Raw genomic sequence first — 230,686 nt, 5'->3', positions numbered from 1 at the left:
ACAATTTGGTTTTATTCAAAGTGCATTGCCTGTTGGAATGATTTTAGGAGCAATTTGTGTTAAAAAAGTAATTGAAAAAGTTGCTTACCATAAATTACTAGTTTTTATCAGTGTGTTATTAGCTGTAAGTATGGTTTTAATTGCAATGCCATTATTATTACTTAATTTTAAGCTAGGTATTAGAAATTATTTATTATACTATTCAATAATAATAACTGTTTTTGGTATTGCACTTTCTTTAATTGACATACCCATTATTTATATATTGCAAAAGATTATTCCTAATGAATTTAGAGGCCGAGTTTTAAGTATAAGCATAAGTGCAGGAAAAATAATTTCACCTATAGGGTTAATGATATCTGGATTTTTACTAAATAAATTACCAGCATACATTCTACCCTTAGTAGGTGGGGTTTTACTGATTATTATTAATGTTTTAATTTTAAAGTATAGTAACGTTGAAAACTTAGATGTTAGGCAAAAACAAACTCCCCTAGAAAACATTAGCTAATTTTTAACAAGCAAAAGCAGCAGTTGGAAAATGTTTTTTATTTTCTTACTGCTACTTTGTTGTTATATAGTGCACAACTTTATTTACTGTATTTAATACACATTATATAAGTATCCACAACGGAATCACACAGAGGTGATTCCCTACAGGCGAACAATATTTACTATATGCTTAGGTAACAATAAAAACAGAGGTATCATTTTTAAACCTGCTTTACCCTATTAATAATTGAAGTATTATTTTATAGGGGCATAAAGGCGCATATCTATTGGTTGTTTATCTTCTATTTTTTCCTCCAAACAAGCCTCTATCTGGGAATCATTAAATTCATAATTGCTTTTTACTTCATTAAAAAGCTTTCTCCAACCATTGGGAATTCTTTCAAAGGGGTCTACAAAAGGATCGGTTATTACTAAACTTAGGTATTTTGCTTTTGGTATAATTTTTTTGGTAACTACAGGTCCGTTAAAGTTATTAAAGTCTTCTTTAGCTAAAGATAATAAAGCCTCATATCCCCTTAATCCTTGTTTACTTTCTTCTTCTGACACAGGAATATCAAAGCCATACTCTGTTAAGGTCTTTATATTGTGTTTTTGTTTGTAGTTTACAAAAAAATCCCAAACATCTATTTCGGGGTTTTTACTAATTACTACATACCTTAAACAATATATTTCGTTCATTTCAATTACTTGTGGTTTAGATAAATAAGGTAGCATTTTTATTCCTCCTAATTGTTTTAGATTAAGTTTGTTAGGTAGTTGGTAATAAATTGCTTTTGCTTTAGAGGGAGATAAGCGAAAATAATTTGTAAATGCTCTTCTAAATGACCTACACGAATTAAACCCATATTTAAAAGCAACATCTACAACTAAACTATTTTGAGCTAGCTGGTAACGGGCATACTCTAATCTCCGTTTTCTGCAATACTGCATTAACGTCATGCCAGTATAAGTATAAAAAAGTCTATGTAAGTATATTTGAGATATCCCTATGGCTTTTGAGATTTTTTCAACACTTAAATGAAATTCTATGTTTCTTTCAATATAGTCTATTGCTGATTGTACGTACAATTGTTTCATATTTACCTCCTTGTGGTTAGTATATCACCCTAAAAGGCTGTATGTAGGACACTAAATATACTAAATTTTATATATTAGTTAATAACTACAAACAATTTTGATTTTTATTTTTAACCAAGCCGAAATACTGCTATAATTTACAAAAGCCCGTAAAAGCTATTTGGTATTTATGACAAATTAAAACAGAAATTATCAAGATAGTATTACTTAATACCTTTAATATATAAGTAGATAGGAGGTGATTGCAAATGATTGTACTAAATATTCAACAAGCTATCAACTACATTGAAGAGCATATTTATGAGGAGCTTAAACCCAGTGATATAGCTAAGCAGGTATATATGTCGAGTTATTATTTTCAAAAACTTTTTTCATTACTATGCAGCTGTACACTAGGTGAATATATACGAAATAGACGTTTAACGCTAGCTAAAGACGAAATTTTGTATAGCGATAAAAAAATCATAGACATTGCTGTTAGATATGGTTATAACACAGCCGAGGGATTTACTCGTGCCTTTTATAGGTTTTACGGTGTTACCCCTTTGGCAGCTCGTAAAAGAAAATGTAAGTTAGAGTCATTTGCAAAAATTTCTGTTCAATCACTTTTAGAAGGAGAGTTAGGTAAAATGAAAGACTTGAGTAAAAGAGGGTATTCTGTACAGGATAATGGAGCTATTTATTATACCAAAGATATGGATAAAACAAGCAAATGGTTTGAAGATGTTTTAGGTTGGTACGCTGGTATTGATGCCAGAAACGAAGAAGGGATTGCAACCTATGGCTGTGTATTGCCGTTTCCTGGAGAACTAGTTCATATGCAAGTAGCAGATTTTAATGGATTTCATATGTCTTATGGAGAGCCCGCTAAAAGAGCTGTGTTATTTACCAATGTAATTGGTATAGATAAACTTTATTCTTATGTAAAAGAAAACGGTTGGCAGGGAATAACTAAAGTTAAAGAGCAACCTTGGGGTGGTAAAACCTGTGAAGTAACTACAATTGACGGCTCAATTATTACCTTTTGTGAACAAATGTAAATGAAGTAATTAAATAAACCAAATCTTAAACAGTGCAAGCATTAGCTTGCACTGCTTTTATTACTTAACTATATTTTAATAAAGCTATCTGCTAATTCTTGTAGTGAATCATGTGACACAAACACTAATGGAGCATTATATGATTTAATAAAATCTTTTAACCACTGTTGCCCCTCTTTATCGAGGTTATTATTAGGTTCATCCATAATAAGTAGTTTGGCATTTTTAAGAATTGCTCTTGCTATAGCTACTCTTTGTTTTTCTCCCCCAGAAAGCTCATTTTGATTTGCTGTAATAGTTCTATTAGCTAAATGGTTAATTGCCAGTTCATTCATGATTTTTTCAATCTCTTTATCACTAGCTTGAAGATTACCTAAACGTATATTATCCTTTATGGTGCCTTCGAATAAGTAGATATTTTGGGGTACATAGGCAATAAGTTTACGTAAACTTGTTACTGAGATTTTACTTAGCTCTATATTATTTATTTTAATACTTCCCGAGTAGTTTTTTAAAAGACCACACAGAATTTTTGTTAAGGTGGATTTTCCACAACCATTAACTCCACAAATGGCTGTTTTATTTTTACCAGCTACATTAAAACTTACATTTTGTAATACAGTTGCTTTATCGTATGAGAACGACAAGTTAACAGCCGTTATTTTTGAAATATCAACGATTTTTATGCCTGAGGTGTTTTCAATATCGGTATAAAACCAGGTCATTCTCTCTACTATATTCTTTAAAATAGGTGTAATACGAATAATGTAGCTTATATCGTTAAGAATAGTGCCAAAAACGGCATAAAAACCAACCATTATAGCTATAGCACCACCAGTAATACTCCCCTTTGCCAGCAGTATAGTTCCTACTAAAACAACTAAAACTAGGCATAATTTATCAAGTAAAACCATACCCTCATCTACCAATCGTGTATATTTTACACTTTGACAGCCAACTTTGGAATAATAACTAGTAAATAAATTATTTAACCTTTTTATAAAAGGGTTCTTTAATCTAAACAGTTTTATGATGTATGGTTTTTGTATAATGCTCATTTCGAAATCACGAAATGTTGTTTTATACTTCCTTGTTTGTTTATCATAATTAGCTAAGCGCTTTCTAAAAATAACAGGAACTATTAATTTAATTGCAGCGAGAATAAATACAACAAGAGTATATAAAACGCTTATACCTACAGCAGAAAACAGCAAATAACAAGTTGTTAGTGGTATAGCTATATACTTTGCTGTTAACAGAACCCAGTAAACGCGAAGGTCGACGGCGTCGTTATCTAATCTATGTTGTATTTCACCCATTCCTATGTCCGTTGCATTTCGATATTTTTTATTAAAGAACTTGTTCATAATAGCGATATCATGAACTAAACTATTTTTAAACATTAGCAAATTACCAAACAAACCAATAAAAGGAACAATAATAATAGATAATAGTAAACAGATAATCATAATGTAAAGATTCTTGAGTCCATAATTATAGTTAAGCTGAAAAACTGAATCTGCAAACTTACCTAAAGTGTTTGCTATATATACTAATAAAGCATTACTCAGTAACGCTTCTAGGGCAATTAACATTGCTGGTACAGCCATAAATCTTTTACAGTCTTTGTATATCTGCTTTTGAGCATTAATCATAGCTAATATCTCCTTCGTTGATTCTTAGCACATGATTGGCTATATTTTCAAATGAATCGTCGTGTGTTACTATGATTGCTCCTCCCACACGTTTTTTGAGCTTCATCTTGAGAACCTGTTTACTATCTGCGTCTAGTGAATTTGTAGGTTCATCTAGTATAAGTAGAGATGTATCTGAAGAAAGTGCCAGCGATAACATTACTTTTTTACGTTCTCCTCCAGAGAGATTCTGTAGAGATGTAGTATGTATAGCTTTTTGGGTTAATGAAAAGTCTTGCATGTGACTTATGGCAATCATTGCTTTTTTATCAATAACCATTTCTACTAGTTCGTTTGCTGTAATTGGCAATGAAATATCTTCTTGTGGCAAATAAAACAGCTTATTTAGATATTCTCTCTCTGCTATTTTATTAGGGGCTATGCCTCCTACTTCAATACTGCCTTTTTTATTTTGAACAAGTCCTAAAATTAAGCGAATTAAGGTTGATTTACCAGCACCATTTTCACCTTTAATTAGGGATATTTTATTGCCATCAATACATGTTGATAGCTTATCGAATATTACTTTATTTTCAATAGCGTAATTTACATTTGATAACGTTATTTTTAAATTACTTATACTCTCTTTATGAATATCTGAATTATTAAACCACATAGAAAGCCTATTTTCAGCAATTTTTGCTATTGCAAACTTTGGAATACTTTTAAACAGAGACTTAACTGCAGCAAATAACCTCGCTGATAAAGCTATTGCCTGAACACCAATATCTACAGAGCAATACTTAAGTAAAACAAATATACCTAAAATTGCATATGTACCATACTTGAGGATGTTCTCTACGATTTTATTTAAAGATACTTCAGCAGTTAGTGTTGCTTCGGCACGATTGCCTATTTTAAGGTATTGTTTGTGAAGTTTTTTCATGCCATTCAAGTAGTAATCTTTTAATCCATATAACTTAATAATATTAAAGTTTTTGTAGCCTTCAATAATATAATTTATAATTTTGGCCTCAATAACACGTGTTTGTTTATAATTAACAGTCATATACTTTTTAACAATAATTGGAGGAACGATTTGAAATAGAGAAATTGTAAGTAAAGTAACCATTATAATAGGACATAACAAACAAATATAAATTGAGTAGCCAATAATAGTGATAATGTTTATCCATACTTGAGGATTTAAATCAATTATTTTACTTGTTACTTTTTCAAAGTCATCCTGAAATTTTTCAATTACCTCTCCATCTTGGGATATAAACAAAATATTTAGAGGGTTAGCTAAAAATTGATGGTAAACACTCATTTTATATTGATGTAAAAAAAGCATCTTTTTTTGGTCATATAAAATTCCTAAGAAATACTTAAATAATGTATAAGTTATAAGTACAACAATGGTAATAGTACTATACCTAATAACTATATTTACATTTTTCGCTGTTGCATATGTAAAAATTAACCCCATAAGTTTTGCTACAATAAGTATTATAGGTACTTGGATAAGATGCATAGCAAAATTATACCAAGCTAATTTTTTTAGATTTTTACTTATATTTATCATATTATTATTAATCCTTATTAAAATTGTAATTCTTTTTATGAAAGTAGTTTTATATTTTTTATTTTTTACAAACAGGCATTGATTATATTATATAAAATACATTATTTTTCTAAAATTAACAAGTTATTATTAATAAATAGCAATACCTTAGAATTTTAAAAGTTAAAAAAACAGACGGAACTTTTTTTTATTTTTCCGACTGTTTTTTTGTTTTGTTTAATTTTTGGTGTTAGACAATATTTAACTAAGTAAGCTATACCCCTCTTTATTTAACAAAGCCTCATGCTCTATTAAACCACTTACTATAGTATTTACATGATCCGCCAACTCTACCCCTAACTGCTCTGCTGAAGCCTTTAGTTCTACTCTATTAACTGCTTTAGCAAAGGCTTTATCTTTCATTTTTTTCTTAACAGATTTAACTTTTAAACCCTCTAACTTAGTTGGTCGCATTAAAGCAATTGCTATAATGAAGCTAGCCATTTCATCTACTGCATGTAAACATTTGCGCTCTAGTGAATCTCTTGGCACTTCACAGTTAGCATGAGATAAAACTGAGTTAATAAAATCATTATCAAAGCCAGCTTCTCTTAATATTTCTGGTGATTTATTAGGATGCTGCTCTGGGTATTTTTCAAAATCTATATCATGTAATAAACCTAGTAAACCCCAATAGTTTTCATCTTGTTCATACTTTTTTGCATAGACTCTCATTGCTGCTTCTACCGCATAAGAATGTCTTAATACTCGGTCTGTTTTCACGTATTGTTTTAATAATGTAACTGCTTCTGCTCTTGTCATTATAAATCCCCCTTTTTTTAACCACCAAAATCCCTTTTACTAATGATAATAAATTTACAAGCATTTTGCTACTCGAAATATATATTTCTTTGTATTTTAACAAATTTTTGATGCAAACTATGTTTACACAATAGTTATAAAATTATATAATTATATAAAATTATAATTATTGAGGTATAATATGAATAATAAAATAACTATTAACCAACTACTAAACCGTATAGAAAAACTTGAGCAAACTGTATTTGGTGAAAAAATATTAAGCACAACAGCAACCACTGTAACCAACAATAATTTGCAGCTAACTGAGTTAATGTCTGTTCTTTTAGCTGAAGCAAATAAACTAAAGCAATTTTTTAGCCAAAACGATACCATAATAATGCAAACAATTATAAATGAGCAACCTAGTAAATCAAGTATTCAGGTGACTAGCTTCTCTACTCTCTATGAAGAAGAAAATGATAATGATTTAGCAGCCATATGTAATGTATTATCCTCTAAACAGCGTTTAGTTATTATTAGAATTTTAGCAAAACAAGATTTAAGCAGTGGAGAGTTAATGAAAGCAACAAACATGGCTGGCGGGCATATGCACCATCACCTTAAGGATTTACAAAATAAAGGCTTTGTAGTTAAACAAGATAATGGTAAATATGCTGCAACGGATTTTGGCTTAAACGCTTATTTAACGGTTGCCTCTTTAAATAGAAAACAAAGATACAATATTAATGGAGCCACTAAATTATGAGTTTTATTTTTCCAACAAATACTACTATAGAGTTAGTTAAGGCTGTAGATAATGCTAGTGGTCATTTTCTAAATAAAAATACCAGTTTATATATAAAAATTAAAGAACAGTTAAATTATAAATATCATAAATCTGTTATTAAGCTAGCTCAATGTTCCCGAAACTTAGTAGAAAATGTATATGGACCAAATGTACTATTTTTATCTAACACAGATGGTGGCTTTGCAAAAAGGGGCTTAACTATTCTTAATAAAAATCAACAGCAGTATTATGAGCAGTTAAACTATGTAGACTTAATGATTAATGAGCAAAATTTAGCAAATGGTAAGCTAAACATATTTAGTCATGAATTGGCCCATGTAAAAATGAGTAATATTTTACCAGAATTAAAAGAAGGTAAGTCAACAATGCAACATTTAAGTGTTGCCATTACTGATGAAAACACAGCCTTTATAGAGGGTTTTGCAATTCAATTTGAACGTTTTGCTTATGACAATGTAAAACTTTATAGAGACTTGTTCAATAAAGATAATAATAATGAACAAATAATTAAGCTATGGCAGAGTGAGCTAGATTCTGGTAATAGAATAAATGGAGTTGTTGATAATAGATTTATTTATCAAAAAGTAAATTTAAACAATATAAAGCAGCAAAGCAAATTGGTAAATAAATTAATTTTAGAGCATACTAGCCCTATGTTTAATAAGCTTAAGCTTAAAAATGCTCAACAGCTGTTAGCCTGCGAGGGTGTGATAGCTACTTTGTTTTATAGAATAAATAGTAATGATAAACTGCAAAATAATTATCTTGAAGCAAGCTTTTATAATCACTTTACAGTTAGGGATATCCCTAATAACCTAGCTATTAAAGATATCTTTACCCCATTTGAAAACGTAATTCTTAAAAACTTATGGGTGTTGTACCAAATGAGAGATAACTATAAAAATAAGAGTTTAATGATTAACTTTATTGAAACTTGGATTAGCTGCTTTCCTCAAGATAAACAAGAGCTGATTAACATTTTTACTTCAACAACTTTAGGAAAAACTGTGGATAATAGCCTTAGTGATATTTATGAGCAACTTGCTTATGCTGGTATGATTGGAGATATTGCTAAAACACGTATTTATATTAAGCAGTTTAAAGATTGTTTGCAAAACATATGTGAAAAAGTAACGTTAAATGAACTAAAGATTGATAATAATGTAGGTAAAGAGTTATGGCTAATGAGTAATATTCAAGTACCCGTATGTTTTTGGCAGAGTGAAACTAAACCATTAAACGTTAATGTTAATACTGCCTCTGCTTATATGTTAATGGCAGCATATAATATTAGCTATGATAAGGCCTTGAATATTATAAATAGGAGAAATAAACAGGGGTATTTCACATGTATTAATGAAATAAATCTTGATAACATTGCTTTAGAGTACTCAGTTTTTTAAAGATGTTATTACAGGTTACCTAAATATCCACAATGGAATCACAAAGAGGTGATTTCCTACTGGTGTGCCCTTGACCTTTACGCTACGTATAAGTGTATAGTTTTTTTAGGAGGTGATTTTATGGAGTATACAGTTAAAAAGCTAAGCTACTTAGCTGGCATTAGTTCAAGAACTATTCGCTATTATGATGAAATAGACTTACTAAAGCCCAAAAGAATAAGCTCTTCTGGATATCGTATTTATGGCGAACATGAGGTAAATAAACTACAACAGATTTTATTTTATCGCGAGCTAGGTGTTAGCTTAGATAATATTAAAAGTATTCTACATTCACCTACTTTTAATGAGGTTAGTGCATTAAAGCAACATTTGCATAAGCTATTGGCAAAACAACAGCAAATCAATAGCTTAATTAAAAATGTTCAAAAAACTATAACAATGAAAGAAGGGAGCCTTAAAATGACTGATAAAGAGAAATTTGAAGGATTTAAATCAAAACTGTTAGCCGAAAATGAAGAAAAATATGGCACAGAAATTAGAGAAAAGTATGGCGAAGATGCTGTTGATAAATCCTATAAGGCGTTTAAAAACATGAATAAAGCAGAATACCATAAAATGGATAACTTAAGTAAGGAAATTAATATTAAACTGCTAGAGGCTTATAAAACCGGCGATGTAAATAGTGCTTTGGCACAAACTGTTGCTAAACTTCACAAACAATGGATAACTATGTGTTGGGGTTACTATAACGAAGAAGCTCACACTGGATTAGTTAAAATGTATGTTGAAGATGAGAGATTTACAGCATATTACGATAAAGAGCAACCTGGCTTAGCCAAATTTTTACGTGATAGTGTTTTAGTTTACGTAAATAAAGCATAACTCCAAAAAGGCTGTTCACTAAAAAAGTGAACAGCCTTTAGTATTATCTTAATAATATATTAATTATTTCTTTATAATTATGTTAATTTTTACATGTTAATATTGAAAAGCTTATTGATATTTACATGTAAAGGAGAGTCTTTTTATGAAATTAAAAACACGTAGAATTATACTAGCTGTTTGTTTAGCTGTTATTTTGTTAGTTTCGTTTAAAATACTTACTATCTACATTGGTTTAAACGCTGAAAAAGCAAGCAGTAATAACATTAGTTGCAGTATGTTTCAACGACCCTTTTATAATGGTAATTATAGTAAGAGATTTATAGCTAAAAATAACGTAGAATTACGTCTTTGGGCTAAGAATCTTACAGGCACTGGAGTGTTAACTATTACTGACGAGAAAGAACAAGTAGTTTTTACAAAGGATTTTAAACAAATTGAAAATGATTTTTCTTTAGACCTAAAACCTAACATCTATAACATTAATGTTGCTGTTAAAAACTATACAGGTGGTGTTTATGTAGGGCTAAAAAATACTTACCCTATATATAAACTGCCTAATGCAAATTATGAGATTGTAAATAGCAATATTAACAAGGGATTTAATTACCAATACATTTTATTTACCCCTACAAAAGTTAACCATAAAAACATTTTAGTTATGCCCAATAACACTGGCTTAGTTTGTGAGAATATTGAAATACATAAAAATAGCGCTATAAGCTTAGCTATTAAACAAGCACAATTGGCAACTAAATTAGGGGTACCTCTGCTAGTGCCAATATTTCCACGTACTGAGGTTATGGATACCCATTCACTAGATAGAATAACTATTTTAGTTCCTGATAATGAGCGATTAGATTTACAGCTGATAGCTATGGTTAAAGACTGCCAAAAGCGATTAAAAGACGGCGATATAAATGTAGCTAATAAGATTTTAATGTTTGGCTTTTCTGCATCTGGAGATTTTACTGACAGATTTAGCTTTTTACACCCAGAGTTAGTTAAAGCAACTGTAATAGGTGGTTGTAATAATATGGTTCCACTTAAAACGTTTAAGGGTGAAAATTTACCTTATCCTATTGGTGTTTATGACTACCAAGATATCACAGGTAAAGATTTTAATATTAACACTTTTAAAGCAATAAACAGGTTTATTTATAAAGGAAGCAAAGATGAGGGTGGCTGGCAAGTTATCACCAACAATGGTAAAACAAATACCTATACATGGTTAGAGTATTATAATAAGTTCATAACTGAAAATACCAAAAAGCTATCCCAAAGCAAACCTACCCCTGTATATGTAAAGGGAAACTTAAGTGATCAAGATAATGATGTTATTTTGCATAGAGTTTATAATAAAGTGTTACTTGAGAGATTTAAGATAATAAAAGACTTATATGCAAACAAAGGTCTAAGTAATTCTGAATTTAGGATTTATGAAAATGTTAAACATGAAATCACTACGGAAATTGCTAATGATATTTATGAGTTTTTAAAAGACGCCTTAAATGAATAATTAACTGATAAAACCTAATAAATAAAGGCATTGGCTACTTTTTGGCAATGCTTTTATTATTTTTAAATTTATTTTTTAAAGAATTATTGACATTCTCTTGGTAAATAACTATTATTACAGGCGAGTCGAATATTTACTCCGAGTCTTTTTTCCTGGGAAATATATTTTATGGAACTAAGACCGATAGGGTTTAGTTGGAAACGATTAAGCCTCCCAGTGCGGAAAGGGGTATGAATATATAGCTCATTAGTTTAGTGATGCCTGTTAACAGGCTTAGTTGTTTATTAGCTAAATTAAGGGCTATTGTTTAATTACGTAATATATAATTCATCATGCTCCGACTCTGCCTCCGAGTGTTCGATAACTATTTTTGGAGGTATTTAAAATGAATAAAGGAATATTTAAAATTCCCCTACCAAAGAATGAGCCTGTTTTGCACTATGAAAAAGGCAGTGCTGAACGAATCACACTAGTGAACAAGCTTAAAGATCTAAAGAGCCGTGAAATTGAAATTCCTTTAATTATTGGGGGGAAAGAAATTAGAACCGGCAACTTAGAAACCTGCATTATTCCTCATAATCATCAACATATTTTAGCCCATTACCATGTAGCTGGTAAAAAAGAATTGCAAATGGCTATTGAGGCCGCCGAAGTAGCAAAAAAAGAATGGTCTAAGCTTAAGTGGGAACACCGAGCTGCTATTTTTTTAAAGGCTGCAGAACTATTAGCTGGCCCTTGGCGTGCTACTTTAAATGCTGCCACCATGCTTGGGCAAAGTAAAACTGCTCACCAAGCAGAGATTGACTCTGCCTGTGAATTTGCTGATTTTTTACGCTTTAATGTTCAGTTCACAGAACAAATTTATCAAGACCAACCTTATTCAACCAGCACAGAATGGAACAGAATTGAATACAGACCTCTAGATGGTTTTGTTGTTGCTATTTCACCCTTTAACTTTACGGCTATAGGTGGCAACTTACCAACAGCCCCTGCACTTTTAGGCAATACCGTTTTGTGGAAGCCTGCAGGAACAGCTGTTTATTCTAATTACTTTATTATGAAACTATTACAAGAGGCTGGCTTACCTGCTGGGGTTATTAATTTTGTACCTTGTGATGGACCAGCTATAAGTGAAGTAGCAATAGCTCATAAAGACTTTGCAGGTATTCATTTTACTGGCTCAACTCGAGTATTTGAAATTATTTGGCAAAACATTGGCAAAAATATAGACTCATATAGAAGTTACCCTCGTATTGTAGGTGAAACTGGTGGTAAAGATTTTGTATTTGCTCACAAATCATGTGATGCTCAGGCCCTTAAAACTGCTTTAATACGTGGTTCTTTTGAGTACCAAGGTCAAAAGTGTTCAGCTGCCTCACGTGCCTATATTCCAGCAAGCATTTATAACATTATTAAAGATGATTTAATAGCAGACGTTAGTAAAATTTCAGTTGGCGATGTTGAAGATTTTACTAATTATATGAGTGCAGTTATTGATAAAGTGGCCTTTAATAAAATTGCCAGCTATATTGATTACGCTAAAAACTCAAATGAAGCTGAAATTATTACTGGGGGAACCTACGATGACTCTGTAGGCTATTTTATTGACCCTACTATTATAGTAACTAGCAACCCTAAGTTTAAGACAATGCAAGAAGAAATTTTTGGACCTGTACTTACTATTTATGTATATAATGACGAAGAATTTGAAGATACATTACAGCTATGTGATGAAACATCACCTTATGCTTTAACAGGGGCAATTTTTGCTCAGGATAGATATGTAATAGAACATATGGAAGAAGTACTAAGCCACAGTGCTGGTAACTTTTACATTAATGACAAACCAACAGGTGCCGTAGTTGGTCAACAGCCTTTTGGTGGTTCACGTAAGTCAGGAACAAATGACAAGGCAGGAAGTAAATTAAACCTACAGAGATGGGTAACTTTAAGAAATATTAAAGAAAACTTTAATCCGCCTCATTCATATAAGTATAAATTTATGCAAGATTAATTACTACTATAAGTTTTAGTAGATAACTTAATAAACACACAGAAAAAGACCCATATAGGGTCTTTTTCATTTAAAAACCTATAATTTAATGTTTGTAGCCTAGTACCTTAAACACAAAAAAGACCTTAAAGTTTAAAAAACAACATTGACAGTTTTATAAATGCATTGTATAGTGAAGCGGAATTGAATATTCGGCTATTGGTGAAATTGTTAATACGCAATTTCTTAAAAGGGAAGTTTGGTTAAAAGCCAACACGGTCCCGCCACTGTAAAGGTTAGAAATTTATTATTACCACTGTACTTATGTATGGGAAGGAATAAATTTTGTTATGCCTAAGTCAGGAGACCTGCCAGTAGTAACAATGCTGTAATTTACTCACGAGGATGAGGAGGTGTTATTAAACTATGGTAGGATTATGTATTCTACTGTTTTTGATGTTTGCTTTTCGTAAAGGAAAGGTAAAAGCCAACGAGCACCAGCATTTTTTGAATGCTGGTTTTTTTATTTTTTAAGGTGATAATTTGAGGAGGAGAATCATTTGGATATAAAAAGTATTATCACAAACCCTTTTGTTCTTTTGTTTTTAAGTATAGTTTTAGGGCAGTATCTTGGTAAACTTGAGTATAAAAACTTTAAACTAGGTAGCTCTGGGGGGCTATTTGTTGGCATTTTTTTAAGCTACACGGTAACTAAATGGGTAGCTATTAATGGCAATGTTAGTTTTGGAGCCCCTTTTGTTACCAAAGATTTGTTTAGCTTAAGTTTAATTGGCTTTATTGCCTCAGTGGGTCTTATTGCTTCTAAAAACATTAAACAAACTATTAAAAAAAATGGCTTAAAATTTGTATTTTTGGCTTTTGTTATTACATTTACAGGGGCATGTTTAACCCTAATATTTGCTAAATCCTTTACTCACTTTAGTAACGCAAGCATTATTGGTACTTATGTTGGTTCTTTAACAAGCTCGCCAGGATTAGCTACCGCTTTAGAAATGGCTAAAAATTCAGTAGCTAATAGTGAAGCTTTAGTAGGCTTAGGCTATTCAATATCTTATGTACCTGGAGTAGCAATAGTTATTATTTTTGCTCAGTTTATGGGTAAAAAATATACTAAACAAGGTAAAAATGATAACACTAACGACAATATAACAGAATCAAAAAATACTAGTTTTGATATTATAGCTTTTAGCTTTGTATGTTTAACAGGGGTATTACTTGGCAAAGTAAAGATTTATTTGGGTTCTTTTATTGGTAATTTTGCTTTAGGATCAACCGGTGGAGTACTAATTATGTCTTTAATATTAGGTGAGGTAAAAAAAATTGGCTCTATGAACTTTAGTATGAGTAAAAAATCATTATCAGTAGTTAGAGATATTTCTCTTAATATGTTTTTAGCTATTGTTGGATTAAACTATGGCTATAATGCGGTGTCTCTCATACAGAGCTCTGGCTTGCAATTACTATTATTTGGACTTACTACAGGTAGTCTCAGTGTTTTTATGGGCTATGTGGTAGGCAAATTTGTGCTAAAGCTTAATGTAATACACTTAATAGGTGGTATTTGTGGTGGTATGACAAGTACACCAGGTTTAGCGGCCTCTATTGAGGCGGTTAATAGTGAAGAGGTTACGGTAGGATATGGTGCTACTTATCCATTTGCTCTCTTTTTTATGATTTTATTCACTAATATCTTATTTAAAATATAATATTAGGAGTTTAATTTATGAATATACATGAGTATCAGGCAAAGAGAATTTTAAGTAGTTTTAATATAAATGTGCCAAAGGGCAAGGTTGTTTTTAATAAAGAAGATGCGGAAAGACTAGTTTGGGGTTTAGAGAGCGATGTTGTTGCCGTTAAAGCCCAAATTCATGCTGGCGGACGAGGAAAAGCTGGTGGAGTAAAACTGGCAAATAGTATTGACGAGGTTAAAAAATATACCAATGAATTACTAGGTAAAGTTTTAGTTACTCATCAAACTGGTCCCGAGGGTAAACAGGTTAACTGTGTTTTACTAGAAGAAGGTTGTGAGATTGAATCGGAGTATTATTTGGGATTAGTTTTAGATCGTGATACTTCAACAGTTGCTTTAATAGCCTCTGAAGAAGGTGGTACTGAGATTGAGCAGGTTGCCCAAAATAGTCCCGAAAAAATTATTAAGGTTTTTATTAACCCTTTAGTAGGATTAACAGATTTTCAGGCAAGACAAATTGCATATGGAATCAACATGCCTACTCAATTAATTAATAAAGCTGTTAAGGTAATGAAAAATCTTTATAGTTGTTTTATAGAAAAAGACTGCTCTATTGCAGAAATTAACCCATTAGTTATAACTAAGGAAAATGATATTTTAGCCCTTGATGCTAAGCTAAACTTTGATAGCAATGCCCTATACCGTCAAAAAGATATTTTTGCTCTTAGGGACGAGAGTGAAGAAGATAAAAAAGAGCTTGAGGCCTCTAGGTATGGTTTGTCTTATATATCTTTAAATGGTTCTATTGGATGCATGGTTAATGGAGCCGGTTTAGCTATGGCTACTATGGATATTATTAAGCACTACGGCGGTAATCCTGCTAATTTTTTGGATGTTGGTGGTGGTGCTACAGAGGATAAAATAAGTAAGGCTTTAAAAATTATTCTTAGTGATACTAATGTTAAAGGTGTTTTTGTTAATATTTTTGGTGGAATAATGAAGTGTGATGTAATTGCTCGTGGGGTTGTTAATGCCTTAAAAAATACTAAGTTAGATTTGCCTTTAGTAGTTAGATTAGAGGGAACAAATGTAGAAGAAGGTAAACAAATTTTAGTCTCATCTACTCTCGATGTAAACTTAGTTTCAACTCTTAGTGAGGGTGCCCAAACAATAGTCAGCTTAACGGAGGGTAAATAAATGAGTATTTGGATTAATAATAATACCAGAGTAATAGTGCAAGGAATTACAGGCAATACTGCAGCTTATCATACCAAAGCCATGTTGGATTATGGAACTAAAATAGTGGCAGGTGTTACCCCTAATAAGGGTGGAACTACAATTGAAGGGGTTCCTGTTTTTAATACTGTTCAGGAAGCTGTTCAGTTTACAAAGGCCACTACTTCAGTTATATATGTGCCTGCCCCTTATGCTGCTGATGCTATTTTAGAGGCTGTAGACGCTAAGTTAGATTTAGTAATTTGCATTACTGAGCATATTCCTGTTCAAGATATGTTAAGAGTTAAAAACTACATGGTTGGTAAAAAAACTCGTTTAATAGGCCCTAACTGTCCGGGATTAATTACCCCCAATGAATGTAAAATTGGTATTATGCCTGGTTACATTCATCAACAGGGTTGTGTAGGAGTTGTATCACGCTCAGGAACACTAACATATGAGGCTGTACACCAACTTACCCAGCTTGGCATAGGTCAGTCTACTGCCGTTGGAATTGGCGGTGATCCTGTAAATGGTACAGATTTTATTGATGTTTTAGAAGCCTTTAATAATGATCCCTTAACAAAGGTAGTAGTTATGATTGGAGAAATTGGCGGAACTGCTGAAGAACAGGCTTGTGAGTGGATTAAAAAGTATATGAAAAAACCAGTTGTAGGCTTTATTAGTGGTCAAACCGCACCACCTGGTAAAAGAATGGGACATGCTGGAGCAATTATTTCTGGAGGCAAAGGTACAGCTGATGAAAAACTAAACGCCATGCGAAATAGTGGTGTTTTTATAGCTGATACGCCTCAAAAAATAGGCGAAACCGTAGCTAAATTATTAAAATAAGTTATTTTAGGCACAGTAAATTTACTGTGCCTTATTTTATACATTTATATTAAAAATATCTCAGGCTGTTTTCTTTCGGTTAATTTTTTTGCCATATTTTTAATTTTTTCATTAAATACTTCATTTTGTAATACTCTGGCTTGCTGTTTGCATAATCTTACACATCTAAAACAAAGTATACATTTTTGCACATCTGTTTTGTTAAAGTCTTTACTATCTATTGCTAACATTGGACATTCAGTGCTACACACTCCACAATTTGTACACTCAGCTGTTGATTGAGGTACTAGTTTATTATTTCGCTGCATTGGCTCGGGTATATTGCCCTTAACTATTAAAGTATTGTGGGTATACTCTTTACTGTCAATAGTTTTAATAATAGATTTTGCAAATTGTATTTGGTGTTTTTGGTCTTTTTCATCTGGTCTATTAGTAGCGATTTCAGCCAATAACGAATGTTCTGCTATATATGCTGCAGCAGCAATTGTGATAAAGCCATTTAACTTAAGGTAATAGTTTAACTCAGCTAATGAATCATCGTACGCTCTATTACCATAAACAACAATGGGTACTGCAAGAGTTTGGCACCCTTTTACTCTTTTCAAAATCTCTGTAACTGGTTCTGGTAGTCTACCACTATAAACAGGAGCACCAATAATAACTAAATCATCTTTGGTAAAGTTATAGTCTAACTCTCTATTATGATAAGGCGTTAAATTTATTTCTTCAACTTCTATATCTTTAAATCCTAAAGCTATGTTCTGCAAAGTCTTTTTGGTTGTATCGGTTGGGCTAAAATAAACTATGTAAAGCTTTTTAATGTTCATTATTCTCTCCCTTATTTATTTATATATTATAATAAATGTATTTCTAACGTTTAACAAGCATAAAAATTAAATACCATATTGCTTATTGATAATGTTTATCAATAAGCAATACAGGGTAAATAAAAATAAGAGTTCAATACATTATCCTAAATAATATGCTGATAATAGAATTAATAATTAGATTATTGCTGTAATTTAGATAGTGTATTGGTTTAGCAAATATATTTATTTTAATATGTTAGGAGGTTTTTTTATGAACAATGTTTTATTTGCATTTGGCTTAACACTCTTTGCTGGTTTATCTACAGGTATAGGTAGTGCTTTAGCATTTTTTACAAAAAAAACTAATAAAGAGTTTTTATCCGGAGCGTTAGGTTTCTCTGCTGGTGTTATGATTTATGTATCTTTTGTAGAGATATTTGTTAAATCTAAAGATGCCTTACAACTTGCTTTAGGTGATTTTAAGGGATATATGTTTACCACCATAGCTTTTTTTGGGGGAATGGCTGTAATAGCATTAATTGATAGACTAGTACCCTCTTTTACAAACCCACATGAACCTAAAGACATTAATGATGAAAATGCTATAAAACAAAATGAAAAGTTACAGCTTAAACGTATGGGTATGTTTTCGGCTTTAGCAATTGCTATTCATAACTTTCCAGAGGGCTTAGCTACTTTTACTAGTGCTCTAAAAGATCCAACACTAGGCATAAGTATTGCCATTGCAATAGCCATTCACAATATACCAGAGGGTATAGCGGTTTCAGTTCCTTTATATTATGCTACAGGTAATCGAAAAAAAGCCTTTTTATTATCTTTTTTATCTGGATTATCTGAGCCGGTTGGTGCTTTAGTTGGTTATACAATACTGTATAGATACTTTAACGATGTTGTTTTTGGAGTTTTATTTGCAGCAGTAGCAGGTATAATGGTATTTATTGCTTTAGATGAGCTATTACCAACAGCTGAAAAATACGGCAAACATCATATTGCAATTTATGGCTTAGTTTTAGGTATGGTAGTTATGGCATTAAGCTTAGTATTGTTTAGTTAATAATAACTTGCTTGTATTATAATTAGATATTTAAGAGGAGACTAATATGGAAATTAGGTTTGCTACACCTAAAGATATAGATTTTATTAAATCTTACGATAAACATATGCTATTAACAAAACTGCCTGCTAAAGTAAAGGGCAAGGAGTATTTAATTGCCATGTTAAATGATAAGGCCGTTGGCTTATTGCGCTATAACTATTTTTGGGACAATACTCCTTTTATTAATATGCTTTATGTTAAAAAGGAACACCGCTCTAAGGGTATTGGAAAAGAATTAATGGGTTTCTTTGAGCAGGAGATGAAAAAAGAGAGCCATGATATAATTATGACCTCTACTTTATCAAATGAAAATGCTCAGCATTTTTACCGAAAACTAGGTTACCAAGACAAGGGTTGTTTAATGCTTGAGAATGAGGCATTGGAGATTATTTTTGTTAAAAATATTTAACTGTGTTGAGTTTTAGCTTAGAGGTATAAAATATTATTAAAAAAGTCACGTAGGTGGCTTTTTTTGTTTTGTAAAAAGTTATTAAATTTTTAAAGCCTGACCCCATTTTGTTTAGTTTAAGGTTTTTATGTTTATGCTATTAATATAAGCTTTACGTGAGGTGAATTATGAATAAAAAATTGTTAGTAGTATTCTTAATATTAATAGCAGTTTCTTTTGTTAGTTTTAAGTTATCTGGTAGAGACTATGCTACTTTAACTAATAGTGGTAAACCTACTGTTACTGTATCTATTGCCCCTCAGCGTACTTTTGTTAAGGCTGTCGCAGGGGATTTAGTAGAGGTTGTAACAGTTATTCCTACTGGCTTTAGTCCTGCCAATTATGAGCCTAGCCCCAAAGATGCTATGTCATTAAGTAAAACAGCTATTTATTTTACTATTGGAGTACAGTCTGAGAGAGATTATATTTTACCAACCCTTAAGTCTTTTAATAAGTCATTAAAGGTTGTTGAACTACACAAAAAGGTGGAAGAAATTTATTTACCCCTATATTTAGGTGATAAAAAAGATGAATCCAGTCGAGATCCTCATATTTGGTTGTCTCCTTTAAGGGTTAAAGTGATGGTACAAGTAATTTGTAATGAGTTATGTGAACTAGACCCTAAAAATGAAGAAACCTACAAAAAAAACACTCAGGATTATTTAGAGGCTTTGCAGCTTTTACATAAATCTATACTTAACAGCTTAAGCAATACCACTAAACGTTCTTTTATTGTGTACCACCCTGCTTATGGTTATTTTGCAAATGACTATAATTTGTTGATGACAGCTGTTGAGAGTGATGGAAAAGAAGCAACTGCTAAAAGAATTAAAGAGGTTGTTGATTTTGCCAAACAGGAGGATATTAGGTTTATTTTTTACCAAGATGAGTTTGATGATAATCAGGCAAATATTATTGCCACAGAAATTAATGGCACAGTTATTAAAACTTCTCCTCTCGCCTCTAATTATGTTGAGAATATGCAATTAATAGCTGAAAATATTGCTAATGCCTTAAAATAGCTAATATGAGTATTTTATTTGTAGATAATATTAGCTATAGGCAACAAGGCAACCACCTAATTAAAGACATTTGTTTTAATGTTAATAAGGGTGATTTTATAGGCATTGTTGGACCTAATGGTGGAGGGAAAACTACTTTAGTTAAAGTTTTAATGGGTTTAGCAAGACCAACTTGTGGAAGCTTTAGTTACCAAAGTGATTTAAGGGTTTCTTATGTACCCCAAAAGGAAAGCTTTATACGAGGCTTTCCAATTAGTGTTTTAGATACTATTTTAACAGGCTCTTTGCCTAAAAATATTAAACCTCATTTTAGGTATAATAACGAAGTTAAAGATAGGTGTTTTGGCTTAATGAAAAAGTTAAATATTATTGATTTAAAACACAAAAATATTTCGTTGTTATCGGGTGGAGAGTTACAAAAGGTTTTAATTGCAAGGGCCTTAATTAGTGAGCCAAATTTAATTATGTTAGATGAGCCAACAGCTAATATTGATTGTTATACAGAGAATGAAATATTTAAGATTTTACGTGATTTGAATAGTAAAATGACAATTTTAGCTATTAGTCATAATCTTGCTAAGCTAGTTGAATATGCTACTAGTTTTGTAGTTATAAATTGTGAGCTATTGTATTTTGGTAAAGATAAAAGTGTATTAAAGCAGTATTTAACAAATAATTTTAGGATTTAATAGGTGCAATTATGAGTATACTTCGGCAGTTATTAGGGTATCATTTTATTTTAAACGCCGCGCTTGCTGCTTTTTTTGCTAGCATAGCCTGTGGTTTTATTGGTACTATTATTGTTGAAAAAAAACTAGTAAGTATTAGTGGAGGTATTGCCCATGCCTCATTTGGAGGAATTGGCTTAGGTTATTTATTAAGTTTTGAGCCAATTTATGGGGCGTTAATCTTTGCGATTTTAGCTGCTTTAGGTATTAGTTATGTAAAAAACAAAGTTTCAGCCTATGCGGATACAGTTATAGGAATCTTTTGGTCTGTTGGTATGTCTTTAGGTATTATTTTTATTGCCCTTACCCCAGGTTATGCCCCCAATATGTCATCTTATTTATTTGGTAATATTCTTACTGTTTCTACCGTTTATTTGCGGGTCATGGCTTTAATAACAGTAGTTATTATGCTTGTAATAATTTTGTTTTTTAATTATTGGCAATGCTTTTTGTTTGATGAACAGTATTGTAAAACTTTAGGAATTAATGTTAAGTTGCTAGAGAATATTTTGATGATACTAATAGCATTATGTGTTGTAAGCCTTGTTAAGGTAGTAGGGGTGGTTCTGTCTTTAGCTCTATTCACTATTCCCCCTGCAATTACTCGAATGTTTACTTACAATCTAAAAAATATTATTATAGGCTCCTGTATTATGGGTTTATTCTTTACGTTATTAGGTCTTGGCTGGTCATATGTTTTTGATATTCCTTCGGGGGCAACTATTGTTATAATCTCGGCTTTCTTTTATTTAGTTAGCTTGGTTTTTACTAAAACAGGCTTAACGAACACAAATAGCTCTAGTTAGTTTGTAATCATTATATGTATTGTTTGGTAAATTTAATTAACTTATAATTGATTCAAAAGGACTGTCGTATTAAGTATTGAGCTTAATTATTAAAACTTGAACTAGAATTATGAGCTATCTATATTAACTTTGAGGTTAAGAAATTAATTGATGTGACATCCCTTTTTTTTAAACGGGAGGTTTATAATGACTATAAATGTAAGACCCTATAACAGAGAGCAAGACTATGACAAAATAAATATATTTTTGCAAAATAGTTACGGTGAATTAGGTAAACCTTATGAAAACTGGTTACAGCCTCGTTGGGAATACATGCACTATCACCCCTATACTAATGCTAATGACTTTCATAAAATAGGTGTTTGGGAGCACAACAAACAGATAGTTGCTGTAGCAAATTATGAGCATAAACCAGGCCGCTGTTATTTTCAGGTTGACCCTAAGCATAGCTATTTAAAAGATGAAATGATAACATATGCTGAGAATTTTTTAACAGGCTCCGAGAATAACCGAAAATTTTTAAAGTTCTACCCTGCTAGTTTTGATTACAAATATCTAGAGTTGTTGACTAAAAGAGGATATAAGCCAGTGGAGATTGACAAAAAGTGGTGTGAAGTCACCCAGTATGATTTATTAAAACCAGTACCACAGGTTAAGCTACCAAATGGCTTTAAGTTACAGAGCTTGGCAACTGAAAATGATATTTATAAAGTTGATAGAGCACTATGGCGAGGCTTTAACCATGAAGGAGAACCTAATCCTGCAGATATTAGTGGTAGAAAGTATCTGCAAAGCGCTCCAAATTTTAAGATGGCCTTAAATATTGTGGTAGTTGCTCCTAACGGCAATTATGTTTCTTATAGTGGCATTTGGTATGATTCTGTAAACGAAATTTCTTATGTAGAACCAGTAGCTACCGATCCGGACTACCGCAAAATGGGTTTAGGAAAAGCGGCAGTTTTAGAGTGTTTAAGGAGAACAAAAGCTATGGGGGCCAAATACGCTATAGTGGAATCGGGCCAAGAGTTTTATCATGCTATAGGGTTTAAAAATTTGTTTTACAAATGCCCGTGGGTTAAGTATTTTTCATAATAAAGTAAAAATGGCTGTCGCTCTTAAGGAGAAAACAGCCATTTATGGTTTTATGGGGAAGAGTTTTCATCTACTAGTGCACTACTATCTTCCTCAAATTTAATTGCCTCAGAAGGGCTTATTTTATTTTTAAACAGCTTTATAGATTCATCATTCAGCTTAAAGAATGACACTACAATACAATTTTTATCATCATACAAAGCAGCTCTATTAAAATTATTATATAGTATATCATGTGAGTTTTCATTAGCTAAAAGATACTCATTAATTTTTTCCATTAGTTGCTGTAAATAATTATAGCTATATTTAACTTTCTTAATTATAAGATTTTGGTTTTGAGTTACTTTTTTTAATTCAGACCTATATTTACTACTATCATCTGTCACTAATGTTACTAACTCTTTATCCTCATTAATATACATACCCCCATATAAATCTGTTTTATTCTTTATATTAAACCAATTTAAAAGTTTATTATAATTAGTCATTGATTGTATTTGCTTTTGCATATAATAATTGTCAGTTTTTAGGATTTTAATTTGCATTGTATTATAACCAACTAAAAAACAAGTTAATAACAAACACAAAACTACTATTGCTTTTTTCATAGAATTTACTATTCTACAATATCAACATTCAATTCATCACGTATATAACTTGCAACAACATAAAAGCTATATTTTCCAGAAGAACCCTTATGTATTCCAGCAGTGACATATCTATTATTAGAAGACTCTACCCCAACAAAACCTCCACTATCCCCTGCATCTGAACTATAATCGGTTTGAACAAGGTTAGTAAATACGGTATCTCCAACTCTGGCGGTAACACTAGAGGCTATTACAACACCTATAGTTTTATTTGTGGCGTGTCCAAACTTACTCACAGTTAATCCTACAGCTGGTAAAAAATTAGCACCATCTAACTGGCTATAGTCTCGCTCTTGATAGATAATATTCGTTAGTCGGCAATTTTTATCTGTTACTTCAAAAAATGATGCATCAACTTTGCCACCGTATTTTATTATTCTTACCCTTCCCAAAACATTACCTTGCTCATCAATAATTGTGTCGTTGCCCCGCATACCGTGACCACAGGTTACATAACCATATACAGCACCCTCTGGAGAGTTCCACTTAGCTTTAAACCCAGATGATATCCAGTTTTTTGCCCCAATTTTTTGCCCCACATAAGCAGTGCTTTCATCTAGAATGGGCTTACTATCTTCTTTAAATATAAGACATTCAGAAGAGCATACTTTATTTTTAAATAATTTAATGTAGTCTTCATTAATTCTAAAAAGAGATACTACAATGCAGTTTTTATCATCATGTAAAGTAATTCTATTGATATTGTTAATTATTTTATCATCACTTTTTTGATTCATGTAAAGATAACTATTAATTTTGTTCATTGTTTGCTGTAAATGACTATAACTAAATTTAACCTTTTTAATTATTAAATTATCATTATTAGTTAACTTAATTAGTTCATTAACTACTGTTTTATTATTTTCTGTTACTAAAGTCACCAACTGCTTTTTGTCATTTAGGTATGCCCCACCAAAATAATTACTTATGTTATTCTTTGTTGCCAACAAAGATGTATCTTTATTATTAACTGCCTCTATAATTTTATTGTATTCAGTTAATGATTGAAACTGTTTGTTTAACAGTTGATCATTTAAAGTTACATTTCTATCTGCTATGGCATTCACATTGCTTACAGTACAAATAAATAAAGCTAATAAAACTACTAATACTTTTTTCATTCTTAATAATCCTTTCTTATTTTAAATTAACATTTTAAATATCTTAGTTAATTAGTTTAATTTTCCACATACACACTCATATTCCTCTTTTAAATGTTTAATGGCAAATAAGTTTAATACAAGAAAGGTAAAATTTTGTATAACCCCAGTTAAGTGTTTAGTGCTAAATTAACAATTGTAATAGTATTGGCATCGTAGTTTATTAGTCCTTCTTTTTTCATTTTTTGAAGCTCTCTTGATAAAGAGCTTCTTTGTACCGCAAATTTTTCAGCCAGCTCTTTTTTGGTAAGTGGTAGCTTAATTATTCTAGATTGCTGATTATGGTACTCTTGTTGCAAAAACTCAACTATATATCTTCGTAAAGACTTTCTGTTTAGTGATTTAACTTTGGTAGCTAAAAAAATAGCTTGTTCAGATACCAACAGTAGGAATTGTTGCAAAAATAAACTATTATTATGACACAAATCTAGTATAGTATTTTTATTTATTTGCAAAATACTTGTTTGTGTTTTTGCAATAAAGGTCATTGGGTATTTATTGTTATTAGCAAACAGCAAATTAGCGCCAATTGTTTCACCTTTATTGATATGTTTTATTAAAACTACATTGCCGTTTTTGTTAATATCTTGAACCACTAACCTACCCTTTAAAATTAAATCTAGGCTAAGACATTCTTTTTGTTCCATATAAACTATTCTGTTTTTCTTAAAGATTGCTATTCTACTACTAACATTAAGTAGTTTTTGCTGCTCCTGTTCATTAAGTACTGCAAATAAGGGGTTATTGTTTAATAGTTTAAAGTATTTTTCTAAGTTCATATTTTTACTCCAATTAGTTACCTTGGTAACTGATGTAATCTTTATTTAAGTATATTATAAAGGTATCAATCTAAGAAGGTGGTTTATATGGATATTTTCACAATAATTTTGTGGATATTAGCTATTGTAGCTTTAGTTATGTCTTTATTGAAAAATAAAGCCAAAACTTTTAAGTCTTTAACTATGGCTAAAGGCATGATGAAAAATATGTTTAGCAGTATTTTTGCTATACTTTTGTTTATTGGCTTGTTGCTTAGTTTTGTTCCTCCATCAGCTATTCAAGTTATATTTAATAAAACAAACGTAGTGTTTTCAACAATAATTGCTGCCTTTGTTGGTGGCATAACTTTAATACCTGCCTTTGTAGCTTTTCCATTAGTGAACTCTTTTACAAGCGTAGGAGTAAGTATTGTACCAGCAACTGCTTTTTTAACAACTCTTACAATGGTTGGTTTTGTTACTTTTCCACTAGAAAAAAAGGAATTTGGTATTAAGTTTGCTTTAATGAGAAATATATATAGCTTTGTATTTGCAATTATCATAGCATTAATCATGGGGGTAATTTTAAGATGATAGTAAGTGTTGTTAAAAAAAATAAGTTATTTACATTTGTATTGTTACTATATATTGTTGCTGCTTTTTTAACTCCCAATAAGGCCATAGACTCGCTTTATAATAGTGTTTATTATATAAAAGAAATGGCTTTAATAATGCCTATAATTTTAATTATTACTACCTTAATTGAAACTTGGATACCCAAAAAAGTAATTACTAAAAATTTAGGTAAACAATCAGGTCTAAAAGGTATTCTGTTCTCATTTGTTTTGGGTAGTATTTCAGCTGGACCAATTTATGCCGCCTTTCCTATCTGTAAAATGCTTTTTTCTAAAGGAGCTAGTGTTTATAATATTGTTATTATTTTAAGTTCATGGGCTGTAATTAAAATTCCTATGTTAATAAATGAGTTTAAGTTTTTAGGCCTAAATTTTATGATTACCAGATGGATTTTAACAGTAATAGCTATTTTAATGATTGCTTACCTAATTAGTAAAACTGTTAAGCCCGTAGATATTAAGACTAGTAGTAAAGCTAAAAAACCAATTATAGCTACTCAATACTGTATTAAGTGTGGCGTTTGTGTTAAAAACTATCCAAATATTTTTAAAATTAACAATAATAAAGTTTGCATTAATAAGGATTTAGATATTAGCAAATATAAAGCAGAACTTAAAGATGCAGCTGATAAATGTCCAGTAAAAGCAATATCGGATAAACTGTAATTAGTACTACAAACAGATAGTTTGCACTACCCCTATAGGAGTGTTACTGAGTGGCGCCTTAAGACGCTGATTTCACTTTGTCTTGACACTATTGCCACCCTAAAGGGACATTGTATTGTTAGCATTTTAACGGCAATTTAAACATAATAATATATATGTAACAGAATAAGCCAGTTATATGCAGTACCTTTCAATAATCTATTTGCCTTTTTTACTCTTTTTTAAAACATGAATGGACTATTGATGAAGGTGCTGAGGCACGGAATTTACGGTAAGCAATAATACCTTCTTTTTTCTTCGTGTACTTTGTGGTTAAACAAAAAACGTATCAATTATGAAAAGATATACTTGAGCGATAGCAGCTGATAACATAGCCAACTGTTAAACTATTTATGGAAAAACTTGTTAAATTATAAATGAAAAGTAATACAAAAGAATAAAACTTACTCCTAAGTGTATAAGGAAAAAACATACAATTAAAATACCAGCCACATAGTGGGTGGCGACTCAACGGGATTAAGTAAATAATTAGGTAATCTGAAAAATCAAATCTTTACCTTTTAATTTACTAAAAATTATGTTAAGTGAAACGCTGTGGTATAATATATGTTAATTGGAGGTGGCTATAATGGGAAGTAAAAATTCCTCAAGAAGATTTAGCTTTAGTGATTTTATTAACCAAAGCCTTTTGAAAGTCTTTAATACTATTAAGAGGTTTCCATTAACTGCTATATTCTTATTTGCCTTGGCATCAATTTTAATTTATTTAAATGAGATATCTTATTTATCTACAATAGAAGAGCCTTTGCAAAGACTTGCTGGAACATTGGTATTTGCAGTAGCCTGCTCTTTATTTTTCAGTGCAATAAGAGAAAAGTATGGTGAAAATCTAACTGTTTTTGCAACTATTATTAACTATTTAGTGCAAATTGCTTTTGTGTTTTTGTTTTATCAGTTCGTTTATATTAATACAGAAATGGTGGCAGTATTAACCCTGTGGCTTACAGTTGCAGCATTATTAATTGCATTTGTTTTTATTCCCTATATTTCAAAAAAAGGTATCGAGATTTACATTACAAAGTTAATTAACAAAGCCGCAGTGAGTGTATTTTTTATGTTGTGTATTACCTTAGGTGTCATTGCTGTTTTTGCTGGCATAAAAGCATTGTTAATAAATGATTTAAATACAGACTTATATTACTATACCTTTATTATCGCTGCCGTAATATTTGCTCCCCTAAACTTTTTAGCTAATCTGCCTTACAAGGCCCAAAAGTACAAGTTGAAGGATTTTAATTGGTTATTAAAGGTAGCTTTTACGTATATAGCTCTACCTTTACTATCTATTTATACTGTAATTCTTTATTTATACTTTGGAAAAGTCTTAATTACAACTACGTGGCCTAGCGGAATTGTATCTTATTTAGTTGTAACATATGCCGCAATTGGCATTGCCTCTATTTTTATTTTATCGCCTTACAAAGATAAAAATAGATGGGTTGGGGGTTTTTCAGTTATCTATAGCAAAGCAGTTTTTCCTTTATTGGCAATGATGTTTTATGCCATTATTGTTAGAATTAATCAATATGGATTCACTGAAAATAGGTACTTTGTTTTAATTATAGGCATTTGGGCTACCTTAGTGATGCTGTATGTTAATTTTAATAAAGGTAAACGTAATATTGTTTTTTTAATAAGTTTAGCTTTAACTTTGTTAGTATGTGCTTACGGCCCCTTAAGTGCCTTTAATATTTCTATTAATAGCCAAAATAAGCGTTTTAATAGTATCTTAAATGAGTACAATATGATTCAAAATCAAACTATTGTGGCAAGTAGTAACGTTTCGGATAACCATAAACGAGAAATAAGTAATATTTTGTACTACTTTAATGATAATCATGATTTTTCACAGCTAAAGATACTGCCTAAGGACTTTAAGTTTAAAGACATGGAAACTCTATTTGGATTTAAAGAATATTACAATATTCCTCATACTAAATCTAATAATTTTTATTATAACCGTGGTGATGAAATTCTTGATATAAGCGGCTATCAACTTTTATTCGACTTTTATCTTGATAATTATAGTAATAAAGATATCGATGGTTTTATAGTCAATAACGAAGAATATAACATAAGCTTTAATGACAATATGCTGGTAATAAGTAAAAACAATGAAGAGTTAATCTCAGTGAATCTTAAGGACTATGCAACTACCCTATATAAAAAATATAAGTTAAAATACAAAGGTAACTTTACAGCTAATCAACTTAGCTTTAAAACCGAAAATGATGCCATCGAGATTAAATTTTATTTTAATCAGTTTAATGGTTACGTAGATGAAGCCAATGATATTGTTAATTTTAGTAATGCCCAAGGAAAAATGTTAATAAAACTTAAGTAATTAATTGATATATATAAAAAGAACACAAAGCTATATTATTTGTGTTCTTTTTTTTGATTTTTTGATTATTTAAAGACTAAATAAAAAATACTCAAGCTGATTAGGAGCTATTATTTTAGCTGCTTTATCTTGATTTAAGCCCTCTACATTTGTGAGATTTAATTCAGTATTGTGTTTAAGTTTTTGAATTCTTTCTACCATATCCACTGCAAAATAGGTAATTGTAGGATTAATAAAATTATTTGTTTGATGTAAACCTATAATTGTTAATCCATCTGTTAAAATAGCCCAGGGGTAATGCCCTACGGTATCAACAACTACCTTAAAGCCCAGTTTTTTTAGGCTTAAAATAATTGGTTTAATATCCTGTACTGCAAAAGATATCTCCCCATACAAACCACATAGATTATTGGGGTAATGTTCGTGTTCTTGAGGTTGTAATTCATTTAGCATAATTAATTTATGATTTAATTTTAGTTTTGGTTTATGCTCTATTATATACATCTTAATTTTGTTAGCAATATTAAGATGAACTGTATCGCTATTAAAAATTATAGTGGCATTATAGTTAATATTTTGATTTCTTAAAAACTGTTTTTTTGCTTCAAGACAGTCTGTAAAGTATACTATGCTGTACTGATTTTGATTAAGAGACTGATCCTTACTTAACAGAATGTTTAAAGAATTATCACTCATAAGGTCAAAACTAGCTGTTTCTATAATAACGTTATATGATAAATCTAAGTAATGCTTTTTTAATTCTTGACTAAAGTTACCTACAAAATGAGCACAATGTAGACCTAAGAAAAATGGTGAATTATGCAATAACATCAAACCTCCTCATCTAATACTATTCCAATTATATCAAACAATGTAACCATTATTTTAAATTATTTGTTAAATATTACGTTAATTTATTATGTTATTTTTGCTTAATTTTATTGCATTTATACATTGGGCTTGGTACTATATACCTATGTTATAAACGAACTATAACAGCGCACATTTTTAATATGTTCGTGTGTATAATCCTGGTAATATGGTCCAGAAGTCTCTACCGAATCGCCCTAAAAAGATTCGACTACACCGATTACACTTTGCTAGTGTATCAATAGAGCTTCTTTCCTTTTTTTGGGTAAGAGGTTTTTTTATTTACTAGCTACTGTTATTCTGTGCATGAAAGAAACGGAGGATAAGTAAATGAAAAATTTTAGGTTTGCAAGTGTGTTAGTTCTAACTTTGTTAGTTCTTTTATCTGCATGTTCACAGCAGAGCACAGGACAAGATCCGGCAACAAAAGTTGGTTTTATTTATATTGGTAATATTGGAACTGAAGGATTTACTTTTTCACATGATCAAGCGCGTTTATATTTAGAGCAAGAGCTTGGCATAGAAACAATGTACCAAGAGTCTGTAGCAGAAAATGCAGATGTTGAAGCTGTTATAGCTAATATGGTTGATCAAGGATGTAATGTTATATTTGGTACTTCGTTTGGTTTTGGTAAGTACATGTTAAATGTTGTGGATCAATATCCTAACGTAAAGTTTTTACACTGCTCAGGTGCAACAGATGCTGCAAACATGAATACTTATTTTGGTAGAATGTATGAGCCTCGTTTTTTATCTGGTTTAGTTGCTGGTTTAAAAACAAAAACAAACGAAATTGGTTATGTAGCTGCTTATGAAATTCCAGAAGTGATTCGTGGAGTTAACGCCTTTACATTAGGTGTTCAAACTGCTAATCCAGACGCTAAAGTTAATGTAGTATGGACTCATACATGGTATGATCCTGCTAAAGAAAAAGATGCGGCTCTTTCTTTAATAGATAGTGGTTGTGATGTAATAGCTCAGCACCAAGATACAGCTGCTCCACAACAAGCTGCCGAAGAGCGTGGTGTTGCCGCTGTTGGTTACCACTCAATAACTGAAGAAAACGCCCCAAATGCTTATATGACTGCTCCTATTTGGGATTGGAAAGCTTATTATAAGAGCGAAGTTGAAAAAGTTATGGCAGGAACTTGGGAACCAGTTAATGTTTGGTTAGGCATGAAAGATGGTTTAGTGTTATTAGCTCCATTAACTGACAACGCTCCTGAAGGGGCTAAAGAGTTAATTGAAGATTATCAAGCTAAAATTATAGCTGGTGAGTTTAAGGTTTTTGATGGTGTAATCACCAAACAAGATGGAACTACAGTTGGTGAAGCTGGTAAAACTTTAAGTGACAATGAATTATTAAATATGAATTATTTTATTAACGGTATTAACGGTGAAATTATAACTGATTAAGAGGTTATCATGAATAAAGTTATTGAGCTAAAAGGTATTGTTAAAAAGTTTGGACCTGTTTATGCCAATGACCATGTTGATTTTGATTTATTTAAAGGTGAAGTGCACGCTATTCTTGGCGAAAATGGTGCTGGAAAATCATCATTAATGAATGTAATAGCTGGAGTGTACCAACCAGATGAAGGTGAAATAGTTATGAACGGAGAGAGGGTTACGATACCCTCTCCTCGTCATTCTATTGACATGGGAATTGGAATGATTCACCAACACTTTAAGCTAGTAGAGAGTCATACGGTTTTAGAAAATATGGTTGCTGGACTTAAAAGTTCTTTTTTCATTAACCGTAAAAAACTTGGTCAACATATTCAAGAAATTTCTCAGAAATATGGATTAGAAATAAGTCCTTTTACAGAAGTAAGTTTGCTTTCTGTTGCTGAAAAACAGCGGGTAGAAATATTAAAGGTTTTATACAGAGGAGCAAAGGTATTAATTTTAGATGAGCCAACTGCTGTTTTAACTCCTCAAGAATCCAATAAATTGTTTAAGATAATTAATAGTTTAAAAGCAGATGGGCACTCCATTATTTTTATTTCTCATAAACTAGATGAAGTTATAGAGATATGTGACCGCATTACTGTTTTACGCAAAGGCAAGTATATCTGTACCCTTAATAATGAAAACTTGAGTCCACGTGAGTTAACTAATCAAATGGTTGGTAAGGCTGTTGAACTTCAAATTGATAGACCTAAAGTTAAAGGTAAAAATACTATCCTTGAGGTTAAAGATTTAACGGTTTATCGCAAAAATAAGTCTAAAGCCCTTAAGAATTTATTTTTTAAGCTTAAACAAGGTGAAATTTTAGGTGTAGCTGGAGTTGCTGGTAGTGGTCAAAAGGAACTATGCGAAGCAATTGCAGGATTACAGCCCCATCTTGAGGGAGAAATTAAGTTTAAATCTGAAGATATTTGTGGTAAGTCTCCACGAGAAATTATTAATTTAGGGATAAGTATGAGCTTTGTTCCAGAAGATAGATTAGGGATGGGTTTAGTTGCAGGTATGGATATTGTAGATAATGTTTTATTGAAATCCTATTTAAACCAGCCTGGTTTATTTGTTAACAGAAATGAAGCCAAAACAGAGGCTTTGAGACTAATAAAAAAGCTAAATATCGATACGCCATCAGCAACTACTAAAGTAAGCAAGTTATCGGGTGGTAATATTCAAAAAGTTCTTTTAGGTAGAGAGATTGAACTACAACCCGAGCTAATAATTACAGCTTACCCTGCACGCGGGCTAGATATTGGATCAGCCCACAAAATATATGATTTGTTAAACGAGCAAAAAATACGAGGTAACGGTATTATCTTTATCGGTGAAGATTTAGATGTTTTACTACAGCTTGCTGATAAAATCATGGTTTTATGTGATGGAGAGGTTACAGGCATTGTTAATCCCCAAGAGGTTACCCGTGAAGACTTGGGTTATATGATGGCTGGAAAACGCTTAGAGAGAGGTAATGTATCATGATTCGTATTTCTAAACGTACGGAGTTACCATCGTATATACAGTGGTTAATTAGAGCTGGTAGTATTCTTGTTTCGCTATTAATCATTTCATTGTTTTTAGCCATTATAGGGCATAACCCCCTTAAAGTATTTAATGCAATGCTTGCTGGTTGTTTTGGTACTTTTTTTAGGTTCAGAAAAACTGTTGAATTAATGATTCCGTTAAGTATCACCTCTCTAGGCATTTTAATTGCTTTTAAGATGAAGTTTTGGAATATTGGAGCTGAAGGACAAATTTTAATGGGTGCTTTTGCTGCTACATTTTTTGCCCTTAATTTTAGTTATTTACCGCGACCTATTTTACTTTTAATAATGGCTTCTGCTGGTATTATAGTAGGTGGTTTGTGGGCATTAATACCAGCCTTTTTTAAGGTTAAGTTTGAAACCAACGAAACCCTGTTTACATTAATGCTTAACTATATAGCTATAAAATTCATTATTTATTTACAATATGGCCCATGGAAAGATCCAAAACAAGCTGGTTTTCCTAAAATACCAGATTTTAGTTTAAATGCTAGCCTACCAAAAGTGGCGGGTATTCATTTTGGTTGGATTATTTTTATAGTAATATTTGTGGTAGCCTACTTCTTTATTAACAAGAGCAAGTTTGGTTACGAGGTTGATGTTATTGGAGAAAGTAAAAACACTGCCAAATATGCAGGTATGAATGTTAATAAGGTAGTTTTAAGCTCCTTATTTCTAAGCGGTGCATTAGGGGGCCTAGTTGGCATGATCCAAACCTCAGGTGTTCATGGTACTTTATCATCCTCAATTTCAGGAGGCATTGGTTACTCGGCTATTATAGTTACTTGGCTTGCCCATGTAAGGGTGCATTTAATTCCAGTTATAGGTTTATTGTTTGCTGTATTAACCCAGGGTGCTTTTTTTATTCAAACTGCTTTTCAAATACCCCATAGCGTAGCAGAAATTATGCAGGGTACGATTTTATTTTGTGCCTTAGGCAGTGAGTTTTTTATAAACTACCAAATACACTTACGAAAAAATAAAGGCAATAAAAGGAGTTAATTATGGCAATTTTAATTTTTTTAAAGGCCGCAGTTCATGCTGGTACTCCTCTGCTTTTTGCTACCTTAGGTGAAGTTTTAACTGAAAAATCTGGCAACCTAAATTTAGGGGTTGAGGGTTTAATGTTGTTAGGTGCTGTTGGGGGATTTGCGGCCGGCATGTTAACACAGAGCGCTTTACTTGCGATTCTAGCTGCTATTATTGCTGGGGCCTTGGGTGGTTTAATTTACGCCTTTTTAACAGTGACACTTAGAGCCAATCAGGTAGTAACTGGTTTAACGCTAACTATCTTTGGAACTGGAGTTGCGGGCTATGCCGGCAAGCTTTTTATGGGTCAAAATTTACCAACAACTATTAAGTCTATTTTTGCAGAGAAAGCTATACCATTGTTAAGCAAAATTCCTGTTTTAGGTACAATCTTTTTTCAACACAATATATTTATTTACGCTGGCTATCTGGTAGCTATCTGTATGGGAATTTATTTGTTTAAATCCCGCTTAGGTTTAAATGTTAGAACTGTAGGAGAAAGCCCCCAAGCTGCTGACTCTTCTGGTATAGATGTAAACTTATATAAGTACGTTCATATACTAATTGGTAGTGCCATATCAGCATTAGGTGGGGCCTATTTATCGCTAGTATATGTTCCTGTGTGGCAGGAAAATATAACTGCAGGTAGAGGCTGGATCGCTGTTGCCTTGGTTATATTTAGTATGTGGAATCCTTACAAAGCAATAGCTGGTGCTTTTTTGTTTGGTGGCTTAGATATTATTGGCTTTAGATTACAGCAAATAGGTTTCCCTGTTTCTCAATATGTAATAGATATGGTGCCTTATGCTATAACGATTATTGTATTAATCTTCAGCTCTATGTACAAGAAAAAAGATCACTCTCCTAAGTCATTAGGGGTTGGTTATTTTAGAGAAGAAAGATAAGATACTAAGCTTATAGTAAAATAATTTAAGCTATTAATGAAGTAGTAATGAAACAAGAGAGTATTTATTTTAATAATACTCTCTTTTCTTGTACCCATAATCAATAATTATAATTTCTATCTCTTTTTAGTATTTATTATATGTTAAAATGTAAGGGATATTTTTGAAAGGTTTTGAAAGGTTAAGAATAAATGAATTACATATGGAAAGAATCTTGGCAGGTGCGAACCCCCGAGGTAGACTTTAAGGCAAGGATTAAGCCTGCTGAAATATTTAAGTTAATGCAAGAAGCTGCCGAACACAGTGCAGATAGTTTAGGCGTTGGTCTACGGTATATCACAGAAAATAAGGTTTTTTGGGTACTGTCAAGAGTTAATATTAGGTTCTTTGAGCTACCTAAACAAAACGATATAATCACCATAGAAACGTGGCCCAAGGGTTGTAACAGGCTTTTTGCTTTAAGAGATTTTAAAATATATAACAATGATAATCTTTGTGCTATAGCGACAACCTCCTGGCTATTGTTAGATGCTAAAACCAGAAAAATGACGCGTTTAGCTAATTTCCCAGGAAATAACAATGTTTTTGCAATAGAAGAAAATGCACCTAAATTACGTACTAAGCTTAGTTTTAATGATTGTTACGCTAAAAAAATTCAAGTGTGTGATTTAGATGTTAATAATCATGTAAACAATGCCCGTTACATTGAGTGGGTAATGAATACTTTTAATTATGATACTTACAAGTCTATAAAAATAAATGAAATTGCTATTAACTTTATATCTGAGATGAAATATGGTGATAGTACTATTCTTCGTAAAACTAATGTTAATAATAATGAGGTGTATGTAGCTGCTATAAATGAACATACTGATAAACAAAGCACTTTAACAAGAATACGCTTTACTCATATTTAACTTTGTTTAATTTAGTAGGAGATTATTATGAAACTAGCTATTTTTGATTTTGATGGCACCCTATTTACAAAACAAACTATTCCTTTTTTTATAGAGCAATGGCATAAGCTTAATTACTCTAAAAGCAAGCTATTCATTATTAAAAATCGGATTATTTTTTTGTTTATAAAATATAAGTTACGGCTTTTACCAAAAGAAAAGTTTAGAACCTCTGTAATTGAAATATTCCCTTATATTTTTATGGGTATGACTAAAAAAGATATTGTAAAATTCTTTAATGAGATTTACCAAGAAGCCAAGCTTTATTTTAATAGAAATGTTGTAAGTGAAATAAATAAAGCTAAACAACAGGGTTATTACACTGTTCTTTTATCTGGATGTTATAGCCTTTTTTTAGAAGTAGTTGCTAGTGATTTAGGCATAAATAAAGCTATTGGAACAGACTTATATTTTTATAAAAATAAGCTAAATTACGATAAAAAGCCTACTCATATCAGCGGTTTTTTAAAACAAGATATAGTAAAAACTGTTTTTAAAGAAGAAGAAATAGATTGGCAAAATAGCTTAGCTTATGCAGACAGTATTGCTGACTTAGGTTTATTAAATTTAGTTGGTAAATCAGTTGTGGTAAAACCTGATAAAAGGCTGTTAAAGCATGCCCTAAAAGAAAATTGGCAAATAATTAAGTAGCTATATTATAAGGTTTAAATTATTTAATGAATTTTGTTCATTTTAGTGTTATTATGATAGTTATATATTTATTTTTTTTTATAACTTAGAGTATATTAATATAAAGCTTTATAAAATAAACAATAAAATATGGGTGATAAAAATGACAATTAAAATTTTAACAGATAGTACATGTTATATTCCTAAAAATTTATTGACTGAGTATAATATTGATGTTGTGTCATTAGGAATTGTTTTTAAAAATGAAAGTTTTCAAGAAACAGAAATAACAAATAGCTTTTTTTATAGTAAATTAAGTAATAGCAAAACGTTACCTACATCATCACAGCCTCCTATTAATGATATAAAGAGTATTTTTGAAAGAAATGCTAAGGCTGGCATCAGCACCGTAGCGATATTTATTTCCTCTAAAATGAGCGGTACTTATAGCACCGCAAACATGGCTAAAGCAATGGTGTTAGAGAAAATTCCAAATGCAAAAATAGAAATTATCGATTCTTTATCAAACAGCCTTCAACTTGGCTTTGCAGTATTGGCTGCGGCAAAAGAAGCAAAAGCCAATGGCTCGTTAAAAGATGTAGTAAATGCTGCCAAACAAAATATTATAAGAAGTAAGTTTATTTTTATACCAGATAATTTAGAGTATTTACGTAAAGGTGGTCGTATTGGAGCAGCAAGCTCCCTAATAGGAAGTATAATGAGAATTAAACCGATTTTAACCGTTCGTGAGGGAACGGTTAAGGTTTTAGATAAAGTAAGAACTAAAAAGAGGGCTGTGAAATCTTTAGTTTCGATATTTTTACAAGACATTAAGCAGTTTGGCTTGGGCGATATTAAGGTTCATCATATTGAGTGTGAAGAAGAGGCTAAAGATCTTGCTAAAGTTATTGAAGATATGATAAAGCTACCTGTTTCTATTGCCTCTATTGGACCAGTAATCGGTACCCATGTGGGGCCCGGAGCAATTGGTTTAGTTTATTATACAAAGAAACCTCTTATTAATGAACTAAAAAATTAATCCTACATCATATACAGGATAATAACCCTTTTTAATAACATAAAAATCTAAACCTTAATTAATCTTTAATCCTTATTTCTTAACTCACAATAGTCTCTTGCAGTTTTAGTAATAGCTAGACCGCCTTGTGCTGTTTCTTTAAGCGATGATGGTAAGGCCTTACCAACCATATTCATGGCCTCAACTACTTCGTCGAATTTTATAAAACTTTCAATTCCAGCTAGTGACATATGAGCGGCCGCAAAGGCATTAGAAACCCCCATAGCATTTCGTTTAGAGCATGGCACCTCTACTAAACCAGCAACTGGATCACAGACTAGCCCTAGGGTGTTTTTTAAGGCTATAGCTGCGGCGGTTAAACACATTTTAGGGCTTCCCCCTAACAGCTCTACCATGGCAGAGGCCGCCATTGCTGAGGCACTGCCTACCTCTGCTTGACATCCACCCTCTGCTCCACTAATGGAGGCATTTGTAGCAATTATTACCCCCACTGCTGATGAGTTAAATAAGGCCTTTATTATCTCTTGATTTGTGTAGTTATATTGCTCTTGTAAGGCAACCATTAGGCTAGGAACTACGCCACATGCCCCTGCAGTAGGGCAGGCAGCGATTTTACCCATACGGGCATTTTCTTCTGTAATGGCTAAAGCATAGGCGATAGATTTTATTAAAACATCTGATCCAACTGCTTTACCTGATTGCCAATATTTATACATTTTATGACTATTCTCACCTATTAATCCACCAGTAGATGGCTCGGTTGAGTTAATACCTTTTGTTACGGAATCTTTCATTACTAGGTATATTTCACCCATAAAGTTTATTTGCTCTGTGGTTTTAATATTACTTAATTCATGCTCTCTTTTTATGGTTACGTCACTGATAGTTAATGCCTCATTCTCACATATCTGTAGTAGTTTTTCTCCAGTTGTAAATTGATATCTACTCATTATTCCACCCCTAAAATAGCCTAGCTATTGATACTGCATAATCAATATCCTTTAACTCTCTAATGTGATTAATACATTGTTGAGGTATATTCTCATCTGCCTCTATCACCATGTATGCTAGGTCATTACGATACTCTCGGTATAAATTCATGTTAGCTATATTTATTTTGAATTTTGTAAGTATTTCAGAAACCTTAAGAACTACACCTGGTTGATCCCAATGTCGAGTAATTAGGGTACTGTACTTTCCAGTAAATTTTAAGTCGGTATTATCTATTTTTGTTATTAGTATATTACCTCCACCAACTGAAGCCCCTTTTATTTGCATTTGAGCTCCATTGATGCCCGTTAGTTTAAAAACTACTGTATTAGGGTGATCTGCTTCATTGTGCATTTTTATAAAGCTATAGTTTAATTTTTGCTGCATAGCTATTTCATATGCTTGTCTTATTCTCTCATCACTGGGTGCAAAACCAAGTATTCCACCAAGTAAGGCTTTATCGGTTCCATGACCATTTAAGGTTTCTTTAAAAGAACCATATAGCTGAAACACTACCTGTGAAACCTCTTCTCCAAGTATTTTTAATGCTGCATAACTAAGCCGACATGCACCAGCTGTATGCGAACTAGAAGGCCCAATCATGATAGGCCCAGTTATATCAAATGCACTAAGAATTTTTTTCATAATATCACCATATATTTATTATATTAGATTACATTTTATTTTATATTAAGTATTTTTGCAATGAAAAATTTATACTTATTTATTTTGGTACATATTTAATTACAGTATAAAAAGATATTATTCTTTATGTAAATAGTGCTGCAAAGTTATATTTTTAGCTGTTATCTCTTGGCTTGCCTCTTTTCCAACAAATCTTAAATGATATACGGTTTTCTTATCAACTGCTTTATTAACCTCACTTAAAATAAAGCCATACTTGGCAACATTATTATTAATGTATTTGTTTGTTAATATATGCTGATTATGATTTTTACTAACTACATCTACAGCAAGTCCTGTTTGATATTCACTTTCACCCGGTTTGGCTATTGCTGTTAAAGCAGCCTTGAGATTGTGGCTATTTGCATAGTTAATAAACATCTGCTCTTGGATTACATATGATTGATAAGCAGAGTGTAGCATTAGCTGGATATTGTTATCTTGAGCCTTATTAAAAAGCTGATAAAGGTTAAGAGCAACATCTTTTCGAAGTAGTTTTTGGTTATTACTTATATCACCATTAAACTGCACATGAGGCACTATTAAATCCCTAGGAATATAGTTAAAAGGTAATCTATTATTTTTATTTACTAAAACTAAAGCATCATCAGGATTCTTTATAATCTTTTGATAACCAAGAATGATTTTGCTAATTAGGGACTTGGTGCTTTCATTATATTTACCAGTAGGCCTTATCTTATTATTTGATTGAAGCTTATATATTACAGACTCTGTTCCTTTGCCAAAAATTCCGTTTATCTCAATATAGTGACCACATAAATACAAGGCTAGTTGTAATCTTTTCACATGTACGCCTTTACTATCTTTATTTAATTCTTTCTCTGGTAACATGTTCACAAATAACTCTGATTCTTGTCTTGGTATAATTAATTGCTGTTTCGGCTCTATGTTTTCTACATTATTAACGTACTTTAAATGGTTTATTGTAACATTAAAGCTTTTAGCAATATCCTCTGCACTATCATTTTCCTTTACAAAATATCTTGCTCTAGCATTGCCATAAATTTTTAGTGTTTGACCAATAAATATTTTATTAATATTATTTAAAGTTTTAAGTGAGGCAACTGTTGTGTTGTATAGATTTGCTATTTTAACTAATGTATCATTAGGTTTAACCGTATAATAGCTAATATTATTTAAGTTGATATCTGCTCTATTATTCTTCATTTTATCACTAGTTATTTTAGGTGATGTAATATTGGCTAATGTCAATGACCCTAACATTATTTTTATTTTTTTTAAATTAATATTGGGTATATTGCTTTTAATATATGAATAAGCACTATCCTCTATACTTGTGTCGTAACTCTGTTTTTGGTTATGAAAAAATTCAGCACTAAATTCTGTTAAGTACTGGTTTAAATATAACACTACCGTACTGCCATCTTTTTCCCTTAGCACTCTATGCCCTGTAAACCATTTCATAATTTATCACCTAAAAATATTATTACCTTTATGTTATAAGCTAATACTTGTTAAATAATATAATTAACACTACTATTTTTAGATAACAATTATTTAGGATTATATACTAAATAGCCTTTGGATATTTATTTATTCCCAAAGGCTAGGTAAATGTATTTTTATTTATTAAAAAAAATGTACTTTTTTGAGAAACGACTGCGTAAAGCTGAAATTATCGCTATTATAGATATCAGTATTATCAATAAAGAGATTGCAGATCTTACTAATAAAAAACTAGTAAAGTGTTTGAATATTTCTAAATAAACTATAACTGCACCTTTAATTAACTCTACTAAAGCGGCATAAAAAATAAGTTTATGTTGACTTAAGGAAACCATTAAGTTATATAGACCATTTATCACTAGTAAAACACCAGAAAAAAGTAAGAGATTATTAAATAATTGCATATTGGTGTCTACACTCACTTTTGATATAAAGATTGCCAAACTATCTTTACTAATTACCAGATAAAGCCCTAATCCTAAATTTATTAATCCTAATAAAAAAAGCATATACTTACCTACTACTGTACTTCTACGACTCGGGTACATTAACACATCCCCCTCTATTTCTTTTATTTATTTTAATAAGAACATTCTCGTAGAGCTATGTCAAGAAGTAAATGTTTAATTTAATAAAAAAACTTTATTAATTTTAAATAACGTTTACTAATAGTTTAGTAAGGCTAACTTATAGGGTTTTAGTAGGCTTTTAGAATATCTCAACTTGCTACAAAATATTAGTAATTTCAAGATAACTTAACACTGTTACTCAAATAGGATAGGAACTCTATAGTGAAATGCAGCAAACATAGCTATTACTATTCCTATCACTATTAATCCTGCAGTAACACCAGCATCTTTATACAACTTATCTATTAATAATGGTGTTAATTCTTTATACGCCAAAACTCCAAAAAATATTATTATAAGTATTTTATACAATTTGTCACACCCTTGCATTTAGCTTTTACCTTATTACATTTTCTATACTATTAATTAATTGAATGTATCTTACGGTGCATTTATTATTTTTTGCTGGTAATAATAACACTAATTCATTTATGAAGGAGTTGTTTATTTATGCCCAAAAAATTTATGCAAAAAATACATATGATTCAAGAACAACTTCAGGCTCAAAAAAAACAGTTACCTAAAAAAGAAAAGGTTTACGATTTTAGTATTGAAGAAAATTTAAGTGTTAACTTAAAATTGTTAGAGGCAATATTTGTTAAAAACTCAGATATTATTTTTAGAGAGTTTAAAGTTGGACCAGAAGAAGTTGATGCTTTTTCAATAAACATTGACGGCTTAAGTGATAAATCAATGATAAATAATGATATTTTGCACCCTTTAATGTGGGAATCTCGTAAAGTAAATTGGCAAGGTGACTATTCAATAGAGAATATTACTAAGAGCCTTGTTAATTTTGTTGAAGCTAAAACTGTAGCTAATATAGATGATGTTGTAAATGCTGTTTTATCTGGTGAAACTGCTGTTTTTATTGCTGGTTCAACTGAATGTTTACTTTGCAGTACCCGCAAATGGGAGCAACGTGGAGTGGGCCAACCCGAGAGTGAATCCGTAGTACGTGGGCCACGTGAAGGTTTTACAGAAACACTGCGTATAAATACCTCTTTAGTTAGAAGAAAGATTAAAGATCCTGAGCTTATGATTGAAATGCTCATGTTAGGAGAACGCACCCGTACCGATATTGCTCTGGTCTATATAAAAGACATTGCCAACGATGACATTGTTAAGGAGGTTAAAGAAAGAGTATCAAGTATTAAAATTGATAGTATTTTGGAGTCAGGATATATTGAATCTTTTATAGAGGATACTCCATTCACTCTTTTTCCAACAGTTGGTTATACCGAGTCACCTGATAAGTTTGCTGGTAAAATTTTAGAAGGCAGAGTTGGAGTTTTAGTAGATGGAACACCCTTTGCTTTAACTATACCTTTACTCTTTGTTGAGAATATTCAAGTAACAGAAGACTATTATCAAAATCCATTTTTGGCTACTGCCTTACGATTTTTACGTATTGTAGCCATGTTTTTAGCTATTTTTTTACCTGCTTTGTATATAGCTGTTATAAACTTTCACCCTAATATATTGCCTATAGCTTTATTAGATACTGTGGCAGCTGCCCAAGAAGGTGTACCATTTCCTACAGCGGTAGAAACCTTATTATTATTAATCTTTTATGAGGGTTTAAGAGAGGCCGGTGTTAGAATTCCAAGACCTATAGGACAGGCTGTTAGTATTGTTGGGGCTTTAGTTTTAGGAGATGCTGCTGTTAGTGCCGGATTAGCAAGTTATCCTGTTGTAATTGTGGTTGCTTTATGTGGTATTATGGGATTTTTATTACCACCCCAACTAGAGCCTGTATTGCTGCTTAGAATACCAATTTTAGTAATAAGCTCTATAGTTGGTTTATTTGGATTGAGTTTTTGCTTTGTAATTATGTTAATTCATATGTATTCACTGCGATCATTTGGAGTTTCATATCTGCAGCCAGTTGTGCTGTATGTAAATAATAAAGTACATGATTCAGCAATTAGAAATCCTTGGTGGACTATGATAAAACGCCCCTTTATGCTAAGTCCTAAAAATAGTCAAAGAATAAAAAAAGGTCAAGAACCAGAAAACCCTGAAAATAAAAACGGAGAAAGCAAAGATGAAAAAAAGAGCTAAAATATTAAGTATACTTTTGTTAATACTATGTACAAGTGGTTGCTGGGATAGTCAGCGATTAAGCTCAAGAGCTTTGGTGGCTGGCATAGGTATTGATAGAAATGACCAAGGTGAAATTGAGTTAACTGCTCAAATAATAAAGCCAGGTGGTCTAAACCCTAATTCTGCCTCTGGTGGAAGTAGTGAGGAAAGTGTTTTTGTTGCTTCAACAACAGGAAGAACTATTTTTGATGCTGTAAGACAGTTTTCAAAAACCGTTAGTAGAAAACTATACTTTGAGCAGAATAGAATAGTAGTATTTGATCAAGAGATTGCTGAAGAGGGTTTAACTGAGTTTATAGACTTTTTTATGAGAGATCATGAAACTCGTAAAAGAGCCTTTATATTAGTATGTAAAAAGAGTGCTAAAAGCTTTTTATCTGCTAAAAGTGATATTGAAAAAATTCCTGCAAGTGAAGTATTGGCATTAATGCATAATCAGTCTAGCACCTCTGAAGTAGCTATTAATGATTTGCATGGTTTATCTATTCAAATTGAGAGCCCCTACACTTCTCCTTATGCCCCACTAGTTTGTACTCAAACAAAAGAGGATGGCGAAGAAAAAGTTGCTTTTTTTGGTACAGCGGCATTTAAGGAAGATAAACTAGTTGGTTTTTTAGATGCTAAAGAATCGCGAGGTTTATTGTTTTTGCAAAACAAAATTAAAAGCGGGATTATTGTTATCATTTCTCCTGAAGATAATGTAAGTAATATTGCTTTAGAAATTATTAATGTTAAATCTAGTTATAAACCTAGCTTAGTAAATGGGCAGTTTGTTATTGATTTAAATATTTTTGCGGTTGTTTCTATTGGAGATATTCAAATGCCAATTAGTTTAATAGGGAGTAAAAGAATTTCTCAAATACAGCAGCGATGTAAACAAGAAATAATTTCTCAAGTAGATGCTTGTTTATATAAGCTACAAGAGGATTTAAAAACAGATATTATAGGTATTGGTGAAAGCATTTATAATAAGTATCCTAAACAGTGGAAAGAGTTTAGTAGTAATTGGCCTAATAATTTTAACAAAATAAAAATTAATACCAATGTAAAGGTTCAGATTGAGCACACTGGTATAATTACTGATCCACTACAAAAACAAAAGTAAAGGAGGTGCAATTATAAAATGAAGATTTCCCAGAATCAAGCTACCATATTGGTTATAGCACAGGGAGTAGCTATGTTTATTGTTTTGGCGGGCTTTATAGCTACTGAATCAGGCAGAGATGGCTGGCTATCTATTTTGTTAGCTTTTATAATTGGTGCCTTAGTAACACCTATAATTATTTACATAGCAAAACAGTTTCCGAGTAAAACAATAATAGCCTACCTACCTGATGTTTGGGGAAAGGTAGTTGGAAAAATTTTTGGATTTTTAATTATTTTAAACTTGCTAATTTTAGCTGCTATTTTTTTTAGGGGTACTACTGGAAATATCAAAGCTATGTATATAACTACTCCACAAATTATTTTATCTGGATTGTCAGCCATTATGGTAGGTTATGCCATTAAACAGGGTTTAGAAGTCTTAACTAGAACCAGCTCTTTTTTATTAATACTACTATTGATTTCGGTCGTTTTTACACTATTGGCTCTACTTCCCGATATCAAACTATCACATATTTTTCCATTTCTTGAGAATGGATTTACACCTGTTATAAAGGGAATGCCAATTATATTAGGAGTTATGGTTAATTTGCTTGTTTTTATTGGCTTTATCTACCCAGGCATTAAAAAACCCGAAAAACCAAACCTTAAATTTGGTGGTGCAATTTTATTTGCAGGGGTTTTTCAAAGCATCATTGCTATTTTTTATTTAGGGTTTTACGGTTTACGCATAGTACAGAATAATGTAATTCATCCCTATTACAACATGTTAAGATATGTTGAGCTTGGAGAAATTATATCTGGGTTTGAGTCTTTATTTGTTATTGTATGGCTTGCTAGCACATTCTTTTTATTAACAGGTTATTTATACCCTGTAATAGGCGGAATAGCAGATATATTTAGTTTAAAGTCATACAAACCAATAGTTGCTCCACTTTTAGCAATTGCGGTTGGTCTTTCGGTGTTAATTCCTAGCCCTTTATTAAACATTCGACTTTATTTTATTGTTAACTTATATGGCTCAACTTCTATTGGTGTAATTATTTTATTGACATTCATTATGGTATTAATAAAGAAAAAAAGGGGTACATTAAAAACTGTAAAATCTACTACTAAAGAGCAAATTAAATAGGTTTAAAATAAACCTTCTTCTTTCTCAATTGCCTTAGCTTCATTTAGTGTTTCAACTGGTTGCACTCTTCTTACTAGCTCTACAGCAACCCCTTCTGCTACTACTACTATAACTAATCCACCAAAATTAAACTGCTCAAAGTTATGACTTAATGATAGGTTTATTACTGCATCGGCTCTTACTTTATGGGCTTTATGTCTAATTATACTTAAAGCTTCTGCAAATGATTCTTCTACAAAGTTTTCTATGGCTTTGTTTCTACCTCCAAAAATACTGTTTAAAGTTGCAGATGTATCTGTAATAAAATTAAGGCCTCTAACAATAGTGGCCGTAAGGTAACCAAGGTATTCTTCAATTACAAACTCTTCAAATACCTGAGTATTTGTTATGATTATTTCCTCTGCTGTTTGTGGTTCTCCATCATTTCTTGCTTCACTACTGTAAAAATTTTGCATAACCTCAACACCACTTTTTTATTTCTTATAAAAAGTTTAAGTTATCTATCAATATATTGTATGTTTATGTATGTTAGTTTATTAATCTAGTTTTAACCTACTGACCGTTAAGTTATAGTAATATTATATTTGAATGACTATAGATTTTGATTTTTAATACTAAATATTTTATGGAGGAAAAAGCATGATTATTACAACTACCCCTACAATTCAAGGACAAGAAATTAAAGAGTATTTAGGCATGGTAAACGGAGAGGTTATTTTGGGTATTAATTTTGTTAAGGATTTTGCAGCAAGTTTAACCAATATTTTTGGTGGCAGAAGTATTTCATACGAAGAGGAACTTATTCAGGGAAGAAAAAAAGCCCTAGATGAAATGCGGCATAGGGCTCAGCAAATGGGTGCAAATGCTGTAGTTGGAATAGACATAGATTATGAGGTTTTAGGTCAGGGTGGAAATATGATGATGATTGTGGTTACAGGAACAGCAGTAATAATATAAGTTATTAGGGGCTGTAGCAAAAACTTTGAGCTACAGCCCCTAATTAATGTATATAAAGGTATGTTTAGTAATTAACTCACCAATATTTAAAACTAATAGCCAATAGCTAATATTAACAAAAGAAATAATGGACTTATGCTAAAATCATGGTATTATTTTAGAGGCTAACATATTTTATGGAGATGATTAAATGAAATATTTATACATATTTACGATATTAGCTGTTGTAATATCTTTTTTTGCTGATCAAAATAAAACCTTTAAAGCATTTAAAGTAGCTTATAAAAAGTTAAAAAAAATACTGCCTCAATTTATTTCAATGCTTATTTTTGTTTCAGTGGTTTTGTTTTTTTTGCCAGAAAGCAAAATATCCTATTATTTAAGTGGTAGTAGTATCTTACTGACTACTATAGTAGCTGCTTTACTTGGCTCTATTACTATGATGCCAGGTTTTATAGCATTTCCATTATGTGGTATTTTGCTTAGTAATGGAGCATCATATACAACTGTGGCTGCTTTTTCTTCTACCTTAATGATGGTAGGATTAGTTACTTACCCTATTGAAAAACAATATTTTGGACATAAAGTAACCGTTATAAGAAATATTATTAATTTTGTAATTGCTATAATTGTAGCCTTATTTGTGGGTATTATTTTAGGAGAGCTAATATGAAAAAATTTCTAAACAGAAAGTTATTTATTTTAATCTACGCTTTATTGATATTTTTATCTTTTATTACTAACTATAAACCAGGCATAACTGTAGGTGTAAATTTTTATACCTTTGCTATAAGTATGTTAAAAATATTACCCTGTGCTTTTATCTTAATAGGGCTATTTGAGGTATGGGTTAAACGTGAGGCTATTGAAAAACATTTTGGTGAATCGAGTGGTTTTAAGGGTTATTTATGGGCTATTTTATTGTCTTCAACCACTGTTGGGGGAGCCTATGTAGCTTTTCCCATTGCTCATTCTTTATTAAATAAAGGAGCTAAATTAAGTGTTGTTTTAACCTATGTAGGGGCTGCTGCTATTGCACGTATTCCTATGACTATTTTTGAATCTACTTATTTAGGTTTAAAATTCTCTATAATTCGTCTTGCTGTATCATTACCGTTAGTGGTATTAAGCTCCATGTTTATTGATAGATATTTCCATAAAGATTTTACTACCAAAGAATTGTAATTTAAATAAGCTTAAAACTAGTATATAATGATATTGATTTTAATATACCTACAAAATTATACTACTTAATTGTTTAGGCAATGAGGAGGTGCTTTTTTGTCATTTAGTCATAATTCTCTAAAAAATATATTAAGTAAACCAACAAATTTTAACTATGTTAATAATGGCCTTCATAATAATGTTAGAGAAGAAGACCTCTTTTTTACTGCTTTTAAACATACTCCAATTGGGATTGTTATAATTGATGAAAAATCACAAATATTTAAAGTAAATAATAGCTTTTTTAATTACTTAAAAATACCAAGTCACAATGTAACTGGTGAAAAATTTGGTAAGGCTTTTTCTTGTAAAGTTTTAGCTAATACTAATTTAGAGTGTGGTGAATGTGAAGCATGCTCTGTTTGTCATACCCAAAAATGCATAAATGATATTTTATTATATGAAGAACCAATAAATAATATTGACTTATGCCACCAGTTTATTATTGATGATCAGCATATGACTCGCTGGTTTTTAACGAGTGCTAAACCTATATTTTTTAATAATAAAAAATATGTTTTAATGTCTTTTGTGGATATAACTAAACGCAAAAGAATAGAAGATCAATTAACTATTTTAGGTATTACTGATGAACTAACAGGTTTATATAACCGACGTTATTTAGTAGATCACTGTAAAAAAATGATTCATGATAGTATTAACTCTAGTAGAATAATGTCTTTGGTAATAATTGACATCGATAATTTTAAATATATTAATGATACTTATGGTCACTCAGTTGGTGACGATGTGTTAGTTACCTTCGCTGATACTCTAAGAGATAATTTAAGAAATTGTGACTTAGTAGGTAGATATGGAGGAGAGGAGTTTATTATTGCTTTACCAGATACCCCTATTTACACAGCCAACAAGGTACTTACAAGAATCCAAAATGTGTTTAAACAACTGTCTTATTTAAGATTTAATAAGCCAATTAGCTTTAGTGCTGGTTTAATTCAAATTCCTTCAAATTATCAAGATTATTTGTCTTTTGAGGATTTATTAGAAAGAGCAGATAGTTTACTATACTGGGCAAAAAATAAGCAGAAGGGAACTATTAAAGCAGAAATTTTAATGTAGTATTTTCTCAACTTGACTATTAAAAATGACTATGCTATTATATATCATACTTCGATATATCGATGTGCGATATGAGGTGAATATAATGAGCATCGAGTATTTGAAAAAAAAATTAGCTCCCATGACAGAAGCTACTTATTATACGCTTTTATCTTTATTAGAACCTAAACATGGTTATGGTATTATGCAATTTGTTTCAGAAATAAGTAATGGCAGACTAAAATTAGGCCCTGGTACTTTGTATGGCATATTAGGTAAAATGCATCAAAACAAGGTAATAAAGATTGTTAAAATAGAAGGAAAAAGAAAGATATATTGTTTAACAGATATTGGTTTAATTCTTTTACAAGATGAAGTAACAAGACTAGAAGAATTATATAAGAATGGTTTTAAACAAATTAGCAAACATGTAAGGTGACTTTATAATGAATAATAAACAATACATTGTTAAATATAAATTTTTTCTTATTCACATGTATAAGGAAGAAGAGGCTTGGCTGGAGTATATGTCTAGCATGGGCTACCATTTAGTTAGTGTTTTTTTTGGTTTTCGTTTTACTTTTGTTAAGGGGGAACCTGCCAAATATAAGTATTCTTTAGACTATCGAAAAAGCTATGAACTTAGTAGTGATTATCTACAGCTCTTTGAAGATGCAGGCTGGCAATATATTGGTAGCTATTTAAGATGGCATTACTTTAGGACCTCAAAGTGTGAAAATACTGTAGATATATTTAGTGATAGCAGTGATATTATTGAACGAAATAGAAATTTAATATCTTTAACAACAATATTACTAGGAGTTATTTTGACAATTTTATTGCTGAACACTATAGCAATTTTTGCAGGAAATTCTAACCGTACATTTTCAACACTTGTTGCTTTTGTTGTTTCATTTACTTTATACACAGTTCGAAAAAATCTTATAAAAATGAATAGAGATTTAGAGTAATATAAGGAGATAATATGAGAGTAAATTTTTATGAATTTGATGAAGTACAAGATGAGCTTTTAAAATTCGCAGTTTTAGGTACTAGATATCACAATAAATGGGTTTTTGTTAAACACCAAGCACGGGATACTTGGGAGGTTCCGGGAGGACACAGAGAGGCTAACGAAGATATTAATGATACTGCCAAAAGAGAACTTTATGAAGAAACAGGAGCTATAGATTTTAAAATAACACCTATCTGTAACTACTCTGTTAGTACAGAGAATACTGAGTCTTTTGGTAGGTTATTTTTATGCGAGGTCTTTGAGTTTGAAAAAGAGTTAAATTTTGAAATTAATGTAAGAGAATACTTTAATGAGTTACCCATAAACTTAACCTACCCTGGTATACAACCTTATTTGCATGATAAATTTATCCAGTTTTTAAATAAATAAAAATCACTACCAATTACTTATAAACTTATTACCTACTTCTCTAGCTATACGATAATCATTCTCTATTTTCTTTTTTCTAGTAGTTAGAGAGCTTACTCGACATTTATTAGGTGGTTCAATTGATATTATTTTCACCCCAGATGGTGGGTTTTTAATGAATGATATTGACTCATTGTAATTATAATAATAATTGCTTAATTTTTGGGCCAATTTTTTATGTTTTCTTAGTATTAATCCTGCTATAAAAGTCTCTATTCTATCATAAAAACGAGCAGTTTTACTTTTAGCTCTTATTACTACAATTGTTTTAGCTCCTAAGCTATAGGCTTTTTTTACTGGCAATGGATCTGCTACACCACCATCTGTCATTTCTTCATCATTATACTTAGGAAAACATCTATATATACATGGCACAGCACAGCCAGCTTTTAATATTTGATAAAGGTTATGACATTGAGGATTTATATACACAGGCTCACCAGTGGCTACTTTAGTTAATACAATATAAAACTGTACTGAATCACTTAAAGTAAACTGCTGATTAAATATTTCTTTTTGGGTTATATCCCAAAGCCAATCCAGATCCATTAAGTGTCCGCCCTTTATGAACCTATTCCAATTAATAAAGTTTTTTCTTAACATGTAATCTGAATATATTGAGTAAGTTTTTTGATACATATTAGCTAAATATGCAGTTAAGTTATTTGCTCCAGAGGATACTCCAATACATATTTGAAAAGGATTAAACCTTTTATCCACAAAACTATCCAATATTCCAGCAGCAAATATTCCTCTCATAGCGCCACCTTCAACTACTAATGCAGTTCTATTACTCATTTTAAAACCTCGCTCATTATAGATACACCTAGTATTCCCTAAAAAGACGAGGTTAATAGCAAGATTATTTATTCCATTGTTTTAAAGCCTGTTTTCCCATTTCTAAACCAAGCTCATAGTCTTTATTAAGTATTAATAAGTCTCTAGTTAATCTCTCTGTTTGAAAAGATATTGGGGGATTAATTTCTATTACCTCAGCATCAACTGGTGGATTTCTAAGGTACTTTATTGCCCTTCTATACTTATATGCCTTTTGAGAAATTGCTTTTCGTAATTGAGGATTATTTCTTAAATAGATAGTAGACATTGCTCTATCCATTTTATCTGAAACTTTGTAATCGTATTTTCTAGTTCTTACTACTAAAATTTTTCGTGCTCCTCTATTATAAGCATCTTGAACAGGTAATGGGTCGCCAACCCCACCATCCATTAGATATACACCGTTTATTTTAGGCATATTACGGTGTACTATGGGTACAGATGTTGCAGCTTTTAAAGCCTGAATAATGTTATTTTCATTTGGCTCTATATAAACTACCTCTCCATTTATGGCATTTGCAGTAACCACTATTAATTTGGAGTTTTTTAAGAATATCTCCTTTAGTTTTAGGTTGTTAGCTTTCATTTGCTCATCCCAAAGCCAATCTATATCTAACAGATTTCCCCCCCTTAAAAACCTTCTCCAGCTTTTAAATCCTTGATTAATCATATAGTGGGTAAATATTTTGTAGCTATAATTATAGAGACCTGCTAAATATAGCGCTACATTAGGAGCCCCTGCAGATACTCCATAACATAAATCAAAGGGATAAAAATCATTTTTAATAAAGGTATCTAACACTCCAGCAGTAAAAATACCCCTCATTGCTCCGCCTTCTATTATTAAACTTGTTTTATTATTCACTTTTTTTATATTTGCTCCTTTAATATCAATTAAATAAGTTACTATAGATATTTTAGTATACATGAAGATAAAATTAAATGTAAATTTTTAATTCTTCATGTTATCTTAAAAATTTGTTAAGAATTAAAATATTATATAAAAGAGTACCCTCTAATGAAGGTACTCTTATAAACCCACTTGTTGGAAAACCAACATAGCTGGCTGGCCACATTATATTAATGTACTTAATCAGTATAACATTGTAAAACAATTTTTGTCAATAAATATAATATATTATATTTACTAAGTTTTTATAGACAAATATAATATAAGCATACAAATATTTAATTTTCTTTTATATCATTAATTTATAGTTGCCGAAATAGTTAATTGTCTTAATAATCTTATATTAATATTAGTTTATTATCATATTACTTTATATATGTTATTATTTAGATAACACAAATTATATTTAGGAGAAGCTAATGGAGACATTTGCAATACCCGCAGTTGGCGGAATTATTGAACGTATAATCAAAAATGAAAAATATATTCTTATTCAGGATAGAGTAAAACAAGAGCCTCATTGTATTCAAGGAATGGTTGAAATTGCTGCAGGCAAAGTGAGGGCTTTTGAAAATGTTTATAATTGTTTAAGAAGAGAAGTTTTTGAAGAAACTGGCCTAAACGTTATTAGTATTAAAGATGAAGATAAAGCTGAAATATATGAAATCGATAACTATAAGGTAGTTAATTATCAACCTTTTTCTTGCTCACAGAATACTAAAGGTGATTACCCAATAATGGTAGAAGTTTTTATTTGTAGGGCTACAGGGCAATTACTTAATAGCACAAATGAGGCCTGTAATTTTAGATGGGTAAGTTTAGAGCAGTTAAAAAGAATGTTAATCTTTAATACAGATATGTTTTATGCAATGCATGTAAGTACCTTAAGAAAATATTGTAATAGCTTAAGTATATAAAAAATAACAAAGCATCTTTTACCAACAGATACAAAGATGCTTTGATGCTACCCTTACGTTAACTCGGTAATTTTTATTTTTGCTTTTAAGTGCTCTAAATCTCTAAGATTTATAATACCAGTGGCTGTTTGCATGGCGGCTGCCGAACCACAAGCTGCTCCCAATTTTAATACCTGTTTTATTCCTAAGTTTTGTTTATAAGCCACAGCAATTCCTGCCATAGTAGCATCACCACAACCAACCGTACTTTTGATTTTAATTAAAGGTACCTTAACTTGATATAGCTTGTTTTTCCAGAATGCTAACATTCCTTTTTCTCCCAGGCTAACTATGGCTATCTCTATACCTTCTTTTTTAATTCTGCTCAATGCATTTATATATTGTTGGATACTATTTAGTTTTATTCCTGACCATTCTGCTAACTCAGTCTCATTTATTTTTACTAAGGTAGGTTTAGCTTTAATGCCTTTATATAATGCCTCAGCTTTAGCATCTAAAAAAAATGGTACATTATGTTTTTGAGCAATTTTTATTAAATCGGCATAGGCTTCATTATTTATTCCTTTAGGTAGGCTGCCTGAGGCTGTAATTACACTGGCTTTTTTAATATTCTGTTTATATAGGTTTATAAATTGTTGATACTCTTCATCGGTTAAAGTTGGACCGTTTTCTCTAACCTCTGTGATAAAATCTTCATCAATAATTGCTATACAGCGTCTTGTAGGCTGTGTAATATTAATAATAGCGTAGTCTATGCCAAGTCTAGCTAACTCACTGCAAATAAATTGACCATCCGAGCCACCTACAGGCTCAATTACTAAAGTATCTTCTCCTAAAATTTTAGTTATTCTGGCAACATTATTGCCTTTACCTCCTGCAACTCTAATAACATTTTGGGTTCGATTAATTTTACCTAACTTAAGCTTCTTGATAGTTAGAGCCACATCAACAGAGGGGTTTAAACAAATACTCACAATCATAATAAACAGCTCTTTCCTTGGCTACCAAATAGCTTTATTTTATTATTTGCTATTTCAGTAACAGCCTGTTGTCCCAGCCTTAAATATCTGCGCAAATCTATCTCCTTAGGGTTATGTTCCAGATACTCTTTTATGGCATTTGTAAAGGCAATTTTCAAATCTGTAGCTATATTTATTTTGCTGATTCCACTTTTTATAACCTCTTTTAATTGAGCTGCACTTAATCCTGAAGCCCCATGTAATACTAATGGTATATTAGTGTTATTTTTTATGTGTTTAAGTCTCGTTATATCTAGTATTGGAGCTGTCTTATAGGGGCCATGCTGACTGCCTATTGCTACAGCCAAAAAATCTATGCCAGTTGCTTTAATAAATTGCTGAGCCACTTCAGGATCGGTATACCAATTGCTTTTCACAACTGTTTTTGTTCCTGCATTAAAACCACCTACACAGCCTAATTCTGCTTCGATAGCTGTTTTTTTATTTATGGCATAGTCTACTATTTTTTTAGTTTCAACTATATTTGTCTGTAAATTTTCAGTAGACATATCTATCATAACACTGTCAAATCCTATATCTATACATTCTTTAATAAAGCCAATATTATGGCCATGATCTAAATGCATTATAATTTTGTTTTCACTACGCCACTCTTTATGTTTAACTAATGCATGTACCAAGTTAAAACCAATATGTTTGATTGTTGATGGGGATAAGGCTAAAATAACTGGAGATTGTAGCTGCTGTGCAGACTCTAGTATTGCATTAATGGTCTCAATGTTATAGACATTGAAGGCGGGCACAGCATAGCTGTTTTTAGAGGCATGCTCTAGGGCTTTTATAGCGATTAACTCTGCCAATTATTTCACTTCCTTATTAGTTAGTTTATTAATAAAAGACTGTGTTACAGGTTGTACTAATTGTTTGGCCAATAAAATTGCTCCACACGTTGGATTTAATAAAGGCTCTTGTAAAACACATCTGCTATCTACTGCTTTAAGCTCTTTTATAAGTGGACTAAAGATTATATTTTTGGATTTAAATATACCACCTGACCACGAAACTGGTATAGTCTTTAACCCTTTAAACTCTAAGCAATTAATTACAGATTTAACCTGGAGAGCTAACTCTTTAGCTGCAAGTTGATAAATATTTAAAGCATTATTATCTTTGTTTTGAGCAGCAAGAGTAACAATGGTTGCCAACTCAGCAATTTTATCTCTTCTACCATTCCAAGAAGTTATTTGCTCCACAATCTCAAAATCATACTTTAAGTTTAACCTCTCTTTTACAAGTGTATATATTAAGCTCTTAGTCATTCTTCCATCACATTGTTTAGTGAAAATTTCTAGTAGCTTTCTGCCAATCCAGTAAGCGGATCCTTCATCACCACAAAGATAACCCCAGCCACCACTTCTGGCCTCTTGTTTCTGATACTGTCCATACGCTAAAGAGCCAGTACCAGCTAATATATTAACCCCCCACTCTAATCCTAATGAGCCAGCAAACGCTGCCAAAACATCGTTTCCACAGCCATAAATTACAGGATAAAATAATCCTTTTATTATACTATTCATCTGTTCTTTAGCTTCTAAACTTTCACCATAACCTGGTAGAGCTACAAAAACTGACGTTAAGTTATTTTTTGTTATATTTGCTTGTTTTAGTGCTTCTTTAATACCGTTTTTAAGGGTAGTTATTAATCCCAAAAAGCCTACTTGCTGATAGTGACAGGTTGATGTTTGATAGTGGGCTTTTATCTCCCCATTTTCAGTTGCCACTATAAAACTAGTGCAGGTTCCACCACCGTCAATTCCTAAATAGTAATTCATGGTTAATCACTTACTATTGATTTATAAAAATCAGCTAGCTCTATAGTTTTTCCAGTAACACGGGAGTGTTCTGCTGCAAAAGCCATGATATGGCTTTGAACAGATTTATTAACTGAGGTAAGGGCTTTACTTGGCTTTTCCATTAAGAGAGCTATAAAATCTCTTGTTAGCCCTTCATCTCCACCTCCATGACCCCCGGCTATTTGGTTAGGAACTATTATTTGCTTTTTAGGCTTACCAAAAATAGACACTTCTATTTCATTTTTTAACATATGGGCTCTAATTTCACCATGAGTACCCATTAATTTTATTGTACGATTAACCTCAGTGGTAAAAGCTGATAGATTAAAAGTTGCGGTAATATTGTTCTCGAACTTCATTATTGATACTTGATGATCGACTACATTGTTGTCACTTTTATAAACACATTTTCCATAGTCTTCAGTATGAAGTGCTTTAATAATTTCTTTTTCTGTTTGCTCATTACAAATAACAGTAGTTGGCCATTTTCCTATATTTGGATAGTAGATTTTTTTTGCTGAGTACGGGCACATCTGTTCTATTTTGCAGCTTACACAGCGGTCGCCTGCTCCTTTGGGAGCTTCGCTGTGTTTAAAATGACTTAGAGAGCCAAAGGAGCTAATAGACAAACAGTCTTTCCCTATTAACCATAATAATATATCCATATCATGACAGCTCTTTGCTAATATTAAAGGGCTAGATGTAAAAGAGTTCTTCCAAATACCTCTTACAAAACTATGGGCAAAATGATAATAACCTATATTTTCATTATGCTGAACTGTAATTAATTCTCCAATTGTTTTATTATCTATTAGCTTCTTAAGCTCGCTAAAGAAAGGGGTATATCTTAAAACATGTCCTATTATAAATATGGTATTTTTCTCTTTTGCTAGCTCACTAAGCCTTACACATTCAAAAACGTTATTGGACATCGGCTTCTCTAGTAAAATATGATATCCTTTTTCAATAGCTTGCATAGCAGGTTTAAAATGCTTATCGTCTGGAGTGGCAATAATTACTGCATCACATAGCTTGGGCTGTTTTAATAGCTCACTGAAACAATGGAAGCTATTCTCAGGCTTAATTTTAAATTTATCAACCATTTGTTTACGTTTATGATCATCTGGCTCTGCTACAGCTACAATCTTAACCTGTGGGTAATAATTATAAATTAACTCACTATATACATCTTTACCTCTTTGTCCAGCGCCTATAATGGCTATTGTAGGGTTTTTCATAAGCACTCCTTACTTTTTATATTGATGAATAGTAACACCTTTTACAACTCTGTTTACTGTTCCTGAGGGCATAGGATTATCTGTATCAATCTCCAATAAAATCGACTTATAAAGCACTAAAATTTGGGCAAACAGTAAGTAGTTAAACATTAAATATATGTCTTCTTTTACATGATTATCGCCAGTTACATAGTTTATAACTGAATTAGGAACAACCACAGGCGAACTACTCAAGGCAATAATACAAGCCGCTTCATTATCTCTATTAATTTCGGTAATTAAATCTAGTTGATACTGCTGAGTATATTTGTTATTAGATAAAAAGGTCACTATAATTGTTTTATTATTTATAAAGGTCTTGGGACCATGCCTAAATCCTAATAATGAGTCATACAGGGGCACAACTTTTCCGGCAGTTAACTCCAACATTTTAAGACTTGCTTCTCTTGCCATCGCGGTTAAATCACCATCACCTAAAAATACTATTCTGTTAAAATCTATTTTAAGTAAATCTTTAATAAGATTTTCACTATTGCTAATTAGTTGCTGACCATTTTTAGAAACTGAATTTAAAATATTAGAAACTTCATTATGTACATCTGCTAAAAGCAAGGTACTTATAACCATGGTTGTGAAACTTGAGGTCATGGCAAAGGCCTGATCATCGGCCTCTTTTGGCATTAAAATTAGCTCTATATTCTCTTTATTGGCTGCATAGTTAGCTAAAGCACCGTTTTCATTACAGGTTATAAATATTTGTTTTAAGTCTGTAATCATCTGCTCGGCAATTTTAACAGCTGCAACACTCTCAGGGCTATTACCTGACCTAGCCATAGACACCAATAGAGTAGGTTCATCTCGTAAGTGTAAATAAGGAACAGCCACAATATCTGTTGTAGCAATAGGCTCTATGGTTTTTTTAACAGTCCTACTCCAAAAAGGCGCAGTGCATTGCCCAACAAACGAAGAACTGCCTGCACCAGTTAAAATTATTCTTCTACCTGCTGCCATTTTAGATATCATACTTTGATAGTTATTTTTAGCTACCTCTGCCCATAGCTGTGGTTGCTGCATAGTTTCTTTATATGTGTATTTTGCTCCATTTGGTATTGTAATTGTCATACTTATCTCCTCCTATTTTTGTACGCTCTAAGTATATCATTTATTGGGCATTTTTTTGATATTTTATCTGCCATATTAAGCAGGATTCATGGACATAAGGGCGAAGAATACTGTATACACGTTTATAGAAAGAGGAGATACTATGAGTATTGAATTAGTTCACGCAATACGTGGAAATATGGTTGAAACCATTTATCGTGGAGATATTGCTGTTGTAAACACCGAAGGAGATCTTTTATATAAAGCTGGTGATCCCGTAAATAAAATAAGCTATATTCGGTCTTCTGCTAAGCCTATTCAGGCACTTCCTGTTGTCGCCTCTGGCGCTGTTGAAAACTTTGGTTTAACTGAAGAGGAAGTTGCCATTTTTTGCGCTTCACATAGCGGTGAAGAAGAGCACACTTCAACAGTAAGATCTATTTTAAAAAAGATTGGTTTAGATGAAAGTTATTTACAATGTGGATCCCATCCACCTCTTTATAGAGCTGCTGCTGATGAGTTAGTAAGACAAGGCATAACCCCTAGCGAGGTACACTGCAATTGCTCTGGTAAACACTCTGGTATGCTTACCTTAGCAAGACAAAAAAATTATGAGCTAAATAACTACACTAGTATAGAAAACCAAGTGCAAAAAGATATGTTACAAGCCATGGCTACCTGTGCACGTTTAAACCCAGAGGATATTGTTTTGGGTGTAGACGGCTGTGGAGTTCCAGTACACGGATTATCTGTTTACCATATGGCTTTAGCATGGGCAAATTTAACAACTCCAAAATACTTACCCGATGATTTAGCTGTGGCAGCTAAAAAAATAGCAAAAGCTATGATTGCTTACCCTACAAAAATAGCAGGCACAGGTCGTTATTGTAACGCTCTTATAGAGGTTGGTAATGGTTTATGGATCAACAAAAGTGGAGCACAAGGTATTTACTGCTGTGGTCTATTAGATAAAAATATAGCAATTGCCCTTAAGATAGAGAGTGGCGTAGGAATAGCTGGTTACAGTGCCATGACTGAAACACTAAAACAGTTAGGATATTTAAATGAAGATCAGCTTGCTTCACTAAGAACGTTTCATAACCCATTAACAAAAAACCACCGCAAAGAAGCTGTGGGAGAACTAAAATCAGTATTTAAGTTAGAGAAATGCTAAGTAAAATAACAAAATAAATTATTAATAAAGGCTAATCACTAAATAATAATGGTTAGTCTTTTTTTATTGATAAGTTTACAGTAGGTTATCAAAATAGCTATGATAACCTACGTAACCATATCTAACAAACTTATTCACATATTTATTTTTAATAATGCATATTATTTAATTAGGTATATGTTAGTTTTATGTGAGGTGAGCTTATGTTTCTATCTTTTAATGTCTCTAGATTTAAAATACCAGCTTTAATTGTATGCACATTGATAATTGTAGTTGTCTGCACCCTTACCTTGTTTCCTACTGTTGGCCATAAACTATTGGCTGTAGTTGCTAGCAATAGAATTGTTCCAATTTATGCAGTACATACTGAAGAAAAAGTTGTTGCTATTTCATTTGATGCAGCCTGGGGTTCTGATAATACGGCAACACTGCTCGATATTCTTGATGAATATGATATTAAAACAACATTCTTTTTATGCGGTCGCTGGATTGAAGAATACCCCGAAAAAACTAAGCTAATTGCTGATCGTGGTCATGAAATAGGTAACCACAGCTTAACTCATCCCCATATGAACACCTTAAGCAGTGCCGAACGAAGCAAAGAAATTATGGAAACCCATAAACTTATTAAAGAAACTACTGAACAAGATGCTTGGCTATTTAGATGCCCCTTTGGAGAGTATAATAATGCCGTAATTGAATCTTGTCATAGTAATAATTATGAGGCAATTCAATGGGATGTTGACTCTTTGGATTGGCGTGAATATGCAGACGCCAATTATATTTACAATAGGGTTACTAAACGTGTAAAAGAAGGTTCTATTGTATTATTTCATAATAATGGCGCTCATACTACTGAAGCATTACCCCGTATTCTAGATTACTTTCAAGAAAAAGGCTTTAAAGTGGTAAAAATTTCTGATATTCTTTATAAAGAGAATTATGTTGTAGATCCAGCATCTGGTTTACAAAAGCAAAAAAAATCTTAACCGTGTTTTAACATAGGGAACAATTTGGTTATTTGGGAAGTCTTAAGATAAAGTTTTATAGAGGATTATAATTATGAAAAAATTAATTTCACTTACTACAGCAGTATTGATTTCAGTTTGCTTGCTTAGTGGCTGTAATGGGTCGAAATCAAGTAATGCTAATGCGACAGACATAACTACTATATCAGGTAAAATTACAGCCATTAATGATAATGAAATAACTGTTAAAGTCTTAACTGGCATTCATGTAGAAAGTGCTATTATTATTATTGAGGAAGCCACTGAGTATAACACAGAAGTAGATCACAAGTTTGCCAAAGACAATATCATTATTTTTGAAGTTGCCAAAAAACTCACAGATAAAAATCCTATTAATTTAGTTGCTAAAAAAATCATCTCTAATAAACCCATATAATTATTAAAGACTGCTCACTTTTTTGTGGGCAGCCTTTTTTATTGATTATAATAATTTCTAAAAAATTAGTCATCTAATGTCTCATAGGTTTCTCTTACTATTTCGGCACCTAAAGCACTCAATTTTTCAATAACGTGCTCATATCCTCGATCTAAATGAAAAATATTCTCAATAATCGTTTCGCCCTCTGCACATAATCCAGCTATTATAAGAGCAGCTGCACATCTTAAATCAGTTGCATAAACCAAAGCACCACTCAATGACTGGGGTCCCTCTATCATTGCCATTGAGCCATCCACTTTAATATCTACACCCATTTTTCGAAGCTCAGAAACACAACGAAATCTATTATCAAAAATATTCTCTATTATTGTGCTTACACCTTTTGCTTGTAAAAGTGCTATCATCATTTGCGATTGAATATCGGTGGGTAAACCAGGATAAGGGAATGTCTTTAAGTCTACTGCCTTAAGATTACCATTGGCAGATATTTTAATAAAATCTTCGCCCTCTTCTATTTTAGCACCCATTTCTCTTAATTTGGCAATTACAGCCTCAAGGTGAACTGGTATGACATTTTCAACTTTTATATTACTATTTGTTGCAACAGCCATAGATAACCATGTTGCTGCTTCGATTCTATCAGGAATTATGGGATGAGTCACACCTGTTCTATTGTCATTACCTGTTATTCTAATAGTAGCTGTACCTGCACCACGTACTTTTACTCCTATTCCATTTAAGAAGTTAGCTACATCTACTACCTCGGGCTCTCTTGCGGCATTCTCAATTACGGTTCTACCTTCTGCGCCAGCTGCAGCTAACATAATGTTAATTGTTGAACCAACACTAACTACATCTAGGTAAATTGTTGTGCCAATTAACCGCTCAGCCTCAACAGTTATGGTGCCGTGTTCAACTTTGCATTTTGCTCCTAAAGCTTCAAAACCCTTAATGTGTTGATCTATAGGTCTTAAGCCAATGCTACAACCACCTGGTAAAACAGCCTTAGCCTTTTTAAATCTAGCTAACAAAGCACCCAAAACATAATAAGAGGCTCTAAAACTATTCATACTCTCAGAAACTGCCTGCCATTCTGTCATAGTGCTTGAATCTACTTTAAATTTGCTTTGATCAATTTGCTCTACTTCAGCTCCCATTTCTTTCAAAATATGCTGAAATGTCATTACATCAGTTATTTGAGGCACATTCTCTAATATGCATGTATCTCCTGCTAATATAGTGGCAGGAATAATAGCTAAAGCTGCATTTTTTGCTCCGCTAACACTAATAGACCCTTTAATCGTCTTTTTGCCTTTTACTTTTATCCTACTTGCCAATTCGTTTTCCTCCGATCCAACAATTCGCCGGATGCCCTTAATAAGCATTTCTATAATTAATTATCTAGCTTTATTTCTCTAAAACTAATTCTAACATATTTCTACAACTTGAAGTAATTTTTTTTTAAGGTAATCTTAATATTTCTATTATAATAAATAACTACTCTAGTTTACCAGTATATGCATCTAAAAAATACACTTCTTTAGTGCCATCTTCACTTATTGTATCAATCTTCCATACAGGCTTTAATGGCCACATAAACGGTATATTCTCACTTTGATCTAAATCTGATTGTTTTAATCCAAAGTATATCAATTTAATATTATCTATTGAAATATTTCCCTCATAAGGTTTTTGCCCAGCCAAAAATAATAGTGCTTCGGCTGCAGATATTTTTTTAGTTTTTTCACTTAGGCTTATCTTTTCATTTATTTTATCAATAAAATTCTTATTATTCGCCTTTTTCTCAAGTTCCGAACGTTTTACCTCTACAATACTGCCGTTGCTACTAATCTTAACCCTAGTATAACTACTAATATCATATACCTCTAAGTCAATAAGTTGGGTAAAAGTAAATGAGTAAAACACTTCATCATTCTCTTCAATTTCCTGCATACCACTAAGGATCCAATTATTAAATTCTATACCTAAAGCATTCTCTAAATCTTTTTTAAGTATACCTGACATAAAGCTAATTTTATGATTGTCCTTAATAATATTTAAATACGACTTACTCATTAACCTATCTTGCCTATTTAAGTTATTATAATAATAATCATTTCTGCCAATTATTAAATACTCATTTTCAAGTACATACCTGCCCTCTGCATTAGGGAAAACCGTTTTAGTAGGCCATAGATTTTTAATTAAGGCATCTTTATCAACCAACTTATAGCCTACCTCAGGATTAACATTTGGGGAGACCCCTTTATCGAGTTTCTCCAATGAAACATCAATATTATATTTTTCTCTTAACAGAGTTAGCGTACTCTCATTAACAGCATTATACTCAGTTATTGTAATTGAGCTATTTCTCTGCATAATCAATTGGGATACTAAATAAAGATTTAACACTAAAAAGGTAACTATTAAGATTGTTTTTGCTTTAGACCAATTCACAATTACCCTCCTTAGCTTTACTCAACAATAAATCCATTCTCTTGAGGTACATTACTTGTTAAAGCATTAATTAAAAAACGCACAGCAACCCCATCACCGTTAGTTAAAGTAACTGCCCAATGCGGGGCTACTAAATAGCTATCTGTAAATTTATAGTCCACAAAATAAGATAACATGACATCAGATATCTTATAACCATTTTTTAAATAATCCTGAAATTTTGATACAACCTCGGCTGCATAAGGATTAAATTCTGTAGACACCTTCCACTTATCACTAGAGAGCTTTTCTATGGCATCTGAAGGCTCAATAGCAATTTTAGGCACCTTATTATGTCTACCTAATTCCCATACCTGACGTGTCATTTCTGTAACAATACCGCCCTCAGTTTCTACTGTGTAGGATGGAATACTATACAATACAGGTATATTATATTTTAAACCTGTTGAATAGGTATTATAAACAAAATTGATCTTATCTGTTTTTTTCCATGTTCTAACTAGTTTAACATCGCTCTCAAAGTTAGGCCAATTGGTATAGTTGTGTTCATTTGCAAACTTACTACTCTTTAAAAATTCATCAGCATAACTTATGGAATTTTTATTTTTATTTAAAGTAACAAAACTATACTCAATATGGGGTGCTTTATTATAGTCAATAGCTAACGTTGTTGAACTAAACAGATAGCGATATCTATTTTGGCTTAACACAATCTCTCGAGCTAAATTAGTATTCGTAAAGAATATAGAAAGCCACTTTTTACGGTCCTGAGTTTCAGCAGACATCATAATCTCTGGAAAATCCGCTCCATAATTAGTTATGAAGTTTGATGGCAGATATACACCAGTTAAAATAGAGGCATTTCCATAACCCCCATCGTATACACGCCAGCCATTATCACCATTACCTCTAAATGTCTTTATACCGTTTTCAGGCCATGCAACATCTTCTAACACTACCTTGTATAATGTTCTGTAGTTTAATGACCGTAAATATATTTCCGGTTTATCACCCGTTGTAACCATTATTCTATCTATTTTCATGGAGACATTTTCGCCATTCCAAGATGGGAACATCATGTTAACAGGATAACTTCCTGCTAATAAAAACTCATAACTACTACTCTTAACTGTATTGGTCCATTCATCTAGATTAATTTTAGTAATATTTGCATTAGTGCCTGTTTTTAAAGACTCATAAACTCTGCTCCAAGCTTTTGAGGCAAAACCACTGCTACCAAGGTAATACATTCTACTAACAAATTTCCCATGATCTACCATTCTATCTGGTTCTAATAGTGCACTCAGTAATTTTTCCTCTTCAATATTCTTAACAATGGGCTGATCCTCAGGGTCTACAACTTGATGAACTGTTGCACTCTTTAATACCCAAGAGGGTAATGCCTCATAGTTTTTCACATCAGTCCAAAGGGTTAGTGATAATACTAAACTCGTAAGTACTAATATAATTAATATTAGTGTTTTTATTCTTTCAAGTATCATAATACACCATCAACTGCCTTAACAAAAGGAAGTGTAAATCTTACCTCAGTACCCTCACCCATGATACTAAAGATATCTATATGACCGCCATGGGTTTCAATAATTTCTTTAGCAATAGACAAGCCAAGTCCCGTTCCACCTAACCTACGAGATCGTGCTTTATCTACCCGATAAAATCTCTCAAAAATGCGCGGTAAATCCTCTGCAGGTATACCAATACCATTGTCATGAATACTAACTACAGCAAAACTGTCTTCTCTTGTTAAAGTAACATTAATCTCACTGTCATTAGGAGAGTATTTTATGGCATTACTTAACACATTGTAAGCTACCTGCTCAATGGTATCACTATCAGCAAAAACCTCTGGCATGTCTGGCTTAGCTTCATAAGTTATTATTGTTGATTTCTCTTTGGCAGTTGCTTGCATCCTTTCGACTACCTGTTCTAATAAGCTATTGATTGAGAACCTTCTTTTATTAAACTTTACATGCTCTGAGTCGAGTTGAGATAGCTGCAATAAGTCACGAACTAATTTATTCATTCGGGTTGTTTCTGACACTATATCCGGCAACATTTTACGCTGGATGCTTTCGATTTGCCAAGCATACAGTTCTTTTAGTTGCTCATATGTTAAATCATACTCATCAAATGCATCTCCAGGTAAAAGCTGCTTAACTCTATCTCTATTGATATTTAACATTCTCCAACCAGCTTTTATAATATTTATTAGCTGTATGGGTGTTAATTTTTTTTCTGTTATATATTCTTGTAAAGTTTGTATTCTTACCTGAATATTTGTGAGTGGTGTTTTTAACTCATGAGATACATTGGCTATAAATTCTCTACGCATACGCTCTAATTTTTGTTGTTCAGTAACGTCTTCGAGCACCATAATAACTCCATTATGTTGTTTTTCACGTTTAAATGGAGCCTGTTGCATACGAATAGTACGACCTCCATCATAAGGAAGAGTAATCTCTTTTACAATGAGTCGATCCATCTTTGCTGTTTGTTCAATTTTATTTATTTCTAGTTTTTCAATTATTTCTGGTACCAATAAATGGGCTTCTTTATTTGGTAAAACTAATAACTCTTTCGCAAGAGGATTAATATGAATAAGTTCACCATTGATATCAAAAGCAATAACTCCGTTACTCATGTAAGTAAAGATTGCATCCATTTTACTTTTTTCATTAGATATTTCACCCAATGTTTGACTCAATTGCCTTGCCATAGAGTTAAACATATCACCTAAATGACCTATCTCATCGTTTGAATGAACCTCAATTTCTTGAGAGAAATTACCCCGTGCCATTTCTGCCGCACTTAAAGTAAGTTGTTTGATAGGTTTTGTAATAGTACCAGCTAAGGCTAAGCTAAGTATCATAGAGATTACTAAAGTTATCATTGTACCCATTAACATAGTACTTCTAATTTGATTAACGTTTTTGTAAACCTGATTTTCCATTGCAGCAATAGTATATAAATAGCCCAGTGTAATTTCATCACTAACTATTTTCTCACAACTTATTAAATATCTTTTGTTTTGATCCGTTACATTTTTTTTAATTTTAGTATAATAATTATCATCTGAAAGCTCTGCATTAATTAAAACATCATCAGACCAATATAAAAAATCATCACTGGGTCCATATATTAATTTTTTTTCATTATTGAACAATAGTATATTATATTTATCAACTGCAGCATTACTTGAATCATCATTGGGTCTTTGATACTTTAACTCATCTTCAATTATTCTACTTACATACTCAGTATCACTGATGTTATCTCTTAGTCTGTTTGCTAATACATGTGAGTTATCTTGAATTCGTTTTTCAAAACTACCTTCTAGCATTTTCTGGATGTTTGATATTAAGTAAAAACTTACTGCTTGCATAACTACAACTATTACTAATACATATATAAATACTAGGCGCCATTGAATACTTGCAGATCTACGCTTAAGTAGCTTTGTTGACATATAATTACCCTATTTTCTTTTAAAATAATACCCTACACCGCGTTTTGTTATAATATACTGTGGTGCACTTGGGATTTCTTCAATTTTTTCTCGTAAACGGCGAACTGTTACATCAACTGTTCGGTCATCTCCAAAAAACTCTTTATAGCCCCATACTTCATGTAAAAGATCTGCTCGAGAATACACCTTATCGGCATTTTTAGCTAAGAAACTTAGTAGCTCAAATTCTCTTATTGTTAATGCAAGTAGATTATCACTTTTATAAACTTCATATTTTTCTATATCAATCTTTAATTTTCCAAAGTTAAGCTGATTTACATTATTTAATTCTTGAACATTTAACACATTTGCTCTACGTAACTGAGCATTTACTCGGGCTAAAAGTTCCTGAGGATTAAAAGGCTTTGTAATATAATCATCTGCTCCAAGGTTTAGTCCTTGAACCTTATCACTCTCTGTTTCTTTGGCAGTTAGCATTATTATTGGAGTATTATGATTTTTCCTTACTTGACGGCACACCTCAAAGCCATTTAAACCTGGCAACATTATATCAAGTAATATTAAGTCTGGTTTTACTTGCTCAACCTTTTGAACTGCAAGTATACCATCGGGTGCTACATATACCTCATAACCTTGTTTTTCTAAGTTAAACTGAATCATTTCAGCAATTAATTGCTCGTCTTCAACAACAAGTATCTTAGCCGTCATTTATAGCTCCCCCTCAATTTATTTATAATTATATTATTTTTCTATATTATACAGTCTTTTTCCTGTATATTAATTGTTAATTTATGCGTTTAAACGCATTATAATCTAAAACTATACTCCTCTTTGCCAATGTGCCTTAGTTAAACCCATTTCGCTATATTCGATTAAGTTTTTATATGCTTGTACACAGTCTTCTTCACTAATATTATCAATTTTTTGTAATAATTGCTGATACTCTTGTACAACATTTATCACATATTGCTCTCCTCTACCACTTGCTTCTATTCGTAAAACACTGGCATTTAATTTAAACAACTCTGGTATTTTATTATATAGAGCTAAATCTTGACAATTATATAAGTAGGAGCGATGGCTGTTATCAAACACAAGTGGAAACTGATAATTTTTTCGGTCTTTTAGGCTGTATTTAGAAATTAAACAGTCATTATTACAGGTTCCTAATCCACTTAAAATACATGATTTGTGTATCATTAATAGTATTCTCCCATGGATTACTATCTCTATAGGTAAATCTGAAAGACTGACTAGTTCTGATATTTGTTTATAGTTAAGTTCTGGTGAAAATGTAATTCTACTAATATTTTGCTTTTTTAGTTCTTTAATAGTTAAGGCATTAAAAACTGGAATTCCAGATCCCGATATTAATTTTAGTTGTTTGTTTTTTAGATAGTTTAATTGACCTAAGTTATCTACTAAAACACTATTTATACCAAACTCTGTAAAGTAGTTTATTCTGTTTATTAAGTCATTAAAGTCTTTATCTTCTGTAATACGTGGTAGCCTTAACACAAGTTTATGTTTATTAAACTGGGATAGTTCTTGTAGTTCATTTTCACTTAAATTATGAAAAGTTTCACTACCTAAGTATACAAGGTCTGCCCCTACATTTAGCGCTGCTTTAGCCTCAGATAGAGTTTGAGCTGAAACAGCAAGCTTTGGGTGTTTTAGTATTTGTTGTTTTGTTGGATGTTTTTGATACTGTAATTGTTCCAATACCTCAGTATTACACTCTTTTAAGTTAGGGTTTTGGTGCTGTTTCTTGTGTTTTTTAGCCATTAACTTAGTTATTAACTGTCTACGACATTTATTAAGTTCAGCTGCTCTTACAGCAGGATTACCACTTATCTTAACATTACATTCAGCCAAATACCACATTGTGCCACCTAGTTTTCCCAATTGACTACATACATAATTCTCGGTAGCTATTTTGTTTAAAGCTGGCTCTAATGAGTTTTCACCTAATACTGTTACTTGATATCCATTACTATCAATTGCAGTTATTTCTAAAGGCTGATTAGCTGTTAAATTGGCAGTTATATTTAAGGCAAATTTAGCAAACGGTCTCCGCATTGCCTCAGTTACCTTACGCTGTTGCTCTATACTTACAACCCTAGTTACTTTATCACCAATTTTAACATTATCATTAGTTTTAATAGCAATCATTGCTCCTAAATTGTAGTCTTTGGGTAGCTTTAGGGTTTGAGTTTTTTTTCCATCATGCCAAGCTATTATATCCCCTTTAAATAGATTAGTTAAACACTTAATTTTTAGTTTACCTTTATAACAATCCTTAACAACAGCTACCTCAACTCCGCGGTTATCTGGTCGATCTATGTTCATTAGTTCCTGACCCTTTTCACCCAAAATAAGCCCCTTAGTAAAGCAGCGATTAAAGGCTTGTTTTAACTGATAGTTATCGCTTTTGCTAAAGTGGTAACTTTCAGCTTTATTTAAGGCTTCTCGGTATCTTGAAACAACTGTATAAACATAATCAGGTCGTTTTAATCTTCCTTCAATTTTTAAGGCACTTGCTCCGTATTTTTTAAGAATTGGTAAATGCTCTATTAAACATAAATCTTTAGGGCTCATTAAGTAGTTACCATTTGTTTTTACAGCAATGCCATCCTTCATTAAAGTATATGGTAAGCGACATGGACCAGCACAGGCCCCTCTGTTACCACTTCTGCCACCTATTATGCTACTCATTAAACATTGTCCAGAGTAGGCATAACACAAAGCACCATGAACAAACACCTCTAAGCCAATTTGAGGATATTGCTCATGCATTTTTTTAATGCTAGCAAGCTCTACTTCTCTAGCCAATACCACTCTTTTAAAGTTATTTTCAATTAGCAGGGGCAAGGCCTCTGCTGAGTGTATTGTCATTTGTGTACTGGCATGTAATTCAACTTGTGGTGCTACTTTTGATGCCAATTTAGCAACCCCTAGATCTTGAACTATAAAGGCATCTACACCACAGTTGGCTACCTCACACAAGTAGTTGCCCATCTCTAAAAGCTCTTGCTCATGGGTTAGGGTATTTACGGTTAAATAAACTCGTACATTATAATCATGTGCTAAGTCACAAGCTATTTTAAGCTCTTCTAATGTAAAGTTAGCTGCATTAGCTCGGGCATTAAATTTTTTACCCCCTAAATAAACAGCATTTGCACCAGCATATATTGCGGCTTTTAATGACTCAATACTGCCAGCAGGTGCTAATAATTCCATTGCTTATCCTCACTTCTATTTGTCACATTGTGTAAGCAAAAGGCAAATAGTGACTAACGCTACACTTAAATGTCGAACAAAGTTATTTAATGTCTTTTTATTATTGTAATTATAACAAAAATTATGTTGAATTGTGTTGTTTATTTTGTATAATATACTTCGTATGCTATAAGTGTTAGGAGAGTAATAGCCATGATTAAACAACCAAAGCTTGATACCTTCACTTTTATAAGCTTTATAGCAATTTCTATAGTTACAGTGATTTTATTTAATTTGTACCTATATTTTCGTGTTATTTAGCTTGTAAATAACCAACTGATAAGCCCATCTTCAAAGTATAATGTGCTAATTAATAATACTATTATAATTGATAAAGTTCAAAATTTTAAATATAGTTTATTTTTTAAACATAAATTAATATAATATTGTTAAGACTTTCTCTTAAACTCTTTATTAGGCATTATAAAAGGATTGCCAAAGGCAACCCTTTTGTTTGGGTTCACTATGTTTCGCGGTTTAGGTAATTGATAAAATAAGTGTACTCGAAAATTTGTAGGGTCGGGGTTCTCCCGACCATTTATTAAAGTATTAAGTTCACATTTATAAAAGCAAAACCATAAATAAAACAATCTTTTCTTCGTGTTCTTAGGTTCCTTATGGTTAATCAACAACTGCAATAAAATTTTCTATTAACTAGCTTAATTCTCTGGGGTAGTTTGTGAGACTGTAACAACCTTCTTCGGTTATAACTACATCATCTTCTATTCTTACTCCACCAACTCCAGGAATATAAATACCGGGTTCAATAGTAAAGACCATGCCTTCTTTTAATACCACATTATTACCTTCAACAATATAAGGTTCTTCGTGAACCTCTAGACCTAAGCCATGCCCTGTTCTATGCGTAAAATATAAACCATATCCTGAGTCTTCTATTACCTTTCGAGTAATGCGGTCTATTTCTTGACAAGTTATACCTGGTTTTGCTGCATCTCTACCGGCTTGGTTGGCCCGTTTTACTATAGCATATATCTTTTTAAGTTCTTCACTTACTTCTCCTACTGGTAGTGTTCGTGTTATATCAGAACTATAACCATTAAAAATAGCTCCAGTATCTATTATTACCATTTCGCCCTTGTTAATAATTCGATCTTCAGAAGTTGCATGTGGGTCTGAGGCTTTTGGTCCAGAGGCTACAGACAAAAAGCTGAGACTACATGGGGCATTGTTTTGCACAACATCCAATGCAGCTTTTTTAATATCACTTTCTTTAACGCCCGGCCTTAATACCTCTCTCACTCTCTTTAACATTGCGTCACTAATATCAGCAGCTTTTTGTAAATACTGTTGTTCTTGTGAGTCTTTACACATCCGTAACTCTGCCATTAAAGCTCTTGCATCTAATAGCCTACAGTTTGGTAGAGCTTGTTTTATTACATCATACTCTAATAAGCGAGCAGTTCGATACTCAAAAGCAATAGTAGAGTTTGGGTTAATATTATTTTTTTCAACCCAACGTTTAACTGTTGGATAAGGGCCTTCCTCATCAATATAGGTTATAAAGTTATCTATACCTGTTACCTTTTTTATTTTTGCTGATTCAAAGGCTGGACAATAAGCAAATATTTCTCCTTTTGCTGGAACAACAACCATAGTTGGACGCTCACTCATATGCATGTTTAAACCTGTAAAATATCCTAAATTAGCACCTGGAACTATAAATATATAGTCTATTGCTCTTGATACAGCTAGTTCTTGTAATCTTTTAACTCGCTCTTGATAATTAAACATTTTTTACCTCCTCAAATTAACTACATACTCATATTAATTAATTGATTTTCTTTATTTATCTTAGTGTAGTATCTATTTGAGATTACAAGCTAATTATCCTGCTTGTAACCAAAAAATAGCGGTATAGTGTTTAATTAACCTAGAGTTTAATGAAAAGTTATTCCGCAGAGCCTTCGGCATGCTAGTTTTTAAGTAAGGGAGGGTTGCCAATGCCAGTTTTTAATACAGGACACATCATTCGGGTTGTGGCTGCCACCACTATAAGCACAAACTAACTTCAAGTTATAAAGCTACTTAAAAAGTTTTCATCAAGAAATGTCCCTTGTGGGAGGGTTGCTGGAGGTATTGGGTTAGAGGAGTAGTCCTTAATTACCTCTACCTCAAAAAGCATGGCATATCTCACGGTGGGGTCTGGCCTCAACAGGACTAGCTTGCCAAGTCTACATAGTTAACTCTTGCGCTGGAAGTACTATCTACCTTACCAGCAAGAGGCCTGACACCTGTTGTAATTAAAACGTATAGTTATAACTTACGGTTTGTTTAAAGTGTTAGGATAGGTTTAAGAATATCTTTAAAAATAAAAAGCCCACCACAGTTTAGATGGGCTTATTTATCTATTGAGTTGTCACATGGTTATGACCATCTCCACTTTCTAACTCAAATGTTTTAATAATCATGTATGAACCCGTACTTGATACAGTACCTAATTCGTCTGCTTTAATGCCATTAATTAATAATTTATCATTAATACTATCATCACTAGGGTTTATATCAACTTCACCATATGAAACAATAATTCTGCCTACATTATCTGCACCAGCATATACTAATACTCTTATATGATTTGGTATTCCACCCTCAATGTAATTTTCCATAATATATGTTTGAATTGGTTTATTTTCATCTAAATTATCTATAGTAACATTATGTATGGAATCATTAGTTGGCGTTGTAGGAGCATCACCTGAATCCGTCTGTTCTGGAGTGTTATCATTGTAGAAGAATTTATTACCAGATTGCACTTCAGTCTCAGATACATTAGGATTAATTACAAACATTCCACCTATACATGATGTTAATTCTTTTTCTGTTACATATCTTTGCATAGAGTTAGCAATTAGTTGCATGTTACTCTTTAAAGCTTCTATTCTTGCATTCTTAATTGTTTGCATAACTCTAGGGACTGCTATAGCAGCTATTATTGACAAAATAGCTAAAACAGCTAATAACTCAAACAAAGTAAACCCTTTATTATTTGAAGAATTTTTTTTCATAAAGCCCTCTCCTCTTTGATATTTATATTGAAAAAAGAATAACATTGTACATCAAAAAAGTAAAGTACATACCATCTTTTTTAGGCAAACTATATTTATTAGAATATTCTGTATTTTAAACTAAATATAGTTTATAATTATTGTGCAACCATAACAAATGACATAAAAAAACAGCTATAGAAATAGCTGCTTAAGTTTTTTGCTACATATTTATTTCTATCGCGTTTTAATTTTCAACGTCTTTAGGTTTATTAAATAGCACAGTATTCATTGGCTTCTTTTTGCTTCTAAATACCATTTTTCTCCTTGATTGTGGTCGTAAGTATACTATTCTATTACGACACACTTTTACAACAGCCGATAACAGCTTTCCTAGTGTAAAGCTAGCAACCACCCCAATTGGCACACTTAAAACAAAGGCATTTAAGTAATTGGCTAAACCTAATGATAAGGGTTGAATTAAAGCATTACTCATCCAATAACCTACACTAAGTGGAAATGCCAAAAGCCCTGCTGCAAATCCCGCATATGTGGAAACATATATTAGCCAACCTGTTAGTACCCACAAGAGACCTACCCAAACACTTATTCCACTAAATCGCAATCTCTTTAACATATTATCAGTCCTCCCCTTAGGGTAAGAATTAGCTACTAATATATATGTTTTTTTTTCTGGCATTATGTTAAATTAATTGTATATAACACTATTTAATTAATTAGTTAATAAACTTTCAAACTCATTTAGAACCATATTTTTAGTTTCATAACAGATTTGTGGTAACTGTCCACCCCAAGCTTTTTCAGCTGCCTCAAAGCCTTTAATAAAGCCCACTTGTAGTTCCTTGGCTAGCTGAGGGTTATCATTTGTTAAACTGTTAGCAAATGTTATGATTCTAGTGGCTGTTTTTGTAACACCCCAATAGCCTTCTTCTGCAATGTTTAGTTTAGCTTGCTCTATATTGTTTTTGCTTATTTTATTTTTGTGGAGTAATTGCTGTAGTGCTTGTCTATAGCCCATAGCTTGATCTAAAACAATTTCCTGAGCCATTTTCATAAACCCATGACGCATCTTCAGTCGCTGCTCTTGCTGCATTTTTTCTATGTTGCTTTTACTTATTTTTTTTTGCTTTGGATTTATATACGTGTAATCTACTAGTTTTTGCTCACTTTTATTATACTCTATTGTTGAAGTTTTTGTTTGTTTTTGAGCATGTTTCTTGGGTTTAGCTAAATTTGAATTTTTTACAGCTGTATAAATTGCTGTATAGTTTGTAACCCTCATTTTAAATCCCCTTTTTGCATCTTTTGTATTTATATCGGTTTAGTTTTAGAGATCTAAACGTGTAATTTAATAAGAGCTGTTTCTTTAGCTCTAAAATTAACTAAGGAAAACAGCTCTTTTTATTTAACTATCAAGTTCTTTTATAACCAGCAATAAACCCTCATGTATGTTTATGTACGCTTCATCTTCAGTTAGTTCATTACTTACTCCTAGGGTATTACCCTGAGTCAAGGTATAGTTGTTTAGTGGATATTTTAATCCTGCTGTTGTAACACCTGTTACTTTATCAGTCACTGGTATTAAAGACACATACGCCCCTGGCTTACCTGTAATTTTTAAATCTTTATTTATAATCTCTAAAGAACGACCGTTATCATCACATAAACGCACTCTAATATTTTTATTAACATATTTTGTTAGTAAAAACACATTGCCAAAAACATGGTCCGTTCTTCTACCATGGATAGCAGCTAAAACAGTTATATCAACATATCCTTTTTCTACACAGTAATCCAAAGCGGCTTCTAAATCAGTAAAATCTTTTTCGGAGTCATAGATAACTATTTCACAACCAGTAGACTCTAACTTACTAATAACTCCCCTGGCACATGAATCCATGTCACCAATAACTAAATCAGGAATTTTTCCTACTTTTAGTAAGTGTTCTGCACCTAAGTCAGCACCTACCACCAGATCACATTCATTTGCAAATTTTAATAATGTTGGAGTAGCTGGGGCTTGACCACCACCTACCACCAAAGCTTTTTTAACTAACATTCCATTTTCTCCGTATTAATACCGTCATCACTACAACTGAAATTATTATTTCTGGTACCATATAAGTAGCATTATATTGTAAAGAAGCTATAATTGCAGCTGTGGTATCTAAGCCTTCCATCCAAAACAAAACACCAGACACTACATGTACTAAGTAACGCAATGTTCCTGCAAAAATAACAGCTATAGCAATACTAACAGTTCCCTGTTTTTGCCTCCAAAAACCCACTAAACCAAGTACGCCAAATGCCAGCAAATAATCTACAAAAAACTGAACCCAGTGTAAATAATAAGGTTTTATTATAAAACCAATAAAGCCAAATACACAACCAGCAGCAACGCCTACCTTTACACCCCTTCGCCAAGCTAAAAACATGATAGGAACCATACTTCCCAAAGTTACTGATCCACCGTTTGGTAATTGATAAATCTTAAGAAAATCAAATAAAACAGCAAGGGCTACCATAGCTCCACTTTCAACCAATATCTGTACTGATTTGTTTCTCACTTTCACACCTGCATTTCATGTTTTTTTCGATATGCGTTTATAGCAATATCTTGCACAACTTTTAATGGCACATTATTATTAAGTGCTATAGCTTTGCAAATTTCATACTCAGGTTTTATATTTACCACATTTCCTTGCCAAATGGCAACCTTTATTTTTATTTTTCCTAATTTAGTATCTATTATTTCAATTTTTCGCTCACAAATAATTCTTTGTTCTTGGTTTATTCTTACTCCTAATGTTCCAGAATGTTTAAATAGTATATTTATTAATGGGTTTACTGTATTTTCTTTTGCCATAATGGTTAAGGCTACAGCTGGTCGGTTTTTTTTCATTTGAATAGAACTAAAGCTAACATCAACAGCCCCATTTTTTAAGAGCTGCTCCATTAAAAACCCTAGGTTTTCTCCATTACTGTCATCTATATTAGTTTTAATGATGGTGATGATGTCGGTATTTTTGGAGATTATTTTTTTTTCGCTCCCCTAGTATCAGGCGAGTAAAATTTGGTATTTCTAAATCTCTTGATCCTGCCCCGTAACCAATTTTTTTAATATTCATTTGGGGCTGAAAATCAAAGTTATTAGCCAATGCAGTAATAATTGCTGCCCCAGTAGGGGTTACTAACTCATTCATAATGCCTCTACTGTACGTAGGAATATCTCTTTGGGCTAGTATTTTTAGTGTTGCTGGTGCTGGTACAGGTATTACTCCATGAGCAGCCTTTACAAAGCCAGTGCCTAAATGAATAGGTGATACTATAATTTGAGGCCAGTTTAATAATTCTAAGGCTATGCAATTACCTACAATATCTACGATAGCATCTATGGCACCTACCTCGTGAAAATGCACTTCTTCTATAGTACTGCCATGCACATATGCTTCCGCCTCAGCTAAAACCCTAAATACTCTTATACTCTGCTCTTTAACTTTATCTGATAAATCTGATTCATTTATAATATTTGTTATCTCTGTTAAACCTCTGTGATGATGGTCTTCTGAGGTTTCTACATCCACTTTTGTACCAGTTACGCCGTTTTTTACCACAGTTTTACTAACTAGAGTATAGTTAGCTAATTTTAGTTTTGCTAGCTGTTCTTTTATAGAATTTAGTGATACACCTAAGTCAACAAATGCTCCAAGTAACATATCTCCAGCAATGCCACTATAAGCATGTACATATATTATACTCATTTTTATCTCCCTATGTGATTTATTAGTGAAGCAGCATACCCTGCTCCAAAACCATTATCAATATTTACAACAGTTATACCAGAGGCACAGCTCGTTAACATTGCTAATAAGGCTGATAAACCCTGAAAATTTGCTCCATAACCCACACTTGTAGGTACTGCAATTAACGGTTTGTAAACTAAACCCCCAACTACTGAAGCTAAAGCTCCTTCCATACCAGCAACTAACACAATAACAGTCGCTTCATCTAGCTTTTGTTTATTTTGAAGTAATCGATGAATACCTGCTACTCCTACATCATATAAACACTCAACCTCGTTGCCCATTATTTTAGCAGTTTCTACTGCCTCCTCAGCTACTGGTAAATCTGCTGTTCCTGCAGATATTACTAGTATTTTACCAATGCCAGTATTTATTAAATTTTTTTGGTAAGAAACAGTTTTTGCTAACTCATTAAAGCGTACAGTAGGTACTTTTTCTTTGATAGCTAAGTATTTTTCTTGAGTTGCCCTAGTAGCTAATACTCTATTGCTTTTATTAGCTAGTTTTGAAAATATTTCAGCAGTATGTTCTATAGTTTTGCCAGGACAATAAATAACCTCGGGAAAGCCTGACCTTAAGGCCCTGTGGTGGTCAATCTTGGCATAACCAAGGTCTTCAAATGGCAATTGCTCCAATTCTTTAACAGCCTGCTCTATGCCTATTTCATTAGAGCGCACTTTCGCTAATAATATTTTCAATTCTCTTTTTTCCATTTAATCGCTCCAATCTCTATAATATTACTTTAACGTTAGCAGGAATCCTCTTTCTATTATCAAAATATATCATAACAAAGATAGGAGGTACATAAAAGATGTTAACAAAATATCTAAATTTATTAAAGAATGAATATAGTGAACAACGAGCTTTTGATCACGTTACTAATATCAGTTTACATCACAGAATTCAAGCCAGCCCAGGACACCGAGCTGCTGCTAAGTATTGTGAAGGCATTTTTCGCCAAAGCGGCTTAAAAACCGAAATACTTTCTTATGCTGGTGATGGCAAAACAGAGTACTTTAAGTACCTTATGCCCCAAGAGTGGGTCGCAAGTAAGGGAATTTTAGAAATAGTTCAACCCACTCCAGAGGTTATTGCCAACTTTGAGAATGTTCCTATTTCTCTTATTCAGCGAAGTATAGCTACCGACCCTTTAGGAACTGAAGCTGAATTAATTATTTTAGATAAGGGTGATGAAGAGAGCAATTATTTAGACCTTGATTTTACAAATAAGTTTGTACTAACCTCAGGTAACTATGATTATATTAGAGAGTGGGCTATTAAACGAGGGGCTTTAGCTATTATCACAGACAGAATCGTTGAATTACCGCCCATAAGGCATCGCTATGATATGGGTGATGCCTTAACCTATACCTCATTTTGGTGGTATGGAGATGAGCAAAAGTGTTTTGGTTTTGTGTTATCTCCTAAAACAGGAGATAAACTACGTAGGTTAGCTCAAGACGGTGTTGTTAAATTAAAGGCAACTATTGATGCTAAGTTTTATAATGGTGAAATAGAGGTGGTAAATGCCCTAATCCCCGGGAAAAGTAAACAAGAGGTAGTATTGGTAGCGCATTTATGCCACCCTAAACCCTCCGCAAATGACAATGCCTCTGGGTGTGGGGTGTTGCTCGAAACTGCCAGAACCTTAAAGTTCTTAATTGATAGCAAAAAACTTTGTCAACCCAAGCGTAGTATTAGATTTTTGTTATTACCTGAGATGTCTGGAAGTTATGCTTTTTTAGCTAATAATGAATCTACAATACCTAATATGGTAGCAGCATTAAACTTGGATATGGTTGGACAAAAGCAAAGTTTATGCCATAGTCCTTTAATTGCTGAAATGCCTCCCCATGCAATAGGTCATTTTGCAGGTGATTTATTAAAAGAGGCTTTAAACACAGTTGCAGCAGAGGTAAGTAATTTAGCTGGAACTGCTAAGTATGCTTTATTTATGCATACAGTTACCCCATTCTCAGGGGGCAGTGACCACTATATTTTTAGCGATCCTACAATTGGGGTAGGCACTCCTATGTTAATTCAGTGGCCCGATAAGTACTACCATACTAGCCAAGATACTATAGATAAAGTTGACCCCAAGATGCTTAAAAGGGTAGGAACAATAGCAGCTCTGTATAGCTATTATTGCGCCACAGCTAAGAAAAGTGATGTTTTATGGTTGGCAGAGGCTATGTATCAAAACTATGTAAGTGCTATTGCCACTTATCTTAAACAACAATTTAGCAAAGCCTCTCTTTTAGCTGAAAATAGTGACTGGCAAAAGGTAATGGATCTAAAAGACTATAGCATTAAACATCTTAAATATTTACAGGATATTAAAATTGAGCAGTTTAAATCACTCGCAAAGTTTAATGAAAACCTTTACGATATTATACATGAATATTCAAATAAAACTACTGCTTTAACATCCTTTAAAATTAAAGAGTCCACTAATTTGTTTGAGGGACTATTCACTAAAAATGAAATAGCTATTAACAGTTTTTATACAACTGCTTGTGAAAATAATTTTACCAAAGAGGCAAAAACTATTATAGCGAAAAGGCTTAGTCGCGGGCCAATAAGCCTAAGAGGTAAATTAACTAATCTCTCAGCTGCTACATTAAGTGAATACAGGCACCTAAAAAAACTTTATGCTAAAGACTTTAGTAAGCTTACCTATTTAATGTACTGGATGGACGGCAAGCGTAATCTTGCTGAAATTATCACAAAGATAAAACATGAAACAAATCAATTTAATGCTGAGCCTGCTATTTTTATGGTTAAAATGTTAGTAGAGCTTGGTTTAGTTGAAGTTTAGCTTCTAATTTATAAAAAAGGTCTGCAGTTCAAATTTCAATTTCATTTTGAACTGCAGACCCTTCTATTTATTTCTCTTCTTCTTTTAAATCCTCTTTAACATAACCAATCTCTTTCAAAAACTTTTGCCATGCTAAATTTCTATTAAACTCCGCAGTAGTTAAGGCCTGCTCTAATTTAGCTACTTGCTCTCCAGCCTCTAACAAGGTTATTAAAGGACTCTCCCCTTTTCCACTATAACCAACATCAAAGCTAACTTGGGCTATATTCAGCTGGTTATTAACTAAAGCTAAGTTTTCTTGTATTTGCTGATATGCATAATCGGCATTCTGCCAATCCATATATGATTTTGTGATTGTTACCTCTGCATTAAGTGTAATTTGATTATACTCAAGCAGTTTACTATCCTTATACAAAGCAGATTCTTTAAACTCATTGCTGCTATCTTTATGTTTTTCATCAACATACTCTAAGTTTAGCTCTGCTAAACTTAATCCCTGAGCTGCTGTTACCATATCTGTTCTGTTAGTTTTAGCCATTTCTAAACCCTCTTCAAGGCTGATTTCAGTTAAAATCCACTCTGGCTCAGTAACAATAAACTCTTGATTAAGCGGCATACCTAATGCCACACAAAAATCTAATTTAGCTTTTTTTAGGCCAATTTCTGCATTATGAAGGTTTGCTTTCATGTTATTAAGTTGAATCTGGGCTAGCTCCAACTCTCTTTTAGATAATAGACCTTCCTTACTAGACTTTAAGGCATTTTTGTATTGCTCGCTTACTCTTTGCTCTGCTTTTTGCTGTACCTGTAATAATTTTTGCTTTTTAACTACCTCGTAATAAGCATTTTCAGCCTGTAATTTAATGCCCCTTTTAGCATCTTCATCGGCCTTTTTTAAGAGTATTGAGCCATTATCTATGGAGGTATTGATTATTTTTAAAGCCTGTTTCATGGTAAGTTTTCTTACAGATTTTAGTCCCATAAGGGACGCCGCTGTTTCATTAGCTGTTCTTATTGTTTGGGTCTTGCCAGATTTTATCTCAAAAAACTTCTCAGCTGAATCTTGGCTAGCCAATTCCATTGCTCCAATTAAATTATGAGTTGGATAATTTTTTACAGCTATTTCACTACCAAATTGTTGTATTAAATTATTAATAAAGCTTATACTAACCTGCCTATTGGTTAATATATCCCACTGATCTCCTATTTTACCAGTTGGAAATGTTAAGCTTTTTATAAAGCTTATTTCATGTTGTATTGCTAAAATACTCTCACTTAACATTTCTCCTGCATCCCTTAAATTTCTCTCTGCTTTGCGTAAATCATTATTTAATCTATCGGAGATAGTTACTTGTAAATTTTGCAACTCTATTTGTTTATTAGCTAATTGCCATTGAAGATTATTTTGTAATGCTGTATCTATGGCTTTATCTAAAGTAAATTCTATAAGAACTGACTCTTTATTCTCTATCTCTTTTTCACTTTCTGTTTCCGCTATATCAGTAGCTAAAGCCATTAAATTTATGCTAACCAACATTGTAATAATAAGTAATAATGATATACTTTTTTTTAACATTTATTTCACCCCTTATAGCTAATATTGTAAAGCTATTGTTAACTCTTAACAATTATTTTTTTTAAACAAAAACCTTGTTTTGTATAATAACTATACAGTTTTTTTATTTTGCTTGTTTTAATCTAAAAGAGGTTTGGTGTTTAAAACAATTTGACAAACACAAAACTGCTTAAACACAACTGAGTACTATTTGCAGAATTCATTACAGAATAAATGTATGTGGTGTTTTATAGTTTATAAACATAGTTGTTTTAGTAAAAAAAAGCTGTCTCTTTAGCTTTTTTAGCTAAAACGACAACCTTTTATTATTATTTTATTATCTACTAAAGCCAGTGACTTTTCTCAATATAATTAAAGCGTCTGTGAAGTCTACAATGCCATTGCTGGTAACATCAGCTATATTAAACTGCTGTTCATTAAAACTACTGAGCTGATTAACATCAAGCAATGCTACAACATCATTAATATCTACAATACTATCTAAATTACAATCACCCTGTTTTGTATTGGCAATTGGGTTTTCTATGGGGTTTGGATTTTGAGGCTGTGCAATTTCATTATTATTTACATCTGGATTAAGGGGCTCTGTCCTAGTTTGATCATTTTCTTCATGAATAGTTGCCTTTATTGATACTTGGCAAGTTACATTATCACCGAAGCTGATAGTTAGTACGGCATCTGTCTCTCCATAGATGTCTAACTCTAGCTCATAGCTATCGGTGTTAAATCCAGCTTGCCCTTGAATTTTTCCATTAGAATTAATCTGCATTAAGTAAGTATAGGCTTTGGAAATATATCCTACATCAATGTTATCATTCCAAAATGATAGTGGTATTTTTATAGTTTTAACTTCATTAGGATTAATCAATGTCTCTACTTTACTATGCAATGGCTTTACTTTATTAAAGGGTAAACTTTCTCGAGTTACTGTAACTTTATAAGCCTGCATCTCTCTTACAGTACTATCTACTTTTAAATATACTTGTTCATTTTTTTGCAAATAAACCACTAAAAAAAAGACGTTTTTTTCTCTAAACGTATTGCCAGTCCTCATAAATTTAATGTCACTATTATATAAATGCCCTCTTAGCTCAAGTTGCCCCGAGCCAAAAACAGTGTAATAGCCTGTTATGGGAGCCTCAAAAGTAAAGCAGTCTATATCATACTCTGTTGATAACTCACCGTTTACTTTTGCATTTAATTTAAGTTGCTTGGCATTAATAAACAGGTTTGTAATATCATCGTAATCTGCATAAGCAAAATTAACCTGTATAATTAGCATTATCATTAAAGCTAATCTGCCTATGTGTTTCACAATGGACCTCCCCCTATCTTATGTTTAGTTTCTATCACATTTAAACATATAGCCCACCCCACGTTTGGTGTGTATATATAGCGGGTTAGCCACATCATTATCCCTTAACTCTCTGCGTAGGTTACGAATATGAGCCATTACTGTACTATCATTTTGAGAAACTGGGTTGTTCCAAACCTTTTGATAAAGCTCTTTTTTACTTATATAGTTTCCTTCATTAAGCACCATATAAATAAGTAACTTCATAGCCATATCACTAAGCTTTAGTTCTCTTTCTTTAATATATGCCATTTTATTGGCAATATTAAGTTTAAAATCTCCACAGAAATATTGACCCTTCTCCTGTTTTTGGATAACCTGCCTTTTATGTAAGTTAAATTGCTCAGCAACTATATCCATTAACTGATCAATATTTCTTATATCTAAGTTATTGGCATTATCCATTACTATGTTTAGATAAACTCCGTGCTGTTTATCTTCTTCGGTTAAGAAAACAATTTTAGTATCTTTAACTTCTCTTATACATCCAGCAAGTTCAATACAATCACAATCTGTTGTAGCCATATCTATTACTATTAAATCATGTAATTTATCTTTATACAACGCTTTTCCTACATAACTTTTCTCAGCAACATCCACTAAACATCCTTCTGCTTCTAGATGCATTTTTAACAGTTCTTTAATTGATTGATCTGAGCTGATTATAAGCACTTTTTTTTGATTCAACATCTACCCTCCTTCTTCTATTTACAATGTTTTACGCTCTAATTATGGAACAATTGATTTAAAGTTTAGCTTCTTTTAATTTTAATTGCAAGTTTCTGAATATATAAGATAGACTAATGAAATATGTAAATGTTCCTAACATTCATTTATTAGTTTTAAAATCTACTTTTTTACAGTTCATTTAAAGCCCTAGGTTAAAATAAAAGTCTCTCTATAGAACTACTTATGTTTACAAACGTAGTTATACACAATATCCACAGGCAACTGTGTATAACATTTTAGGAGAAATATCATTTTACTTGCTAATAATTATTTTAAAAATATTGTATTATTAATAAATTTTAAATGGCAAATATTTATCTATTAATTATTAGGTAGTCGAATAGTATGGTATATTTCGATTTATTTCCACAATTTTTATTTCCCAGTATTCAAGTTATCCACAGAATGTGGATAACATGTGAACAAAACAACCGTACGCACTGATTGATTGTAGCATTTTTTACAACTATATATTGCTAATTGTCAATATTTATCTAAATTCCTTGTTGAACACTTAACTCTGTATACATTTTATCTTACTAAGGCGGCTATTTCCCTTGCAATAATTTTACTAATTTAAATATTTTATAGTTTAAAACTAAATAAATCATTAACTTTTTCACAATTGCTACTTAATGTTGTGGAAAATTACTTGCTGGTTTTTGAATGTACAAATATACTTAAAGCCAATATCTTTTAGTATATTAATTACACTATAATAGTTTTTACCGATTTGAGTATAGTTGTGTGCATCTGAACCAAATGTTACAATTTCCCCTCCACAATCATAATAAAGCTTAAGTAAATCTTTACTAGGATTATTATCATTTAAACCATAATAATGAAAGCCTGCTGAATTTACCTCAATACCTTTGCCATTAGCTATTAAAGTTTTGTAAATTTGTTTAATTATAGAATGGTATGGTTTCAAGCTTGAATTTTTCATCTCTATATTATATCTTTTAGGAACATCTAAATGTCCTAAGATATTAAATTGTTGAAAATTATTAATACTATTCAACATTTCTTCAAAATACCGCTGCCATAATTCTGTTGCTCCATATTTCACTACTAAATCCTTTTTAGTTAGGCTTACGTTTTCTACACTATGAACAGAAGCCAAGATAAAATCAAAATTATATGATGTAACTATTTTTTGATATCTCTCTAGTAAATGAGGTTGCAAACCAATTTCTACCCCACTTCTTATGGTTACTTTGCTGCTATATATCTCCTTAAGTCTCTTAAACTCTTTAAAATAAAGACTTGGATCAAATTCAAATGGCCTTTCTTTATAAAAAAAGTCTAAATCAATATGATCTGTGCAACAAATCTCTTTAAGCTGCTTTGTTATTGCTATTTTAATAATCTCTTCCATCTTCATTTTACTATCTATTGAAAAGTGACTGTGTATATGATAATCAAACATGCTCTTATTCCCCTTGTTATAATAATAGATAGTATATCAAGTATTTATATGTATGTCATTTAATAGATTAATGCATAAATTGCTATAATATTTAATTTATAATAAAATAGGTTATCAAATAATTATAAGGGGCTTAAAATGATTATTTATAAAAATAATTATATTCCACTTAAGTCTGAAATTTATGACCTGTATTCTGCAAATGGCTGGTTAGCTTATGCAAATAATATGACACTAACAATGCAAGGCATTGAAAACTCATTGTCTGTAATAACAGCCTATGATGATAATAAATTAGTAGGATTAATTAGAGTTATTGGTGATGGGGCAACTATTATATATATTCAGGACCTATTAGTAGATCCCCAATATCAAAAGAATGGAATTGGCAAAGCCTTATGAATATGGTTTTAAAAAAATATGAACATGTAAGGCAAAAGGTGCTTTTGACAGATGCAGGTAAAGATACTGAGTATGTACGCAAATTTTATAGTTCATTGGGCTTTGAAACCTGCAATAAGGGTATAACTGTAGCAATGGCAAGGTTTGATTCTTAACAATAAATGTTTGTTCAAAAACTAATATAAACGGAGTCGAAAGTTGACTGGCAAACAGCTTATCAGAAATAATGCTGCTTGTGACTCAGTACAGTTTTCGACTCCACTAGTATTATGACCATTAATTTAAGTTATATACATTTTTTAAACAAGTTTAAGTGCCTGTTCTATATCTGCTAGTAAGTCATTAGTATTTTCAAGTCCTATAGATACCCTTACCAATCCGGTTTCCACATTTTTATTTTTTCCATCGTAAGCAAGGTTTAACGCAAGGCTCTCAAATCCACCCCAGCTTACTCCAATATTAAAAAATTGAAGATTATCTACAAACCTTCTTGTTCCTTGTAGGTCAGAGTCAATTACAAAGCTAAATAATCCGCTATAGCCACTTAATTGTTGTTTAGCTAACTCATAGTTAGGGTGTGATTTTAAGCCCGGGTGATTGACTTTTTTAATCTTTGGATGTTTTTCTAAATACAATGCAATTTTTAAAGCACTCTCGCTATGATGCTTCATTCTTACAGGTAAGGTTCTAAGTCCTCGTAGTATTAACCAAGCCTCTATAGGGGCAATTTTAGCTCCTAGCAGGGCATGTTCAACTTCAAATATTGATTGAATTATTTCCTCACTAGCAACAGCAACTCCAGCAACAACATCACTATGACCCGACAAATATTTACTAGCTGAATGTACCACAACATCAATACCCATTGTTAAAGGATTTTGGTAAAGTGGTGTTGCCCAAGTATTATCTATAACAGTTCCTATTCCACGCTTTTTAGCAACAGCTGCAATTTTTTTTAAATCTAAAACTTCAAACACTAAACTTGTAGGACTTTCTAAATATATAAGGGTTGTATTATCTTTAATTGCATCTATTACATTATCTGTAGTTGCCTCAACATAGGTTGTTTTAATATTAAATTTATTAGCTAAGTACTTAGAGAAAAAATTAATAGTTGGTCCATATACTGTTTTTAGCGCAACTATATGGTCACCTGTTTTAACAAAGTTTAATATACTTGCAGAAATTGCTCCCATACCAGAGGAAAATAATTTAGCTCTCTCACCACACTCTAGCTTGGCAATTTTCTTTTCTGCTACTTCTACAGTTGGGTTTAATCCTCTAGTGTATAAATAACTACCTTTGGTGTTAAAGGCATTAGATATTGCCTCCATATTTTCAAATGTGAATAATGAGGTTTGAAATATTGGTGGGATTACAGAACCATGATACATTGATTTGTCTTCACCATAATGAGCTAACATTGTTTCCATAAACATATCATTATTTTTTTTCATAATATAACTCTCCTGTTAGTAGTGATTAAAAGTTCTACAAATTAAATTAATACCCTGCACTTAATTAGAAGTTTAAAAATATTGTAATAAAAAATAAATGGAGAAATTTAATGAAACAAGTACCGCCTGTCCTAATGTTTCATATTATGATTATGAGGAGGGTGATAATATGTGGTGTTGTCATACGCATAGATTTAATAATGTTACCAGTTTTGTTGCTGGACATCGCCATGCTGTATCTGCCACAACAGGTACAGTTAGACCAGTATGTTATGGTCATGAGCATCCAATAGCTACTGGTACATCTTATGTATTCGGACATGTTCACTCTATATGTGGTTGTACTTGCAGAGAGATTGTTAAGGGAAGAAAGCACATTCATGAAATTAGATGTGTTACCTCTTTTAAAGATGGACATTGTCATTACTTTAGAACACTAACAACAGCAGCTCCTAATCGTCCTGATTGCTGCTAGCTTTAGTATAGGTATCTATAACTAAAATTTATAACAAAGCAATTTTAGAAAAACACCTTAAAGGTGTTTTATTTTTTTGAATAATAATTATACATGTTGGCTAATCTTTTTATAAAGGAGGGTATTTATGAAACATATAAAACCATTTTTTAAGTTAGTTATAATTGGAGCATTAACTTTTTTACTAATAAGCTTGATAGTACCCTATTGCCTACAAAAAATATATGATTCTCGTCAAGAGGCCTTAAACACAATAGCCTTTAACGTAGAACAAGAACTTGAAGAGGCCTTAAATAGGCTAAATATTGTAGAAGACACTGACTTTTGGCTACTAAAAAATAGCGATAAACTATACCTAGAACCATGGGGAGTGACTGAGCACAAAAAAAATCAGTACCGCTTTTTAAGTAATATAACTAATAAAGATTGTACAGAGCTAAAAACATATAATATAAAATATTTAAGAGAAAACTTTGTTGTAATTTATGAAGGCAACGGTAATTTTAGAGTTAAAATTTTTAAAGAATAGCTACTTAAGATATCCTTAGTTTAAAAACAGATGACTTCTGTAAAATACAGAAATCATCTGTTAAATGTTATCCAGTTTTTATTATTAATATAGGAGTAACATACGCTCTAATATTAAATTATTTTTTATATATTTTATTAATAAATTTTATTTTTGAAGCTAAAATTTAACTTTAAACAAAGTTTGCTCATTAATATCTGTAGTCAAAGCCTCTAACGCTACACCTACTCTATGATATCTTACTTTCCATTGTTCTTCTTTTGTTGTATTAGGATCACCCAGCGGATAAGGTATAGAAAGGGTTGATACCATTTTATTTACACCTACTGTTTTTGAAACAGGTATTATATTTGCCATCTGAACCGCTGGTATTCCAGCTCTTTCAATTTCTTTTACAATCGTTGCACCGCAACGTGTACAGGTGCCTCAAGTAGATACTAAAATAACTCCATCTACTTCTGCTTCTTTTAAGTACTCTAGCATTTCTTTACCCATTCTAGCTGCCTCTGCTTGTGTTGTACCTGTTCCTACTGTAGCATAGTAATACTCGTGCAATTTACCAATTATTCCTTCTTTTTCATAATGCTTCATAACATCAACAGGCATAATAATATTTGGGTCTGCATTGGCTGCTGTAGGATCAAAACCTGCGTGAATTGTTTTAAATACCCCCGATTCTAACCGATCCATGTGCTCAATATTATATCTTCCCCATCTAGTTGCTGAGGCCGATTGAATTCTATCTGGGTTAGATACTGGTACAATACCACCTGATGTAACTAACGCTATAGTTGCTTTACTTAAGTCTTTAATTGGTGTAGCTACTGGAACTCTGTCTAGTTTAGGCATTGGCAATTCAGTTTTAAATGGCTGCTGATAGATTTTCTTTATAAACATATCAACAACCCTATCAGCTGCCATTACAGGTGGATCTAATACTACTTGATGCCTTATACCTCTGCTGTAATATCCCTCTTCTTCAGCAGGCAAAAGCTCTTCACCATTAAGTATTTTAAGCCCAAAACTAGTCATTGCTTTGGCATTTTTTCTCATACCTGCAGCGCTAGCTCCACCTTTAAAAATATAGATATCTTTGCGGAACATCTCTACACCAGGGTTTTCTTCATTCATAGAGGTAATTACTGGTATGTTAAAGTTTTCTTTTACAGCTTTACAAATATGACCACATGCAGTGCCATATCTACCAGCTCTAAATGCAGGACCTGCAAAGAAAATATCAAATTCTTTATCTTGTAAAAATCCTAAAATTATCTCAACTGCTTGTTCGGTTTTTGAACCCATAAAGTTATCACCACAGATAACTGTATGGGTAATCTCTACCTCATCACCAAGTTGCTTGTTTAATGCTAAGGCAGGCCCAACCAAGCCTTCTCTTATCTCTGGGGCATAATCAGCCTTATCTTCACCACCAATACCTGCAAAAAATTGATTTATATACAAAATTGCTTTTTTCATCTTTGCACCTCCTTAATATTCCTTTATTATTTTTGGAGACCATCCTACAATCTGATCACCACAGAACATTGAGTTTTCTTCCATAATTATTGAACCATCTTCTCTAACCGATGGGCCTAGTTTTTCATCATCAGCCCAGCCTCCACCAAATCCATCTCTTCCTAAAGACTCTAGCTCACCAATTACAGTTTTCATTGGTGGTAATTCTATTAACTCTGATACATTACCAGTGGTAACTATAGCATCTGCCTTTTCATCAAGTGTTACTTTTGGCTGTGATACTCCATCTCTACCAGGACTCTCTGTTGCTATTCCAGCAGTTTTTATACCTACATCTTCTAAAGTAACAATAGTACCTATTAAGTCTGCATCACAATTACCATAACCAGCTTGAACAATAATAGCACCCTCTGCTCCTATTGATTGAGCTATTTGTTTAACATATAATGCAGATCTTTCTTTTTCTTCTAAGACAATCTGTAGATTTGATACAATTACACCTAAAAAGTTTAGAGTTTTACCGTGCTCTTTATACACCCTTTTAATAACTGGAAAGTTTTGAATATCATATGTTGCCCACTTTGAAGAGCTCGGTGTAAAGCTACCGGAAATCATGGCACTATCTAAAATTTCATTAGGATGCATTAATGTTGGTAACATCTTTTTAGTATCCCATCCATATACCCGCTCATTAAACCCTGCTTGGTCTAGCTGGGATTGAGGAAGTAAAACTACAACTACTGAGGGTAGTTCATTTTCTTCTTTTGTGCGTTTTGTCATTGGCTTTAGTTCAAAGCTTTCTACCTCTTCAGCTGCTAAATCTTTTGTACAACTTCCTAGATATTCAGAAAGCCTCATCGCTGCTTTATTAATTGCAATATTTTGCTTTTGCTGTTCATATCTTTCATGCTCTTCATCAGTATCAGCTACTAAACAAATATTAATTAGCTGAGAATAATAGGTATGTTTAGCTCCTTCACCACACATATCAATTAAGCCGTCTTGAAACCCTCCCCAGTGTTTTCCAACAGATAGTACACTGATATTTTTTAGTGCATTAACTCTTCCGTTTCCTACTGGAGACACTTCACCAGTTATACCTGGATATAAAGTATTTCCATCAACTCTATACCTTGGCTCAAAAGCATCTTTAACAGGAATAATTCTCACCTCATCGCCTGGTTTAGCTATTACTAAATCGGCTTCGGTGATATGCTCATCTTCTCTAACAATTTTTAAAGCTTCTTCTTTATTTATTGTTAAAGTGCCCTCCTTATAAGAGGTATGATTACCAAAACGAACATCTTTAACATAAAAATTTCCAAATTCTAGTTTCATTTTGTTTCCACCCTTTCTTTATTAAGCTTATTTAACACTTAATTTAATTTATCAATAATCTTATAAATTATAATATCACAAACGCGTTCTTATTGTAAACATGTTCTATTTAATAACTTGTTTAATTGATAATATTTTATAGGTATGATAAGATACATTTAATGTTAATGGCTGTATTTTGTTACCTAAGTTGTTTATAGTAGATAAAATTTAGTCTTATAAATAAATTTAATGAAAGTCATTAATCAAAGCAAATTAGCTCTAATTATTAAGTTGGTGATAAAATATGAACAATAAAAAAGACATGCGAAGAAATATAAGAAAGTCGTATTTTATAAATGCAGCAGCAAAAATTATTAAAGATGAAGGAATTGACGCAATTACAGTTAGAAAAGTTGCCGATATCGCAGGATATAATAGTTCAACACTATACAATTATTTTGAAAATTTAGAACACTTAACCTTTTTGGCTGCTATGAAATTCATTAAGGACTATACATATAATTTACCTAAGTATATTGATAGTGCCAAAAACTCATTAGAAAGATATATAAAAATTTGGGAATGTTTCTGTCATCATTCATTTTTAAAGCCAAAAATTTATTATGCTCTCTTTTACTCAAAACATCATTTTGCGGTAGAAGACCCTATCAAAGAATTCTATAATATTTACCCAGAGGAACTTGGAGAACCCCCTATTAAGCTAAAAAATATGCTTTATAAACACGATATTTTTGAAAGAGGCATAACTATCCTAACCCCTTGTGTAGAAGAGGGATTTATAAATCAAAACGAACTAACTGAATTAAATGATGTTCATATTTTAATTTATCAGGGAATGGTTTCTAGAATTATAAATAAACAAATAGATTATTCTTTAGAAGAAGCTGAACAAGTTACTATGAAATATCTAAAAAATACCTTAAAAAAATACTTAAAAAGAGTTCAATAACAAATTGTATTGAACTCTTTTTTTGCTTAATAATAGCTACTATTTTTTACACTCTATGATACTGATGCTTTAGTACTTAAAGAGCTATCTTTAAGTCTTTTTTTAGACGATCCATTTTGGCTATCCTGCTTAAGCACTTTATACAGTGAAACACAACCTAATACCAAAATAATTGTGAAAGGCAAGGCAACAGCAATAACAGCATTCTGCAAGGTTTTAATTCCACCCCCACCTGCAAGCAACAAGGCGACTGCTAATAGCGATTGAATTATTCCCCAAACTATCTTCTTTTTAGTTGATGGGTTTAGGTTTCCATGAGATGAAAACATACCAAGTACAAATGTTGCAGAATCAGCTGAAGTAACAAAAAACGTAACTAATAGTATTACGGTAATAAAGGAAATAATACCACCTAACGGATAATGACTCATAACAACAAAGAAGGCTGTTTCAGTTACTTGAACTGCTTTAGTTGCAATATCACTACCTAAGTTCATTCCAACTGTACCATAAGTGGCCATCCATAATGCACTTCCTAAAACAGGACCAACCATAACACCCAAAACAAACTCTTTGATTGTTCTTCCTCTTGATATTCTGGCAATAAAAGAGCCCACAAATGGTGCCCAAGACAGAGTCCAAGCCCAATAGAATATGGTCCAGCCACCTATCCAAGAATTATCTCCAAAGGGTTCCATATGCAAACTAGTCCTTATAATATCACTTATATACATACCCATGCCATTTGTAAAGGCACTAATGATTTTTACAGTAGGTCCTACAAGAATAGTTAGAGTTAAAATAATAAATGCTAAAGCTACATTAGTATTAGATAACCATTTGATTCCTTTGTTTAAGCCAGTTATAGCTGATATCATAAATGCAATGGTAACCAAAACAATTATGACAACTTGAACTAAAGTTGTTTTTGGTAATCCATATAGATAATTAAGACCACCATTTATTTGAAGTGTTCCCATTCCTAATGAACAAGCAACTCCTGTAACGGTTGCAAAAATAGCAAAGATATCAATTGCTTTACCAATTGGTCCTCTTACTCTTTTTTCACCAATCAAAGGAACAAAAATTGAACTTATTAAGCCAGGAGCTCCTTTTCTAAACTGGAAATAGGCAAGTGCAAGTGCCATCACTCCATGGGTAGCCCAAATATGGAATCCCCAATGTGTAATAGACATCTTTATTGAAAAATCTGCTGCGGCTGATGACCCTGCTACAGCACCTGAGAATCCAGCTGGATTAATGAAATGATTTAGCGGCTCTGCTACACCCCAGAATATAAGGCCTATACCCATACCGGCACTAAACAACATCGAAAACCATGAAATATTACTATACTCTGGCTTTGAATCGTCTGGCCCAAGCTTTATTTTTCCATATTTGCTAAACGCCAGCCCAAGTGCAAACACAATAAACATTGATACTGCTATAAGATAAAACCAACCAAAATTATCTAGCATATAACCCAATAAATGATTAGCTGTTTTTTCAAAGTTCTTTGGCACTATAATTCCCCAAAGCACTACTGCAAAAACTACAGCTACTGAAATAAAGAATACACTATTACCTTTTTTTGGTTTTAACCCTGCTTTCTCCTTACTCATAATTCTCCTCCCACACATATGTTTTTCCTAAAATAAGCATAGCATAAACACATTCAACTATCAAACATGTTCTTTATATTAACTTGTTTTATTTTGTGTTTTTTTTCTAATATCTTAAAAAATACTATGATAAAAATATTTTTTTACGTTAAAAAGGAAGCCTTAACATAAGCTTCCTTTTATTATTAAGATATGTGACAACTAAAACGTTGTTATCTGTGTGTTACTTTCATCTCATTTTCATCTCTGAAACATATCACGCATAGTATAAAATCCTGCTTGTTGTTGCACCAACCACTCGGCTGCTTTAATTGCACCATTTACAAATATTTTACGTGATAAAGCTTGGTGTTTTATTTCTATTATTTCATCATCACGCGCAAATAATACACTATGTTCTCCTGCTATTGTACCTGCCCTAATAGAATGAACACCAATGTCTCCTTTTGTTCTCTTGAACTCCCCTAACCCCCTACCATAAATAGGTTGGGTTAAGCTTACATTATTGGTTTCTAAGATATGCAAAAGCTCTCTAGCTGTTCCACTAGGACTATCCTTTTTTCTGTTATGATGTTTTTCTAGCAGCTCAATATCCCAATCTCCTAAGAGGCTTACCATTTTTTCAAGTATTATTTTAACTATATTAACGCCCATTGAGGTGTTACCAGCTACTAAAACAGGGCATTTATGGGATGCCTTTTTAATAAGGTCTAAATCACTTTCACTATAACCAGTTGTACACAGCAATAACGGCTTTTTAGTTTTTAAGCCCCATTGAATTATATCTGGCAGATTATTTGGGTGCGAAAAATCGATTACAATGTCTGCTTCACCTTCGAATTGAGATAAGCATTTTATTCCCTCATTATTTAATGGTGTTATTTCAGCTACCAGTTGTATATCATTACATTTTTTTACTTGGTCAACCAGCATATTACCCATAACGCCATCGGATCCATATACTATAGCTTTCATTTACTTCTCCTTAACTATATAGTTTTTACATATAGTAATTTATTCTTGTTTTATCTATAGAAGATTGTATTTATTTAATTCTTGTTTAAGAATCTCCAGTGTATCTTTTTGCATATCAACTAGTGGTAATCGTAGTTCGCCACTGCAAAGATTGAGTAACTGCATGGCCTTTTTTACTGGTATAGGGTTGTTCTCTAAAAAGAGAGATTTTACAACACCATTCATTTTTAATTGCATTTCTAAGGCTTTTTTAGTATTGCCTTTTAAGTATTCATGTACTAATACAGATGTTTCCTTTGGTAGAATATTTCCAACAACTGTTATAACACCTTGCCCCCCTAAAGATAATACAGGAACAATATGATCATCATTACCCGAGTATATTATAAAATCACTAGGACAAATCCTTGCTATTTCAGCAATCTGAGAGATATTTCCACTAGCTTCTTTTATTGCAACTATATTAGGAATATTAGCTAATTGCTTAACAGTTTGAGCAGTAATATTACAGCCAGTACGTGATGGCACATTGTAAACTATTATTGGTGTATTTACAGAATCAGCTATTACCTTAAAGTGCTCTATAATGCCTTGCTGAGAGGTTCTATTATAATAAGGATTAATTACTAGCAAACCATCCACACCAACAGACTCAGCATATTGACTAAGCTCTACGGCATGTTTAGTATTATTACTACCAGTTCCTGCAACAACAGGAATCCTTCCTGCCACCTTTTCTACGGTAAATTTAATCAAACTCTGTTGTTCTTCTGTTGTCATTGCAGATGCTTCACCAGTTGTTCCACAAACAACAATACAATCTGTACCTTCTTTAATATGCCACTCAAGTAGTTCTTGATACTGATTATAGTTAATCGTTTTATCTGCAATAAATGGGGTTACAATCGCTACACCAGATCCTTTAAAAAGCATTCTATCAACTCCAAATAAGGTTTTATTCTAAAGTATCAACGTTTACATCACATTCGTGTAATCTATTGATTTCTTCACGCTTGGTTATTAGTATATCCTTACTGTTCTTAACTGCTACCATAGCAGGTCGTGGTAAACCATTATAATTACTTGCCATTGAATAATTATAGGCACCCGTCGCAGCAACTGCTATGATGTCACCATTTTTGGTTTCTGGAAAAACAATGTCATCTATTAAAATATCACCTGACTCACAGCATTTGCCGGCTACCGCTACCCTATTTATAGGGTCTTGTAACATTTTGTCAACAATCACTGCCTCATACTGAGCATTATATAATGCTGGACGAGGGTTATCCGACATACCTCCATCAACCATTAAATATTTACGTCCACTATAGGTTGTTTTATGAGCTTCTATTTTGTAAAGAGTAGTACCTGCAGCACCTACTATAGATCTACCCGGCTCAATAATCACCTTTTTTATATTTAAATTATTCTTTTTTATTTGTTCTTCAGTCTTTTTTATAACTGCTGGTAACAAAGCAGATAAATCAGGTGGGGTATCTCTTTTAGCATAGTAAATTGCAAAACCACCACCATAGTTAATTTCTGTTAACTCTATTCCAGTTTTATTTAATATCTCTAAACAGAAATTAAGCATTACTTCTACCGTTCTCATAAAAGCTGCTTCTTCATTAATTTGTGATCCAATATGACAATGTATACCTACTAATTCAATATGTGGATCATTTTTTAATTGTTTAATTTTTTCATAAGAATTTTGGCGATAGAGTGATATGCCAAATTTAGATGAATCTAGGGCCGTTCTTAAATATTTATGGGTGTGTGTTTTAACACCAGGATTAACCCTTATAAGTATTTTAGTTTTATAGTCATTTTTGGTGCAGATTTCTTTAATTCTGTCTAATTCATCAAAGTTATCAACAACAATTCTACCTACACCATGTTTTAAGGCAAACTCAAGCTCAGCCTCTGATTTAGCATTTCCATGTAAATAAACTCTGTTTAGAGGATAATTGCATTTATGCAACAACACCATATCCCCTTTAGATATTACATCTATACCTAAACCATTTTCAGCAATTAGATTACACATGTAGCCATTAATAAGAGCCTTAGAGGCATAAACAATCTGAGTATCAAGAATATCTGAACTAAACCATGATTTAAAGTTTTTTATGTTTTCTTCAATACATTGTTGATCAATTATATATAATGGAGTTTTATATTTTTGAGCCAATTGTTTAGTACTTACATTTCCTACTGTTAAAACACCTTCACTATTAACTCGCATAGTTCCTCTTAATTTCACGATAACTCCCCCTAGCACATTCTCATAATAAGTTGCAGAATAGTTTCCACTACTTATTTTTTGTTATAACTCACCAATTTATTTTATGCCTAACTCATTTAGATGTGTTAGCTATCAGCGATGTTATTTCCAAACATTATAGCACTATATTTTTATATTTAAAGGGTTTTTTTTAATTTACCAACAACAACTCTTGGAAGATTTGCAAAGTCTTTAAATAACTCAATATCAATAAATCCATTATTGGAAAATATTTTTTTAACTTGTTTATCTTGACTGGAACCTATCTCTACAATAAGGTATCCATTGTTACATAAAACTAATGGTGCACTTTGTGCCAATCTTTTATAATAATCCAAACCGTCATAGCCAGCTTCTAATGCTAAATGGGGTTCATTTAAAACATGCTGAGGTAAATTTTTCATTTCTGGTGTCGAAATATACGGAGGGTTACTAACTATTATTTGGTACTGTTGTTTATTATTTAAAAGTGGGCTTAATAAATCTCCCTTAATAAAATTTATATTGTTTTTTACTTTATTATCTTGAGCATTTAACTCTGCTACCTTTAAAGCTTTTGCAGAGATGTCTATTGCAGTGATTTTAGCTTTGGGCAGCTTTTTTGCTAAAGTTACAGCTATAATACCACTTCCTGTACCTACATCAACAATATTTAAACTTGGAAAATTACTAGTCAACTCAAGGGTTTTGTTAACTAAAACCTCTGTATCTCCACGTGGAATTAATACATTATTATTTACCTTAAACATTAAGCCCATAAACTCTTGTTCCCCTAAGATATATTGCAAGGGCTTTCCACTAATTAAATTAGTTAATTCTCTCTCATAACTCTCGGTTAGTTTAAGGTTTATCTCTTGTTCAAGTCTTAGGATAAACTGGGTATAATCTATTTGTAATAAATGCATTAATAAAATACGGGCGTCTGACCGCCCGTTTTCTCTTTTATGGGTAGCAAGAAACTCACTACCATTATTCCATAGTTCTCTTAATTTCATTATTAACCTTCTAATTTAGCAAGCTTTTTAGATTGATCTTCAGTGCTTAAAGCATCAATAAATTCATCAATTTCTCCATCTAAAACCTTTTCCATTTGATGAACTGTTAATCCTATGCGATGATCGGTTATGCGAGTTTGAGGGAAATTATAGGTTCTAATACGCTCACTACGATCTCCAGTACCTACCTGACTTCTACGCTCACTTGCCATTTCAGCATCTTTTTTAGCCTGTTCTATTTCCAATAGTCTACTACGTAAAACGCGCATTGCTTTTTCTCTATTTTTAATTTGAGATTTTTCATCCTGAATTGAAACAACTAATCCTGTTGGAATATGGGTTAAACGTACCGCTGAATATGTTGTATTTACAGACTGTCCACCTGGACCACTACTACAAAAGATATCTACTCTTACTTCATTTGGATCAATCTCAAGGTCAATTTCTTCAGCCTCAGGTAATACTGCAACTGTTGCAGTGGAGGTATGAATTCTACCACTAGTTTCAGTAGCGGGTACTCGCTGTACTCTATGCACTCCGCTTTCATATTTTAGCCGACTATATGCACCTTTACCTTCAATAACAAAGGTAATTTGTTTATATCCCCCAATACCAGTTGAACTAGCATCCATAACTTCAACTTTCCATCTATGTCTCTCAGCATATCTGGTGTACATTCTAAAAAGCTCAGCAGCAAATAGAGCTGCTTCCTCTCCACCAGCACCAGCTCTTACCTCAACAACTACGTTTTTATCGTCATTGGGGTCTTTTGGTAATAATAAAAACTTTAGTTCCTCTTCATAATTTTGCTGCTGTTCTTGAAGCTTTTTGATTTCATCTTTTAACATTACAATAAATTCATCATCTGTTTCTGGGTCTTCAATCATTGCTTGAGAGTCTGTTAGTTCAGTTAAAACCTTTTTATATTTTTCATATACATCAACTGTTTGGGATAAATTAGAGTGTTCGCGAGAGTAATCTCTGAACTTTGTTTTATCTTTAATTATCTCTGGTTTAGATAATAACCCCGTTATCTCATGAAATCGCTTTACAATACCTTCTAACTTATCAAGCATCTATTTTCACTCCTGTTACATCGTTATTTAATTTTAAGGCCTCTTTTAGAGCAGTTAAAGCAACCTCTACCTGACTGTCGTCGGGTTCTGCTGTTGTGAGCCTTTGCATCCATAAGCCTGGAGCCAAAATCATCCTCCAAAACTTACTGTCTTTATTATTTCCTGCTAATTTAATTAGTTCATAACTTAAGCCTGCTATTAATGGTAAAAGTATAATACGGGTTAGTATTCTCTGTAGTACAGTTTGCCACCCAAACAACGAAAATATAAATACAGCAATAATCATTACTAATAACATAAAAGCTGTTCCACACCTAACATGAAGGGTTGTGTACTTTTGAGCATTTTCTACAGTCAATTCTTTATTATCTTCTAAACAATTTATAGATTTATGTTCTGCACCATGGTATTGAAAGACCCGTTTTATATCAGGCATTCTACCAATAATAAATACATAGAGCACAAAAATAGTGATTCTCATAACTCCCTCAACTAAATTTAAGGTTAAGGGATTTTCAAAAGTTTTTTTAGCTAAACCAGTTAAAATTGTTGGCAATACCATAAATAATAATACAGCTCCACCAATACCCATAATCACTGAAAGCCACATAGCACCACTACTTAGTTCTTCTTCTTCACCATAGGCCTCATTAGAAGAGTGCATAATACACTTTACTCCTAAATACATACTATCTACTAAACCTAAGGCGCCCCTTATTATAGGCAGCTTTTTCCACTTTGCAACTTCACCTTTACTTGTTACTTCTGTTTTAACTGATATTTTATTATCTGGACAACGAACTGCAACGCTATAACCTTTTGGAGCACGCATCATTACCCCTTCAATTACAGCCTGACCACCTATGGTCTGTTTTTTTGACATTATATAATCATCCTAATTAAGTTAGTTATACCAGGTCCAATTACTTAGACTCAACGGGAACCTCATGGCAGTGTCGGCAACGGGCTTCATATGATTCATTAGCGCCAATTAACACTGTTGGACCATTAAAAGAGGCTGGTTTTCCGTTAATTAATCGCTGAGTTCTACTCGCGGGATTTCCACATTTCATGCAAATAGCCTGTAGCTTATCTACATACTCAGCAACAGCCATTAAGCCAGGGGTAGGCCCAAATGGCAATGCTCTAAAGTCTGTATCAAGTCCAGCAACAATTATTCTCAATCCCCGAGATGCTAGCTCTTGACATACATCTATTATACCATTATCAAAAAACTGAACTTCATCTATGGCAACCACTTTAGTGTCACAGTCTATACAAGTAAGTATGTCCTCTGGATGCTCTATGTTTACTGCGGTTATGCACGAACCATCGTGTGATACTATTTCATTAACGCTATATCTGTTATCTATTTGAGGTTTAATAACCTGAACTTTCTGTTTGGCATACCGAGCTCGTTTAATTCTTCTTATTAACTCTTCGCTTTTACCAGAAAACATACTACCACAAATAACCTCAATCCAACCTTCATTGATAATGGGCATCATAAGTCTTTACCACTCCGTTTTATCTACTGTTTTTATTAGAACTCTCTATATTATAACCCATTAGCTTAATACTTGAATAGCTTTTATTAAAAGTAATTAAACACTAAAAAAGCAGAGTCTCTAAGACTCTGCTTCGAACAACTATTTTTTAATTCCATAACGTCGGTTGAAGCGCTCTACTCTTCCACCTGTATCTACCAGTTTTTGTTTACCAGTGAAAAATGGATGACACTTAGAACATAATTCTACACTTAGTTCTTTCTCTGTAGAGCCAGTTTCGAATGTGTTACCACAAGCACAAGTAACAGTACATTTATTATAATTTGGATGAATGTCTTTTTTCACATCTTTCACCTACCTCATATAAAGTAACAAAAAGAATTATAACACAGATTATTATTTAAATGCAAGATTTTTTTTATTTATTTATAAATAAGTTAATTATTAAATTTAACTCTTAGTAAAGTTACCGAATTTTATAGCTGGCAACTCAGCTTTTAAAGCATCTACCATTGTTAAAATTCACAATGGTTGTTAGGAAAAAGTTTTATTATAATATGTCTTCATATAAGTCTGGATATAGGTTTAGTTTCTAAACTGCACCATATTAACATCACATTCTTTAATTGGCTTAATATAATGAAGGCAGTTATATAAAAGAAGCAGGGGCAATGCCCCATTGTATTCATAATTTTCTCTTCATACGGCGATTTTCTCTATCTGAGGTATTAAAGTATCGTATATGATTTACAAGATAATATAGTGATGGAATAAAACCTCCAGTTAAAATGAGCTGTTCTAATAAAGAATCAGCTCCCCAGCGGGTTAAATATACTATAAAATAACACCAGGCAAACGAGAAAACAAACATAAAGCCTATCTGTCCTAACAACTCCCTTTTAATATAAATAAAGATATTAGTATAATTGAAGATTGGTAACCTAAGTACATAATGTGAGAAGAAGTCACCTATTAAGTAAACCGCAACAGTTGCAAAAAAGCATCTAAACACAATAATTTCTGCTATGTTTATTACAAATACATGGTAGAATATAGTTCCTAATACCATCGTAACAATAAATAACAAACCAGCTTTAACTTTCAATTACTACACCTCATAAACGATAATATTATTCTCACCTATTTGTATAACTTTTCCAGACTCCAGTTTTACATGTACAACATTTTGTTTGGTGCCATTCTCCATAGCTATAGTTTCACTACCATCTTTTATTACCTCACCCCACATACCATAAAATGGGTCACTTATTACTCGTACTTTCATGCCTTTCTGAGGCTCCATTAAGGTATCTTCTCCTTCAGGATCTTCAGTAACTTGGGCATCTAATGGAATAATAATTTCAGGCCTTATTACACCAGCTCTAATTTGGGTTGTTCCATTAAGAGAGGTTGTTTTTCCTACATGTTTTTTTAATAATTCAAAAGTGCGTGGTAACATAGGCACATCTCCAAAGCCTTCAGTTGCAATTAAAGTTATATCATCTTCTTCCTGCCCTGTTATGCCCACTGAAATTTCATGTCCCACTAGTTTAACGACATCATAGTTATTTAACCCGCCAATAATTATGCCCCTAACATGTAGCTCAACAGCTTTTTGTAACGCATCATATGTTATACCAGAGCCACCAACCAAAATTTTATCGCTGTGGCTATCCTTTAACATATCTGCAGTTATTTTATCAGCTGGTGATTTTACAACAATTTCAAGCTCGCCATAGGTTTCATTACCTACACCAAATACGCCCTCAATATAACAGGCCGGCGTCTCTATTATTGCTCCATACTGAGGGGTGACCTCTTTTACTTCTCCGCTAATATAACCGAACAAGTTAACAGGACTATAAGGTCTCCTAATAAAAACTTTGCCCTTTCGGGTATCGATTCTTTCAATTGTTCCCCTAGCAGGCGACAGGATAGCTCCCGAAGCAAAACCATCAAGAGAGGCGATAGTTTGGTTATAGGTTACTGACTGCCCTTCTATTACATGCATAAAGGTCTTTAGAAAAAATGGAGAGATATTAAGCTTGGTAGCTACATCAATTTCAACTACCGATTCGTCAGCAGAAAACCTTTCGCGAATGATAATTTCACCTCTACTCAAAGAAATATGTTCAACAACACCATTAAAGGGTGAAGTAAGATTCTGTCTTTTACTAAAAAACCCCTTCTTTAAAGTGGCAATTTCATCACCTTTACTAACCATATCCCCTTCTTTAACATTTAAGATTCTCTCTATCTTATCGTTAGGCACTCCAAAGTAAGAAGCAACCTTTATAGAACGAGCTGCAGCAAAATCTACTTCTGTACGAGCAATTATTGTATCTGCCTTAACCTTATCTCCTACTTTTACATATACATCTCCAGGGTAAGAGAGTTTTCTATTTCGGTTAATTAATCTTAGATTATTAATTGTTTTAACTACTGCAATTGGCATTTTTACACCCCCATATAGCTTTCTGGATAAGCACTAAGTTCTGTTAACCATTGTTTAAGTTGCGCTATTCTTTGCTGAGGATCTTTTGCAACCTGAATAGGCCTGCCACGGCCATCTAATATAATTCCGCCAGAACCACCAGTTATTAAAGCCTTTGTTATTCTATTAGTACCATCGCCCGCATTATATCCTAATGATGGTTTAATGGTAACTGTGGCTTCCTGATCATACTCTAACGGTAGTCTTTTAAGTTCTCCAGCCACTATATGATGCTTCTCTACTTTACCACCATCATACTCAATTGTTACCTTGGCAACAGCTTTTCCAGGGGAAGCTATGGGACCGGCCACCGATAAACATGTTCCTAAAGGTATTAAGCAGTCTTTTTTTATTACATTAAAGACCTCTTCTTTAGCTACTTCTTTAAGCATAACTCCTAAATGGGGCATCATAAAAATACTATCCACATATAGCTCTGTTACACCCACTGGCTGAAATGCATCTAGCATAATTGCTAGTGCTTGATTTCTGTTAGGGGTATGGGATAACACACCACCAGAGCCAATAATAACATCAACTTCTGCATCATCAATAAGTGACATCTCATTTACATTATCTTGATTAAAGGCATCAGTAATAGCTCTAACTATATGAACACCACTTAATCCAGAAGCCATTAGCTTATGCCTTGTATAGGCAAGATGTATGGCCTCACGAGCAGCAGCGTGTTCTATTAATAGTGCGTCTTTTGTTTGAGGCAAAATTGTTGGATGAATCATTTTATTAGATAAAATATTACGCAACTGATTTTCAGTTATACTGAATGGCAACCACCTAATTATTTTTTCTCCACCCGACTCTGCCAAAATATTTCCAACACTATAGCTCATTCCTAAGTTGGCATCAACAGATCTATAAAATGTTCTTCTATACTCAACATCATCTGGTCTTACTTCCAATTTATTAACATTACCATCGTCTGCATAACCATCATTTAACATTCTATGGCCAATTAACATGCTAGAGAAAACATCTGTTGTTGCACCACCAATATCAACAGCCAAAATATTTACATTTTTTGATTCGCCAATTGTATTTAAAAGATCTCCCACTGCATTCGGAGTTGGCATTATATTACCACCAGTGATTTCAATTAGTTTTTCGTATCCTGGTGCATGCGACATAACGTGCTCTAAAAACAGCTCCTGAATTTTTTCTCCAGTTGGTTCAAGATTTTCTCTCTCTAATATAGGTCTAAGGTTATCTACATAATGAACCTCAGCTTTTTCTTTTAAGAAATTTCCAACCTGTTCTCTTGCCTCAACATTACCAGCATAAACTACAGGCAATCTAAATCTACTTCCCAAACGAGATGCTGGCTGAGCCTTAGCAACTAGTTCTGCCATAGATACAACATGAACTTCATTCCCACCATCTACGCCACCTGAAATTAGAACCATATCAGGTCTCAAACGTTGAATTCTTTGGATTCGTTCTAAATCTGTTCGCCCATCATCAACCGCCAAAACATCAGTAACAATAGCCCCTGCCCCAAGTGCTGCTTTATAAGCACTCTCTGCGGTCATCTTTTTCATTACACCTGTTACAAGCATTTGAAGTCCACCACCCGCACTGCTCGTGGCTACAAAAATATCTACTCCTTCATTTCCTGTTGCTGGGGTAATTATACTAGTGTCTTTAAGTAATTTTCTTCCGCATTTTTTTTCAAGCATTGATACGGAATTTTTAACACCTACAATAACATTTTCATGAGGTTTTTCTACAGTTGTAGGTGCACCAGCCCAATTTATAAGTCTTAGACCATCTTTTGAACCGAAAAGAATAGCCTTTGTTGTTGTACTTCCAACATCAATAGCCAATACATATTTTTTCACAGTTCTCTAACCTCCTATTTATTTAAGTGAGTAACAGTTTTGCTCTCTCTAATATGTCTTCAATCATTATTTTATTAACTTTATAGTATACCTTATTTTCTCTACGTAAAGGTTCTACCACTTTTGCTTTTGCAAGAACAGATAGGTGGTGTGATATGGTGGAGTCAGATAATCCTAATTTTTGACCAATTTCGTAACCATAGTAGTTTTTTTCATTTAAGAGTCGAATTATTCTAATACGTTTTTCATCTGTTATTGCCTTAAGTGAATCTAAAGAATCCTCTACTCGATCTATTTCAATAAGCTTAAGCCTATCCATACCTATTAAGAATATTATATTGTCTTCAAAAACAAAATTTGTTAAGGATACCCCATAGTTATGTACTGGGAACACGATAACTTTATTAAATTCTTCTAAGAATTCAACATCTGTTGCCAATAAAGTGTTTATTTTATTTGTACTTTTACTATTTAAAATTTTCTCTAACTTTAAATTATCTTGATTGTAAGTTTCTGATATTGCTTTTTCAGATTTTTTAAAATAAAGTCTATAGTAGTCCGAGATTAACTCCATAAGTCTTTCTTTAATTACATCCACATTCATAAAGAAATAGGTAAGTTTCCATTTCTCCCTCTCTGGCAAGGCAGATTCTTTAAGTAACTCCAGAGCCTTTTGAGGTGTTAAATCCTTACTATCATCTTCGTTAACCTGATTCATTATAGGCCCCAAAAAGCTAGTTATGATTTCAGAGGCAGTTACTTTTGTTAGAAAATGAAACATAAATCGCTGAATATCCTCTAATACCCCATACTTATATACAAGACCAATCAAACCATAAATGCAGTAGCTATCTATATCAAAGAATACTTCAATTTCTTTGCGTATACCATCGTTTAATTGAGCATCCATAATTGCAAGCCATTCTATTGTATCTTTGGATATATATTTTTTACGATGCGGATTGCTATTAATAACCTCGTAATTTTGGATATAAAATATTGAGCTCATAAGTTCGTAGACAATCGAGTTTTCAATATAAATATTATCTTTGATATGTTTCAATTACTTACCTCCTATTTATTTCGAATATCTCATTCTATTAATATTTTAGAACATAAATTTATTAACGTCAATAAAGATATCCTACTATTCGCAAAAAAACAATTAAAAACACCGTTAACATTCTTTATATTAACGGTTTTTCTAACATTATCCAATAATATTTCTAATTTTTTGCACTATATCTGTCCTGCAAATTTTACTTTGTTCCCCACTTTTAAGGTTTTTTAAGGTAATTTTATTTAATTTAACTTCGTCTTCACCAATAATTAATGCAATTTTTGAGTTTAACTTAGAAGCCTGTTTCATCTGAGACTTTAGGCTTCTGTTAGCATAATCCATATCCGATTTAATGCCTTGCTTACGCAGGTCATGTAGTAACTTAAAGACTAAATCACCTGCATAATCATCTGCTCTTACAATATATATATCACAATAGTTTTTAGTAGGAAATTTAATGCCCTCTGCTTCACAAGCCAAGTCAATTCTCTCTAATCCAGAACCAAAACCTATACTAGGTATACTTGGACCTCCTAAATTTTTAACTAAACCATTATACCTTCCACCACCACCAATAACATTTATAGCACCTTTTAGAGCTGTATTTTTAATTTCGAATGCAGTGTTGGTATAATAATCAAGACCCCTTACCAGCCTTTTATTTTCGTTATACTCTACGCCCACTGAAATGAGTCCCTGTTTAACTTGGCTATAATGATTTTTACATTCATCACACAAATAATCACTTGTAACAGGTGCGTTTAAAGTTAAATATTGGCAGTTTTCATTTTTACAATCAAGAATTCGCATTGGGTTTCTAGTTAATCTAGCTTGGCAAGTTTCACATAACTGATCTTTTATTTTTTCTAAAAAGCTTACCAAAGCTTTTCGATGTTCTTTACGACACTTTACACAGCCAATTGAGTTAATGTCTATAACTAGTTGATTCATACCAAGCTCTTTGTAAAATGTATAAAGTAAATCTATAACCTCTACATCTATTTTAGGATTATTGATTCCAAAAAGCTCTACACCTAGCTGATGGTGTTGTCTCAGGCGACCAGCCTGAGGTCTTTCATATCTAAAAATAGGTACCCCATTGTAGAAAAATCGAGCAGGTAATGCTTGATTATATAATTTTTTTTCCACAAAAGCTCGTACAACAGGGGCTGTTCCTTCGGCCCTTAAGGTTAAGCTTCTGCCACCACGATCTTCAAAAGTGTACATTTCTTTTTGAACAACATCAGTAGTCTCACCAACCCCTCTTTTAAATAACTCTGTATGTTCAAAAACGGGAGTCCTAATCTCTTTATAGCCGAAACTTTCAGCTACATTTTTAAACACATTCTCTATATATTGATAACGTTCTACTATACCTGGTAGAGCATCGTAAGTACCCCTTGGTGCTTTAGTTAGCATAGTTGTTCACTCCTATTACAAGCGTAATTTTCTTGAAGTCAATTATATCAGATTAATACTAATTATACACAAAAGCACAGATTTAATTGTCTTGAATCTACATTTAATATTATTTTCCTCGCTTTTTTTACTAAATAAGCTTTATTTATGTTTTAAGCTTTAAACTTTAGGTTTTTTTATTTAAAATAAGAGTATCTATTTTTGAAAAGAGGTACATTATGAACCACCTTACAGAAATTATTGTTTTAGCTGTTATTGTTTTAGCAGTTGTAATTATGTTTTTGAAACAAGATGCCTATAAAACAACCAGACAACAGTTACAGCGCCTACCAAAAGATTTTAAAATTAAAAACCATATATTAGCTAAAAATGATAAAGGAGAAAAAATAATAATAGAGCATTTAATTATGTCTCAAGCAGGTATTTTTTTAATTAATATATGTGATCACAATGGTAAGGTTATTGGTGAAGAACCACAGCAAAAATGGAAGGTAGTAACAAAGACTGGACAAAAAGAAATCCATAATCCTACTATAGATAACCTTTATGCTGTAAAAAGCATGCGCTCGAGAATTAATGATCCCGAAGGTATTGTGCCAATTTATCCTGTTGTAGTATTTGGCAAAAAAGCAGACTTAAGTGAGGTTGTTACCGAGAGTACTGTCATAAGAGCTACTAGTTTGGTTAATTATTTAAAGAAGTTTAAAGAGGCAAAACTATCTGATTTAGAGTTAGAAGCTGTATTTAATAAGATATAAGGTTAAGGGGGCGGAAAAGATTTTCCACCCCCTGTGTTGTACTCGCTTTTTAGCATCGTGTGGTGTGTATTTTACAAAGTAAAATACGTGGGTGTACTTACCTTCGGTTGCGTGTAGTGAGTTTGCTGTGCAAACGTATTGGGCACATTGCACTTTGTTTATGTGATTATTTAGTATGTGTATTTAACTTTCCTGACTGCATTAATTTTCTTATTTCTTCTTTACTTATTAATCCTTTAAATGACATAATGGTGTACTCCTCTTGTGATATTTTTAGTTTATATCATTTCTGAGGCTTACACCATTCATTTTACACATCAACTAAAAATTTACAATGTGAACTAAAATACAGCGACAGCGCACTACACGAACAAAGTGAGTACACTACATAATTGACATGTCAATTATACACTACGCAACGCCAATATGTTTTATGGAGCAAAGCAGAATAAAATCATTACATTAAAATAGGTGAAGCCAATAAAATATAGGCAAGCTCACTACAAAAAAGTGGCCTTAGGCCACTTTTTTAATTACCCTTATTTTTATTTAAGTCTAAAATCATTCCGTTGCCTTCACCTGTCATAATTTCTGGTAATTTACCATCCCATTTTTTTATCCATTCAAGCTCTATTATCTCAGGATTTTTCGAGATTGACTCAGCAATTATTTTCTTTTCTTTGGCTTCTGCTTCAGCTTCAATAATTCTACGTTGAGCTTCTATTTCGGCCTTTATTCTATTTTGCTCAGCTGTCTCAACAGCCTTTTTAGCTACAGCTTCAGCTCTAATTGCCTTTTCAATGTCTTCACCAGCATCAGTATCTAAAAAGGTAATTGAGTGTAAGTTAATTCCATTTACCTGTAAACGTTTTGCTAATTCTTTTTCAATAGAAGCATAAACCTCATTTCTATTACTACCCAATATTTCAATGATGTTAAACTCTGTTGTTACACCCTCTATAGATCTTTTAGTTGTTGGGTAAATAAGGTCTTTATCTACATTACTCATTGTTTTAAAGTTTTTAAAAACTTGAAACGCTAAGTCTTCATCAATTTTGTACTTAACATCTATAGATATTGTTAAAAACTGGGCATCCTTAGTTTGTCCATAGACCTTTTCAATTCGTTTAGACTGTACCTCTGTACTAATCTTATATACCTTATCCCAAGGCATAACTATTTTTAAGCCTTCGCTAAGCATCTCATCTTGTACACCACCATTAAAAGGTGCAAATCTTATACCTACTGTATTGGCAGGTATAATAACAATAGTTCTTGAAGCAAATCCTACTAAGGCTACAAGTAAAACTACTAAAACAATAATTCCGCCAAATTTTTTTGATTTTGGCTTGGGTACTTTAATATCAAAATCCATACAAATATCTCCCTATTTAGTGTTGAAATTCACTTTTTTATTCTTTCTAAAACAGTTCTGTAACCATTATTACCATGCTTCAAAAATCTCTTTATTCTACTAATTGTTGCAGTACTTGCGCCTGTAGCACTCTCTATTTCGTCATAGGTATGACTCTCGTATAGGAGTTTAGCAACCTCTAATCTTTGTGCTAAAACCTGAATTTCTGTAGCTGTACACAAGTCTACAATAAAATTTCTACTTTCATCAATAGTTTTTAGTTTTAGTAAAGCTTCACATAATTGAGTAACATATCCATCATCATTATGTACCTTAGTCATAATAACCTCCCTTTACTACAAGTACTTATGTGTCGAAATGTTTCGCATCCATCTTATATTATATTGTTACCAACTATGGTATGCTCGCTGTTTATGCTAAAATATTAACTAAAGACATCTAATAAACGGTTACAATATATTAATTACCCATAAAAGTGTCTTATTAAACAAAACAAGGAGCTGACCTCTTTGAAAATACATTTTATTGGCATAGACGGAATTAGCATGAGTGCTTTAGCTGCTATTATGCAACATAACGGACACCTAGTTAGTGGTAGCGATTTAAAAATTAGCCCTCTTTCACAGAGACTTATTGATAATGGGGCAACCGTGTTTTTAGAACAAGTTGCTAAAAATATAGATGAAGTAAACCCAGATAAAGTTGTCTATACTGCCGCTATTAAAGATACTAATGAGGAACTAATAGCTGCCAGAAAATTGGGAATCCCTGTTTTAGAACGAGCTGAATTTTTAGGTGAATTAACTGCAGAATACTCTAAAAGTATAGCAGTTGCTGGTAGCCATGGCAAAACTACAACTACAGCTATGTTAGCTACAGCGTTAATTAAAGGCAAAGCCAATCCAACAGCTTTAGTAGGTGGTAATTTAGGCTTTATTTCTGGAAATGTTTATATAGGCAACAGCGATATATTACTAACAGAAGCCTGTGAATATGTTGAAACTTTTTTACACCTTAAACCGTATATAGGTATTATTTTAAATGTTGATCGAGACCATTTAGATTATTTTAAAAACTTAGGACACATTACTAGGTCATTTAATGCTTTTGGTAAAAAAATAGAATCTAACGGATATCTTGTTATAAATGGAGACGATCAAAAATCAACTGCTATTACTAATGACCTTAGTTGTAAAATTATTACTTTTGGTTTGGACTCAAAAAATGATTGGGTTGCTAAAAATATTGTTTATGATAAAGGAGGCAGTAAGTATACTGCTGTTTACAAAAACGACATTACTATAGATATTGAATTAAGAGTGCCAGGCAAACATAATATTTATAATTCACTATCTGTATTAGCTAGCTGTTATATTTTGAATTTAGATTTAAATAACATAAAAAAAGCCCTTTATGATTATATGGGCACAAAACGTCGTTTTGAAAAAAGAGGATTTCTTAATGAAGCCTGCTTAGTGGATGACTATGCTCATCATCCAAAAGAAATTAGTACTACTTTACAGGCTGCTAGAGATAGTATTAAACCAAAACGTTTAATAGTAGCTTTTCAACCCCATACCTATACCAGAACAAAATCTCTTTTAGCGGAATTTGCAGGTGCTTTTGCAGCAGCTGACAAGGTTATTATTACGCATACCTACGCCGCAAGAGAGCCTTATGACCCAACAGCTGATTCTAAAACTTTAACAATGGCTATTTCTGAGTGTCATCCTGATGTTTGTTTTATTGAGTCTTATAATGATGTTGCTAAAAAAATTAAACAAGTTTTACAACCCCAAGATTTATTTATTACAATGGGCGCTGGACCAATAGATAAAGTTATTGATATATTATTAAAATAGTTTATGCTATAATTTAGTGTAACAAGGATAAATTTGGGGAGGGTAATCAAATGCAGTTTTTTTTAATAATAGCCTTATTAATTGCTTTATTGGCTGTATTTTTTGCAGTACAAAATACTACTATGGTTACAGTTTATTTCTTTGTTTGGCAATTTTCCAGTTCGCTAGCTTTAGTTTTATTACTTAGTCTAGCCATAGGAGTTATACTTAGCTTATTGTTATCTTTACCTAGAATTCAAAGTAAAAACTGGCAAATTATTAAGCTAAAAAAGCGAATTAATGAACAGGAGAAAGAGAAAGACACCATAAAAGAGCAAATAGCAGAACAGCTTGGAACTATAAATTCATTACAAAGACAAGTAAATGAATATAAAGAAAAGCTTTTAGTTCCACCCAAAATTATTGTAAATAATGAGTCAATAAAAGCTACTACAGAAGATGAACAAACAGATTTTTCTAAGTAATTGCAACAGGGAGAGGCCTTCACAGAGAACCTCTCCTTTTTAGTATTAAAAAATAATCTAAATAGAGAGGAAATACTAATAATGATTAACTTCAGTTTAAAGCAGGTTAAAGACAATTTTAATAAAAGAAACATCAATTTTTTATATTATGAAGACAAAAAGAAGTTGTTAAACGACCTTACAGATTTAATTAAAAAAGTTGAAACCATAGGAATTGGTAACTCAAAGACTTTAAAAAATCTTAAAATATTTGATTTATCATGTAGTCTTGGTAAAACTGTTTATGATAAAACTCTGGCTAAAGATGCTAAAGATCAATATATACTTAAAAGAAAATCTTTAATAACAGATTTGTACATAACAAGTAGTAATGCAATTTCTAAAGATGGTAAATTAATTAATATTGACCATAGTGGAAATCGGGTAGCTGCCATGACCTTTGGACCTAAACAAGTTATAATTATAGTTGGTGAAAATAAACTTGTTGAAAATGAAAATGAAGGCATAATAAGGGCCTTAAAAATTGCTACTCCACTAAATGCCAAAAGGGCTAATTACCATCCTCCATGTACAGAAAACAAATCCTGTACCGAATGTGTACAGTCTCAAAGGGTGTGCAATTATGTTAGTGTAATTAGGGGTCAGCATGAAAAAAACAGAATGACAGTTATGATGTTAAAGGGATCATATGGCTTTTAACTACTCTTATTGTTATTAAAATATTTTTATAACTATTTTTTTCTTGATTTATTTTTAGTATTGTTTATAATAGTTAAAATTATAAAAAGGGGTGTTAATATGCAAAAGTATTTAACTGAAATGTGCTCCCTCATTCCAGAACTTAAAAATATTAAAACTATTACGCTTATTAACGCCGGCTACTCTTCTGAGTTTAAATTTAATATTTTAACAGAATACAATACAAAATATCTATTAAGGTTAACTAGTTATAAGTTTGCTGCGCACAAACAATTTGAAATGCAGTGCTTGAATAAACTCATTAATATGGGTGTTAAATGTAGCAAACCACTTTCACATGGCTATACAGTAGATCAAAACTGTTATTATGCCCTACTAACATGGATAGAAGGCACTGATGCCAGTAAAGCACTTTATAGCCTTAGTAATGAAAATCAGTATGACATTGGATTTAATGCAGGCCAAGATTTAAAACTAATTCATAGCCTTAAACATAATAAGGAAAATAACTGGCATAGTAACTACTTAAGAAAATGGCAATTAAATAAACGTGTTTATCTACAGGACGATATTAGATTAAAAGATGATAATTTTATATTAAATTTTATCGAAGATAATCTAGGCATTATAAAAGATAGACCCTATAGTTTTTTGCATGATGACTTCCACCCAGATAATATTGTTGTTAATAACGGTTTTTATGCTGGAGCAATCGATTTTAATAGGTGTACCTATGGAGATCCTTGGCACGATTTTGCCAAGCTATTCTTTTATGGAAGTGAAATATCTAAAAGCTATTGTAGAGGGCAATTACACAGCTATTTTAATAATAAAATACCCTGGTATTTTTGGACCATAAATGCTCTATATACAGCAGTAATAATGATAAATACTATTTCATGGATAAAAAAATCTTCTCCTGAACATCTAAATTTAATGATGAACAGAGCAAACAAACTAGTTAATGACTTTGATGGATTTCATAAATTAAAACCAAACTGGATAGGTTAAGATAAATAGTAGAACAGTCGTTCAAAGTATGAACGACTGCTTTTTTATGAAAGATAATTTATTGGGTTTTGGTGTTTACTATTCTTTATTATTTCAAAATGTACATGAGGTCCTGTACTTTTACCTGTGCTACCTACTAAAGCAATAGTTTGCTGGCTACTTACTTGTTGACCCCTTTTAACAAGCAGTTTAGAGCAGTGAGCATACCTTGTTTGATAACCATTAATATGACTAACTAATACATAAAAACCATACGAATTATGCCACCCAGCTTCAAGTACTATACCCGTAGCTGATGCCTTAATTCTTGTACCAGTATTTGCAGCAATATCTAAACCCTTATGTAGTTTATTGTTTCTCATACCAAAGGGACTTGTGATGGTACCTTGCAAAGGCCACTTAAAATTAAGCTTAACTTTAGAACTCGATGTTAAATAAATATAACTACCTACTATTAGCTTTTTAGCATTAACTGTTGGGTTTACGTTTTTAATATTGTTTACAGTGGTATTATATCTTTTAGCAATACCCCACAAGGTATCTCCTTTGTTAATTTGATACCTATATAAATACTGATTACTTCTATTCTGCAGATATACTCTATTAGCTTGTGCATTAATTTCATTAACTGTTTTTTTTACTTGTAAAGGGCTTCTATCCACTACTTTAGCGTTGAACTCTAAACCAGCTAAATCACTTTTTTGGGCTGAGACAATAGTTCTAGTTAACCAATTCGCTAAAAAGTCATCTAAACAATCATATATCTCCAAATTACTACAAGGCATAGCTACTGCATTAACTAAAAGTAAACTTAAAGTTACTAATATAATAAGTGGTTTCATATTTTCCTCTTTTCGTATCCATAGTTAAATACATAAAGTAGTTATAACCCAACTGCTAGCATATTATACTTTTCAAATAATTCACTCAATATTAGTTAAAGAATAAATATATAAAAATACTGCCAAGTAAACAGTGTAATTGTCTTCTTGGCAGTCTGTTATTAAGTATGATTATATAATAATTTTATTTGCTAAACTAAAAAACCATTTTGTCTTGTTCCATTATAATTTTTACAAATGCCTCAACACCATAAGCTAAACAGTCCTCATTGGGGTTAAACTTTGGATGATGATTATAGTAGTTTTCCTTGTCTTTATGTGCTGCAGGTAAGCCAATAAAAACTCCTGGTGCCTTTTGCAAGAAGTATGAAAAGTCTTCGCTACCAGAAATTGCTTTATCACCAATCATAACTCTTTCTTCACCCATAATTTTTACAAAATAATCTACAGCCCTATCATCATTAACCATCATTGGATAACCAAATGAGTAGTCTATTTCGCAAGTAGCTCCCATGGATTGACAAATACCCTCAGAAATCTCTCTAATTCTTTTTGCTAATAGCTCTCTTGTCTCTTTACTAAATGACCTAATAGATAACTGCATTTCAGCCTCTGCAGGTATTATATTAGGGGCTGTTCCAGAGTGAATTGAGCCAATTGAAACCACAGCTGAATCCATTGGTGAAACATTTCTACTAACTATGCTTTGTAAAGCTATTCCTACATACATAGAAATAAGTACAGGATCAACTGCATTGTCAGGTGACGCTCCGTGACCACCTTTACCAATTATTTTAATTACTGCTTTATCTGAGTTAGATGAACCTACTCCTTTTTTACAGAAATATCCACCTGGTGTGCCTGATGGGAAAACATGTAGACCAAAACAGGCTTCAACTTTTGGATTTTCCATAACACCAGCTTCAATCATTGGCAATGCTCCACCGGGATTTGGTCCTTCTTCAGCTGGCTGGAAGAAAAACTTAACTGTTCCCTTAACCTCTTCTCTGTGCTTAGCCAATACCACAGCTGTACCTAATAGTATTGCAGCATGCATATCATGCCCACAGGAGTGCATTTTACCCTCATAAACAGACTTAAATGGCACATCAACAACTTCTTGCATAGGCAAAGCATCCATATCTGCTCTTAAGCCAATTACCTTGCCTGGTTTTCCACCTTTTAAAATACCCACAACAGCTGGCATGTGTTCATAACGGATAACCTCAATATCATTATCTCTTAATATTTTTTCAACGTAATCAGCAGTGCCCCACACTTGCATTCCTAGCTCCGGATGGGCATGAATATAGCGTCTCCAAGTAATTACGTCTGGTGTTATTTGTTTTATGCTTTCTTTAAACATTATTTGTCACCTCTCATTATTTTTTTATCTAAATAGCGCCAGTCTTTACCATTAAAAAAATCGTCTCTTTCTTTTTCGGTAGTTTGCTTTAATTCAAACACACAGTAATCCGTTTTATGACAAGGCATAGCTTTAGCATGTGTAAGCTTATATTGAGGGTTATAGTACATATATTTTGCTGTATCAATATAGCAATATAGGCCACCTAAGTCTTCCTCATCTAGTTCTCTCCAAACCTTTGCCATAGTACAGTTTTTAACTCTTAATTCACCATCATGCTCATCTACACTTTCACACAATCCTAACTTAGGTAGGCTACGTGATTTTCCGTTACCAAAGTTTTCAGGATCAGCAGTTAATCCCTCTGATAATACTGCCTTTTTCGTTTGTTCACCAACTAACTCTCCATAGTTTTTTATAGCCTCTAACACAAGTTTTGTTCCTTGCTCTTTACCAAACTTCTTCACTAACATTTTGGCATAGGCTATATGAAGCATACCTAATCTTCTACAAGCCAACTCAACTTCATATGCTGCTTCTTCACGGGTTATATATTGATCGTTATCATTCATAATAAACACCCTCCGAGCTATTCTACTTATTTATTCTAAAAAACTTGATTTATTCCTGCATTTTCTAGATAATAATTGTTATTAGTCTAGTCTAAAAGGAGACCTTCATGGTTAAATATAAAATACTTAAAAGCTGTGATTTAAACGATGAAAAGATTATAAACTACTTGTTTAACTTAAACTATTTAAGGTGGTTACAAAACAACGATGCATGGTTGAATAATCTTACAATAATTGTAGCTATTAAAAACAACAAGATAGTTGGGCACTTATCTTTAATAAAGCAACCCCTAACTGTGCCTGTTTATAATGAAACATTAAAAATTGCTAATAAAATAATAATGGAGTTATTTGTACAAACATTTCATGTAAGTGAGCTGTATAGAAGGTTAGGGATAGGTCTTAGTTTGCAGGAACTAGCTTTAACTGAAACCAAAAGCCAAAACTGTTACCAATTGCGAAGTTGGTCTAGTTTCGATAAAAAGGGAAATTATCAATTAAAACTTAAGCTAGGATTCTCATTTGCACCTAGTTTTATTGAAAGTAATGGAAAAAAGATAGCTGGAGGCTATTTTATTAAAACTGTTTAAAAGTAAAAAGACCGCCTAGTGCGTAGGCGGTCTTTTTGTTTGAGTAATACTATTTCACAATTTTAATTGGTTGATTATTTGATACCCAGTGAACTTCAAATCCTAGTTCTTGAGCAATCATTCTTAGAGGAACCATAGTACGGTTTTGACTATTAATGAATGGTGTTTGAGTAACTTGTACATTTTCACCATTTACAATAGCAGTTTTACTACCGATTGTTACTGAAATAGATTTCTCACCTAATGTGTATGTTGCTGTTTTTGTGGTATTATTCCAAGCAATTGTAGCGCCTAGTTCCTCGGCAAATCTTACAGGAACCATAGTTGTACCTTCCACTAATATAGGAGTACCATATTGTGTAGCAACCCCAATTTGGAATTCAACTTCGCCAGTTACTGCTTCTCTTTTAATTGTAACAACTTCTTTTGTATAGTTGTCTTTATTGTCAATAGCTTCAACTACAAATGTGTTATCACCCATTTTTAAGTTGTTAGCAACATAAGTCACTTCAGCTTTAGGGAAATATAACTCTACAGGTTGTCCATTAACCATTAATCTTTTTACTAATACATTATCTTTAATTGTTATAACAGCACTATCTGTTGTAACTGTTTCAGGGGCCTCAACTACAGGAGCCTCTGTATCAGCGCCAGATTTAACCTTTAACTCAGTTGTCTTTTCATCAACATCAGTTTCAGCAACAAATGTTAAAGATAATGAACTTGTTGAAGATGTAGAGTATACAACCTTACCATCTTCATCTGTTGTATTGATTTCTTCGTCATTTAGAGTTACTTTATATCCCTCTAAAGCGTTTCCATCAGCATCTGTATAAGTTAATGTAATATTTGTTGGTGCACCAATAATAATATTTTCAGGCGTAGCTGTTAAGTTAGCTTTAGCTACAGGCACCTCTAATACTACTACTTCACCCATTTTAATTTGAGCATTAACAGCTTTTTCGTCTTTTTCAGCTTGCTCCCAATCTACTTCTGTTACGCGAGCTTCTGCTCTAAAAATACCAGCATCTTCATTTAAGTCAGTTTCAAACTCAAGCTTATCATCAGCAATATAGTCACTTGCCTCTACAAAAGTAATGTTGTCTGTAATAACACTGTCATCACGAGGATCAACAACCTTAAACTCAAAACTTCTATTGAAATTCTCTGTTAATTTTGTAGCACCGGTCATAATAACTTCAGGCTTTTGAATATCGAGTGTAACCTGACCCATTTTTTTACCAGCATCTGTAGTAGCTCTAATAATCATTGATTCTTGGTCTTTAGTAGGCTCAACTGTAACGGCTATAGCCTCTTTTATTCCATCACCATCTAGGTCTTTACGAGCACCAATTTCAAATGCTGTATTAGGTGTTTTTGTACCATCTGTAGCAATATCAAATCTCTCTATAGATGGATAAACAATTTCGCCATCTTGATCTAATACTGTTACATATATTTTCTCTTCTATACCATTAATTAAAACGTCTTTATCAGATGTAACTGTAAATATCTCTTCACCAATTACATCAATAGCATTTGTCTTAGAGATTTTTGTTGAACTAGCACTATTTGTAACAGTTATAGGAACCATACCAACTGTATCAAATAAATCCTTATCATCGTCTTCATATGTGTAAACGCCACCAACAATATTTGTAGTTGTACCATCAACTAAAGTATCAGATCCAGATTTAATAATTGCATTATTAACTGGTTCGCCGTTTTCATCAGTAATTGTAAATACTACATCATTTTCACTACCAACTAATACTGAGTTTGTGCTAATTTGCATATTCCAACCAGTAATCTCAATTGTCTTTGTGAAGGTTGCAACTGCATCACCATCAGCTGACTTGTATGCCTTAATTGTTAAGGTTAAGGTACCAGTTGTTTCAGGTGTAATGTCTGCATATAAAGCACTTCCATCGGCTGTAACTTTATGTGTGCCAAAGTTAGCATATGTTTCATCTATGCCACAACCACTAACTTTAACTTCAAATAGATTAACATATTTAATACTATTGTTAATATACTCTTTTACTTCTAATTGTTCACTAACATCAGAAACTGATGAGTAATCAGGAGCATCTGTTAAGTGATCCGCATCATTCTCTGGGAACTGAAGTCTAAAGGTACCATTTTCAAGCTCATTATCTAAAGTCCAACCCATTAATGTATAGCGAGAAGGGTTAACAACTGTAAGTTGTTTTTCTGCTTCAGCTACTACTGTTGTACCAACTTTAACTAATTCAACTTTTACTGTATATTTACCAGAAGCCCAGTTTTCAAAGTCTATAGAAACTGTTTTTTCTTGCTTTTCAACGTCGCTAAATAGGTTTGTATTATCATCTACCAAAACTTCATTTTCTAATGTTACATCACTACTTCCAGATGTAAATGTATACACATTATCATCAGAATCTTTAACTGTATATTTTAGTTGATAACCACTAGCCAATCTATTTTCGTCTTTATCAAGGTATTTATCTTCAATATCAAAATCAAATTTAATGTCTTGATTACCAAGTTTACGTGGAACTGAGTTAGTAATTTCAAAGTTTAATGTTGGAGCAGTTACTTCACCTTTAAGTGTTAAAACACCGTTAATGAATAAACCTATTTCACCAACATGGCCAAATTTCTCACCATTAAATAAGAATCCAACACTGTCTGTACCCTTAAAATTAGCTACAGAAATATCTTGACCTTTTGTGTTATTTGAATCTATATAAGCTAAAATAACATCATCACTTGTATTTCCATCTTCATTTGTATAAGCAGCTTGGAAAACAACTTGCCCAGATTTTGGATAATCAAATTGTAATGTATACTCTCCGTCTATTTCCATAGCCCTTACAATGCGAAACGCAGCTGCATCTGCAAACGCAACGCCAGTACCTTCGGCTACTACAAACATATTAGCTACATCGTGAGCACTTGTATCAATGGTAATTTCAAAAGTACCATTACTAGCTGTTACAGAGTATAAAACATCTGCAACCTCTTTTTCATCATCTTCTAATGTACCATTGTTGTTAGCATCAATATAAACTTTAATTGTGCTATCTGTTTTCCATAAGGCATTTGTTGCACTGTTTAAAATTCGTCCAGTAATTTTTGCTGTAGCAAAACTCTTTGAATAATTTACAGAATCTTGATCCAGATCAATTTTGCAGTCTACTGTAGTATCTGCAAATACGACACCACTGAACAAACTGACTATCATAGCCAATATTGCGATCATCGCTAAACTTCGCTTCATTTGGTGTTACCTCCTCATAGTTGATGTTTCGAAGCGTAAAAAAACAGGCCTTAACACATAACGCCCATCTAGAAGTGTTTTTTATGCTTTATCCGAAAATTGAGTTGAACACTTCTATATAGATTACTGACTGATGTAGATCTAAGGTGTCATGCGTTTCTTAGGAGTTGTTTTCTTGATGCTGGCATGTCTACAGCAAGACGATTGTGCTAAAACCTGTAATACGCTCTAATCATACTTTTATTAACATAATGATACAAGTGGTTATCATTATGTTTAATTTAAGCGTAATACTTGGGACATAGTACCTATATTTCAGTTTATTTAAGTGTTTTAAATACCCGGAACAATTAATAATGTTTTTAGGTATTAATGTATTAAGAGTTAGCATATAAAACTATTTTAGCGATGTGTAAGTGGATAATATAGTATAAAGAAAGTTTTTTAATTTTATATTGTATTAGTAAACACCAAGCAAAAATTATTTTATGCTATTGTATTTTAATAAAATACTAGAGCCTAATTTTTTGGCATCTACCAAGAAATTAGGCTCATAAATGATTTATTTTTGTTTTTTAGGCTATGCTTAAGGTGTTAAAAATTCTAATTGTTACAACACACCAATTTATTCCAATATTAAAGATGAGTAATTATCGTGTAATGTCTGTATCAGGTTTCCAATATAAATCTGTATCAGCAAACAAAGCCGGCATACCACCAGTGTGAACAAACACTACAGTACTATCTTTAGTTATTTTATTTTGCTCTAGCTTGCCAATAAGACCAGCAAAGCCTTTTGCTGTGTAAACAGGGTCTATAATAATAGCCTCTTCGCTTGCCATGTATTCTAGAGCTCTTTGGGATAACTCTGTTGGCCTACCATAACCCTCCCCCACAAACTCATCATAGACAGTAACTGGATGCAAACAGCTAACATCTACATCTAAGCTAGCACCCATTTCAACTAATAACATATTAATTTTTTCGGTTAATTCATCAGCAGAACCAGAGACACTAATACCAATAACTCTAGAGCTTAATCCCCCTAAGTGACAGCCTAAAATTAATCCTGCTTGAGTTCCACCTGAGCCAGAGGCACAAAAAATATAATCTGGATCTATGTCTTGCTCCTTACATTGCTGAGCTAACTCTAGTCCTGCTTTTACATAACCCATTGCGCCCAAAGCATTTGAACCACCTAACGGTATTATGTAGGGCTTTTTGCCCTTCTTGCTGTACATTTCTGCTATTTCTTGCATTTTAACATCTCTATCTTGCTCACCTGAAAAATACCATTTGGCTTTAAGAAGTTTATCTAAAACCATATTACCCTGAACTTCTTGAATTTCAGAGCCACCAAATATTAGGGCACATTCAAAGCCACAAGCACGGGCTGCTGCTGCGGTCATTCTACAATGATTTGATTGGGGTCCCCCTACTGTTAAAATTATATCTGCATTATTTTTTTGAGCATCTGCTAATAAATACTCAAGCTTTCTTACTTTATTTCCACCTAAAGCCAGACCGGTCTGATCATCTCTCTTAATATACAGACTTTTTAATCCTATTTTCTGGGCCAATCGCTCTGTTTTCTGAAGTGGAGTAGGTATAAAAGCCAGCGGTATCCTAGGTAATTTATCTAATAACATTTTTAATCCCTCCCTAACTATATATTCTTCGATTTAATGTGATTAAATCCTTCACAACGTTTTGTAAATATGTTATATGTGACGTATAATTTTAATTAAACTCTGATATCACTAAAATAGTAGGTGATTAAATGAATATACCCCATAGAATTTTAATAGAGTATTTAAGTAAAGGATTAACTTTAGCATTTAAAAGCTACAAATCAAATTTAGAATGTCCTAATAAAAGTAGTATAGATTGGAACATTACAGTATCAGATGACTTTATCTTTAGTACTACTTGTTTTAATCTAGCAAATAAGTTAAATATAAATGTCCACAAACTTAGTCAAGTGTTAGCTGAGAGGTTTTATGACCCTTTAAATAGAATTAAAAAAATACAAGGTGATAGTGGGTATATTAATTTTATTATTACAGATGATACCTGTTACCAATTGCTTTATAAACTACAATGCTTTTTACAAAAACCAGCTGATAAAACCAATCTAGTGCAAATAACATATAACAATAACACCATAAATCATAGCTTATTATATAGAATAAATACTTTTTTAAAAGCAAAAGAGAATATTTTTAGAGCTCAGGGCTATCAAATAAAGCTAATTAATTATTCTGATTTTAATAGTCTACCTTTTATAGATATTTCTTTTAATTACAAACACTATAGATATGATTTTTTACAAATATGCAATAATCGTGATTGGCCTAGTTTATTAAACAATATTTCCACATTTGAGCTTGCTTATTTAATTCTTAGCAACAACAGCAATAAGAGCATTGATATAAGTAAAAATTTATCACTAAATACCCATAATTCTTTGTACTTAACGCATTATATTTATAACAATGAATGTATAAATAATTTGTTCAAACCAAAAACAATTTCAGCTGTATTAATTATCAAAAAATTGCTAATTTATCCCTTAAAGGTCGAATTATGTAGCACAGGCTCTAATTTTAAAGAAATTTTTTGCTATTTAAATTCATTAACAAGATTGACTTTTGAGTATGATTTGTGGCAAAATTGTACCGAAAAAACATCTTTTAATAATACAATACAAAGTGTTATCAAACACTGTATCATCATGCTGTTAAAGTAATTCTAATATTTTTGCATTTTTTTAGCATAATTTTATGCTTTTTGAGTAATAGATAGTAAAACAAATTATGTTAACTCAGGAGGACAGTAATGAAACAAAGACCCCCACGTAAAAAGAAGCGTATAGACTTACCAGGAGCCGCATATCAAGCGTTAAAAAAGTCCGATAAAGCTTTGTCTTTAAAAGAACTTTATTACCTAATAGAAAAGTCTTTGGTAGATAAATATCATATATCTATAAGCGCTTTACACACTGAATTAAATTTGGATGGTAGATTTATCTTTTTAAGTGACAAAACATGGGCTTTAAAAAGCCAGGTTCCACATTTAAAAAGAAAAAATTATGATGAGATTGATTTGTTAGAGGTTGAATACGAACCAGTAAAAGAAGATTACAAATGGACCAAAGACGAAGAAGATTCTGCTGATGACGAAAGTGAATTATTAGTTCCGTATGATGGTGAAGAGATAGAGTTAGTAGATGAACCAGAGGACAACGATGCAGAAGATGATTATGATGAAGATGAAGATGATTATCCTGAGTACTAATCATATATATATGTAAAAGATCCCCTTCAAATAGAGAGGATCTTTTTTGTTAATCATCTAAATCTATTCCTAAAATAAACTCATCTATTAGCTTATAAATTTTACTTGAGTCATTTAGCTCTTGATACAAAACAAGCTCTTTTTTAATAATATCTGCTATATATATAGTGCCATCACTAGCTATATTAATTACGTACCTAATATCCTCTTTTTTTAGTGGTCTAAATTTTTGTGGTAAATACCAGTGGTATTCGCCAATTATTAATCCATCATCTCCTATTATTAAAACTGCTTGCTCTTTAATCTCAGTATCATTACTATCGCTATCTGGTTTAGATTCTGAGCCATTCTCTACTTCAGCTATGGGTGTTATTACAGCTGTAACATCTAGGGGTTTTAACTCAGCATTTATCCAACTATTTATTGTGCTATTATTGGCAAACACTGTAATAACTGACTCTCTCAGTTTTTCATTGTTACAAAGTATCTCGTTATCTTTAAGTACCATTGATACTAGTTTTTCCTGATCCATGTTTACAAATGTATTAAACAAACCCTTAATTTCTTTTGGAACATCTGGTTGATTATACAGTATTGCCAGCCTAGTTAAATATGTTATGTTATGAGGAAGGTTATTAAACATAATGTCTCCCTGTTTGCATCTTTCTAAACTAGAACTGCTATTATCATTAATAATAATATTTCCATTTTGATAAAAAACTTGATATTGATTATTAGGATTATTAGGTTTAGCATAGCTTTCCCTACAAGCAAATTGTACTAATAGTTGGCCTGTAGCTTCAGATATTTTATAGCCCTGATTTATTAACTCATCTACTAAAGCCTTTGATGGTGTATAGCCATACTTATCAAGTAAAAGTAATACATCTGCCGCTACTCCACCATTACTAGTTGATAGTTCTGCTAATAACAGCGGATACAAATTAGAGTTAGCTCTAGAATGTACGTAAATTATTAGGTCAGCATAATTGTCTATTTGATTCACTTTTGGTAAAACTGTTAATAATACAGTTTGAATATCTATACCATTTTGATGCGCTATTATAGTATACTTTGTAATAGCCTTTTGCTCACTTGCATTAAAGCTACTTAAACTCTTAAGTATTTTGTAATCAACAGCTATTCCTGTGTTTCTTAACTTATTTAACTCTATATAGGCTTGATTTATAACACCTTGATCTGGGTCATTAAGCATTTTTGCAATTGGTAATATTGCCCTTACATCTTCAGTGCTTGCTAAAGATGTTATTGCTTTTATTCTTAAGTAGGGATTTGACTTAGTTAGGTTGTTAATATTTTTAGCTATAATATCATCTGTTGATTGTTGACAAGCAACTAACAAGCTTAATAATAAAATAATAAATAAAATTAAAACATTCTTATTACGCATATATACAACTCCTAGTGTCTTATGTCTAACTATTTTTTTATATTATCACACATAATTTATATTTTATAATACTTAATGTGACATAAAATATTATTGATTATTTTTAAGCTAATTATGTACCGATTAAATAAATCAATTATAGATTATAAAATAAAGTAGCTTAATAGTAATTTATCATTTAACTTGTTTAAAATTAAAAAAAGCCTAGTTTATTTATATTTATCCTAGGCTTACAATTTATTTAGGTATTTTTATTATAAACTCATGATATTCTTCGCTATCATTTTGATTTAGTTCAGCAGCAATGCCAGCTTCTTTCATAGATTTGTAGGCTGAAGTTATGGCATTAATAAAAATTCTTACATCTCTAATAACAACTGGTCTACGTTTTGAAATACGCTCTGTTGTAGCAGCTACTTCTACCATTGTCTCTATGTTCTTGACAGTTTGTCTAACATTCCAACCCTGTTCAATAATTGTATGAGCAATATCACTTCTTTGCTCTTCAGGCAAAACTAACAACGCTCTTCCATGTCGCTCAGTTAATTTACCTCCAGAAATCAAACCTTTAACATCTTCTGGTAACTTTAAGAGCCTCATTTTATTGGCTATAGTTGATTGACTTTTGCCTACTTGTTTTGCTAGTTCAGATTGGGTCATATCAAAAGTTTTTAGTAATGAATTAAAGGCTAATGCCTCTTCTAAGGGGTTTAAATTTTCTCTTTGGATGTTTTCTATTAAGGCAGCCCTGGCTATTTCATTATCAGAAAAATTCTTAACCAATGCAGGTATTTTTTGCAAATTAGCGATTTTTGAAGCTCTTAATCTTCTTTCACCTGCAATTAACTCATAACCATGATCTTTTTTTCTTACAACAATTGGTTGTAGTAATCCTATATCTTTAATAGATTCAGAAAGCTCCTGTAATTTATCTAAATCAAACTCTTTTCGAGGTTGATATGGGTTAATTTTGATATGGTTTAGTGGTATCTGTATTACCTTATCGGGCCTATCTCCTCCAAAGAAATTCATAATTTTACCCCCTCTTAATAATTAAATATTTTCGTCATTTTTGCTTATATATCCTTCTCATCATTTTTATTTTCTAAGAATAATGATGAATGATGACGATTTCTTTGGTACAGCTTTATATTATATAAGACTTTTTATCTAAATGATATTGTTTTTTTAAGTTATAGGACGTTTTTTTGGAATACCAGGTCTTCTTGGATATTTTTGAGGGCTAGTATTAATTTTTTTAACTATAATTAACTGACGCTCCCTACCATCAAGTAAATCATACTCTTTAACCTCTATATTGCCTCCTCCAAGCAATGAAATTGCATTATATGCACAAGATACTTCATTTTCAATTTCCTTGCTTTTCATGGCTATAAAATAGCCTCCACATTTTACAGCTGGTAAACAATATTCAGCCAATATACTTAAATTTGCAACGGCTCTTGCCGTTACTATATCAAATTGCTCTCTATAAATAGCTTGTTTAGAAAAGGTTTCAGCTCTTTCATGTACACAATTTACGTTATTAAGGTTTAATAAATCCACAGTATTTGTTAAAAAATTAATTCTCTTTTGTAGAGAATCTAATAAAGTAAACTGCTTTAAATCATAAAAAATAGCCAAGGGGATGCCCGGAAAACCCGCACCACTGCCTACATCTAATACGGTTTGAGCGTTTAAAAACTCCTTACTTAGATTCAACATTAAAGAGTCCACAAAATGCCTAATAGCAGATTCTTGTGGGTCTATAATAGCTGTTAAATTATATTGTTTATTTTCCTCATTTAAATACTCATAAAATTTCACCATTTTACACAGCTGCTGATCACTCAAAGTAAGTTTAGAATCAGCAAATACTTTATTAAATATTTCTATTGTACGGTTCATAATAAGCTATTTCCTTTTATAGGTTTCTAAGAATACAAGTAAAACAGACACATCAGCAGGGGAAACACCAGAGATTCTGGAGGCCTGACCTACAGATTTTGGCTTAATTTTATTGAGTTTTTCTCTGGCTTCATATGAGATTCCCTTTAAAATCATGTAGTCAATATCTGTCGGCAGTAGTTTATCATCCATTTTATTTAATTTATCAACAAGTAACTGCTGTTTCTTAATATAACCCTCATACTTAGTTTCAATCTCCAGCTGATACCTAACCTCTTTAGACAAATTCAAAAAGTCAGGTGCTAGTTGTAAAATAACTTCGCTATTAACTTCAGGTCTTTTTAATAAACTAAAAGCACTAACGCTTTCTTTGAGTGCAGAGGTATTTAAGGTTTCAAGATATTCGTTGTTTTCCTTAGTAGCCTTTACTTTTGTAGTTTTCAACCACAATCTACCTAGTTTTAATTGCTCCTGCTTCTTTTGAAATTTTCTCCATCTTTCATCACTAATAATTCCATATTGTCTTGCCAACTCAGTTAATCTTAAATCAGCATTGTCTTGTCTTAACAGAAGTCTATGCTCTGCCCTAGAGGTCATGAGTCTGTACGGTTCATTTGTACCCTTAGTAACCAAGTCATCTATTAACACACCTATATAAGCCTGAGATCTACGTAAAATTAAAGCCGGTAATTGCTTTATTTTAGCAGCAGCATTAATACCTGCTAATAATCCTTGTCCTGCTGCCTCTTCATAACCCGATGATCCATTTACTTGTCCGGCAGCATACAATCCACTAATTTTTTTTAATTCTAAAGTAGGGTTTAATTGCAGAGGCAAAATATAATCATATTCTATGGCATAACCAAGTCTTAAAATATCTGCTTTCTCTAAACCAGGTATAGTTCTTAACATTTTCCATTGAACATCCTCTGGTAAACTAGTAGATAAACCATTAACATACATTTCGTTTGTATGAAACCCTTCAGGTTCCAAAAATATTTGATGGCGTTCCTTATCTGGAAATCTTACCACTTTATCTTCAATAGAAGGGCAGTATCTTGGTCCTGTGCCCTCAATAACCCCTCCAAAAAGAGGTGATCTGTGTAGATTATCCCTAATAACATTATGAGTATTTTCATTTGTAAAGGTTAACCAACAGGGTAGTTGACGATATTTTTGATTAGTAGAATCAAATGAAAACCCAGCAATATCTTCATCTCCTGGCTGAATTGTTAGCTGACTATAGTCAACCGTTTTGCCATTAATTCTAGGTGGTGTTCCAGTTTTAAACCTACCTAACTCTATATTAAGTTTGGCTAAACTTTTACTAAGCCTTTGAGCTGCAAATTGTCCGTTAGGTCCTCCAGAATAAGCTACATCTCCATATATTATTCTGCCATTTAAATAAGTACCAGTTGCTAAAATTACAGCCTTAGCCTCATAAATAGCTCCGGTATTAGTTTTTACTCCATATATTCTATTTTCTTTAGTTAAAACATCTGTTACTACTGATTGTATTAAATCAATATTTTTATGATTTTCTAATGTTTTTTTAATTCGTTGCTGATACATTATTTTATCTGCCTGAGCCCTTAATGCATAAACAGCTGGACCCTTACTTTTATTTAAAACTCTTATTTGCAAGTAACTATCATCTATAGCCTTAGCCATTTCACCACCAAGAGCATCTATTTCACAAACAACGTGACCCTTTGCTGGTCCACCTACAGATGGATTACACGGCATTAAGCCTACATTATCTAAATTTAAAGTTAAAATAGCAGTATTACAACCCATACGAGCTGCTGCTAATGTAGCCTCAACACCAGCATGCCCTGCACCTATTACTATTACATCGTAGCTATATTTCATTATATACACCTTCTAATATTCTTTAACAACAAGCTTTTATTATTATAACAAACTTAGTGCTGGATAATAACATTTCCATAGATTTAGTTTTCAAACTATTGATATAAACTACTATAATACAATATATCTTAGCTAATGTTCTTAACTAATAGTACATTATGTTGTAAAATAATAATAAATTATGTGAAAAATACATCAATGACAAAACATCAAATTCAGGGAGGACTCCTAATCCATGAATATACATCCTAGTTCACAACTACTGAGATTTTTAAAAGCTTATTATAAGATAACTAACAAAACTGTAAACAATATTGAAGGATTTGAGCATACAGTATGGCTCAATTCAATAAGTGAAAACCCCTATGTATTACAGTGTAGTGAGAGTAATGAGCTACTTAGATTTTTACACCCTTGCTCACCAGCTTGTCCATTACCAGATAAAAGCTTAGCTAGTTTTATTACTAGTGATTTTTGTGACCCACAATTAAGCAATGACATTATTCTAAAAAGCTTAAACCTAAATGATTGTAAAAATAATACATTATATCTTGAAATTAAATCTAAAATGAGCAAATATTTTAACGATCGAACGCAATGGCTTAACGATCTAGTTACCTTTGATAAATACTCTAAGCTCTATTGTGAATTAAAGGATTTAATTTTTACATACAACAATAATGATAACCTAAATTTAGTATTAGGTAACGGGCTATTAAAACTAAATAAAGATGGCGTAGATATTCACTTCCCTTTAATACATCAGCCAGTATCTTTAATACTTGCAAATGACAACAACATTGTTTTAAAAAAAATTAGCGAGCCTTATCTAAATACCAATATCCTTACATCAATACCCGGTGTTAGTGCCCTAGCCATTGAGAATTGCATAGATAGATTTTCCAAAAACAAACTAGATTTACCTGGTGGCACTAAGCTCAATTCTATATTAACTGAAATTTTCAAAAATATTACAACCGGTAATAGAAATTTAATTAGCTTAAACTATTCTCCAGTTTTGTTTTTATTACCTATAAAAAAACCATTTAGTGATATTATTAATAATTTGCTGATTTTCCAAAAAAACAGAAATAAAGCTTCTGCCTTAGATTATTTTTTAAACTGTAGCCTTCCTAAACTAAGTAATACTAATGCACTTGATAATCTAGGTAATTTTAATTTACTTAATTTGGACCTTACTAGCATAGATATTTTAACTACTTTAGAGCAGGATAATATATGCTTAGTAAATTCTCGTGCCAGTACTGATTATATTAGCATTATAACAAATGCAATAAGTCATTATTTAAGTAAGGAAAAAAATATACTAATTATTGAGCCTACCCAAAAGTATGTTAATAACCTAACTAAAAACTTACCAAGTATAATATTTAATAAAAATGTGGCTAACTCAAAAAGTTTTGATAATAATTTATTTAAAGAGTACAAAGAGTCTTATAATAACTTAGCTTGTGCACTAGATAATATTAAAGAATGTAATATAAAAAAAGGTATTTATAGCAATGATTTATCTAAAAATAATAATCAACTATATTGGAATGATGATGCTGTTTACCAAAAAGGTCTTCTAATAGGAGTTTTAAAAGATACTAATAACATAATCTACGATATTTTTGAGAAATACCCTTATACAAAAATTATAGCTAATCAAAATAAAATTAAATCCCTAAATGAAGACTGGCTAAAGCTAAAAAAACTCATTGACGACTTTACAGTTTTTTATAAAAGCTCTAAAAAAACTCTTAATGGAGTCAATATTGAACTCAATAAGCTGCTAAAATTAGATTTTATTCTTAAAACAGTTAATGAAATAATAGATTATCTTAAAAGAAAGCATAAACTACGAAGATTAGACTATACCTTTTCAAGGCCGTGGAAAAATGTCATTAATAGTTGTTTAGTAAATAATCACAAACCAAAAATACTTAATGATTTTTTACTAATTAAAATGCACATTGAGAGGCAAATACTAAAAAATAAGCTAATTCAAATGTGGAGCAAAATGATGGTTACAATTGGTGAAGGTGAGTTATCCAAAAAAGACAATAATTTAATCAAGTGTTTATCAAAATACTATAATAACATAGTAAAATCTTCAAATTGGTATGAAAATACTTGGAGGATATATATAAACAAATTACTTGAATGTGGATTTAAATGGAAAGAATTTTTCAATCAATATGCTCAACAATATATTGAGCATGATTTAATTGATACTTTAAGTAAGTTTGCACTTACTGATTTAACTAAATTGTTAACAGATAGAATTAAATATACAAAAGAAGACTTGTTGTATGATTCTAATAAAAATGTTACTGATTTAATAAATACTGAGAGTTGTGTAATAGATTTAACAGCCTCTCTTAAGCCAATTAATGCCATCAAAAATGAGATTAATCTTGGTTATGAGCAAAACTTCAATTCTATGTATAAAAACAGTTTTAACATAATGACCTACCAACAATTTATAGATGAAACTATTAAAAATAATGATAGCTTTTATGACTTAATCATCATAAATAATAGCGAAAAAATAGATATATATGGGGTATTAGCTTTATGTGTTACTGAAAAATGCTTAGTTATTGGAGATAAAAGCCAGTATTATAAAGAGTGTGTGCTAAATGATTATGAAACCATATCTGAATTAAGTGAGTCATTATTGGCTAATGTAAAAAATAAATCTAACATTATAAACAGCAATAACTTATTTGATTTAATAGAAGGTAACTGTGTTACTTTATATTCTCTCAATAATAATACAATCAATCCATTGTCTGTTGTTAACTGCCTAAACAAACTTTGTTATAACAACAACTTAAGGTATTTAGGAAATAAATTTAATAACTCAATTTTTGCTATTGATATGACCAGTATAATTAAAAATGAAAATAAATTCTACGACTATATACTAAAAATGATTACAGATTTAAATAAAAAGACTAACTCTAGTAAAAAAATAATCTTAGTTGATTTAAGCAATAATTTATACCTTATGTTAAATAAATTAATCAATGAAAATAATTTATCAAATGTCTTAGTTAGCAATATAAACGGTTTAAGTAATGACTACTATGATATTGTTTTGGCTTTAGATTTTCATAATGATTACTCAAAGGTGTTAAAATACGACAACAATATAAGGGCAGAACTATGTACCATACTAGCAAGAACTCAAGAGTTTTTTTGTTATATGTATAATACAAGTCACACTAATGATCTTTTACCAATTCAAAATGAGTTAGTAGATTTCATTGAGTTCAACAGTATCCATAATAGTATAACTTACAGCAATACAGCTGTTAAAAACCTAGCTAACAGTTTAGCTGAGCATGGCATTAGATCTCAACAAAACATATTGTTAAATAACTTAGAGATAGATTTAGCTATTATTATAAAAACACCAATTCTAATTATTGATAAACGTAAAGTAACTAGCTTAAATGAGAGCTTAATTAAGAGATTATTACAACTAAGTAAAAGTGATTTACAAGTAATTTTAGTTGACTTAGAACAGAATGTTGATAGTCTATATACATGTTTAAAGAATACCATAAATATTGATTTTATAACAAAACTAGCTATTGATGATTTTAATTATACTGAATTTTTTAATAAGTATCTAACTAATTTTAAAGCGACAACAAACGAATGCATTAAAAAAGAATTAAATATTCCATTTAAGGAGGTTGCAGTTAGTGATAATTTGGTAGCAGATAATGAGGGTTTTAATGAAATTAACAAAAGCCTTAAAAATCAAATTAATTCTCTAAAAGATGTTTTAACTAAAAACAAAAGAAATACTAAATATGGCTTTACTGATTCAGATATTAATAATAAAGCTGCTTTATTTAACTTTAGTGATGAGGATATTGGCTATGATGAAACTTTTAGCTTTGAACCATTCACCAATGAGCAACATAGCTTAACAAAAGATGCAAATACAACTCCTTCAGTTAACAATAGCAATATAACTTATGAAAAAAATCCTACTGCTTTTAACCCAGATAGCGACACATATGCAAACTTGTACTTACAACAAGAAGATATAAAAGAGCATACTGATAGTGATAAATTTAACCTAATAGACTGGTTAGTAAAAAATAACTATGAATACTATGACTACCGTCCTCAAGGAAACTTATATATTATAGATACAGTAAATATGAGAACTATATTAAGGTCCTTAAGATCAAAAGGATACTATTTCACACTATCCTTAAGCAATTCTTTACTACCTGATAATAAAAGTGCTTGGATTCTAAAGTAAACTTGATAGGGCACATTAAGGATAAGTGTATAATTTTATTATGTTAAAAATTTAGCTTATGATAAAAATGAATGTGATAATTTAAAGTTGTATTATTAGCTACTAGCCTACAATTAAATCACTTGTTTAGGTATTGTACAAGACATATATTAGTCCTAATAAAAACACCCCGTTTCTATACTTTTACATCCAGAAATCGGGGTGTAGATTACTTCAATTAATTTTAATAAAGTTAGTATTACTTATTTCCCTACACAAAATTCAGCAAAAATAAAGTCGAGTAATTCTTCGTGAACCGTTTTTCCAGTAATACTACCTATATTTTCACGAGCATTTTGAATGTCTATATTTACTAAATCTATAGGCATATTGTCGTGTAAAGCAGTTAAGGCCTGTTCAATATCTTGGCAAGCTTTTTTTAGTAGATCGATATGACGTACATTACTTACTAAGGCTGTATTATTACTCTCTATTTTACCTGTCATAAACATTTTTTTAACTAATTCCTCAAGACCTTTTATGCCTACTCCCTTTAGAGCAGATAACTCAACAATAGGTAGTTTATATTTTTTTATTTCTTCTTCTGTAATTACTTTTTGTAAATCATTTTTATTTAGAATTAAGATAGTTCTATCATTAGGAACGTTATTAAGTAATTCTAAGTCTTCTACCGTTAAATTATGTGATACATCAATCACCAGTAATACTAAATCTGCTGAAATCAAAGCTTTTCTTGATCGTTCTATGCCAATTTTTTCAACTATATTGTTTGAATCACGAATACCAGCAGTATCAACAACATGTAATGGAATGCCACCTAAGTTTAAAGACTCTTCAACTGTATCACGGGTGGTTCCAGGAATATCTGTGACAATAGCTCTATCTTCTCCTAGTAGGGCGTTTAAAAGAGACGATTTACCAACATTAGGTCTACCAACAATGGCTGTTTTAATCCCCTCTCGTACAATTCTCCCAAGTTTACTATTGTGCAAAAGTAAATCTATTTTTTTACTTATATTTTTTAGTTTTTCTTGAACATTACTTTTACTGCTTTCATATTCATCATATTCAGGGTAATCTATATTTAGCGATATTTCTGCTTGTAATTCAAGTAAGTTATCATAAAGCTCATTTACTTTTTTAGATAATATCCCTTGTAACTGACCCATAGACACTCTCAAAGCACTATCAGTTTTTGACCTAATAATATCTATTACAGACTCAGCCTGAGCTAAATCAATTCTACCGTTTAAAAAGGCTCTTTTGGTAAACTCTCCTGCCTCAGCTAAGCGAATATTGGGTTGTGCTAAAAGTAACTGTAGTATTTGATTTAGAGGCTGTATTCCACCGTGACAATTAATTTCAACAACATCTTCTTTGGTATAGGTTAAAGGAGCTCTCATTAAACTAACAAGAACTTCGTCAATAATTCTGTTTTCTTTATCAATAATATTTCCATAATATATCTTATGGGAGTCGAGGTTTATAAGTTTTTTTCCTTTAACATGTACAAATATTTTATCTGTTACATAAACAGCCTCAGGACCACTTAAACGTATTATTCCAATACCACCTTCACCCATTGCCGTTGCTATAGCAACTATTGTATCCATTATATTCACCCCATAAACAAGATACCTATAAAAAAATATATCCACTAATAAGTATATCTCTACAGATAATAATCATACAATTTATTAGTTTATTTGTACACTATAAAACTCACTAAATTAACAAAAAGCTGTGCAAATTGCACAGCTTTTATAGAGTTTACTTTTTATAACGATTATCATACTTGCTATAATAATGCTCGTATGGATTACTCTCGTTCTTTTTAGGTTTAACAACCTTTTTTGTATTGTTATTCTTTGTATTATTGTTACTTGTGTTGTTATTATTAGAGTTTGATGACCTATTAGATGATCTATGTGGTGTGTTATTAGGTCTGTCTTTTCTATATCTATCATCTTTAGAATTATTATACTTTCTATTACTTCTACTGTATCTATTGCTACTTCTTTCATTAGCAGGAGCAATAACCACTCTTCTATTTGGCTCTTCACCTTCACTAAAGGTGCTTATACCATCCATATCTTGTAATGCCATATGAACTATTCTTCGTTCATATGAGTTCATAGGCTCTAATGAAATTCTTCTTCCTGTTCTACTTGCCTTTTGAGCCATACGAGTACCAAACTCAATTATTTTCTTTTCTCTTCTTTCACGATAACCACCTGCATCTACACTAACTCTTTTATAACTTCCTTGCTGTCTACTGTATACCATAGCAGCCAAGTATTGAATAGAATTTAGAGTTTCACCATGTTTACCTACTATTAATCCTATGTCGTCACCTATAATAGTTAAACTTAAACCTTCTTCATCTTCCGATAGTTTATTAACTTTACAGCCAGCAACTATTTTATCACAAATTTGCTGAACAAAATCAACTATGTCTATATCTTGTTTACGACTATTTAAGGTATTACTAACTTGCCTTTTTTCTATGGTTTTTTTGTTTCTTTTTTTGACTCTCTGTGTTTATTGGTTACATTAATCTGTGATTTTAAGGAATAGTCACTTTTTCTATCGTCTTTTTCTACTACTTTAATTATTGCTGGCTTAACACCTATTATTCCTAAAAAGCCAGATGAAGGTTGTTCTATAATATTAATATCAACTTTATCTTCAGTAGTATTTAGCTCTTTTAAAGCGAGCCTAACAGCCTCTTCAACTGTTTTAGCGCTTTTAATTACGCTTTTTTTCACTATCTTTAACCCCTTCTTCTGGTAAAAGATCTTTACCATCCATTATTCTATTAAAGACCATATATTGAACTATAGCAAATATATTACCAGTTACCCAATATAGAGCTATTCCTGATGGATAACTTATAGTGATCCATCCCATCATAATTGTCATCATTATTGTCATAGACTTCATGTTAGCCTGAGGATTTCCCGCAGATGTTACTTTAGTTTGAAGATATGTTGTTACAACCGATAAAATTGGAAGTATTAAATACTTAATTCCAAATGCCCATGCGTAACCAGTATCAGGTAATTTTAAATTTATACCTAAAAACATTGGTTGAGCAACTTTAAAGAAATCTGGAGAACGCAACGCAGTAATTACTGCAATAAGTATCGGAAACTGAATAAATAAAGGTAAACAACCTGCTGCGGGGTTTACTTTATACTTTTGCCAGAGCTCTAATGTTGCTTGATTAAGTTTTTCTTTATCATTCTTATACTTCTTTTGTATTTCCTGCATTTTAGGGTTTAAAACTTTAGAAATATGGGTAAATTTCATACTCTTAATGTTTAGGGGTAATAATGCAAATCGTACTGTAAGTGTAAGAAGAATTATACTAACACCATAATTCTTTGTTACCCCATAAAAAAAATCAACGATGGAAAGTACTATATTAGATAAAAATCCCATCCTGTATGACCAACCTCCTTTATTATTTTACTGGATCATATCCGCCTTTAAATAAGGGATTACACCGCATAACCCTCCATAAAGCCTTGATCCCACCTTTTATCAAACCAAATCTACTTATAGCTTCATAAGCATATTGAGAACAAGTTGGTCGAAAACGACAATGAGCACCCATACTTGGAGAAACTTTTTTTTGGTAAAACTTAATTAGCTGCAAAATTATCTTTTGCAACTTAATCATCTCCTTTTACATTGTCAATCAAACCTAGTTTAGTACAATGGTAAAAAAATGTTTTGTCTAATTGCTGATACGTTGCACCAACGCTTCCTTTACGGACAACAACTACTAAGTCATAATTTTTGTTAAATTCATGGTTGCGCGAGCGAAATATTTCTCGTAGTTGCCGTTTAATGCGATTTCGTACTACTGCATTTCCAATTTTCTTACTAATTGAAAATCCTATTCTACAGTTATTAGCTTCACCTTTTTTTGCATATACTACTAATCTGCTATCAACGCTAGTTTTGCCACGTCGATATAAACGAACAAAATCTCTTTTCGTTTTAAGTGAGTATTTTCGACGCATACAGCGCTCCTTAAAAAAGTATTTAGTCAAAGTTCAATAGACCACTATTTAGTGGTCTAAACTGAAACTCTTTTTCTGCCTTTTAAGCGACGTCTTTTTAATACCTTTCTTCCATCAGAAGTACTCATGCGTTTGCGGAAGCCATGTGTTTTTTTTCTTTTTCTATTATTAGGCTGGAATGTTCTTTTCATTATTCTATACACCTCCCCGCTCGCGTCCTTAATATTATAATTATTATCTTAATGAAGGTCAAGAAAGGAGTGTCGAAAGTAGCTAAAAATAAGTAATTAACAGGGTTTTCAACAGAAAATTAAGTCGATATTTTGTTGCTGATGCAATTTTAATTTGCTATTATTATAGTTGATATCAATATTAACTATATGTATATACACAAATATTGAGTTTCTTGTGGATAAATTGTTTCTTTTAGTGAGCAGAATTACCAATTATTTTTTAATAACTCTGAAATTAACTAATTTATTTATTTTTTTAGCAAGTATCTGTTTATAACTTGTTAATTTCTTAATCATACTATAAATTATACCTCTAATATTATGTGGAAAACTAATATAGTTATCCATTTTTAAAAAATGATTCTCTATGAATTGTTTATTTTTTGTTAAAATAGTATACTGGTATTCTTAAATTTAATGAGGTGATTTCCTGTGTCTTTAAATGTTGAATCAATTTGGCAACGTGTTTTAGAAAAAATGGAGAGCCGTACAAATAAGGCAGGCTTCGATATATGGGTGAAAAACACTAATGCAATATTAATTCACAACAATATTGTTGCTGTAGAGGTTCCTAATTCTTTTTTTATTCATTGGCTAAATAAAAACTACTTACATCTCTTTAAAGAATGCCTAAGTGAAATTTGTGATGAAAGTTATGATGTAGAATTTATAGAAAAGTCTGAAGTAGATGGCTATTTAAGTATTGTAAATAATCACATTACTGTGGAAAATCAACAACTAAAATTTGATATAAATAGTAACAACAAACCCTTGCAAATTCATAATGAATTAAATCTAAACCCCAAATATGTATTTGATACCTTTGTTATAGGTGAAAGTAATAGATTTGCTCATGCAGCTTCTCTTGCTGTGGCTAAAAATCCAGCCGAATCATATAATCCTTTGTTTTTATATGGTGGATCAGGTTTAGGTAAAACCCATTTAATGCACGCAATAGGACATCATGTACGTGAAAAACACCCCGATTTAAGAATAATTTATATATCTTCAGAAAAATTTATTAACGAGTTTATTGATGCAACTCAAAACAATACTACTTCAAAATTTAGAAATAAATACAGAAATGCTGATATTCTCATGATTGATGATATTCAATTTTTAGAAAACAAAGAGCGTACTCAGGTTGAGTTTTTCCACACCTTTAATGAACTATATAATGCTAAGAAGCAACTAATCATATCTAGTGATAGACCACCAAGAGAAATACGTGAGTTAGAAGAGCGCTTGAGGTCTAGATTTGAGTGGGGACTATTAACAGATATTCAACCTCCAGAGTTAGAAACACGTGTTGCGATTTTGCGAAAAAAATGTGAGATGGAGAAGTATGATATTCCTGAAAACATCACCTTTTTTATAGCTGAAAATATTAATAGTAATATAAGAGAACTAGAAGGTGCATTAACCAGAATAAATGCCTATGCAAGTATTAATGAAGTACCTTTATCTATAGAATCTATTAGAGCTGTACTAAAAGATGTGTTACCACAGAGTAGCTTTAGACCAGTTACTATAGATTTAATTAAAAAGATAGTTGCAGAATATTATAACTTAACTGAAACAGTTTTAATCTCTAATAAACGTAATAAAAGTATTGTATTGCCAAGACAAGTGGCGATGTTTTTAGCAAGAGAATTAACAGATCATTCATTACCTAAAATAGGTAATGAGTTTGGTGGAAGAGATCATACTACTGTGCTGCATTCATGCGATAAGATAAACCAAAAAATAAAAACAGATTTTAAGTTGGCTGGTGTAATAGCAGAACTAAAAAATAAAATTAAACCTAAATAGTTATCTGTGAATTTAGTTAATAAGTTAGTTAGTTTACTATGAGTTTTGCACAAAATATTAACATGCGAAATTTGTCTAAATATAATGCAATATTGGGTTATACACAGTTTTAACAGACCTTATTATTATTATTATTACTTTAAAATAATTATTGATGTATAAACTAAGGGGGTTTTTTTATGAATATTATATGTAACAGAAATGAATTAAATTATGCAGTAGCCTTAACTGCACGTGCTGCATCTACCAAAGATATTTTAGATACACTAGGGGGGATACTCCTAGAAGTAGATGAAAATTCCTTAACTATGACCGCTTCTAATTTAGAGTTTACAGTTAAATGTGCCATAGATTGTGAAGTAATAGAAATGGGTAGTGTTATTTTACCAGCCTCTGTTTTTTTGGATATAGTAAGAAAAAGTAATGTAGATAAACTAGAAATTAATGTGAATTATAATAATTATCGTACAACCATAAAAGGTGACATGTTTAAAATGGAATTAGTAGGACTCCCTGGTGTAGAGTTTCCTAATGTTACAGGGGGAGAGTATACTGCAGGCTTAAACTTAAATTCTCAAGAGTTATTGAAAATGTTTGATAATACCCTATATGTAGCTTCTAAAGATGATATTAGACCTATATTTACGGGAGTTTTAATGGAGTTTCAAGAGGATCTTATTAGATTAAGCGCATGCGATGGTTTTAGAATTTCTTCAATTAAGAGAGAGTGTTTTTATAAAGGCGAAAATAGAAGATTAGTATTGCCTGGGAAAAATGGTCAAGAGATAATTAGGTTACTACAATCAATTGACTCAGAAGAAACAGAAATAATGTTTGGAAACGGTCAAATTATGCTTAATATCGGTGGGGTTAGTATTTACTCCAAGCTGATAGAAGGACAATATCCAGATATAGTGCAATATTTACCTAGTGGATATCACTCAAGTGTTAAAATAGTTAAATCTGACTTACAAGGAAGCCTAGAGCGCGCCGCCCTAATTATTAGAGATTCACAAAATGGAGTAGTAAATATTACTTGTAAAGACAACGTTTTCACTGTACATGGTAAGTCAATAGATTTAGGTCAACATACAGAGGAAGTAGCTGTTGAAAGAGATGGCGATGATATCCAAGTATCGTTTACTCTAAAATATTTACAGGATTTAGTTAAACATATAAACTCCGATGTTGTATTTATGAAGTTTGCTGAAAAGTATAATATGGTTGTAGCTCAACCAGAGGGCGATGATAGAGGATTTGCTTTATTAATGCCAGTTGCAGGAAGAAATTAAATGGAACAAATTGTGGTTAATAGTAAAGAAATAAATTTAATGCAGTTTTTAAAGTGGGCTAATGTGGTAGTTAGCGGTAGTGAAGTTAAAATGTTAGTTGATGAAAGACTAGTTACTGTTAATGGCGATAGTGAGTACAGGTATCGTAGAAAATTGAAACATGGAGATATTGTTGAAATAGATAATCAATTAAAACTGGTGGTTATTATTAATGAAAATAACTAGAGTTGTTAGCTACAATTTTAGAAATATCCTTAAAGCAGACATTAAACCAGCAAAAAACCTTAATATTTTTTTGGGTAGTAACGCTCAAGGTAAATCTAATTTTTTAGAATCTATTTATATGTTTGTGTCAGGAAGATCTTACAGAACAACTAAAACTTCTGATTTAATTAATTTTAACAAAACAAAAAGTGAAGTTGTGATAGATTTAGAAAAAAAAGAAAGCAACTATAGCTTATATTTAGGTATTTCAGAAAATAAAAAGCAGTTAACTATAGATGGAATAAACAGAAAAAAGGTAGCCGATTTATTAGGTTACCTTAATGTTGTGTCTTTTTTTCCGAGAGACTTACAGTTAGTTAGTGGGGGACCACGTTTACGGAGAGAATTTATAGATTTAGAAATTAGTCAAGTTATTCCTGCTTACTATAAAACCTGTCAGCAATACGATAGAATAATTAAGCAGCGAAACATGCTTTTAAAAAATGCTCATCGAAATGGCTTTTCAGAGAGTATTTTGGCAACTTTTAATGATCAAATGATAAACTTAGGTACAAATATTATATTAAGAAGACTTGAAATGTTATATAAATTAAGTATTTTGGCTAAGTTGGCACATAGAAATATAAGCAATGGTGAAGATAATTTAATAATTAACTATAAGTCAAGTTTAGGGCTTGAAGATGATATCTCTAAAGTTTATAAAATAAAAAAAGATATTATTGAGGATATGTTCTTTCAAAAGTTAAAGTTAGTAAGTAAAAAAGAAAAAGAGCGAAGAACATCTTTAGTTGGCCCACACTTAGATGATTTAGGTTTTATAATAAATGGACATGACGTTAAACGATTTGGTTCTCAGGGTCAGCAACGAACAACGGTTTTGTCACTAAAGCTTGCTGAGCTCCAATTTATGAAATCAGAAACAGGAGAGATGCCTATTTTACTGTTAGATGATGTGTTAAGTGAATTAGATCGTAAAAGACAAACCTTATTATTAGAAACAGCAGCAGGAAATAGCCAAACCTTTGTAGCAACAACAGATATTTCTCTTTTATCCGATAAAATAATTAGAGATGCCAATATTTATAGAGTTGAAAACGGAAAGTTCTTTGAGCAAGGTAGTAAAATAAATAGAGAGTAATTCTCTAAGTCTCAATTTTACCCTTGAAAGCTTTGTTGTATGTATTTAGTGTGATATAATGAATATGCGCCTAAAACCGCTTTAATCGCGGTTTTAAGTATTTGTAGAGGATAAAAAGTATCAAATCTTAGATAAGGATTTGGATATTGAAGGAGACGATGCCGATGAATCAAAAAGTACAAGCTGGTGTGTATGACGAGTCGCAGATTAAGGTACTTGAGGGATTAGAAGCAGTAAGAAAAAGACCAGGTATGTACATAGGTTCTACTTCAATTCATGGTTTACATCACCTTGTTTATGAGGTTGTGGACAATAGTATAGATGAGGCTATGGCTGGTCGTTGCGACAGGATAGAGGTTACTATTCTTAAAGATAACTCTATTAGAGTAGCTGATAATGGGGTAGGTATACCTGTAGGCAAACATCCTAAAATGGGTAAATCAACATTAGAGGTAGTAATGACAGTATTACATGCTGGAGGAAAATTTGGAGGCGAAGGCTATAAAGTTTCTGGTGGTTTACACGGTGTAGGTGTATCTGTTGTAAACGCATTGTCTGAATATATGAAGGCAGAGGTACATAGAGACGGTGGTATTTATGTTCAGGAATACCTTCGTGGTGTGCCAAAAGAAATTGTTAAAAAAGTTGGTACAACTAAAAAAACAGGTACAATACAAACATTTAGGCCAGATAGTGAAATATTTGACACTCTTGAGTTTGACTTTCATACCTTAGATGGCAGACTTAGAGAGTTGGCATTTTTAAATAAGGGAGTAACTATAACATTTTCGGACGAACGATCTACAGAGGAAAAAAAGGTAGAGTATTGTTATGAGGGTGGTATTGTATCCTTTGTACAAAAGCTTAATGAAAATAAAGGTGTAGTTACCAGAGATGTTATTTATGTTACTGGTTCAGAAGGCAGTAGCCAACTAGAGGTTGCTCTCCAGTATAATGATGGTTATAGTGAAAATATATTTTCATTTGCCAATAATATTAAGACCACTGAAGGTGGTACACATGAGTCTGGTTTTAAATCTGCTTTAACAAGAGTTATTAACAGCTATGCTCGAAAAAATAATTTAATTAAAGATAAAGATCCTGACTTAACAGGTGATGATATTAGAGAGGGTTTAATGGCTGTACTTAGCATAAGACTCTCTGAGCCTCAATTTGAAGGTCAAACTAAAACCAAATTAGGTAATGGCAATATTAAGGGATTTGTTGAGTCTTTAATGGGTGAGCATTTGGGTAACTACTTAAAAGAACACCCCTCAGATGCCAAAAAAATTGTAGATAAATCCTTAAGAGCAGCTAGAGCAAGAGAGGCAGCTAAAAAAGCAAGAGAGCTCACTCGTAGAAAGAATGCTTTAGAGATTTCATCATTACCTGGTAAGCTATCTGATTGCTCTGTAAAAGACCCTGCACTATCTGAACTGTACTTAGTAGAGGGTGACTCTGCGGCAGGTTCAGCTAAAATGGGTAGAGATAGAAGATTTCAAGCTATATTGCCTTTAGGTGGAAAAATTATTAATGTAGAAAAAGCTCGGTTAGACCGTATTTTAAATCATAAAGAGGTACGAACTATAATAACAGCTTTAGGTACAGGTATAGCAGAGGAGTTTAAGCTTGAAAAATCTCGATACCATAAAGTTATTATTATGGCTGATGCCGACGTAGATGGATCACATATTAGAACTCTTTTGCTAACATTTTTGTTTAGATATATGAAGCCTTTAATTACTGCCGGATATATATATATAGCGCAACCACCTTTATACTTAGTTAAAAAAGGTAGGAAAGAACACTATGCCTATAGTGATGAAGAGCGAGATACAATTCTAAGTGAAATTGGCAGAAAAGGTATTAGTATTCAGCGTTATAAAGGTCTTGGTGAAATGGATCCAAATCAACTTTGGGAAACTACAATGAATCCAGAGAATAGAATCTTATTAAAGGTTAATATGGCAGATGCTATTAAAGCAGATGAAATGTTTACTATTTTAATGGGTGATAATGTAGAGCCACGGCGTAATTTTATACAAAAGAATGCCCGCAAAGTAAAAGAGATTGACGTGTAGGGGGTATACAATGTCTGAATTTAAACAAGGTAAAATATTACCTGTAGATATAAGTGATGAAATTAGTAAATCATATTTAACTTATGCAATGACTGTTATTGTTGGCAGAGCCCTACCTGACGTAAGAGATGGTTTAAAGCCTGCCCATAGACGTATTTTGTATGCAATGAGCCAAATGGGTTTAGCTCCTAATAAATCGTATCAAAAGTCAGCACGTACGGTAGGTGAGGTGCTAGGTAAATATCATCCACATGGTGATATAGTAGTATACGATACCATGGTAAGAATGGCACAAGACTTTAATATTAGGTACCCATTAGTAGATGGACATGGAAACTTTGGTTCTATAGATGGAGACTCTGCTGCTGCAATGCGTTACACAGAAGCTCGTTTAGAACACATAACCCTAGAACTGTTAAGAGATCTAGATAAAGAAACAGTAGATTTCAAGCCTAACTTTGATGAGCAATTAAAAGAACCAGTTGTGTTACCTGCAAGATATCCTAATTTATTGGTGAATGGATCATCTGGAATTGCTGTTGGTATGGCAACTAATATTCCACCACATAATTTAGGTGAGGTTATAGATGGCTGTGTTGCTCTAATTGATAATCCTGATTTAACAATCGAAGAGTTAATTGAAGTTATACCTGGACCAGATTTTCCCACAGGCGGATTTATTATGGGAAGAGATGAGATACACAAAGCATATAGAACTGGTAGAGGTGTGCTAAAAGTACGTGCTAAAACCAGAATAGAGCAGATGCGTAATGGAAAATCAAGGATAGTAGTTACAGAGTTACCATATAATGTAAATAAGGCTCGGATGATTGAAAAAATTGCTCATATTGTACGTGATAAAAAAGTTGAAGGTATAACTGATTTACGTGATGAGAGTGATAGAGACGGTATTCGTGTAGTAATAGAATTAAGAAGAGATGTTGATCCCAATGTAGTTTTAAATAGATTATACAAAAATAGTCAACTGCAAGAGTCATTTGGTATTATTATGCTTGCATTAATTAATAATGAACCGAAGGTAATGAACCTTAAAAAAATGTTAGGTCATTATGTTGATCATCAAAAAGAAGTTGTAAGGCGTAGAACCAAGTACTTACTAAAAAAAGCAGAAGACAGAGCACATATATTAGAGGGTTATAGAATTGCTCTTGATAATATAGATGAAGTTATTAAATTAATAAAAGCTTCTAAAACTGTTGAGGTTGCTAAGAATGGCTTAATTACTAATTTTGGATTATCAGAAATTCAAGCAAAAGCCATTTTAGAAATGAGACTACAAAGATTAACAGGTTTAGAAAGAGATAAAATTGAAGAAGAATATAAAAGTTTATTAAAAGAAATAGCTAGATTACAATCAATACTAAATAATGAGCTTTTATTACTACAAATAATAAAAGATGAATTATTAGCAGTAAGAGATAAATTTGCAGATGATCGAAGAACAGAAATTATAGCCGCAGAGGGTGAGATTGATGTTATTGATTTAATCGCAGATGAAGATGTTGTAGTTACAATTACTCATAAAGGTTATATAAAACGTCAATCTCTTAGTGAATATAGTAGTCAACGTAGAGGAGGTAGAGGTAGAACTGGATTTAAGTCAAAAGATAAAGACTTTGTTGAGCAATTATTTATTAGTACTACTCACCACCAATTGTTGGTGTTCTCAAATAGGGGCATTATGTATCGAGTTCCTATTTACCAAATACCTGAGTCTGGTCGACACTCGCGTGGAGTACTTATTCAAAACATAACTGCCTTAAAGCGTGGCGAAAAAATTATGGCTACTATGCCAATTAAGTCATTTGATGACTACAAGTATTTATTAACTTCTACCAGAAAAGGATTTGTAAAGCGTACCCTTTGTACTGAATATGAAAGTATGAGGTTGGGTGGTTTAATAGCTGTTAATTTACAAGATGATGATGAGTTAATAGGCGTAAAACTAACCAATGGTGAAAATGATATCTTAATTGGAACTTATCACGGAAAAGTAATTAGATTTCCTGAAAGCCAAATAAGACCAATGGGTAGGGCGACTAGAGGTGTTAGTGGAATTATGCTCTCTGGTGATGATGCTGTAGTGGAAATGGATGTTATTACAGCAAATTCTGCGGTTCTTAGTGTGACAGCTAATGGCTATGGCAAAAGAACAGATTCATCTGAGTTTAGACAGCAAAACAGATATGGTAAAGGCGTTATCTTAATGAAAACTAACGAAATTACTGGTCATGTTGTAGGATTTAAAGTAATAGAAGATGGTAATGATGTAATGATGATTACTGAATCTGGTATTATTATAAGGGTTGCTGTAGATGAAATTCCTAGTTATGGTCGTAATACACGTGGCGTTCGTCTACAAAATTTAGAGACAGACGATAAAATTGTTGCAATTGCAAGAATAGCTATTAATGAATCTAAAAAATAGAGGAGAAGGTTATGGGTTACCGTATTAAAAAATCTATAGATCTTAAAAAAATGATTTACGCATATGATGATTTTATACTAAGTAATCATCCTTTCGCAGATTTTGCATCAGCTGCAGGTATAGATAAAGGTTATTTGTCTGGTATTGTGAATGGTAGAATTGATCCCGGTATTAAAGCTGCACGTAATATCTGCAAAGTACTTAAATTACAGATAGATGATGTTTTTGATGTGATATTTTAGTAAAAAGTTGAATAAAGTATAATTTAATAAATAAAAAAGCTGATATATGTTTCACGTGAAACGTTTATCAGCTTTTTATTATATCTGAGATATAGCTAGCATATAATGATGGTAAGTGTCAAGTTTCGACCTTATTTGTGTAAGTATTCGACACAAATCTAACAAATAAACTAAAACGTTTCACGTGAAACGAAAAAAGTATAGATTGATTGCTATATTAATGTTATTCTTAGAATACAAGAATTGAAGTTATTAAAAACATTTCTGATATTCATTATTTTATTCTAAATATGTTTTAAATACATTTATATCATTAGGTACTTAGTTAATTAACCTTTAGAATACTAGGAGTGAAAAGATGATAAGAATTTACGCATTAGCAAATCAAAAGGGTGGGGTAGGTAAAACTACTACTGCGGTGAATTTATCTGCATGTTTGGCTAAACAAGGTAAAAAAGTACTTTTAGTGGACATTGATCCTCAAGGAAATTCAACAAGTGGTTTAGGTATACGAAAACATGACCTAAAATACTGTATATACAATGTTTTAATAGATGATTATCCATTAGAAATGGTTATAAAAAAAACAGAAATAGACAACCTTGATATAGTACCCGCTACATTAAACTTAGCAGGAGCAGAAATAGAACTTGTACCCATGTTTTCTCGTGAAAGTAAACTAGATGATGCTTTAGAATATGTAAAAGACACATATGATTACATATTAATAGATTGTCCGCCATCATTAGGTTTACTAACTTTTAATGCTTTTACAGCAGCAACAGATGTTCTAATTCCTATACAATGTGAATTTTATGCTTTAGAGGGATTATCACAATTAATAAATTCTATTAACTTGGCTAGGCAATACTTAAACAAAAACCTTAATATAGGTGGTGTAGTATTAACTATGTATGATAGTAGAACTAAATTGTCACAAGAGGTAGCAGAAGAAGTGAAAAAATATTTTCCAGACAAAATTTTTAACACAATCATTCATAGAAACGTGCGACTAAGCGAAGCACCAAGTCATGGTAAACCTATCATTTCTTATGACATTAACAGTAGCGGTGCAATGGCATACACAGAGTTAGCTAGGGAGGTAATTGCAAATGAGTAGTAAAAGTAGAGGTTTAGGTAAGGGGTTAGGCGCATTATTGCCTGATAAACCTTTATATGAAAATAACGACTCAACTACTGAGTTTATAAGACAGATAAATATTACTAAAATAATTCCAAACCATAATCAGCCAAGAAGAGACTTTGATAATGAAAAATTACAAGAACTATCCGAATCAATAAAAGAACATGGCATTTTACAACCAATTATAGTGGTACAAGAAGGCATAAACTATAAAATAGTGGCTGGTGAGAGAAGATACAGAGCTGCTAAAATGGCAGATTTAAAAACAATACCTTGTATAATCCGCAAACTAAGCAATACCAAAGTGTTAGAATTGGCATTAATAGAGAATATTCAAAGAGAAGACTTAATGCCTTTAGAAGAAGCAACTGCTTTACATACGTTAACAGAACAGTTATCCGTAAGTAAGACCGATTTAGCAAAAAAATTAGGAAAAAGTAGATCTTATGTTTCAAATATGATTAGGCTACTAGATCTACCTATTGAAGTTCAAGAGCTCGTTACTGAAAATAGAATATCTTATGGACATGCTAGAGCACTTTTATCATTAAATACTAGAGAAGAAATGATTGTATTCGCTAACGAAATAGTGAAAAATAATTTAAGTGTAAGAGATATCGAAAAAATAGTTAGAAAACAGAACAATTCAGTACAAGTTAAGGAAAAAGAGATTAAGAAAACATCTCCAGAAGACAATTTAAGATTCCTTATCATTAAAGAATATGAAAATGACCTAAAAAGTTTACTAAAAACACAAGTTCAGATAAAAGATGCTCAAAACAAAGGTCGAATCATAATAGATTACTATAGTGATGAAGATTTAGATAGGCTGATACGTAAGTTTAGAAAATAGAAAATCGGAGAATGACATGTTAAAAGGTAGCATTATTAACGCAATACTGATTATTATAGGATCGCTATTAGGTGTTTTTCTTCAAAAAGGTGTTTCGAATAAAGCTAAAACAACGTTAATGCAAGCTATGGCTCTAGCTGTAATACTCGTAGGATTACAAATGGCAATAAAAAGTGAAAGTATAATAACTGTTATTATAAGTTTAGGTATAGGCACTGTAATTGGTGAAATTATAAATATTGAAGCTAAACTTGAAAAGTTCGGCTTATTTGTAGAAAATAAATTTGCCAAAAATTTTAAGGGTGGCTTTGCAAAGGGTTTTGTAACAAGTAGCCTTGTTTATTGTGTAGGAGCAATGGCTATTATGGGTGCATTGCAGAGTGGGCTAGAAAATACACATAATACTCTCATTGCAAAAGGAATTATAGATGGAATTACAGCTATAGTGTTTACTTCGGCCTTAGGAATTGGAGTACTTTTTTCAGCATTACCAGTATTTATATACCAGAGTACAATTACTATACTTGCAGGATATTTAAATTTATTTTTAAATTCAACTATTATATTGGAAATGAGTGCAACTGGTGGTTTACTTATTACTGCTATTGGTATTAACTTATTAGGCATAAGTAATATTAAAGTAGGTAATATGTTGCCAGCTATTTTTATGCCAATTTTAATAGTTAAACTTATGTCTCTATTTTAGAATATTATCATAATAACAAAAACTAAGCATAGATTTTAGATAGTTAATAGATATAATCGTTGTTTAGGGGGATAATAATGATCTCTTCAATAAATAGAGCATTAAAAATAAAAGACAAACTAGTTGAAATAAGAAGAAAAATTCATAAATATCCAGAAATTGGTCTCGAAGAGTTTAGAACTGCTGATTTAGTAGCTAAATACCTAAGTAAGTTAGGACTAGAAGTTACTAAAGGTATAGCAAACACTGGGGTAGTAGCTGTAATAAAAGGTGTTGGTAAGGGACCAACTATTGCTTTAAGAGCAGATATGGATGCATTACCTATTCAAGAACAAAATAATCACAGTTATGTTTCTTTAGTTAAAGGTAAAATGCATGCCTGTGGCCATGATGGACATACTGCAATTTTGCTTGGAGTAGCAAAACTACTAACAGTTAAAAGAAGAAGTTTTAAAGGTAAAGTTAAATTAATATTTCAACCAGCGGAAGAAATTGCAGCAGGTGCTTTACCTATGATTAAACAAGGAGTGTTAATTAATCCCAAAGTTGATATGATGTTTGGTTTGCACATTGCTCCTACTAACGGTGAAGTTGGTCAAATATCGCTAGCCACAGGAGCCATAACAGCTAGCACAAAATATTTTAAATTGAGAATTAACGGATTTGGAGGACATGGAGCTCATCCTCATAAGTCTGTAGATGCTATAATAGCTGCAGCACATGTAATAACTGCATTACAAACGATAGCCTCTCGAGAAATTAATTCATTACTTCCTATAGTAATATCCATTGGAACTATACATGGGGGTTATAGACATAATGTTATAGCTGATGAAGTAGAGATGACTGGAACCATTAGAACACTAGATGAGGACATTAGAGTAAGTATTGATAATAAAATAGAAAGAATAGTTAGCGGAATTTGTAATAGCTTAAGATGTAGTTATGAATTAGAAATAAAACAAGGGTTGCCCTCACTAATAAATAACAATAAAGCAACAGCTATTGTAAAAAAAGTTGCAGAGCAGTTGTTAGGCGAAAATAATGTGTTTCTTATGGCACATCCCTCTATGGGTGGGGATGATTTTTCATATTTTAGTGAAAGGGTTCCTTGTTGTTATTTTAGGTTACATGCAGGTAATAAAAATAAACTATGCACCTATCCTTTACATCACCCTAAGTTTAACTTTGATGAAGACTGTCTTCCGTATGGAGTAGCTCTGCTTACAGATATAACTTTAACAGCTTTAAAAGAGTTTGGTTAATGAACCATGTTCATTAACCAAACTCTTTTAAGATTTATTACTATTACATTAACCTGCAAAATAATACCAAAACAATTAATTCTATTGTCAAATAATTAGTATATCGTTATAATTTAATTAATAATTATTGTTTAAGCTAGTAAATAAAATTAAGGAGTAAAAAAAATGTCTTTATTAAACAGAGCAAACGAGTTAAAACAGGAGTTTATAAATTACAGAAGAGACTTTCATAAACACCCAGAGCTAGGTATGCAAGAAAACCGAACAGCTCAAATAGTTGCAGAGTTTTTAACAAATCTAGGTTTAGATGTGAAAACTGGAGTTGCTAATACAGGGGTTGTTGCCTTGTTAAAAGGTTTAGAACAAGGACCAACAATAGGTTTAAGAGCAGATATGGATGCCTTGCCAATTTTAGAACAAAGTGAAGCACCTTATTCATCAAAAGTACAGGGTGTTATGCATGCTTGTGGCCATGATGGACATACTGCAATTTTAATGGGAGTTGCAAAATTGCTTACTGAGTGTAAACACAAAATTAAAGGCAATGTGAAATTTATATTTCAGCCTGCAGAAGAAGGACCAGGTGGTGCTCTGCCTATGATTAATGAAGGTGTATTACAAAATCCTAAAGTAGACATGATGTTTGGTTTACATATTAGTACCAAGCAGGGTAAGGCTGGCCAAATAGCCTTTAAACATGGTGCAAGTTCTGGTGGAACAGGCTTTGCAAGAATTAAAATCAAAGGATATGGTGGTCATGGAGCTCACCCTCATAAATCAGTAGATGCAATTATGGCCTCAGCCCATGTTTTAACAGCACTGCAAACTATAATTTCCCGGGAAATTGATCCTCTTGAGCCAGTAGTTATTACTATGGGCACAATAAAAGGTGGATATCGTTATAATGTTATAGCCGATGAAGTTGAAATGACAGGTACAATAAGAACCCTAAGCCAAGATGTTAAATTAGGTATGCCAGAACGTTTTAACAGAATTATAAAAGGAGTATGTGATAGTTTGAGATGTACCTATGAATTAGATTATCGCCAAGGCATTCCATCAGTTATTAATAATGAGCAAGCAACTAAGTTGGTTGAAAAAGTGGGTAATAGAGTCTTAGGAGAACAAAATGTTTTCAAGTTAAAAAAGGCCTCAATGGGAGGAGAGGACTTTTGCTACTTTAGCTTAGAAGTACCGTCATGTTTTTTTAATTTATTAGCTCTAAATGAGTCTAAAAACTGCCACTATCCTGGTCACCATCCAAAATATAATTTTGATGAAGATTGTATACCAGTTGGTATGGCTATGTTAGCAGAGTCTACCTTAGAAGCACTTAATGAATTACAGTAAATAAGGATGGGCACAATTATTAACTAATTAGTTAATAATTGTGCTTATTTTTTTTTATATTTTACTAAGTGTATTTAATTATTATCATAAAGTAACTGAGCAATTATTAGTTCTTTATATCTACCCAGCAGTTAAGTAAACAAAGCAATAAGCTTTACATTTAGCACAAACCCAGATAATTATTAGTATATTATTTGGTAAATCATTATTAGAAAAGGAAATGGCTTCATATATGTTGAATTATATTCAGTCAATTATTGTAGTGAGGAGGCGCAATATGCGTATAAAAGAGCACCCAATCCTAACATGGGATAAAGGGAAGAAAGTTAAATTTTGTTTTGAAGGTAATGAGCTAGAAGGATTTGAAACAGAAACTATTGCAGCTGCTTTACATGCTAATGGTATTAAGGAGCTACGCGAAAGTGAAGAAATGCATCGCCCACGTGGTTTATTTTGTGCTATTGGTAACTGTTCTTCATGTTTAATGGTGGTTAATGGTGAGCCAAATGTACGCGTATGTGTAACGAAGCTACAAGAAGGCATGCGTGTTGAGCGACAACTAGGAAAGGGTGAGTTACCACAATGAAAACTACAGATTTAGCAATTGTTGGTGGTGGGCCAGCGGGTTTATGTGCCGCTATTACGGCTGCAGATTTAGGGGCTAAGGTAGTCCTTATTGAGCAAGATGATGCTTTAGGTGGTCAACTAGTAAAACAAACCCATATGTTTTTTGGTAGCGAAAAACAACACGCAGGCACCCGAGGTATTGACATAAGTTCAATGTTAGTAAATAAGGTTAAAACCCATAAAAATATAGAAGTTTTGTTAAATTCAACTGCTATGGGATATTATCCAGATGCAGTTTTAGGTATAAATCAAAACGAAAATTTCATTAAAATTAAACCCCAAAAAATGATACTAGCTACAGGAGCTAGTGAAAAGATGATAGTTTTTCCTAACAACGATTTACCTGGCGTGTATGGTGCTGGTGCAGTACAAACCTTAATGAACGTCTATGGCATTAAACCAGGAAACAAAGTATTAATGGTTGGTGCAGGAAATATAGGACTAATTGTATCATACCAATTGTTACAAGCAGGAGTTGATGTTGCTGCTATTGTTGAGGCATCTCCAAATATTGGAGGATACTTAGTACATGCTTCAAAGATAAGAAGACTAGGTGTTCCGATTTTAACATCGCACACTATAGTAGAAGCTATTGGTGAAAAAGAAGTAACCGGTGCTGTTATTGCAAAATTAGATGAAAAATGGAATGTGTTAGAAGGTTCTGAGCAAACCTTAGATGTGGATACCATATGTTTAGCAGTAGGATTAACTCCGTTAACAGAGTTAATAGCTCAGGGCGGTGGAAAGCTTAGTTTCATTAAAGAATTAAGTGGATATGTTCCTGTGCACAGTGAAGATTTACAATCAACAATAGATGGGGTATTTGTTGCTGGTGATTTAGCAGGTGTGGAAGAGGCTAGTAGTGCTATGGTGGAAGGTAAGTTAGCTGGAGCAGCAGCTGCAAAAGCTTTAGGACTTTGTCCCAAAGAAGCCACAAAAATAATTAAACAAGCACACGAGGAATTACACGATTTAAGAAGTGGTCCAGTAGGAGTAAGAATTAGAGAAGGAATTAAAAAATTAGAGGAGGTACGTCAGCAATGTTAAAACATACAGGAGTTGCTACTCCAGAAGATATTAAAGGCGTAACCCCAAGTGAAGAAAGATTGAGTAAAGGACCCATAGCAATAATTGAGTGTTTTCAAAAAATACCATGTAATCCATGTTCAATGGCCTGTCCTAGAGAAGGCATTAAAAAAATGGAAGATATAAATGAGCGACCAGTAATAGTCCCAGAAAATTGCAATGGCTGTGGCATTTGTGTTTCACGTTGCCCAGGCTTGGCTATTTTTGTGGTAGATGCAACCTATAGTGAAAAAGAGGCATTGGTAAAGCTGCCGTGGGAGTTATTACCCTTGCCTAAAAAAGGTGCTATTGTAAAAACGTTGAATAGAGCTGGCGAGCCAGTTGGCAAGGCTAAAGTAGTTAATATTCAAGACGGTAAATTTTTTGATAGAACACGTATTATTCATTTAGCTGTTCCAAAAGCTGAAATGATGGAAGTAAGAAGTATAGATAGGGGGTCATTTTAATGGAGAATAAAAAACAAACAATAGTTTGCCGTTGTAGTGATGTGACCCTAGAGCAAGTAAGAGATTTAATTAAAAAAGGTTACACAACATTAGATGAAATAAAAAGAATTACAAGAGCTGGTATGGGTCCATGTCAAGGTAAAACTTGTGGTCCTATTATCGAAAGAGAAATAGCTATTATGACAGGAAAAAAAGTAGAGAATCTTTATCAGCATCGCCAGCGTGGCCCTATTAAAGGTATAAAATTGGGAACATTAGCAGCCGGAGGTGACCATAACCATGAAGAGTAGAGACGCTGTAATTATTGGAGGAGGCGTTATTGGTTGTGCTATAGCTTATGAATTAGCAAAAAGAGGCATGACTAATATAACTGTAGTAGAGAAAAATTATTTAGCAAGTGGAGCTACAGGTAGGTGTGGAGCTGGTGTTCGCCAACAATGGGGTTTAGAAAGCAATATTTTATTATCTAAATATAGTTGTGAAGCATTAGAGAACATGAATGTAGCCTTAGATTACGATGATGATATAGAGTTTAAACAAGGTGGATACTTATTATTGGCTTATGGTGACAAAATGTGGAATCAGTTTCTAAAAAATGTTGAACTTCAGCATAAACACAACGTTATGAGTGAAGTTAAAACACCTAAAGAAGCCAAAGAAATTGTGCCATATTTAAACATTGAAGGCTTAACAGGTGCTACATTTTATCAAAAAGATGGACACGCAAACCCCTTTAAAGTAACTGATGCTTATTATAAAGCTGCAAAACGTTTGGGTGTTGAGTTTTTAACCTTTACAGAGGTCACAAATATTATTAAAGAAAATAATAAAGTTACTAAGGTTGTAACAACAAAAGGTGAAATAGCTACCAATAGAGTTATAAATGCAGCAGGAGGATGGTCTAACGTCATTTCAAATATGGTGGGTGTAGATTTACCGGTACACTCAGAACGTCATCAAATACTAGTAACTGAGCCTGTAAAAGCGGTGCAAGGACCAATGGTTATGTCATTTCATCATGGCATATATTGTCAGCAATCTCCTCATGGCAGTTTTATAATGGGTTTAGGTGATCCTAACGAACCACGAGGTTTTAATATAGATAATACCTGGCAGTTTATGCATGAAATGGCGGAAATAATAACAGATTTGCTACCACCACTTAAAAACTTACGAGTAATAAGGCAGTGGTCAGGTATGTATAATGTTACACCAGATGCAGCGCCAATTTTAGGTAGTGTTCCTGATGTAGAGGGTTTTTATTTAGCTGTAGGTTTTAGTGGCCACGGATTTATGATTGCTCCCATGACAGCTCAATTAATGGCAGAACATATATTGGGTCAAAAAACAACTTTACCGATTAGTATTTATAATTTAGACAGATATAAACGAGGAGAACTAATTAAAGAGCCAAATGTTGTATAAAAAAAAGAGGGTTATCATGATTTATGATAACCCTCTATATAGTGCGCCTGGCATATTCACAATCTATAGGGTGAAAGTCCCGAGCGGTGAAGTTAGTATAGCCGTTAGCTGAAAACAAGGGTGTCCTTCGCGAGGAGGAATCTGAAGGAAGTTGGAGGCAAATTTCTGGTCTGAGGAACACGAATCACATGAGGCTAATGCAAACTGGATGAGTTTGCTAATCAAAACAAAATCCGTACTAACCGAAGGGTGTGTTAGTAAATGTGGCAGATATATGGAAAGAAAGAGTGTGGACTTACCCAGGGAGGTCTCGCATCCTAAACCAAACGCTACTCAGTGATGAGCAGAGGGGATGAGAGAAGTCAGCAGAAGTCATAGTACTGAAATTATTTTTTTTTCAGGAAGGGCTGAACAATAACAGTTTTGTAAACTATGAGACCTAAGAGTACGAAAAAAAAACTAGACAACCTCGAAAGAGGGCTTATCTCAGGAGGATAAAGTGGAACTTAAAAGTAATGAGAGAGCAGTTAGTGCTCAAGGGATTCAACAAGAGCAAAAGCAAAACACAAATCAACTGATGGAAGAAGTGGTATCGTATCCGAATATGATGAAAGCTTATGGTCATGTTAAAAGTAATAATGGAAGCCATGGGGTAGACGGTATGAAAGTTTCTGAGTTCTCAGAATGGTATCTCAGGTACTTAGAAAACCTCACCCAAGAGCTGCTAGAAGTGACGTACAAGCCTAGTCCAGTAAGAAGAGTGGAAATACCAAAAGACAATGGTAAGACTAGAAAACTAGGAATACCAACGGTCATAGACCGAGTAATTCAACAAGCCATTAATCAAGTGCTATCGCCAATATTTGAGGAGAAATTTTCAGAATACAGCTATGGATTTAGACCAGAGCGTAGTGCCCATGATGCACTTCAACAATGCAAACGGTATATAGAAGCAGGTTACACGTGGATAGTAGATATAGACTTAGCATCATACTTTGACACAGTCAACCATAACAAACTTATGCATCAAATGTACCTAGAGATAGAAGATAGCAGAGTTTTAAGACTCATCAGGAAATATCTTCTATCAGGAGTTGTAATAGATGGTAAATATGAAAAGACTCGACAAGGGGTTCCACAAGGAGGTCCATTATCGCCATTGCTTAGCAATATAATGCTTGACAAGTTAGATAAGGAACTAGAGAGAAGAGGGCATAAGTTCGTTAGATACGCTGATGACTGTTCAATCTATGTAAAAAGTAGAAAAGCAGCAGAGCGTACCTTAACGAATGTAACCAAATTTCTTGAAAAGGAATTAAAGCTTGTCGTCAATCGAGATAAAAGCAAAATTAGTCGACCCTGAAAGACCAAATTTCTAGGGTACTCCTTTTACATATCTGCTAATGGTGTGCAATTTAGAGTGCACCAGAAAAGCAAGAAGAAACTCAAAGAGAAAATCAAGGCACTGTTAACAAGTCGAAAAGTACAAAACATCAAAACTTTGTATATCAGACTGAAAAGAATGTGCCAAGGTTGGATTAATTATTTCATACTTGCAAATATGAAGCAATTCTTAATGGAGCTAGACCAATGGATAAGGCGAAGAATAAGAATGATATATTGGCGGAGATGGAAAAGGATAAGGACTAAAATTCGGAACTTAACAAAACTAGGGTGTCCTCCTCAGAAAGCATACGAGTATGGAAATACTAGAAAGGGAGCATGGCGGACAGCTAAAAGTCCCATACTCCATAAAACGATAACAAATAAGAGACTAGCAAAAGCTGGTCTCTTATCACTGCATTCTTACTACATTAGTAGGCTTGGTTATTGAACCGCCGTGATACGGATCCGTACGTCCGGTGGTGTGAGAGGTCGGCTAATCAACTAATGATTAGCCTCCTACTCGATTCTTTTTGCTAAAAAGAATTATTATTAGCTTAAGGCATCTGTAGCCAAGATAAAAAAAACATACCATTTACTACCATATGTGCTATAATTGGTGTTATTAGTGTTTTTGTTTTGTTATAGCTATACGCTAATAGAGTTCCCATAATCCATATCTGTGGTATATAGTATATATCTAAATGAAGTAATGAAAAGATTAAACCGCTTAAAATAAGAGATGTAACTGTATTGAAATGTTTAGCTAGTGTTTTATAGATAACTGCTCTAAACATTAACTCTTCTGCTACTGGAGCAGTTATAACAATAGCTAAAAAGACTAAAACAGCATTTTGTTTTGTAATGTTGTTAATTATTTGGGAACCGTTCTGCGCTGTTACATCTACTCCTAGTGTATTATAAATAAATAACATAATTAAACCGACTAATAAATTAACTAATAAAACTACTAAACCCCAAGATAATCCATTATTAATATGATCTTTAAAACCCATATTAACAACTATCATTTTCTTTTTTACAAAACTCCATTTATAAATAGCTATTATAATAAAAATAGAGATTAGGTTATGAGTGATATTTAATATAGTTATATTGTTGGCAGATATACTTACATTTATTGATTTTAAGTAAAGTAAAAAAAAATTTAGAATAACTTGAATTAAAAATGAAAAACTAATTGATAAAAATAACTTTAGCCAGGTTAGTTTAGTACCCTCATTTTTTAAATAGTTTTTTGAAAGTAAATAAATTAACTTATTCATAACCAATCCTTTCCTTGTTCCTATATATGTCTATAATAGCATCTACTGGTATTGATAATTTTATGCAAGTTATTGATTTTAATAATTATAAAATTTTTATTATTATAAATAAGCAGTAATTATTTGTTTATTTTTACCACTATAAAAAGTATAATTAAAATAAGAATAAATATAATCACATTTTACAACTAATTTCATTGTAAATATATATATAAAGACAAAATAAATAGATTAACACTGATTAGTTTGAGAGGATTGGCTAAAATGGATAGCATAAATAGAAATAAGGGACAATATGTTTTTGGTATTAATATAGGTTATAGTTCGATAACTTGCTCTAGCTATAATAACGAGACAGATAAAGTATTAAATTTTAAAGATAATCAAGCAACTACATTTGCAACTCATGTAGTTATTGAAAAAAGCTCTGGACAAATGTTATGTGGTAGAGATGTACTAAATGATTGGGATGATTTAAACAGTGATTATTATGTGGTTTCTTCTATAAAAAAGATTTTATGTGATTCCAAACCTGTAAAGGTAGGTAGTTTTGAGTACACAGCAAGTGATATTACTGCATTTTTATTAAATGAGCTAAAGGAAAAAGTAAAAAATAGAACTCAAGGGGTGCTTATTGAAAAAGCAGTATTTGCTATAGACAATGACTTTACACCTTTGGCTAGAAAAAATCTTAGAGAAGCAGCCAAAAAAGCAAAAATAGAAATAATTCATATGGTACATGAGTGTATAGCTTCAATCTATAGTAATTTTAATAATATAAAAGAGTTAAAAAATATTTTGGTTATAGACTGGGGCGCAACATCATTAAGTTTGATGTTAATAAAAAATGAAGGCGGCTTTTTACAAGAAGTATTTCAATCACAGTTAAATATAGGTGGGGATAATATTAATGAAAGTTTGGCTAAATTTATTCATAATGATTTAATTCTCAATGGAAATGCAAATAAAATTTTTGTAGACATAGATAATAACTGTCGAAGAAAACTAATTAATAAATGTGAAAAAATAAAAAGACAGTTGGTTAAAAGAGCTATATCAGAGCTTAGTATAACAAACTACGGAAATACAATAGGTTTAAGAAGACATATAACAGACGAGGAATTACAACAGGTAATTTGTCCAGTAGTGAAAAAGGCTATAAACTTTGTTGAAGATACTCTAAAAGGTTATGAAATAACCCTAAATGATATTAGCTGTATTGAGTTTGTAGGAGGTAACTTTAATGCACCATATATTAAACAACAGTTTATAAACAAGTTTAATAAAGAGGTTAAAAGCAATAATAACTATCTGTATAAGGCTAGTATGGGAGCTGCAAAATTAGCACTTTTACATGGTAGATATTATACATCCAACTCATTAAACGTAATGCTTTCTGAGGGTACTTTATTTGAATTGGTAAGCCCTAATAAAGATTTAGACTTTATTGAAGATGAACTAAATTTTGCAGTAGTAGAAGATTGTGATGATGCTTATTTTATTTTTTGTGATAGTGATGGCAAACAAATAGGATATATGAAGGTTCCTGTATATGGATTTTTTATGGAAAAGATTGTTGTAGATATATGGGCAGATAATAACAATGTTGTACATGTAAGAGCTTGTAGTAATCGTAAAACAAATGAGTATGCTAAAGAATGGCAATATATAATGCCAAAGTTTAAGTATGAGTTGCCAAAATACTAACATAGTAGGTGATTTAGGGTGTTGAGAAAATCAAATGTGAAGCTGTGCAGTAATATTAGTTTGCTCACCAGTGAGCTATTAAACGACACAAAATTCCATTCAAAAGTTAGGGGAAGAAAGGCTTTAGCATATTTAGCTAGTAAAATTAACAATAAAAGCAATTCTGCTTTAACTTTAAATAATCTACAGGTAGCAGAATTGACTCATGCAGGAGTAACCTTGGACAATTGCAAACACAAAAATTCATGGGGCTTAGTTGTAGATGAAAATAATGAGTTTTATGTAGAGTGCAGGTGCCATTTATCTGAATGCCCTCAGTTTAAAGAGTGTTTGAACAATAAAATTTATATGAGTGATGTTATTAAAAAAATAAATAATAATCAAAAAGAAGATTTAATGGAAAAAATTATTATTGATATAATAAATGATTGTGATGTTATTGAAAAAAGTATTAACTATGCTGATAAAGAGGTTAGTAATATGAAAATGAATACTAACCTTACACATTTAAGTGAGCAAAAATCTAAAATTGATAAAGTAGAAAATGAGTTTTTAATGAGTTGTTTAGTATCAATTGAAAGAATTTCTGGTAGTATTGAACACTTAAAAGATATAACAGAACGTTTAGGTAAAGATGTAAATGAAATAAGAATAAGACTACATGCTAAAATTACAGATAAAGACGTTAAGTGAAAATTACCTTTACATATATTAATACCAAAAATTACATGGAGCTTTAGTATAAAAAAATGTTTTTAACGAATATAAAGCTTATAACTAGGAATACTATAAAAGCCAAGATTAATAAAGCATAATATTAAATATTTATATTTACGAAACAACAATTTTATTGTTGTTATTACCCCAGTAAACGGTAATATATGTACTATATAAATAAGTGATTATTATAAATTAATTTTGGCATTATACGAGGCCGGACTTTTCCGGCCTCTTTTTGATATTAAGTAATACACCAATCTATAGAGCTTTTATTATTGTTGATTAAAAAATCATTAGCAAGTTTAAAATGATTACAACCAAAAAAACCTCGGGAGGCAGATAAAGGACTAGGATGAGCTGCTTGCAGAACTAGGTGCTTTTTATTGGTGATTAAACAGCTTTTTTTTCGGGCATTATTACCCCATAACATAAACACCAAAGGCTGCTCTTTTTCATTTAGTAATTCAATAGCTTTATTAGTAAGTTTTTCCCAACCCCTATTTCTGTGAGAATTAGGATTGCCTGCTTCCACAGTAAGAACACTATTTAACAAAAGCACTCCTTGTTGTGCCCACTTAGTTAAATTACCATGAGGAGCTATTTTACATCCCAATGTATTTTTCAATTCTTTATAAATATTTTTAAGTGAACGTGGAATAGACACTCCTACTTTAACTGAAAAGCTTAAACCATGAGCTTGTCCAAAGCCGTGATATGGATCTTGTCCTATAATAACAACTTTAACATGATTATAATCTGTTAAATCAAAGGCTCTAAAAACATCTTTTTGAGGTGGATAAATTACTTTACTAGCATACTCCTTATTTAAAAATTGCTTTAGTTCAATATAATATTGTTTGTTAAGTTCTTCTTTTAACATGTTATGCCAATTGGTATTAGTAATATTAATTTTTCTCTCTCCTAGTAGTTAATTTTTCGACAAAATGATTAATTGAGTGTAAAAATTAGTCAAATGAAAAAACCTTTTGTTACTAAAAGCATACTACAAAAAAACAAACAAAGGTATATATAGATTGCTTTTTGTAGTAAATTAGTACTAAGCTTTAGGAGTGTTTACCTATGTTTCAAAAAAAAATTAGCTCTAATATTGTTAATGATAAAAAAAAGCAATACAGTGATGAGAATATTACTTACTCTAAGAGGCTTCAAAAACCCAACAAAAGCAGAAACAGGCGTAATGTTATTAAACTACTACAGGAATGGCAGAGTAGGCAGAAAAATAAACCTATAGAGGTTGAGCAAAAATACTATTATACAGATGAAAAAATTGTTGTAGAAAAGAATAATATTATAAGTAAAAAACAAGAGGAAATAAAACTAAAGGGTTATTAAAAAAGTTAAATTTAGAGTGATTTTTGTGTAGTAATAAAATATTAAATAGATGAAAATATCATAAATATATTAAGAGTAGATAGTTAAAAATTTAGCTATTTACTCATTTTTTTATCTTTTTAGGTAGTATTATTGTGTATAATAAAACTAAGCTAGTTTAAAGCTGCCTGAAACAAAAAACTTAAAAAAATCGTCCTATTATTGAGATGTTAATTTTTGCTTTTACTAAAGACTAGACCAAAAAATTGATTAATCACTGTAAAAAATTAAACAAGATATTAAACCTTTGCAAGTAAAAATACTTACCCTAAATAATATTGAAGTAAACTAAGTAACAATATTATAAGATAAAGTAATATTGATACCAGTAGAGTTTTTTAGTCACTGCTTAGAATTTAAAATTAATTGGAGCAATGATGATATTTATATTAATAATGATTAGGTAAAGTGGTTTTAGTGAATAGAAAAGCTAAACTACTATAATATAGTTAAGTCATAATAGATAATATGATGTACTTAACCTCAGAATTTCTAAAAAAAATAATTAATGCCGATATAAACTATAATGAGTTAAATAAACAACTAATAATAAAGATTAAACAGCTACATAGGGAGAATTGATGATGAAAAAGATAATATTTTTATTGGTATTTTGTATACTATTTATTCCAGCAGTTAAGGCAGAAGCGGAGGATTTAAAGTATGAACTTAGAATAGAAGACCCTGTTATAAAGTATGTTGATGGTCAATTAATAAAAAGTATAGATGGTTTTGTAATAGATACATCTACAAATAATATATCAAATGCCCTTAATGGACAAAAAATATATGATAAAAGAACAGGATTAACTGCAAAGATTGATGGTGGACATTTTAAACTGTCTATTTTAACTGCTTCATCTGGTAGATATGATTTAGAAATGGTTTTATCAGATTTGATAAAGAATATAGGATCAACAATTTATTTAGATGTAAATAAAAATAATGTTAAAGATAAAGAAGAGTATAGAATATTAATGCCTTTCTATGCAGTTATACCTGAATTTGAGCTTGATAATAAAATTGAATTTAACTGTGGTGAAAAAGGTTATGTAAGTATATCTGGTAAAATATATAATTCCGATAAGCAAGATATAGGAATTAGATATAAGGGTGAACGCTTTATAGATACTGTTCAAGTCAGAAATAATGGTAGTTTTGGTTTTTTACTTAATAATAAGATCGATTTGGATCATGGAGGTACTTTGGAGTTGGTTTTAGAAATGAGACCAGAATATGATTCAGGTGATGACGTAATAAAAAGATATGAAGTTGTAATTGCAACAGGAAAGGTGAATCATTTAAAACTTAATGCAACATTGAGTCACAGCGTTATTCCGCAAGGTACTTTAAACACCAATTTTAGAATAATGGTTAATGATTTGCCCAATTGGTATTATTATAAAGACAAATTAAATGAAGATTATATATTAGTAGCAAAATTATACGACTATAAAGATGATGAAATAACTAAAGTAGGTAAATCTGGCTTACTTATTAATAGTGGTAAGAGTGAATTGTTAACATTTACTCCATTTAGTAGAACGGCACTTAATAAGCTAACAATTGGTAGTTACAAAGTCGTTGTAGTTTTGAAGAAGGTAAAAGATTGCGGATATACAGTTAGTGAAGATATCTATATGAATAGCTTTGAAATAAAAGTCACATCATCTGAAGGAGATATCTTGGTTGGAGAAGATTTGTTCATTGATCGAGATTGTGGATCTTTAATAGTTGATTTAGGTGGTATAGATTATAGTTCTCCATATGATGACATTGTTTATTATAAAGACGGTAAAGCAATAAAAAATGAAAAGTCACAAAAACAGTTAATCGGGGGATATGTATTAAAATATTTCTCTCCAGGACAAAGACCAAAAATTGTACATACCTTACTTAGTGATGAAGATAAAAAAACTCCATATCCGTCTTTATTACCAGCTGGACTATCACAGGCTCAATTCTTAGGAATAAGCAAATCAGTAGTAAATATACCTTTATATCAAGGTGGCGAATTTAGGTATATATTAGATGTTTATGAAATTAATAATGGAAAATACCAACGTTGTTATACGAAAAATGGTCACTTTAATTTAAATGGTTTTCAGGTCTCTGTTAAAGAAAATATAGTTTACCCTAACAAAAAAGTTGAGCAAATTATTACTGTTAAAGATGAGAATGGCTATGCTATTAATAATGCCATAATTTATATTGGTAAAAATATATATGGTGTAAACCACCCTGAAATACGGAGATCAATGTCTTACGCTTTAGATGAAAATGGTAAGTATGCAGGAGAAAAAGGATATATGTTTATTGACTCTGCTACTTTAAATATTGTTGAAGGCATTTATCGTGTTAGTAACTGGCACGCTGAGGGTAGTGGATACCTAAATGTTGTTGTGTATCGCCAAAATATGGATGGGTCGGTTACTAGAATGGCAGTTTTAGATAAAGCTATATTAGTAAAAGGAATAAACGCCTGGAATGTTCAAATCAGTGAAACTAGTACAAGGCCTGGGGAAGAAAAAATATACTACCTAAATGTTTATGATGGAAATGGAAATGTAGTTATTCCAGATTCAATAGATATACTAGAAGATGGTATTGGTTGGAGAACTATAAATTCAATAGAGATAAATTCAAATATTACTAATGATGGCATAAGAATAATCCATACATGTAGGAATGAAACGGTTGGAGATTTAGAGTTTGTACCTAAAAATAAATATAGTTCAAATACAGGATCCGTAATTGTTGAGGTTATAAGACCTGAAATAAAATTTATGGGTAGTGAACTGCCAATAATCACTCAAGATTTTATTAAAAGTTTAGAATTCTCAGTTATAGATCCTAAAACAGGTGAACCAGTATATGAAGACTTATATTATGAGTTAATTGATTGCGGAACAAGTGTAGAAGGTGGACTGTACGACTCCTCTGATGCTTTAGAAAACAAACTAGATAAACTTGCTGGTAATAGTGTATACAAAGTTTATGCATTAATTAAGAATCTAAACTTTGAAGAGATTAATTATGCAGGAGTTAGCCCATTACTAAGAATCAATATGGTTTCTGATGACACTGGTGGAGATATAAAGTTAATTGATATCCCTATAGAAAAAGCTAAATTATATGTTACACCAATAGAGGTGTTTGAGAATACAAAAGATATTGTTATAACATATGTTGATGCTATGGGTTACCCAATAAAAGATAAACTAATAAAAATTAATTATAGAAAGTGTGGTAACACTGATAATGAAGGAAAAATACATTATTATATTGCAACTAAAGCAGATTCATTAAGTGTATTGGGGGATACTGACGTTAAATATAGATTTGTTGAATACGAAATAAACATAAAAGATACAATGGAAGATTCTGTGATTAATAATAAAATAGTAAGCGCTCAAAATATTGTTAAACAACCACGTGTTACAATAAGATTAACTCATAGTGAAGAAATGCTCCATATTTTTGTAAATGGTGAAGATCAAATGCTGAAAAGACCTGCGAATTTCTACATGGCAAAGGTTAATAATTTAAAACCAGGTAATAATGAAATTAAGGTTGATATATACGATAGGAAGCATATGTCCTATAGCGAAACAATAACAGTATTTTACGAAAAAGATTTTGAGCCAATAGTTTTTAAAATAGGAGAAAAAGGTGTTTATGGAACCCCTGTGTTAATAAATAATGTTACTATGGTGCCAGTAAAATTTGCTGAAGATTTAGGCGCAGAAATGAGCTGGAATAGTAATACTCATACAGTTACGTATGTAAGAGGAAATAAAGAGATAACAATGACAATAGGTAGTAGCTACGCTATGATAAATGGTAAAATGAGTAAGTTGCAAATGGCACCATATTATAACGATGAAGGTAGAGTAATGGTACCATTACGAATGGTTGCCGATGAGCTAGGTTTTAGGGTTAAATACAAAGGTGCATTTGAGCCAATTGAGATTCGTAAATAAAAATTAACATAGGTTTAATTTAATAGTAAGGAGAGCAAATGAAAAATAATAAGGGTTTTACTTTGTTAGAAATACTATTGTTTTTAGCCTTATTATCATTAATTGCTGTAATAGTAGTTCCTATAGTTCATGAGTCTCGTAAAAAAACTACAGTACAACAATTAAAAAATCAAATGATAACTTTACTGCTAAATATTCATAATAGCTTAGCAGAAAAAGATATTAGTAATAATCCGTTAATAATTAATGGAGCAAAGTTTTATAATTCACCATACTATAAAAACGATGATGAGCTAGTAGCTTTTCTTGCTGCTAAAAATATAAACATGGCAAGCTATTTTGCTCTAGAACTAAAATGTAAGGAAGATAGGGGCAATAAATTTATAGACATTACTGTTAACTACCCTGGCTATAAAAATAACAAAGTTAGCTTGCTCAATAATATTACTTTAGAAGATGTGTCCCAAGGATTTAGGAGACCTCTTAATAGTGTTCAAACTTTTAATGATTCAACTGGATGTATTTGGTCGTATTATAAACACAAAATAACTAGTTTTGGTAATAAAAGTATAGAATTAAATCAATTAGCTGTAGGTTTAAGATTGTATGACTTAAATGTTAATCATACAGTTATTACAGAGTTACAACTGCAAAATTTTTTAAGATAAACCAAAAAACTTGAACTAGTGATATATATAATGTATAATGTCTCTAATCTAATATAGTAGAGGCTAAGATTAGGAATGCTATTTTGAAGTGTAGAAGAGAGGTTGCTCTAGGCTGTAAGGCAACTTACACAAATTTATAGGAATCACCTAGGAGCCTATATTCTGAACTTTAGTAAGAGTATACGTAAAATGCGTTAAATTTAAGAGAGCTAAACTTATTATTAGGTTTAGAACTAGGGTGGTACCGCGGTTATTATCGTCCCTGGGTAAGAAATTACTCAGGGATTTATTTATTTTAAAGAGGTGATAAAAATGATTTTTCCGCAGTTGAAAAATGAATCTGCTTATCAAACAGAGCAAAGAGTTGCTGATTATTGGGATGAAATTAATTTATTAGAAAAAAGTATTACTGAAAGAAACGGTGCTGAGAGTTTTGTATTTTATGAAGGACCTCCAACAGCTAATGGTCATCCTGGTATCCACCATGTTATCTCAAGAACCCTTAAAGATACTGTTTGTAGATATAAAACTATGCAGGGTTATCAGGTTAAACGTAAAGCCGGCTGGGATACACATGGTTTGCCGGTAGAAATAGAGGTTGAAAAACAGCTTAAGCTAAGTAGCAAACAAGATATAGAAAAATATGGGTTAGCTGAGTTTAATAAAAAGTGTCGAGAATCTGTCTTTAGTTACGAGGAATTATGGCGTAAAATGACACGTGAAATGGGTTATTTAATTGATTTAGATGATCCATATATAACTCTTGATAATAATTATATTGAATCAGTGTGGTGGATTTTAAACGAGTTTCATAAAAAAGGTTTTATTTATGAAGGACATAAAATCTTACCTTATTGCCCTCGTTGCGGTACTGGTTTAGCTAGTCATGAGGTTGCTCAGGGTTATAAAGAAATTAAATCTGATACTGTAGTTGCCAAGTTTAAAGTTAAAGACGAAGATGCTTATTTCTTAGCTTGGACTACTACTCCTTGGACACTCGCTTCTAACGTTACTTTAGCAGTTAATGCTGATGTAGATTATGTTAAGGTACGGTCAGAAGAAGATAACACAGTATATATTTTAGCTAAAGACTTAGCCTCTCATGTGATAAAAGGTGATTTTCAAGTATTAGAGACCTTTAAGGGTAAAGATTTAGAGTATAAAGAATATGAGCAACTTATGCCATTTCTAAAGACCGATAAAAAAGCATTCTTTGTTACAGTCGCAGATTATGTAACTACATCTGATGGAACTGGTATTGTTCATACGGCGCCTGCCTTTGGTCAAGATGACTATGAAACAGGACGTAGATACAACCTACCTGTATTACAGCCTGTAGATAATAGCGGTAAATATACAGCAACACCATGGCAGGGTATGTTTGTTATGGATGCTGACCCAGAGATAATTAAGTATTTGCGTGCTGAAGGTAAAATGTATAGTAAACAGCGAATGGAACATAACTACCCTCATTGCTGGAGATGTAAAACTCCTTTGCTGTATTATGCCCGAAAAAGCTGGTATATTGAGATTACTAAAATTCAGGATAAACTAATTGAAGCCAACAATCAAATTGAATGGTACCCACCCTACGTTGGAGAAAAAAGATTTGGTAACTGGTTAGAGAATTTAAACGACTGGGCTTTATCTCGCAGTAGATATTGGGGAACACCTTTAAACATATGGAGATGTGATTGTGGACATTTTGATACAATAGGTTCACGTAAAGAGTTAGTGGAGAGAGCTATTGAGGATATCGATGAAAGTATAGAGCTACACCGTCCTTATGTCGATGATATTCATTTAACATGTGAAAAGTGTGGCAAACCTATGACCCGTGTTAGCGAAGTAATTGACTGCTGGTTTGATAGCGGTTCAATGCCATTTGCTCAACATCATTATCCATTCGAAAATAAAGATAAGTTTTTCGAAAAATTATATCCAGCTGATTATATAAGTGAAGGAATTGATCAAACTCGAGGCTGGTTTTACTCATTACTAGCAATTTCAGTATTTTTGACAGGTAAAGCGTCTTACAAAAGAGTTTTAGTAAATGATTTAATTCTTGATAATGAAGGACGCAAAATGTCTAAGTCAAGAGGTAATACAGTAGACCCATTTCAAATGTTTGAGAAATACGGTGCAGATGTATTGCGTTGGTATTTACTATATAGTTCTGTTCCTTGGTTGCCAAAGCGTTTTGATGAGGACTCAGTTAAAGAAGTTATCAGTAAATACTTTTCTACCTTAAAAAATGTATATAAATTCTTTGCTCTTTATGCTGAATCAGATAATATTAATCCTAGAGAATTTGAGATTAAGGTCGAAAATCGTCCTGAGATTGATAGATGGATAATCTCTAAATATAATAATTTAGTTAAAGATGTAAATCAAGCAATGGATGATTATAATTTAACTCAGGCGGTTCGCAGACTGCAGCAGTTTGTAAATGAAGATTTATCAAACTGGTTTATTCGTAGGAATAGACGCAGATTTTGGGCAACAGAGCTTACAAATGATAAAAAATCAGTATATAAAACAACATATGAAGTTTTAGTGGGTATTAGTCAGCTTATGGCTCCTATTTCTCCATTTTTAGCTGAAGAGCTATATAAAAATTTAACAGGAGAGCAGTCAGTACACTTAAGTACTTATCCTAAGAGTAACAGTAGTTTAATTAATGAATTAACTGAAAAAAGAATGGATTTAGTTAGAGACTTAGTGAAACTAGGTAGATCTGGTCGTGAATCAGTTAAAATTAAAGTGCGCCAGCCAATTTCACAGGTACTAGTTGATGGAAAGTATGAAAGCCTCATTGGTGATATGGTTGATTTAATTAAAGAAGAACTCAATGTGAAAAAAGTGGTATTTACTAACGAACTTTCACAATACATGAGTTTTAGTTTAAAGCCAAACTTTAGAGTAGCTGGACCTATGTTAGGTAAAAATGTAGGGGCTTTTAATAAACAGTTAAATCTACTAAATGCATATGAAATTGCGATGAGCCTTGAGAATGGTGAAGAACCTACAATTAAAGTTGCGGATACAGTTGTTAAGTTAAATAAGGAACTTATACAAGTCAACTTGGCAGCTCGAGAAGGCTTTACAGTGAGCATGGAAAACAACTTGTTTATAATTTTAGATACACAATTAAGCCAGCAGCTAATAAATGAAGGTTTGGCTAGAGAGTTTGTTTCTAAAGTTCAGCAAATGCGTAAAAATAATGGCTATGATGTAAGTGATAGAATCAGCATTTATTTTAAGTCCACTGCTGAAGTTGCTACAGCATTACATGAATATAATGAGTGGGTTAAACAAGAAACACTTGCTGATGCACTGCAAGAAGTAAATGAAAATTTAGAAATAATAAACCTTAATGGTTATGAAACAGGAATAAAGTTAGCTAAAAATTAATGTATAAAAAGGGACTATCCCCTAATGAACGCACCCCAATTACAAGACGTAAAGTCTAGGGAATGGGGTGTTTTATTATGTTATTATACTTGCATTAATAAAAATATACACAAGTACAGGATAATATCCAAAAGTGAACATTGTGAAAAACTAAAACTAAAGTAGCTGATAATATTTTTACAAAACTATCATAACATCAAAAAAAGTAGCTTATTTTTTAAGATTATGATATTGTTCTTAGGTGTAATATTTAAAAGGTGATATTAATGTAAATAAAGTATTGTGTAGTTAAACAAAAGCAAAAATCACCGATAAACTAATATACATACTATAATTTTTGAGTTATAAGGAGAGAATATGAGATTTTATAAAGTGCTTTTTTTGTTATTATTTATTATTATAATAATATTTATTGGCCTTAAACAAAATATTAATAGCCCTATTATGGCAAGCTCCATTAATAATTTACTGAGTACTATGCAACCAAGAAGTATAGTAATAAATGATGGTGACAAGGTATCTAATATTCTTACAACAGCATTAACAGTGGGTGATTTATTAAGAGAACAGCAGATTAGTCTTAACGATGAGGATATTATTTTACCCAGTATAAAGCAAAGCCTTAATACGGTTAAAAGTATTACTATACTGCGAATAACTAAACATACATATATTGAGAAAATTAATACACCATATCAAGAAAAGAGAATTCCTGATGATAGCCTCTATATAGGAGAAAAAAAAGAAGTTGTTGGTGGAGAAGAAGGCATAATAGAGAGAAAAGTAATGGTAACAAAACTCAATAATAAACCAATTAAAGAGCAAGTTTTTTTTGTAACAGAAATAAAAAAGCCTATAAATAGGGTGATAAATTTTGGAACTGACACTACTATAACTATTAATAATAAAGAATATAAAGTATTAAATTGTTTAAATGTTAAAGCAACGGCTTACACAAAGTATTATGAATGTACAGGAAAAACACCCAGTCATCCAGACTTTGGTATTACTGCCAGTGGCCTGCCTGTAAAAATTGGTCATATTGCTGTTGATCCTAAGATTATTGCAATGCATAGTAAGGTATATATAGAGGGACAAGATAAAGTTGGCAATCAATATACAGGAATATATACTGCAACAGATACAGGTGGAGCTATTAAAGGAAATAGAATAGATGTTTATATGGAAGATACCGATGAAATGTACATATTTGGAGTAAGGCAAATGAGAGCCTTTGTTATTGAAGAAAAATAGCCTAAAAACAGTACTAAAATCTTTGTTTTTAAGCTATTATAGTTTTTATTTTTTTAGAAAACTACTAATATGAGATTCTTGACCCCTGTATAGTCTTACGAAATTTAATCTATGCCTATACATGCTAATAGAAATCATTAATATAGTAATAGATATAGCAAAAATTGAATAGTCATAAAATATTATTAAAAAGCAAAACATAGGAAGAATAGCAAGTGTTCCAATAAAAATATAATCAGAGATAAGTGCTGTTATAACAATTGATAATAAACAAATTAGGCCAATAAAGGGGCTTATTCCGAATGTCATTCCAATAAAAGTAGCGGTTCCTTTACCACCCCTAAAGTTCATAAAGAAAGGATAACAGTGCCCTATAAATGCACCTGCACCAGCAGCAAACCAGACAATAGTTAAGTCTGGCCATAATAATTTAGCAATAAAAACAGCCAAAAATCCTTTAAGGATATCAAGTAGTCCTACTATAGCTCCAAACTTCCATCCTAATACTATAACTGTGTTAGATGCCCCTGCATTATTAACACCATGTTCTCTAATGTCTATATTTTTAAATAACTTGCCCAATATATAGGAGCTTTGAAAACAGCCAAATATATAACCAATTAGTGTGGATAAAAAAATGTTAAGCATTAGCAGTCCTCCCTCTGTATTTTACATAGTTAAATTATAAACGCTAATAATGTATAAGTAAATTACAATAATATAAATTCACTAAATTATTAGAAGACTGCAAATATTATAAAAATACGTGTTCAACAAAGATCTTTAGTCCTAGTGAAACCAAAATTAAACCACCTAAAATATCAACAAATCCACTTAAATTAGATATTTTACTTAGTTTACATCCTAAAAAAACTCCTATAAAAGAAAGGCTAAAAGTAAATAATCCTATTAATAGTGCTGGCATAATAATTGATATTCCTAAAGAAGATAAGCTAATTCCAGCGGCAAGAGCATCAATACTTGTAGCAATAGCTAGAGTAAATAGCAACCAATTACTTGTTAATGATAATGGTTCTTTATCACCTTTTATGCCCTCTTTTATCATATTAATACCAATAAAAGATAAGAGTATTAAAGCAATATAATGATCTACAGCCTCAATATAGGCACTAAAAGTAGAGCCAACAAACCAGCCAATAGCCGTCATAAGGGCTTGAAATAAACCAAAAGCTATACTGGCTCTAATGGCATTTTTTAATCTTTCTGCTGGGTTGCTGATGCCACAGGTAATAGATACCGCCATAGCATCCATAGATAAACCAACTGCTAACATCATAGTTGAATAAATTCCCACAAATAATCCCCCATTAACTTATTAAATAAATAAGTTTACTCTTTTAAGATATACTAAAACACAATAATATATGACACGGATACCATAATATTAAATTGTTACAAAACATTAATTTTTTGTCTGCGTATATTAAGATATTATAAATATATAGGCATGTCAATTGAAACTTTTTATTAATTTTGGGTAGTAACTTAATTATCAATAAATATATTAACTTAAGAGTAGTAGAAAAAAGTTTCATAATGTATAATATAAACAAGCTTGACAACAAGATAGTTACTTTTTACTATAAATATTCTTTAAAAATTTATCTTCTACTTAAAGGGGGCGGTTAAGCATTGAACAATTTAGATTATATATTTATTGGCTTAATAGCTATATTAGCACTGTGGGGTTTCTTAAAGGGATTTTTAGCTAGTGTTATTGGTTTAGGTGGATATGTTGCTGCTTTTTATGGGGCAAGAATTTGGGGTGAAACAGTAGGAACTTGGTTTAAAAATACCGGAATGATAAATTCATTACAAAATACAATCAACTCAAACTTAGCAAGTATAGGGGTTAATGGCATGGATCCTGAAGCTACTTCTACTGTGCTTAATGACCCCAAAATTGGTTCAGTTATTGTAAATAATCCAATATATAAAGCCTTGTTTGATAGCCAAGCAGTAACTACAAATGCCAGTAATGGTGTAACAACATTATTAATTAATATAGTCTGTACATGTTTAGGATATATATTGGTGTTTTTAGCAATTAAAATAGCAGTTGGCTTAATAGGCAGTTTAGTTTCCGCAGCCTTAAAAACATCTCAAACTATGAGCTTTGCTGATCGTCTTTTAGGTTTTATTTTAGGCTCAGCTATGGGAGTGGCTTTATCAATAGCAATTATTACATTTATTATTCCTATCGTTATGTCATATAGTACTAAAGTTGCCGATCTTGTTCATAACTCAGTCTTAAGTGCAATACTATTAAGGATAGCTAATTTAATAATATGAAAAATAACGATTATGTAAAATATAAATTAAGTAATGGTGATACTCTAAACTTTGTAAGTAAACAGAGTCTGTTTTCGCCAAGGAATATTGATAAAGGTACCTTGGCAATGTTACAAAACATAACTGTTAGCTCGGAAGATAAGGTTTTAGATTTGGGTTGTGGTTACGGCTTTGTTGGAATATATTTAGTTAAAGAGTTTGGTGTTAATAATATTACTATGTGTGATATTGATGAAAATGCAGTATTATATAGTAAACAAAACATAGAAATAAATGACGTAGATATTAAAAATATTATAGTATCTGATGGCTTCAGTAACATTAAAGATAATGATTTTACATTAATACTCTCTAATCCTCCTTATCATACAGATTTTAAAATAGCCAAAGGTTTTATTGAAAATGGCCATAAATCGTTAGTTATAGGTGGCAAAATGGTAATGGTGGTAAAGAGGTTATTATGGTACAAAAATAAGTTAGCCGCAGTTTTTGGTGGAGTTAAAGTAATAGCAGAAACAGATGGATATTATATACTAATAGCAGAAAAAAGATCACAAAAACGACCACCTAAAAAAGAGAAAAAGATCAAACAAAAGCACTTAAAACGCTTAGAAAAAAGTAAAAAGAGAAAAAGAAAAAATAGGTAATAATTAAAATAAACGACTTGAAGTAGTTTATAATTTGTACAAGTATTTTGTCTATATTATTATTTAATCTTTAGAAAAATTATTGCCCAGGAAATTACCATAAAAAATACATTTATATAAAAGCTATTGCATTTGTAAAATTCAGTGTAATAGCTGTTTTATTTTTTAATAATTCTAAGATTAAAATGTTTATAGATATAAAAAAATATTAAATAAGATTACATTAGCAACAATATTGAAAGACTATTTTTAGTATATAATAAGATTATAATATTAAAAATGGAGGGAAATCTGGTGCAACTTATTGACTATAATACCATTGGTGAGATGTTACAAGAATTAGCTAAATTTGGTAGAACCCCAGAGGGGGGTGTTACAAGATACTCGTTTACGCAAAACGATATGAAGGCACGTGAGTTGGTAATAAAGTGGATGAAAGAATGTGATATGTCAGTAAGGGTTGATGAAGCAGGCAATATAATTGGTAGATTAGGTGATTATAATAAACCAGCTGTTGCTTTAGGATCTCATATTGACTCTGTACCCAACGGGGGTATTTATGATGGGCCGTTAGGTGTAACTACAGCTATTGCAATAGCAAAAAAACTTAAAGAGCAAAACATTAAACCAGTTAACCCTCTTGAGATAATTGTATTTAGCGATGAAGAAGGGGCTAGATTTGGTGGTGGTTTATTTGGTAGCAAGGTAATGACAGGTATTTTAGAAGAAGATGCTTTGTTTCGAGTAGATGAAAATGGAATATCTGCCTTTCAAGCCTTACAAGATTTTGGTCTTGATCCAAGTAAATTAGCCAATGCTCATAGAAGTAGTTCTGAATTTAAGGCCTATATTGAGGTTCATATTGAGCAAGCCCATGTGCTTGAAGAATCTAACTTAGGCGTAGGAATAGTTAAAGGTATTGCTGGTCCAGTACATTTTTTGGCTGAGTTTACAGGTAAAGCTGACCATGCTGGAGCGACCCCTATGACAATGAGAAAAGATGCATTATTAGCTGCCTGTGAGGTAGCTTTAACTACCGAGTCTATTGCTAAGCGCGCTGGTGAAACAACTGTAGCTACTGTGGGTAAATTAGAAGTGAGCCCTGGCGCTACCAATGTTATACCCGGAAAAGTTGTAATGAGCTTTGATGTAAGAGATATTAATCTTACAAATAGAGAATGGGCTGTTATGGAGATTAAGCAAGAAATAGCGAGGGTTGCAGAAAAGAGAGATTTAGACTATGAGATAACAGAACTATCTGCTGTAGCACCTGTTTTATTAAGCGAGCAATTAGTTGATATTTGCGAAATAACAGCTTGTGAGCATGGTATTGAAGCTCTAACAATGATTAGTGGAGCTGCCCATGACGCTATGAACATGACTAAGCTAACAGATGTAGTAATGCTGTTTGTTAAAAGTGTAGCTGGCTTGAGCCACTGCCCACAGGAATACTCTTACCCCGATGACATAAAAGAAGCAGCCAATCTTTTATACTTTGTAGTAAAAAAATTAATTGAGCAATAAAGGAGCACAAAAATGAAGATTTTACTAACAGGATATGAACCATTTGGTGGAGAATCAATTAATCCTTCTTGGGAGGCTGTTAAACAGTTTAAAGGAAGAATAGTAAACGGTGCTGAAATAGCTGTAGAGGAAATGCCAGTTGTTTGGAATGAAATTGATGAAGCCTATTTAAAGGCAATAAATAAACATCAACCAGACGTAATGATATGCGTAGGGCAAGCAGGTGGTAGAAATGCTATTGCTATAGAAAGAGTTGCTGTAAATAGAGCTAATGGTAAAGATAATAAAGATGTAGAAAAAAACGAAGCAGTGGTAAAAGAAGATGGAGCAGATGCATATTTAAGTACCTTACCGATTTCAGAAATGAGCAAAGCTGTGTGCGAAGCTGGTATTCCTTGTTATATTTCTAATACAGCTGGTTTATATTTATGTAACTATATTTTTTACTCAGTTAGACATTATGCAGAAAAAAACAATGTAGATTTAAAATCTGTTTTTATTCATATACCATATATTCCCGAGCAGATTGCGGTGAAAGCACGCCCTGCGAAATTCCCAAGTATGGATTTAGGTTTAGTGGTTAAAGCTCTAGAGCAAATGTTAGAGGTAATAACAAAATAAATATGAGCAAAAAAGGGGCTGTCGCACTAACTCTACAAAGACAAGACCTAATTAAACTAATATAAACATAAAAGACTACAGATGAAGGTGCTGAGGCGTAAGGATTATCATAAACCTGCCACACCTTCTTTTCTCTTTGTGCACTTGGTGGTTTCTAAAAACATTAAATATTTACCTGAAGCTTGATTTTTAATCCTCAAATATTGTTGTTACATTAAGCTTTAAAAAACATACTCTCCAATTAGTTAAAATAAATTTTAAACACTAAGTGCACAAAGGGCACAAAGAGGTATCGGGATTTAACATAATTGGTGGGTTAAGAATGAGACTTAACAATAATATTTATAAAAATGAATTAACTATAAAAAGATGCTGAGGCGTTAAGGATTAGTTTTATAACTGTATTTTCATTAAATTCATTAATCATTTACAAAAATGTTTTGTAAAAGCAATGAAAATTACTAGCTTATTGATTTTATCAGATATTTTGATAATTGAATAATAATCTTTAACATTTAAGTGTTAACTAATATTAATTAAATGATTTAAAAGAATTTTCTTTAATATTGCTTAAGTATTAAAAGAGAACGATTTGCCTCTTGTTTAATTATTTTTGGCGTATCTCCAGTAAGGATACTTTTTAGTAGACTTATACTTTTAGAGGTGTTAAAAGCCGATAAACAAGTAACACATTTCCAATAAATAATATTGTTGTTATGGTATTTTTGCATTGTGCTAATTAGTATATTATAATAGCCATCTCTAAGCTCGTTTTGATTATAAAATAATATAAATCCTATAGCATCTATAGCCTCCGATAATTTGCTAATATCATCTCCATGTAAAACTTCTATAAGAGCAGGAATAATTAAAGGATCCATTTTTGCCAAGCTGCGGGCAATAATGTCTCGTGGTAAGGGATAACTCTTTTTCTTTGAAACTTTTTTTGGTAATTGCTTGTACTGATTATTGCCAATGCACCCTAAATAGCGGGTCATTAATCTAGCAACATTAATATTGCCTTGTTTTAATAGGTTACATATCTCTAGTTTGCTGTATAAACTTTTTTCCTTATAAAGTGCTTTTAATAACAACTCAGCAAATTTTAAATCATTTATATTCCTTATTTTTGATAATAAACGTACTGCAATAGTTCTCTCATATGCAAGTGTAGAGTTGAGTATAGTAATTAATTCTTGCTCACTGAGATGCTGATAATTGATTATCTCAGATTCTTCAATATAACCACGTTTTTTTAAACTGACTTTGCTACTTTTCATTTTATTTATTCCTATAGTATTTTTATTATGTTTTATTATAATAGATAGGTCTAAAAATATATACTGTATTTAGGTTTAAAGTTGCATCATAGTTGTTTTATAAAAGAAAAAGACTTAGCCAAATTAGGCTAAATCTTTTAGCAGTTATCCTAAGATTGGGTTTTCCCATAAAGCAAGTCTTTTACCAATCCCCATTTTTAAAGCATTTTGGTAAACACGGTGGGCCTCACTTAAGTCGTGAATACCCATACCAATTGGATTAAAGAAAATTCGTTGGTCTTTATGTTCTCTCCCTAGCTTATTACCAACTATAATATCTCCTAAATTACCCCTAATTTTGTCTTCGCTTATAAAACCAGCTTTTACTGCCCGATAACTAACATCTACACCGTGATGACTAACTTGATACCAATCATCTACCACTACAAAATCCATAACTTTTAAAGCCTCAGGAGGAGTATCCCAGAAAGAAATCTCACAATGTAGTACACCTTTTTTGTACCACTCAGATTTAATATAAGGTTCCTTTGCCATAGTAGCAGTACTCACAATATCACTATCTCGAACAGCTGATTCCGCATTATCAACAATTTGAAATTTTAACTTTGTTTGTTTAGCCATTCTTTCAACAAATTCTTCACTTGTTTTACGGCTTAAATCATATACCTTACACATCTCTAGTGATGGAACAGCTTCAGCAATAGCTAGTGTTTGAGTTATGCCTTGCACACTCGCACCAATAAGCCCTAAAACCTTTGAATCAGGGTTGGCTAAATACTTGGCGGCAACCCCAGAAGCAGCACCTGTACGCATAGCACTTACTAAAGTACCATCCATAATACAAGCAGGCATTAGAGTATGTGGGTCAACTATAATAATGATAGCATTTGCCCTTGGTAAATTATATTTTTTAGGGTTATGGGGTTTACTAGGAATATACTTAATACCAGATGTGTTAACTGGACCAATTAAACCTCTTTTTGTTAATTCATTTACATATTGATTACCACCCAAATACGAAGGCATAGACATAATTCGCCCTATAGTTTCTTCAGTTTCTGGTCCTCCCCAGCGAATTACTGGTTTACCGGGCTGAATAAAGTCTTCTTTACCATGTAAAAAGAAAGACCTTTCGGTAGCCTTTAGGGTACCACTCATATCATAACCGCCAGCTTTAACACAGTCTTCTTGCTGTAAATACAAAAACTCTACTTTCCTACTCATAATAAAACTCTCCTTTTTTTATGTTTTTATTATTGGGTTAAAATAACACGATTTTAATGCTGAGCTAAATAAACAGAGTAATAATGATCACCGCCTTATTTACATAAACGATTAAGTTACAAAAATAATATGGTTAATGGACACGTGTCCATTAACCGTAAAAATAAAAAGCATTTATATGCTCTTTATTTAGCTAATGTACATCTACTTGCTTGTTTTTCTTATTATTAATTTACAGTCTACAACATTGCTAACACTATTAATAAGTTTTCCTTCAATAATATTAATAAGTTGCTTTACTGCTACACTTGCCATTTCGTGGATAGAAGCCCTAACTGTAGATAATCCCAAATACCTAGCAATATCTATATCATCATAACCAACTATAGCAATGTTTTCAGGAACCTTAATCCTTAATTCGTTAAGAGCTTTAAGTGCCCCTAATGCCATACTATCATTTGCTATAAAAATTGCATCTACATCTTGAGTTTGCAGAAGCTTTTTTGTTGAAATATAACCACCCTGTTCACTAAAATCGCTCTCAATTATCAGCTTATCATTTAGCACAATATTATTATCTTTTAAGGCATTTATATAACCCTCATACCGTTGTAAACCAGAGAGTTTTTTTAAATTGCCTGTAATATGAGCTATCTGTTTATGGCCACAATTAATCAAATAATTAGTAGCTTCATAACTGCCAAATAAGTTATTAGAATTTATTACAACTGCATTGTTATTTTTGTTAGTACTTAACAAGCTTTGATCAACAAGCGCAACACAATAACCGTCATTAATTAGTTTTTTTAGTTCAACAGAGTTATCCTCTGCCCCAACAAATATTGCTGCATTTATAGATTTATTTCTAAGCAATTTACGGGCTTGCTCATAATCTGCCTTACTTTTTTGCAAAGATACTAAAACTTGATAGTCATTTTTATTGGCTTCATCAATAACAGCTGCTGTGAAAGGTGAATAGTAGTTACTACTAAAAATTCCAGCTTCATCACTACCATCTGCGTTAATAATGAATAACCCAATTATATTATTTTGTTTACCAACCAAAGCCCTAGCAGATGAGTCTGGAACATAACCTTGATCTTTAATTATTTTTAGTATTTTAGCTCTTGTATCTACTGACACACTAGGGTGATTATTTATAACCCGTGATACCGTGCTTCGTGATACTCCTGCTAATTTGGCAATATCTCTGCTATCCATTTAGAAACCACCTTTGGACACGTGTCCATTTATGCATTAATTATAATTAACAATTTAATATTAGTCAAGAGCAAGCTGCAAACTTTTATATTAAATAAGTAAAACACTATAATAGGTAAAATAACCTAATTTAACGATATTTAGTTACATTTAAAATAATAGCTTAATTTACCTACTTTAAAGTCATTAATACATAGCAAATTTGTTGTAAACATAACTAAATACTAATAACGTAAAAGGAATTTAAGTTAAAATGTTGAATAAGATATTACTCCGAATAAACTTCGGATGCAAAAATATTTTTGGGGGTGAATTTATTGCAAGACTTATTCAATCAAGCTCTTGAAGAGGCTAAAAGTTTAGGTGCGAGCTATGCAGATGTTCGTTTAGTAGATAGACATAAACAGCCAATTATAATACGTAATGGTCATATTCAAGATATCTCTTCTACAGAGAGCAAGGGTGTTGGAGTTAGAGTAATGGTAAATGGTGCATGGGGTTTTTCAGCGTGTGCAGTAATTAATAAAAACAACCTTTTTGCAACTGTAAAAGAAGCAATTTCAATTGCTAAGGCTAGTGCCATGGTTCAAGCTGAGCCAATTGAATTAACACCATTACAGGGTGTTAAAGATAAGTATGCTACTCCATATCAAAAAGATCCATTTAATATGGATTTAGAAGAACAAGTTGAGTTCTTAATGGATTTAGATAAACAACTTAGAACAAATGAAGATGTAAAAATGGCAATGACTCGTTTACATGCTGTTAAACAACATAAACTATTTATGAGTACCGAAGGCCATGAAATTGAACAAGATTTATTAGAAACAGGTATTGCTTTAATGGCAACAGCAATGGGTAATGGTGATGTGCAACGTAGATTATACCAAGATACAGTTACCGGTGGTTATGAATTCTTAGAAGAAAAATATGAGTTTATGAATAACAAAGGTTTACATGAAATTGCTCAAGATTTGTCGCAAGAGGCTTCGGATTTACTTAAAGCTGATACATGTCCAATAGTTGAAGGTGATATGATTTTAGGTGGACAACAGTTAGCTTTGCAAATACACGAATCTTGTGGGCATCCTATTGAGTTAGATCGTGTTTTGGGTTATGAGGCTAGCTTTGCTGGTACAAGTTTTTTAACACCAGAAAAACAGAATAATTTTATGTATGGATCAGAGCACGTTAATTTAAACATAGATGCAACTATACCAAGAGCCTTAGGTTCATTTGGTTATGATGATGAGGGTGTTAAAGCTCAACGAGCTCAAATAGTAGAAAAAGGACTGTTTAAAGATTATCTAACCTCTAGAGAAACAGCAGCTAAAATAGGTCAAGAAAGTAATGGTACCTGCTTAGCAGAGGGCTTTAATAATATTCCCATGGTTCGTATGACTAACGTAAATATTGAAGCTGGTGACTGGAGCTTAGCTGAGATAATAAAAGATACCAAGTACGGTATTTTTATGGATGGTTCTAAGAGCTGGAGTTTAGATGATAAAAGACTCAATTTCCACTTTGGTTGTGAAATTGCCTATGAAGTAAAAGATGGCGAGATAACCCGGATGTTAAAGAATCCTGCTTATACAGACATGACTCCTCATTTTTGGGGTGGCTGTGATGCAGTTGCCAATGCAAGTGAGTGGCATGTATGGGGACTACCTAGTTGTGCCAAAGGTGAGCCAATGCAAATAGCTCATGTAGGTCATGGATCAGCCCCAGCCCGCTTTAAAAATATTAAGATGGGAGTGGGTCATTAATGTTAGGCAAACAAAGATGTTTTGAGGTTTTACAAAAGGCTTTGCAATACTCAAGTGCAGACCAGACCGAAGCTAAAATTGTGGGTGAAAATTTTAACTTAACTCGCTTTGCAAACTCAACAATTCATCAAAACCTTAATAGAGTAAACTCTGAGCTACAAGTTAGGGTTGTATTTGGTAAAAAAATGGGAATAGCCACTACTAATAATTTAGAGGAAGAGTCAATCAAGAGAGTAGTTGAAAAGGCTAGTCAAATGGCTAGCATACAAGAAGATAACCCTGATTTTACTTCATTACCAAACAAATATGAATATCACGATACAAAAAATTACTATGAATCTACAGCTAACTATACGGCTGAACAACGAGCAGCTGATGTAGCTATTTTAGCTAAACATGCAGCTGAAAAAGGCTTTAAAATATTTGGATCTCATATAACCACTCAAGAGGAGTTAGCTGTTGTAAACTCGTTAGGATTAGAGGCCTATAATGCCAGCACTTATGCCTATTTAAGAACAGTTGTAGAGGGCGAAAATGGAACAGGCTATGCTGATTTTCTCAATAGAGATGCCAGTAAAATAGATGCTGATGCCATTGGCAAAGAGGCTGTAGCAAGGTGTGCTTTGGCACAAGATCCTAAACCGTTACCAACAGGTGAATATGAAGTAGTATTTTTACCTTATGCCGTATCAGATATTGTAAGGTTCCCTGCTTATATTGGCTTTGTAGGACAAGCGTATGAAGAAGGCAGAAGCTATATGGCTAACAAAATGGGTGAGCAACTAGTTGGAGACAATATCTCAATATGGGATGATGGTTTAAACACAGCTACCTTAAATATTCCATTCGATGTTGAGGGAGTTCCTAAAAACGGGTAGATATCGTTAAAAACGGTATAGCCGCTGGGGTAGTTTATAATTATGCAAATGCAAAAAAATATAGTAAAGAGCCAACTGGTCATTCACGATATCGTAGAGGCGGAAACTATGAGAGCCCTGCTAATATAATAATGGCTGCCGGCGATTCTAGTGTGGAGGAAATGATTAAAAACACTAAAAAGGGTTTACTGGTGACCCGTTTCCACTATACCCATTGTCCAGAGCCACGTGAAGTTGTTATGACAGGAACAACACGCGATGGAATATTCTTTATTGAAAATGGTAAGATAAAACATTCTGTAATGAATATGCGTTTAACTGACAGTGTATTAAGAATGCTTAATAATGTTGATAAAATATCAAGCGAGCGTAAATTACAACGTGACTGGTGGAGCACTTTTACCTCTTTCCTACCTGCAATTCATGTAACTAATGTTAAATGGACTGGTAGCACATCGTTTTAAATTTATATTTTATAGGTGCATAGCTCAAAAATTTTGGGTTATGCACCTTATTTTTAAATCCCTATTTGTACTATACTTATTTTAGTACTTAGCCTATAAATAAACCTCTATTTACTAAAACTTTAATTAAATTAAAATTAAATATGTTTAATTTTTACTATAATTTTGATATTGTATATAATAAATAAAAAAATACGTGCTTATTTGAGAAAGGGGTGTTAATGATTAGAAACAATCAAGGTTTTACGCTGTTAGAGCTATTGGCTATACTGGCATTAATTACTGTTGTTTCTGCGGTATCTGCCCCTAAAATAATTAACACTGTTAATACAGCAAAAGAGCAAAAAATAATTAGTGATATGGAGAATATAGCCAGTGCTTTACAAAGATTTTGTGTAGAACAAGAGTTATTAACAGGTAATCCAAAAAGCTGTAAGCTGAATGGACTTGGCAAAAACAATGGTGAATGGCATGGTGCAAACAATAATATTCAAAGCAATATTATAACAGAGGCCTTAAAAAATTATTTAGACAAAGAGATAGCTAAACACTACACCATAATTATATCAGTTAATGAAAATGATTGGCTTAATAAAAAAGGCTATGGTAGCGTTTCAGTATGGTACCCTTCGTTAGGTGAAAATGGTGAGAGCTATCATTTTAGTAATATAAAAGTAACAAATTTTCCTGTACAGGTATATACAAAACGACAGTATGCAAATTTAAGTAGCAATCAAAAAACTATAGAGAACAGCTTTATACTTGATTTAGATGGTGATGGAGCAGACAATTTTAATGATTTTTTGGTGAGAATAGTTCATTTTAAACTCAATAGCACCCATTTACATAGCGGTAATTCACAGGGAATAATTCAAGGTACAAATGAGGATAATATTCTGCATGGTACAGAGTATGAAGATACAATGTACGGATATGCTGGTGATGATACAATTTATGGGTATGAAAGTAATGATCAAATTTATGGTGGGGATGATGATGATTTAATTTACGGAGGATTAGGTAATGATATTATTAATGGTGGAGATGGCATAGATACAGCGGTTTACAGTGGCTTATCTCAAAACTATAACATAACTGGTAACGATCCGTATACCATAAATGGTCCCGATAAAAGTGATACCTTAATTAACATTGAATACTTAAAATTCAGTGATAAAGAAGCAGAAATAGATAAATTTATTAACAATGCGGATTGTATTTACGGTACAGAAGGCATAGATGATCCTTTATGGGGAACAAATGATAGTGACACTATTTATGCCCTGGATGGTAATGATGTTATTTATGCTAAAGATGATGACGACTATATTTATGCAGGCACTGGCAGTGACACAATAACAGGGGGTTTAGGTAATGATGTAATAAACGGTAATGAAGGTACAGATACAGCCGTTTATTTATTTAACTTAAATCAATATTCAATAACAGGTATTGGTCCTTATACTATTACAGGACCAGAGGGCGAAGACACCTTAATAGATATAGAAGAATTAAGATTTGCTGATATATCAGGAAGTATTAAAGATATTGTTGATGGCTCAAGTGAAATCATTCATGGCACAGAATACGATGATAATCAATTAATGGGTACCCCTAATAAAGATACTATTTTTGCCCATGGAGGTAATGATATAATTTACGGACTAGCATCTAATGACACCATAGATGGTGGAGAAGGATTTGATATAGCTGTATTTAGTAGCTACTTTGTCTATTATGACATTGAAGGGTATAATCCAAAGGTTATAACAGGTCCAGATGGTGCAGATACGTTGCTTAATATTGAAAAATTAAGATTTAAAGACGAGGATTTTTATCAAGAAAATTTTGAAGATGTCATAGATAATAAAATAAAGGGCACCTATTATGATGATTCGCTGAATGGCAGCCTTTTTAAAGCGGATATTTTTATGGCAAGCAAAGGGCAGGATATTATAAGAACCCGTTGGGGAATAGATACAATAGTATTTAATGATGTTATTAACAATTATACTATAAAAGAAGGCAAGGGTTTTAAATGGAGCTCTGTTAGTGATAATGAAGGTAATATAACTTATTTTAAAACCTTATTTAAAACTAAACTACAGTTTACTGATACTGTATTTTACTCAGATTAAAATAAAATGGGTTCGCATATACGAACCCATTATTTTTTTAATAAAAATTACTAAGCAACAAAACTCAGTAAAGTAGACAGTATAGTAGCAACAGTCATGGATACAACCAATGACAGAATTACATCTTTTAATAAGCTTTTAGTTAACACGACTATCACCTCTCTTAATAAAGATTATATATGTTTAAATTTAGAATTTAAACAATAAATGGCATTTGTAACACAAAAGAAATATTTGTAATAGTTTAATAATAATTATGTACATCTATTAATTACTGAAACAAAGAGTTATAGGTAAAATTACTTAAAATAAAACAAAATTTAAATGATACTTATCTTTAAATTATAAGTAGAGATATTATATACTTATTATGGCATATTCTTCTTTGTCAAAATTAATAATATCTAACTAAAAAGAGGAGTGAATAATAAAAGAGGTGAAAATATTCTACCTAAATACTGATGCAAAATAGAAAGGCGTAAGGAGATTATAATGAAAAGAACATTAGTAGTTATTACTACACTAATATTAATTGTTGGTTTATTCTCAAATGTGGCTTTAGCGGAGGCTAGCCAAGCTGAGGTTGTTTTAGCAGGCGGTTCAAATATTAGTTTAAATAGTGAATTAACAACTACTACTTTAAACGGGTACATAATGTCTGTAGAGACATCAGCTATAATTGACTCAAATAACAAAATAAATATTGTAAAAGACAAAAATAATAACGGATTATTAGATACAGATGAGATGAATGCAGAAGATGTTTTATACTCTATTGATGCCACAGGAGGACAGTTTAGTATTGTCATTACTCCCAGTGTTAGTGGTAGATTTTTTGTTTATGGCCAATCAAACGATACGGCTAGTTTTGATAATGCAGGCACTTCAAGTTTAGCGTATAGTACATATAAAGTTTTACCTTCAATGGAACTTAAATCACCAGATATGTTGATGTGGGCTTATCCAGTAGAAGGTCAAAAGATTGTTTCAGGTAGTTTTCTAGATAACAATAGTGATATTATTAATAAAAGTGAATTAACAATAAACTATATAAACGACAATAATACAATGGGTGTGAAAATAGCAGAGCCAACCATGGTAGATAGCTCAAACTTTGGCTTTATGGTAAGTGGATCATACGATTTAGGAAAAATAGGTTTGTTTTATAAGAGTATTTTAGCTTTTGAAGGAGAAATTGTTAATAGACCAGAGGTGGATATTCTAAATAACCTTCCAAATCATCAACAAAACCAAAACATTACCATAGATGTAAACATTGAAAACAAACTAGAAGCTTATAATACTGTAAATTGTTATTTAAATGGTGAAAAGACTATTGTAAATATTGAGGATAATGGAGTGGCTCATTGGCAAGTTACTTTAAATGAAGGAATTAACTTTATTTATATTAAGTATGCAGAAGAGACAAAGTTCCAGTCTACTTTTAACGATACTTTATACTATAACTGTGACTTTATGAAATCAGTCCCTGGATACAATAATGATTCTCAAAAATATAATGGCAAGGTAAGCTTACAGTTATATAAGAGTAATGATTTACCTGATGTGCAAGAGCTAAGGGCGGAGCTTTATACTGTTAATTCAAAATATGAAGAGGTTAATTTAAGCAAAAATTTAGTATTAACTAATGAGAATAATGTATTTAAATCTGAACAGTTTGAAGCAAGTAAATATGATTATTATTATATAAAACTATATAATAATAATGATTTAATTAAGCATTATACAACTGAAGTTTATCCTACTGTTGTAATAACTTCTGACTGTCAAACCCAAAATCAGCATCATACAGTAACAGGTTATTTGGCATATGCTGATGATTTTACAAAATTTGAATACAAATTAGATGGTCAAGATGCTGTAACTGTAACAAACATAGATAACAATGGAAACTTTAGTTTCGAGGTTGATTTACAACCAAATAGTAACTTTATAGATACATATATATATTCTAATGATGGAAGATTTGGAAATGGATTTAGTGTTAGACTTGAGTCAGTTGATAGTAGAATTAGGTGGAATGGTCCAAATTCTTCACATCAAGATAATCAAAATATTATTATAGAGGGATATGTAGAAAATAAAGTTGGTGGACTAAACCAAATTGTGGCTACTATCAATGATAGCGAGCAAATTGTTGAATTAAACGATAATGGGGATTTTTCTATTAACGTAAGTTTACTAGAAGGATATAATTTTGTAAAACTTGAGTATAAAGATGACACTAATATTTATGCTGATTATGAAAGAGAGTTTTTTTATAACACAATCTTCTTTAAAAAAGAATATCTTTATGATAACGTTAATCAACAGTTTAGCGGAACTATAAAACTAAAGTTTAATTGTTCTCATGTAAATTGTAATGAACCCCAACTTCGTGCAGAGTTATACGAAATTGAAAATCATCAACTTAATTATATTGAGGATATTACAATAGCAAAAAATAATGATAAATACGAAGTAGAATATAATCCTATAAAAAGTAAGCAATTTTATCTTAAAATTTATAATCAAAGTAATAGTTTGATTGGTTATCTTACTTTTTCTAGTAACAAAAGTGTTGTTTTAACTAGTGGATATGAAGTAAATGAAACACCTACAACATTATCAGGTTATTTAGCTTTCGCCGATGACTTTGATAAGCTTGAGTTTAAAGTTAATAATGGTGAATTAGTTGAAGTAACTGATATCGATAATAAAGGCAACTTTAGTGTTGGATTAAATCTTCAGCAAGGCCAAAATAATATAAAAGCATATATTACAGTTGGTCAGCATCAAGCAATTAGTGGTTTTAGCATAATGTGCACTGTAGCTGGTGATGATCTTAGCATCACAACAGAAAGCTTGCCATATGCTATAGTGGGTAAAGAATACAGCTTTACTTTACAGGCAATAGGAGGAACAGAGCCATATCAATGGTCTAGCCTTACACCTGCTCCTCATGGTATGTCCTTTAATAATGGTACGCTAGCGGGTACCCCTACTAATGCAGGGGACTACAATATAACAATTTTAGTACAGGATGCAACATCAAAAATTGTAGAAAAAGATTACGTTATCAGTATTAAAGAAGCCGCAGTAAGACCAACATTAAGCATTGCTAATATTGTTACAATTCCAAATGCTATAGCTGAAGTTCCTGTAACTCTTAAAGATGCTAATGGAATAACAGCATTACAATATGAACTACGTTACAATGGTGATGTAATTGAGTTTAGTTCTTTTGAGGCTGGCAATATGTTAAATGATTGGACTATAACCACAAATGTTGTTGAAAAGGGAGTTTTAAGAATTGCTTTAGTAAACACAAGTGGCTTATCTCAAAGTGAAGTCAACTTAGGCAGTCTTAAGTTTAAGGTATTGGGTGAAATAGGAACAACATCTAGCTTAATAATTAAATCGCCATTTGCTACAGATGCTTTATTAAGTGACATAGTACCTAGAGTAAAACACGGTAAGGTAGAAGTGTTTGTCTCTTACGGAGATGTAAATGGAGATAGTAAAATTAATGTAGTTGATGTAGTAAGGATTATGCAACATGTGAATAATTCAAAACCTTTAAACGGGGCTGATTTAATGGCTGGAGATGTAAATGGAGATAACACTGTTAATCAAGCAGATATCTCCTTAGTTATGAATCATATTGTTAAAGAAATATCTAAGTTTCCGGTAGTAAGTTAGTTACTTTATTAACATTAATATAATGATAAAAATAAGGATTTGCTCTAATGAGCGAATCCTTATTTTGAATACCATGTAATTTGATTTATTTATTTTTGTGAATTGTATTAAACAAATTATTATCATTAAACTCATCACAAATTTTCACCAAAATTTTAGGTACAGGTAGTCCCAGTTTTATGCTATTTTCTAAAATAGAGATAACTTCATTAGACATATAAAAATATATAACTGTGTTTCTTACTAAAAATTCTAATCCTAAAATTCCATCAATTAAATGAGCCACACTTACTAAAATTATAATTAATAATTTCTTAGATATTCCTTTAACTCCTATATTACTACTCAACTTACCATGATAAGCAGCAGAAATAACTCCAGATAAATAATCTAAGGCCATTATTGCTAATAACGCTTTTATAATAAAGGTACAACCGCCTAAAGCAAATGTTATGATAGCAGCAATAAGGGATATTTGAGCTTGTAAAAATCTACTCACCTTGTTCACTCTCCAAAATACTTATCTTTGCTATATAGTATGCAGATAATATGGACAAGGGTACCTAATAGTAGCTAATAATAATTAATAGTAAATATATTAAAAGACCATTGCGTGTTATTTGGCAATAGTCTTTTTATTTGATTATTAAATTATGATTTTCCTTAGTAACTATTTTAGCCCCAATTTTTCTTTAATAATAGCTGTTTGATTCATTACATCTACATGTGGTTCTCCATCAATTAGAATTGATGGAATACCATATTTACCAGCGGCTTTAATAGAGTTATATATTTCATGTTTGTCACGCATTGCGTAAAACTCTTTTAAATTATCCTTATTATCAATATCTTTATAGGTATATTCCACATTATTTTGCAAAAGAAACTCTTTTGCTGGTTTACAGCCAGGTCACCAAGATGCACCATAAAAAATAACGTTAGCCATTGTAAATCCTCCTATATTGTTTATAATTATATTTTAAACATTAACAAAGATTATTGCAACTATACAGAAAACTAGTGTTTTGAGCAACACGAATTTTTAAAAAACAAATCAATATCTAAACACCAAGCTTTGGCTTTGTTTTTGTATTGAGTGATATTACTACTAGGAACAGCCTTAATAAGGTCTGTACATTCACAAGGTACGTATCTCATTTTTGCTAAAAAGTAAGCCATATTATCATCATCAATTAAGGTGTAAATATATTTAACAGACCTTTTATCTGCTAAATTTATTAAACCTCTAGCAATTGTTTCTCCTAAATTACCTTTTCTAAAACTAGGTTTAACATATAATCCTCTCATTATTGCAACATCATCATATAGCTCTAAACCACCACAGGCTACAAGTTCATCATCCAATTCACCTAATAAAAAAACAATATTTTCATTAAAAATATCTGTGGTTGGAAGGTTTTCGGTCGTCAACCACTCTTTAATTAATAGTTTCTCTGTTTCGGTTGCTTTTCGAGCAAAAAACATGGTAACACTCCTTTTTAAACTAAAATCTCCCCTTTTAAGGTAGTTATTGAGTTGCCAGCAATATAAACATGTTGTTTTGATAATTGTAACTTTAGCTTTCCACCTCGTGAAGATATTTGTTTGGCATTTAGGGAATTTTTATTTAACTTTTTACTCCAATATGGAGCCAAAACCGTATGAGCAGATCCGGTAACAGGGTCTTCATTTATGCCCTCCCAAGGGTCGAAAAAACGCGATACAAAATCGTAGCTTATAGATTTTGCAGTAACAGCTACACCTGTTAAATTATAGGCTATACTTAATAACTCTTTAAAATTTGGTTGCAAGTTCTGCACCACTTGCTCATTATTTACTTCAATAATAATTTGCTTTGTAAGGTTACCTTGATAAATAGGACAGTTACTAGGCAGTTTTAAACAATTAAGTAGTCTTTGCTTTAAATACGTAGGTACCTCTTGTAAAGTGTCTCTAGGAAACTCTAAAGCAATTCCGTAACTACTTTTTTGGGCATGTAAATATAAATCCCTGTATTGAGCATAAAAGCTGACACAATCGCTATTTACATAACTGTTATTAAATAAAATATGGGCTGTGGCTAAGGTAGCATGTCCACACAAACATACTTCAGTTATTGGTGTATACCACCTTATATTATACAAGTTTTTAGGTTTATTAAGACAATAAGTAAAGGCTGTTTCTGACAAATTAAGTTCAAAAGCAATTTTTTGCATTAAGACTTCGGTGAGAGGCTGATTGGTAACACAAACTGCTGCTGGATTACCGGTAAAAGCTTTGTTTGTAAAGGTGTCTACATAATATATTTTATAGCTTGGCATAATACTTCTCCATAAAAATAACTTAATAAAAAACAGAATAATTAAATAGTATGGTAAAATTAGTTGAAACATTATTAATACTAAGGTATCTAAAACTACTAGTACTACTGGTATGGTACAGAATAAACTTAAGCTCTAAACATAGCAACTAGAATGAAGACTATACCTCAATTATATAATAAAAATACGAGTATTAATCTGTTGTTATACATAATTTTTAATAATATTTTACTCTAAAATTATATCATAGTTAGGATGAAATATGATTAACCCCCTTTAGTTTTTTATTTGCAACTCTTTCACTTACATATAAGGTAACTGCAACTCCAACAATAATAAAAGCACCTAACAATGTTAAAAAATCAGGGAACTCATGCCAAACCAACGCCCCAAAAATTACTGACATTATTATTGAGGTATAGTTAAAAATTGATACCTCTGAGGCAGGAGCATTTTTATAAGCATAAGTTAAAGCAAATTGACCAGCTACAGAAAAAAATCCGATGCTTATTAGAGTTAAAATCTCCCACCTATTTGGTACTTTATAATTGAAGAACATGAATGGTATAGAAGCCAAGGTAGAGAACAAGCAAAAATAAAATACTGCTGTAGAAGGATGTTCTTTACCCTTTAATTGTCTTAACACTGTATAAGCTGCTCCCATAAATATAGAACCAACAAACCCTATTAATGCCGGTATCGTATCAGCACTAAACTGAGGTTTTATAACTAATAGTGCACCAAAAAATGTTATCAGCAAAGCTGCAATTTGTGGTTTTTTAAGCTTTTCTTTTAAACATAAAACTGCAAATAGGGTAACAAAAAACGGGTTTAGATTATAAATTATTGAGGCATCTGCCATTGGTAAATTAGTTACACTAATAAAATAGGCAATGCCTCCCCCAACCCCAAAGCAACCTCTTAAAACTAACAACTTTCTGTTTTCCTTCTTACCTAATACTGATACATTGTTTTTTTTCAGCAAAAAAAATGTAATTAGTAAACCAATAGAGTTTCTAAAAAATAATTTTTCAAATACTGGTATGCGTGGAGTTAGCTTTATAAACAATTGCATCACAGTAAACAGAAAAGCTGCAAGAATCATGAATAGTATCGCGACATTTTTATTGTCGGACTTTGCTTTCATTGGTTGTACCTCTTTATATACTTATAAATTTATTAATTAGATATGTTAGCACATATACCTAAATAGTAAAGAGTTTTTATTTAACCAATAATCCAATATATGTAATATTATTTAGATGTTTATAAAAATTCTGTGGATAACTCTGTGTAAAAGTGGCTAGTTATTCACAAAAGTTGTTAATTGTTATAGATAAGAGATCTTAAATAAATAAAATATTAATAGAAAACTCTTATAAAATAATGAGTTTACAAAACATAATAGTAGATTATTTATGCTTGAGTATAGGTGAGAGTTGTGGATAAGTTTTTTTAATTTATTCACAGTAAATTATTAGTATGATCAAATAATATTTAATATTATTTAAATAATAGTATAAATGTAAATAAATACTTAAATAACCTAAATATATTATGAGTAATTTAGTGATGAAATATTTAATATTTAATTTAAAAATCACTTAAATAGCTAAAAATAAGAAAATTTTATATTTTGATTTGAAATAAAATTTAAAATTTTCAGAAAATAAGCAGGGAAATTTCGATTAAAATTGAATTTAAACTTCAACATTAGTAGAATTTTCTCATAAATAGGAAATTGTATTGATTAGAGTTTAGCTGTAAATAATGTGAAAAATTTGTTTAGGAGGAAAACTGTAATGAAAAGAAACTTAGGTGTTGTGTTAATGGTTTTTGTTATGATGTTCTCTTTACTTGTGGGCTGTGATAATGCTACAGATCCCGTTGGTAAAGATCAGCAGAAAATAATAACAATTGCCCAATGGAATCCACCTACTGGTGAGTTTCATCCATCGTATGGAGAGGCTGTATATGATAGTAAAGTGTATGGTTTAATATTCGACTCTTTAGTTGATATGAATGAAAAAAAGGAGTTTATACCTGTTTTAGCTAGTAGCTGGCAATTTTCTGAGGATAATTTATCTTGTACATTTAAGCTACGCGAGGGTATAAAATGGCACGATGGTGAAGAGTTTAATGCCGAAGATATTAAATACACCTTTATGTCTATAGGTCATCCAGACTATACAGGTCCACGCTATTCCAATGTATCAAACATTTTAGGAATGGAGGCCTATCATGAAGGTGAAAGTGATAATGTTGAGGGCATTGAAATAATTGACCCATACACAGTCAAGATTACTACTGAAAGCCTATATGCTCCATTTTTAAGTAATATAGGTGGAACAACTATAGTTGCAGAGCATATTTTTGGAGATATTCCAATAGCAGATATGAAATCGCATACAGATTTATTTCAAAATCCTGTTGGAACAAGTGCCTTTAAGCTGGAATCTTTTGAACCAGATCAATACGCATCTTTAGTTAAAAATGAAGAGTATTGGCAAGGCTGTCCTAAAATTGATGGAATTGTTATAAAGGCTGTAAACCAAGATTTAGCTATTGCCCATTTACTTAAGGGCGATATCGATATTATTGAAATAAACGACTTTAATCCAGATGATATGGCTACATATGCAGAAAATAATATTAATATTGTAGAGGGTTTAGACTTAGGTTTTCAATACATAGGTTTTAATCATACCAAAGAGACCTTCCAAAATAAAAAGCTACGCCAAGCCTTTGCGCATGCAATTGATCGACAAGGAGTCGTAGATTCATTACTTTATGGTAAGGGTATTGTTGCTAATAACCCATATTCACCTGCATCATGGGCCTGCCCTCCATTAGATACTTTAAAGAATTATGAGTATAACCCTGAAAAAGCTATTAGCTTAATGCAAGAAGCTGGTTATACATACGAAGATGGCATTATGAAAAAGCCAAACGGTAAACAGTTAGAGATTGACTTTGTGTATCCATCTGGCAACCAAATTAGAGAGCAGTATTGTGCAATTGCAGAGCAAAACTTAGCTGCTATTGGCGTTAAAATGAATATGGAAATAATGGAGTTCGCTACCCTCCGACAGAGATGTAAAGATGGTAAATTTGACATGTTTGCAATAGGATTTACTCTAGGTATGGATGGAGACCATATGGGTATATGGGCTGAAGGTGCTCCCTTTAACTTCCCAAGATATTCTCCTAAAAAATGTATTGACTTGTTAGATAAAGGTTTATCTTATGCAGATGTAGAGAAGCGTCAAGAGGCGTATTTTGAGTGGGCACAATTCATGAATGAAGAGCAACCAATTATTTGGATGTATAACCCTATTAAAGGCAGAGCAGTTGCTCCTAGAGTTAAGAATATTAAGTATTTTAACGATAGCATTTATTATGATGTTCACCTTTGGGATATAGAATAAAGTTAAAAATACACCAGCAATACTAGGGTATTGCTGGTGTAAATACAACGAGAGGAGAATAAAAATGAGAACTTATATTCTAAAGCGTATTTTATTAACTATACCAGTGTTAATTGGTATTTCAGTAATAATATTCTCTTTGGTGCATCTGGCCCCTGGAGATCCCTATTCGCATATGATTTCACCTCAAATTATAAAAACAAGTGAAGATTATGAAAATATGTTAAGGGCAGTAGGTTATTATGACCCGTTGCCTGTTAAGTACTTTAAATGGACTAAGGAGTTAGCCGTAGGAAATTTAGGCTATTCTATTCACTCTCACGAACCAGTTAGTAATTTAATAAAGAGGCGTTTAAGAAATACTTTGTTATTATCAATACCAGCCCTTATTTTAAGCACTATCATCGCAATTCCTTTGGGGGTAATATCTGCCACTAAGCAGTATTCAATCTTTGATTATTTAGCGACCCTCTTAGCATTTATTGGTATATCGATACCTGCATTTTTCTTTGCGTTGTTATTGGTTAAATATGTTGCCTTTGATTTAGGCATATTTCAGCTCTCCGGTATGTCAACCATAAAGAGTGGTTATACCGGTATTAGGTTGTTGATGGACAGACTTAGCTATATGGTTTTACCAATAACTGTTTTAACCTTTATTCAAATAGCTGGTCGTATGAGATATACTAGATCAGCCATGTTAGAGGTGGTTAGGCAAGACTATATACGAACTGCTAGAGCCAAAGGTTTATCTGAAAGAGTGGTTATTTATAAACATGCTTTAAGAAATGCATTAATACCAATTGTAACTATTTTGAGCCTGTCTTTAGCTGGTCTTTTATCTGGAGCAGTTTTAACTGAACGGGTATTTAAATGGCCAGGCATGGGCACCATGGTTTTTCAAGCAATTTCTAATAGAGACTACCCTGTAGTTATGGCAGGTACTATGGTGTTGGCCTTAGTGTTGCTTCTTGCCAATGTGTTAGCGGATATCTTATATGCCTTTGTAGACCCTCGCATAAGATATGATTAAGGAGGATAAGTTATGAGTGTAAAACTAGATACTAAAAAATCAATACCCATAGAACATGGCTTGTCTCCTTGGGCAATTGGTTTTAAGAGAATTAAAAAAAATAAAATGGCTTTATTAGCTTTAGCTATATTAAGTTTATTAGTATTAATTGCTATATTTGCACCTTTTATAACTAAATATGAAAGAGATGCTGTACATCCAGACAGTAGATATTTGCCACCGAGTAAAGATCATCTTTTAGGAACAGATGAACTAGGTCGAGATGTTTTAACTCGATTAATTTATGGAGCAAGAGCATCACTTAGTGTAGGTTTAGTTGCTACCTCAATTGCCATGATAATAGGAGTTGTTCTTGGTTCAATCTCTGGCTATTACGGTGGGTGGATAGACAATGTAATTATGAGGTTAGTAGATATAATTATGTGTTTCCCATTCTTTTTAATGGCCATTGTAATTGCCTCTATGATAGGTCAAAGTATCTATACCGTTATGGTTGTTACAGGGTTACTTAGCTGGCCGAGCCTGGCAAGAATAGTAAGAGCTGAAATACTATCTATTAAAGAGCGAGAATTTGTTGAAGCAGCTAGGGCTTTAGGACTAAAAACAAAGCATATTATTGTTAGTCATATTTTACCAAATGCTATTGCTGTTATTATTGTTTATGTAACTTTAGGTATAGCAGGAGGAATACTAAGTGAGGCTGGCTTGAGTTATCTTGGGTTGGGTGTAAAGCCACCGCAGCCTAGCTGGGGAAATATGTTAAGATCTGCAGAAAGCTTTAGGTCTTTAACAAAACACCCTTGGTTATGGGTTCCCCCTGGTATACTAATCTTTATTACAGTTTTATCAATAAATATCTTTGGAGACGGGCTAAGAGACGCCCTCGACCCTAAATTAAAGCGCTAGGAGGCTAAAAAATGAGTGTTAATATACTAAAAATGAGAAACTTAGTTACTAGCTTTAATACCTCCGAAGGTAAAGTAGTTGCTGTAAATGGCGTAGATATAGATATAGAAGAGGGCAAAGTTTTAGGAGTTGTAGGAGAGTCAGGTTGCGGAAAATCTGTTACTAGCTTATCAATAATGAAACTATTGCCTAAAGAAAATGGTTTTATAGAAGAGGGCAGCATTGAATTTAATGGCCAAGACATTGTAACGTTAAGTGAGTATGAAATGCAGAGCATTAGAGGTAATGATATTGCCATGATTTTTCAAGAGCCTATGACAGCCCTTAACCCTGTATTAAGAATAGGTGAGCAAATAGGAGAAACACTAGATATTCATCAAAATATAAAGCTAAAAAGCTCTGAAAATAAAGAAAGATGTATTGAATTACTTAACCTGGTAGGAATACCAAGAGCCGAGCAAATCATAAATGAATATCCCCATCAGTTATCTGGTGGTATGCGGCAGCGTGTAATGATTGCCATGGCCTTGAGCTGCAAACCTAAGTTATTAATAGCAGATGAACCTACAACAGCCTTAGATGTAACTATTCAAGCCCAGGTTTTAGACTTAATAAGACAGCTAAAAGATCAACTAGATATGTCTATAATGTTTATTACTCATGATCTGGGAGTAATAGCAGAAATGGCGGATAAAGTAGTGGTAATGTATGCCGGAAAAATTGTAGAAAAAGCAGATACATATAATCTTTTTACTAATCCCCAGCACCCGTATACAAAAGGGCTGTTAGCCTCACGTCCTGATACCCTTAGCCGTAGCGAAAAATTGCGTTGTATAAAGGGTATGGTTCCGTCCCCTTTAAACATGCCAAAGGGCTGTGCCTTTGCTCCTCGCTGTGATTATTGTCAAGATAAATGCTTGGTAGAGATGCCAGAGCTAAAAAATTATAAAAAAAATCATAGTGTGCGTTGTTGGTTAATGGATCAAGGAGGCCTAGGAAATGAGTAAAGCTTTAGTTGAGGTTAAAAATCTAAAAAAATATTTCCCTATAACAGGTGGGGTATTCTCAAAAAAAATTGGTGAAGTTAAGGCCGTAGATGGAGTAAGTTTTAACATTAATAAGGGAGAAATTTACGGACTTGTTGGAGAGTCAGGATGCGGAAAATCTACTACAGGTAGAACAATACTTAACCTTTTAAACCCTACTCAGGGTTCAGTAAAGTTTAATGGTAAAACCCTTTACGATGTGGAGAAAAAAGTAGCAATCAATAAGCAAGAAATGAGAAATTTAAGAAAGGATATGCAAATTATTTTTCAGGACCCCTTTGCTTCGTTAGACCCTCGTATGAACGTGGGGGCTATTATCTCTGAGGGTTTAATATGCCATAAGCTTGCTTCTAAAACAGAGGCTTTAAACAGAGCAAGAGAGTTACTAGAGCTATGTGGTTTGCCTTCATCTAATATTAAAAAATATCCTCATGAGTTTAGTGGTGGCCAGCGTCAAAGAATAAGTATAGCACGTTCGTTAGCCCTTAATCCCCAGTTTATCATTGGAGACGAGCCTATAGCAGCGTTAGATGTTTCTGTTCAGGCTCAAATTTTAATGTTATTGCAGGATTTAAAAGAAAAAATGGATTTAACATATTTGTTTATCTCTCATGATTTAGGGGTAATTAAATATTTTTGTGACAAAATAGCAGTAATGTACTTGGGATCATTTGTAGAGGTAGGCACAAGCGAAGAGTTATTTAATAACCCTAAACACCCCTATACTAAGGTATTACTGTCTGCAATGCCAGTAATTGATATTACCCAAAAAAAAGAGCGTATTATTTTACAAGGCGATGTACCAAGTCCTGCAAATCCACCGACAGGCTGCAAATTTCACACGAGATGTCCCTATGCTATGGATATATGTTCTAAAGAAATTCCTAAGCAGACTAAACTTAGTGAAAGCCACTATTATCACTGCCATTTGGATCAGTAATTATGTTTAATAAAGCTAATAATAAAAATGAAAAAAAGACTATTAACTTTAAAGAATTTGTGGCAATTTGCATTGCTATGTATAAGCTTGTTTTACCTAAAATGTTAATAACAGCACTTGCTCTTTTAGCAAGTGCTTTACTCATAGACTGGTTACTTTAAAATACATAATAGCTAAAATAGTATTGACAAAATAAAAGAGTAATGTTATATTGCTAAAAACGTAATAACAAAAAGCCAAGATAAGGACTAGTAATTAATAATATAGCTAAAGAGAGCTGGAATGGTGAGAACCAGTGCTTCCTATTATTAACGAATACACCTTGGAGCTTAAGCCTGAAATACTTAGTAGGGTGAACGGTCGTCAACCGTTAACATGGCCTGAATATAATAGTATTCTGCTAAGTGTTAACCCTATGGGTTAAAATAAGGGTGGTACCACGGAAATAATCCGTCTCTTACATAGAGACGGTTTTTTTTATTATCAAAAAGCAATTTTCCACCCAAAAAACTTAGCTAATTTATTATTCAATAAAGTGCTATACCTATAAAAATAGGATAGAAATAGAGTGGTACCGCGGATAACCCGTCTCTTCAAAGAGACGGGTTTTTGTTTTAAAGCAAAGGAGAGTGATTATATGGAATCCGATTATTATTATAATAACAATAAATTTAATAAACTAAGTAATAATATCACTATTAAAAATAATAAATATAAGTGTAAGGGTTTAGGAGGCCAGAGCTATGAAAACATTAAAAATAAAAAGACTTAAAGTATTAATAGCAATAACATTGTTCGTAACCATTTTAAGTGCCTGTGGTAATGAAGCAACAAGTGTAGATAATCAAAATCAACCCTTAATAATACTGCAAGGCGTAGATGCAACGAGTTTAGATCCTGCAATGCACTCAGATACACCTAGCAGCAATGTTGAGTATCAAATATTTGATACACTCATTAAGCGTAGTTCGGATATGCATTTAAAGCCTAGTATAGCAAACTCATGGAAAATGATAAATGACACTACCTGGAAACTAACAATTAGAGATGATGTAAAATTCCATAATGGAGAAACATTAACAGCAGAAGATGTTAAGTTTTCTATAGAAAGAATAATAGATCCTAAAAATAAAAGCCCTAGAATGAGCCATTATAATATCATTAAGGATGTAATTTTAGAAGAAAACAATAGCATAATAATAAAAACTAAGCAGCCTTATCCAGTACTGTTAAGTAGATTGTCCGACTTAAGAATTGTACCCAAAAAATACTTACAAGAGGTTGGTAATGAGCAGTTTGCAGTTAAACCCATAGGCAGTGGGCCCTATAAATTAAAAGAGTGGCAAAGAGATGAATTTATTAACTTAGTTGCATATGAGCAGTACTGGGATGGCTGCCCTGAGATTAAAGAAGTAGTATTTAAACCAGTGCCAGAATCATCAGCCAGAGTAATGTCGTTAAGGGCTAAAGAAGCTGATATTATAACAAATTTACCACCCCATCAGGTAACAGAGCTAAAGCAGTCAGCTGGAGTAGATAGTGTAAGTGTAGATAGTACTAGAGTAATGTTTATGAGCATAACTACAAATCGTAAAAATGTTAAAGATATTAGAGTAAGGCAGGCTCTAAACTATGCCATCGACAAACAAAGTATCATAAATAACATACTAGAAAAATCAGCAGTAAAAAGTGATCAAATAATTAGTAAGTTTGATCTTGGATTTAATAATAATCTTACTGAAATAGATTATAATCCCCAAAAGGCAAAACAACTTCTTAAAGATGCTGGCTATGAAAAGGGTTTAAAAATTACTATGAAATCTCCTTCTGGGAGATACTTAATGGATAAGGAAGTAGCAGAAGCTGTAAAATTGCAGCTTGAGGCTGTTGGCATAGAAGTAGAGCTAACATTTGAAGAATTTGGAACTTATGTAACTAAAATAATTAGTGGCACAATGGATGCCGATGTATGGCTTATTGGTTGGGGCAGTAGTACTTTTGATGCCGGAACAACCCTTAAACAGTGGCTTTATACGCCAAATAAAACCGCCTACTATCGGGTAAGCAAAGAAACTAATAATCATATAGATAGCTTACTAGAAGAAGCATTAATGACCATGGAAGAGGTTAGAAGGGCTGAAATTTATTACGATATAATTCAGCAGGTTCATAACGACAGTGCCTTTATAAATCTGTACCAGCAAAAAGACCTATATGGTGTAAGTGATAGAGTTAAATTCTCACCTCGAAGTGATGAGCTAATAGATGTTAAAAGCATAAAATGGAAAAAATAATCTATAAAAAAAACTTGACTTAAAAAAATTACCGTGTTATAGTTTTGGCTAATACAATAACCAAGGCGTTGACAGGAACTAGTAGCTTAAAGAATAGCCTAAAGAGAGCTGGGATGGTGAGATCCAGTGGTGAATGCTTTATGTGAATTCCTCCTTGAGCTTAAGCTTGAAATAAAAGTAGGGCAAACGGGATTCCTCCGTTATAGGGAAGTGGATATGATTGTATCTAACAAAGTGCTGAACATCATTATTTGATGTGAGGAACAAGAGTGGTACCACGGTATATAATAACCGTCTCTTAATTAAGAGGCGGTTTTTTTGTTTATATAATAAATTCTTTAATAAAAAGGCTTTGGTAAAACTCATGTTTAGCAATAATTGTATCCTACTGAGATTCTAATAATATTAGGAAACAAGAGTGGTACCGTGGATAAAATCTGCCTCTTATTAAGAGGCAGATTTTTTATTACTATGAGGGCTATTTAGTTAATCTCTTATTTTTAAGCTTATTGAGTAATTGTAAATATTTTTAGGAGTTACTTATGAAAAAACTAGCAAAGCTAATTACTGTTGTTATACTTTTAATTGCTTTATTGGCAGGCTGTTCTAACGCTGAACAAACACCACAAAATAAAAACAGCATAACTATTTTACAGGGGGTAGATGCCACAACGCTTGACCCAGCAAAACACTCTGATTCTCCTACTAGTAATATTGAGTATCAAATATTTGATACTTTGTTAGCTAGAGATAATAACATGAAAATACAAGCAAGGGTAGCAAAATCATGGCAGATGATAAATGATACCACATGGCAATTTGAACTTAGAGATGATATTCAATTTCATAATGGCATAGTGCTTACAGCAGAGGATGTTAAGTATTCAATTGAACGTATTCTAAATCCAAATAATAAAAGCCCCAAAATTAGTAATTATAAAAGCATTAAAAAAATTGAAGTACTAAACGATAATCAGCTTGTCATAATTACCCATAAGCCTAACCCTGTATTACTAACAAGATTAGCAGAGTTAAGGATTGTGCCTAAATCTTATATAGAAGAAATAGGTAGCGAGAAATTTGCTTTAAATCCGGTAGGAAGTGGGCCTTATAAATTTAATAAGTGGGTAAAAGATGACCATATTTCATTGACTGCAAATGAGCAGTATTGGAATGGTAGTCCTGCTATAAAAGAGGTTATATTTAAGCCAGTTCCTGAGGCATCAGCTAGGGTAATGGCCCTGCAAAGTGGAGATGCTGACCTTATAACAAATCTACCTCCACACTTAATAGACACAGTTAATAACAATAAAAACCTACAAGCCTTAAAAGTAAATAGTACCAGATTTATTATGCTCTCTTTTACAACTAGCCGCGAGAGTGTTAAAGATGTTAATGTGCGTAAGGCAATAAATTATGCCATAGATCAAGATATCATTATTAAAAAAATACTTGCTAATAATGCAGTAAGCAGTACTCAGCCAGTCTGTAACTTCGATTTAGGATTTAATGAAAACATCAAGGGATATGAGTATAATCCGCAATTAGCAAAAGAATTGTTAGCAGAGTCTGGCACTAAAAACTTAAAAATACGTATGAAATCGCCCTCAGGTAGATATTTAATGGATAAAGAAGTGGCAGAGGCTATTAAGGCTCAACTACAAGAAGTAGGTATAGAGGTAGAGCTTACTTTTGAGGAGTGGGGAGGTTATGTAACTAGCATTATTAAAGGCACCATAGACGCAGATTTATGGCTAATTGGTTGGGGAAGCAGTACCTTTGATGCAGGTACAACCTTGCAGACTTTTCTGCATACCAGTCAACCAGTGGCTCAATATGATGTAAGTGAAACTAAAAATAAGTGGGTAGATAATCAAATAGATTTGGCTCTTTCAACCATGAATAATGACGATAGAGAAAATATTTATCATGAATTAATACAACAAGCTCTTGCTGATGCTCCCTTTGTAAACCTTTATCAGCAATGTGACATTTATGGTATAAATACAAGAATAAATTACACTGCAAGAAGTGATGAGTTAATAGACCTAGCGGCAGTAACATTTAAGAAAAATTAAACACTCAACAAAAAAGAACTTGACTGCGGTACTTCAGTCATGGTATATTGCATATTAAATTTAAGCAAAAGCAAAAAGGCTATGATAGGGATTAGTAGTTTGAAGTAGAGTTACAGAGAGCTGGGGCTTGGTGTAACCCAGTACTATACAACAAACGAACTCACTCTTGAGCCTGAACCTGAACAAAGTAGGGTAAACGGATTTCCACCGTTAACAGGAAGGGGATATGATTGTATCCTACTAAGTGCTTAGTGTTATACTAGGAAAAAGAGTGGTACCACGGGAAAATACTCGTCTCTTAATTTATATAGAGACGGGTTTTTTGTATTTAAAAGCTGAAAATATAGGCCAAAAAAATCAGCGCTAGTTAACCTGTTTGAATTAATCCTAGAAAAAAAGGGGGTGATGGTCATGGAAAGTGACTTAGGTTTAAAACTTAAATATAACAATACAGCTAAATTAACAAATAAATCTAAAGGAGATACCCTAAATGACCAAAATTCCTTTTACCAAATATGCAACGATAATTATCATAATAATTACCGCAATAGTAACAAGTGCATGTACTGCAAACAATACTAGTAGTGAAACTAAACCTTTAACAGTTCTGCAAGGAGTAGATGCAACAACCTTAGATCCTGCAATGCACTCAGAAACACCAACTGGCAATATAGAACGTCAAATATATGATACCTTGTTAAACCAAACAAGTGATATGAAAATTGAGCCTTGGCTAGCTAAGAGTTATAAAATGATTAATGAAACAACATGGCAGTTTAAACTACATGAAAACATTAAGTTCCATAATGGAGATCAGCTAACTGCAAGTGATGTTAAATTTTCTATTGATAGAATTCTTAACAAAGCTAATAAAAGTTCTCAGCTAAGTAACTATAGTGCTATAAGCAGTGTTGAGGTAGTAGATCAATACACCGTTACAATCAAAACAGAGAACCCCTATCCGCTCTTGTTAACAAGACTAGCAGGGCTAAGAATTGTACCAGAGCATTATGTAAAAGAGGTTGGTAATCAGCAGTTTGCCTTAAATCCAATTGGTTCAGGTCCCTATAAACTAAAAGAATGGGTAAAAGATGAGTACGTTGCTTTAGAGGCAAATGAAGACTATTGGTTAGGTGCAGCAGAAATTAAAGAGCTTGTATTTAAGCCAGTGCCAGAGGCGGCAGCAAGGGTGATGGCATTGCAAAAGGGTGAGGCTGATATAATTATAAATTTACCACCTCACCAAATAGCTAGTATTGAGGAAAATAAAAATACTAAGATTGAAGAGGTAGCTAGTTCTAGATTTATTATGTTACCCTTTACCACCAAAAACGAAGTAGTTAACAATAAAAAAGTACGTGAAGCGATTAGCTATGCTATTGATGTAAACTCAATTATTCAAAATATATTTGCAGGTAAAGCTACAGCCAACACTCAGCCTATTGCTAGCTATGACCTTGGGTACAACAATAACCTTAAGCCCCTTAGTTATAATCCTGAAAAAGCTAAACAATTGCTTAAAGAGGCTGGTTATGAAAAAGGAATAGCTATTACAATGGGATCTCCATCTGGCAGATATATGATGGACAAAGAAGTAGCCGAAGCAATAAAAGCTCAACTCGAAGAAGTTGGCATAAAAGTTAAGCTAACATTTACAGAGTGGGGCAACTATGTAAGCCAAATTTTAGCTGGCACAATCAACTACGATTTATGGCTTATTGGCTGGGGTAATAGTACCTTTGATGCTGGAAGCACCCTGGATTTTTGGGTTAATTCAGAGCATGATACTTGTTATTATCGAATAAATGAGCAAGTTAATAACAAAATAAATAACCTGTTAAATAAGGCACTAAAAACTGTTGATGATGAGCAGCGTGAAAAAGCTTATCAGGAGATAATTAAACAGGTTAATAACGATATTGGTTTTGTTAATCTTTATCAGCAGGTAGATTTGTATGGGGTCAGTAGTAGACTTAATTGGAAAGCCCGTCCTGATGAAAGTATTCGTTTATATGAGGCATCATTTAGGTAAATTATGGTTGTATAAGGATAATATTAGGTTGTTTTGTGCTAAAAGATAAAAAAACTCTTAAAAAAAACTTGACGGCGGTAACACGTCATGGTATATTGCTTTATAAATTTAAGCAAAATAAATTAGCATCGATGGGGAATAGTAGATAGCAGTAAAGTCACAGAGAGCCGGGTTTGGTGTGAGCCGGTACTACCTACAGCTTTCGAAGTCGCCCCTGAGCTATGATCCTGAAATAAGATTAGGGTGAGCGGTTTTTCCACCGTTACAAGGAAGAGGATATGATTGTATCCTGCTAAGTGCTGTGTGTTTTTTTTACATACAGAAAAAGAGTGGTACCACGGGTTTAAACTCGTCTCTATTATTATTAAGAGACGAGTTTTTTGTTTTTTAAGATTATTTAGTGATTTAAGTTAATCACTTTAATAAAACAAGCGCAAGACATACTAATTTAGTATGTAAAGGGAGGTGAAAATCATGGAGAAATACCTAATTAACGTTTTTTCAGCTTTTATGGTGTATTTCCAGGGCGTCTTTAAAAATAAAGTTGCCTTAAATAATATCAACATAACTGCCCAAAAATACGGAGGTTATCTAAATGATGAAATCAACTTTTACCAAAAGAATAAGTTTAATAATTTTACTAATAGCAATAGCGATAGCGGGCTCTGGTTGTGGCAAAAATCAAGCAACAACTAATGAAAATGATACATTGATAATTTTACAAGGGGTAGATGCTACAACTCTGGATCCTGGCATGCATTCCGAAGGGCCTACAGCAAATATAGAAAAACAGCTATTTGATACCTTTTTAGACCAAGATACAGAGATGAAGATCATACCCTTAGTTGCAAAGTCTTGGAAAATGTTAAATGATACAACATGGCAGTTTGAATTACGTGATGATATCTACTTTCATGATGGTAAACAACTAACGACTAAGGATGTAAAGTTTTCAATAGAAAGAATTTTAGACCCCAACAATAAGAGCTCAAAAATAGGAGACTATAAAGCGGTTAAGGCCATTGAAACTAATGGAGATTATAATTTAACCATTAAAACAACAGAGCCTTATCCATTATTATTAACCCGTTTAGCTTCGCTCAGAATAGTGCCAGAACATTATATTAAAGAGGTTGGAAACCAGCAATTTAGTTTAAAACCTATCGGCAGTGGACCTTATAAACTTAAAGAGTGGATAAAAGACGAATACGTACTTTTCACTGCTAATGAGAACTACTGGCAAGGAAAACCTAAAATTCAAAACATAAAATTTAAGCCAGTACCCGAGGCGGCATCTCGGATTATGGCCTTGCAAAAAGGTGAAGCCGATATCATAGTGAATGTTCCACCTCATCAGGTGGAGCAAATAAATAATAGTGAAAAAGCCAGTGTAGAGCAAGTGGATAGTGTAAGGTTTATCATGCTACCCATAACTACCCGTAATGAAAAAATGAAGGACTTAAAAGTTAGGCAAGCCCTTAACTATGCAATAGATGTTAATAGCATTATTGATAATATATTTTCTGGCAATGCTAAACCCAGTTCTCAGCCAGTTGGTAGTTATGATTTAGGCTTTAATAGAGACCTAAAACCCTATGGATATAACCCTGAAAAGGCTAAACAGCTTTTAAAAGAGGCTGGTTATGAACAGGGTCTTAAAATAACAATGGGTGCACCTACAGGCAGATATATTATGGATAAAGAAGTGGCGGAGGCCATTAAAAATCAGTTAGAGCAGGTTGGATTTGAGGTTGAATTGAGTTTTCCTGAATGGGGTAATTATGTAGCAGAACTTTTTGCTGGAGAACTTAAGTATGATATCTGGTTAATTGGTTGGGGAAGTAGTACCTTTGATGCTGGTAACACCCTTAACTTTTGGTTAAATTCGTCACTCAAAACTTGTTATTACCAAACTGATAAACAAACAAATGATGAACTAAATCAATTAATAAAGCAGGCTTTAACTGAAATAAACGAGCAGGATAGAATAAACATTTATCAGCAAATTACTAATAAAATATATAACGATGCTACCTTTGTAAATCTCTATCAACAGGTAGATTTATATGGAGTTAGCAATAGAATAAACTGGCAACCACGACCTGATGAGTCTATTAGGGTATACGAAGCTAGTTGGAAAAATATTCAGTAGTATTCATAGGGCCTATTATTTTTTTACCAAAAAACGGTATATAACAACAAGATATAGGATTTAAATTGCATAATATACATTCAAGTGTATAAATATTCATAAAATATTGAGAAATTTTTAAAAAAGCCTTGACGGAGGTAACACGTCATGGTATAGTGCTTATTAAATTTAAGCAATAAAGTAATCACAGCTGTGATAGGGATTTCGTTTTTTGAAGTATAGTTACAGAGAGCCGGATAAGGTGGAAACCGGTACTTCCTACTTAACAAAACATCACCCTTGAGCTTGCACCTGAACTATAAGTAAGGTAAACGGTATTCCACCGTTATCAGGAAGGGGATATGATAGTATCCTGCTAAGTGTTGAATATGGCTTTGTTTAGTCATATTTGAAACAAGAGTGGTACCACGGGAATATAACCCGTCTCTTACAAAGAGACGGGTTTTTTGTTTTTTATGAACAAATTTAATTATACTAGTGGTTCAATTCCAGTATTAGCTTGATACATTGCTTTGAAACTTTAATAATAGCTTAAAAAAAATACTCGGAGGTTTCTCAATGAAAAAACAAAATACACTAAAAAAGTTTAGCGCTATGCTGCTTTTAGTAACTATGTTATTGGCTTATACCGGATGTAATAATGCAGGTCCTGATACAGATCAGGAAAAAGTGTTTACCGTTTTACAAGGAGTAGATGCTACCACCTTAGACCCAGGAATGCATTCAGAGGGACCAACTTATAATATTGATCGCCAGCTATATGATACCTTTTTAGACCAAGGTGATGATATGAAAGTAACAGCTTCGGTTGCAAAAAACTGGACAGCGGTAAACGAAACAACTTGGAAGTTTGAATTACGTGATGATGTATATTTTCATGATGGAGAGCAACTTACTGCCTCAGACGTTAAGTTTTCAATTGAGAGAATCTTAAAGCCAGAGAATAAAAGCGCTCAAATTGGCAATTTCAAAGCCATTAAAAAAATAACAGTAGATAATGACTTTAATCTAACAATGGAAACAGATGGCCCATACCCACTACTGCTTACTAGATTATCAGCATTAAGGCTTGTTCCAGAGCATTATGTAAAAGAAGTTGGTAAAGAACAGTTTGCACTTAAACCATTAGGTAGTGGCCCATATAAACTAAGTAAATGGGTGAAAGATGAGAGTGTAGAGCTTGTTGCTAATGATAAGTATTGGGGTGGTGAGCCCGAGGTTAAAAAAGTGGTATTTAAACCTGTACCTGAAGCAGCCGCAAGAGTTATGGCGTTACAAAAGGGTGAGGCTGATTTAATTGTAAACTTACCACCACATCAGGTTGCAGATTTAGAAAAAAATGATAAAACTGCGGTTGAAAGTGTAAGTAGTACACGTTTTATTATGTTGCCATTCACTACCAAAAACTCAGCCGTTAGTGATGTGAGAGTTCGCCAAGCAGTAAATTATGCCATTGATGTGGATAGCATTATAGAAAACATCTTTGGTGGTAGAGCTACAGCAAGCTCACAACCTGTAGGTAATTTTGATTTAGGCTATAAAAAAGACTTAAAGCCCTATGGATATAATCCAGAAAAAGCTAAACAATTACTAAAAGAAGCCGGTTATGGGGATGGTTTAAAGCTAAGATTAGGTTCTCCTAATGGCAGATATATTATGGACAAAGAGGTTGCAGAGGCAGTTAAGCTACAGCTTGAACAGGCTGGTTTTGAAATTGACTTAACATTTGAAGAATGGGGAAACTACGCCACAAAAACCCTGCAAGGAACAATGGATTATGATTTATGGTTAATTGGTTGGGGTAGCAGTACCTTTGATGCTGGTAGCACCTTAAACTTTTGGTTAAATTCAGCACTAGTTACTCGCTACTATCAAGCAGATGCTAAAACCACTGAGTTTTTAGACAATACTTTAAATACAGCACTTAAAACAATTGATGAAAATAACAGAGTTGAGATGTATCATCAAGTAATTCAAAAAATATATGATGATGCAGCCTTTGTAACACTATACCAGCAAGAAGATCTTTATGGTGTTAGTACACGTATTAACTGGAAGGCTCGTCCAGATGAGACTATTCGACTAGTTGATGCGAGTTGGAAATAAAAATAACTACAAGATATAGCTTGTAAAAAATTTTTGGTGGGATGAAAATGACTTTAATAAAAGTAGATAATTTGCACGTACATTTTCCTGTAGAAGAGGGAACTGTTAAGGCTGTTAAAGGTATAAGCTTTGAAATTAATAGTGGAGAGACATTAGCTATTGTAGGAGAATCTGGCTGTGGTAAATCAACAACCGCCCACGCCTTAATGCAACTCTTATCATCTCCAGGCGTAATTGCAGATGGTAGTATGTTGTTTAATAAAACTGATTTAGCTAAACAAAGCGATAAATACATGCAAACAATTAGGGGTAAAGATATAGCTATGATATTTCAAGAGCCTATGACTTCACTTAATCCAGTGATTAAAGTAGGCGAGCAAATAGCTGAAACAGTGCGAGTTCATACTGGGGCATCAAAAAAAGAGGCTTGGAAAAAAGCCGTAGAAATGATGGATCATGTTGGAATAGCTACCCCAGAGCGACGTGCAGAGCAGTATCCACACCAAATGAGCGGTGGTATGAGACAACGGGCTATGATAGCAATGGCTTTAGCATGTGAGCCAAAGTTACTGATAGCAGATGAGCCAACAACGGCTCTTGATGTTACTATCCAGGCGCAAATATTACGGCTGATGCGTAAGCTTCAAAAAGAGTTTAATACTGCAATTTTATTTATAACTCATGACTTAGGTGTTGTTGCTGAAATGGCAGATAGAGTTGCAGTTATGTATTTAGGTACACTGGTCGAAGAGGCTTCTGTGGAGCAAATATTTTACCGACCTCAACATCCCTATACACAGGGGCTTCTTCGATCGGTACCTGATGTTTCTAAAAAAGCCAAGAGATTAAATCAAATAACAGGCACAGTGCCAACATTAAGCAATATGCCAAAGGGTTGTCCATTTCACCCTAGGTGTGAAAAAGCTACTGCAAAATGCCAAAAACAAGTACCTAAGCTAAGAGATATAGCAGGACATAAAGTTGCCTGTTTTCATGCTAGTACAGAGAGTGAGGTGAGCCATCAATGAGTAAACTGTTAGAAGTAAAGGACCTGAAAAAGCATTACCCTATAAGTGTTAATTGGCGAAAACAGGCTACAGTTAAAGCAGTTGATGGTGTTAGCTTTTCACTCCAAGCTGGAGAAACACTAGGGCTTGTAGGCGAATCAGGTTGTGGTAAATCAACAACAGGTATGTCTGTTTTAAGACTAACTGAGCCAACTAGTGGTGAGGTGTTTTTTGAGGGTGAAAATATCTGTAAATTAAACAGCAATAAAATGAGATTATACCGAAAAAAAATGCAGATTGTCTTTCAAGACCCTTTTGCTTCCTTAAATCCACGTTGGAAGATTGGCAATACCATAGCTGAAGCACTGGAAATACACAAGCTTGTTACTGGCAAAGAAAAAAACCTTAGGGTAGAGCAATTGCTAGATAGAGTTGGTATTGATCCTAGCTATAAAAATAGATATCCACACGAGTTTAGTGGTGGTCAAAGACAACGAATTGGCATAGCAAGAGCACTGGCTGTAAAACCACAATTTGTAGTTTGTGATGAACCTGTTTCTGCTCTCGATGTATCGGTTCAGGCTCAGGTAATAAATTTACTACAAGATTTGCAAAAAGAATTGGCTTTATCATATTTATTTATTGCCCATGACTTGGGAGTAGTTAGACATATTTGTGACCGAGTAGCAGTAATGTATTTAGGTAAAATAGTTGAACTAGCAAACACAGAGGATTTATATACTAATGCTCAACATCCTTACACAAAGGCGTTGCTCTCTGCTGTACCAGTGCCAGATCCATTAGCAAAACGCAATGAAATAGTTTTAACAGGGGATATACCTAGTCCTCTTAATCCACCAACAGGGTGTAGCTTTCACCCCCGATGCCCTTACGCCAAAGCAAGGTGTAAAGAAACAGCACCGGAGTTAATAAATAAGCAAAATAAACACTCAGTGTCGTGTCACTTTGCTGGAAAATTGGGAGGTAAGTAAAAATGCATAAAAGAGTATTAAAAAAAATAATAAATGCCTTAATTGTTATATTTGGTGTTTCAATAATTGTGTTTTTGCTTATGTATCTAACCGGAGATCCAGTTGCTTTATTACTGCCTATGGATGCCTCTCCCGAAGATGCTGAATTACTGCGTGATACCTTGGGATTTAATGACCCTCTGTGGCAGCAGTATTTTAGATTTATGGGCAATGCTATAAAGGGTGATTTTGGTACATCACTTCGTCACCATCAACCAGCATTACGATTAGTACTAGACCGAATGCCCGCAACCTTAGAATTAACATTTGCAGGTATGGCAGTAGCCTTAATAATTGCAATACCGGTGGGTATAATTACTGCGGTTAAAAAGAACAGCATTGTAGATTATATTGGCTCTGTTCTAGCTTTAATAGGACAGTCTATGCCAGTTTTTTGGTTGGGTTTAATGCTCTTATACCTAGTAGGTTTAAAATGGGATTTACTGCCAACTCATAGTAGAGGTAGCTGGAAAAACTTAGTTTTACCTGCAATCACTGTTGGAGCCTATACGGCTGCTACTATAGTTAGATTATTAAGGTCACGAATGGTTGAGGTAATGCAACAAGACTATATTAAAACTGCGCGAGCCAAGGGTGTTAAAAAGAAAATTATCATAGTTAAACATGCCTTGCGGAATGCCTTACTGCCTGTTGTAACCATCTTAGGTATGCAATTAGGAGTTTTACTTGGAGGAGCTGTAATAACTGAAACAATATTTTCTTGGCCAGGGGTTGGTAGATTTATGATTCAATCTATTCATAATCGAGATATGCCAGTAGTTCAGGCGGGAGTATTTGTTTTGGCGGCTAGCATTGTGTTAATAAATATATTAACTGATGTAGTTTATAGTCTGCTTGATCCTCGAATAAAGTACGAATAAGTGAGGGCATAAGAATATGAATATAAAAAAAATGTTTAGAATGTTGTTTAAAAGAAAGACTGCCCTAATTGGATTTATTATTTTAGTAATAGTAATTTCAACGGCCCTTTTGGCTCCCTTAATTGCTCCTTATGACCCGAATGCAAGTAGTCTTAAAAAAAGATTATTGCCTCCTTCGTGGGAAAAGGGTGGCAGCAAAGAGCATTTTTTAGGCACCGATCCTCAGGGTAGAGATATACTCAGCAGAATAATTTTTGGAACAAGAGTATCATTATTAGTTGGTATTGTAACAGTTTTAATAGCAGGTACAATAGGTACCTTTTTGGGACTTTTGGCAGGCTATTACCGAGGCACTGTAGATAATATAATTATGCGTTTAGCAGAAATACAACTAGCCTTTCCCTTTATTTTATTGGCACTAGCCATAATGGCAGTTTTAGGTGCTGGTCTAAAAAACGTAATAATAGTTTTAAGCATTACAGGCTGGGTAATATACAGTAGACTAGTGCGAGGTGAGGTTTTACTTTTAAGAGAATTAGAGTATGTAAAAGCAGCAAAGGCTCTCGGGCAAAAAGACCTCAAAATAATGGTGAAGCATATACTACCTAACATTCTGCCCACGATTATAGTTGTAGGTACTCTAAGAGTAGCTAACATGATTATTGCAGAATCATCCTTAACTTTCTTGGGGTTAGGGGTAGAATCTGGCATACCTACCTGGGGTAGTATGTTAGCCGATGGTAGAGACTACATTACAAATGCTTGGTGGGTAGCTACTTTTCCTGGGATTGCTATCATGGTAACGGTATTAGGAATAAACCTGTTAGGGGATTGGTTACGAGATGTGCTTGATCCAAGAATGAAGAGTTATTAATAACTAGTATTCAAATATTTAATAATACAAATAAAACTGCTACCCTATTTTAGGGGGGCAGTTTTATTAAGGCTTAATATTGTTATAACTAACTAATAACACCAGTGAACAATTAAATTAATATAGAACGCCTATATAATAAGGAAGTAAAAATTCTTAAGCCTTCATTAAGATGCTATTACATTAGGATTTTAGGTCTGTACAAACGCTAACTATAGGATTAAAATAAAGGAGTAGATTTAAGAAAAAAATATACCTAAGAAAGGTTTAATTATGAAAAAACTAGTATCAATGTTGGTGTTGCTAACATTTTTAGTAACATTTACAGGTTGTGATAATGCTACACCTATAGGAGGAGACAAAGCCGAGTTAGTATCAATATCAGCATCTCCTAACACTATTAACTTATATTCCGGAGAGAAGGTGGCTTTTAGTTTAACTGCCACAATGTCGGATGGTGAGACAGTGGATTTAGCTTCTGCAAATAACTTTTCATATAAAGTTAGTCAAGATAATGTTATTAGTATAGATAGCGGTTATATTAAAGCTACTAATAATATTGAAAATGCTAATCTTACTCTTACCTTTACCAATGAGGGAAAAGAGGCTGAAATTACTATAAACATAACCGAGAATCCTATTACTGCATTTAATACAACTGATGACGGTGATACAGTAGTAAAAGACGCTGCTAGGTTAGATGTACTTGTAAACAAAAGTATTCATTTGGCAGATACCTATAAACCAGCAGATTTAGTTATCCCTAATATAGCTTTTCCTTCATCGTACAAAGGTAAGTTAGAAAAAATGCATATGAGACAGGATGCTGCAACAGCCTTAGAAGAGATGTTTAAAGCCGCCAAAGAAGAAGGCGTAGAGCTTTTTGGCATATCTGGTTATAGATCATATAATTTGCAAAAAGGAATATTTAAATACCAAGTTGGTAGACACGGCGGTTCTGAAGAAGAAGCCAATAAAATTAGTGCCAAACCTGGGCAAAGTGAACATCAAACTGGTTTAGCAATGGATATATCTTGTAGAGCATCTGGTTATAGTTTAGTAGAAAGTTTTGAAGAAACAGAAGAAGGAAAATGGCTAAAAGAAAACTGTGCTAAATTCGGATTTGTATTGCGCTATGTTAAAGGCAAAGAAGATATCACTGGTTACAGCTATGAGCCATGGCATTTTAGATATGTTGGCAAAGAGCTTGCACCAAAAATAATGAAAGATGGATTAACATTAGAAGAGTATTTTAGTAGTATAAATTAAAAGAGTCTAACGACTCTTTTTTTGTTTTGAATGAAAACAAAAAACGTTCCAATGGAACGTTTTTTAATTTAACTTCAACATATAACCAGCGCCTCTAACATTAATTATATGGCGTGGGCGGGCAGGGTTCTTTTCAATTTTTTTGCGCACATTTCTGATATGTACCATTACGGTACGGATATCGCCTACTCCTGCGTCTCCCCATATTTCATCGTAAATTTCTTCAACACTAAAAATCTTATTTGGAGATGAAGCCAAGAAAACTAAAAGTTCAAACTCTTTAACTGAGAGAGGCACTACCTCACCATTAATATCAACCGTATGATTATTGCGATTAATTGTCATTGATGGTAGCTTAATATTTTCTTGCAACACTGATCTATTTCTCGCTGTAGCAATATTCTCTCGTCTTAGGTTTGCTTTTATACGTGCTACTAGTTCTCTTGGACTAAATGGTTTTGATATGTAGTCATCTCCACCAGCTTCTAATCCACTAATTTTTTCATGTTCTTGTTTTTTGCAACTTAAAAAGATAATTGGGCAACTAACAATAGTACGAAGCTCAGGGCAGAGTTTAATGCCGGTTGTATCGGGTAATAAAACATCGAGTATAATTAAATCAGGATTAAAACTTTGAGCATACTCTAAAGCTTGTTCTCCTGTATGACAATACTCAACCTGATAACCAGCATTTTCTAAGTATAGTTTCAGCAATTCACAAATATCAATTTCATCATCAATAATTAAAATCTTATAATCTTTCATTTAACTTCACCATAGTTACTGAAATTTAATATTAATTATAAGGTAATATAGGTGTTTTTGTCAAAATAACTTTTATTTTTTTGTTAATATTTAAGCAAAAACGCTATATAATATTAAAAAGTTTAAGTAATTTGTAATAACTAAAACTAAAATGCTTAGTGATTTAAAAATTATAGATTATTAAAAATAGTGTCTGTTAAGCATATATTGAGAGGAATAACTGATATAATATATGTTAATATTGTTAAAGTATAGTATAATCTATTTTAATAAATTTTTAAGAAATATCAGGTGGATTTTTGGATAATTAATGTTAATATATAATTAATCATTTATTGATTAGCCTAGAGGGAGTTGATGTAGTGAGCGAAGATATAAAAAGAAGGTATTTTAGTAGAACAAATATTATCCTATATATATTAACATGTATTTTTATAGTTAGGCTTGTAATGGTAGATAACATTTTACAAACCATTTGGGGATCATTAGGAGAGGTTACTTTAGCTATAATATTAATATATTTGCTAAATCCATTAGTAAGAACAATAGAAGAAAAATTTAAAATGTCGAGATCTTCTAGTGTTGCCCTAAGCTATTTAATTTTAGTATTAGTTATAGTAGCATTAATAATGATAATTTCACCAGCAGTTGTTGATAGTATTAAGTCTTTAGCTAATGCAGTACCAAACTATGAACAAACCCTAATTGAAATTACTGACAAACTAGATCTTGAAAAATTTAATATCTCTGGAGAGATATTAAATAGCATTATTAAAAGCTTAAATGAAATTGTCTTAAAGATATCTCAGAGCTTAATATCCGTAATTGATTTTACGATTAACTCAGCCAGAGTAATATTATTGATGATTGTTAAATGGGTTATTGCTTTGTTAATAGCTTGGTATGGATTAAAAGAATACCCTAACCTTGGTAAACATATGCAAAAGCATTTTAAAGCATTATTTAAACCCCGTACTGCTAAAAAACTTACTCATATAATGGAGTTATCAGATACAGCCTTTAGAGGATTTATAATAGGAAAACTAGTTACATGTGCTATTTTAGGTGGCATGACCTATGTCGCTATGTTTATATTTAACTTAGTAACGCCTTATACCATACCGTTTTTACCTTTAATAGGAATTATTATTGGGTTAACAAATATGATTCCTTACTTTGGACCTTTACTAGGTGCAATACCATGTATTATTATGGCCCTCTTTACAGGCATACCAGAGGGAATTGCAGTAGTAGTAATAATTTTGGTATTACAGCAGATAGATAACCTTATTGTAGGACCAAGAGTATTAGGCAGTTATGTTGGTATATCACCATTTTGGACTTTAGTATTTATCTCTATAGGTGGAAAACTCAATGGAGCAATAGGTATGATTATAGCTGTTCCTATTGGTACTGTAATTTTATTACTGTTTCAAGAATACTTAAAAGAAAAATTAAGAAAGAAAAAACGCAAAAGTGAAAAAGCTTTAATTTAAGTTATAGGTTGCATACTATATTTTTTGATTAAACATCGAAAAAAGTGTATTATAATGAAAAAAACTCACTCCAATTAAAGAGTGAGTTTTTTTTAATTATTGCTAAGTAATAAGGTAACAATTTGCTTAGCGGGCTGTTTAATTTTGAGTCGATAATATTTGAGTAATTAGCTCCTGAGCATTCAATATTTTTGAGAATATATATTCTCTTTCACTGACCCCTTGAGGTCTATTCTGTCTAAATTGCAAGTCACTAAGTAATTGTCTTCTAACTTTTAATATTTTTTCTAACTTAGTAGTGCTGAAAGAGGTCATATCATCACTATTATAAGTTCTAATAGTTCTTGAAACATAAGTGTAGAAAGGTGTTCTATAATAAAAAACAGATCTATCATTAGGTTGACCGTTAAGGCTATTAGTTTTAATATATTTATTCAAAAGTTTATTTAATGAAGATACCTTTAAAAACTGAGATTTATCTATTAGGGCAAATAGGTGGCATTCATTATTCAAAATGTCTCCAAGAGTATACCAATTATTGCTTTCTGGAGATATTTGTTGTTGTATAATAAAACTAATTTGGTCATTGCCATCCATTAATTGCTTTATATATAAATATCTTATATGACTAAAAACTTCTCTTTCTTGTATTATATGTGCTGATACAAAAATTAAGAGAAGTATTAATAATGTAACTAAAACAATTTTTTGTTTTTTAATTATTGCTAATTTATAAGGTAACGATTTGCTTTGGCAGATCGAATTAATTCTCAAAGTCTTATAACTCCTTTTTATTAATCTAGTGAAATAAACTATTTAGTATTACTCTAAAACTATGTTTATGTATAAGAACTCAATGGATATGAATTGAATTATAATTGTATTATTTTCATTAATTGTATCATATATAGTATGTTGTGTATTAATAAATAATTAGCAAATAAAAAACTCCGTCAATCTAGCTAAATAGAAACGGAGTTTAATCTTATATAATTTATTAAAGATAAATAAACCCTAGTATTCTTTTATTCTTGTGTTCTAGGTGTTTTTACCCACAGCTTAGGGTGTTTGTCTAAAGACTTTAGTAACAGAGCACTGCTAAACGGCAGTGGAAATAAAAGTGCCGATAACGGTAAAAGCAGTAATCCAAGCATCGCTAAAGTTTTACTCCATAGAGTAGTGGCAGTTGAGCTAAAATCTATATAAGGCTTATATTGAAAGTAGCAAAAATAAGTAAAGGCGAAGTATACCGTACTCAGTAGTAAAAGCAATAACCTTAACTCAATTGCTGCCTCTTCTGGCCTTACTAAACCTACCATAAATAATATCCATACAGTTATAGGAATTAGGCTAATGCATTGATAAAATGTCCATTCTACAGGCCCTTTTATTTGCAATGAATGTATTAACCTATCTTTTTTGTCTGAGGCGCTAAAATCATGTGTTATTTTATCGACAACCTGTAAATGACCCGTACCCCAGCGTAATCTTTGTCGGAAATAGGCCTTAAAGTTAGGTGGTGTTTGCTCACTTGAGGGACAAGGCAAATACTCTGGCCACACATTAAAGTCTAACCAAGCCCTTGTTCCTATTTCGAGATCTTCGGTTAAAGTTAAGTGATCGTAACCTCGTAGTTTAAATAGTAAATCACATGATATATAGACATTTGTACCACCCACAAAAGGTATTTTTTTAAATGTTATAGGTAGTGTCCAATTATGGGTAGCGGACTGGTATAATGAGGCTATGCGGCTTACAGGTCCCATAGAGAAAAAATTACGAACCTGAAACACTGGTCCTTGAAGTATTCTGTTATTTTCTCCTGCTTTTATGCATCGCCAAGCTACATGTAATAACACATCTAATTTGGGTCTACTCTCGGCATCGTAAAAGCCACACATAGCAGCCTTAGGATTAATATCAGGAATAGCATAGTTTAGAGCCCGACCCTTTGTAGAAGGTACTTCTTTATCTAAAATTTGACCTTTATAGTCACCATTAAAATTAGGCGGCACAATTTTATGAACTACAATGGGTAAATCTTTAACCCTTTGCTGTTGCCATTTTTCTATAACCTGTTGAGTAGTAGGTAAAATTTCTACATATAAATGATGTAAAATTCCTGGTAACATGTTATCATGCTGAATATGGGTTAAATAAGTGCCAATGCTATCACAAGCAGCGGCCGTTAGTTCAGTTATAATTTCACGAGTTAGCTGTTTACGTACTTTGTTTATTCGTGAAATAAGTCCTTCTCTATAACGTTTTTGCTGATATTTTCCCTGAAGTCTATGGGCTGTTTCAATCACTGGCAGACTTAGCGACAAATAACGAACTAATAAATCATTTAAACTAGTAGTAGATATATTGGGGTAATATCTTTTAATAATACCAAATATCTTATATTTATTTATATACAAACTGCTTTTATTAATGAGCATTGTAATCTCTGTTAACAGAGCTGCCTCAGTAAAAATGTCTTTTTCAACCAAAGTTCTAGTTTTTGAATTAGCAGTTAAGGGATTATAAAATAGTTTATTACTGAGTAATAAGTATGAGGTTAATCCGTACAATAGCTTTTTAATATTGTAATTATCTATATCAAGCAATGAATTACTGCCATTAAAATAACTAATAATACTATCAATAGATTTTTGTTTATCAATTCTATTTTGAATACATTCTTTTTCGTCTGTAACTACAATAACCTCGTATTTATCTTTAGGATAAGTAAGGTTTGTAATGTGATCTAGAGTTTTTGCTATAACAGCTGCCTCATTACGGGCAGGAATCATTAACGAAAAAAATGGTAATGGCTTATTGTTTTCTTTAGCTAAATCTTTGATTTCAGTTAATGAATATTGGGGTTCATTTTTCCAAAATCGCTTATAGGTATAGTAACGATAATAAAACAAACGTGCAAACAGTAAAAATAACCCAATATATATCACGGCAATAATATTATAGAGTGTGGCTGAATCTGTCATGGTATCGCCTCGTTTCTTTAACAGTAAGAATCTTTAAATACTAGCTATTATATAGTGTTTCAAAGCAAATAAAATTATACTTTTAGTTAAAGATTCAGCCTAATAAAAAAAATGGAAACATATAAATTAAGTAACTGATTGGAGGTAAAAGTAATGTATAAACCACATACTTGGGTAGAAATAAATTTTGATGCCATGGGGAAGAATTTAGATATAATTAAAAATAAATTAAATAATAATAATAAAATTATGGCCGTAGTTAAAGCCGATGCTTACGGATTTGGAGCAGTTGAAGTAGCAAGGTACTTAACCGCAAAAGGAGTTTCAGCTTTAGCAGTAAGCGTATTGAGCGAAGGAATTGAACTGAGAAGAGCTGGAATAAGTATTCCTATAATAATTTTTAACTATATACCAGAAGACAATTGTGATTTAGTTTTGCACTATGACTTAACACCAACTGTATATTCATGTAGTTTTGCTAGGGCTTTAAACGCTAGTGCCTCTCGCTGGGGTAAACAGGTAGATATTCACTTAAATATTGATACTGGTATGAGTAGATTGGGTGTTTTAAGTAGTGAATTAGATACTTTATTAGGTTGTTTAAAGAACTTTAAATACCTAAATGTATCTGGTGTATATAGTCATTTTGCAGTGGCAGATTTTAATGATACAGGCTACACCCAAACTCAACATCAGCAATTTAATAAAGAGGTTGAAAAAGTTAAGTCAGCAGGTTTTAAGAATGTTGTTACTCACATGGCCAACAGTGCAGCTTTATTAAGAGGTATAGCAGTTGAAAGAGATTTTGTTAGGGTAGGCGCAGCAATATATGGTTTTTATCCCAATAATAAAATGCAAAATTTGTGGATGAAAGAAAAAATAATACCGGTATTAACAATGAAGACAGTAGTGGCTCATATTAAAACACTGCCAAAAGATGTATATGTTAGTTATGGCTGTACTTATAAAACAGCTAAAGAAACAGTAGTAGCAACTTTACCTATTGGATATGCTGATGGTTATCGAAGAATATTAAGCAATAAAGCTGAGGTTTTAATAGGTGGAAGAAGAGCATCAATTATTGGTACAGTTACAATGGATCAATGTATGGTAGATGTTAGCCATATAAAAGATGTTGAGGTTGGTGATGAAGTAGTATTATGTGGTTGTCAAGGCCGAGAAGTAATTTCTTTAGCGGAAATGGCAGAATGGACAGAAACAATAAATTATGAGTTTCCGTGTTTAATTAATAGGCGTGTGCCAAGGTATTATTTAAAAAATAATAAGCTTTTAGTAAATCGTGGACATCTTGACAATCTTTAAAATTGCTTTTTTTTCTTGACATCAAAAATGATGTTTAGGTAAAATTAGATGATATGCATAAAGCACTTTAGTATTTACTAATGAGAATAGCAATTATGTTATAGAATATCCGGTCTGCAGTCATAATGACAATAGACCGATTATTTTTGTGATTAAAATTTTATGTGGGGGAGGTTCTATGATGTGCAAGTATATATTTGTAACTGGGGGAGTTGTTTCATCTCTGGGTAAAGGAATTACAGCTGCTTCTTTAGGACGTTTGCTTAAAAGTCGTGGAGTAAAAGTAGATGTACTAAAATTGGATCCGTATATAAACGTAGATCCAGGCACAATGAGTCCTTATCAGCATGGTGAGGTATTTGTAACAGCAGATGGAGCAGAGACAGACCTAGACTTAGGTCACTACGAGCGATTTATTGATATTGAACTAGGACAACGCAATAACGTTACTACTGGTCGTATATATAAATCTGTTATAGATAAAGAACGACGTGGAGATTACCTAGGTGGTACAGTTCAGGTTATTCCTCATATTACAAATGAGATAAAGGAAGACATCAAAAGAGTAGCTACTGAGAGTGGTGCAGACGTAATTATTATTGAAATTGGTGGAACTGTTGGTGACATAGAGAGTTTGCCATTTTTAGAAGCTATACGTCAAATGCAGAGTGATGCAGGTGCTGAAAATACCCTTTATATTCATGCAACTTTAATACCATACTTGCAAAAGGCTGGAGAACTAAAAACAAAACCTACCCAGCATAGTGTAAAAGAACTAAGAAGTATTGGCATAAGGCCAGATATTATTATTTGTAGAACAGAGCATGCAATTGATGATAATATTCGTAAAAAAATATCCCTCTTCTGTGATGTGCCAGAAGAGGCTGTAATTCAGAATGAAGATGCAGATACCTTGTATGCAGTGCCTTTAGTATTAGAGCGTGAAAAACTCGATGAATTAGTTATAAAAAGACTAAACTTAAAATGTGCTGAACGAGATTTAAAAGAATGGCGAGCTATGGTTGACCATATTCGTTCATTAAATAAAGAAATTGAAATAGCATTAGTTGGTAAATATGTTTCACTTCATGATGCTTATTTAAGTGTTGCAGAATCTTTATATCATGCAGGAATAGCTAATGATGTGAAAGTTAAAATAAAATGGGTAGACTCCGAAAAACTTGAAAGCATGAATGTAAATGAAGTGCTTAAAGATGTACAGGGTATATTAGTACCTGGTGGTTTCGGAGACAGGGGTATTGAAGGCAAAATAAAGGCTGCTCAATTTGCCCGTGAAAATAACATACCTTACTTTGGCTTATGTTTAGGAATGCAAATTGCTGTTATTGAATATGCTCGCAATGTTTTAGGCTGGAAAGATGCCCATTCGTCTGAGTTTGATGCTAATACAGAACACCCTGTAATTGATTTAATGATTGCTCAGCGCAATATTAAAGACATGGGTGGCACAATGAGGCTTGGTAATTGGCCGTGTAAGCTAGTAGATAACACCATAACTAAAAATGCATACCAACAAGATATAATACAAGAGCGTCACAGACATCGTTGGGAATTTAATAACGATTTTCTGAATGACTTAACAAATGATGGACTAATTTTAAGTGGTACATCTCCAGATAACGTGTTAGTGGAGTGTATAGAGAACCCAAAACACCCTTGGTTTGTTGGAGTACAGTTTCATCCAGAGTTTAACTCCAGACCGAATAGACCACATCCCCTGTTTAGCAGCTTCATTGCAGCTGCCAAAGAACAATCTGAAAAATAAACTAAAAACGCTCAAAGTAGATATAGTAAATCTATTTTGAGTGTTTTTTTATATTGAAGTTTGCTTTTCTATTTTCTTTTTTAGTTTTCAGACCTCAAAAATACTATTCTTTTCATATTACTGGATTTAAACGATTATAAATTATTATAGTAATTTGTAGGAGGATACTTGTGAAAAAAACAATAATAATCTTTTTAGCAATACTTTATATAAGCTCAGCGCTATTAGTACATGCCCAAGAATACCCTGCAGAAGTTCCTAAAATAAAAGGACAGTCAGCAATTGTGATAGATGCAAAGAGCCATGAAGTTATATACAGTAAAAATGAAAATCAGCAAAAGTACCCAGCAAGTACTACTAAGATGTTGACTGCAATACTGGTATTAGAGAACTGCAATTTACATGAAACAGTAACCATAGATTTTAATTGCGCTAATACCGAAGGCAGTAGCATATACCTGCAACCTGGAGAGCAGTTTACTGTAGAACAGCTATTATATGCCTTATTATTAGAGTCAGCTAATGATGTAGCAGAGTCGCTGGCGTGCCATGTAAGTGGTAGCGTAGCAGAGTTTGGTAAGCTGATGACATTGCGTGCAAAAGAACTTGGAGCCATAAACTCTAACTTTGTTAATCCACATGGCTTACCCAATAAAAATCACTATACAACAGCAGCAGATTTAGCAAAAATAGCCTTACATGCTATTACTATAGAAAAACTTATTGAAATATCTAGCACAGCACGGTATCAAATTCCTGCTACAGAGCTTTACCCGCAGGTTAGATATTTAAAGAATAGCAACAGATTTTTATGGGGGCAAGGGGGTAAACATAGATTTGAATACTTGGGCAAATCAGTAGACATAATGTATCCAACCATCTTAGGGATTAAAACTGGCTATACCAAAGTAGCTGGTAACTGCTTTGTATCATATGCCAAAAAAGAAAATCGAAGTGTTATTTCGGTAGTATTAAAATCCAGTGGTAATGATTTGTATAGAGATACAAGATACTTAGTAGATTATGGCCTATATAACTATGAAACAACACAATCCATAAAAAAAGATCAATTAATCACAAATTTACCAGTAAAATATGGCCTAAAAGATAATGTTGATGTGCTTGCAAAGAACAGCATTTTTATTACCAATAAAAAAGGTGAGCAAAGAAATCTTTTAAAAACCATTAGTATTGCCAATAAGTTGCAGGCTCCAATAAAAAAGGGAACTGTTTTAGGCGAATTAATTTATACTGAGAATGGTAAAGTTGTGGCAAGAGTAAATCTAGTCTCTGCAAGGTCGGTATCACGGTTACAAATATGGTGGATTTATGTTATAGCAATAGTGATTATATTATTTTTATTATTGCTAAAAAACTGGAGCAAAAAAAAATATAAACAGATGCAATAAAATCTTTTAATATATTTAAAATAAACTAAATTTGGCAGGTAAAATGATAGAAAATGGCGAAAGAATAGAAGAACTAATCGGTTAAAGTAAAATTATTAGTATATACATAATCAAACACCCTGCTAGGGCAAATGGTTACCTGATAAACGCACAATAAATAAATTAGTGATTTTACTAAAATCGGTTTATAGATAGATAAATCAGAGAATAAGCAAGCTGAGGTGATAAAGATGAGTGTAACTCAAATGGCATCTATTTGTAAGGATCACATATTTAAAGAAGGTCGCTTAATTGAAAGACTGTTATTTGGCTATTATTTTGGAAACATTCAGCAATACCAATGTTTGGCTGCCTTAAAAGCCTACCAAAACTCCGATGGTGGCTTTGGCAATGGATTAGAGCAAGATATACTTTGCCCTAATAGTAGCGCCATTGCTACAGAAACAGCATTGTTCTACATTGAAATGTTAAATGCTTATCAAGGATCTATTGTAGAGGATATTCATTATTGGGTAAGGCATAATATTAGAGTAGATGGAACAATTAAACACCCTCCTATCGATTTTCACAAATACCCAACCCAACCCTGGTGGAGTAAAGTAGATAAATGGCGTTCATTAGCTATTATAGGTCAATTAAAAAGGCTTAAAAAGTTTTATGAAAACGACCTTTGTGAAGGCTTAAAAACCCTAAATAAAGCATTTATACTAGAACGAGATATTAAATTTTACGATTATCCATACTATTTATATAACTATGCCCTTTTTGGCTCTAGTAACCCCTCAATCGAACACCTTTTGAGAAATTTACCAGAGTTTTTAGAGCAAAATAAACAATATTATCCACTGTTTAGTAGATACTGGCATTGGTTACTACCTGAAGTACCCTCCGAAATAATAAAAGGTGAACTAAATACAATAGTTAAAGACATTAAAATTAACGGAAAACTCCCCAATCCCTATACAGATTTACCCGCCTGGAACGCAACATTTACCTTAGACGCATTAATGATACTTAATAAATTAGAACATAACTAGGTCAAGGCAATAGCCTTGGTTCTTTTTTTATAAAATGGGGTCAGGCTTTAAAAATTTAATAACTTTTATTTTATGCTCCAAATAAAAATACTTTAGATAAATTAGTTAAAAATAACACAACAATAAAAATCACTGAATAGATATATATTAGGTGATTTAAATGAAAGAAATAATAATAAAGAATATAGCTAGTTATAAGATACCATTTCAAGATGTAACTATGCTAAATGTTGACCTAGAGTATCCGGGAATAATTTGTAAACATATACATAAACAATGTAAAAGTAAAATTTTTAATGCCTATTACCGCAAAAAAGTGGTAGAGTTTAGTGACTATGCTCTCAAAAAACTTTATCCGTCTGCAACTAAAGAGTATGAATTTAGATTAGAAGAGGATTTTCCATTTAACCCTTATTTCTTAGAGAGTAACTATGTAGTTAAGTATTTTAACTACCCTATTATTAGTCTTTACATGGATAAATATGAGTTTACAGGTGGAGCTCATGGCATGACCTTTAGAGATAGCCAAACCTGGAATTTAACTTATGGTAAAAAGCTAACACTTTCTAAATTATTTAAAAAGAACTATAGCTATAAAAAAATTATTTTAGAAGAAATAAAAAAACAAGCCCATAAAAGAGAAGATAGTAAAGCAGATATTTACTTTGATCAACTAGCTGAAAGTATTGAGCGTTATTATGACTCTAAAAACTTTTACCTTACAAGACAGGGTATAGTAATCTATTATCCTTTATATACCATTGCTCCTTATTCAGAAGGTATACAAGAGTTTTTAATATCATATAAAATGTTTAAAGGAAATATTTTATACAGATTAGGCAAAACCATATGGGATAAATAAAAAGTTGCTAACTGCAACTTTTTATTTAAATGGACAAGCCATTTTTTCTAAATGATGATATACTATAAAATATATATTTATAGAGAAGAGGAACCCCTAATGGGTGATGTGCTAATAGTTGATGGTTACAATGTAATACATCAACATGAGCAACTTAAAAAAATTTTTATGAAAAGTATGGATGATGCTAGATTTCGTTTAATAGAAATATTAGCTAACTATGTAAGTTATATAGGCTGGACTTTAATGATAGTATTTGATGCCCATAAAGTAAAAGATGGTATTGGTAGTTGTGAACAGTATGATAGTAATACGCATATTGTGTTTACAGGTAAAAATGAAACTGCAGATAGTTTTATTGAAAAAATGGTGCACGATATGACAAATGAATGTAATATTTGGGTCGCTACGTCTGATAAAGACGAGCAATACTATGTAATGACTCAAGGGGCTAATAGAATTTCTGCTAGAGAGTTATGGATTAAAATAACAGATGCTGAAAATAAAATGATGGAAAACAAAAAAATAAAGCACCAAACTATTCAGAATAATTTTTTAAAAAACCGGATAGACTCAACTGTAAGAGATCGGTTAGAAAAGATGAGAAGAGGTTTTTATTAAGAATAAAATGAACATTGAATATTTATCATTAAACAATTTTGATATAGAGTCAGTATTAATGTTATTTAATAAAGTGTACTCAGATTATTATTGGCCAAATCAACACACATTAACTAGTTTGAGCGAATTAATAGACTATATGAATATAGATAAATGCTTATCAACAATAGTTACCAAAAATAATAAGCTGATTGGCTTAGCTTTAGTTGCTAAACGTGAAAGCTATAGTTGGTTATACTGTTTTGGCATAATTCCTAGTGAAAGAAATTATGGTTATGGTAAACAGTTTTTAACTTATTTACTAAATATAAACAATAATAATAACATAAAACATATGGGATTAGAGGTGCTACTGCAAAATAAAAGGGCTCGTAATTTATATTATAAAAATGGGTTTAAAAGATATTGTTATTTAGACTCATATTCATTATCTGGAGCAATGCAAGTTAGTAAGTATCAGCAATACTCTTATCAAGAAACTTTAACAGATGAGGCTTATAATAAATACCAAAACCTACCCAAAAACAATGATGTTTGGTCTAGGCGCTATAATACTTTATTAAAAAGAAAAATAAATTGGCTAACAGCGTATTATAAACAAGAGCCTGTAGCTATACTTGGCTACAATAACCATAAATCTTTGTCTATTTATAGATTAGATTCTTTAGACCAGTTTCACTCTGAGCGTGCATTACATAAGCTATTAGATGTCGCTCAAATTAACAACCCTCAGTGTGTCAGAAAAGTTGTGGTAAATATAAGCCATAATAATATATTTGAAAACAAAATAATAAACTGTGTTGGTTTTAAAAGATTTGTAAGGCAGGAGTATTTGTTAAGAATAACTTGTTAAAACAACACCCCTTTTCTAAACTTTTACATTTGGAAATTGGGGTGCAGTTTACATATGCTTCTATATTAATTTAAAATTATAAAGCACTATTTACTTTAGACAGACTGTTTTACTACACTTTTAAACAAGCAAAAAAACCTTTTTCAATAATATTTTTTATATAATGATAAGCTTGCTCTGGTGGTTCTCTATTTTCTGTTTTTAGCCAATCCATAGCCAAATAGGAGAAAGCAGCGCTGTAACAATTACATAAAATCTTGGCAGGAACCAAGGGGTCTTCTTTTAAATTGAGTCTTTCTACCCATAGTAAAAGTAACTCTTCTACCCTTTTTTTTAGGTAAACGCTAAGTGATTCATAACCCTCTGTTTCAAAGGCATTTTTATAATATAAAGAATTTTTTTCAAAATATTTTAACATATGAAGTATGGCAATCATTGGCTTAGTTTTTAACTCCTCTTGAGTAACTAAGTCATCTGCCATTTTCTCTAAATTATTTAACTCATCATCTAAAATCTTATATAATAAATCATATTTATCTTTGAAATGATAATAGAAGGTAGCCCTATTTACTAAGGCTTCGTCTGCAATATGTTTAACTTTTATATCCTCAAACTTTTGCTTTTTCATTAATTCAATCATGGCTTTTTTCAAAGCTCGCTTAGTTTTTATTACCCTCAAATCAATTTTTTCAGACATTTATGGCCTCCTGTTGTATATTAAACATAAATAAACTATTGTATATATTTATTCTATAATTCTTTATTTATAATAGCAATAAAATTAAACACATTAACTACCAAAATAGCAATTAACATATATTGCATTTCTACAACATACTATACCTAAAAACAACAATTATAGACAGATTATGCCTTTTTACTAGGGTTAAAATAATCTTAAATACGTTGTTTTTTTGTATTATTAATTGTAATTACAGGTAATCATAATGCTATAATTAAAGTTAATAGTTTTAATAAATAATTCTTCTAAAAACAGAGTTTAATAACTATAGTAAATTTTGTGATAGCAAATAAATTACTTGTGCAGGGGAGCATAATAAAAATAAAATAATGGAGAGGTTAAAATGAAGAAGTTAGCAACTACACTCATAATTATAGTGCTTAGTATTTGTGTGATAACTGCATGCCAAACAAATAAAATAGTAGATAAGGATCCAGTTATTCAGCCAGTGAGTGTTAAAACATTACAAAACGAAAAAACAGATAAAACTCTTAACTATGTAGGCACAATTGTTGCCGATGATTTAGTTAAATACAGCTTTAAAACAGGTGGAAAGCTACAAACAATAAATGTGCAAAAAGGTGACAAAGTAATTGGCGGCACAGTATTAGTAGCTTTAGATAAAAGTGATTTACAGCTTTCTGTAAATGCGGCTAAAGCCCAAATGGATGCTGCCAAAGCTGTTTATAATAAGGCTGTAGCAGGGTCTTCTGAAGAAGATAAAAACAATGCCAAAATAAACCTCCAAAAAGCTGAGAATGCCTATAATTATTCTAAAGATAACTTAGCACGCATAGAAAAGCTTTACAATGCTGGTGGAGTATCACAGAGTGAGTACGAAGGAGCTCAGTTAGATGTTGACATAAAAAAAGCAACCCTAGATCAAGCACAAGGTTTGTATAATCAAGCAATTAAAGGGGCTCGTCAAGAGGATATAGATGCCGCTCGTGCCCAGTATAATCAGGCCAAAACAAACTATGAGCACAAAAAAAAGCAGTACAATGAAACTACTTTGGTTTCGGGTATTAGTGGTTATGTAGCTGAAATATTATTTGAGGCTGGTGAAATAGTTGGCGCTGGTTATCCGGTAGTAGTAGTACGTAGTGAAAATCAGGTTGTTAATGTAGGTTTATCTCAACAAGATGTAAACGAGGTTAAAGTAGGGGATAAAACTAAAGTGAAAATTGGAGAAGAAACTGTTGATGGTGTAGTTACAATGATATCTGAAATGCCTAATAGTGACACCCGTACTTATGACACCGAAATAGCCTTATTAGAGGGTAAGTTTAGGCTGGGTATGGTTGCCGAGGTAAAAATTATAGTAGGTGAGTTTGAGGGCATTTGGATACCACTAGATAAAATTATGTTTTCGGGAGAAGACTTTGTGTATATAGTAAATGAAGATAAAATAGAGCGTCGTTCTATAACTCTACTAGAAACACGTGGCAGTAAGGTTTTAGTAGACGGCTTGGCCGAAGGCGATAGGTTGGTAATAGCCAACTCAGGTCAAGTTAAACCCGGCGATAAAGTTAAAGTAGTAAGCGAGTAAGGGGGCTTATTACGATGAGTAAATTATTAAAGAACGTTATAAAATACCGAAAAATCAGCCTTTTTCTTGTAGGAATAATAGCCCTAGCAGGTATGTATAGTTATTATATGTTACCTCGTAACGAAATGCCCGACGTACCAGCTCCAGTTGCTGTAATAACAGCCGTTTATCCAGGGGCTACTCCAGCAGATATTGATAGGCTTGTAGTAGATAAAATTGAAAAAGAGCTCGTGGAACTAGAGGGTTATGATTATGCCCAGTCTTATATTTACAATAGTTATGCCTTTATACTCTTACGTATGGACTTTGGTATTGATACCACAAAAACCTGGGATGAATTAAGGCGTAAAATGGAAGATGTGCAAAAAGAGTTGCCTACAGAGTGTCAAACAATAGACATTGATACCGATATTATGGAAACAGCAGGCATGATATTAGCCCTTACTGGTGAAAACTATTCTTATGAAGAGTTAAACACCTATGCCGAGGATTTGTCACGCCAGTTAAGCAAAATAAAGGGCATGACCCGTTTTGAAATAGAAGGAAAACAAGATAAAGAGGTTATTATTGATATAGATTACAAGCTCTTAAACCAATATAACTTATCTTTAAATGATATATTAAACTTAATAAGGGGACAAAATATTGAAATTCCATCGGGTACCATTACAGATGGATCGAGTACCCTTAATGTTAAAACAGATGGTACATTCTCTTCATTAGAGGATATAAAAGCTATTGTTGTTGGCATATCAACAAATAATGGAACAGTTTTAAGGCTTTCAGACATAGCAGATATTAGTTTAAAGATCTCAGATGATATGTATAGGGTTAAACATAATGGTCAAAATGCTATTTTGCTTACTGGATTTTTTCAAAAGGGAACTAACATAGTTTTAACAGGTAAAAATGTAGAAACTGTTGTAAGCGACTTTATTAGTAATCTACCAGAAGGAGTTACAGTAGACAAAGTTTTAGATCAACCCTATGATGTAAAAAAATCTGTTAATAACTTTGCTATGAGCTTATTGCAGGGCATTTTATTTGTAATTGCAGTAGTTTTCTTTGGCATGGGTTTAAGAAATGCCATTATAGTATCTACTGCTATACCGCTATCTATTTTGGTAACCTTTGGGGTCATGATTATGACAGGCGTAGAACTGCATACCATATCCATAGCCTCCTTAATAATAGCCTTAGGTATGTTAGTGGATAATGCCATAGTAGTTAGTGATGCTATTCAAAATAGATTAGATGATGGAGAAGAAAAATTAAATGCATGTGTTAATGGTGTTAAAGAGGTAGCTATACCAGTTTTAACTTCAACCTTAACAACAATTGCAGCTTTTTCACCTTTTTTATTAATGGACTCTATAGCAGGTGAGTTTATGATTACTTTACCTAAAATCATCATAACCTCAT

General features: G+C 32.2%; 207 protein-coding genes, 1 pseudogene, 3 riboswitches and 6 other annotated features (2 of these 217 only partly in view). Of the genes and pseudogenes, 116 read left to right on the top strand and 92 right to left on the bottom strand.

From position 1 onward, the window contains the following. Positions 1 to 511, top strand: the 3' end of a protein-coding gene (locus IMX26_RS12090) for an MFS transporter (protein ID WP_195158645.1). It extends 797 nt beyond the left edge of the window; the window shows 511 of its 1,308 coding nt (coding positions 798-1,308); its start codon lies beyond the left edge, outside the window; the stop codon is at positions 509 to 511. Between the two features lie 236 nt (positions 512 to 747). Here IMX26_RS12090 and IMX26_RS12085 read toward each other — a convergent pair whose 3' ends face one another. Further along, the gene (locus IMX26_RS12085) at positions 748 to 1,590 is read right to left on the bottom strand and encodes an AraC family transcriptional regulator (protein ID WP_195158644.1); all 843 of its coding nucleotides are present in this window, start codon (positions 1,588 to 1,590) and stop codon (positions 748 to 750) included. 248 nt (positions 1,591 to 1,838) lie between these two features. Between IMX26_RS12085 and IMX26_RS12080 the strand changes: the two genes are divergently transcribed. After that, complete coding sequence (locus IMX26_RS12080; protein ID WP_195158643.1) at positions 1,839 to 2,630, top strand: helix-turn-helix domain-containing protein; 792 nt, start codon at positions 1,839 to 1,841, stop codon at positions 2,628 to 2,630. Positions 2,631 to 2,698: 68 nt separating this feature from the next. Here IMX26_RS12080 and IMX26_RS12075 read toward each other — a convergent pair whose 3' ends face one another. The 3 genes from IMX26_RS12075 to IMX26_RS12065 all read right to left on the bottom strand — a co-directional run bounded on the left by IMX26_RS12075 (position 2,699) and on the right by IMX26_RS12065 (position 6,650). Continuing rightward, positions 2,699 to 4,285, bottom strand: a complete 1,587-nt coding sequence (locus IMX26_RS12075) for an ATP-binding cassette domain-containing protein (RefSeq protein WP_195158642.1) — start codon at positions 4,283 to 4,285, stop codon at positions 2,699 to 2,701. After that, positions 4,278 to 5,849, bottom strand: coding sequence for an ABC transporter ATP-binding protein (locus tag IMX26_RS12070; RefSeq protein WP_195158641.1), 1,572 nt, complete (start codon positions 5,847 to 5,849; stop codon positions 4,278 to 4,280). The genes IMX26_RS12075 and IMX26_RS12070 overlap by 8 nt, the downstream gene beginning before the upstream one ends. Positions 5,850 to 6,089: 240 nt before the next feature. Next, complete coding sequence (locus IMX26_RS12065; protein ID WP_195158640.1) at positions 6,090 to 6,650, bottom strand: HDIG domain-containing metalloprotein; 561 nt, start codon at positions 6,648 to 6,650, stop codon at positions 6,090 to 6,092. A 181-nt stretch (positions 6,651 to 6,831) separates the two neighbouring features. Between IMX26_RS12065 and IMX26_RS12060 the strand changes: the two genes are divergently transcribed. From IMX26_RS12060 to sucD, 8 genes are all read left to right on the top strand, one after another. Beyond that, entirely contained in the window at positions 6,832 to 7,398 is a 567-nt protein-coding gene (locus IMX26_RS12060; protein ID WP_195158639.1) for a winged helix-turn-helix domain-containing protein, read from the top strand. Continuing rightward, positions 7,395 to 8,843 (top strand): hypothetical protein, encoded by a 1,449-nt coding sequence (locus IMX26_RS12055; protein WP_195158638.1) that lies wholly within the window; start codon positions 7,395 to 7,397, stop codon positions 8,841 to 8,843. Before IMX26_RS12060 ends, IMX26_RS12055 begins: the two co-directional genes overlap by 4 nt. Positions 8,844 to 8,963: 120 nt before the next feature. Then, positions 8,964 to 9,725 carry a MerR family transcriptional regulator gene (locus tag IMX26_RS12050; protein WP_195158637.1) on the top strand — a complete coding sequence of 254 codons (762 nt, stop codon included), beginning with the start codon at positions 8,964 to 8,966 and terminating at the stop codon, positions 9,723 to 9,725. A gap of 145 nt (positions 9,726 to 9,870) precedes the next feature. Next, positions 9,871 to 11,244: a hypothetical protein gene (locus IMX26_RS12045; RefSeq protein ID WP_195158636.1), complete on the top strand. Its 1,374-nt coding sequence runs from the start codon at positions 9,871 to 9,873 to the stop codon at positions 11,242 to 11,244. A 124-nt stretch (positions 11,245 to 11,368) separates the two neighbouring features. Continuing rightward, a riboswitch (molybdenum cofactor riboswitch) is annotated at positions 11,369 to 11,489 on the top strand. A 140-nt stretch (positions 11,490 to 11,629) separates the two neighbouring features. Next, on the top strand, positions 11,630 to 13,258 hold the full coding sequence (gene pruA, locus IMX26_RS12040; RefSeq protein WP_195158635.1) for an L-glutamate gamma-semialdehyde dehydrogenase: 1,629 nt from the start codon (positions 11,630 to 11,632) through the stop codon (positions 13,256 to 13,258). A gap of 182 nt (positions 13,259 to 13,440) precedes the next feature. Beyond that, a riboswitch (cobalamin riboswitch) is annotated at positions 13,441 to 13,628 on the top strand. Positions 13,629 to 13,797: 169 nt separating this feature from the next. Then, entirely contained in the window at positions 13,798 to 14,964 is a 1,167-nt protein-coding gene (locus IMX26_RS12035; protein WP_195158634.1) for a YidE/YbjL duplication, read from the top strand. 17 nt (positions 14,965 to 14,981) lie between these two features. Next, positions 14,982 to 16,148 (top strand): ADP-forming succinate--CoA ligase subunit beta, encoded by a 1,167-nt coding sequence (gene sucC, locus IMX26_RS12030; protein WP_195158633.1) that lies wholly within the window; start codon positions 14,982 to 14,984, stop codon positions 16,146 to 16,148. Next, entirely contained in the window at positions 16,149 to 17,018 is an 870-nt protein-coding gene (gene sucD / locus IMX26_RS12025) for a succinate--CoA ligase subunit alpha (RefSeq protein WP_195158632.1), read from the top strand. A gap of 44 nt (positions 17,019 to 17,062) precedes the next feature. Here the strand turns inward: sucD and IMX26_RS12020 are convergent, their stop codons facing one another. Further along, positions 17,063 to 17,845, bottom strand: a complete 783-nt coding sequence (locus IMX26_RS12020) for a 4Fe-4S dicluster domain-containing protein (protein WP_195158631.1) — start codon at positions 17,843 to 17,845, stop codon at positions 17,063 to 17,065. A gap of 253 nt (positions 17,846 to 18,098) precedes the next feature. Here IMX26_RS12020 and zupT point away from each other — a divergent pair, with 253 nt between their 5' ends. The 6 genes from zupT (at position 18,099) to IMX26_RS11990 (ending at position 23,040) form a co-directional block, all read left to right on the top strand. After that, complete coding sequence (gene zupT, locus IMX26_RS12015) at positions 18,099 to 18,902, top strand: zinc transporter ZupT (RefSeq protein WP_195158630.1); 804 nt, start codon at positions 18,099 to 18,101, stop codon at positions 18,900 to 18,902. 46 nt (positions 18,903 to 18,948) lie between these two features. Then, positions 18,949 to 19,353 (top strand): GNAT family N-acetyltransferase, encoded by a 405-nt coding sequence (locus IMX26_RS12010; protein ID WP_195158629.1) that lies wholly within the window; start codon positions 18,949 to 18,951, stop codon positions 19,351 to 19,353. A 167-nt stretch (positions 19,354 to 19,520) separates the two neighbouring features. Continuing rightward, a complete protein-coding gene (locus tag IMX26_RS12005) occupies positions 19,521 to 20,414 on the top strand; it encodes a zinc ABC transporter substrate-binding protein (RefSeq protein ID WP_195158628.1) in 894 nt (297 codons plus the stop codon). A 5-nt stretch (positions 20,415 to 20,419) separates the two neighbouring features. Then, positions 20,420 to 21,103, top strand: a complete 684-nt coding sequence (locus IMX26_RS12000) for an ATP-binding cassette domain-containing protein (RefSeq protein ID WP_195158627.1) — start codon at positions 20,420 to 20,422, stop codon at positions 21,101 to 21,103. An 11-nt stretch (positions 21,104 to 21,114) separates the two neighbouring features. Next, positions 21,115 to 21,948: a metal ABC transporter permease gene (locus IMX26_RS11995; protein ID WP_195158626.1), complete on the top strand. Its 834-nt coding sequence runs from the start codon at positions 21,115 to 21,117 to the stop codon at positions 21,946 to 21,948. Between the two features lie 186 nt (positions 21,949 to 22,134). Further along, positions 22,135 to 23,040, top strand: coding sequence for a GNAT family N-acetyltransferase (locus IMX26_RS11990; RefSeq protein WP_195158625.1), 906 nt, complete (start codon positions 22,135 to 22,137; stop codon positions 23,038 to 23,040). Between the two features lie 50 nt (positions 23,041 to 23,090). Here the strand turns inward: IMX26_RS11990 and IMX26_RS11985 are convergent, their stop codons facing one another. The 3 genes from IMX26_RS11985 to IMX26_RS11975 all read right to left on the bottom strand — a co-directional run bounded on the left by IMX26_RS11985 (position 23,091) and on the right by IMX26_RS11975 (position 25,629). Continuing rightward, positions 23,091 to 23,648, bottom strand: a complete 558-nt coding sequence (locus IMX26_RS11985) for a hypothetical protein (protein WP_195158624.1) — start codon at positions 23,646 to 23,648, stop codon at positions 23,091 to 23,093. 8 nt (positions 23,649 to 23,656) lie between these two features. Continuing rightward, positions 23,657 to 24,811 (bottom strand): hypothetical protein, encoded by a 1,155-nt coding sequence (locus IMX26_RS11980; protein ID WP_195158623.1) that lies wholly within the window; start codon positions 24,809 to 24,811, stop codon positions 23,657 to 23,659. A gap of 149 nt (positions 24,812 to 24,960) precedes the next feature. Then, positions 24,961 to 25,629, bottom strand: coding sequence for a Crp/Fnr family transcriptional regulator (locus IMX26_RS11975; protein WP_195158622.1), 669 nt, complete (start codon positions 25,627 to 25,629; stop codon positions 24,961 to 24,963). 87 nt (positions 25,630 to 25,716) lie between these two features. Between IMX26_RS11975 and IMX26_RS11970 the strand changes: the two genes are divergently transcribed. The 3 genes from IMX26_RS11970 (at position 25,717) to IMX26_RS11960 (ending at position 29,313) form a co-directional block, all read left to right on the top strand. Next, positions 25,717 to 26,202 (top strand): permease, encoded by a 486-nt coding sequence (locus IMX26_RS11970; protein WP_195158621.1) that lies wholly within the window; start codon positions 25,717 to 25,719, stop codon positions 26,200 to 26,202. Beyond that, on the top strand, positions 26,199 to 26,909 hold the full coding sequence (locus IMX26_RS11965) for a permease (protein WP_195158620.1): 711 nt from the start codon (positions 26,199 to 26,201) through the stop codon (positions 26,907 to 26,909). Before IMX26_RS11970 ends, IMX26_RS11965 begins: the two co-directional genes overlap by 4 nt. Positions 26,910 to 27,537: 628 nt before the next feature. Then, positions 27,538 to 29,313: a DUF4153 domain-containing protein gene (locus IMX26_RS11960; RefSeq protein ID WP_195158619.1), complete on the top strand. Its 1,776-nt coding sequence runs from the start codon at positions 27,538 to 27,540 to the stop codon at positions 29,311 to 29,313. A gap of 69 nt (positions 29,314 to 29,382) precedes the next feature. Here the strand turns inward: IMX26_RS11960 and IMX26_RS11955 are convergent, their stop codons facing one another. Next, positions 29,383 to 30,144, bottom strand: coding sequence for a hypothetical protein (locus IMX26_RS11955; RefSeq protein ID WP_195158618.1), 762 nt, complete (start codon positions 30,142 to 30,144; stop codon positions 29,383 to 29,385). 170 nt (positions 30,145 to 30,314) lie between these two features. Further along, positions 30,315 to 30,416, top strand: a riboswitch (purine riboswitch). A gap of 97 nt (positions 30,417 to 30,513) precedes the next feature. Here IMX26_RS11955 and IMX26_RS11950 point away from each other — a divergent pair. The 7 genes from IMX26_RS11950 to IMX26_RS11920 all read left to right on the top strand — a co-directional run bounded on the left by IMX26_RS11950 (position 30,514) and on the right by IMX26_RS11920 (position 37,747). Continuing rightward, on the top strand, positions 30,514 to 31,599 hold the full coding sequence (locus tag IMX26_RS11950; protein ID WP_195158617.1) for a BMP family ABC transporter substrate-binding protein: 1,086 nt from the start codon (positions 30,514 to 30,516) through the stop codon (positions 31,597 to 31,599). A gap of 9 nt (positions 31,600 to 31,608) precedes the next feature. Beyond that, on the top strand, positions 31,609 to 33,126 hold the full coding sequence (locus IMX26_RS11945) for an ABC transporter ATP-binding protein (RefSeq protein ID WP_243259127.1): 1,518 nt from the start codon (positions 31,609 to 31,611) through the stop codon (positions 33,124 to 33,126). Beyond that, a complete protein-coding gene (locus tag IMX26_RS11940) occupies positions 33,123 to 34,190 on the top strand; it encodes an ABC transporter permease (protein ID WP_195158616.1) in 1,068 nt (355 codons plus the stop codon). The genes IMX26_RS11945 and IMX26_RS11940 overlap by 4 nt, the downstream gene beginning before the upstream one ends. A 2-nt stretch (positions 34,191 to 34,192) precedes the next feature. Then, positions 34,193 to 35,122: an ABC transporter permease gene (locus IMX26_RS11935; protein ID WP_195158615.1), complete on the top strand. Its 930-nt coding sequence runs from the start codon at positions 34,193 to 34,195 to the stop codon at positions 35,120 to 35,122. Between the two features lie 191 nt (positions 35,123 to 35,313). Continuing rightward, positions 35,314 to 36,039 carry an acyl-ACP thioesterase domain-containing protein gene (locus IMX26_RS11930; protein WP_195158614.1) on the top strand — a complete coding sequence of 242 codons (726 nt, stop codon included), beginning with the start codon at positions 35,314 to 35,316 and terminating at the stop codon, positions 36,037 to 36,039. Between the two features lie 27 nt (positions 36,040 to 36,066). Then, positions 36,067 to 36,729: an HAD-IB family hydrolase gene (locus IMX26_RS11925; RefSeq protein ID WP_195158613.1), complete on the top strand. Its 663-nt coding sequence runs from the start codon at positions 36,067 to 36,069 to the stop codon at positions 36,727 to 36,729. A 142-nt stretch (positions 36,730 to 36,871) separates the two neighbouring features. Beyond that, on the top strand, positions 36,872 to 37,747 hold the full coding sequence (locus tag IMX26_RS11920; RefSeq protein WP_195158612.1) for a DegV family protein: 876 nt from the start codon (positions 36,872 to 36,874) through the stop codon (positions 37,745 to 37,747). A 65-nt stretch (positions 37,748 to 37,812) separates the two neighbouring features. Here the strand turns inward: IMX26_RS11920 and sdaAA are convergent, their stop codons facing one another. From sdaAA to IMX26_RS11895, 5 genes are all read right to left on the bottom strand, one after another. Next, the gene (gene sdaAA, locus IMX26_RS11915) at positions 37,813 to 38,697 is read right to left on the bottom strand and encodes an L-serine ammonia-lyase, iron-sulfur-dependent, subunit alpha (protein WP_195158611.1); all 885 of its coding nucleotides are present in this window, start codon (positions 38,695 to 38,697) and stop codon (positions 37,813 to 37,815) included. Between the two features lie 10 nt (positions 38,698 to 38,707). Beyond that, positions 38,708 to 39,382, bottom strand: a complete 675-nt coding sequence (gene sdaAB, locus IMX26_RS11910) for an L-serine ammonia-lyase, iron-sulfur-dependent subunit beta (protein WP_195158610.1) — start codon at positions 39,380 to 39,382, stop codon at positions 38,708 to 38,710. Positions 39,383 to 39,499: 117 nt separating this feature from the next. Next, positions 39,500 to 40,867, bottom strand: coding sequence for a D-alanyl-D-alanine carboxypeptidase family protein (locus IMX26_RS11905; RefSeq protein ID WP_195158609.1), 1,368 nt, complete (start codon positions 40,865 to 40,867; stop codon positions 39,500 to 39,502). 158 nt (positions 40,868 to 41,025) lie between these two features. Continuing rightward, positions 41,026 to 41,457: a hypothetical protein gene (locus tag IMX26_RS11900; RefSeq protein ID WP_195158608.1), complete on the bottom strand. Its 432-nt coding sequence runs from the start codon at positions 41,455 to 41,457 to the stop codon at positions 41,026 to 41,028. Between the two features lie 216 nt (positions 41,458 to 41,673). Next, positions 41,674 to 41,850 (bottom strand): hypothetical protein, encoded by a 177-nt coding sequence (locus IMX26_RS11895; RefSeq protein ID WP_195158607.1) that lies wholly within the window; start codon positions 41,848 to 41,850, stop codon positions 41,674 to 41,676. A gap of 138 nt (positions 41,851 to 41,988) precedes the next feature. Here IMX26_RS11895 and IMX26_RS11890 point away from each other — a divergent pair, with 138 nt between their 5' ends. Genes IMX26_RS11890 through IMX26_RS11880 form a run of 3 tightly spaced genes read left to right on the top strand, consistent with a single transcriptional unit; the run spans position 41,989 to position 45,880 of the window. Next, a complete protein-coding gene (locus IMX26_RS11890; RefSeq protein ID WP_195158606.1) occupies positions 41,989 to 43,602 on the top strand; it encodes a spore germination protein in 1,614 nt (537 codons plus the stop codon). Next, positions 43,586 to 44,749 (top strand): Ger(x)C family spore germination protein, encoded by a 1,164-nt coding sequence (locus tag IMX26_RS11885; protein ID WP_195158605.1) that lies wholly within the window; start codon positions 43,586 to 43,588, stop codon positions 44,747 to 44,749. Before IMX26_RS11890 ends, IMX26_RS11885 begins: the two co-directional genes overlap by 17 nt. 18 nt (positions 44,750 to 44,767) lie before the next feature. Then, entirely contained in the window at positions 44,768 to 45,880 is a 1,113-nt protein-coding gene (locus IMX26_RS11880; protein ID WP_195158604.1) for an endospore germination permease, read from the top strand. Between the two features lie 2 nt (positions 45,881 to 45,882). Here IMX26_RS11880 and IMX26_RS11875 read toward each other — a convergent pair whose 3' ends face one another. After that, a complete protein-coding gene (locus tag IMX26_RS11875) occupies positions 45,883 to 46,335 on the bottom strand; it encodes a heavy metal-binding domain-containing protein (protein ID WP_195158603.1) in 453 nt (150 codons plus the stop codon). Positions 46,336 to 46,519: 184 nt separating this feature from the next. On the opposite strand from IMX26_RS11875, the gene IMX26_RS11870 reads away from it, so the two are divergent. The 7 genes from IMX26_RS11870 to IMX26_RS11840 all read left to right on the top strand — a co-directional run bounded on the left by IMX26_RS11870 (position 46,520) and on the right by IMX26_RS11840 (position 50,525). After that, positions 46,520 to 46,837 (top strand): YbjQ family protein, encoded by a 318-nt coding sequence (locus IMX26_RS11870; protein WP_195158602.1) that lies wholly within the window; start codon positions 46,520 to 46,522, stop codon positions 46,835 to 46,837. Positions 46,838 to 47,027: 190 nt separating this feature from the next. Further along, the gene (locus IMX26_RS11865; RefSeq protein WP_195158601.1) at positions 47,028 to 47,510 is read left to right on the top strand and encodes a hypothetical protein; all 483 of its coding nucleotides are present in this window, start codon (positions 47,028 to 47,030) and stop codon (positions 47,508 to 47,510) included. Next, the gene (locus IMX26_RS11860) at positions 47,507 to 48,022 is read left to right on the top strand and encodes a permease (protein ID WP_195158600.1); all 516 of its coding nucleotides are present in this window, start codon (positions 47,507 to 47,509) and stop codon (positions 48,020 to 48,022) included. The genes IMX26_RS11865 and IMX26_RS11860 overlap by 4 nt, the downstream gene beginning before the upstream one ends. Positions 48,023 to 48,118: 96 nt before the next feature. After that, positions 48,119 to 49,141, top strand: a complete 1,023-nt coding sequence (locus IMX26_RS18160) for a sensor domain-containing diguanylate cyclase (protein ID WP_195158599.1) — start codon at positions 48,119 to 48,121, stop codon at positions 49,139 to 49,141. An 85-nt stretch (positions 49,142 to 49,226) separates the two neighbouring features. Beyond that, complete coding sequence (locus IMX26_RS11850) at positions 49,227 to 49,559, top strand: PadR family transcriptional regulator (RefSeq protein ID WP_195158598.1); 333 nt, start codon at positions 49,227 to 49,229, stop codon at positions 49,557 to 49,559. A gap of 7 nt (positions 49,560 to 49,566) precedes the next feature. Next, positions 49,567 to 50,091, top strand: a complete 525-nt coding sequence (locus tag IMX26_RS11845) for a DUF2812 domain-containing protein (RefSeq protein ID WP_195158597.1) — start codon at positions 49,567 to 49,569, stop codon at positions 50,089 to 50,091. A 14-nt stretch (positions 50,092 to 50,105) separates the two neighbouring features. Then, positions 50,106 to 50,525 carry an NUDIX domain-containing protein gene (locus IMX26_RS11840; RefSeq protein WP_195158596.1) on the top strand — a complete coding sequence of 140 codons (420 nt, stop codon included), beginning with the start codon at positions 50,106 to 50,108 and terminating at the stop codon, positions 50,523 to 50,525. Between the two features lie 6 nt (positions 50,526 to 50,531). Here the strand turns inward: IMX26_RS11840 and IMX26_RS11835 are convergent, their stop codons facing one another. Both IMX26_RS11835 and IMX26_RS11830 read right to left on the bottom strand, forming a co-directional pair. After that, positions 50,532 to 51,362, bottom strand: coding sequence for a patatin family protein (locus tag IMX26_RS11835; protein WP_195158595.1), 831 nt, complete (start codon positions 51,360 to 51,362; stop codon positions 50,532 to 50,534). A 64-nt stretch (positions 51,363 to 51,426) separates the two neighbouring features. After that, positions 51,427 to 52,266 (bottom strand): patatin family protein, encoded by an 840-nt coding sequence (locus IMX26_RS11830; RefSeq protein ID WP_195158594.1) that lies wholly within the window; start codon positions 52,264 to 52,266, stop codon positions 51,427 to 51,429. Between the two features lie 464 nt (positions 52,267 to 52,730). On the opposite strand from IMX26_RS11830, the gene IMX26_RS11825 reads away from it, so the two are divergent. Then, positions 52,731 to 53,228 carry an NUDIX domain-containing protein gene (locus IMX26_RS11825; RefSeq protein WP_195158593.1) on the top strand — a complete coding sequence of 166 codons (498 nt, stop codon included), beginning with the start codon at positions 52,731 to 52,733 and terminating at the stop codon, positions 53,226 to 53,228. Positions 53,229 to 53,281: 53 nt separating this feature from the next. Here IMX26_RS11825 and IMX26_RS11820 read toward each other — a convergent pair whose 3' ends face one another. From IMX26_RS11820 to IMX26_RS11800, 5 genes are read right to left on the bottom strand one after another with little or no spacing between them, the layout of a single operon-like run. Next, positions 53,282 to 54,208: a 1-phosphofructokinase family hexose kinase gene (locus IMX26_RS11820; RefSeq protein ID WP_195158592.1), complete on the bottom strand. Its 927-nt coding sequence runs from the start codon at positions 54,206 to 54,208 to the stop codon at positions 53,282 to 53,284. Continuing rightward, a complete protein-coding gene (locus IMX26_RS11815) occupies positions 54,205 to 55,068 on the bottom strand; it encodes a class II fructose-bisphosphate aldolase (protein WP_195158591.1) in 864 nt (287 codons plus the stop codon). Before IMX26_RS11815 ends, IMX26_RS11820 begins: the two co-directional genes overlap by 4 nt. Next, a complete protein-coding gene (locus IMX26_RS11810) occupies positions 55,069 to 56,040 on the bottom strand; it encodes a BadF/BadG/BcrA/BcrD ATPase family protein (RefSeq protein ID WP_195158590.1) in 972 nt (323 codons plus the stop codon). A 2-nt stretch (positions 56,041 to 56,042) separates the two neighbouring features. Continuing rightward, complete coding sequence (locus IMX26_RS11805) at positions 56,043 to 57,299, bottom strand: Gfo/Idh/MocA family oxidoreductase (RefSeq protein WP_195158589.1); 1,257 nt, start codon at positions 57,297 to 57,299, stop codon at positions 56,043 to 56,045. Positions 57,300 to 57,308: 9 nt separating this feature from the next. Continuing rightward, on the bottom strand, positions 57,309 to 58,421 hold the full coding sequence (locus IMX26_RS11800) for an SIS domain-containing protein (protein WP_195158588.1): 1,113 nt from the start codon (positions 58,419 to 58,421) through the stop codon (positions 57,309 to 57,311). A gap of 142 nt (positions 58,422 to 58,563) precedes the next feature. On the opposite strand from IMX26_RS11800, the gene IMX26_RS11795 reads away from it, so the two are divergent. The 3 genes from IMX26_RS11795 to IMX26_RS11785 all read left to right on the top strand — a co-directional run bounded on the left by IMX26_RS11795 (position 58,564) and on the right by IMX26_RS11785 (position 60,978). Further along, positions 58,564 to 59,574, top strand: a complete 1,011-nt coding sequence (locus tag IMX26_RS11795; protein ID WP_195158587.1) for an asparaginase — start codon at positions 58,564 to 58,566, stop codon at positions 59,572 to 59,574. Between the two features lie 203 nt (positions 59,575 to 59,777). Further along, the gene (locus IMX26_RS11790; protein ID WP_195158586.1) at positions 59,778 to 60,563 is read left to right on the top strand and encodes a polysaccharide deacetylase family protein; all 786 of its coding nucleotides are present in this window, start codon (positions 59,778 to 59,780) and stop codon (positions 60,561 to 60,563) included. 73 nt (positions 60,564 to 60,636) lie between these two features. Then, a complete protein-coding gene (locus IMX26_RS11785) occupies positions 60,637 to 60,978 on the top strand; it encodes a hypothetical protein (RefSeq protein ID WP_195158585.1) in 342 nt (113 codons plus the stop codon). A 65-nt stretch (positions 60,979 to 61,043) separates the two neighbouring features. Here IMX26_RS11785 and IMX26_RS11780 read toward each other — a convergent pair whose 3' ends face one another. The 15 genes from IMX26_RS11780 to larB form a co-directional block, all read right to left on the bottom strand. Further along, positions 61,044 to 62,318: a UDP-N-acetylglucosamine 1-carboxyvinyltransferase gene (locus IMX26_RS11780; RefSeq protein ID WP_243259123.1), complete on the bottom strand. Its 1,275-nt coding sequence runs from the start codon at positions 62,316 to 62,318 to the stop codon at positions 61,044 to 61,046. 160 nt (positions 62,319 to 62,478) lie between these two features. Continuing rightward, positions 62,479 to 63,438 carry a hypothetical protein gene (locus tag IMX26_RS11775; RefSeq protein ID WP_195158583.1) on the bottom strand — a complete coding sequence of 320 codons (960 nt, stop codon included), beginning with the start codon at positions 63,436 to 63,438 and terminating at the stop codon, positions 62,479 to 62,481. A 17-nt stretch (positions 63,439 to 63,455) separates the two neighbouring features. Beyond that, on the bottom strand, positions 63,456 to 64,940 hold the full coding sequence (locus IMX26_RS11770) for a two-component system activity regulator YycH (protein ID WP_195158582.1): 1,485 nt from the start codon (positions 64,938 to 64,940) through the stop codon (positions 63,456 to 63,458). Beyond that, on the bottom strand, positions 64,937 to 66,925 hold the full coding sequence (locus IMX26_RS11765) for an ATP-binding protein (protein WP_195158581.1): 1,989 nt from the start codon (positions 66,923 to 66,925) through the stop codon (positions 64,937 to 64,939). The genes IMX26_RS11770 and IMX26_RS11765 overlap by 4 nt, the downstream gene beginning before the upstream one ends. Positions 66,926 to 66,934: 9 nt before the next feature. Beyond that, positions 66,935 to 67,633, bottom strand: coding sequence for a response regulator (locus IMX26_RS11760; protein WP_195158580.1), 699 nt, complete (start codon positions 67,631 to 67,633; stop codon positions 66,935 to 66,937). 111 nt (positions 67,634 to 67,744) lie between these two features. Beyond that, entirely contained in the window at positions 67,745 to 70,165 is a 2,421-nt protein-coding gene (locus tag IMX26_RS11755) for a U32 family peptidase (RefSeq protein ID WP_195158579.1), read from the bottom strand. Positions 70,166 to 70,858: 693 nt separating this feature from the next. Beyond that, a complete protein-coding gene (locus tag IMX26_RS11750) occupies positions 70,859 to 71,956 on the bottom strand; it encodes a Xaa-Pro peptidase family protein (RefSeq protein ID WP_195158578.1) in 1,098 nt (365 codons plus the stop codon). Positions 71,957 to 72,570: 614 nt separating this feature from the next. Next, positions 72,571 to 73,230 carry a type II secretion system protein gene (locus tag IMX26_RS11745; protein ID WP_195158577.1) on the bottom strand — a complete coding sequence of 220 codons (660 nt, stop codon included), beginning with the start codon at positions 73,228 to 73,230 and terminating at the stop codon, positions 72,571 to 72,573. 226 nt (positions 73,231 to 73,456) lie between these two features. After that, on the bottom strand, positions 73,457 to 73,846 hold the full coding sequence (locus tag IMX26_RS11740; protein WP_195158576.1) for a hypothetical protein: 390 nt from the start codon (positions 73,844 to 73,846) through the stop codon (positions 73,457 to 73,459). 96 nt (positions 73,847 to 73,942) lie between these two features. After that, on the bottom strand, positions 73,943 to 74,512 hold the full coding sequence (locus IMX26_RS11735; protein ID WP_195158575.1) for a hypothetical protein: 570 nt from the start codon (positions 74,510 to 74,512) through the stop codon (positions 73,943 to 73,945). Positions 74,513 to 74,635: 123 nt separating this feature from the next. Next, entirely contained in the window at positions 74,636 to 75,289 is a 654-nt protein-coding gene (locus IMX26_RS11730) for a thiamine diphosphokinase (protein ID WP_195158574.1), read from the bottom strand. Further along, entirely contained in the window at positions 75,279 to 75,797 is a 519-nt protein-coding gene (gene thiT, locus IMX26_RS11725; RefSeq protein WP_195158573.1) for an energy-coupled thiamine transporter ThiT, read from the bottom strand. Before thiT ends, IMX26_RS11730 begins: the two co-directional genes overlap by 11 nt. 2 nt (positions 75,798 to 75,799) lie before the next feature. Beyond that, positions 75,800 to 76,222 (bottom strand): nickel insertion protein, encoded by a 423-nt coding sequence (gene larC, locus IMX26_RS18155; protein ID WP_279324903.1) that lies wholly within the window; start codon positions 76,220 to 76,222, stop codon positions 75,800 to 75,802. A gap of 7 nt (positions 76,223 to 76,229) precedes the next feature. Then, entirely contained in the window at positions 76,230 to 76,991 is a 762-nt protein-coding gene (gene larC / locus IMX26_RS18150) for a nickel pincer cofactor biosynthesis protein LarC (RefSeq protein WP_195158572.1), read from the bottom strand. A gap of 2 nt (positions 76,992 to 76,993) precedes the next feature. Next, positions 76,994 to 77,746 carry a nickel pincer cofactor biosynthesis protein LarB gene (gene larB / locus IMX26_RS11710; protein ID WP_195158571.1) on the bottom strand — a complete coding sequence of 251 codons (753 nt, stop codon included), beginning with the start codon at positions 77,744 to 77,746 and terminating at the stop codon, positions 76,994 to 76,996. Between the two features lie 98 nt (positions 77,747 to 77,844). Between larB and IMX26_RS11705 the strand changes: the two genes are divergently transcribed. Beyond that, positions 77,845 to 79,851: a DUF4910 domain-containing protein gene (locus IMX26_RS11705; RefSeq protein WP_195158570.1), complete on the top strand. Its 2,007-nt coding sequence runs from the start codon at positions 77,845 to 77,847 to the stop codon at positions 79,849 to 79,851. A 67-nt stretch (positions 79,852 to 79,918) separates the two neighbouring features. On the opposite strand, the gene IMX26_RS11700 is transcribed toward IMX26_RS11705, so the two are convergent. The 4 genes from IMX26_RS11700 to IMX26_RS11685 all read right to left on the bottom strand — a co-directional run bounded on the left by IMX26_RS11700 (position 79,919) and on the right by IMX26_RS11685 (position 84,939). Beyond that, positions 79,919 to 81,427: a TolC family protein gene (locus IMX26_RS11700; RefSeq protein ID WP_195158569.1), complete on the bottom strand. Its 1,509-nt coding sequence runs from the start codon at positions 81,425 to 81,427 to the stop codon at positions 79,919 to 79,921. Positions 81,428 to 81,743: 316 nt separating this feature from the next. Further along, positions 81,744 to 82,742, bottom strand: coding sequence for a dockerin type I repeat-containing protein (locus IMX26_RS11695; protein ID WP_195158568.1), 999 nt, complete (start codon positions 82,740 to 82,742; stop codon positions 81,744 to 81,746). A 24-nt stretch (positions 82,743 to 82,766) separates the two neighbouring features. Then, positions 82,767 to 83,471 carry a response regulator transcription factor gene (locus tag IMX26_RS11690; protein WP_195158567.1) on the bottom strand — a complete coding sequence of 235 codons (705 nt, stop codon included), beginning with the start codon at positions 83,469 to 83,471 and terminating at the stop codon, positions 82,767 to 82,769. Between the two features lie 667 nt (positions 83,472 to 84,138). Then, the gene (locus IMX26_RS11685; RefSeq protein ID WP_195158566.1) at positions 84,139 to 84,939 is read right to left on the bottom strand and encodes a histidinol-phosphatase HisJ family protein; all 801 of its coding nucleotides are present in this window, start codon (positions 84,937 to 84,939) and stop codon (positions 84,139 to 84,141) included. A 138-nt stretch (positions 84,940 to 85,077) separates the two neighbouring features. Here IMX26_RS11685 and IMX26_RS17935 point away from each other — a divergent pair, with 138 nt between their 5' ends. Further along, the gene (locus IMX26_RS17935) at positions 85,078 to 85,341 is read left to right on the top strand and encodes a GNAT family N-acetyltransferase (RefSeq protein WP_243259117.1); all 264 of its coding nucleotides are present in this window, start codon (positions 85,078 to 85,080) and stop codon (positions 85,339 to 85,341) included. 2 nt (positions 85,342 to 85,343) lie between these two features. Beyond that, on the top strand, positions 85,344 to 85,496 hold the full coding sequence (locus IMX26_RS17930) for a hypothetical protein (protein WP_243259113.1): 153 nt from the start codon (positions 85,344 to 85,346) through the stop codon (positions 85,494 to 85,496). A gap of 144 nt (positions 85,497 to 85,640) precedes the next feature. On the opposite strand, the gene IMX26_RS11675 is transcribed toward IMX26_RS17930, so the two are convergent. Next, the gene (locus IMX26_RS11675; RefSeq protein WP_243259111.1) at positions 85,641 to 86,798 is read right to left on the bottom strand and encodes a PLP-dependent aspartate aminotransferase family protein; all 1,158 of its coding nucleotides are present in this window, start codon (positions 86,796 to 86,798) and stop codon (positions 85,641 to 85,643) included. 97 nt (positions 86,799 to 86,895) lie between these two features. On the opposite strand from IMX26_RS11675, the gene IMX26_RS11670 reads away from it, so the two are divergent. After that, positions 86,896 to 87,273, top strand: a complete 378-nt coding sequence (locus IMX26_RS11670; RefSeq protein ID WP_195158565.1) for a YmaF family protein — start codon at positions 86,896 to 86,898, stop codon at positions 87,271 to 87,273. Positions 87,274 to 87,400: 127 nt separating this feature from the next. Next, the gene (locus tag IMX26_RS11665; protein WP_195158564.1) at positions 87,401 to 87,802 is read left to right on the top strand and encodes a hypothetical protein; all 402 of its coding nucleotides are present in this window, start codon (positions 87,401 to 87,403) and stop codon (positions 87,800 to 87,802) included. Between the two features lie 159 nt (positions 87,803 to 87,961). On the opposite strand, the gene grdH is transcribed toward IMX26_RS11665, so the two are convergent. Further along, positions 87,962 to 89,278: a betaine reductase selenoprotein B gene (gene grdH, locus IMX26_RS11660; protein WP_195158563.1), complete on the bottom strand. Its 1,317-nt coding sequence runs from the start codon at positions 89,276 to 89,278 to the stop codon at positions 87,962 to 87,964. 12 nt (positions 89,279 to 89,290) lie between these two features. Then, positions 89,291 to 90,616 (bottom strand): glycine/sarcosine/betaine reductase component B subunit, encoded by a 1,326-nt coding sequence (locus IMX26_RS11655; RefSeq protein ID WP_195158562.1) that lies wholly within the window; start codon positions 90,614 to 90,616, stop codon positions 89,291 to 89,293. A 286-nt stretch (positions 90,617 to 90,902) separates the two neighbouring features. Here IMX26_RS11655 and IMX26_RS11650 point away from each other — a divergent pair, with 286 nt between their 5' ends. After that, the gene (locus IMX26_RS11650; protein ID WP_195158561.1) at positions 90,903 to 91,568 is read left to right on the top strand and encodes a TetR/AcrR family transcriptional regulator; all 666 of its coding nucleotides are present in this window, start codon (positions 90,903 to 90,905) and stop codon (positions 91,566 to 91,568) included. 53 nt (positions 91,569 to 91,621) lie between these two features. On the opposite strand, the gene IMX26_RS11645 is transcribed toward IMX26_RS11650, so the two are convergent. The 14 genes from IMX26_RS11645 to hisS all read right to left on the bottom strand — a co-directional run bounded on the left by IMX26_RS11645 (position 91,622) and on the right by hisS (position 106,863). After that, the gene (locus tag IMX26_RS11645; RefSeq protein ID WP_195158560.1) at positions 91,622 to 93,190 is read right to left on the bottom strand and encodes a BCCT family transporter; all 1,569 of its coding nucleotides are present in this window, start codon (positions 93,188 to 93,190) and stop codon (positions 91,622 to 91,624) included. A 240-nt stretch (positions 93,191 to 93,430) separates the two neighbouring features. Continuing rightward, positions 93,431 to 94,165 carry a 4-hydroxy-tetrahydrodipicolinate reductase gene (gene dapB / locus IMX26_RS11640; RefSeq protein WP_195158559.1) on the bottom strand — a complete coding sequence of 245 codons (735 nt, stop codon included), beginning with the start codon at positions 94,163 to 94,165 and terminating at the stop codon, positions 93,431 to 93,433. Between the two features lie 54 nt (positions 94,166 to 94,219). Beyond that, on the bottom strand, positions 94,220 to 95,098 hold the full coding sequence (gene dapA / locus IMX26_RS11635) for a 4-hydroxy-tetrahydrodipicolinate synthase (protein ID WP_195158558.1): 879 nt from the start codon (positions 95,096 to 95,098) through the stop codon (positions 94,220 to 94,222). A gap of 22 nt (positions 95,099 to 95,120) precedes the next feature. Further along, positions 95,121 to 96,434 (bottom strand): diaminopimelate decarboxylase, encoded by a 1,314-nt coding sequence (gene lysA / locus IMX26_RS11630; RefSeq protein ID WP_195158557.1) that lies wholly within the window; start codon positions 96,432 to 96,434, stop codon positions 95,121 to 95,123. A gap of 158 nt (positions 96,435 to 96,592) precedes the next feature. Beyond that, on the bottom strand, positions 96,593 to 97,450 hold the full coding sequence (gene prmC / locus IMX26_RS11625; RefSeq protein ID WP_195158556.1) for a peptide chain release factor N(5)-glutamine methyltransferase: 858 nt from the start codon (positions 97,448 to 97,450) through the stop codon (positions 96,593 to 96,595). A gap of 2 nt (positions 97,451 to 97,452) precedes the next feature. Beyond that, the gene (gene prfA / locus IMX26_RS11620; RefSeq protein WP_195158555.1) at positions 97,453 to 98,526 is read right to left on the bottom strand and encodes a peptide chain release factor 1; all 1,074 of its coding nucleotides are present in this window, start codon (positions 98,524 to 98,526) and stop codon (positions 97,453 to 97,455) included. Beyond that, positions 98,519 to 99,409: a DUF1385 domain-containing protein gene (locus IMX26_RS11615; protein ID WP_195158554.1), complete on the bottom strand. Its 891-nt coding sequence runs from the start codon at positions 99,407 to 99,409 to the stop codon at positions 98,519 to 98,521. Before IMX26_RS11615 ends, prfA begins: the two co-directional genes overlap by 8 nt. A gap of 40 nt (positions 99,410 to 99,449) precedes the next feature. Then, positions 99,450 to 100,034 (bottom strand): thymidine kinase, encoded by a 585-nt coding sequence (locus IMX26_RS11610; protein WP_195158553.1) that lies wholly within the window; start codon positions 100,032 to 100,034, stop codon positions 99,450 to 99,452. Between the two features lie 141 nt (positions 100,035 to 100,175). Then, positions 100,176 to 100,379, bottom strand: a complete 204-nt coding sequence (gene rpmE / locus IMX26_RS11605) for a 50S ribosomal protein L31 (protein ID WP_195158552.1) — start codon at positions 100,377 to 100,379, stop codon at positions 100,176 to 100,178. 340 nt (positions 100,380 to 100,719) lie between these two features. Then, positions 100,720 to 101,139: a hypothetical protein gene (locus IMX26_RS11600; RefSeq protein WP_195158551.1), complete on the bottom strand. Its 420-nt coding sequence runs from the start codon at positions 101,137 to 101,139 to the stop codon at positions 100,720 to 100,722. Positions 101,140 to 101,142: 3 nt separating this feature from the next. Then, positions 101,143 to 102,489 (bottom strand): hypothetical protein, encoded by a 1,347-nt coding sequence (locus tag IMX26_RS11595; protein ID WP_195158550.1) that lies wholly within the window; start codon positions 102,487 to 102,489, stop codon positions 101,143 to 101,145. Between the two features lie 2 nt (positions 102,490 to 102,491). Further along, a complete protein-coding gene (locus IMX26_RS11590) occupies positions 102,492 to 104,384 on the bottom strand; it encodes a glutamate mutase L (RefSeq protein WP_195158549.1) in 1,893 nt (630 codons plus the stop codon). A 22-nt stretch (positions 104,385 to 104,406) separates the two neighbouring features. Continuing rightward, entirely contained in the window at positions 104,407 to 105,447 is a 1,041-nt protein-coding gene (locus IMX26_RS11585) for a winged helix-turn-helix domain-containing protein (RefSeq protein WP_195158548.1), read from the bottom strand. A 147-nt stretch (positions 105,448 to 105,594) separates the two neighbouring features. Then, on the bottom strand, positions 105,595 to 106,863 hold the full coding sequence (gene hisS / locus IMX26_RS11580) for a histidine--tRNA ligase (RefSeq protein WP_195158547.1): 1,269 nt from the start codon (positions 106,861 to 106,863) through the stop codon (positions 105,595 to 105,597). A 218-nt stretch (positions 106,864 to 107,081) separates the two neighbouring features. Between hisS and IMX26_RS11575 the strand changes: the two genes are divergently transcribed. Next, on the top strand, positions 107,082 to 107,621 hold the full coding sequence (locus IMX26_RS11575) for a nuclease-related domain-containing protein (protein ID WP_195158546.1): 540 nt from the start codon (positions 107,082 to 107,084) through the stop codon (positions 107,619 to 107,621). Positions 107,622 to 108,150: 529 nt separating this feature from the next. Here IMX26_RS11575 and IMX26_RS11570 read toward each other — a convergent pair. Further along, positions 108,151 to 108,996: an SPFH domain-containing protein gene (locus IMX26_RS11570; protein ID WP_195158545.1), complete on the bottom strand. Its 846-nt coding sequence runs from the start codon at positions 108,994 to 108,996 to the stop codon at positions 108,151 to 108,153. Positions 108,997 to 109,025: 29 nt separating this feature from the next. Further along, on the bottom strand, positions 109,026 to 109,316 hold the full coding sequence (locus IMX26_RS11565; RefSeq protein WP_195158544.1) for a YerC/YecD family TrpR-related protein: 291 nt from the start codon (positions 109,314 to 109,316) through the stop codon (positions 109,026 to 109,028). 189 nt (positions 109,317 to 109,505) lie between these two features. Between IMX26_RS11565 and murC the strand changes: the two genes are divergently transcribed. The 4 genes from murC (at position 109,506) to IMX26_RS11545 (ending at position 113,032) form a co-directional block, all read left to right on the top strand. Further along, positions 109,506 to 110,858 carry a UDP-N-acetylmuramate--L-alanine ligase gene (gene murC, locus IMX26_RS11560; protein WP_195158543.1) on the top strand — a complete coding sequence of 451 codons (1,353 nt, stop codon included), beginning with the start codon at positions 109,506 to 109,508 and terminating at the stop codon, positions 110,856 to 110,858. A gap of 50 nt (positions 110,859 to 110,908) precedes the next feature. Next, complete coding sequence (locus tag IMX26_RS11555) at positions 110,909 to 111,322, top strand: LapA family protein (RefSeq protein ID WP_195158542.1); 414 nt, start codon at positions 110,909 to 110,911, stop codon at positions 111,320 to 111,322. 81 nt (positions 111,323 to 111,403) lie between these two features. After that, the gene (locus tag IMX26_RS11550) at positions 111,404 to 112,021 is read left to right on the top strand and encodes a lactate utilization protein (protein ID WP_195158541.1); all 618 of its coding nucleotides are present in this window, start codon (positions 111,404 to 111,406) and stop codon (positions 112,019 to 112,021) included. 99 nt (positions 112,022 to 112,120) lie between these two features. After that, on the top strand, positions 112,121 to 113,032 hold the full coding sequence (locus IMX26_RS11545) for an aminoglycoside phosphotransferase family protein (protein ID WP_195158540.1): 912 nt from the start codon (positions 112,121 to 112,123) through the stop codon (positions 113,030 to 113,032). A 44-nt stretch (positions 113,033 to 113,076) separates the two neighbouring features. Here IMX26_RS11545 and IMX26_RS11540 read toward each other — a convergent pair whose 3' ends face one another. The 3 genes from IMX26_RS11540 to IMX26_RS11530 form a co-directional block, all read right to left on the bottom strand. Beyond that, the gene (locus tag IMX26_RS11540; protein ID WP_195158539.1) at positions 113,077 to 113,874 is read right to left on the bottom strand and encodes a M23 family metallopeptidase; all 798 of its coding nucleotides are present in this window, start codon (positions 113,872 to 113,874) and stop codon (positions 113,077 to 113,079) included. A 196-nt stretch (positions 113,875 to 114,070) separates the two neighbouring features. Next, complete coding sequence (locus IMX26_RS11535; RefSeq protein WP_195158538.1) at positions 114,071 to 115,240, bottom strand: amidohydrolase; 1,170 nt, start codon at positions 115,238 to 115,240, stop codon at positions 114,071 to 114,073. Further along, a complete protein-coding gene (locus tag IMX26_RS11530) occupies positions 115,240 to 115,812 on the bottom strand; it encodes an L-2-amino-thiazoline-4-carboxylic acid hydrolase (protein ID WP_195158537.1) in 573 nt (190 codons plus the stop codon). The genes IMX26_RS11535 and IMX26_RS11530 overlap by 1 nt, the downstream gene beginning before the upstream one ends. 107 nt (positions 115,813 to 115,919) lie before the next feature. Between IMX26_RS11530 and IMX26_RS11525 the strand changes: the two genes are divergently transcribed. Further along, on the top strand, positions 115,920 to 116,402 hold the full coding sequence (locus tag IMX26_RS11525; RefSeq protein WP_195158536.1) for a GNAT family N-acetyltransferase: 483 nt from the start codon (positions 115,920 to 115,922) through the stop codon (positions 116,400 to 116,402). 49 nt (positions 116,403 to 116,451) lie between these two features. Here IMX26_RS11525 and IMX26_RS11520 read toward each other — a convergent pair whose 3' ends face one another. Next, complete coding sequence (locus tag IMX26_RS11520) at positions 116,452 to 119,667, bottom strand: stalk domain-containing protein (protein ID WP_195158535.1); 3,216 nt, start codon at positions 119,665 to 119,667, stop codon at positions 116,452 to 116,454. A gap of 650 nt (positions 119,668 to 120,317) precedes the next feature. After that, a complete protein-coding gene (locus IMX26_RS11515) occupies positions 120,318 to 121,316 on the bottom strand; it encodes a D-cysteine desulfhydrase family protein (RefSeq protein ID WP_195158534.1) in 999 nt (332 codons plus the stop codon). A gap of 131 nt (positions 121,317 to 121,447) precedes the next feature. Between IMX26_RS11515 and IMX26_RS11510 the strand changes: the two genes are divergently transcribed. Then, the gene (locus tag IMX26_RS11510; RefSeq protein ID WP_195158533.1) at positions 121,448 to 122,416 is read left to right on the top strand and encodes a hypothetical protein; all 969 of its coding nucleotides are present in this window, start codon (positions 121,448 to 121,450) and stop codon (positions 122,414 to 122,416) included. Positions 122,417 to 122,505: 89 nt separating this feature from the next. Continuing rightward, positions 122,506 to 122,964, top strand: coding sequence for a DNA-directed RNA polymerase subunit delta (rpoE, locus tag IMX26_RS11505; RefSeq protein ID WP_195158532.1), 459 nt, complete (start codon positions 122,506 to 122,508; stop codon positions 122,962 to 122,964). Between the two features lie 49 nt (positions 122,965 to 123,013). Here rpoE and IMX26_RS11500 read toward each other — a convergent pair whose 3' ends face one another. From IMX26_RS11500 to mnmG, 4 genes are all read right to left on the bottom strand, one after another. Beyond that, complete coding sequence (locus IMX26_RS11500; protein WP_195158531.1) at positions 123,014 to 124,375, bottom strand: HEAT repeat domain-containing protein; 1,362 nt, start codon at positions 124,373 to 124,375, stop codon at positions 123,014 to 123,016. Positions 124,376 to 124,612: 237 nt separating this feature from the next. Beyond that, on the bottom strand, positions 124,613 to 125,407 hold the full coding sequence (noc, locus tag IMX26_RS11495; RefSeq protein WP_195158530.1) for a nucleoid occlusion protein: 795 nt from the start codon (positions 125,405 to 125,407) through the stop codon (positions 124,613 to 124,615). A 156-nt stretch (positions 125,408 to 125,563) separates the two neighbouring features. Further along, the gene (gene rsmG, locus IMX26_RS11490; RefSeq protein ID WP_195158529.1) at positions 125,564 to 126,283 is read right to left on the bottom strand and encodes a 16S rRNA (guanine(527)-N(7))-methyltransferase RsmG; all 720 of its coding nucleotides are present in this window, start codon (positions 126,281 to 126,283) and stop codon (positions 125,564 to 125,566) included. Positions 126,284 to 126,289: 6 nt separating this feature from the next. Then, positions 126,290 to 128,155 (bottom strand): tRNA uridine-5-carboxymethylaminomethyl(34) synthesis enzyme MnmG, encoded by a 1,866-nt coding sequence (gene mnmG, locus IMX26_RS11485; protein WP_195158528.1) that lies wholly within the window; start codon positions 128,153 to 128,155, stop codon positions 126,290 to 126,292. Positions 128,156 to 128,390: 235 nt separating this feature from the next. Here mnmG and IMX26_RS11480 point away from each other — a divergent pair, with 235 nt between their 5' ends. Next, a complete protein-coding gene (locus tag IMX26_RS11480; protein ID WP_195158527.1) occupies positions 128,391 to 132,446 on the top strand; it encodes a hypothetical protein in 4,056 nt (1,351 codons plus the stop codon). Positions 132,447 to 132,688: 242 nt separating this feature from the next. Here the strand turns inward: IMX26_RS11480 and mnmE are convergent, their stop codons facing one another. The 7 genes from mnmE to rpmH form a co-directional block, all read right to left on the bottom strand. After that, the gene (mnmE, locus tag IMX26_RS11475) at positions 132,689 to 134,059 is read right to left on the bottom strand and encodes a tRNA uridine-5-carboxymethylaminomethyl(34) synthesis GTPase MnmE (protein ID WP_195158526.1); all 1,371 of its coding nucleotides are present in this window, start codon (positions 134,057 to 134,059) and stop codon (positions 132,689 to 132,691) included. A 157-nt stretch (positions 134,060 to 134,216) separates the two neighbouring features. Beyond that, the gene (gene jag / locus IMX26_RS11470; protein ID WP_279324902.1) at positions 134,217 to 134,900 is read right to left on the bottom strand and encodes an RNA-binding cell elongation regulator Jag/EloR; all 684 of its coding nucleotides are present in this window, start codon (positions 134,898 to 134,900) and stop codon (positions 134,217 to 134,219) included. 50 nt (positions 134,901 to 134,950) lie between these two features. Beyond that, positions 134,951 to 135,214: a Jag N-terminal domain-containing protein gene (locus IMX26_RS11465; RefSeq protein WP_195158524.1), complete on the bottom strand. Its 264-nt coding sequence runs from the start codon at positions 135,212 to 135,214 to the stop codon at positions 134,951 to 134,953. Next, a complete protein-coding gene (locus IMX26_RS11460) occupies positions 135,195 to 135,890 on the bottom strand; it encodes a YidC/Oxa1 family membrane protein insertase (RefSeq protein WP_195158523.1) in 696 nt (231 codons plus the stop codon). The genes IMX26_RS11465 and IMX26_RS11460 overlap by 20 nt, the downstream gene beginning before the upstream one ends. A 22-nt stretch (positions 135,891 to 135,912) precedes the next feature. Next, entirely contained in the window at positions 135,913 to 136,122 is a 210-nt protein-coding gene (gene yidD / locus IMX26_RS11455; protein WP_195158522.1) for a membrane protein insertion efficiency factor YidD, read from the bottom strand. A gap of 1 nt (position 136,123) precedes the next feature. After that, positions 136,124 to 136,477, bottom strand: a complete 354-nt coding sequence (gene rnpA, locus IMX26_RS11450) for a ribonuclease P protein component (protein WP_195158521.1) — start codon at positions 136,475 to 136,477, stop codon at positions 136,124 to 136,126. A 56-nt stretch (positions 136,478 to 136,533) separates the two neighbouring features. Continuing rightward, positions 136,534 to 136,668, bottom strand: coding sequence for a 50S ribosomal protein L34 (rpmH, locus tag IMX26_RS11445; RefSeq protein ID WP_195158520.1), 135 nt, complete (start codon positions 136,666 to 136,668; stop codon positions 136,534 to 136,536). Positions 136,669 to 137,142: 474 nt separating this feature from the next. Here rpmH and dnaA point away from each other — a divergent pair, with 474 nt between their 5' ends. The 19 genes from dnaA to IMX26_RS17920 all read left to right on the top strand — a co-directional run bounded on the left by dnaA (position 137,143) and on the right by IMX26_RS17920 (position 156,685). After that, positions 137,143 to 138,522: a chromosomal replication initiator protein DnaA gene (dnaA, locus tag IMX26_RS11440; protein ID WP_207729280.1), complete on the top strand. Its 1,380-nt coding sequence runs from the start codon at positions 137,143 to 137,145 to the stop codon at positions 138,520 to 138,522. 179 nt (positions 138,523 to 138,701) lie between these two features. Beyond that, complete coding sequence (dnaN, locus tag IMX26_RS11435; RefSeq protein ID WP_195158519.1) at positions 138,702 to 139,814, top strand: DNA polymerase III subunit beta; 1,113 nt, start codon at positions 138,702 to 138,704, stop codon at positions 139,812 to 139,814. Beyond that, complete coding sequence (locus IMX26_RS11430; protein WP_195158518.1) at positions 139,815 to 140,039, top strand: RNA-binding S4 domain-containing protein; 225 nt, start codon at positions 139,815 to 139,817, stop codon at positions 140,037 to 140,039. Further along, positions 140,026 to 141,177, top strand: coding sequence for a DNA replication/repair protein RecF (gene recF / locus IMX26_RS11425; protein WP_195158517.1), 1,152 nt, complete (start codon positions 140,026 to 140,028; stop codon positions 141,175 to 141,177). Before IMX26_RS11430 ends, recF begins: the two co-directional genes overlap by 14 nt. A gap of 158 nt (positions 141,178 to 141,335) precedes the next feature. After that, complete coding sequence (gyrB, locus tag IMX26_RS11420; protein ID WP_207729348.1) at positions 141,336 to 143,258, top strand: DNA topoisomerase (ATP-hydrolyzing) subunit B; 1,923 nt, start codon at positions 141,336 to 141,338, stop codon at positions 143,256 to 143,258. A gap of 10 nt (positions 143,259 to 143,268) precedes the next feature. Further along, positions 143,269 to 145,707 carry a DNA gyrase subunit A gene (gene gyrA, locus IMX26_RS11415; protein WP_195158515.1) on the top strand — a complete coding sequence of 813 codons (2,439 nt, stop codon included), beginning with the start codon at positions 143,269 to 143,271 and terminating at the stop codon, positions 145,705 to 145,707. A gap of 11 nt (positions 145,708 to 145,718) precedes the next feature. Beyond that, positions 145,719 to 145,949: a helix-turn-helix transcriptional regulator gene (locus tag IMX26_RS11410; RefSeq protein ID WP_195158514.1), complete on the top strand. Its 231-nt coding sequence runs from the start codon at positions 145,719 to 145,721 to the stop codon at positions 145,947 to 145,949. A gap of 358 nt (positions 145,950 to 146,307) precedes the next feature. Next, complete coding sequence (locus IMX26_RS11405) at positions 146,308 to 147,069, top strand: AAA family ATPase (RefSeq protein WP_195158513.1); 762 nt, start codon at positions 146,308 to 146,310, stop codon at positions 147,067 to 147,069. Beyond that, positions 147,062 to 147,946 carry a ParB/RepB/Spo0J family partition protein gene (locus IMX26_RS11400; RefSeq protein ID WP_195158512.1) on the top strand — a complete coding sequence of 295 codons (885 nt, stop codon included), beginning with the start codon at positions 147,062 to 147,064 and terminating at the stop codon, positions 147,944 to 147,946. Before IMX26_RS11405 ends, IMX26_RS11400 begins: the two co-directional genes overlap by 8 nt. A 16-nt stretch (positions 147,947 to 147,962) precedes the next feature. Next, complete coding sequence (locus IMX26_RS11395; RefSeq protein ID WP_195158511.1) at positions 147,963 to 148,652, top strand: DUF554 domain-containing protein; 690 nt, start codon at positions 147,963 to 147,965, stop codon at positions 148,650 to 148,652. A 77-nt stretch (positions 148,653 to 148,729) separates the two neighbouring features. Beyond that, positions 148,730 to 149,917 (top strand): amidohydrolase, encoded by a 1,188-nt coding sequence (locus IMX26_RS11390; RefSeq protein ID WP_195158510.1) that lies wholly within the window; start codon positions 148,730 to 148,732, stop codon positions 149,915 to 149,917. Between the two features lie 165 nt (positions 149,918 to 150,082). Further along, entirely contained in the window at positions 150,083 to 151,267 is a 1,185-nt protein-coding gene (locus tag IMX26_RS11385; RefSeq protein WP_195158509.1) for an amidohydrolase, read from the top strand. A 277-nt stretch (positions 151,268 to 151,544) separates the two neighbouring features. Continuing rightward, the gene (locus IMX26_RS11380) at positions 151,545 to 151,853 is read left to right on the top strand and encodes a (2Fe-2S)-binding protein (RefSeq protein ID WP_195158508.1); all 309 of its coding nucleotides are present in this window, start codon (positions 151,545 to 151,547) and stop codon (positions 151,851 to 151,853) included. Further along, on the top strand, positions 151,850 to 152,941 hold the full coding sequence (locus tag IMX26_RS11375) for an NAD(P)/FAD-dependent oxidoreductase (RefSeq protein ID WP_195158507.1): 1,092 nt from the start codon (positions 151,850 to 151,852) through the stop codon (positions 152,939 to 152,941). Before IMX26_RS11380 ends, IMX26_RS11375 begins: the two co-directional genes overlap by 4 nt. Beyond that, positions 152,935 to 153,426 carry a 4Fe-4S dicluster domain-containing protein gene (locus tag IMX26_RS11370; protein WP_195158506.1) on the top strand — a complete coding sequence of 164 codons (492 nt, stop codon included), beginning with the start codon at positions 152,935 to 152,937 and terminating at the stop codon, positions 153,424 to 153,426. The genes IMX26_RS11375 and IMX26_RS11370 overlap by 7 nt, the downstream gene beginning before the upstream one ends. Next, positions 153,426 to 153,716 carry a (2Fe-2S)-binding protein gene (locus tag IMX26_RS11365; protein WP_195158505.1) on the top strand — a complete coding sequence of 97 codons (291 nt, stop codon included), beginning with the start codon at positions 153,426 to 153,428 and terminating at the stop codon, positions 153,714 to 153,716. The genes IMX26_RS11370 and IMX26_RS11365 overlap by 1 nt, the downstream gene beginning before the upstream one ends. Next, entirely contained in the window at positions 153,706 to 154,851 is a 1,146-nt protein-coding gene (locus tag IMX26_RS11360; protein ID WP_195158504.1) for an FAD-binding oxidoreductase, read from the top strand. Before IMX26_RS11365 ends, IMX26_RS11360 begins: the two co-directional genes overlap by 11 nt. Positions 154,852 to 155,350: 499 nt before the next feature. After that, positions 155,351 to 156,214, top strand: coding sequence for a group II intron reverse transcriptase/maturase (ltrA, locus tag IMX26_RS17925; RefSeq protein WP_243259109.1), 864 nt, complete (start codon positions 155,351 to 155,353; stop codon positions 156,212 to 156,214). Between the two features lie 45 nt (positions 156,215 to 156,259). Beyond that, positions 156,260 to 156,685 (top strand): group II intron maturase-specific domain-containing protein, encoded by a 426-nt coding sequence (locus IMX26_RS17920; RefSeq protein ID WP_347707862.1) that lies wholly within the window; start codon positions 156,260 to 156,262, stop codon positions 156,683 to 156,685. 106 nt (positions 156,686 to 156,791) lie between these two features. Here IMX26_RS17920 and IMX26_RS11350 read toward each other — a convergent pair whose 3' ends face one another. Then, positions 156,792 to 157,520 carry a CPBP family intramembrane glutamic endopeptidase gene (locus tag IMX26_RS11350; protein ID WP_195158503.1) on the bottom strand — a complete coding sequence of 243 codons (729 nt, stop codon included), beginning with the start codon at positions 157,518 to 157,520 and terminating at the stop codon, positions 156,792 to 156,794. A gap of 264 nt (positions 157,521 to 157,784) precedes the next feature. On the opposite strand from IMX26_RS11350, the gene IMX26_RS11345 reads away from it, so the two are divergent. After that, positions 157,785 to 159,227, top strand: a complete 1,443-nt coding sequence (locus IMX26_RS11345; RefSeq protein ID WP_195158502.1) for an Hsp70 family protein — start codon at positions 157,785 to 157,787, stop codon at positions 159,225 to 159,227. A 21-nt stretch (positions 159,228 to 159,248) separates the two neighbouring features. After that, the gene (locus IMX26_RS11340; protein WP_207729279.1) at positions 159,249 to 159,920 is read left to right on the top strand and encodes a hypothetical protein; all 672 of its coding nucleotides are present in this window, start codon (positions 159,249 to 159,251) and stop codon (positions 159,918 to 159,920) included. Positions 159,921 to 160,188: 268 nt separating this feature from the next. Here the strand turns inward: IMX26_RS11340 and ung are convergent, their stop codons facing one another. Next, positions 160,189 to 160,857: a uracil-DNA glycosylase gene (gene ung, locus IMX26_RS11335; protein WP_195161389.1), complete on the bottom strand. Its 669-nt coding sequence runs from the start codon at positions 160,855 to 160,857 to the stop codon at positions 160,189 to 160,191. Positions 160,858 to 161,027: 170 nt separating this feature from the next. Here ung and IMX26_RS11330 point away from each other — a divergent pair, with 170 nt between their 5' ends. The 5 genes from IMX26_RS11330 (at position 161,028) to IMX26_RS11310 (ending at position 170,658) form a co-directional block, all read left to right on the top strand. After that, the gene (locus IMX26_RS11330) at positions 161,028 to 161,300 is read left to right on the top strand and encodes a hypothetical protein (RefSeq protein WP_195158500.1); all 273 of its coding nucleotides are present in this window, start codon (positions 161,028 to 161,030) and stop codon (positions 161,298 to 161,300) included. 623 nt (positions 161,301 to 161,923) lie between these two features. Beyond that, complete coding sequence (locus tag IMX26_RS11325) at positions 161,924 to 165,322, top strand: copper amine oxidase N-terminal domain-containing protein (RefSeq protein ID WP_195158499.1); 3,399 nt, start codon at positions 161,924 to 161,926, stop codon at positions 165,320 to 165,322. A gap of 38 nt (positions 165,323 to 165,360) precedes the next feature. Then, positions 165,361 to 165,990: a prepilin-type N-terminal cleavage/methylation domain-containing protein gene (locus IMX26_RS11320; RefSeq protein ID WP_195158498.1), complete on the top strand. Its 630-nt coding sequence runs from the start codon at positions 165,361 to 165,363 to the stop codon at positions 165,988 to 165,990. 56 nt (positions 165,991 to 166,046) lie between these two features. Beyond that, positions 166,047 to 166,257: a binding site (T-box leader), on the top strand. A 45-nt stretch (positions 166,258 to 166,302) separates the two neighbouring features. Next, on the top strand, positions 166,303 to 169,404 hold the full coding sequence (gene ileS, locus IMX26_RS11315; RefSeq protein ID WP_195158497.1) for an isoleucine--tRNA ligase: 3,102 nt from the start codon (positions 166,303 to 166,305) through the stop codon (positions 169,402 to 169,404). Between the two features lie 357 nt (positions 169,405 to 169,761). Next, positions 169,762 to 170,658 (top strand): 3D domain-containing protein, encoded by an 897-nt coding sequence (locus IMX26_RS11310; protein ID WP_195158496.1) that lies wholly within the window; start codon positions 169,762 to 169,764, stop codon positions 170,656 to 170,658. A gap of 45 nt (positions 170,659 to 170,703) precedes the next feature. Here the strand turns inward: IMX26_RS11310 and IMX26_RS11305 are convergent, their stop codons facing one another. Further along, on the bottom strand, positions 170,704 to 171,306 hold the full coding sequence (locus IMX26_RS11305; protein ID WP_195158495.1) for a glycerol-3-phosphate acyltransferase: 603 nt from the start codon (positions 171,304 to 171,306) through the stop codon (positions 170,704 to 170,706). Positions 171,307 to 171,412: 106 nt separating this feature from the next. Beyond that, complete coding sequence (locus tag IMX26_RS11300; RefSeq protein ID WP_195158494.1) at positions 171,413 to 171,973, bottom strand: manganese efflux pump MntP family protein; 561 nt, start codon at positions 171,971 to 171,973, stop codon at positions 171,413 to 171,415. Positions 171,974 to 172,311: 338 nt separating this feature from the next. On the opposite strand from IMX26_RS11300, the gene IMX26_RS11295 reads away from it, so the two are divergent. The 4 genes from IMX26_RS11295 to IMX26_RS11280 all read left to right on the top strand — a co-directional run bounded on the left by IMX26_RS11295 (position 172,312) and on the right by IMX26_RS11280 (position 175,763). Further along, positions 172,312 to 172,971 (top strand): CvpA family protein, encoded by a 660-nt coding sequence (locus IMX26_RS11295; protein ID WP_195158493.1) that lies wholly within the window; start codon positions 172,312 to 172,314, stop codon positions 172,969 to 172,971. Then, positions 172,968 to 173,618 (top strand): methyltransferase, encoded by a 651-nt coding sequence (locus IMX26_RS11290; RefSeq protein WP_195158492.1) that lies wholly within the window; start codon positions 172,968 to 172,970, stop codon positions 173,616 to 173,618. The genes IMX26_RS11295 and IMX26_RS11290 overlap by 4 nt, the downstream gene beginning before the upstream one ends. A gap of 294 nt (positions 173,619 to 173,912) precedes the next feature. Continuing rightward, on the top strand, positions 173,913 to 175,142 hold the full coding sequence (locus IMX26_RS11285) for a Zn-dependent hydrolase (RefSeq protein ID WP_195158491.1): 1,230 nt from the start codon (positions 173,913 to 173,915) through the stop codon (positions 175,140 to 175,142). A gap of 12 nt (positions 175,143 to 175,154) precedes the next feature. Further along, positions 175,155 to 175,763: a pyroglutamyl-peptidase I gene (locus IMX26_RS11280; protein WP_195158490.1), complete on the top strand. Its 609-nt coding sequence runs from the start codon at positions 175,155 to 175,157 to the stop codon at positions 175,761 to 175,763. Positions 175,764 to 176,323: 560 nt separating this feature from the next. Here IMX26_RS11280 and IMX26_RS11275 read toward each other — a convergent pair. The 3 genes from IMX26_RS11275 to IMX26_RS11265 form a co-directional block, all read right to left on the bottom strand. After that, complete coding sequence (locus tag IMX26_RS11275; RefSeq protein WP_195158489.1) at positions 176,324 to 177,043, bottom strand: hypothetical protein; 720 nt, start codon at positions 177,041 to 177,043, stop codon at positions 176,324 to 176,326. A 144-nt stretch (positions 177,044 to 177,187) separates the two neighbouring features. Further along, positions 177,188 to 178,267 carry an ornithine cyclodeaminase family protein gene (locus IMX26_RS11270; RefSeq protein ID WP_195158488.1) on the bottom strand — a complete coding sequence of 360 codons (1,080 nt, stop codon included), beginning with the start codon at positions 178,265 to 178,267 and terminating at the stop codon, positions 177,188 to 177,190. 204 nt (positions 178,268 to 178,471) lie between these two features. After that, positions 178,472 to 179,488 (bottom strand): LacI family DNA-binding transcriptional regulator, encoded by a 1,017-nt coding sequence (locus tag IMX26_RS11265; RefSeq protein WP_195158487.1) that lies wholly within the window; start codon positions 179,486 to 179,488, stop codon positions 178,472 to 178,474. Between the two features lie 317 nt (positions 179,489 to 179,805). Here IMX26_RS11265 and IMX26_RS11260 point away from each other — a divergent pair, with 317 nt between their 5' ends. The 5 genes from IMX26_RS11260 to IMX26_RS11240 all read left to right on the top strand — a co-directional run bounded on the left by IMX26_RS11260 (position 179,806) and on the right by IMX26_RS11240 (position 188,436). Continuing rightward, a complete protein-coding gene (locus IMX26_RS11260; protein WP_195158486.1) occupies positions 179,806 to 181,254 on the top strand; it encodes a TldD/PmbA family protein in 1,449 nt (482 codons plus the stop codon). Beyond that, entirely contained in the window at positions 181,254 to 182,132 is an 879-nt protein-coding gene (locus tag IMX26_RS11255) for a metallopeptidase TldD-related protein (protein WP_195158485.1), read from the top strand. The genes IMX26_RS11260 and IMX26_RS11255 overlap by 1 nt, the downstream gene beginning before the upstream one ends. A 2-nt stretch (positions 182,133 to 182,134) precedes the next feature. Then, the gene (locus IMX26_RS18145) at positions 182,135 to 182,596 is read left to right on the top strand and encodes a metallopeptidase TldD-related protein (RefSeq protein ID WP_347707910.1); all 462 of its coding nucleotides are present in this window, start codon (positions 182,135 to 182,137) and stop codon (positions 182,594 to 182,596) included. A 221-nt stretch (positions 182,597 to 182,817) separates the two neighbouring features. Continuing rightward, positions 182,818 to 184,734, top strand: coding sequence for a calcium-binding protein (locus IMX26_RS11245; RefSeq protein ID WP_195158483.1), 1,917 nt, complete (start codon positions 182,818 to 182,820; stop codon positions 184,732 to 184,734). A 492-nt stretch (positions 184,735 to 185,226) separates the two neighbouring features. Further along, complete coding sequence (locus IMX26_RS11240) at positions 185,227 to 188,436, top strand: dockerin type I domain-containing protein (RefSeq protein WP_195158482.1); 3,210 nt, start codon at positions 185,227 to 185,229, stop codon at positions 188,434 to 188,436. Between the two features lie 85 nt (positions 188,437 to 188,521). Here IMX26_RS11240 and IMX26_RS11235 read toward each other — a convergent pair whose 3' ends face one another. From IMX26_RS11235 to IMX26_RS11215, 5 genes and pseudogenes are all read right to left on the bottom strand, one after another. Further along, a complete protein-coding gene (locus IMX26_RS11235; protein ID WP_195158481.1) occupies positions 188,522 to 188,935 on the bottom strand; it encodes a phage holin family protein in 414 nt (137 codons plus the stop codon). A gap of 171 nt (positions 188,936 to 189,106) precedes the next feature. Beyond that, a pseudogene (locus tag IMX26_RS11230) lies at positions 189,107 to 189,331 on the bottom strand (hypothetical protein); the annotation flags it as partial. A 122-nt stretch (positions 189,332 to 189,453) separates the two neighbouring features. Beyond that, complete coding sequence (locus tag IMX26_RS11225) at positions 189,454 to 189,921, bottom strand: GNAT family N-acetyltransferase (RefSeq protein ID WP_195158479.1); 468 nt, start codon at positions 189,919 to 189,921, stop codon at positions 189,454 to 189,456. 14 nt (positions 189,922 to 189,935) lie between these two features. Then, positions 189,936 to 190,757 carry a PhzF family phenazine biosynthesis protein gene (locus IMX26_RS11220; protein WP_195158478.1) on the bottom strand — a complete coding sequence of 274 codons (822 nt, stop codon included), beginning with the start codon at positions 190,755 to 190,757 and terminating at the stop codon, positions 189,936 to 189,938. Positions 190,758 to 191,007: 250 nt separating this feature from the next. Continuing rightward, positions 191,008 to 191,904: a DMT family transporter gene (locus IMX26_RS11215; RefSeq protein WP_195158477.1), complete on the bottom strand. Its 897-nt coding sequence runs from the start codon at positions 191,902 to 191,904 to the stop codon at positions 191,008 to 191,010. A gap of 655 nt (positions 191,905 to 192,559) precedes the next feature. Here IMX26_RS11215 and IMX26_RS11210 point away from each other — a divergent pair. The 16 genes from IMX26_RS11210 (at position 192,560) to IMX26_RS11135 (ending at position 213,834) form a co-directional block, all read left to right on the top strand. Continuing rightward, positions 192,560 to 194,185 (top strand): ABC transporter substrate-binding protein, encoded by a 1,626-nt coding sequence (locus IMX26_RS11210; RefSeq protein WP_195158476.1) that lies wholly within the window; start codon positions 192,560 to 192,562, stop codon positions 194,183 to 194,185. A gap of 64 nt (positions 194,186 to 194,249) precedes the next feature. After that, positions 194,250 to 195,218 (top strand): ABC transporter permease, encoded by a 969-nt coding sequence (locus tag IMX26_RS11205; RefSeq protein ID WP_195158475.1) that lies wholly within the window; start codon positions 194,250 to 194,252, stop codon positions 195,216 to 195,218. 12 nt (positions 195,219 to 195,230) lie between these two features. Further along, on the top strand, positions 195,231 to 196,124 hold the full coding sequence (gene opp4C, locus IMX26_RS11200; protein WP_195158474.1) for an oligopeptide ABC transporter permease: 894 nt from the start codon (positions 195,231 to 195,233) through the stop codon (positions 196,122 to 196,124). An 11-nt stretch (positions 196,125 to 196,135) separates the two neighbouring features. Then, positions 196,136 to 197,131, top strand: coding sequence for an ABC transporter ATP-binding protein (locus IMX26_RS11195; RefSeq protein WP_195158473.1), 996 nt, complete (start codon positions 196,136 to 196,138; stop codon positions 197,129 to 197,131). Next, positions 197,124 to 198,110, top strand: a complete 987-nt coding sequence (locus IMX26_RS11190; protein WP_195158472.1) for an ABC transporter ATP-binding protein — start codon at positions 197,124 to 197,126, stop codon at positions 198,108 to 198,110. Before IMX26_RS11195 ends, IMX26_RS11190 begins: the two co-directional genes overlap by 8 nt. A 2-nt stretch (positions 198,111 to 198,112) precedes the next feature. After that, positions 198,113 to 198,271, top strand: coding sequence for a hypothetical protein (locus IMX26_RS11185; protein WP_195158471.1), 159 nt, complete (start codon positions 198,113 to 198,115; stop codon positions 198,269 to 198,271). Between the two features lie 68 nt (positions 198,272 to 198,339). Beyond that, positions 198,340 to 198,571 (top strand) — a binding site (T-box leader). Between the two features lie 282 nt (positions 198,572 to 198,853). Next, positions 198,854 to 200,404, top strand: coding sequence for an ABC transporter substrate-binding protein (locus IMX26_RS11180; protein ID WP_195158470.1), 1,551 nt, complete (start codon positions 198,854 to 198,856; stop codon positions 200,402 to 200,404). Between the two features lie 59 nt (positions 200,405 to 200,463). Further along, positions 200,464 to 200,706, top strand: a binding site (T-box leader). Between the two features lie 240 nt (positions 200,707 to 200,946). Continuing rightward, on the top strand, positions 200,947 to 202,482 hold the full coding sequence (locus IMX26_RS11175; RefSeq protein WP_195158469.1) for an ABC transporter substrate-binding protein: 1,536 nt from the start codon (positions 200,947 to 200,949) through the stop codon (positions 202,480 to 202,482). Between the two features lie 72 nt (positions 202,483 to 202,554). Further along, positions 202,555 to 202,784, top strand: a binding site (T-box leader). Between the two features lie 188 nt (positions 202,785 to 202,972). Then, entirely contained in the window at positions 202,973 to 204,514 is a 1,542-nt protein-coding gene (locus tag IMX26_RS11170) for an ABC transporter substrate-binding protein (protein ID WP_195158468.1), read from the top strand. A gap of 119 nt (positions 204,515 to 204,633) precedes the next feature. After that, positions 204,634 to 204,874: a binding site (T-box leader), on the top strand. A 235-nt stretch (positions 204,875 to 205,109) separates the two neighbouring features. Continuing rightward, positions 205,110 to 206,666, top strand: a complete 1,557-nt coding sequence (locus IMX26_RS11165) for an ABC transporter substrate-binding protein (protein WP_195158467.1) — start codon at positions 205,110 to 205,112, stop codon at positions 206,664 to 206,666. Between the two features lie 183 nt (positions 206,667 to 206,849). After that, positions 206,850 to 207,097, top strand: a binding site (T-box leader). Between the two features lie 127 nt (positions 207,098 to 207,224). After that, on the top strand, positions 207,225 to 208,772 hold the full coding sequence (locus IMX26_RS11160) for an ABC transporter substrate-binding protein (protein ID WP_195158466.1): 1,548 nt from the start codon (positions 207,225 to 207,227) through the stop codon (positions 208,770 to 208,772). A gap of 47 nt (positions 208,773 to 208,819) precedes the next feature. Further along, positions 208,820 to 209,800 (top strand): ABC transporter ATP-binding protein, encoded by a 981-nt coding sequence (locus tag IMX26_RS11155; protein ID WP_347707861.1) that lies wholly within the window; start codon positions 208,820 to 208,822, stop codon positions 209,798 to 209,800. After that, entirely contained in the window at positions 209,797 to 210,771 is a 975-nt protein-coding gene (locus tag IMX26_RS11150) for a dipeptide ABC transporter ATP-binding protein (RefSeq protein ID WP_195158464.1), read from the top strand. Before IMX26_RS11155 ends, IMX26_RS11150 begins: the two co-directional genes overlap by 4 nt. 2 nt (positions 210,772 to 210,773) lie before the next feature. Continuing rightward, positions 210,774 to 211,691 (top strand): nickel ABC transporter permease, encoded by a 918-nt coding sequence (gene nikB / locus IMX26_RS11145; RefSeq protein ID WP_195158463.1) that lies wholly within the window; start codon positions 210,774 to 210,776, stop codon positions 211,689 to 211,691. A 16-nt stretch (positions 211,692 to 211,707) separates the two neighbouring features. After that, positions 211,708 to 212,565 (top strand): ABC transporter permease, encoded by an 858-nt coding sequence (locus IMX26_RS11140; RefSeq protein ID WP_195158462.1) that lies wholly within the window; start codon positions 211,708 to 211,710, stop codon positions 212,563 to 212,565. A gap of 273 nt (positions 212,566 to 212,838) precedes the next feature. Further along, a complete protein-coding gene (locus IMX26_RS11135) occupies positions 212,839 to 213,834 on the top strand; it encodes a D-alanyl-D-alanine carboxypeptidase family protein (protein ID WP_195158461.1) in 996 nt (331 codons plus the stop codon). A 63-nt stretch (positions 213,835 to 213,897) separates the two neighbouring features. Here the strand turns inward: IMX26_RS11135 and IMX26_RS11130 are convergent, their stop codons facing one another. Continuing rightward, positions 213,898 to 214,599, bottom strand: a complete 702-nt coding sequence (locus tag IMX26_RS11130) for a response regulator transcription factor (RefSeq protein ID WP_195158460.1) — start codon at positions 214,597 to 214,599, stop codon at positions 213,898 to 213,900. 362 nt (positions 214,600 to 214,961) lie between these two features. Here IMX26_RS11130 and IMX26_RS11125 point away from each other — a divergent pair, with 362 nt between their 5' ends. After that, positions 214,962 to 216,095 carry an AI-2E family transporter gene (locus IMX26_RS11125; protein ID WP_195158459.1) on the top strand — a complete coding sequence of 378 codons (1,134 nt, stop codon included), beginning with the start codon at positions 214,962 to 214,964 and terminating at the stop codon, positions 216,093 to 216,095. A 138-nt stretch (positions 216,096 to 216,233) separates the two neighbouring features. Here the strand turns inward: IMX26_RS11125 and IMX26_RS11120 are convergent, their stop codons facing one another. Beyond that, positions 216,234 to 216,869: a hypothetical protein gene (locus IMX26_RS11120; protein ID WP_195158458.1), complete on the bottom strand. Its 636-nt coding sequence runs from the start codon at positions 216,867 to 216,869 to the stop codon at positions 216,234 to 216,236. 251 nt (positions 216,870 to 217,120) lie between these two features. Continuing rightward, positions 217,121 to 219,082, bottom strand: coding sequence for a glycosyltransferase family 2 protein (locus tag IMX26_RS11115; RefSeq protein ID WP_195158457.1), 1,962 nt, complete (start codon positions 219,080 to 219,082; stop codon positions 217,121 to 217,123). Positions 219,083 to 219,235: 153 nt separating this feature from the next. Here IMX26_RS11115 and alr point away from each other — a divergent pair, with 153 nt between their 5' ends. The 7 genes from alr (at position 219,236) to IMX26_RS11080 (ending at position 226,973) form a co-directional block, all read left to right on the top strand. Continuing rightward, positions 219,236 to 220,405 carry an alanine racemase gene (alr, locus tag IMX26_RS11110; protein ID WP_195158456.1) on the top strand — a complete coding sequence of 390 codons (1,170 nt, stop codon included), beginning with the start codon at positions 219,236 to 219,238 and terminating at the stop codon, positions 220,403 to 220,405. Between the two features lie 178 nt (positions 220,406 to 220,583). Continuing rightward, the gene (locus IMX26_RS11105) at positions 220,584 to 222,191 is read left to right on the top strand and encodes a CTP synthase (protein WP_195158455.1); all 1,608 of its coding nucleotides are present in this window, start codon (positions 220,584 to 220,586) and stop codon (positions 222,189 to 222,191) included. 170 nt (positions 222,192 to 222,361) lie between these two features. Next, a complete protein-coding gene (locus IMX26_RS11100) occupies positions 222,362 to 223,600 on the top strand; it encodes a D-alanyl-D-alanine carboxypeptidase family protein (protein WP_195158454.1) in 1,239 nt (412 codons plus the stop codon). A 230-nt stretch (positions 223,601 to 223,830) separates the two neighbouring features. Then, a complete protein-coding gene (locus IMX26_RS11095; RefSeq protein WP_195158453.1) occupies positions 223,831 to 224,637 on the top strand; it encodes a hypothetical protein in 807 nt (268 codons plus the stop codon). Positions 224,638 to 224,797: 160 nt separating this feature from the next. Then, a complete protein-coding gene (locus IMX26_RS11090) occupies positions 224,798 to 225,499 on the top strand; it encodes a DUF3298 and DUF4163 domain-containing protein (protein WP_195158452.1) in 702 nt (233 codons plus the stop codon). A 99-nt stretch (positions 225,500 to 225,598) separates the two neighbouring features. After that, entirely contained in the window at positions 225,599 to 226,120 is a 522-nt protein-coding gene (locus IMX26_RS11085; protein ID WP_195158451.1) for an NYN domain-containing protein, read from the top strand. Between the two features lie 7 nt (positions 226,121 to 226,127). Beyond that, entirely contained in the window at positions 226,128 to 226,973 is an 846-nt protein-coding gene (locus IMX26_RS11080; RefSeq protein ID WP_195158450.1) for a GNAT family N-acetyltransferase, read from the top strand. Between the two features lie 112 nt (positions 226,974 to 227,085). Here IMX26_RS11080 and IMX26_RS11075 read toward each other — a convergent pair whose 3' ends face one another. After that, positions 227,086 to 227,670: a TetR/AcrR family transcriptional regulator C-terminal domain-containing protein gene (locus IMX26_RS11075; RefSeq protein WP_195158449.1), complete on the bottom strand. Its 585-nt coding sequence runs from the start codon at positions 227,668 to 227,670 to the stop codon at positions 227,086 to 227,088. Between the two features lie 388 nt (positions 227,671 to 228,058). Between IMX26_RS11075 and IMX26_RS11070 the strand changes: the two genes are divergently transcribed. Further along, positions 228,059 to 229,264, top strand: coding sequence for an HlyD family efflux transporter periplasmic adaptor subunit (locus tag IMX26_RS11070; RefSeq protein WP_195158448.1), 1,206 nt, complete (start codon positions 228,059 to 228,061; stop codon positions 229,262 to 229,264). A gap of 14 nt (positions 229,265 to 229,278) precedes the next feature. After that, on the top strand, positions 229,279 to 230,686 hold the start of the coding sequence (locus tag IMX26_RS11065) for an efflux RND transporter permease subunit (RefSeq protein WP_195158447.1). It continues 1,643 nt past the right edge of the window; the window shows 1,408 of its 3,051 coding nt (coding positions 1-1,408); the start codon lies at positions 229,279 to 229,281; the stop codon falls past the right edge of the window.

Source organism: Clostridium sp. 'deep sea', assembly GCF_014931565.1.
In the GTDB taxonomy this organism is placed as follows: Bacteria; Bacillota; UBA994; order PWPR01; family PWPR01.
The sequence above is the reverse complement of the archived record's forward strand: the minus strand, read 5'-3'. Positions and strand labels throughout refer to the sequence as shown.

Coding starts and splice junctions, on each gene's coding strand:
- IMX26_RS11245 (WP_195158483.1), top strand. CDS start 182,818: ATGATTAGAAACAATCAAGGTTTTACGCTGTTAGAGCTATTGGCTATA.
- IMX26_RS11890 (WP_195158606.1), top strand. CDS start 41,989: ATGCCCAAAAAATTTATGCAAAAAATACATATGATTCAAGAACAACTT.
- IMX26_RS11865 (WP_195158601.1), top strand. CDS start 47,028: ATGAAATATTTATACATATTTACGATATTAGCTGTTGTAATATCTTTT.
- IMX26_RS11380 (WP_195158508.1), top strand. CDS start 151,545: ATGCGTATAAAAGAGCACCCAATCCTAACATGGGATAAAGGGAAGAAA.
- IMX26_RS11935 (WP_195158615.1), top strand. CDS start 34,193: ATGGCAATTTTAATTTTTTTAAAGGCCGCAGTTCATGCTGGTACTCCT.
- IMX26_RS11190 (WP_195158472.1), top strand. CDS start 197,124: ATGAGTAAAGCTTTAGTTGAGGTTAAAAATCTAAAAAAATATTTCCCT.
- IMX26_RS11920 (WP_195158612.1), top strand. CDS start 36,872: ATGACAATTAAAATTTTAACAGATAGTACATGTTATATTCCTAAAAAT.
- IMX26_RS11940 (WP_195158616.1), top strand. CDS start 33,123: ATGATTCGTATTTCTAAACGTACGGAGTTACCATCGTATATACAGTGG.
- IMX26_RS12075 (WP_195158642.1), bottom strand. CDS start 4,285: ATGATTAATGCTCAAAAGCAGATATACAAAGACTGTAAAAGATTTATG.
- IMX26_RS11850 (WP_195158598.1), top strand. CDS start 49,227: ATGAGCATCGAGTATTTGAAAAAAAAATTAGCTCCCATGACAGAAGCT.
- IMX26_RS11845 (WP_195158597.1), top strand. CDS start 49,567: ATGAATAATAAACAATACATTGTTAAATATAAATTTTTTCTTATTCAC.
- IMX26_RS11305 (WP_195158495.1), bottom strand. CDS start 171,306: ATGCTTAACATTTTTTTATCCACACTAATTGGTTATATATTTGGCTGT.
- IMX26_RS11925 (WP_195158613.1), top strand. CDS start 36,067: ATGAAACTAGCTATTTTTGATTTTGATGGCACCCTATTTACAAAACAA.
- rpmH (WP_195158520.1), bottom strand. CDS start 136,668: ATGAAAAGAACATTCCAGCCTAATAATAGAAAAAGAAAAAAAACACAT.
- IMX26_RS11765 (WP_195158581.1), bottom strand. CDS start 66,925: ATGTCAACAAAGCTACTTAAGCGTAGATCTGCAAGTATTCAATGGCGC.
- IMX26_RS11385 (WP_195158509.1), top strand. CDS start 150,083: ATGTCTTTATTAAACAGAGCAAACGAGTTAAAACAGGAGTTTATAAAT.
- rpoE (WP_195158532.1), top strand. CDS start 122,506: ATGAAACAAAGACCCCCACGTAAAAAGAAGCGTATAGACTTACCAGGA.
- IMX26_RS11685 (WP_195158566.1), bottom strand. CDS start 84,939: ATGTTTGATTATCATATACACAGTCACTTTTCAATAGATAGTAAAATG.
- IMX26_RS11735 (WP_195158575.1), bottom strand. CDS start 74,512: ATGAGGGTTACAAACTATACAGCAATTTATACAGCTGTAAAAAATTCA.
- IMX26_RS11240 (WP_195158482.1), top strand. CDS start 185,227: ATGAAAAGAACATTAGTAGTTATTACTACACTAATATTAATTGTTGGT.
- IMX26_RS12050 (WP_195158637.1), top strand. CDS start 8,964: ATGGAGTATACAGTTAAAAAGCTAAGCTACTTAGCTGGCATTAGTTCA.
- IMX26_RS17930 (WP_243259113.1), top strand. CDS start 85,344: ATGGTTTTAAAAAAATATGAACATGTAAGGCAAAAGGTGCTTTTGACA.
- IMX26_RS11070 (WP_195158448.1), top strand. CDS start 228,059: ATGAAGAAGTTAGCAACTACACTCATAATTATAGTGCTTAGTATTTGT.
- larB (WP_195158571.1), bottom strand. CDS start 77,746: ATGGAAAAAAGAGAATTGAAAATATTATTAGCGAAAGTGCGCTCTAAT.
- IMX26_RS11520 (WP_195158535.1), bottom strand. CDS start 119,667: ATGAAGCGAAGTTTAGCGATGATCGCAATATTGGCTATGATAGTCAGT.
- IMX26_RS11645 (WP_195158560.1), bottom strand. CDS start 93,190: ATGAGTAAGGAGAAAGCAGGGTTAAAACCAAAAAAAGGTAATAGTGTA.
- IMX26_RS11665 (WP_195158564.1), top strand. CDS start 87,401: ATGAAACATATAAAACCATTTTTTAAGTTAGTTATAATTGGAGCATTA.
- hisS (WP_195158547.1), bottom strand. CDS start 106,863: ATGCTAACTAAAGCACCAAGGGGTACTTACGATGCTCTACCAGGTATA.
- IMX26_RS11870 (WP_195158602.1), top strand. CDS start 46,520: ATGATTATTACAACTACCCCTACAATTCAAGGACAAGAAATTAAAGAG.
- IMX26_RS12060 (WP_195158639.1), top strand. CDS start 6,832: ATGAATAATAAAATAACTATTAACCAACTACTAAACCGTATAGAAAAA.
- IMX26_RS11835 (WP_195158595.1), bottom strand. CDS start 51,362: ATGAGTAATAGAACTGCATTAGTAGTTGAAGGTGGCGCTATGAGAGGA.
- IMX26_RS11310 (WP_195158496.1), top strand. CDS start 169,762: ATGAGATTTTATAAAGTGCTTTTTTTGTTATTATTTATTATTATAATA.
- sdaAA (WP_195158611.1), bottom strand. CDS start 38,697: ATGAGTAGATATCAATTTACAACTGGAGAAAAACTACTACAGATATGT.
- sdaAB (WP_195158610.1), bottom strand. CDS start 39,382: ATGAAAAAAATTCTTAGTGCATTTGATATAACTGGGCCTATCATGATT.
- IMX26_RS11745 (WP_195158577.1), bottom strand. CDS start 73,230: ATGAAAAAAAATTCTTCAAATAATAAAGGGTTTACTTTGTTTGAGTTA.
- IMX26_RS11180 (WP_195158470.1), top strand. CDS start 198,854: ATGAAAACATTAAAAATAAAAAGACTTAAAGTATTAATAGCAATAACA.
- IMX26_RS12085 (WP_195158644.1), bottom strand. CDS start 1,590: ATGAAACAATTGTACGTACAATCAGCAATAGACTATATTGAAAGAAAC.
- IMX26_RS11500 (WP_195158531.1), bottom strand. CDS start 124,375: ATGCGTAATAAGAATGTTTTAATTTTATTTATTATTTTATTATTAAGC.
- IMX26_RS11790 (WP_195158586.1), top strand. CDS start 59,778: ATGTTTCTATCTTTTAATGTCTCTAGATTTAAAATACCAGCTTTAATT.
- IMX26_RS11900 (WP_195158608.1), bottom strand. CDS start 41,457: ATGTACCCGAGTCGTAGAAGTACAGTAGTAGGTAAGTATATGCTTTTT.
- IMX26_RS11875 (WP_195158603.1), bottom strand. CDS start 46,335: ATGCAAAATTTTTACAGTAGTGAAGCAAGAAATGATGGAGAACCACAA.
- IMX26_RS11675 (WP_243259111.1), bottom strand. CDS start 86,798: ATGAAAAAAAATAATGATATGTTTATGGAAACAATGTTAGCTCATTAT.
- IMX26_RS11175 (WP_195158469.1), top strand. CDS start 200,947: ATGAAAAAACTAGCAAAGCTAATTACTGTTGTTATACTTTTAATTGCT.
- IMX26_RS11930 (WP_195158614.1), top strand. CDS start 35,314: ATGAATTACATATGGAAAGAATCTTGGCAGGTGCGAACCCCCGAGGTA.
- IMX26_RS11185 (WP_195158471.1), top strand. CDS start 198,113: ATGTTTAATAAAGCTAATAATAAAAATGAAAAAAAGACTATTAACTTT.
- IMX26_RS11525 (WP_195158536.1), top strand. CDS start 115,920: ATGGTTAAATATAAAATACTTAAAAGCTGTGATTTAAACGATGAAAAG.
- IMX26_RS11375 (WP_195158507.1), top strand. CDS start 151,850: ATGAAAACTACAGATTTAGCAATTGTTGGTGGTGGGCCAGCGGGTTTA.
- IMX26_RS11535 (WP_195158538.1), bottom strand. CDS start 115,240: ATGTTTAAAGAAAGCATAAAACAAATAACACCAGACGTAATTACTTGG.
- IMX26_RS11255 (WP_195158485.1), top strand. CDS start 181,254: ATGTTAGGCAAACAAAGATGTTTTGAGGTTTTACAAAAGGCTTTGCAA.
- IMX26_RS11130 (WP_195158460.1), bottom strand. CDS start 214,599: ATGAAAGATTATAAGATTTTAATTATTGATGATGAAATTGATATTTGT.
- IMX26_RS11080 (WP_195158450.1), top strand. CDS start 226,128: ATGAACATTGAATATTTATCATTAAACAATTTTGATATAGAGTCAGTA.
- IMX26_RS11480 (WP_195158527.1), top strand. CDS start 128,391: ATGAATATACATCCTAGTTCACAACTACTGAGATTTTTAAAAGCTTAT.
- IMX26_RS11945 (WP_243259127.1), top strand. CDS start 31,609: ATGAATAAAGTTATTGAGCTAAAAGGTATTGTTAAAAAGTTTGGACCT.
- IMX26_RS11215 (WP_195158477.1), bottom strand. CDS start 191,904: ATGAAAGCAAAGTCCGACAATAAAAATGTCGCGATACTATTCATGATT.
- IMX26_RS11985 (WP_195158624.1), bottom strand. CDS start 23,648: ATGAAAAAAGCAATAGTAGTTTTGTGTTTGTTATTAACTTGTTTTTTA.
- IMX26_RS12080 (WP_195158643.1), top strand. CDS start 1,839: ATGATTGTACTAAATATTCAACAAGCTATCAACTACATTGAAGAGCAT.
- IMX26_RS11975 (WP_195158622.1), bottom strand. CDS start 25,629: ATGAACTTAGAAAAATACTTTAAACTATTAAACAATAACCCCTTATTT.
- IMX26_RS11430 (WP_195158518.1), top strand. CDS start 139,815: ATGGAACAAATTGTGGTTAATAGTAAAGAAATAAATTTAATGCAGTTT.
- prfA (WP_195158555.1), bottom strand. CDS start 98,526: ATGCTTGATAAGTTAGAAGGTATTGTAAAGCGATTTCATGAGATAACG.
- gyrB (WP_207729348.1), top strand. CDS start 141,336: ATGCCGATGAATCAAAAAGTACAAGCTGGTGTGTATGACGAGTCGCAG.
- IMX26_RS11220 (WP_195158478.1), bottom strand. CDS start 190,757: ATGCCAAGCTATAAAATATATTATGTAGACACCTTTACAAACAAAGCT.
- IMX26_RS11405 (WP_195158513.1), top strand. CDS start 146,308: ATGATAAGAATTTACGCATTAGCAAATCAAAAGGGTGGGGTAGGTAAA.
- sucC (WP_195158633.1), top strand. CDS start 14,982: ATGAATATACATGAGTATCAGGCAAAGAGAATTTTAAGTAGTTTTAAT.
- IMX26_RS12005 (WP_195158628.1), top strand. CDS start 19,521: ATGAATAAAAAATTGTTAGTAGTATTCTTAATATTAATAGCAGTTTCT.
- IMX26_RS11165 (WP_195158467.1), top strand. CDS start 205,110: ATGATGAAATCAACTTTTACCAAAAGAATAAGTTTAATAATTTTACTA.
- IMX26_RS11955 (WP_195158618.1), bottom strand. CDS start 30,144: ATGTTATTGCATAATTCACCATTTTTCTTAGGTCTACATTGTGCTCAT.
- IMX26_RS11460 (WP_195158523.1), bottom strand. CDS start 135,890: ATGGGATTTTTATCTAATATAGTACTTTCCATCGTTGATTTTTTTTAT.
- dnaN (WP_195158519.1), top strand. CDS start 138,702: ATGAATATTATATGTAACAGAAATGAATTAAATTATGCAGTAGCCTTA.
- rnpA (WP_195158521.1), bottom strand. CDS start 136,477: ATGCGTCGAAAATACTCACTTAAAACGAAAAGAGATTTTGTTCGTTTA.
- IMX26_RS11365 (WP_195158505.1), top strand. CDS start 153,426: ATGGAGAATAAAAAACAAACAATAGTTTGCCGTTGTAGTGATGTGACC.
- IMX26_RS11655 (WP_195158562.1), bottom strand. CDS start 90,616: ATGAAACTAGAATTTGGAAATTTTTATGTTAAAGATGTTCGTTTTGGT.
- sucD (WP_195158632.1), top strand. CDS start 16,149: ATGAGTATTTGGATTAATAATAATACCAGAGTAATAGTGCAAGGAATT.
- IMX26_RS11325 (WP_195158499.1), top strand. CDS start 161,924: ATGAAAAAGATAATATTTTTATTGGTATTTTGTATACTATTTATTCCA.
- IMX26_RS11805 (WP_195158589.1), bottom strand. CDS start 57,299: ATGAAAAACCCTACAATAGCCATTATAGGCGCTGGACAAAGAGGTAAA.
- IMX26_RS11575 (WP_195158546.1), top strand. CDS start 107,082: ATGAACCACCTTACAGAAATTATTGTTTTAGCTGTTATTGTTTTAGCA.
- opp4C (WP_195158474.1), top strand. CDS start 195,231: ATGAGTGTAAAACTAGATACTAAAAAATCAATACCCATAGAACATGGC.
- IMX26_RS11140 (WP_195158462.1), top strand. CDS start 211,708: ATGAATATAAAAAAAATGTTTAGAATGTTGTTTAAAAGAAAGACTGCC.
- IMX26_RS11670 (WP_195158565.1), top strand. CDS start 86,896: ATGGAGAAATTTAATGAAACAAGTACCGCCTGTCCTAATGTTTCATAT.
- IMX26_RS11965 (WP_195158620.1), top strand. CDS start 26,199: ATGATAGTAAGTGTTGTTAAAAAAAATAAGTTATTTACATTTGTATTG.
- IMX26_RS11880 (WP_195158604.1), top strand. CDS start 44,768: ATGAAGATTTCCCAGAATCAAGCTACCATATTGGTTATAGCACAGGGA.
- recF (WP_195158517.1), top strand. CDS start 140,026: ATGAAAATAACTAGAGTTGTTAGCTACAATTTTAGAAATATCCTTAAA.
- IMX26_RS11330 (WP_195158500.1), top strand. CDS start 161,028: ATGTTTCAAAAAAAAATTAGCTCTAATATTGTTAATGATAAAAAAAAG.
- IMX26_RS11970 (WP_195158621.1), top strand. CDS start 25,717: ATGGATATTTTCACAATAATTTTGTGGATATTAGCTATTGTAGCTTTA.
- IMX26_RS11785 (WP_195158585.1), top strand. CDS start 60,637: ATGAAAAAATTAATTTCACTTACTACAGCAGTATTGATTTCAGTTTGC.
- IMX26_RS11210 (WP_195158476.1), top strand. CDS start 192,560: ATGAAAAGAAACTTAGGTGTTGTGTTAATGGTTTTTGTTATGATGTTC.
- IMX26_RS11270 (WP_195158488.1), bottom strand. CDS start 178,267: ATGAGTAGGAAAGTAGAGTTTTTGTATTTACAGCAAGAAGACTGTGTT.
- dapA (WP_195158558.1), bottom strand. CDS start 95,098: ATGCTTTTTAAAGGATCTGGTGTAGCGATTGTAACCCCATTTATTGCA.
- IMX26_RS12045 (WP_195158636.1), top strand. CDS start 9,871: ATGAAATTAAAAACACGTAGAATTATACTAGCTGTTTGTTTAGCTGTT.
- IMX26_RS11545 (WP_195158540.1), top strand. CDS start 112,121: ATGCAAAAGTATTTAACTGAAATGTGCTCCCTCATTCCAGAACTTAAA.
- IMX26_RS11205 (WP_195158475.1), top strand. CDS start 194,250: ATGAGAACTTATATTCTAAAGCGTATTTTATTAACTATACCAGTGTTA.
- IMX26_RS12020 (WP_195158631.1), bottom strand. CDS start 17,845: ATGAACATTAAAAAGCTTTACATAGTTTATTTTAGCCCAACCGATACA.
- IMX26_RS11540 (WP_195158539.1), bottom strand. CDS start 113,874: ATGAAACCACTTATTATATTAGTAACTTTAAGTTTACTTTTAGTTAAT.
- IMX26_RS11570 (WP_195158545.1), bottom strand. CDS start 108,996: ATGGATTTTGATATTAAAGTACCCAAGCCAAAATCAAAAAAATTTGGC.
- IMX26_RS11950 (WP_195158617.1), top strand. CDS start 30,514: ATGAAAAATTTTAGGTTTGCAAGTGTGTTAGTTCTAACTTTGTTAGTT.
- IMX26_RS11090 (WP_195158452.1), top strand. CDS start 224,798: ATGAAAGAAATAATAATAAAGAATATAGCTAGTTATAAGATACCATTT.
- IMX26_RS12000 (WP_195158627.1), top strand. CDS start 20,420: ATGAGTATTTTATTTGTAGATAATATTAGCTATAGGCAACAAGGCAAC.
- IMX26_RS11550 (WP_195158541.1), top strand. CDS start 111,404: ATGATTAACTTCAGTTTAAAGCAGGTTAAAGACAATTTTAATAAAAGA.
- prmC (WP_195158556.1), bottom strand. CDS start 97,450: ATGAAATTAAGAGAACTATGGAATAATGGTAGTGAGTTTCTTGCTACC.
- IMX26_RS11810 (WP_195158590.1), bottom strand. CDS start 56,040: ATGAATTACTATTTAGGAATTGACGGTGGTGGAACCTGCACTAGTTTT.
- IMX26_RS17935 (WP_243259117.1), top strand. CDS start 85,078: ATGATTATTTATAAAAATAATTATATTCCACTTAAGTCTGAAATTTAT.
- zupT (WP_195158630.1), top strand. CDS start 18,099: ATGAACAATGTTTTATTTGCATTTGGCTTAACACTCTTTGCTGGTTTA.
- IMX26_RS11410 (WP_195158514.1), top strand. CDS start 145,719: ATGGGTTACCGTATTAAAAAATCTATAGATCTTAAAAAAATGATTTAC.
- IMX26_RS12055 (WP_195158638.1), top strand. CDS start 7,395: ATGAGTTTTATTTTTCCAACAAATACTACTATAGAGTTAGTTAAGGCT.
- IMX26_RS11610 (WP_195158553.1), bottom strand. CDS start 100,034: ATGATGCCCATTATCAATGAAGGTTGGATTGAGGTTATTTGTGGTAGT.
- IMX26_RS11700 (WP_195158569.1), bottom strand. CDS start 81,427: ATGTTAAAAAAAAGTATATCATTATTACTTATTATTACAATGTTGGTT.
- pruA (WP_195158635.1), top strand. CDS start 11,630: ATGAATAAAGGAATATTTAAAATTCCCCTACCAAAGAATGAGCCTGTT.
- IMX26_RS11825 (WP_195158593.1), top strand. CDS start 52,731: ATGGAGACATTTGCAATACCCGCAGTTGGCGGAATTATTGAACGTATA.
- mnmG (WP_195158528.1), bottom strand. CDS start 128,155: ATGAAATATAGCTACGATGTAATAGTAATAGGTGCAGGGCATGCTGGT.
- IMX26_RS11400 (WP_195158512.1), top strand. CDS start 147,062: ATGAGTAGTAAAAGTAGAGGTTTAGGTAAGGGGTTAGGCGCATTATTG.
- IMX26_RS11770 (WP_195158582.1), bottom strand. CDS start 64,940: ATGATACTTGAAAGAATAAAAACACTAATATTAATTATATTAGTACTT.
- IMX26_RS11795 (WP_195158587.1), top strand. CDS start 58,564: ATGAGTATTGAATTAGTTCACGCAATACGTGGAAATATGGTTGAAACC.
- IMX26_RS11345 (WP_195158502.1), top strand. CDS start 157,785: ATGGATAGCATAAATAGAAATAAGGGACAATATGTTTTTGGTATTAAT.
- IMX26_RS11095 (WP_195158453.1), top strand. CDS start 223,831: ATGAGTGTAACTCAAATGGCATCTATTTGTAAGGATCACATATTTAAA.
- IMX26_RS11395 (WP_195158511.1), top strand. CDS start 147,963: ATGTTAAAAGGTAGCATTATTAACGCAATACTGATTATTATAGGATCG.
- IMX26_RS11360 (WP_195158504.1), top strand. CDS start 153,706: ATGAAGAGTAGAGACGCTGTAATTATTGGAGGAGGCGTTATTGGTTGT.
- IMX26_RS11995 (WP_195158626.1), top strand. CDS start 21,115: ATGAGTATACTTCGGCAGTTATTAGGGTATCATTTTATTTTAAACGCC.
- IMX26_RS11320 (WP_195158498.1), top strand. CDS start 165,361: ATGAAAAATAATAAGGGTTTTACTTTGTTAGAAATACTATTGTTTTTA.
- IMX26_RS11510 (WP_195158533.1), top strand. CDS start 121,448: ATGAATATACCCCATAGAATTTTAATAGAGTATTTAAGTAAAGGATTA.
- IMX26_RS11565 (WP_195158544.1), bottom strand. CDS start 109,316: ATGACTAAGGTACATAATGATGATGGATATGTTACTCAATTATGTGAA.
- IMX26_RS11960 (WP_195158619.1), top strand. CDS start 27,538: ATGGGAAGTAAAAATTCCTCAAGAAGATTTAGCTTTAGTGATTTTATT.
- IMX26_RS11195 (WP_195158473.1), top strand. CDS start 196,136: ATGAGTGTTAATATACTAAAAATGAGAAACTTAGTTACTAGCTTTAAT.
- IMX26_RS11840 (WP_195158596.1), top strand. CDS start 50,106: ATGAGAGTAAATTTTTATGAATTTGATGAAGTACAAGATGAGCTTTTA.
- IMX26_RS12065 (WP_195158640.1), bottom strand. CDS start 6,650: ATGACAAGAGCAGAAGCAGTTACATTATTAAAACAATACGTGAAAACA.
- IMX26_RS11265 (WP_195158487.1), bottom strand. CDS start 179,488: ATGGATAGCAGAGATATTGCCAAATTAGCAGGAGTATCACGAAGCACG.
- IMX26_RS11755 (WP_195158579.1), bottom strand. CDS start 70,165: ATGGAATTATTAGCACCTGCTGGCAGTATTGAGTCATTAAAAGCCGCA.
- IMX26_RS11370 (WP_195158506.1), top strand. CDS start 152,935: ATGTTAAAACATACAGGAGTTGCTACTCCAGAAGATATTAAAGGCGTA.
- IMX26_RS11155 (WP_347707861.1), top strand. CDS start 208,820: ATGACTTTAATAAAAGTAGATAATTTGCACGTACATTTTCCTGTAGAA.
- IMX26_RS11615 (WP_195158554.1), bottom strand. CDS start 99,409: ATGTCAAAAAAACAGACCATAGGTGGTCAGGCTGTAATTGAAGGGGTA.
- IMX26_RS11390 (WP_195158510.1), top strand. CDS start 148,730: ATGATCTCTTCAATAAATAGAGCATTAAAAATAAAAGACAAACTAGTT.
- alr (WP_195158456.1), top strand. CDS start 219,236: ATGTATAAACCACATACTTGGGTAGAAATAAATTTTGATGCCATGGGG.
- IMX26_RS12070 (WP_195158641.1), bottom strand. CDS start 5,849: ATGATAAATATAAGTAAAAATCTAAAAAAATTAGCTTGGTATAATTTT.
- IMX26_RS11280 (WP_195158490.1), top strand. CDS start 175,155: ATGAAGATTTTACTAACAGGATATGAACCATTTGGTGGAGAATCAATT.
- IMX26_RS11980 (WP_195158623.1), bottom strand. CDS start 24,811: ATGAAAAAAGTATTAGTAGTTTTATTAGCTTTATTTATTTGTACTGTA.
- IMX26_RS11650 (WP_195158561.1), top strand. CDS start 90,903: ATGAACAATAAAAAAGACATGCGAAGAAATATAAGAAAGTCGTATTTT.
- IMX26_RS11740 (WP_195158576.1), bottom strand. CDS start 73,846: ATGTTAAAGAGATTGCGATTTAGTGGAATAAGTGTTTGGGTAGGTCTC.
- noc (WP_195158530.1), bottom strand. CDS start 125,407: ATGAATTTCTTTGGAGGAGATAGGCCCGATAAGGTAATACAGATACCA.
- nikB (WP_195158463.1), top strand. CDS start 210,774: ATGCATAAAAGAGTATTAAAAAAAATAATAAATGCCTTAATTGTTATA.
- IMX26_RS11115 (WP_195158457.1), bottom strand. CDS start 219,082: ATGACAGATTCAGCCACACTCTATAATATTATTGCCGTGATATATATT.
- IMX26_RS11290 (WP_195158492.1), top strand. CDS start 172,968: ATGAAAAATAACGATTATGTAAAATATAAATTAAGTAATGGTGATACT.
- IMX26_RS11760 (WP_195158580.1), bottom strand. CDS start 67,633: ATGACGGCTAAGATACTTGTTGTTGAAGACGAGCAATTAATTGCTGAA.
- IMX26_RS11350 (WP_195158503.1), bottom strand. CDS start 157,520: ATGAATAAGTTAATTTATTTACTTTCAAAAAACTATTTAAAAAATGAG.
- IMX26_RS11990 (WP_195158625.1), top strand. CDS start 22,135: ATGACTATAAATGTAAGACCCTATAACAGAGAGCAAGACTATGACAAA.
- IMX26_RS11905 (WP_195158609.1), bottom strand. CDS start 40,867: ATGAAATGGTTTACAGGGCATAGAGTGCTAAGGGAAAAAGATGGCAGT.
- IMX26_RS11225 (WP_195158479.1), bottom strand. CDS start 189,921: ATGTTTTTTGCTCGAAAAGCAACCGAAACAGAGAAACTATTAATTAAA.
- IMX26_RS11820 (WP_195158592.1), bottom strand. CDS start 54,208: ATGATTGTGAGTATTTGTTTAAACCCCTCTGTTGATGTGGCTCTAACT.
- IMX26_RS11800 (WP_195158588.1), bottom strand. CDS start 58,421: ATGACAATTACAATACCAAATGGAGCAAAATACACATATAAAGAAACT.
- IMX26_RS11105 (WP_195158455.1), top strand. CDS start 220,584: ATGATGTGCAAGTATATATTTGTAACTGGGGGAGTTGTTTCATCTCTG.
- mnmE (WP_195158526.1), bottom strand. CDS start 134,059: ATGGATACAATAGTTGCTATAGCAACGGCAATGGGTGAAGGTGGTATT.
- rsmG (WP_195158529.1), bottom strand. CDS start 126,283: ATGAACCGTACAATAGAAATATTTAATAAAGTATTTGCTGATTCTAAA.
- IMX26_RS11690 (WP_195158567.1), bottom strand. CDS start 83,471: ATGTTGAATCAAAAAAAAGTGCTTATAATCAGCTCAGATCAATCAATT.
- IMX26_RS11730 (WP_195158574.1), bottom strand. CDS start 75,289: ATGTTAGTTAAAAAAGCTTTGGTGGTAGGTGGTGGTCAAGCCCCAGCT.
- IMX26_RS11515 (WP_195158534.1), bottom strand. CDS start 121,316: ATGTTATTAGATAAATTACCTAGGATACCGCTGGCTTTTATACCTACT.
- IMX26_RS11275 (WP_195158489.1), bottom strand. CDS start 177,043: ATGAAAAGTAGCAAAGTCAGTTTAAAAAAACGTGGTTATATTGAAGAA.
- IMX26_RS11595 (WP_195158550.1), bottom strand. CDS start 102,489: ATGCCAATTGCAGTAGTTAAAACAATTAATAATCTAAGATTAATTAAC.
- IMX26_RS11150 (WP_195158464.1), top strand. CDS start 209,797: ATGAGTAAACTGTTAGAAGTAAAGGACCTGAAAAAGCATTACCCTATA.
- IMX26_RS11160 (WP_195158466.1), top strand. CDS start 207,225: ATGAAAAAACAAAATACACTAAAAAAGTTTAGCGCTATGCTGCTTTTA.
- dapB (WP_195158559.1), bottom strand. CDS start 94,165: ATGAAAGCTATAGTATATGGATCCGATGGCGTTATGGGTAATATGCTG.
- IMX26_RS11705 (WP_195158570.1), top strand. CDS start 77,845: ATGTTAACAAAATATCTAAATTTATTAAAGAATGAATATAGTGAACAA.
- IMX26_RS11885 (WP_195158605.1), top strand. CDS start 43,586: ATGAAAAAAAGAGCTAAAATATTAAGTATACTTTTGTTAATACTATGT.
- IMX26_RS11530 (WP_195158537.1), bottom strand. CDS start 115,812: ATGAATGATAACGATCAATATATAACCCGTGAAGAAGCAGCATATGAA.
- larC (WP_195158572.1), bottom strand. CDS start 76,991: ATGAGTATAATATATGTACATGCTTATAGTGGCATTGCTGGAGATATG.
- IMX26_RS11135 (WP_195158461.1), top strand. CDS start 212,839: ATGAAAAAACTAGTATCAATGTTGGTGTTGCTAACATTTTTAGTAACA.
- ileS (WP_195158497.1), top strand. CDS start 166,303: ATGATTTTTCCGCAGTTGAAAAATGAATCTGCTTATCAAACAGAGCAA.
- IMX26_RS11555 (WP_195158542.1), top strand. CDS start 110,909: ATGCAGTTTTTTTTAATAATAGCCTTATTAATTGCTTTATTGGCTGTA.
- IMX26_RS11085 (WP_195158451.1), top strand. CDS start 225,599: ATGGGTGATGTGCTAATAGTTGATGGTTACAATGTAATACATCAACAT.
- IMX26_RS11860 (WP_195158600.1), top strand. CDS start 47,507: ATGAAAAAATTTCTAAACAGAAAGTTATTTATTTTAATCTACGCTTTA.
- IMX26_RS11750 (WP_195158578.1), bottom strand. CDS start 71,956: ATGTTTAATTATCAAGAGCGAGTTAAAAGATTACAAGAACTAGCTGTA.
- IMX26_RS11170 (WP_195158468.1), top strand. CDS start 202,973: ATGACCAAAATTCCTTTTACCAAATATGCAACGATAATTATCATAATA.
- gyrA (WP_195158515.1), top strand. CDS start 143,269: ATGTCTGAATTTAAACAAGGTAAAATATTACCTGTAGATATAAGTGAT.
- IMX26_RS11075 (WP_195158449.1), bottom strand. CDS start 227,670: ATGTCTGAAAAAATTGATTTGAGGGTAATAAAAACTAAGCGAGCTTTG.
- IMX26_RS12010 (WP_195158629.1), top strand. CDS start 18,949: ATGGAAATTAGGTTTGCTACACCTAAAGATATAGATTTTATTAAATCT.